This is a genomic window from Sphaerisporangium sp. NPDC051011, from assembly GCF_040653595.1.
Classification (GTDB): Bacteria; Actinomycetota; Actinomycetes; order Streptosporangiales; family Streptosporangiaceae; genus Sphaerisporangium.
Map to the genome: position 1 here is coordinate 402,236 of NZ_JBFAGG010000004.1, position 216,802 is coordinate 619,037.

Here is a 216,802-nt window from a genome sequence, read left to right on the forward strand (position 1 = left end):
TACAACTCGTGGGGGATGTCCTGCAGCCCGGCCAGGAAGATGACGGCGTTCAGGCCGAGGGTCCACCACACGGTGACGCCGACCAGCGCGATCCAGGCCGGCGGGGTGTCGGTGGTCCACTGGACGGACAGGCCCAGGTAGTGGTTGACCAGGCCGATGTTGCCGTCCAGCAGGTAGCGCCAGACGAAGCCGACCACGGCCACGCCCAGCACGTAGGGGGCGAAGTAGACGGCGCGGTAGAGGTTGCGGCCCCGGAACCGGCCGTTCATCAGCAGGGCCACCAGCAGCGGCAGCAGGATCAGCAGAGGCACGGAGAACACGGTGAAGATCCCGGTCGCCCGCATCGCCGACCAGAAGCGCGAGCCGTCCACGCTGGAGGGGTCGAACAGCTCGGCGTAGTTGTCCAGGCCCACGAACGGCTTGGCCGGCAGGCTGATGTCCCACTCATGGAGGCTGGTGTAGAACCCGAACCCGATCGGCAGCACCATGAACACGGCGAACAGCACCAGGTACGGGGCGAGGAAGGCGTACGGCGTCCACCAGCGCATGCGGCGGGCGCGGCTCGCGGGGGCGGCGGGCGCCCCCGCGAGCCGCTCCGTGCGGGTGAGCACGCTCACTGCGTGTACTTCCTCTTGTTCTCGGCCAGGAGCTTGTCGGCCGTCGCCACGCCCTCCTTCAGCGCGTCCGCCGGGGATGCCTGCTTGAGCACCGCCTTGGCCACGGCCAGCTCCAGGGCCTTGGACTGCACGTCGCCGACGCCGGGCAGCGCGGGCAGGAAGTGGAAGACGCCCGGGTCGGCGGCCAGCTTGATCTGCGGCAGGTCGGCGATCGACGGGTCCTGGCGGACCGAGTTGCGGGCGGGGATCATCCCGGCCTTGGCCCACTCGGTGGACTGGCGGCTGATGTGGTCGATGAAGAACTTCGCCGCCTGCACCTTGTCGGCGTCCTTGGCCGCCTGGGCGGTCATGACGAAGTTGTGCGAGGAGCTCCACACCGCCGGGCTGGAGCCGATGGCCGGCACCGGGGACAGGCCCCACTTCAGGCTCGGGGCGTTGGCCTTCAGGTCGTTGATCTGCCAGATGCCGTCCCAGGTGAAGCTCACCTTGTCGTTCTTGAACGCGGCGTACTGGCTGTCGATGGCGACCTTGTCCGGGCTGTAGCCCTTGTCGATCTGCTCGATCATCCAGGCCAGCGCCTGCTCGCCCTCGGCCCCGCCCCACAGGGTCTTGGTGCCGTCCTGGCTGTACAGCTCGCCGCCGTTCTGCCACAGCAGCGACATGAACATCAGATGGGCGGGCCACTTGTTCGGCATCCAGAACGGCTGGGCGACCCCGGCCTTGGCCAGTTCGGCGAGGGCGCCCTCGTAGCCCGCCTTGTCGCTGGGCGCGTCCGTCAGGCCGATCTTCTCCAGGTGCGCCATGTTCCAGTAGTCGCCGAGGCAGTGGATGTCCAGTGGGACGGCGTAGCGCTTGCCGTCGTAGACGCCCGCGTTCCAGATGGCGGGGATGAAGTCGGCGTCGCTGAGCTTGAGCGCGGCGACGACGTCGTCCAGCGGGGTGAGCACCGAGCGGGCGGCGAAGGTGCCGATCCAGTCGATATGGATGACCGCCACGTCCGGCCCCTTGCCGGCGGCGATGGCCGTGGGCAGCGCCGGGTAGAGGTCCTCCCAGCGGCGGGTGACGTTGCGGACCTCGATCCGGCCGGCGTACTCCTTGTTGAAGGCGTCCAGCATGGCCCGGAAGTGCGGGCCGTCGCCTCCGGTGAAGCCGTTCCAGAACTCCAGGGTGACCTTGGGCCCGTTGTACTCGCCGCCGGAGAAAGTGGGGGCGGCCGAGGCCGGCGAGCCGGCGTCCGGCGCGCCGATCTTGGTGCCGCCGCCGCAGGCGGCCAGGGTCGCGGACAGCCCGACGGCCCCGGACATGCCGAGGAAGGAACGGCGGGACAGGGGACGGGTCATAGTGCACTCCTGGCGGTGAGGGGAGCGAAGCGGACAATAGTCCAAGAAACCGGCGGAAGCGTGAGGGTGGCGCGGCGGCCGTCGAGGGCGAGGCCCGTGCCCTTGCCCAGGTTGAGTGCCATGATCGGCTGGACGCCGGCCTTGACCGCCCAGGCCATGAACTCGTTGAGCCCGAATCTGTTGTCCTCCAGACTCCGCCAGGCGAGGTCGAGGCGCGCGGGCCGGTCCTCGACCGGGCCGACGCCGTCCTCCCATCGGTAGTTGGAGACGAAGTTGCCCCCCGGGTAGCGCACCAGGGTCACGCCGAGCTCGCGGGTCAGCTCCAGCACATCGGTGCGGAAGCCGTCCGCGTCGGCGCGTGGGTGGCCCGGCTCGAAGACGCCGGTGTAGACACAACGGCCCATGTGCTCGACGAACGAGCCGAACAGCCGTGGTTCCACGGGTCCGATCCGGAAGGAGGGGTCCAGGGTGATATGAGCAGCCGGTGCCAAGGCGCGACCTCCCTGTGTCGTCGCACGGTTCGGTGGTATGTGTTTGTACAACGTTGTTCCAACGTAGTAAACAGGGGCTGATCTGGTCGATACCGTGCCGTTACGTTCCGCGGCGCCGGTACGGTCGTAGCCCGAGACCGGCTTCGTGACAGGAGGGGGCGCCCACAATGTCGGCGCCGCCCGGGACGTCACCGAGCACCTCATCGGCCTCGGCCGCACCCGCGTCGCTGAGCCCGCTCGCATGATGTGACATATCGCGACGGCCGCGGCAGGACTCCGCTGCCGCGGCCGTCCGGCACGCGCCGCGCGGGCGGCCACCGCAGGGTACGGGTCGGGCGCGGCCCCCGTTTGCGGGATACTTGCCCCTGTCATGGGGGATGCGACGAGCGGGCGGCCGGCACGGCCGACAGGACCGGCACGGCGGACGGATCGCGCACGGCGCGCGCTCGACCTGAACGCGCCCGCGGTCGGCGACAGGTTCCGGCTGTTCAACTTCACGCAGCGCGACGACTACATCGTCTACCTGTGGGTGCTGCGGGCGATGGACCGGCTGCGGGCGGTCCACCGGGTCCGGGTCGACACCGACGACGTGGCGGCGGCCCTGGCCGAGCTCGCGCCGGCCCACGACGACGTACCCGAGCCCGGCGCGTCCCTGCGCGACCGGCTGGACTCGCTGGCCGCCGACCGCATCATCCACCGGCTGGAGGACGCCTCTCGGGCCGGGTCCCTGGCGCGCTACCGCAACCGGCAGTCCGTCTACCAGTTCAGTGAGCTCGGCTACCGGGCGTTCCTCGCCGTCGAGGACGTGCTCGCCGCGCGGGTCGAGGACGCGAACCTGTCCCGGCTGGTGTTCTCCGACATCCTGGACGACCTGCGGTCGCTCGCCGAGGCGAACCGCGCCGGCGACGAGCGGCAGGTCTACCGGCGGCTCTCCCGGCTGGACCAGGTCATGGAGGACATGGTGCGCCGGTCCGCCCACTTCCACGTCACCCTCGGCGAGATCGTCACCTCGACGGAGGCCTCGCCGGAGCTGTTCCTGCGCTACAAGAACGCCCTGCTCACGCACATGAGCGACTTCATGGCCGAGCTCGACCGCTACCTGCCCCGGCTCGACCGGGCCGTGCGCGACGTCGAGGCGAGCGGCGTCGCCACGATGCCGGCCCGGGCGGCCGCCGCCGACGACCGCCCGTTCCTGGGCGGAGCCGAGCGCGTCGAGGACTGGCGCCGCCGGTGGGAGACGCTGCGCGCGTGGTTCACCGCGACGCCCGACGCCGAGTCCGGCGCCGCCGACCTGCGCCGAGCCACCCGCTCGGCCGTCTCGGGCGTGATCGCCCTGCTGCGGCAGCTCACCGAGGCACGGCGCGGCGGCGTGAACCGTGTCTCCGAGCTGCGGCACCTCGCCGAGTGGACGTTCAACACCCCCGACGAGGACGCCGCCCACGCGCTGATGGCCGCGGCGTTCAACGTCGGATCGGCACGGCATCTGGGCGGCGCCCACGACGACGCCGAGCAGATCTCGCCCCGGGCCACATGGTGGGAGGCGCCCGGCATCGAGGTCGCGCTCACGCAGTTCCGCACCGGGCGGCAGGCGGGCCCGGGGCTGCCCCAGCCCGTCCGGGTGGACACGCGGATGCGGGCGGATCTGCGGCGGCTGCAGGTCGCGGCCCGGGCGGCCGAGCGCGCCGCCGCCGACAGCCTCGCGCACGGCGGCGCCCACGACAGGGCCCTGGACGAGGCCGAGACCCGGGTGCTGCTCACGCTGCTCACCCGCGCGCTGGAGGCCAGGACGGTCGTCTCCGGGCGGCTCGGCTCCGGGGCGGGAAGCGAGGGCACCGTCGTCATGCGGCTGGTCCCGGATCCGAAGGGCAGCGCGGTCCGCACCCCGCACGGCGTCCTGCACCTGCCGGGGTTCTCGCTGCGCCTGGTCCCGCGCGCCGGGGGCTCCGATGGCTGAGCCGCGCGCGGCCGCGGACGTCGCCCCCGGCGACCTCGGCACCTACCAGGACGCCGTCCGGCTCGTGCTCACCAGCGACCTGATCACGGCCGTCCACCCCCGGCCGGGGATGCTGGACCGGGTGCTGCCCTGGGCCGACCAGCTCACCCGCGACTTCCGCGACCTGTTCGGCTACACGCTCATCGCGACGACCCGCCAGGTGCGGCTGATCCGCCGGCTGGACGCCCTGGACCCCTCACGCGGCAAGATCTTCACCAGCAGGGCGGGCAGGCCGTTCGACCGCAGGCGGCTGGCCTACCTGTGCCTGATCCTCGGTTCCTTCCAGCGGTCGCGCGTCGAGATCAGCCTGGCCGACCTGGTCCGCCTGTTCGCGCCGGTCGCCAACTCGATCGCGGGCCTCGGCTTCGACCCGGTGGTCCCCGGCCACAAGGGCGCGGTGGTGGACGTCGTCGGCTGGCTGGTCGAGCGCGGGGCGCTGACCCTGTCGGACGGCTCGGCCGAGGCGTGGGCCCGCGACGAGGGCGGCGACGCCCTCTACGACGTCGACCACGACGTGTGCGCGGCCCTGTTCAGGCCGCCGCGGCCCGTGCAGCACCTGACCAGCGCCGCGGGCCTGCTCGACGGCCTCGGCGGCTCGCCCGAGGCCCGGGTGCGCAGGCTGCTGCTGGAGCGCCCGGTGGTCTACTACGCAGACCTGGACGCCGAGGCCGCCGCCGTGCTGCGCCGCGACGACGTCACCGACAACCTCGCCCGGCTCACCGGCCTCGTCGTGGAACGCCGGGCCGAGGGCGTCCTGCTGGCCGACCCGGGCGGGCGTTTCACCGACAAGCCGTTCCCCGGCAGGGGCGGGGTCGTCAACCGGGCGGCCGGACTCCTGCTGGCCAGGATCGCCGACCTCCTGGAGGAGGACGCCCTGGCGTGGGCCGAGCCGCCGGTCGAGTCCGAGGTGCAGGCGGACCTGCTCGCGCGCGTGGACGCCGCGCTTCCCGAGGCCGGGGTCGTCCGCGACCTCGCGTGGTCGCCGCCCGAACGCGTCCCCGCCCCGCCGTCCCGCCCCGAGCCGCTGGCGTTCCTGGAACGGCACCGGCTGGAGGAGCTGATCCAGGAGCTGTACGAGAAGTTCGGCGCGGCGTCCTTCACCGGCGCCTGGCAGCAGGACCCGTACGGCCTGCTCGACGCCGCGCTCGTCCTGCTCGCCGACCTCCGCCTGATCCGCCCGGTGCCCGGCGGCGCCCACGTTCTGCCGGCCGCCGTCCGCTACCGCAACATCACCCTCGCGATCCCGTCCCCGGCCAAGGGCCAGCTCGACATCTTCGAAGCAGGCGCCTCGGACTGACCGGCGGAAGAAACGGTGAAGCGGATGCCGCCCGGGCGGGTCAGGCCGTGGGGATCATTCGTCTCAGGCGCCGGGCAGGCCGGCGTTGATCCGTTGCACGCAGGCGCGGACGGCGGCCAGCAGGGCGTGGCGCTCGGCCTGCGGGACGCCTTCGAGCATGCGATCCTCGATCTCGTCGGCGATCTGATCGCACGTGGCCGTGACCTTCAGCCCCTCGGGGGTGAGCCGGGTTTCGAGCACGCGCTGGTTGTCGTCGGACGGCGTGCGCGAGACGAGGCCTGCGTCGAGGAGCGAGGCGAGGACCTGGCTCATGGCCTGGGGGGTGACGTACGCGCGGCGGGCGAGCTGGGCGTTGCTGAGGCCGCTGCGCGCGCGGAGCACCGTCAGCGTCGCGTACTGGTGGGGGGACAGTCCGAGCGGTTTCAGCCCCTGCTCGAGCTCCCGCTGGATGCCGCGATCGAGGCGGCCGATCGCGTACAGTAACCGCAGTTGCTGTGGGGAGATGGCATCGTCCATCTTCCTCTCCGAAGTCTTCGACACGTAGGGAAGGTACAACGGCGGGACGCGCTGCTCGTCGCACGCCCCGCCGCCGTTTCATCGTGCCGCCGCCACGGTGATCCGCTTCGGGATCACGCCGAAGCGGTGGAAGAGGTCGGCCGCGTGTTGCTGCTCGGCCAGGAAGTCCTCGTCCACGGCGTGCACGCCCCAGTGCCGCGTGGCCAGGGCGGCGCGCCAGGTCTCCGGGCTGCCGCCGCGGCTGCTGCGCGAGAGCAGGGAGGCGACCTCGTCCGGGTGTGCGGCGGCCCACGCCTCGGTGGCGGTGACGGCCTCGACGAAGGCCTGGGCTTCGGTGGGATGCTCGCGTACCCAGCCGCCGCGGCCGAAGAACACCGAGCGGTTGCGCACCAGGTCGTGTGTCGGCGCGACGACGCGTACGTCGGTGAGCCGGCGCAGGCCGCTGTAGGCCGGGTCGACCACGAGCCAGGCGTCGGTCCCGGCGGCCAGGAAGTCCTCGCCGCGGGCGGTCGCCGGGACGTCCACGATCGTCACGTCGTCCCAGGCTAGGCCCGCCCGGTCGACCGCCACGGCCAGCGCGTGCGTCTGCCAGGACCCCACGGTGAAGGCGATGCTCCGTCCCCGCAGGCCGGCCAGATCGCGGATCGGCGAGTCCGCCGGCACGACGATGCCTCCCGGGTCCGGGTGGGGTGCGGAAGCGGCCAGGTAGACGACGTCCAGGTCCTGCGCCTGGGCCACGATCGGTGGCGTGGACCCGGTCGCGCCCACGTCGATCGTCTCCTCGACGAGGAGCGTGGTGGTGCGGCGCCCGTCGTCGTAGCGGACGAACCGGACCTCCCCGCTCGTGCGGCGCAGCGGTTCCTGCAGTGCCTCCACGTGGCTCAGGATCCAGGTGGCCAGGTTGTTGGGGTGGGTACCGATGGTGATGCTCATGAGATGACCTCCGTCGTCTCGGGGGAGAGGTAGGCGTCCGATGCGGCGAGCGGACCCGGATCGATCCACTCGCCGATCTCAAAGTCGCGGGGGATCACGCCGTGGCGCAGCAGGAAGCGCTTCTGGTCGTCGAGATGATCGATCCATTCGGGCACGAGCTCGGGTTCGAGGCGGTGGTGCAGCGCGCCGCCGTAGGCGCGGGCGACGCCGGCGAGGGTGGAGCCGGTCTCGGCGGCGACGATCCGCGCGGTGTCGTGTGGATGGGTGGCGGCCCATCGCGCCGCCTGGCGCAGCGCCCCGATGTAGCGGGCGACGACGTCGGGACGGCGGGCCAGGAGGTCCTCGCTGACCGTCAGCGTCCGCGGGGTGCCGTTGTTGACCTGCAGCCGCGGATCGTCCGTATCGGTGAGGTCGTGGAGGCACACGAGGCCGTCGCGGGCGATCACATCGGCCCCGGGGGCGCCTTTCACGTACGCGACGTCGCCGAGGCCCGCGTGCAGTGCGGTGACGGTGGCGCGGTAGAAGCCGTCGGCGCCGACATCCCGGGTCCCCGGCAGCGGGGCGGGGGCGTCGACGAGCCGCACGTCGTCCAGCGACAGGCCCGCGTGCCGCAGGGCGGCCTCGAACCCGCGCAGGGCCATGGCCCGGAAGAAGTCCACGCGTTCACCGCCGTGCGTGGGCAGGATCAGGCGCCGCCCTCTCAGGTCGTCGAGGCCGGTGACGCCGGTGCCAGGGCGGGTGACGATCGCCTGCAGCTCGGGGACCCAGGTCAGGCCGACGAGGCGGGTGCGTTCCCCGCGCGAGCGTGCCCACAACGCCGGCACGTTGCCGCCCTCGCGGAACAGGGCCGGGAGCCGGTGGTCGAAGTGCGCCTCGTCCAAGCCCGCCTGTTGTATCGGGGCCACGGCGAGCCCGGCGGCCGACAGCGAGGCGGCCAGGCGGCCGGTGTCCAGCGCGATCCCGGAGGCGGTCGGCACGGGGCAGCGCGTGTACCAGATCGTGGTGGTCTCATCGGTCATCTCGGCTCCCTGCCGGGGTCTGGGGGCGGGCCAGGCGGCCCAGGAAGGCTCGGGTACGCGTGTGGCGGGGGTTCGTAAGGACGGACTGCGGGGGGCCGAGTTCGAGGATGCGGCCCTGGTCGACGAACGCGACCCGGTCGGCGACATCTCGGGCGAAGGCCAGTTCGTGGGTCACGACGAGCATCGTCATGCCACGGCCCGCGAGGGTCTGGATCGTGTTCAGGACCTCGGCGACCAGTTCCGGGTCCAGGGCGCTGGTCGGCTCGTCGAACAGCATGACCTTCGGCCGCATCGCCAGCGCCCGCGCGATCGCGACCCGCTGCTGCTGGCCGCCGGAAAGCTGGCGCGGGTAGCTGTCCTCCCTGCCCGCGAGGCCGACCTGGGCCAGCAGCTCTCGGGCCTCCCGGGCCGCCTCGGCCCGGGACAGGCCGCGTACGGAGGTCGGCGCCTCCACCACGTTCTCCAGGGCCGTGAGGTTGGTGAAGAGGTTGAAGCTCTGGAACACCATGCCGATGCCCGCGCGCTGGCGGCGGATGCGCCGCTCGGGAAGGGCACGCAATCGGCGGCCGGGGCCGGCGGGGTGGTGGCCGATCAGCTCGCCGTCCACCTCGACGAATCCTGCGTCGGGCACTTCGAGGTGGTCGACGCAGCGCAGCAGTGTGCTCTTGCCCGACCCCGATGCCCCGATGAGGCAGACCACCTCGCCGCGCGCGACCTCCAGATCCACTCCGCGCAGCACGGGTGTGCCGGCATAGCTCTTGTGCAGGTCGACCAGGCGGATCATGGGATGCTCGCTCATCGGCTCCTCCACGCGGTCCGCGCCCCACGCCCGAGCGTGCGCAGCCGCCGCCACGGCGACGGGGACGGCTCGCGCCGCGCCCCCCGCGCGAAGTGACGCTCCACGTGGTACTGCGCGGCCGACAGCAGTGAGGTCACGATGAGGTACCACGCGGTGGCCACCGTGAGCAGCGGCACGATGGCGTAGGTGCGGTTGTAGATGAACTGCACGGAATAGAGCAGGTCGTTCACCGCGATCACGCTCACCATCGAGGTGCCTTTGAGCGTGCCGATGAGCAGGTTGCCGGTCGCTGGGACGATGCCGCGCATCGCCTGCGGCAGCACGACCCGGCGGAAGATTCGTGATCGGCTCAGTCCGAGCGCCGTGCCGGCCTCGACCTGGCCCGGATCGACGGCGAGGATGCCGCCGCGGATGATCTCGCCGGCGTGCGCGGCCTCGTGCAGCGTGAGCCCGAGCCCGGCCGCGGTCGTGGCGCTGATCAGGTCGTTGGCGCTGCCCGAGATCAGCGTCGGCCCGCCGGGGATCCCGAGGGACAGGGTGGGATACAGGTAGCCGATGTTGAACCAGAACAGGAGTTGCACCAGGACGGGCACCGACCGGAAGAACCAGACGTACGCCACGCCGATCATCCGCAGGACGGGGTTGGCCGACAGCCGCATGGCGGCCACGCCGATGCCCGCGAGGAACCCCAGCGTCGTCACGAGCAGGGTGAGCCATACGGTCAGCCACAGCCCTTCCAGTACCGGTGTGGCCAGGAGGTACTGCGCGACGACGTCCCACTGCATGGCGCGGTTGTGCGCCAGGGAGTAGCCGCCCGCTCCGACGATCGCCAGGGCGAGCGCACCGGCGGCCCACCGCCAGGGGTGGGCCCTGCCCGCCGGTATGGGGGTGTCCGGACGGGGCACTCCGGGCGCGAGACCGGTCCCGGGAGCGGACCCGGCCAGTCCGGCGCGGGTCCGCGGTCTGGGCCGGGCCTGTTCGGGCACGGTCTCGGGCACGGTCTCCGGCATGGTCTCCGGCACTGCGGCCGCGGGTTCGAGCGGGATGTCGCGGGCGCTCATCGCGGTGTCTCCTGCGACGAGGCGTGGCGCGACGCCTCCGGTTCCCCCGCGGGCGTCGCGGAGGTGATGTGCCGGGCGTTCGCCGGGTTCTCCGGCGCGCCGACGATGAGGCAGGTCACCCTGGCCGTGCACACCTGTTCGCCGGCGTCGTCGGTGATGACCACGTCGTAGCTCGCCACCCGCCGCCCCAGGCGGATGGCGGTGGCCAGCGCGGTGACGCTCCCGGAGCGGACCGCGCGATGGTGACTGGCGTTGAGCTCCAGCCCGACGGCGCTCGCGCCGAGCGCGGCGGCGTGCAGGTTCGCGGCCAGTGACGCGGTGCTCTCGGCGAGCATGCACGAGGCGCCTCCGGCGAGCAGCCCGCTGGGCTGCCGGTTGCCGCGCACGGGCATTCGAGCGGTAACGCGGGAGGGTGTGGCGGACAGCACCTCGATGCCGAGCCTGTCGCGCAGCAGCGGTTCGCCGAGCGCGGGAGGCGTGCTCACTGCGCGCTCACCGCCTTCTCCAGGGCCAGGCTCCGCACCGTCTCGGCCGCGAAGGTGAGCTCGCCGTCGGTGGTGAAGGGGCCGCAGGACAGGCGTACGGCGCCGATCTCGGGGATGCCCCGCGTGGCGATCCGGCGGGCGCCCAGCGCGGCGGCGACGGCGAGCGGGTCGGCGCCGGGCAGCCGGAAGGCCACCAGGCCGGCGTGCCGGGCCGGTGTCAGCACCGGCACGCCGGGGATGGCGGCCAACTGGGCGCGCGCCAGTTCGGCGCCCCGCCGCACGGCCTCGACGAGGCGTTCGTGGCCGTGCTCCACGCGCCACCGCACGGCGGCGCGCAGCCCGGCCCAGAGCATCGCCGACTTCGTGACCGGCTCGAAGGCGGAGGCGGGACGGCGGTCCGCCGCACGGGTGACGACCAGGGCTCCGGTGCCTTCGGGACCCAGGAGCCACTTCTGCCCGGGGAAGGCGTAGAAGTCGGCGCCCAGGGCGTGGACGTCGACGTCCAGCGCGCCGGCCGCCTGAGCGCCGTCGACCAGCACCAGCGCTCCTCGCGCCCGCGCCGCCGCCGCGATGCGCCCGATCGGCAGCACAACTCCGGCCCCGTAAGTGACGTGGGAGACGACGACGAGCCGGGCTCCCCGGGTCGCGGTGACCAGGGCCTCCGCGATCTCCTCCGGGGTCTGGCCGGCCGTCCCGGCCACCACGAGATCCAGGTCGTACCGGCGCGCGGTGGCGCGTGCGGCCTCCAGGACGTCCGGGTGCTCCAGAGGGGACGTCACGAGCCGGTCGCCGCGCGACCACGGCATCGCGGCCAGGACGCGTTCGATGCCGTCGGTCGTGCCGCCGGTCAGGGCGACCTCCCTGGCGTCGGCGCGCACGAGGCCGGCCAGCAGGGCGCGCGCCTCCTCGAATCCCTCGGCGATCCGGGCGAACCGCCGGGCGGAGGCGCGCCCTCTGTCCAGGTCGGCGTCGAGAGCGTCGAGCATCGCGTCACGCACGGCGCGGGGCAGCGGCCCGGCGGTCCCGGTGTTGAGGTAGACGAACCTGGCAAGCGCGGGTATGCCGGCCCGCAGCGCGGTCACGTCGAGCGGGGTGACGTCAGCCATCATGGCCGCCCCCGCGGGGCGTGATCGGCGCGGATCGGTTGGACGCGCGCAGGATCTCGTCGGCGGCCTCGACGGCGCCGGTGAAGGTCACCGGAGAGCCCCAGGTGCGTAGCCGGCGCAGCCACGCGTGCGTGGCCGCCAGGGCTTCGGGCCGGTGCGCGGCGATCTTCCGGGCGAGGTCGACGGCGGTCGCGCGTTCCTGCCCCGCGGGCACCAGGCGCGCGGCCAGGCCGGCCGTGACGGCCTCCTCGGCCGACAGCCATCGCGAGGTGAGCAGCATGTCGGCGGCGAGTTGCGGCCCGACCCGTGAGTGCGCCAGCCAGGCGCCCAGGATGCCGGGCAGCCCGGCGCTGAGCTCGGGCAGGCCGAGGCGCGCCCCCGGCCCGACGAGCAGCAGGTCACAGTGCAGCGCGAGCTGCAGCGACGCGCCGGCGGCGATCCCGTGGACGGCCGCGATCGTCGGCAGGGGGTAGTCGCTCAGCGACCGCTGCAGCCCGATCATGAGCTGCTGCTGCTCATCGCGTTCGGCGGGGGTCTGCTCGGCCAGCTCGCGTACGTCGATGCCGGCGCCGAAGGCCCGCTCGCCCGCCCCGGTCAGGACGACCGCGCGGGTGGTGCCATCGGCGGAGAGCCGCCTCAGGGCTTCGGCGAGTTCTCGGGCGAGGGCCCGGGAGATGGCGTTCAGCCGGTCGGGCCGGGCCATCTCCAGTACGGTCACGCCTTCTTCCAGAGTCTCCGATCGCAGGATGGGGGCCTCGGCCGCACTCATGCGGACTCCTCGCCTTGGGCGACGAGGATCGCCGTGGTGTGCTCGCCGATGCGCGGGACCCGGCGGGTGAGCGTGGTGTCGTCCCATCCGGAGAAGCGCAGCGGGGACCGGATCAGGCGGATCGGACTGCCGTCGACGTCTTCGGCGTCCAGGACGGCCCCCCGCCCACCGTCGCCGGCCACCTCCGCGTAGGTGCGGATCCGGCCGGCGGTCAGGCCCGCGGCGGTGAACAGGCCGAGCCAGTGCTCGACCGGGTGCTCCAGCAGCACTTCTTCGATCGCGGCGGTCAGCGCCTCCCGGTGGGTGACGCGGGCGTCCACCGTGACGAAGCGCGGGTCCCGCCGCCACTGCGGGCGTCCCAGCAGATCGCACAGCCTCGCCCAGTGCTCCGGCAGGTGGGCGGACAGCACGAGCGAGCCGTCCGCGGCCCGGAAGACGTCGGCGGGCGCCGCGTACGGCGCGCGGTTGCCGGCCCGCTCGGGCTCCACCCCGGATTCCAGGTACTCGGCCAGCGGCTGGGCCTGCAGATGCAGCCCGACATCCAGCATCGACACGGTCACCTCACCCGGGTCGGTCCCGCGCTCGCGGCCCAGCAGAGCGCCGACGACTCCCAGGGCGAGCACGTACGCCGAGGCCGCGTCGATGATGGGCACCCCGACCTTGGTCGGGGACCCGTCCGGCTCGCCGGTGACGGACATGAGCCCGGATTCGGCCTGGAGCACGATGTCGACCCCGCCACGGTCGCGCCCCGGCCCGGACTCGCCGAAGGCCGACAGCCGCGCCACCACGAGCCGGGGATTGCGGGCGCGTAGCTCCCGCGCCCCCAGCCCCAGCCGTTCCATGACGCCCGGGCGGAAGGAGGAGATCACCGCGTCCGCGCGATCGCACAGGCGCAGGGCCGCCGACCGGCCTTCAGGATCCTTGAGGTCCAGGGCGACGGAGCGTTTGTGCACGTTGTACGCGGCGAAGGAGGGCGCGGTCAGGCTGGGAGCGACCCGCCGGGAGCGGGCACCGCGCATCGGGTCGCCCGTGGCGTCCTCGACCTTGATCACGTCCGCTCCCATCGCGGCGAGCAGGTCGCCCGCGCACGGGCCGGCGATCAATCGGGTGAAGTCGACGATCACGCACCCTGACAGGGGACCGGAGGGGGCGCTCAACCCCCGAACCCCGTTCCGAGATGGCCGATGTTGACCCCGGGCTCGAGTTCGTTGCCCGACAGGCCCCAGTGCGCGAACGCCTTGTCGTAGTAGCCGTCCGCGTGCAGCTTGCGCAGGGCGCCGAGGACCGCGTCGCGCAGGCCGTCCGCGCCCTTGGGAACGGTCCAGCCGAGGACGAGCGTGCCGGCCTCGGGGAGTTGGACGGCGTCGACGGGCTTGCCCTGCGACTGGTCCCACACCACGTTGAAGTCGCTGCCCACGTACGTGTCGATCCGGCCCGAGACCAGCGCGAGCTGCATCGACGGGATGTCCTCGAAACTCGACAGGACCGGGTCGGCCTTGCCGCCCTTCCGGCAGACGCCCTGCAGGATCGCCAGCACCGAGAACGAGCCCTTGACCTCGCCGAACCTCTTGCCGCACACGTCGGCGGCCGAGGCGATGGCGGCGGGGTTGCCCCTCTTGACCATCAGCACGTTGCGCGACAGCAGCGTGTCGATGAAGTCGTACTTCGTCTGCCGCTCCTTGGTGTCGCCGTTGGTCGAGGTGGTCAGGTCGATCCGCTTGGAGTCGAGGGCGAGCAACTGGGCCGCCGTGCTCGGATAGTTCTGCGACTCGAACCTCACGCCGAGAAGCTGCTCGACGGCGTTGACGAGGTCGGCGTTGAGCCCTTTGACCTCATTGGAGTTCTCGCCCGGGAAGTTGATCGGAGGGAGGCCGACACTAGTGGCGGTCCGCACCACACCGGAGTCGAGCACGCTCTTCGGCAGCTTGGCGCGCAGGTCGTCAGCGGGTGTGTAGTGGGGGGTGAGTTGCGCCTGAGTGGCCAGGCTCGTCGTCTGGCTCGACGGGGTGGCCGCCTTTCCGGCACCGGTCTGACCGGCGTTCACCGAGGTCTCACTTGACCCGCAGGCGGTCAGGCCGGCGAGTCCGAAGGAGACGAGCCCGATGATCAGACGGCGGCGGACGCGCGGCGTCACTGACATGGAGGAGCGCACAGCGATCTTCTTTCAAAAGCAGGTAAAACCTATAGCCAATAGGGGGAATGCCAATATAAAGGGCCTTGATATTGCCGCGCCATCCCGTCTCACGATGTGGATGGCGGCGCCCGCTACCAGCGGCTATCGGCCGGCTCCCGGTGTCCGGGGGCCCGGTTCAAGCGAGACTCCGATCTCGAGAGCATCGTCACGCGCCAGGAACCGGGTTCCCGCCGGTCGCCGTTCCGGCGGGTTCTTGTTCGGCGCGCCGGGACGTCGCCAGACGCTAATGTGTTCGACGTGCAGCTCAGGTCCGACTCCCGCGTCCCCGGTCCCGCAGGTCAGGTCGTGGAGGTGGGCCGGCGGTTCAAGCCGTCGCGGGCCGGGCTGATCAACATCTGGGACTACACGGACGAGGAGTTCGTGTTCGCGGACGGGCGGCTGGTGCTGCGCGGGCACAACGGCTCGGGCAAGACCAAGGCGCTGGAGGTGCTGTTCCCGTTCATCCTGGACGGCGTGGTCGACGCCCGCCGTCTGGACCCGTTCAGCGGCGAGAACCGCACCATGAAGTCCAACCTGCTGTACCGCGGGCAGGAGTCCGAGCACGGCTTCGTGTGGATGGAGTTCGCCGACGGCGCGCGGACCGTCACGCTCGTCATCGCCCTGCACGCCCACAAGGACCGCCCCGAGGTCAAACGGGCCTACTTCGTGACGGACAAGCGGCTCGGCGTCGACTTCGGGCTGCTGACCGGCGACTCCCGCCCGCTGACCGAGCGCCAGCTCAAGGCCGTGCTCGGGCCGGGGGCCTGGCACAACAACCCCACCGACTACCGGGAGGCCGTGGACGCCGCCCTGTTCGGCCTCGGCCGGGAACGCTACACCCAGCTCCTCGACCTGCTGCTCGCGCTGCGCCGTCCCCTGCTGGCCAAGGACCTCGACCCGGCGAAGGTGTCCGACACCCTCACCGCCGGGCTGAGCCCCGTCTCCGACGAGCTCGTCGAGCAGGCCTCGCGCGACTTCGAGAACCTCGCCGCCGTGCAGCGCCTGATGGACGACCTCGCGGCGGCCGACGGCGCCGCCCGGGCGTTCCTGGAGCGCTACGGCGGTTACCTGCGGATCGCGGCGCGCGCCCACCTCGACCGCGTCCGGGTCCGCACCGACCAGGCCGTGCGGCACGCGGCGGCGGTGAGCGAGGCGAGCGCCGAGGCGCGGCGCGCGGAGGCCGCCCAGCGCGAGGCCGAGGAGGCCGCCGGGGCCGCGGCCGCCGAGCGGAACACGCTGGAAGGCACACTGGAGGGCCTGAAGCGGCACGAGGCGTACACCGCGCAGGGCGAGCTGGAGAGCACGCGCCGCCTCGTCGCCCAGGGCGCCCAGGAGATCGCGCGGGCCCGGGAGGCGAACGCCCGCGCCGCCGAGCACATCGCCCAGCTCCGCGGCGAGGCGGAGGACGTCGAGCGGCGGCTCGGGAGCACCCGTGCGGCGGCGCTCCGGCTGGCCACCGCCAAGACCGAGGCGGCCGAGCTCGCCGGGATCACCCCGGACGCCACCCCGCTCGTCGAGGACGCCGACGGTGCGGGCGGATCCGTGGACGGGGCCGCCGCCCTCCAGGAGGTCAGGGCGCAGGCCGCCGCCCGGCTGCAGGACGTCGAGGACATCCGGCTGCGCCTGGGGAAGGCCCGCGAGGCCGAGCGGGAACGGGCACACGCCGACGAGGCCGCGCGCCGCTCGCGCCAGAAGACCGACGACGCCGAGCGGGCCTGCGATGACGCCGAGGAGGGCGTCGGACGGGCGCGCGTCCGTGCTGAGGACGAACTGCGCGCCTGGGCCGCCAGGTGGTCGGCGGAGCACGCCGCCCCCGATGCCGGCACCGTCGGCGCCGCCGACGCCGAGGCCCTCGCCGCCGCGCTGGCCCGCGCGGGCGAGGCGGGAGCCCCGAGCCTCGCCGAGGTCTTCGGCGACCTGACCGAGGCCCGGCGCACGACGCTCGCCGCGGGCGTGGCGGCGGTGGAGGCCCGGCTGGAGCGCGTCGCCGCCGAGACCCGCCGTCTCACCGCCCTGCGGGACGAGGTCGCGGCCGAGCGCGACGACGCCCCGCCGCTCGCCGCCGGCCGTCACGCCGACCGGGACGCGCGGCCGGGCGCGCCGCTGTGGCGGCTCGTCCGCTTCGCCGACGACGTCTCCGCCGGCGAGGCGGCGGCCGTGGAGGGCGCCCTGGACGCGGCGGGCCTGCTCACCGCGTGGATCCACCCCGACCCCCGGCACACCGCCCAGGCCCTGGAGCAGGTGGAACCGGACGCCTACCTGCTCTCACATCCCGGCTCGGGCGAGGAGGGGACGCTCTCGGCCGTGGCCTCCGCGAACGGATCGCGATCCCCCGCCTCACCCGCCGGGCGGACGCTGGCGAGTGTCCTCGTGCCCGAGGAGCAGGACCTCGTACCCGTCGCGGTCGTGTCCGCGGTGCTCGGCTCGATCGCGCTGACCGGCGAGCTCACCCTCACCACCCCCGCGCCCGCGATCAGCACGCGCGGCCACTACAGCCTCGGCGTCCAGGTGGGGGCGGGGCCCAAACCCGCCGCCGAGTACATCGGCGCGACCAACCGCGCGGCCCGGCGGAAGGCGAGGATCGCCGAGTACAGGCGGTTGCTGGAGTCCGGGGAACGCGACCGGGCGGCGGCCGAGGCCGAGCGCGAGACGCTCCGGGAACGGCTGGACGACCTCGGCCGGGCCAGGTCCGAGCTGCGCCGCCTGGGCAAGGAGGTCCCCGCCGCCATGGCGGCGCTCGCGGAGCGGTCGACGCTGCTGGCCGCCGCCCGCGCGCAGCACGCCGAGGCCGCGACCGCGCTCGACGCCGCGACGGCCGAGGTGGACGCCGAGCGGCGCAGGCTCCGGCAGGCCGCCGCCGAGCGGGGCATGCCGTCCGGCGAGGAGGAGGTCGAAGCGGTCGCCCGCGCGGTCGCGGACTACACCACCGCCGCGGAACGCCTCCTGCGGGAGCGCGACGGCATCGCCCTGCTGGAGAAGGACCTCACCGGCCGCCGCCGCACGATCGAGCGGCTCGGCGCCGAGTCGCGCGCCGCGTCCGAGGACCTCGCCGAGAAACAGGAGGCGCACCTCGCCGCCGCCGCGCGCCTGGCCGCGCTGGAGGACGCGCTGAGCGCGCCGCTCAAGCAGATCCTCGCCCAGATCAACCAGGTGGAGCGCGAGCTCGCCGCGGTCAAGGCCGCCGTGCGTGCCTCGGAGGAACGCGCCCGCGCCGAGCACGACGCGCTCGTCACGGCCAGGGCCGCCTACGACCACGGCAGGGACGCGCTCGTGTCCGCGGTGGCGGAGCTGTTCGACCAGCTCGCGTCGTTCGCGCCGTTCGTCCAGGCGGACCTGCGGCCGGTGCTCGGGGTGGACGCCGGGCCGTCCTGGCCGGACCGGTCCCGCTGGGAGGAGCCGGAGCGGGCCGTGACCGAGATCGTCGAGCGGCTCTCCGGGCGCGAGCCCGCCGAGGCCGTCCGGTCGGTCCTCCCGGACGGCGCCGTGGAGCTGCTGGCGCTGTGCGAGGCCACCACCGCGGGCCGCCAGGCGGGGGAGGCCGCGCGCAAGACCGCGCGCGACCGCATGTCCGAGGCGTTGAAGGAGTTCGACGACGCGCTGACCGCCTGCGAGGAGGACTACCGGCTGGACTGGGAGCAGGGCGAGTCCGTGGTGGTCGTGCGGGTGCACGACGCCGACGGCCGCCACGCGGTCGCCGAGTTCGCGCGCCGCGTCGCCGAGCGCGCACGCGAGCAGGGCGTCCTGCTGGAGGAACGCGAGCGCACGGTCCTGGAGGACGAGCTGCTCGCCGGGCTGGCCCGGCAGATCTCCGACCGCGTCTCCGTGGCCAGGGAACTGGTCAAGGGCATGGACGCCGACACCCGGTCCCGGCCGATGTCGACGGGTACGACGGTCGGCATCCGCTGGGTGGCCTCCGACAAGATCACCGACCTGCAGCGGGAGGTCTCGGCGCTGCTGGAGCAGGACGGGCCCGGCGCCGACCGGCTCGCCGAGCTGCGCCGCCTGATCCGGCAGATGATCCGCGAGTACCGGGCGGGCCATCCCCGGGCGACGTACAAGGAGGTCCTGTTCGCCGTCCTGGACTACCGGGCCTGGCGCTCGTTCGAGCTGCGGCTCAAGGTGCCCGGTGAGGACGAGGTGCGGCTGAGCAAGAAGCGCCACTCCCAGATGTCGGGCGGCGAGAAGTCGGCCGCGATCCACCTGCCGCTGTTCGCCGCGGCGAACGCCCTGTACTCGTCGGCGTCCGGCGGCTGTCCCCGCATGATCGCGCTGGACGAGGCGTTCGCCGGCATCGACGACGTCTACAAGCCGGACCTGCTGGGGCTCACCGTCCGCTACGACCTGGACGTCTTCATGACCGGCCACGACCTGTGGGCGCGGTACGAGACGGTGCCCGCGGCGGCGCACTACGACATGCACAGCGACAAGGCGTCGCACACGGTGTCGGCGATGCTCGTCCTGTGGGACGGCTGCGAGCTGGTGGACTCGGCGGCCGGCTTCTCCGGTAACGAGGAACTGGCCAAGGAACTCCTGGGCTTCGCCCCGACCAGACGCGGCCCCCTGGAGGCCGGCCTCCTCGAAGCCGGCCTCATGACCCGGGACGCCGGCCCGGGCGAGGACCGGGACGGGGACTGACGAGGACTGACGGGGGACTGGGGGGACTGAGGGGGAGTGACGAGAACTGACTGGGACGACCGGCGGGGATCGGCTGGGCGGTCACGGGTGAGGGCGGCCTGGTGCCCGAGAGGGGCCGGTCACCGCTCCTATGCTCACGCGGTCGTGAGCCGGGGCCTTGGGTGGCTCCAGTAGCCCATGGCGCACACCTGGTCGCGGGAAAGTCCCCGGTCGCGGGTGAGGTGGCGGCGCAGGCGCTGGATCATCAGGGACTCGCCGCCGGCCCACACCTGACCCCGGCCGGGCGGCAGGTCCAGGCCTCGTACGACGTCCGTCAGCGCGCGGCTCTCTCCTGGCGCGCGGTCGCCGCGGTCCACCCAGTGCACCTCGGGATGCGCCGCGTCCAGGGCCGCCCGCTCGGCGGCGTCGCGCACCTCGGCCACGGCGATGTGCCGGCGCCCGGCGGGAAGCGTCTCGGCGATGGCGGCGATGGACGGCAGCGCGGTCTCGTCGCCCACGAGCAGCGTCCAGGACGCCGTGGGGTCGGTCACCCAGTGGACACGGGTGCCCGCGAACCCGACGCGGTCGCCGGGTGCCGCGGTGCGCGCCCACGATGAGCCGCGGCCCTCGTCGGCCTCCGCCATGGTGCTCTGGCTCCCGTCGGCCTCGGCCACGGTGCTCTGGCTCCCGTCGCTTTCGGCCACGGCGCCGTGGTCCTCGTCGCCGTGGCCGAAGAAGTCGATCGTGACCAGACCGGCGTCCCGGTCGTAGAGGCGCACGGTGTAGTTGGCCCAGTGCTGCCCGGGCGTCCCCTCGGGGAAGCGCCAGCGTCCCCGCTCGGGCAGGACGACCCCGGCCGCGCCGGACGCGGGCCAGATCAGGGTGATGATCTCGGCGGGCTCCTCGACGGGCAGGGGGACGTCGCAGTCCAGGCGGAGGACGAGGCGGCGCATGAGCGGGGAGAGCGGCGTGGCGGAGACGACCTCCAGCAGGCCGGTGGCCTTCGGGAACGGCGGACGCGCGGCCCCGGCCGGCGTCGCTCGCCCTCGGGTACGTGGCGGCCGGGTCGAGGCGGGCGGGCGAGATCGGTCACGGGCGGCCTTTCCGGGTGTCGGGGACGCGCGGGATGCCTGGACGGGCGGACGGTCGTATCCCGGCGGGAGTCGCGTCCCCGGCGTGAGAGGACGGAGGAGGGACGGGGACGGTCAGCGGGAGGGGGCGCTGAGGGGGACGGTGGGCGCCGCGCGGCGGGCGAGCAGGGAGTCGCGGATCTCGCCCGCGCGTATCGCCGTGGTGGACAGCAGCGTGGACGTGATGCCGTGCGTGTGCTCGGTGCCGCCCTGGAGGTAGATGCCCGCGGTGACCGGGGGGCACAGCTCGACCCGGTGGTCGCGCCCGACGCGGACGCCGTCCTCCTCGTCGCGCAGGCACAGCTTGGCCGTCTCGCCGAGCAGGGAGGCGATGTCGGGGGAGCGGTAGCCGGTGGCGTGGACGAGCACGTCCGCGGTGACCACCTCGTGCTCGCCGGTGGGCAGGTACTCGACGGCGATCTCCAGGCCGTCGTCCCGCGTGCGCACGTCGCGGATGCGGGAGACGTTCAGCATGCGCAGCCGCTCCTCACCTCGCACCTTCTCGCGGTAGCTCGTGGCGTACAGCGCCTCGATGAGGTCCATGTCGACGACCGAATAGTTGGTGCCGCGGTGGTAGTCGAACAGGGAGCGCTTCACCGAGGGCGGGGAGTTGAAGTAGACGTCGACCGCCTCGGGGTCGAAGATGCGGTTGGCGAACGGGCTGTCGTCGGCCGGGGTGTAGCCGTACTTGGCGAACACCGCGCAGACCTCGGCGCCGGTGAACGTGCGGTGCAGGTAGTCGACGGCCTCGGCGGCGCTCTGCCCGGCGCCGAGCACCAGCGCGCGTCGTACGGGGGTGCCCGCGGCGGCCAGTTCGGCGACGCGCGGGAGCAGTTCGCTGTTGTGGAAGACGCGGTCGGACAGGACGGTGCCGGGCGGCAGGTGGGGCTCCATGCCGACCGCCAGGCAGACGTTGCGGGCGCGGCGCACGACCGTCCGGGACGGGTCGCCGGGGACCGCGCTGCGCACGTCGAACCAGCGCACCTCGCCGTTCTCGGCCGTCACCGGTTCGACGGCGAGTACCTCGGCGTCGTAGTCGACCAGGTGGGCGACCCGGGCGGCGGCCCACTCGAAGTAGTCGTGGAACTCCACGCGCAGGGGGAACAACGTCTTCTGGTTGAGGAAGTCGACGAGCCTGCCGCACGCGCGCAGGTAGCACAGGAAGCTGAAGTCGCTCGACGGGTCGCGCATGGTGACGAGGTCCTTCAGGAAGGAGACCTGCATCGTCGCGTCGTCGATGAGCATGCCGCGGTGCCAGCCGAAGCGCGGCTGCCTCTCCAGGAACCCGGCCACCAGACGGTCCGTGGCGGCGGCCGTGGCGTTGTGCTCCTCGACGGCTATGGCCAGCGCCAGGTTCGACGGCCCGAAGCCGACGCCCAGGATGTCATAGACGATGTCCGGCCCACTGTGCAGTGTGTTCACCGCGGCATCTCCTCCTTTTTCGCCTGCCACATGGTAGATAAGGTTAGCCTTACCTTGCAATCATGAGGTAAGGCTAACCTTAGTAGTTCATGTGGTGAGAGGGGATCGTCAATGCGGGTCGTCATGTTCGGCTACCAGACCTGGGGGCATCGCACCTTGCAGGCGCTGCTGGACTCCGGCCACGAGGTCGCCCTCGTCGTCACCCACCCCAAGAGCGACCACGTCTACGAGCGGATCTGGGACGACTCGGTGGCCGAGCTCGCCGCCAAGCACGACGTCCCCGTCCTGCTGCGCCGCCGCCCCGGCGACGCCGAACTGCTCCAGGCGCTCAGGGACGCCGCCCCCGACATCATCGTCGCCAACAACTGGCGCACCTGGCTGCCGCCGGACATCTTCGACCTGCCCCCGCACGGCACGCTCAACATCCACGACTCGCTGCTGCCCGCGTACGCGGGCTTCTCGCCGATCATCTGGGCGCTCATCAACGGCGAGACGGAGGTCGGCGTCACCGCGCACCGCATGGACGCCGGCCTGGACGCCGGGGACATCGTGCTCCAGCGCGCCGTGCCCGTGCGGCCCGGAGACACCGCCACCGACCTGTTCCACCGGACGGTCGACCTGATCGGCCCGGTCGTGCGCGAGTCGCTCGACCTCATCGCCACCGGCAGGGCGCGGTGGACGCCGCAGGACCGCGACCGGGCGAGCTTCTTCCACAAGCGGTCCATCGAGGACAGCCGCATCGACTGGACCTGGCCGTCAGAGCACCTGGAGCGGCTCGTGCGCGCCCAGTCGGACCCGTATCCCAACGCGTTCACCTACTACGGCGGCGAGCGGATCCGCATCGTGTCCGCCGCCGTCTCCCGGGCCCGTTACGGCGGCACCCCCGGGCGTGTGTTCATCCGCGAGGACGACGGCGTGGTCATCGTGGCCGGGGCCGACGCGCGCACGGGACGGCGGCCGGGGCTGCTCGTCCGGCGGGTGCGCACCGACGACGGCGCCGAGTATCCCGCGCTGGAGTACTTCCGCGTCATGGGCGGCTACCTCACCGCGCAGCCGCAGGCCCTCGCCCCGGCGGTCTCCGAACCGGTGTCCTGAGCCGCTGTCCTGAGCCGGTGTCCTGAGCCGGTCTCCTGAGCCGAGGGAGGCCCGCGCTCGCGGGCCCGCCTGTACCACCGCCCGCGGTCCGGGGCCCGCCGGTCAGGCCGTCACCGCGTCGCCGTCGTGGTGACGGCCCTTCGGGATGACCATGGGCGTGCCGCTGACCGGGTCCGTCGTGACCCGGCAGCGCAGCCCGAAGACGTCCTCCACGGCCTGCTCGGTGATGACGTCCGCCGGCGCGCCCTCGGCGACGATCCGGCCGGACTTCATCGCGATCACGTGGTCGGCGTACCGGCAGGCCTGGTTGAGGTCGTGCAGCACCATCACGATCGTCCGGCCCTCGCGCCGGTTGAGGTCGGTGATCAGGTCCAGCACGTCGATCTGGTGGGCGAGGTCCAGGTACGTCGTCGGCTCGTCGAGCAGCAGCACCCCCGTGCCCTGGGCGACGGCCATGGCGATCCACGCGCGCTGGCGCTGCCCGCCGGACAACTCGTCCACCGGCCGCTCCGCCAGCGCCGTCATGCCGGTCGCGGCCAGCGCGTCCCGGACGGCACGCTCGTCGGCCGCCGACCACTGCCGCCACCACGTCTGGTGCGGCGACCGGCCCCGGCCGACCAGGTCGGCGACGGTCAGGCCCTCCGGGGCGACCGGGCTCTGCGGCAGGATGCCGAGGCGCCGGGCCAGCTCCCGCGGCGGGATCGACCGCAGCGCCCGCCCGTCCAGCAGCACCTTCCCCTGGACGGGCGTCAGCAGCCGGGCCAGCGCGCGCAGCAGTGTCGACTTGCCGCAGGCGTTCGCGCCGACGATCGCGGTGACACGCCCCGGCGGGATCGTCACGTCCAGGTCCTCGACGACCGGGCGGTCGCCGTACGCCAGGCGCAGGCCGCTCGCCCTGAGGTCCGGATGGGGGGTCGGCATGCGTTCAGCCTCCTGAGCCCGCGCGGTTGGCGCGGATGAGCAGCCAGAGCAGAACGGGCGCCCCGAGGACGCCCGTGACGACACCGACCGGGAGTTCGGTGCCGGAGATGAGCGTGCGGGCGGCCAGGTCGCCGGCCAGGACCACCAGGGCCCCGGTCAGCGCCGACGCCACCAGGGGAGGGTGGGCGTCCCCGGCCAGCCGCTGGGCGATCTGCGGCGCGGCGAGCGCCACGAACGCGATCGGCCCCGCCGCCGCGGTGGCGAACGCCACCAGCCCGACGCCGGTCAGCGTCAGCGCGAGCCGGACCGGTTGCACGCGGGTGCCGAGCGCGGCGGCGACGTCGTCCCCGAGCTGCAACGTGCGCAGCAGGCGGCCGAGCACCAGCGCCACGGGCAGCAGCACGGCCACGGCGACGGCGAGCGGCACCGCGTCCCCGGCCGACCGGCCGTTGAGGTTGCCCACAAGCCAGCCGAGCGCGGCCTGCGCCTGGAAGCGACCGCCCCGGGCCAGCAGGAAGTCGGTCGCGCTCGAGCAGATCCACGACAGGCCGATGCCGACCAGGACGATGCGGTAGCCGGTCGTGCCGCGCCGCCACGCCAGCGCGTACACCAGCAGGGCCGTGGCCAGCGCGCCGAGCAGCCCGAGGGCCTGGACGCCCGGCCCGGCGTCCCAGCCCAGCACGATGCCCGCGACGACCGCCGTCCCCGCGCCCGCGGTGAGGCCGATCATGTCGGGGCTGGCCAGCGGGTTGCGCGTCATCGTCTGGAACAGCGCGCCGGAGACGGCGAACGCGGCGCCCGCCAGCAGGCCGACCGCCGCGCGCGGCAGCCGCAGCTCTCTGACCACCAGAAGTGTCCCGGGGTCACCCTGGCCCGCCAGGGCCTTCATCACGTCCACCAGGCCGATCGGGACCTCGCCGATCGAGACGCCCCAGCAGAACACCAGGAAGGTGGCGGCCAGCAGCGCCGCGCACACCACGACCAGGCGGGGACGCAGGACGCCGGAGACGGGCGGGACGGCGAGCCGGAAGAGGCGCGGCGCGAGAACGGTCTGACCGGTGCGCGGCCTTCCGCCGGTACGGGGCCCGGCGGTGCCGGAGGCGTGGAGCTTCCCGGCGCCCGAGGTGCGGACCACGGCTCACACCTCCGCGAGCCGGCGACGGCGCACCATGGCGATGAAGAACGGCCCGCCGATGAACGCGATGAGCACCCCGGCCTGGAGTTCGACGGGACGGACGACGACCCGTCCCACGATGTCCGCGGTGAGCAGCAGGCACGGCGCGAGCAGCGCCGACAGCGGCAGCAGCCAGCGGTGGTCCGGCCCGATGCCCGCCCGCTCGGCGAGCACCCGCGCGGCGTGCGGGATCACCAGGCCGAGGAAGACGACCGGGCCGATGACCGCGACCGTGGCGCCGGTCAGCAGCGTGACCGCGGCGACGCCCTGCATGCGCACCAGCCCGAGCCGCCGCCCGAGCGAGGCCGCCACGTCGTCGCCGAGGGCGAGGCTGTTCAGCGCGGGCGCGCATGCCAGCGCCAGCAGCGCGCCCGCGGCGAGGAACGGGAGCACGCGCAGCACCGTGGCACCGGTCTGGTCGGCCAGCGATCCGGCGTTCCAGAAGCGGTAGCGGTTGAGCGCGTCCGGGTCGGTCAGGACGATGGCGCCGGTCAGCGAGGTGAGCAGCGAGGTCACCGCGATGCCGGCGAGCGCGAGCTTGACCGGTGTCAGCCCCGAGCGGCCCAGCCTGCCGAGCGTGAAGACCAGGACGCCGGCGACGAGCGCGCCGGCGAACGCGAACCAGACGTATCCGTACAGCGAACCGAGCCCGAGCACCGCGACCGCGAACACGATGGCGAAGGCGGCTCCGGCGCTGACGCCGAGCACGCCGGGGTCGGCCAGCGGGTTGCGGGTCAGCGCCTGCATGAGCGCGCCCGCGAGCCCGAGGGCTGCGCCGGAAGCGAGGCCGAGCGCCGTGCGGGGCACGCGGACCGTCCAGACGATGTTCTCGGCCAGCCGGTTCCCTGGGCGCCCGGACAGGGCGCCCAGCACCTGGTCGAGGGGCACGTTCCGCGCGCCGAGGGCGACCGAGAGCAGGCAGAGGACGAGCAGGACGGCGCCGAGCGACGCCAGGAGGAGCGCGGGCCGAAGCCCTCCGGCGCGGGTCACCGAACTGTCTCCACTGCGACTTCCTTAGGTTAGGCGAACCTTATTTCGGCCCTGAAATCACGCCTCGGGGTCTGTGACTTAGGTAAACCTTACCTTAGTATGGGCGCCGATCACGGTCGGACTCCGGCCGGTTTCGTCCAACTGTGGGAGGGTTCGTCACCTGTGTCCGGCATCGAAGAAGCGACGGCGTACTGGAACCGGCGACTGTCCCCGCTCCCGCAGGAAACGGCCCTGCCGCTCGACTTCCCGTACCCGCCGTCGCCCACCGGTCCCCGCGTGACCCGCACCCGCACGCTCACCGCCCCGCCCCCCGCGACCACCACCGTCCCTGGCCCCGCCCCTGCCACTGAGCCGGACGCCACGACCGCGTTCGGTGACCTGGCGCCGCTCGCCGCGTACGTCGCGTTGCTGCACCGGTACGGAGGCTCCGGCGACATCACGGTCGGGTACGACGGGCTGCCCCTGCGCGTCACCCTCACCGGGGCCGCGACGTTCGCCGACCTGGTGCGCCGCGTGGACGCCGCCCGCGCCGAGGCCCACGCCCACCGCGTCCCCCTCACGACCCTCGCCGCCGCGCTCCGCCCGGACGCCATGCGCGGCGGCGGCCTCTTCTTCAACACCGCCTTCGGCGCCGACACCGGCTCCGCGGACGGCACATCACACGACCGCGGATCGGCCGCTCCGCTGGACGAGCGCGCTGGTCAGAACCACCTCGAGGTTGACGGTGGCGCCCGTCTCGCCAATGGCGGGGAAAGGCGTTCCGGCTCATGGACCGCCGTGGGAGGTGCCCTCCCTCCCGAGGCCGGGGTGGGGGGTTCTTCGCGTTCGGAGGCCGGGGGAGACGGCGGTTCCGAGAGCGATGCGGGCACCGGTCCCGGGGAGGGTGGGGCCGACGCCCGGCTCGGCTCGTCGGCCTCGGAGAACGTCCCGGGGCTGGACGCGGTGTTCGCGGTCGCCGGCGGCGAGGCGCGGCTGAGCTACCGCCCGGACCTGTTCGAGGCCGCGACCGCCGACCGGATGCTCGCCCACTACGACGCCCTGCTCGCCGGCGGCCTGGCCCGGCCGGACACCCCCGTCGGCGACCTGGAATTGCTCACCGCGGACGAGCGCCACCGCATTCTCGCCGAGTGGAACGACACCGCCCACGACGTCCCGCCGCTGACCTGGCCGGAGATGTTCGCCGAGCAGGTGCGCCTGCGCCCCGGCTCCGTCGCCCTGGTCTTCGAGGACACCCGCCTGACCTACGCGGAGCTGGACGAACGCGCCAACCGGCTCGCCCACGCCCTCGTCGCGCGCGGCGCCGGGCCCGAGCGCGTCGTCGCTCTCGCCCTGCCCCGCTCGGCCGAGCTCATCGTCGCCGAGGTCGCGGTCCTGAAGTCCGGCGCCGCCTACCTGCCGATCGACACCGACTACCCGGCCGAGCGCGTCGCGTACATGCTGGAGGACGCCGCTCCCGCCTGCCTGGTCACCACCGCCGAGTCGGTCGCCGACTTCCAGGACCTCCCCGAGGGCATGGAGGTCGTGGTCCTGGACGCGCCCGCCACCATCCGCGAGCTGGCCGGACGCCCCTGCCACGACCTGGGCGAGGCCGACCGGGGCCCGCTGTCGGCGCTGAACGCCGCGTACGTCATCTACACCTCCGGCTCGACCGGCCGCCCGAAGGGCGTTGTGCTGTCCCACGCCGGCGTCGCCAAGCTCATGGCCACGCAGCGCGAGCGCTTCGGCGTCGGGCCGGACAGCCGCGTCCTGCAGTTCGCCTCGCCGAGCTTCGACGTCGCCTTCTGGGACCTGTGCCTCGGCCTGCTCTCCGGCGGACGCCTCGTCGTCGTCCCGTCCGAGCTGCGCGTGCCCGGCGCGCCGCTGGCCGACTACGCCCACGCCAACGGCGTCACCTTCATGATCCTGCCCCCGGCGCTGCTCGCGGCCATGCCCGAGGACGTCGAGCTGCCGCCCGCCACCCTGCTCGCCGGAACCGAGCGCGTCTCGCCCGAGCTGGTCGCCCGCTACGCGCGCGGCAGGCGGATGTTCAACGCGTACGGGCCGACGGAGGCGACCACCAACTCCACCCTCGGCCTGTGCGACCCGGCGACCCCGCCCGGGTCGCACGTCCCCATCGGGGTTCCCGACCCCGGCACGCGGGCGTACGTGCTGGACGCCCGCCTGCGTCCCGTCCCCGCCGGCGTCACCGGCGAGCTGTACCTCGGCGGGGCGGGGCTCGCGCGCGGCTACCTCGGACGGCCCGGGCTGACCGCGGAGCGATTCGTCGCCGACCCGTTCGGCGCGCCCGGGGAGCGGCTCTACCGCACGGGCGACCTGGTCCGGTGGAGGCCCGACGGGCGGCTCGACTTCCTCGGGCGCGCCGACGCGCAGGTGAAGATCCGCGGCTTCCGCATCGAGCCCGGCGAGATCGAGTCCGTCCTGCGCGGGCACCCCGCCGTCGACCAGGTCGCGGTCGTGGTCCGCGAGGACCGGCCCGGCGACCGGCGGCTCGCCGCGTACGTCGTCCCCTCCCTGTCACCCGAGGCCGGGCCCGGCGACGCCGGACGGGTGGAGGAGTGGAAGGACCTGCACGAGCTGCTGTACGCGGCGGCGGGCTCCGACGGCTTCCAGGAGAACTTCGCGGGCTGGAACAGCATGTACGACGGGCTGCCCATCCCCGTCGAGCAGATGCGCGAGTGGCGGGACGCGACCGTCGCCGCGATCCAGGAGCTCGGGCCGCGCCGGGTGCTGGAGATCGGCGTCGGCAGCGGGCTCATCCTGTCGCGTGTCGCCCCCGGCTGCGAGGCGTACTGGGGCACCGACCTCTCGCACGAGGCCGTCGCCGCGCTGCGCGCCCAGGTCCGCGCGGTGCCCGAGCCGGCCGGCCGGGTCGAGCTGCGTGCCCTGCCCGCCCACGACCTCACCGGGCTGCCGGTGGGCTACTTCGACACCATCGTCCTCAACTCCGTGGCCCAGTACTTCCCGGGAGCCGACTACCTGACCGGCGTCCTGCGCCAGGCCGAGGCTCTGCTCGCCCCCGGCGGCACGATCTTCGTCGGCGACGTGCGCAACCTGCGTCTGCTGCGCTGCCTACGCGCCGCCGTCGAAACTTCGCGAGCCGCCGTGGGGGCTCCGCGTCGCGCCGTCGGGACTACGCGCGGCGGCGTGGAAATCGGGCGCGGCGCCCCCGCCGAGGAGAAGCAGGCCCTGCGCGCGGCCGTCGACCGGTCGGTGGCCTGGGAGGGCGAGCTGCTCCTCGACCCCGACTACTTCGCGGCGCTCCCCGGCTTCGACGCCGACATCCGCGTCAAGCGCGGCGCCTTCCACAACGAGCTGACCCGCTACCGCTACGACGTCGTCCTCCGCCAGCGCGCCACCACACCGGACGGCGGGCCCGGGGCCGTCGCCGGGCGGTTCGAGGAGGTCGGCTGGGCCGAGGCCGGCGGGCTAGAGCGGCTGGGCGCGCGGCTGGCGGGCTGTCACGGCGGGCTCCGGGTGACCGGCATCCCGAACTCCCGGCTCATCGACGACCTCGCTTCGCTCTACGCGGTCGAGGAGGAGGGCGGCCCGGCCGTCCCGGACGCGGGCGCGGACCCCGAGGCCCTGCACGAGCTGGCCGCCCAGCACGGCTACCACGCGGCCGTCACCTGGAACGGCCACGCCGACGACGGCGCCCTGGATGCGATCTTCACCCCCTCGTCCCAGAATGGCGGCCGCGACGCGGTCTCCACGAGCGCACCCGAGAACGGTGGGCGCGACGGGGTCTTCACGCGGACATCTGAGGACGGCGGGGCCGACGCGGTATTCGCCGGAACGCCGGGGGACGGCGGGCGCGATGCCGACTCTGCCGGGGCGGCGGGGTGTGATGGGCTCATGGTCGGGACGCCGGGGGGTGGTGCGTCGCAGATCGTCGCGACCTACCGGACCGCTGACGCGTTCCCGCACGCCAACCGGCCCGCGCCGTTCCGCGACGTGGCCGTCCTGATGAAGGGGCTGCGCGCGTACGCGGCCGAATACCTCCCTGAGTACATGGTTCCGTCCGCGTTCGTCCCCCTAGACCGGCTGCCGGTGACCCCGAGCGGCAAGCTGGACGGCGCCGCGCTGCCCGTACCCGACCCCGCCGCCCTCAGCTCCGGCCGTGCGCCGCGCGACGCGCGCGAGAAGCTGCTCTGCGCGCTGTACGCCGAGGTGCTGGGCGTGCCGTCCGTCACCGTGGACGACGACTTCTTCGCCTTCGGCGGCGACAGCATCGTCGCCATCCGGCTGCTCGTCCGCGCCCGCGAGTCCGGCCTGCGGCTGACCGCCCGCGACGTCTTCCGCCACCGCACGGTCGCCGCCCTCGCCCCGGTCGCCCGGGAGCGCGGCCGATTCGTCCACGTTGACGGCACGCGCACGGTCGGCGATGGGCACATTCCGGACGGCCAGAACCCCGGCGGAGCCCCAGCCGAGGACGAGTACGCCGACGCTCCGCTGGTGCGGCTCACCGAGGCCGAACTGGCGGAAATCCTGGGCGAGGACCCGATTCCCGTAGAGGAGGTGCTGCCACTCGGCCCGCTGCAGGAGGGGTTCTTCTTCCACTCCCTGGTGGACGGCCCGGCCGGAGACGCGTACGTCGTCCAGCAGGCCCTCGACCTGGAGGGCCCGGTAGACGGGGAGGCGCTGCGCCGCGCCGCGCAACGCCTGCTGGACCGGCACGCCCCGCTGCGCGCCTTCTTCCGCAGAACGCCGGACGACCGGCCCGTCCAACTCATCGCCGCGCACCTGGACCTACCGTGGCGGGACGTGGATCTGTCCACGCGAGACGCCGCCGACCGGGACGCGGACGTATCCACACGGGACGCCGCCGACCGGGACCTGGACTTGTCCACGCGGGGCGCTGTCGATCGGGGCGACCGGGGTGCCGCCGGTCGGGATGCCAGGGCTGAGGCCATTGCTGCCGAGGAGCGCGCCCGCCGGTTCGACCTCACGCACCCGCCGCTGCTGCGCTGCGCGCTGATCAGACTCACCCCTGGCCGCGCCCGCCTGCTGCTCACGTTCCACCACATCGTCGCGGACGGCTGGTCTCTGCCGATCCTGCACCGTGAGCTGATGGCCTTCTACGACCCGGCCGACCACGAGTACGCGGACCCTCGCCCCACTGACCACGAGCGGACGGACCGGCCCTTCACACACCACGAGCGCGCGGAATTCGGCGAAGAGCATAAGACCATTACGAACTTCGCGACCGGGGCGAACGTTTCGAATAGCGGAGGCGTCGAGGGCGCCTCCGGCGGTGCGGGCGAAAACGTGCGTGCGGGGCGTGGCTCCGCCGTACCGGCCGCGCCGGCTCCGTACCGCGAGTACCTGCGCCGCTTGGCGAGAGCGGACAGGAGCGCCGCCCGCGCTGCGTGGCGGGCGGCGCTGGCGGGGCTCGACGAGCCCTCCCGGCTGGTCGCCACGACGACCGGTCACACCGTGACCGGTGGCACGGCGGCGGGTCCTGCGGCGACCAAGGAAGCGACAGCGGATCGTGCGGTGACCGGCGGTGCGGTGGCGGGTCGTGCGGATGCGGCGGGTCGTGCCGCCAGCGGTGTGGGTCTGCCGATACGGCCGGCGCAGGTGCGGGTCGAGTTGTCCGAGCGCCTCACCGCGCGCTTGGCCGTCGTGGCGCGTGAGCGCGGAGTCACGCTTGGCGCGGTCGTCCAGACCGCGTGGGGACTGCTGCTCGGGCGCCTGACCGGCCGCGAGGACGTCGTCTTCGGCACCACGGTCTCCGGCCGCGACGCCGAGGTGGACGGCATCGAGTCCATGGTCGGCCTGTTCATCAACACCCTGCCCACGCGCGTGCGGTGGCGCCCCGCCGACACCCTCGCCGGGCTGCTGGAGCGCTTCCAGGACGAGCAGACCCGGCTGCTGGACCATCAGCACCTCGGGCTCGCCGAGATCCAGCGCGTCGCCGGTTTCGCCGGCGGCGGAGAGCTGTTCGACACCCTCGTCGTCGTGGAGAACTACCCCTCCGCCGCCGGTCTCACCGACGCCACCGGCACGGTGCGGATCGCCGGCCACGAGTTCAACGACGCCGTCCACTATCCGCTCGCCCTGATCGTCAAGCCCGGCCGCCGCGTGGACCTGCGCCTCAAGCACCACGCCGAGAAGCTCGACCGGCGGACGGTCCAGGGGATCGCGGACCGGCTCACCCGCGTCCTCCAGGCCATCGCCGAGACCCCAGGATGCACGGTCGCGCGCCTCGACCCGCCGTCAGGCGAGGACGTGACGGCCTCCGTCCTGGCCGGGGAGGCCGTCGAGGTCCCCGGGACGACGCTGACCGCCGCCTTCGAGGCCCAGGCGGCCAGGACCCCGGACGCGACGGCCGTCGTCTACGAGGGCGAGACCCTGACCTACCAGGAGCTGGACGCCCGCGCCGAGATCCTCGCCGCCCGCCTGCGCGCGTCCGGCGCCGGGCGGATCGTCGCCGTCGCCGTGCCGCGCTCTGCGGAGCTGATGGTCGCCCTGCTCGGCGTGCTGAAGTCGGGCGCCGCCTACCTGCCGGTTGACCTGGACTACCCCGCCGACCGCATTGCCTACATGCTGACCGACTCCGGCGCGAGCACGGTCGTCACGACGGCCGCCGCCGCGCCGCGGCTGCCCGAGACCGGCGCCCGCACCCTCGTCGTCCCCGACGGTCGTACCGAGGTTTGCGAGGAGGCGCCACCGCGGGCCGGGGACGCCGGCCCGGACGACGCCGCGTACCTCATCTACACCTCCGGCTCCACCGGCCGCCCGAAGGGTGTCGTCGTCACCCACCGGGCCATCGTCAACCGGCTGGCCTGGATGCAGGGCGAGTACGGGCTGCGCGCCGACGACCGCGTGCTGCAGAAGACGCCGTCCAGCTTCGACGTGAGCGTCTGGGAGTTCTTCTGGGCGCTGTGCGAGGGGGCCGCCGTCGTGCTCGCGCGCCCGGACGGGCACCGGGACCCCGCCTACCTGGCCGATCTGATCCGCCGGGAGCGCGTCACGACCATGCACTTCGTGCCGTCGATGCTCGAAGCCTTCCTGGCGGCGGGGGAGATCACCGCCGACCCGTCGTGGGCGGTGTCCTTGCGCCGCGTCTTCAGCAGCGGTGAGGCCCTGCCCGCCGCCGCGGCCGCGCGCTGGCGCCGGCTCACCGGCGTGCCCCTGCACAACCTGTACGGTCCCACCGAGGCGGCGGTCGACGTCACCTACCACCCGTGCGACGTCACCTACCACCCCTGCGACGTCACCTACCACCCCTGCGACGACGCGTCCCACCCCGGTGATGACGCGTCCCGCCCCGGCGGCGGCCCGTCCCACACGACCGTTCCCTCCGGCCGCCCGGTACGGGACACCGGCCCGCGGACGGCCGCGTCCGGCGTCACCGTGCCCATCGGCCGCCCGGTCTGGAACACCGGCCTGCGGATCCTGGACGCCTCCCTGCGTCCCGTGCCGCCCGGCGTGCCCGGCGAGCTGTACCTGACCGGCGTCCAGCTCGCCCGGGGCTACCACGAGCGACCGGCCCTGACCGCCGAGCGGTTCGTGGCCGACCCGTACGGCGAGCCCGGCGCGCGCATGTACCGAACCGGCGACCTGGTCCGTCTCGGCGAGGACGGCGCCGTCGAATACCTCGGCCGCACCGACCGGCAGGTCAAGCTGCGCGGCAACCGCATCGAGCCCGGCGAGATCGAGGCGGCCCTGACCGCGCTGCCCGGCGTCGCCCAGGCGGCGGTCGCCGTCCGCGGGACGACGCTCGCCGCCTACATCGTCCCCGCCCTCCCGGACGCCTCCCGGGCGGCCTTCGACACGGACGCCGCGCGGGTGGCGCTCGCGGGCGCGCTGCCCGCCGCCATGGTGCCCGGGGCGTACGTCGTGCTGGACGCGCTGCCGCTGACGCCGAGCGGCAAGCTGGACCGGGACGCGCTGCCCGCGCCCGAGGTGGTGCGGGCGGAGGCCCGGGCGCCGCGCGACGAGCGCGAGCGCGTCCTCACCGAGATCTTCGCCGCGGTGCTGCGGGTGGACGGCGCCGGTCCCGACGACGACTTCTTCATGCTCGGCGGCGACAGCATCAGCTCGATCGGCGTGTCCAGCCGCGCCCGCCGCGCGGGCCTGGACCTGGACCCGCGTGACGTCTTCGAGCACCGCACCCCCGCCGCGCTGGCCGCCGCGGCCGGGCCGGGCACGAGGACACCCGCCACGGGGACCTCGGCGTCCGCCGCGGGGCCGGCCCTGCGGCTGACCGAGGAGGAGACCGCCCGCGTCCACCGGCTCGGCGGTCACGTGGAGGACGTCTGGCCGCTGGCGCCGCTCCAGGAGGGCCTGTTCTTCCACTCGACCTACGACGAGGGCGTCCTGGACGTCTACACCGTCCACGAGTCCTTCGACGTCGCCGCCGGGCTCGACGCGGACCGGCTGCGTACGGCCGCCCGGGTGCTGCTGGCCCGCAACCCGAGCCTGCGCGCGGGCTTCACCAGCGAGGGCCTGAGCCGTCCGGTGCAGTTCATCGCCGCCGCGCTCGAGGTCCCGCTGGAGGTCGCCGACCTGTCGGTCCTCCCCGAGGGCGAGCGGGACGCGCGGCTGCGCGCGCTGATGGACGAGGAGCGGGCCCGCGGGTTCGACCTGTCCAGCCCGCCGCTGTTCCGGATGCTGCTGATCCGGCTCGGCGAGGGCCGGGGCGACCGGCTCGTCATCGGCCGTCACCTGCTGCTTTGGGACGGCTGGTCCGCCTGGGTGTTCCTCGGGCAGCTCTTCGCCCTGTACGCGTCGGGCGGCGACGAGCGCGGGCTGCCACGTCCCGGTTCGTACCGCGACTACCTGACCTGGCTGGAGTCCCAGGACGCCGGGACGGCGACGCGCGCCTGGCGTGACGCGCTCGCGGGCCTGGACGAGCCCACGCTGATCGCCGGGAGCGTCGCCCAGGACCTGGACCCCGTCATCCCGGAGAACCTGGACGCCGAGCTGCCCGCCGGACTCGGCGAGCGACTGCGCGACATCGCCCGCGGCAACGGCCTGACCCTCAACTCGCTGCTCACCGCCGCCTGGGGGCTCACGCTGGCCACCGCCACCGGCCGCGCCGACGTCGTCTTCGGCACGACGGTCGCCGGACGGCCGAGCGAGGTGCCGGACGTCGAGAACGTGATCGGCATGTTCCTCAACACCGTCCCCGCCCGCATCGCCTTCGACCCCGCCGAGCCGGTGCTCGCCCTGCTGCGCCGCGTCCAGCGCGAGCGCCTGGACCTGATGCCGTACGAGTACGTCGGCCTCGGCGTGCTGCAGGCCGAGAGCGGGCACCGGCGGCTGTTCGACACCCTGTTCGTGCTGCGCGACGGCGACACCGACGACCGCCTCGCCGAGCTGTCCGGCCGTCACGGTGTCACCGCCGTGGCCAACGTGGACGCGACGCACTACCCCGTCACCCTCATCGTCACTCCCGGCAGGCGGGTGCGGGTCACGCTCGCCCACCGGCCCGACGTCGTCGGGGCCCCCGAGGCGCGCACCCTGCTGGACCGCTTCACGGCGCTGCTCGGACGGCTCGCGGACGACCTCGCCGCGCCCGTCGGACGCCTCGACCCGCTGCTGCCCGCCGAACGCGCCGCGCTGGCGCGCGAGGACGCCGCGAGCCGGGTGCCCGTCCCCGACGAGACCATCGCCGGTCTGCTCGCCGCGCAGGCCGCGCGCACCCCCGAGGCGACCGCCCTGGTCTTCGGCGACCTGACCGTCACCTACGCGGAGCTGGACGCCCGCGTCAACCGGCTCGCGCGGCTGCTGCTCGCGCGCGGCGCCGCCCCGGAGAAGGTCGTCGCGCTCGCCCTGCCGCGCTCGATCGACATGGTGGCCGCGCTGTTCGCCGTCCTGCGGACCGGCGCCGCCTACCTGCCCCTGGAACTCGACCATCCGGCCGACCGGCTCGCGGCGACGCTCGCCGACGCCCGTCCCGCGCTGACGCTGTGCACCTCGGTCGTCTCGGCGCGGCTGGGCGGCGATGCCCCCGGCGGCCCGCGCGTCGTGCTCGACGACCCGGCGGTGGCCGGCGCGCTCGCCGCGCTGCCCGCCGGGCCGGTCACCGAGGCGGACCGCCCGGCCTTCAGCCTGGACCACCCGGCGTACGTCATCTACACCTCCGGGTCCACCGGCCGGCCGAAGGGCGTCGTCACCCCGTACCGGGGCCTGACCAACATGCAGCTCAACCACCGCACGGAGATCTTCGCCCCGGCCGTCGCCTCCGGCGGGGGACGCCGGCTGCGCATCGCGCACACGGTGTCCTTCGCCTTCGACATGTCCTGGGAAGAACTGCTCTGGCTGGTCGAGGGCCACGAGGTGCACGTCTGCGACGAGGAACTGCGGCGCGACGCGCGGGCGCTGGCCGCCTACTGCGAGGCCCACCGCGTCGACGTCGTCAACGTCACCCCCACCTACGCCCACCTGCTGATCGAGGAGGGCCTGCTCGACGGGCACCGCCCGCCGCTCGTGCTGCTCGGCGGGGAGGCGGTGCCCGAGACGGTGTGGAGCCGGCTGCGCGACACCGAGGGCACCTACGGCTACAACCTGTACGGGCCCACCGAGTACACGATCAACACCCTCGGCGGGGGTACCGGCGACAGCGCCACGCCCACCGTCGGCCGTCCCATCCGCGCCACCCGCGCGCGCGTCCTGGACCCGTGGCTGCGGCCGGTGCCGTCCGGCGTCCCCGGCGAGCTGTACATCGCGGGCGTCGGCCTCGCCCGGGGCTACCTCGACCGGCCCGGCCTCACCGCCGAGCGGTTCGTCGCCGACCCCTTCGGCGAGCCCGGCGAGCGCATGTACCGTACGGGCGACCTGGTACGCCGCCGCGCCGACGGCAACCTGGACTTCCTCGGCCGCACGGACGACCAGGTCAAGGTCCGCGGGCACCGGGTCGAGCCCGGCGAGGTCGAGACCGCGCTGCTCCGCCACCCGGAGGTCTCGGCCGCCGCCGTGATCGCCCGCGACGACCCGTCGGCCCCCGGGACGCGCCGCCTCGTCGGCTACGTGGTCGCCGCCGAGCCGACCGGCGAGGAGCGGCGATCCGCCGAGCAAGACCAGATCGGGGAATGGCAGGACATCTACTCCGACGAGTACGCACGCATCGGCACCGCCGTCTTCACCGAGGACTTCGCGGGCTGGGACAGCAGCTACGACGGGCGGCCCATCCCGCTGGAGAACATGCGCGAGTGGCGCGAGCGGACCGTCGAGCGCGTCCGTGAGCTGCGCCCGCGCCGCGTCCTGGAGATCGGCGTCGGCTCCGGGCTGCTGCTGTCGCGCCTGGCCCCCGGCGCGGAGGCGTACTGGGCGACCGACTTCGCCGCCCCCGTGATCCGCAAGCTCGGCCGGGACCTGGCGCGCGACCCGGAGCTGGCCGCCAAGGTCGAGCTGCGCTGCCAGGCCGCCCACGACACCGCGGGGCTCCCCGAGGGGTACTTCGACACGATCGTCGTCAACTCGGTCGTCCAGTACTTCCCGAGCGCCGGCCACCTCGCCGAGGTCGTCCACGGGGCCATGCGCCTGCTGGCCCCCGGCGGCGCCCTGTTCGTCGGCGACGTCCGCGACCTGAGGACCGCCCGCGCCTTCCACACCGCCGTCCACCTCACCCGCGCGGGAGACGGCGCCGATCCCGAGACCGTGCGCCGCGCCGTGGACCGGAGCCTCGCCATGGAGAAGGAACTCCTGGTCCACCCCGACTTCTTCACCACCCTCGGCTACGGCGCCGACCTGCGCACCAAGCGCGGCCACCACCAAGACGAACTCACCCGCCACCGCTACGACGTCGTCCTCTACAAGGACGCCCCGGACGTCCACCTCGCCGACGCCCCGGCCCTGGAATGGCCCGAACCCCGCACCGAGACCCCCACGGTCGCCGTAGCCCATGAGCCGGACGCAGGCGTCACGGGCGAGATGGCCGTCGCGGGAGTTGGGGAGCGAGGTGCCCCAGGGGCGGCGGAGTCCGGTGTCCGTGAGCTCGATCGTCATCTGCGGGAACACCGGCCCCAGTGGCTGCGGGTCACCGCGGTGCCCGACGCGCGGGCCGCGTCCGAGCCGGGCACGACGATCAGCGGGGGAGTGGAGCCCGAGGCGCTGCACGCGCTGGCGGCCACGCACGGATACCGGCTGCTCACCACGCCGTCCGGCGAGCCGGGCCGCTTCGACGCGGTCTTCCTGCGCGGCGGCTTCCGGGTGACGGCCGGCCTCTACCGTCCCGGCGGCGGCACACCCCCGTACGCCAACGCCCCGGCGGCGGCGCGCGGTACCGGCGACCTCGTCCGGCGCGTGCGCGAGGACCTGCGCAGGCGGCTGCCCGACTACATGGTGCCGTCCGCGCTGGTCGTCCTGGACCGGCTGCCGATGAACGACAACGGCAAGCTGGACGTGCGCGCCCTGCCCGATGCCGAGCCGGTGGCCGCCACCGGAGGGCGCGCGCCGGGCACCCCCGAGGAGGAGGTGCTCTGCCGCCTGTTCGCCGAGCTGCTCGGCCTGCCCCGGGCCGGGGCCGACGACGACTTCTTCGACCTCGGCGGCCACTCGCTGCTCGCCACCCGGCTCGTCAGCCGCGCCCGCACCGAGCTCGGCGCCGAACTGGCCATCCGCGACCTGTTCGAGGCCCCGACCCCGGCCCTGCTCGCCGCGCGCGCCGGTACGGGACGGCCCGCCCGTCCCGCCGTCGAGCCCGTGGCCGACCGCCCCGAGCGCGTCCCCCTGTCCCCGGCGCAGCGCCGCCTGTGGCTCGCCGATCGGCTGAGCGGCGGCGACGCCTACCACTTCCCGCTGGTCTTCCGGCTGCGCGGCGCCCTGGACACCGGCGCCCTCCGTCAGGCCCTGCGCGACGTGACAGACCGCCACGAATCCCTCCGCACCCGCTTCCCCCAGGCCACCGCTCCCTCCGCGACGCCCTCGGTGTCCTTGGTGTCCTTCACTCCCTTCCCGTCTCGGCAGGCGGAGGCGGGCTTCGAGGCGGTCGTGTACGAAGGCGAGCCGTACCAGCTCGTCGTCCCCGCCGGGGAGGCCGAGCCGGAGTTCGCCGTGGGCGACTGCCCGGAGGAGGAGCTGGACGAGCGGGTCGCCGCCGCCGTGGCACGGCCGTTCGACCTCGCCGCCGGGCTGCCGGTACGCGCCGAGGTGTTCCGGATCGCGCCGGACGACCACGTCGTGGCCATCGTGCTGCACCACATCACCACCGACGAGTGGTCCGACCGCCCCTTCCTCGCCGACCTCGCCGCGGCTTACCGCGCCCGCCGCGAGGGCCGGGCGCCGCAGTGGGCGCCGCTGCCCGTCCAGTACGCCGACTACACCCTCTGGCAGCGCCGCCTGCTCGGCGACCCGGCCGACCCCGCAGCCGAGGTCGCGCACCAACTCGCCTTCTGGACGGCGGCGCTGGACGGCCTGCCGGACGAGATGCCGCTGCCGCTCGACCGTCCCCGGCCCGCCGAGCCCACCGGCCGGGGCGGCACCGTGCGCGCCGAGCTGCCGGCCGAGACCGTCCGCGCGCTGCGCGCCCTGTCCGCCGAGACCGGGACCAGCATGTTCATGGTCTTCCAGGCCGCCGTCGCCGTCCTGCTGCACCAGATGGGCGCGGGCACCGACATCGTGCTCGGCTCCCCGATCGCCGGGCGCACCGACAGCGCGCTGGACGACCTGGTCGGCTTCTTCGTCAACACGCTCGTCCTGCGCGCGGACCTGTCCGGCGACCCGACCTTCACCGAGCTGCTCGCCCGGGTACGGGAAGCCGACCTCGCCGCCTTCGAGCACCAGGACCTGCCGTTCGAACGGATCGTCGAGGCCCTCAACCCGCCGCGCGTACCCGGCCGCAACCCGCTCTTCCAGGTCATGCTCGGCTACCACCACCGCCCGGACGGCGACCCCGACGTGCTCGGCATGCCCACCGCGTGGCTGCCGGCCCGAATCGGGACGGCCAAGTTCGACCTGGACTTCACCTTCGCCGACCACACCGGCGAGGACCGTGTCGTCGTCCTGCTGGAGTACGCCGCCGATCTCGCGGACGAGGCGACGGCGCGCACCCTGCTGGAGCGGACCGTCGCGGTGTGCGGCCTGCTCGCCGCGCGGCCGGACCGGCCCGTGGGCGCGGTTCCCGTCCTCACCGAGGCCGAACGCCGGGACGCCCTCGGCGCCTGGAACGACACGGCCCGCCCGGCCGAGCCGCGTACGGTTCCCGCCATCTTCGCCGACGCCGTCCGGACGCACGGCGAGCGGGTCGCGCTGGTCGCCGGGGGACGCGGTCTGACGTTCGCCGAGCTGTCCGCCAAGGTGAACGGCATCGCCGGGCTGCTGCTGTGGCGCGGGGTACGCGAGGGGGACGTCGTCGGCCTGGCCCTTCCCCGGGCCGAGATGGTGCCCGCGATCCTCGGCGTGCTCGCCACCGGCGCCGCCTACCTGCCGCTGGACCCGGGGTACCCGGCCGAGCGGCTCGCGTACATGCTGGACGACGCCGCGCCCGCCGTCGTCCTCACCACCCCCACCCTCGCCCCGGCCCTGCCCGCCACGACACCGACCCTCCTCCTCGGCACCCCCGACGCCCCGCCCACCTGGAACGGCACCCCCGCTCCACCCGGCGCGCTCATCCTGGATGGCGCTCCCGCTCTGCCCGGTGTGCCCATTCTGGACGGTGCGCCCGTGCTCTCCGGAGCGGCCGGCTCCGCTGCGACGGAGCGGGAAGGGCCGGCCTTGGTCGAGCGGCCCACCCTGCCCGGTGAGCGGGTGCCGGCGGCCGCCGCCGCGTACGTCATCTACACCTCCGGCTCGACCGGCAGGCCCAAGGGCGTGGTGGGGACCCACGGCGGCCTGAGCAACCTGTTCGCCGGCCAGCGCGAGGACGTCATCGAACCCGCGCGGCGCGCTTCCGGGCGTGAGGCGCTGCGCGCGCTGCACGCCGCGTCGTTCGGCTTCGACGGCTCGTGGGAGCCGCTGCTGTGGCTGCTGGCCGGGCACGAGCTGCACGTTCTCGACGAGACCGCGATGATCGACCCGGCCGCCCTGCTGCGCCACGTGCAGGACGCGCGGGTGGACTACCTCGACCTCACCCCCACTTACGTGCAGGAGCTGATCCACCACGGGTTCCTCGCCCCCGGCACGCACGTGCCCGGCGTCATCACGGTTGGCGGGGAGGCCGCCCCCGCCGCCCTGTGGGACCGGCTGACCGCACTCCCCGGCACCCTCGTCCACGACCTGTACGGCCCCACCGAGTGCACGGTCGACGCCTACGGCCGGCACGCGGGCGGCAACGGAACCCCGGATGACACGGGCACCTCGGATGAAACGGGCGACACGGGGACCGACGGGGCGCGAGGGCTCGGCGGGTCCGGTGACGCGGGCCGCCGGGGTTCGTGGGCCGCGCCGGTCGCCAACATTCGCGCCCACGTGCTGGACGCGCGGCTCCAGCCGGTCCCTCCGGGTGTGCCCGGCGAGGTGTACCTGGCAGGGGAGGGGCTGGCCCGGGGGTACCTGGGCCGTCCCGGGCTGACCGCCGAGCGGTTCACCGCCGACCCGTACGGCCCGCCCGGCACGCGCATGTACCGCACCGGTGATCTCGCGCGCCGCCGCGCGGACGGGACGCTCGCCTTCCTCGGGCGCGCGGACGACCAGGTCAAGCTGCGCGGCTTCCGCATCGAGCTCGGCGAGATCGAAACGGTCCTCGCCGCCCACCCCGGCGTCGCCCAGGCCGCCGTCAGCCTCCGCGAGGACACCCTCGGCGTCCACCGCCTCGTCGCGTACGTGGTCCCGGCCCTCGATCCGATCCCTCCCTCCGGTGAGGGTGCGCGGGGTCCGGCCGCCGCCGGAGCCGTTGCCGAGGGGGCCTTCGTCCACGGGGACGCCGGTGCGGGCGTGCCGGACCACCGGGCGTTGCGGGCGTTCGTCGCGGAAGCGCTGCCCGAGCACATGGTTCCGGTGGCGTACGTGGAGCTGCCCGCGCTGCCGAAGTCGGCCGGCGGCAAGCTGGACCGCCGGGCGCTGCCCGCCCCGGCGGACTCTCCGGCTCCGCTCTCCGGACGGCGGCCCCGCGACGCGCGCGAGGAGATCCTGGCCGAGCTGTTCGCGGCCGTCCTCGGGACCGACCGCGTCGGCGTCGAGGACGACTTCTTCGCGCTCGGCGGGCACTCGCTGCTGGCGATGCGGCTGGTCAGCCGGATCCGCACGGCACTCGGCGCCGAGATCACCCTGCGGGAGGTGTTCGAGGCGCCCACCGTCGCCCGGCTCGCCCGCAGGCTGGAGGAGGCACGCGGCGGCGGCGTGTCCGTGCCCGCCGTCGTGGAACGGCCCGTCCCGGTTCCGCTGTCGTTCGCCCAGCGCCGGTTGTGGGTGCTGTACCGGCTGGAGGGCCCGAGCGACACCTACAACATCCCCATGGCCTGGCGCCTGACCGGCCCGCTGGACACGGCGGCGCTGGAGGCCGCCGTCCTCGACCTGGCCGTCCGGCACGAGTGCCTGCGCACGGTCTTCCCCGAGCGCGACGGCGACCCGTACCAGCTCATCCTCACGCCCGAGCAGATCGGCGCGGCCGTGTCCCCGGCCGCCGGTCAGGGACGTCTCGGCGTCACCGCCGCGCCCGAGAGCGTCGCGGAGGAGGAACTGCCCGGGCGGCTGGCCGAGGTCGCCGGGTACCGGTTCGACCTGGATCGGGAGCCGCCGCTGCGCGCCCGGGTGTTCCGGCTCGGCCCGGACGAGCATGTGCTGATGCTCGTCCTCCACCACATCGCCGGGGACGAGTGGTCCGACGCGCCCCTGTGGCGCGACCTCGCCGCCGCGTACCGGGCCCGCCTGGACGGACGCGCGCCGGAGTGGGCGCCGCTGCCGCTCCAGTACGCCGACTACACCCTCTGGCAGCGGGAGCGCCTCGGCGACCCCGCCGACCCGGGCAGCCGCCACGCCCGCGAGGTCGCGTACTGGAAGCGGGCCCTGGCCGGGCTGCCCGAGGAACTGGCGCTCCCCGCCGACCGTCCGCGCCCGGCCGAGAGCAGCCACCGCGGCGGCGCGGTCGGCCTCACCCTCGCCCCCGACCTGGATCGCGGGCTGCGCCGTCTGGCCCGCGAGCACGGCGTGAGCATGTTCATGGTCGCCCACGCGGCCGTGGCCACGCTGCTGCACCGGCTCGGCGCGGGGGACGACATCCCGCTCGGCGCGCCCATCTCCGGCCGCGCCGACGAGCGCCTCGAAGACCTGGTCGGGTTCTTCCTCAACACGCTGGTGCTGCGTACGGACGTCTCCGGCGACCCGGCCTTCGCCGAGTTGCTGGCCCGGGTCCGGGACACCGATCTGGCCGCCTACGAGCACCAGGAGGTGCCGTTCGAGCGGCTGGTCGAGGTGCTGAACCCCGCACGCTCGCTGGCCAGGCACCCCCTGTTCCAGGTGATGGTCGCCTACCTGAACGGCCAGGACGAGCCTCCCGCCTTCCCCGGCCTGACCGTGTCTCCCTTGTCCCCGACGTCCCCGTTGTCCCCGCCGTCCCAGTTCCCGGAGTCCATGGCATCGTCCAGGTCCCCGTCCCCTGATCCCTCGTCCTCCGCCGCGGTGCCCGGTCCCCTGGCGCCCGCCGGCGAGGAGCCGTTCGGGCATCGGTCGGCGAAGTTCGACCTGAGCTTCGACTTCATCGAGAGCGACGAGGGCGTCCGGATCTGGATCGAGTACAGCACCGACCTGTTCGACCGCGACACCGCCGGACGGCTCGCCGAGCGGCTGGTCCGCGTGCTCGAACAGGTGACCGCCGACCCGATGCTCCCCGTCGGCCGGGTCGAGGTCCTCGGCGCCGCCGAGCGCGCCACCATCCTCACGACCTGGAACGACACCGCTCTCACGACCTGGGACGACACCGCCGCCTGCGGTGGCGGGCCCGCTACGGTGCCCGCCCTGTTCGAGGCCCAGGCGGCGGCGACCCCGGATGCCGTCGCCGTCGTCTCGGGGACGGTCCGCTGGACGTTCGCCGAGCTGAACGAGCGCGCCAACCGGCTCGCTCGCCTGCTGGTCGCCCACGGCGCCGGACCCGAGCGGGTCGTCGCCCTCGCGCTGCCCCGCTCGGCCGACTTCGTGCTCGCGATCCTCGCGGTGATGAAGGCCGGCGCCGCGTACCTGCCCGTGGACACGGAACTGCCGGACGAGCGGGTGCTGGCCATGCTCGGCGACGCCCGTCCCGTGCTCACCGTCACCGCCGGGGAGGCCGCCGCCGGGCCGCCGTACGCGGGTGTGCCCACGATCAGGTTGGACGACGGCGAGACGGCCGCGCTGCTCGCAGCCCTGCCCGCGGGCGACCTCCGCACCGGGCCGGACCCGCTGCACCCGGCGTACGTCATCTACACCTCCGGCTCCACCGGCCGACCCAAGGGCGTCGTGGTCTGCCACGGCGGCCTAGTCAACCTCTTCCGCAGCCACCGCGCGACGCTGTACGACCCGGCCAAGCGCGCCACCGGCCGCCGGGCGCTGCGCGTCGGCCACGCGTGGTCGTTCTCCTTCGACGCCTCCTGGCAGCCGCAGCTCTGGCTGCTGGACGGGCACGCCCTGCACATCCTGGACGACGAGACGCGCCGCGACGCCGAACTCGCCGCCGAGGCCATACGGCGCGACGGGCTCGACTTCATCGAGGTCACCCCGTCGTTCCTCACGCAGATGTGCGAATCGGGCCTGTTCGAGGACGGCGGAGGCCTGCCTGCGGTGGTCGGGGTCGGCGGTGAGGCCGTGCCCGAATCCCTATGGAGGCGGCTGGCCGCGCTGCGCTCCACCGAGGCGTTCAACCTCTACGGCCCCACCGAGGCCACCGTCGACGCCCTGGTCGCCCGCGTCGGCGACAGCGAGCGCCCGCTGGTCGGACGCCCGGTCGCCGGCGCCCGCGCCTACGTGCTCGACGCCCGGCTGCGGCCCGTACCCCCCGGCGTCATGGGCGAGCTGTACCTGGCGGGCGCGGGCCTGGCCCGCGGGTACCTCGGCCGGCCCAGGCAGACCGCCGAGAGGTTCACCGCCGACCCGTACGGCCCGCCCGGCACGCGCATGTACCGCACCGGAGACCTGGCCCGCTGGACCCGCGACGGGCGGCTGGAGTACGGCGGGCGCGCCGACGACCAGGTGAAGATCCGCGGGTTCCGCGTCGAGCCCGCCGAGATCGAGGCCGTGCTGGACGGGCATCCGTCGGTCGCCCGCGTCGTCGTCACCGCGCGCGAGGACAACGGCGCCACCCGCCTCGTCGCCTACGTCGTCCCCGCCACCGGCCTGGACGCCGACCCGGCGGACCTGCGCGCCTTCGTGGCCGCCGCGCTGCCGGACTACATGGTCCCGGCGGCGGTGGTCGCCCTGGCCGCGCTGCCGCTGCTGCCCAACGGCAAGCTCGACCGCAGGGCGCTTCCCGCCCCCGACTTCGGCGCCGGCGGCGGGCGAGAACCCTCCGGCGAGGCCGAGCGCGCCCTCGCGGCCGTCTTCGCCGAGGTGCTCGGCGTGCCGGTCGTCGGCGCCGACGACGACTTCTTCGCCTCAGGCGGGGACAGCATCGTGGCGATCCGGCTCGCAGCCCGGGCCCGCGCGGCGGGGGTGCGGTTCAGCCCCCGGCAGGTCTTCCAGCACCGCACGGTCGCGGCCCTGGCCGCCGTCGCCGTCATGACCGGCCCCGGCTCGACGGGAGGCACGCACGACGACGGCACCGGCACCGTTCCCCTGACCCCCATCATGCGCGCCACGCTCGATCGCGGCGGGCCGATCGCGGGGTTCCACCAGGCGGCGTTCGTGCTGACCCCCGCCTCCCTCGACCTCGACGGGCTGCGCCGCGTGCTGCGGGCCGTCCTCGACCGGCACGACATGCTGCGCGCCCGCCTCGTCCGGGACTCCGGCGGTTCGGCGACGACCGGGCCCGGTGAAGGGTGGGCGCTGCGGGTGCCCGCGCCCGGGACCGTGGACGCCGCGACCCTGATCGAACGGGTCGAGGCGTCCGGCGACGAGCGGACCCTCCGGGCGCTCTACGTCGAGGGGGCCCTCCGGGCGCGGTCGTGCCTGGACCCCGAGGCGGGCGTCATGGTGCGCGCGGTGTGGTTCGACGCCGGCCGCGACCGTCCGGGACGCCTGCTGCTGATGGTCAACCACCTGGTCGTCGACGGGGTGTCCTGGCGCGTCCTGCTGCCCGACCTCGCCGCCGCCTGGACGGACGTCGCGGCGGGCAGGACGCCCGCGCTGCCGCCGGTCGAGACGTCCTTCCGCCGCTGGTCGGAGCTGCTCCAGGAGCGCGCGGCGGATCCGGCGCTGGAGGCCGGCCTGCCGGCATGGACGGGCATGCTCGCGGGCGGCGCACCGCTGCCGCTGGCCCGCCCCCTCGACCCGGAGCGCGACCTGGTGGCCACCACGAAGTACCTGTCGCGCGCGTTGCCGGAGGACGTCACGGAGCCTCTGCTCGGCCGGGTCCCCGCCGCCTTCGGCGCGACGGTCAACGACGTGCTCCTCACCGCGCTCGCCCTGGCCGTGGCCGACTGGCGCCGCCGCACACCCGGCGGTCCCGCGAGCGCCAGGGACGACGCGTCCGCCGGGCGGCCCGAGGCACGCGGCGGGAGCGGGAACGCCGTGCTGGTCGACCTGGAGGGCCACGGCCGCGAGGAAGGACTCGCGGGGGAGGCGGACCTGTCACGGACGGTCGGCTGGTTCACCAGCGTCGTCCCGGTGCTGCTCGACCCGGGCGCCGTCGACCTGGACGACGCGCTCGCCGGCGGGCCCGCCCTCGACGCGGCCGTGGACCGGATCAAGTCCCGGCTCGCCACCCTGCCGATGGCGGGCATCGGCCACGGCCTGCTCCGGCACCTCAACCCCGTAACCGGGCCCGTGCTGGCCGGGCTCGGCGAGGCGTCGATCGAGTTCAACTACCTGGGACGCTTCGGCGGCTTCGAGGCGGCCGACTGGGCGTACGCGCCGGAGGAGGAGCCCGGGGACCTGGACGCCGACCCCGGCATGCCGCTGTCCCATCCCTTGACGGTCAACGCCCTGACCGAGGACCGCCCCGGCGGTCCCGTGTTCACGGCCCAGTGGTCCTTCGCCGGGGAACTGCTGTCCGAGGACGCGGTCGCGGACCTGGCCGCCACCTGGTTCCGGGTGCTCCGGGCCCTGGCCGGCCGCGCCGAGACCCTCGGCTCCGGACGCCGATCCGTCCCCCCAGGACAATGAGTCCGCCCGCCCCACGAACGGACAAGCCCGTCGCACTATGAACAACCGGGCAAGAACGGCCAGGCCAGAACGGCCGCGTCACGAACAGCGAGGCCACGAACAGCGAGGCCACGAACAGCGAGGCCACGAACAGCGAGACCACGAACAACGAGATCACGACCGCCCCGACCACTGACCGACCAGACCACATAGAACGAGTCCGGCACGCGAGTATGAGCCCGGCACACCACAACACGAGGAGACGAAAGTGACCAACCCCTTCGAGGACGCCGACGGTGTGTACTCGGTGCTCGTCAACGGTGAGAACCAGCACAGCCTGTGGCCGGAGTTCGGGGAGATCCCGGCGGGCTGGACGCTCGTTCACGGCCCCGGCCCCCGCCAGGAATGCCTGGACTACATCGAGACCAACTGGACCGACATGCGCCCGAAGAGCCTCGCCGACCGCGAGGCAAGCTGACAGAACCGCTCGTCACCACCCGAGACAGACAGCGTCACGGTGGTGGCCGCCGGACCAGGACAAAGGTCCGGCGGCCACCACCGCGGTCGTCCGTGCCTGGCCGCGCCGGGCGGGCGCGTACGGCATGGACGTCGATCAGGACTGCGGTCGCGGGACCTCGGTGGCCGGGTCGCCGTCCACGGCGGCGGCGAGTTGCGGGACGAGGCGGTCCAGGGTGTACGGCAGGCTCAGCACCGAGACGAACGACAGCGCGTTGCCGTAGTCGCCGCTGTCCTTCACGAACACCTCGCGGCCCTGCTTGACCACGTCGAGGTCGGCGTACAGCTTGTCCTGGTGGAGCTTGGCCGGGTCCGTGGCCGGGTCGCCGACGATCCACACGATGGACTTGGTGTCGAGCAGGTCGGTCCGCTCCTTGCTGATGTTCGCGCCGAACTGGTCGCCGACCGCCTTGTCCAGGCCCTCCGGGATCGTGAAGCCGAGCGAGGTGAGGACGCGCGAGCGGCCGTCCTGCGAGCCGAACACGAATACCCCTTCGTAGGGGGTGGCGATGACGCCGGTCGCTCCCACGAACTCCGGGTGCTCGGCCTTCGCCGCGGTGAAGCGGTCCTCGACCCCCTTGACCAGGGCCTCGGCCTCGGCCTCCTGCCCGAGCGCCCGGCCGATGACCTCGGTCTGCCGCTGCCACGGAACCCCGTAGTCGTTGTACTCCTTCGGCTGGGCCACCACCGGGGCGATCTTCGACAGGGTCTCGTACTGCTCCTTCGTCACCCCCGAGTACACCGCGAGGATCAGGTCCGGGGCGAGGGCGGCGATCTTCTCCACCTGCGGGCCGGTGCCGGTGTCCTTGAGCACGGTCGGGGCGGTGGCGCCGTTCAGCTTCGCGCTCGCCCACGGGCCGATCGCGCCCGGATAGCCGCCGAGCCACTCGGTGGTGCCGACCGGGACCGTGCCCAGCGCCACCACGGCGTCCTGGTCGGTCAGGCCGACCGTGACGACCCGCTTGGGCGCGGCGGAGATGGTTGTACTGCCGAATTTGTGCTCGATGGTCACCGGGAAGGCGGCGGACGCCGGCGCGGAGCCGGTGGCGGCGGGGGCGGCCGAACCGGTGGACCCGGCGGTGCCGGAACCCGGGCTCGAGCCGCAGGCGGCGACGGCGCCGAAGAGCAGGACGGACGCGAGAGCCGCGGCCGGCCGGCCGCCTCTCAGGGTGCGGAGCATCAGGGGTTCCTTCGTGTCAGATCAGCTGGTGCGGGTCATGGCTGGGGGAAGCTGTGCGGCGGGTACGGGCTCATGGGCTGGTCGGCAAGTCGCGCGGCCGGTGCGGCTCATCGGCCGAGGGATAAGTTGTGCGGCCGGTGCGGCTAATCGGTTGAGGGACAAGTTGTGCGGTGGGTGCGGCCTACCGGCGAAGGGATGGATCGGACGGCGGGTGCGGGTCCTGGTCGGGGGGAAGGACGGGGCGGGCCTGTGACCACGCCTCCCACAGCACGGCGTAGGGCCCGCCGGCCGCGCGCAGCTCGTCGTGGCGGCCGCTCTCGACGACGCGGCCGCCGTCCATGACGACGACGCGGTCCGCCGTGGCGGCCTGGGTGAGGCGATGGGCGACGATCAAGGCGGTACGGCCCTCGATCGCCCGCTCGGCGGACCGCTCCAGCACACGGGCGCCGGCACTTCCGGCCTCGGCCGTCGCCTCGTCGAGCACCGCGACCGGGGGATCGGCCAGCACCATCCGGGCCAGGGCGAGCTGCTGCACCTGCGCGGCGGTGAGGCGGTGACCGCCCTCGCCGACGACCGTGAGCAGGCCCTCGGGCAGGGTCTCGGCCCAGCCGAGCGCTCCGACGCGGTCGAGCGCCGCGCGCAGTTCGTCGTCGGTCGCCTCCGGCATGGCGAGCCGCAGGTCGTCGGCGAGTGGCCCGGCGAAGACGTGCGTCTCCTGCGTGACCAGCACGACATCCGGGTCGATCCTGGAGGCCTGGTCGGTCTGGATCGTCAGGTTGCTCGGGTCGGATCCGCCGTCGCCGGTCCCGGGGCGGGAGGGTACGGTCACGCGGACGGTTCCGCTGGTGGGGGTGTGGACGCCGGCGACGAGCTTGGCGAGGGTCGTCTTGCCCGCCCCGCTCGCGCCGATCAGTGCCACGTGCTCGCCCGCCGCGAGGGTGAGGTCCACGTCCCGCAGCACGGGCCTGCCCGGCTCGTACGCGTGCCCGAGCCCGGCCACCGTCACGACCGCGCCCGTCCCGTCAGAGCCCATCACGACCGCGCCCGTCACGACCGCGCCCGTCCCGTCGGAGCGCGACCCGCTCGTGCCGGCTCCGTTCGCGTGCGACCCGTTCGTGCCCGGGCCATGGGCGTGGGGTGCGGGGGTGTGTCCCGGGCGCGGAGCGGTGGTGTGTCCGGCGCGCGTGGCGGGGCGCGGAGCCTCGGGGGCGGGCAGGTCGGTGACGCCGACGAGGCGGGCAAGGCCGGCGGCGGCGACCTGGGCGTCGTCCATCAGGACCAGGGCGGAGTTGATCGGGCCGAACAGACTATGGAAGTAGAGGGCGGCGGCCGTCGCCGTGCCGATGGAGGCCGACCCGCCGCGCACGAGCAGGAGCCCGGCGAGCAGCACCGCGGCCAGGCCCGCGTACTCGGCGATGTGCAGGCGGCTGTAGAAGCGCAGCACCAGGCCGACGCCGCGCATGGTGAGATCCAGCGCAGCCCTCGACCGCTCGGCCGTCTTCCCGGCGTGGTCCCGCTCCAGGCGGAACGCCCGGACGGTGGCGGCGCCGCCGATGGTGTCGAGCAGTTGCTGCTGCATGTCCCCGGCGGCGACGCGCTGTTCGGCGTACAGCGGGACGGCCCGGCGGACGTACCAGCGCGCGGTGTGGAGCTGGACGGGGACGGCCACCAGCGCGGCGACCAGGAACCGCCAGTCGAGCACGGCCATCGCGGCGAGGGTCAGCACGATGGCGAGCAGCGAGCGGGCCAGTTCGGGCAGCGCGGTGCGCACCGCCTCGGCCACCCGGGCGACGTCTGCGGTGACGCGCGCGGTCAGGTCGCCCGAGCCCGCCCGTTCCACCTGCTCCAGGGGGAGGTGCAGAGCCCGGTCGACGAACCGTTCGCGCAGCCGGGCCAGTACCGTCTCGCCGAGCCGGGAGACCAGCGAGAGGCCGAGCGCCGTGGCCAGTCCCTGCGTGACCGCGACGACCACCAGGAGCACCACGGGCACGGTCAGCGCGGCGGGGCGACGGTCGGCGACCAGGTCCACGACCCGTCCGAGCAGCGGCTGCGTCATCAGCCCGATCGCGGTCGCCGCCACCATGACGGCGAACCCGCCCGCCGCGAGCCCGCGATGGGGACGCAGCAGCTCGCGCACGGCGGCCCGTGTCCGCCGGGGTGTCGCGGTGGGCAACAGCTCACGCCCGGCGCCGCGACCCGACCTGGACCCGGCCCTCACGGGCGCCACGGGTGCGGTGGTCTCTTCGAGGGCCACGGGAGTCTCCGGTGTGCCAAGGGTGGTGCCGTCGTTCATGCCAGGACCGCCGTGCGGTAGGTGATGTCGTCCCGGAGCAGGTCGGTGTGCGAGGACGGGCCGGTGACGCGCCCGGCGTCGAGGAGGACGACCCGGTCGGCGACGGCGAGCAGCGCGGGGCTGGTGGTCACCAGGATCGTCGTGCGGCCCCGGCGCAGGTCGCGGATCCCGGCCGCGATCCGGGCCTCGGTGACGGCGTCGACCGCCGTGGTCGGGTCGTGCAGGACCAGGACGGGCCGGTCGGCGGCCAGGGCGCGGGCCAGGGCGACCCGCTGGCGCTGCCCGCCCGACAGTGACCGCCCATGTTCGCTGATCAGCGAGTCCAGGCCGTCCGGCAGCGCGCGGGCGACCTCGTCGGCCGCGGCCGCCACCATCGCCGGGGTGTCGTGCTCCGGAGGCCGGGGCTCGTCCTGCAGTGTGGAGCCGTCGCCTTCTGGCGCGAGGCCGTCGTTCCGCGTCCCAGGGGCGCCGCCGTCGTCCAGGGGGCCGGCGTGGAGCGCGGCCGTGAGGTTGGCGCGGAGGGTGCCGGCGAACAGGTCGGCGTCGTGGGCGGCGACCAGGATCGCCGTGCGCAGGCCGGCCGGGGAGAGGTCGCGCAGGGGGACGCCGTCCAGTTCGACCGTTCCGGCGTCGGGGTCGGACCGGCGGCCGAGGCAGTCCAGCAGGGCGGCGGCGTCGGCCGGGTCGGTGGCGGCGACGCCGAGCGTCTCCCCGGCGGCGATGTCCAGGTCGAGGTCGCGCAGCCCGCCGAAGGCGACGCCGCGCAGCCGCACCGCGCCGCGTACCGGCACGGCCGGCGGACGGCCTCCGGGGGCGACGGCCGGGGGAGCGGCGAGGACCTCGGCGACGCGCGCCGCCGACGCGCGCCCCCGCGCGAACTCGGCGTTCACCCAGGAGAACGTCTCCAGCGGCCCGAGCAGGAACAACGCGAGCCCGACCGCCGAGACGAGCTGCCCCAGGCTGATGTCGCCCTGCGCGGTGAGGCGTCCTCCCACCAGAGCCACGACGGCGATGAAGATCCCGGTGAGCGCGAGCACCACGCCGTTCTGGAGGGCCTCGGCGCGTGTCGCCCGCAGGGTGGCCGCCAGCGAGTCGCGGCTGGTGCGCCGGTAGCGGGCGACCGCGGCGGCCTCGGCGCCGATCCCCTTGAGCACCCGCAGCCCGGCCACCAGGTCGGCGGCGACGCCGGAGGCGTGCGCGGCGCGCTCCTGCTCGGCCTCGCTGCGCCGCTCCAGCGGCTTGCTGAGCAGGTGCCCGAGCCAGAGCAGCAGCGGCGTGCCGGCCAGCACGGTCAGGCCGAGCGGCACCGAGGTGCGCAGCAGCGCCACGGCGCCGACCAGCAGCCCGGCGAGGGCCGAGACGGCGAACATCAGCGCCATGGCGACGGCGCCGGCGCGGCGGGCGTCCTCGGTGGCGATGGAGGTCAGCGCGCCCGGCGGGCGGCCGTCCTCGGCGCCGCCGCCGGGGTCGAGCACGCGGCCGACGAGCGCGACGCGCAGCGCGTGGGCGGCCCGCTCGGCGGCGCGTTCCCCGGCGCGGGCGCCGAAGCGGAAGCCGAACGACAGGGCGAGGTAGACGACGGCGAGGACGGCGAGCCAGCGCAGCAGCGCGCCGAGGTCGCCGCGGGCGATGGCCTGGTCGACCACGACGCCGATCAGGACGGGGACCAACGCCTCTCCGGCCTGGTGCGTCATGCCGAGCGCCGAGCCGAAGGCGACGTCCCGCCACTGTCCTTTGATCGCACGGCCGAGAACCACCCGCCCTGACGTGCCCACACGTCTCCCCTTCGACCGCCCGGCTCAAACTTAGGTTAGGCTACACTAAGTTGACGTTGCCGAACGAGCCCGGTGGGGCATCGATCCAGGGACCTCGGGGAGCGGCTCCCGCGCCGGGCGTTACCGGCTCGCGGGGCTCGTGGAAGGCGAGGGCGAGCTCGCGGGGCCACCGGTGGTCGAGGGGGAGTTCGCGCCGGGGATCAGCAGGCGCGGGGCGCCCGTGCCGTCGGAGGGGACCGACCAGGTGTTGTTGGTGCCGTCGCCGGTCTGCAGCGCGTAGGCGATCGTGCGGTCGTCCAGCCACGCCGGCTGGTCGTCCACGCTGCGGGTCTCGGCGAGCGGCGTGACGCGCCCGGACGCCAGGTCGAGGACGGACAGGAGCCAGCCCTTCTTCGGGTCGCCGCCGACGGCCGACTTGTAGGCGATGCGGGTGCCGTCGGGGGACAGGGACGGGCACTCGACGTTGTCCCGCAGCGTCCGCATGGTGCGCGCCGTGAAGTCGCCCTCGACGAGGTGGCGGCGCCCGCCGGTGGAGAGGGTCGCGTAGAAGCGGTTGTCGTCGGCGGCGAACGTGACGCCCCAGAAGTTGGCGTCCGGGTTGCGGTACGGGCGTCCGTCCAGGGTGATCCTGAAGTCCTCCAGCGACTTCACGAGCCGTCCCGTGCGGGTGTCGAGGATCCCGGCCTGGGTGGAGAAGCCGGTCGTCGCGTACGAATGGCCGTCGATGAACAGCGTCCAGGCCACCATCCGCCCCGACGCCGACACGCGCAGCCGGTTCGGGAAGCCCCGCAGCGGGATGGACGCGCGCTCCTTCAGGGACGTGTCCATGACCGACAGCGCGGTCGCGCTGAGCGGGCCCGCCGGCTTCAGGCACGCGACGGTGCCGGCGGCGGCGTAGGCGCGGTCGCACTCCAGCGCGGTGACCTCGCGCGGCCCGCCCGGGTCGGCGCTGGACACGGTCGACAGGCGGCCGTTGGTCAGCACCTGCAGGCGCGGCCCGCTCCCCACCGGGGCGGAGGGCACGGCCGCGGCCCGGTCCCTGGCCGACTTCGCCGACCGCGCGGACGCGGCGTAGGCGATGGCGACCCCGGCGAGCAGCAGCGCGGCCAGCGCGGTCACGAGGATACGGGTGCGCGGGCTGAGGGTCATCGTGACCTCCGGATGAGCAGGACGGCGACCGCAGTGGTGGCCGCGACGGCGAGACGGCCGCCGACGGCCCTGATGGGGCCGCCGGCGGCACCGCTCCTGTCCAGAGCGGTCAGGTACACGGTCAGTGGCAGTTGGTGGTGCCGCTGTCGGTGAACGTCTTGCCCGACTCGGGCACGAACTGCCAGGTGTAGCTGTTCGCGTGCAGCGTCAGCTTGAGGACGCCGTAGGTGTCGCTGTTGCGGACCTCGCTGTTGGGCAGGATCGTGCCGAAGCTGTAGTGGCCCGCACCGCCGGACCCGACCACGAAGTGGCGGATGCCGCGGGTGTTGTCGAGCTGGTTGGACGGGTTGATCGGCGCGAACCGCTCGTACTGGTGGTTGTGGCCGGTCAGGATCAGGTCGGCGTTGTTGTCGTACAGGGCCTGCACGAGCGGCGCCACCGAGGTGTCGGGCGCGTGGTTGGAGCCTGAGGTGAAGCGCGGGTGGTGCCACATCGCGACGGTGCACGGCCGGCCGCTGGCGGCCAGGTCCGAGCGCAGCCACTGCTCCTGCGCGGACCCGGCGCCGCAGCCGCCGATGGCCGAGCAGTTGGAGTTCAGCACGACGACGTGCCAGTTCGAGCCGACGTCGTAGGAGTAGTAGCCCTTGCCCTGCTGGCCGGCGGCTGCGCCGAAGTAGCCGAAGTAGCCGCTCGCGCCCGAGGTGTTGTAGTCGTGGTTGCCCGCCACGGGCCGCGTCCGTGCCTTGTGACGGCCCCACGTCGGGTCGTAGTAGGTGTTGAACTCCGAGGCGGTGCCGTTGGTGTAGACGTTGTCACCGAGGGTGAACACCGTGCCGGGGATGTTGTCGAGCAGCGCCGCCGTGGCGGTGTCGCCCGACCCGGAGTCGGCGATGTCACCGGCGCCGACCAGCACCGGGTCGCCGGAGGGCGGGGGAGTGGTGACGGTCGGGGACGGGGACGGGCTGGGGACGGTGTCGGTGGTCACCACGAGCTGCGGCGCCGTGGCGCTCCCGCTCTCTCGCGAGTCGTAGTCGGCGCCGTCGTTGTTGGAGGAGGTGACACCGATGCTGTAGGTGCCGTTGCCGGTCACGTACGACGTCACGTCGATCTCGTACCAGGCGTTGCGGGCCACCGAGCCGAGCGTGCCGAGCGTGGCGCCGTCGATGGACGGCTGGGCGTTCCACGTCGTGCCGGTCTCGGACCAGGTGTTGTTGCTCATCCGCTTGAACGTGCCGCCGCTCGGGCTCTCGGCGCCGACCGCGTCGTCGGTGTGGACGCGCAGCTTGGCACTGCTGATCGTGCCGGACACGCCGGACACGGTGAAGCGCAGGAACATCCGCTTGACCGGCGAGTTGTCCACGCCGAGTTGGGCGGAGGTGCCGAAGTTGGTGCCGGTCGCGCTCTTGTCCACGTAGGTGTCGGCCACAGGGGTGAAGGTGGTGGTCGCCGCGTTGGCGACGCCACCCGAAACGGTCACGGCGGTGATCAGCGCCGCGCCTGCGGCGAGTGCCGCTGACGCCGCCGTGAAGGCCTTGCGTCGGAACATGTGCGTGCTCCTCGTACAACCAGGGGGGTTGGGCACCCCGGACGGTAGATCGTCCGGTGCTCAGCCCGATGAGCACGAGTGAATCACTTGGGGTCCAGCAAGTTAATGAACAGGATGACCGCGCCTGCACGCGGCTTGTCAAGCGTTTCCGAGCGTGTCGGACGGGTCAGGTGACCGTGCGGTCGACGGCGGCCGGGGCCAGGACGTGGTCGATGACCATCAGGGCCGCGCCGAGCACGCCCGCGCGGTCGCCGAGGTCGCTGATGCTGATCGTCAGGTGCTGGGTGGCCAATGGCAGCGACCGGCTGTAGACCACCTCGCGGACCCCGGCCAGGACGTGCTCGCCCGCCTCGGCCAGGTCGCCGCCGAGGACGATCGCCGCCGGGTTGAAGAAGTTCACCAGAGCGGCCAGCACGTCGCCGACGTCCCGCCCGGACTGCCGGATGAGCTGCAGGGCCAGCAGATTGCCGCCCCGGACCAGCCGCACGACGTCCCTGCTGCCGGTCGCCTCCAGCCCGGCCTCGCGCAGCCGCGCCGCGAGCGTGCCGCCGCCCGCGCCCGCCTCCAGGCAGCCGGTGTTGCCGCACCGGCAGATGACGTCGCCCGCCGAGGTGACGCGGATGTGGCCGATGTCGCCCGCCGCGCCCTGGGCCCCGCGGTGCAGGCGGCGCTCGGAGATGATGCCGCAGCCGATGCCGGTGCCGATCTTCACGAAGATGAGGTGCTCGGCGTCGGGCCGCGCCGCCCGGTGCTCGCCGAGGGCCATGATGTTCACGTCGTTGTCCACCAGGACGGGCGTGGCGAGCCGCGCCTCCAGCCACTCCGGCACCGGGAAGTCGTGCCACCCGGGCATGATGGGCGGGTTCACCGGGCGTCCGGTCGCGTGCTCGACGGGACCGGGCAGGCCGATCCCCACGCCGCACAACCGGGACCGCTCCGTCCCGATCTCGGCCAGGAGCGCTCCCACGGTCTCGACGACCCACCCCAGCGCCGCCTCGGGCCCGCGGGCGATGGTCACGTCGGCGGTGCGTTCGGCGAGGAGGGTCCCGGCCAGGTCGGTGAGGGCGACCCGCGCGTGCGTGACGCCGAGGTCGGCCGCGGCCACGACGCGCCCGCCGTGGTTGAATGCGAACGCCACGGCCGGGCGCCCGCCGGAGGACACGGCGTCGTCCGCGGGCACGATCCACCGCTGCGCGAGCAGCGCGTCGAGCCGCTGGGACACCGTGGACCTGGCCAGCCCGGTGAGCTGGGTGAGCTCGGCCCGGGTGCGCGCGCGCCCGTCCCGCAGGATCGCGAGCAGGGTGCCCGCTCCCGTGCCCGCTGTGAGGTGCCCGTCCGGCTCGGTCGGCATGCCGCTGCTCACGGCGGCTCCTTTGCTCGCAGCAGAAGCGTTTCACTTCTGACGTTTTCGACAGTCATTATGCTAGATATGCCATGAGTTTTGCTTGACGGTCGGCATAAGTCGTCCATAACATCCCGGATTATGAAGAACATGAGCCGGGCCCGATCGGATCGATCGTGAAGCGGGCGATCGGCGTCGGCATGGTCGGGTACGCGTTCATGGGACGCGTGCACTCGCAGGCGTGGCGCGGCGTCGGCGCGTTCTTCGACCTCCCCCTGGCCCCCGCGATGACCGCGCTCGCGGGACGATCCCCGGAGCGCACGGCCGAGGCCGCGCGCACCCTCGGATGGGCGTCGGTCGAGACCGACTGGAAGGACCTCCTCACCCGCGAGGACGTCCACATCGTCGACATCTGCACGCCCGGCGACTCCCACGCCGAGATCGCCCTCGCAGCCCTGGAGGCGGGCAAGCACGTTCTGTGCGAGAAGCCGCTGGCCAACACCGTCGCCGAGGCCGAGGCGATGGCCGAGGCGGCGCGTGCGGCGGCGGCCAGGGGCGTGCGCAGCATGGTGGCGTTCAACTACCGCCGCGTGCCCGCCGTCGCCCTCGCCCGCCGGTACGTCGCCGAGGGGCGGCTCGGCGAGATCCGCTCGGTGCGCGGCGTCTACCTCCAGGACTGGCTCGCCGACCCCGAGTTCCCCCTGGTGTGGCGGCTCCAGAAGGACAAGGCCGGGTCCGGCGCGCTCGGCGACATCGGCGCGCACGTCATCGACACCGCCGAGTTCATCCTCGGCGACAGGCTCACCGGCGTGTCCGGCCTGACCGAGACCTTCGTCAAGGAACGCCCGTACGCCGGCGACTCCGCCGGTCTCACCGGCCAGGGACTCGCCGACGGCAAGGGCCCGGTCACGGTCGACGACGCGGCCCTGTTCCTCGGGCGGTTCTCCGGCGGCGCCATCGCGTCCTTCGAGGCGACCCGCTTCGCCGCCGGCCGCAAGAACGCGCTGCGCGTCGAGGTCAGCGGCTCGCTCGGCAGCCTGGCCTTCGACTTCGAGTCGCTCAACGAGCTGTGGTACCACGACCACACGATCCCGGCCGAGGACTCCGGCTTCCGGCGCATCCTCGTCACCGAGGCCGGCCACCCCTACGCCGGGGCCTGGTGGCCGCCGGGGCACGGCCTCGGCTACGAGCACACCTTCGTCCACGAGGTACGCGACTTCCTGGAGGCGATCGGCGAGGGGACCGACCCCGCGCCGTCCTTCGAGGACGGCCTGCACGTGCAGCGCGTGCTGGCCGCCGTCGAGCGCAGCGCCGCCGAGGAAAGCCGCTGGACCGCCGTCTGATCGCCCAGTGATCACCCGCTGATCACCGGGCCCGCCCAGGGGGGCCGAGAGCCCGCCGCCCGCAAGTGCCCCGGCCAGGTCGCCGGCCCACCGTCGCGCCGAGACGGAGAGCCGGTGAGTGCCACCCGACCGGGCCTTACGGGCGGCGGCGCGTTTTCAGGCGCCGCCGCCCCCGCTCACGCCGAGGCGCCGGGAAGCCCGGCAAGGCGCAGCAGCAGGTCCTTCACCTCCGTCGCCGCGATCTCGTCGCGCCCGAGCGAGGGGTCCGAGCACAGCAGCACCGGTCCGTCCGCCGGGTCGTCCGGCAGCCGCCCGTGCGAGCCGCCCACGCAGGACGGGTCCAGCGGGACAACCTGCATCGAGTAGCGCATCCCGAGCTTCTTGCGGACGAGCGCCGTGGCGGCCCTGGCCTTGACCAGCGGGTCCTGCGGGTCCATGAACAGCTCGGCCGGGTCGTAGCCGGGCTTGCGGTGGATCTCGACGTTGCGCGCGAAGTCCGGGGCGTGGTCGTCGTCCAGCCAGTAGTAATAGGTGAACCAGGCGTCCGGCTCGGCGACCAGCACCAGCTCTCCCGACCGCTCGTGGTCCAGCCCGTGCTGGATCTTCCCCTCCATCGTCAGCACCTCGTCCACGCCCGGCAGTTCGGCGCAGATGTCGCGGACACGCTTGAGGTCGGCCGGGTCGCGCACGTAGACGTGCGCGATCTGGTGGTCGGACACCGCGAACGCGCGCGAGGTCCACGGGTCGAGCAGCTCGCCCCCGTCCTGGACGTAGACCTCCAGCAGGCCGGCGCGGCGCAGCGCCCGGTTGACGTCGACGGGCCGGCGCGCCGTCGTGATGCCGTACTCCGACAGGGCCACGACCGCCGCGCCCCGCGCCCGGGCGTCGTCCAGCAGCGGCCCGAGCTCGGCGTCCACGTCCCGCGCGGCCTGGACGGCCTGCGGCGAGTCGGGGCCGAACCGCTGGAGGTCGTAGTCGAGGTGCGGGACGTAGACCAGCAGGCAGTCGGGGTTCTCGCGGTCGAGGATGCGCCGCGCGGCGTTGACGATCCACCGCGAGGAGGTGATGTCGGCCGTCGGGCCCCAGTAGGTGAACAGCGGGAACGGCCCGAGCTCGCGGGTGAGCTCGTCGTGCAGCCGCGGCGGGCGGGTGTAGCAGTCGGGGGACTTGCGCCCGTCGGCGTGGTAGACGGGCCGCGGCGTGACGACCACGTCGGTCGCCGCGCCCATCGCGTACCACCAGCACACGTTGGCGACGTTCCAGCCGGGGGCGGCGGCGCGGGCGGCGTCCCACAGCTTGTCGCCCTGGACCAGCGCGTTGTGCTGGCGCCACAGGAAGACCTCGCCGAGGTCGCGGAAGTACCAGCCGTTGCCGACCACGCCGTGGTCGCGCGGCATCAGGCCGGTCAGCAGCGTCGACTGCACCGAGCAGGTGACTGCGGGCAGGATCGTCCGCAGGTTCGCCTGGAATCCCTCGGCGGCCAGCCGCCGCAGGTTGGGCATGTCCGCCAGCAGCCGCGGCGTGACGCCGACGACGTCGAGGACGACGAGTTGCCTGGTCATGCGTTGATCTCCTCAAGTCCGAGCGCCAGCAGGCGGGCCCGTGTCCAGTCAAGTTCCGCGGCGAGGCCCTGGACGAGGCCGTCGTCGCCCGTGGGGCGGCTGCCCTCGGGCAGCACCTGCCAGGTGTAGGTCTCGACCTCGACGTGGTCGGTGAGCGCGGCCGGTCCGCCCAGCAGCGCGTCCAGCGTGTCCCCCAGGACGGCGGACGTGCTCGCCAGCGGGGGCTCCGGCGCGGCGTGCAGCGGCAGGTGGAAGTGCACCCGCCACGGGCCGTGCTCCGGCAGGCCGCCGGCCAGCGCCTCGTCGAGGTCGTCGGTGGCCAGCACCCCGCCAGGGCCGTTCTCGCGGGTCTGGTGCAGGAAGCGCCGCTCGTCGAAGCGGGCCAGCTCCGCGCGGGTCGCCGGGTCCGCCGGGTCGTCCACGTGCAGCGCGGCCGACGCCTGCGTCTTCACCACCGGCAGGCCGGCCGCGCCGAGCCGGGCCAGGGCCTCGCGCGGGTCCTCGAACGCCACCGCCAGGTGGCACACGTCCAGGCAGACGCCGATCCACTCGTGGTCGGCGGCGGCGAGCAGCGCGGCGGCCTGGCCGGTGGTCTCGACGACGCAGCCGGGCTCGGGTTCCATCGCGACCCGCACGACGCGGCCGGTCTCGGCGGACAGCTTCGCCAGCCCGTCCGCCAGCTCGGCGAGGTGGCGGCGGGCGGCCTCCGCCCGGTCGTGGTCCCACGGGTCGCGCCAGGCCAGCGGCAGGGTCGAGACGCTGCCGCGCCGGGCGTCGCCGGGCATCAGCCGGGCGAGCACGGAGGCCACGTCCAGCGTGTAGCGCAGGCGGGGCCGCTCGCTCCAGTCGGGGGAGTACACCGCGCGCTTCACGACGGGGTCGTGGAAACCCTTGTACGGGAACGCGTTGAGGGTGACCACCTCCAGGCCGCGCGCGTCCAGCTCGGCGCGCAGCCGGTCCACCGCGGCCGGATCGGAGGCGAGCGCGGAGGCGACGTCGCGGGCCAGCCATAAGCCCAGCCCGAGGCGGCCGGCGCCGAGCCGTTCCCGTACGGGCTCGCCGAAGCGGGCGAGCTGGGCGAGCACCCCGTCCAGGTCCTCGGCCGGATGGACGTTGGTGCAGTAGGCGACGTGCACGACCGTGCCGTCGCGGTGCAGGAACCGCATCTCTCACCTTTCCCGCGGGGTCCGGAGCCGTCCGCGAGGACTCACTTGCCTGCCCAGGCGCGCGCCGGCCGCGAGGGCCCGGAAGCGGGTCCCGCGGCCGGTACGGCTTACGTCGGTGACACCTTCCTGGACAACCGGCGGGCCAGCGGGAACGCCGCGAGCACGCCGGCGGCGGCGGCCATCGAGCCGTTGCGGGCCACGAGCGCCGCCTGCAGGGGGATCAGGCCGAGGATCCCGGCGCCGACCGCCTTGCGCACGCGCCCCGGCGTCGGTTGCTGCACGGCGGACGACTGCGGCCCGCCGACCGCCGCGCCGTAGATGGTGGCGAGCGCGGCGGCGGCGGCCCGCGCGGGCGCCGGCACGCCCCGCCGTCCGGCGAGCGCCGCCACCCCGGCGATGGCGGCCGTCCCGGCGAGCCCGGCCAGCGGCACCTCCTTGCGGGTGCCGTGCACCTCGCCGCGCGACAGCACGGTGAGGCTCAGGGTGTGCGCGCCGACGGTCAGCGCCTGCGGCAGCGCGGCCCGCCTGCCGCCCGCGCCGAGCAGGACGTTCAGCGTGCGCGCGGCGGCCATCGCGACCGGCCCGGCGGGCGTGTTCTTCAGTGCCATGTCGTACGCCCAGACGGCCCCGGCGAGCGGGATCGCGACCTTCAGCGCCGAGCGTCCGCCCGCGAGGCCCGCGGCGGCGACGCCCGCGGCGGTCAGCCCCGCCGCCGTGCCCAGCGCGAACCCGGGGGTCACCCGCCCGGAGGGGATCGGCCGCCCGGGCCGTTCCTCCTTGTCGATCTCGCGGTCGGCGTAGTCGTTGAGGGCCATCCCTGCCCAGTACAGGCAGACGGAGCTCGCCACGAGCCCGGCGGACCGGCCGCCGTACGGCCAGCCGGACGCCGCCGCGCCCGCCAGCACGTCGCCGGGGACGGTCAGTGCGGCGGGGGCCCGTACCAGCTCGGCCAGGGTCCGCGCGTCGGGTAACCCGCCCCGGGGTTCACGGTCGGTCACTGGTGGTCCCTTCGTGGGGACGCGCGCGCCGAACGCGTCAGGGGCGGAACATTCGGCTCATCGACGTGCCACCACCGCTGAGCGCGAGACGTCCATATTGTTACGACGGTATTGCTCCATGGTCAATGCCTGTGTCCGGCTCCGTACCCTTGTGGTGGTAGTCGTCACCGCTGGTGAGGAACGTCCCGCGGCCTCCGCCGGGTGCCGCTCGTACGGCCGGTGCGCGGGACGGCGTCCCCGGGCGCGGGACCCCGCGGTCCTTTCCCCGATCGGGGCTGGTTGAATGCCGCCATGATGGTGCGAGACGCCCTGCCCGGCGAGCTGGAGGCGATCGGCGAGCTCCGCGTCGCCGCCTACCAGGCCGACCGGCTTCTGGACCGCAACCCGGGCTACGCGGTCAGCCTGCGCGCCCTCGGGACCGGCGGCCACGGCGAGGTGCTGGTCGCCGTCGACGACGACCGGCTGCTGGGGACGATCATGCTGGACCTCTGGCACGCCGGCAGCGAGGTCGCGCGCGGTCCCGAGGAGGCCGAGATCAGGGGGCTGGCCGTGGCTCCGGAGGCGCGCGGGCGCGGGGTGGGCGGCGCGCTCGTCCGCGCCGTCGTCGACCGCGCCAGGCGCCGGGGCGCCCGCTCGCTGTTGCTGTCCACCCAGCCCGCGATGACCTCCGCGCGGCGGGTGTACGTCGCCGAGGGTTTCACGCGCCGGCCCGAGCTGGACTGGGATCCGCTGCCCGGCTTCAGGCTGCTTGCCTACGGGCGTGACCTGACGTCGTGAGCGGGCGGCCGGAATCCGGAAATAGCGTCCGAAATGGTGAAACGCACCGATCGACCTCACTCGGGGTCCTTCATGATCTACGTTGGTGCCTGTGAACCAGGACGAGCCGACCAGGAGTGACCTTCCGTGACGGACGACGCCGCGATGCCCGCCCCGGAGCATCAGAAGATCGACACCTCGGTGCCGCACTCCGCCCGCATCTGGAACTACTGGCTGGGCGGCCGGGACAACTATCCCGTCGACCGGGAGGCGGGCGACCAGTTCGCGCAGGTCTTCCCCGGCATCGCCGAGCTGGCCCAGGCCTCCCGGCACTTCCTCAGCCGGGCCGTGCGGTATCTGGCCGGCGAGGCCGGGATCCGCCAGTTCCTGGACGTCGGGACGGGCCTGCCCACCGTGGACAACACCCACGAGGTCGCCCAGCGGGTGGCCCCGGACGCACGGGTGGTGTACGTCGACAACGACCCGCTGGTGCTGGTGCACGCCAACGCGCTGCTCGCCAGCGCCCCGCAGGGCGTCACCAGCTTCATCGACGCCGACCTGTACGACCCGGAGGTGATCCTGAAGGCCGCCTCCCGCACCCTGGACCTCGACCGGCCGGTCGGCCTCATCCTGATGCAGATCACCGGGCACATCACCGGCACCGCCGAGGCGCACGCCCTCGTACGGCGGCTGATGGACGGGCTGCCGCCCGGCAGCCACCTGGCCTTCAACGACAGCGCCGACACCAGCGTGGCCAACCTGGAGGCGACCCAGCAGTACAACGACACCGGCGCCGTGCCCTACCACCTGCGGACGCCGGCCGAGCTCGCCGGCTTCTTCGACGGGCTGGAGCTGCTGGAGCCGGGCGTGGTGCCGATCGCCCAGTGGCGGCCGGAGATCGATCCCTCCGTCGCGGTGGTCGATGTCGACGCGTGGGGCGGCGTCGCCCGAAAGCCCTGATTCTCATCGGCATGCCGGAGCCGCCGGCATGCCGCGCTGACCGGCCCGCGTTCGCGCCCCCGCGGCCCCGCGGGCCGGCCCCGCGCGCTCAGAGGCGGCTCTTCCCGAGGTGCGCCAGAAGGGCCCGGCCGAACTCGGCCGGCTTCTCGATGTGCGGGCTGTGCCCGCAGCCCTCGAACACGACCTCCTCGTAGGGGCCGTAGCGCTCCAGGACAGCCCGGGTCTGGGTGACCATGGGCTGGGCCGGCGTGCCGTCCCAGCCGGGTACCGCGCCGATCGCCCCCAGGTGGGCGAGGTCGAAGAATGAGGTGTCGGAGACGATCATGTCGTCCGCGCCCCGGATCCACAGGATCGGCGGCTTGGGGTCGATCGTGTGCAGGTCGTCGACGCGGAAGTGCGTCGGGGCCAGCGAATTGAGCACTCCCCGCCCGCCCGGCGCGATGCCGGGCCAGGCCCCGGAGGTGACCGAGTCGCCGGGATAGTTGTCCTCGCCGAGGAGGGTGGACAGCATCGACTCCACGAACGCGTCCTCCTCGCCGCCGAAGTCGGTGCCCGGCACGACGTACGCCGTCCGCAGCACCGTGCGAGGGGACACCGGCGAGTCCGCGGACCGGTCGCCCGCCCGGAGCGCCGCCACGAACTCGGGGTTGGCCGCCCCGCCACCCGAGCCCGTGCCGTCCGGGTGGGTGAGCGCCCCCTCGGCCCCCTGCGTGCCGCCGAAACCGTACGGCGACACGGGGTTGACCAGCGTGACGCTCCTGACGGCCGCGGCGCGGTCGCGCAGCGCCTGGAGCACCACCCCGCCGCCGAGGCTCCAGCCGACGAGATGGGCGGGGCCCAGCACGTCGAGGAGGGACAGCACGTCGTCGGAGTAGTCGCGTACGCCGCGGGAGGCGTCGACCGGCAGGGCGTCGGAGTCGCCGAAGCCGCGCAGGTCGACCGCGAACGGCCGGAACCCGCCGGCCGTGGCAGCCATCGCCGACCGCCAGAACGCGCTCGACGAGACGTTGCCGTGCACGAACAGCACGGGTTCGCCCGAGCTCCCGGGCACCGACAGGACGTTGAGGGTCAACCGCGAGGTGGTGACCCGCTCGGCGGAGATGGTGGGACTCATCGCTGGGCTCCAAGGAACAGGGATCATTCGGGGTCTCGCCGGTCGGGCCGGCGTCGGACGGCGGAGCCGTCGAAGCGGCCGGCGATGGCGCCGGCCACGCGCTCGGCGCCCCTCGGCCCGAGGAGCACCGTGTAGTGGTTGGTGCCCTCCACGTCGTCCCACCGGAACCCCGGATGGGCGGCGGCGAAGCCGTCCAGGGCCTCGGGCGGGTACAGGCCCGGGGGCTCGGCGAGCAGCCCGAGTGGCGAGCGGAGGAACGTGGGCATGACGGTCGTGGCGTCCCACGCCGCTTCCACATCGCCGCCGCCGAGCTGCGCGGAGTCCTCGGCCACGGCGTCGGACCGTGACGAGCTGTGCCACCCGTCCAGGCCCGGCACCAGGTCGTAGTCGACGTAGGCCTCGACCGCCGGCGACCACGCGTCCGCGAGGGCGGGGTGCGCCCGCCAGAACCGCCGGTAGGCGTCGTGGCCGTCGAAGGTCATGGCCAGCCGCTCGGCCGCGGGCCCCAGGCTCGCCCGCAGGAGGGTCTCGATGGGCACGCCCTCGGGGCGGGGCAACGGCACCCCTCCGTCGACGAGCACCAGGTCGCCGAGCGTGCCCGGGTGCCGGTGCGCGGCGACCATGACGGCGAAGCCGCCCATCGAGTGGCCGGCCGTGACGTCGGCCCGGCCGAACGTCCCCACCAGGGCGTGCAGGTCGTCGGCGTGCCGCCGCATGCCCCACGGTCCCGGCAGGCCGGCGCTGCGGCCCCGGCCGCGCAGGTCGGGCGCCACGAGCCGGGTGCGCGGGGCCGTCGTCACCAGCCGTTCGGCGACCAGCGCCCAGGCCAGGTGCGAGGACGTGACCCCGTGCACGGCGTACACGGTGTGCTCGGCGGGGGCGTCCGGGGGGAGATCGGCGGACTCCCAGACTCCGGCGCGGAGTCGCCCGCCGCGGACCTCGACGTCGGTGGTCCGGTAGCTCATCGCGCGATCCACCCGCCGTCCAGGGTGCGGCGCCCGGCGGCGAACGCGCGGGCGACCCCCGCGCCGATCCCCGCCCCGCCACCGGTGACCAGCACCTTCCGGCCCGTGCTCGTGGTCGTCATTCCGATTCTCCTTGCCCGTCGCGAGGTACGTCCAGGGCGCCGAGCGCGCGTCGCACGAAGCGCATGACCTCGTCGAACACGGGAGGCGGGACGGCGGCGGTGTCGTCCCAGAGCACCCAGCGCATGCCGACGAGCTCGCCGACGCCCATCAGCGCCCACGCCGCCACCACGGGGTCGATGCCCTCCGCGATCTCCCCGGCGGCGCCGGCGCGCCGCAGTCCCTCCGCGTAGCCCTCGACGATCCGGGTGTAGTGGCGGCGCAGCGCGGCCGGGGACACGAACTCCGCCTGGCGGATGATGCGGTAGAGCGCCGGATGCTCCGCGGTGAAGCGGAAGAACGCCTCGAAACCCAGGCGCTCGGCCTCGATGCGGTCGCGTCCGGTGGCGGACGCCTCGCTCATGGCGTGGCGCACCCTGCGGTTGAGGTCGTCGACGAGCTCGTCGAAGATCTGCAGCTTGCCGGAGAAGTACAGGTAGAAGGTGCCCTGCCCGACCCCGGCCGCCTCCGTGATCTTGACGATGGACGCGTCGTGGTACCCGAGCCGGGCGAACACCTGCTCGGCCGCCTCCAGCAGCCTCGCGCGGGTCCGCTCGGCTCGCGGAGTGCGGGACGCCTTGCCCACGCCCTGCCCGGTGGCGCTCACGGTGCCCCTTCCTCTGAATTCTCGCAGTGCGGACGGTGCCGGTCGCGTTCGCGCCGGCGCAGCTCACGGCGCAGGACCTTGTCCAGGCCGGAGCGGGGGAGCTCGGCGACGAACTCGACCGCGACGGGCACCTTGAACGACGCCAGCTCGCGGTGGCACAGCCCCAGCAGCTCACCGGCGTCGGTGTCGCACCCGGGACGCGTGACGACGTAGGCCACGCCCACCTCGCCCCAGCGGGGGTCGGGACGTCCGACCACCGCGGCCGCCGCGACCGCGGGATGGCCGGACAGGACGTGCTCCACCTCGGCCGGGGACACGTTCTCGCCGCCGGAGATGAACACGTCGTCCATGCGGTCGATGATCTGGTGGTAGCCGTCGCCGTCCCGTCGCGCGAGGTCGCCCGTGTGCAGCCACCCGCCGCGCAGGGCCCACGCCGTGGCCTCCGGGGCGCGCCAGTAACCGGCGAACACGCCGGGCCCCCGCACCAGGAGCTCACCCACCCCGGGGCCGTCCGGCAGCGGCTCCCCGGTGACCGGGTCGGCGAGCGCCACGTCGACGTGAGGGTAGGGACGCCCGGCCCAGCCGGCCCGGTCGCGGGCCTCCTCCGGCTCCAGGCACAGCACGTTGGGGGACGCCTCGGTCAGCCCGTACCCCTGGGCGAGGTTCACGCCGCGGTCGTGCCAGGCGCGCAGCGCCGCCGGCGGCATCGGGGCTCCGCCGACCACCGCGTAGCGCAGGCTGCTCAGGTCGGCGGCGGCGAAGGCGGGGTGCTGGGCGAGGCGCTGGTAGTGCGAGGGGACGCCCATCATGGTGGTGACGCGCTTGCCCGCGATGAGCTCCAGCACCCGTCCGGGGGAGAAGGACCGTTCCAGCACGACGGTGGCGCCGACCCACCAGGCGAGCAACGCCTGGATGGTCCAGCCGCCGACGTGGAACTGCGGCATCACCGACAGCACCACGTCCTCGCGCGTGATGGGCAGGGTCCGCGAGGCGGCGAGACTGGCCCAGAAGCAGTTGGAGTGCGTCAGCAGAGCGGCCTTCGGCCCGGCGCCGGTGCCCGAGGTGAACAGCATGAGCAGGGGGAGTTCGTCATGCGGCTCGCCCTCCGGCGCGGGGCCGGCGGCGCGGGCGGGTACGTCCCGCTCGACACCGTCCTGACCCAGGGAGACCACCGGCGGCGGGCTCGGGAGCGCCGCCACGGCCGCGTTCGCGTCGCCGTGGAACTCGTCCTCGGCGAGCAGCAGGGCCACGTCCGCGTGCCGCAGCCGCGCGGTGAGCTCCGCGGTCGCCAGCCGCCACGACAAGGGCACGAGCAGCAGCCCGGCCCGGGCACAGGCGAAGAACACCACCACGTGGTCGGCGCTGTTGCGGGTGAGGCTCGCGACGCGGTCGCCCACGCCGTAGCCGGCCGCCCTGAGCCGCGCGGCGAGCGCGGCGGAGCGTTCATGGAGCTCGCCGTAGGTGACGGGCACTCCGCCGCCGTCGATCGCCACGGCGGAGGAGGCCGCCCGCGCCCGGTCGGCGACGAAGCGGCCGACCAGGTGAGCGGTGCTCATGGGCTCGCGAACTCCTCGTCGGGGACGCCCACCTCATCGAACATGACAGGTGGTTCAGGTCTCAGAGTCTGGGGAGTGCGGGGGCGGCCTGTCAATAGGGAGGCGCGGGGGCCTGGGCGTCATGGCGGACTCGGCCGACCGGGAGCCGATGCCGGGTATATCGCGGGGCTCACGCCGATTGCGGGCGATGTTGGGGAGGCCCGGAAATGTACTCGCGAACGCGCGCTAACACAGGTGAACGCGAGGGGCGCACGGGAAACGCAGGGGAACGCGGGGGAACAACCGGGAACATGCGGGAAAAGAAATCGCCGTGAAATGGAGAACGCGGCAGGAGCCCGTTGACTCCCGCCGCGTTCGTGTCAGCGCCGCCTGCCGGGGATCATCCCCAGGGCGTGTTGCCGCGCCACACCGAGTGCGTCGTCGCGCCGACGTGGGTGTGGGTGGAGGTCGTCGAGACGCGCACCGCGTGCTTCGACGTGCTGTGGGCCGATGCCATGGTGCCGGCCGCCATCACGCCTCCGGCGGTCACGGCGGTGACGAGGAGGAGGCGGGCGGCGAACTTCGAGAGGTCGGGCTTCATGACTGCGGTCCCCTTGTCTGAGGCGGCGGATTCGCGTCCGGCGCTGTTTTCCTGCTCGCATCGCCAAGGTATTCGCTGCCACTATCCGGTCCCTATCCGCGCGCTTCTGATGGGCTATGGCCGCCGTTCCGCGTGCGGACTCCTATTACGCCGAAATCTTTTTTGTCACAGGCGTATCCCCTTTCACCCCCGTTCGCGCGCCGGAGCCCCGCGGGGCGTCACGGACGCAGCGCCGCGAGTCGCTGCTCGAACGGGACGAGGACCTCAACGGCCGCGCGAGCGGAGGCCGGGCGGGCCGCGACCAGATCGGCCAGCTCCCGCGCGGCACGGTCCACGCGGTCGGCCAGGGCGTCGGCGGATCCGTCCCCGCTCCCGCCCCAGTCCTCGGACGCCGCGTACACCGCCGTGGGGACGACGATCGCCCGCAGATAGGCGAACATCGGGCGCATCGCGTGCTCCAGCGCCAGCGAGTGGCGCGCCGAGCCGCCGGTCGCGGCGATCAGCACGGGCTTTCCGGCGAGCGCGGTGTTGTCGATCACGTCGAAGAACGACTTGAACAGGCCGCTGTAGGACGCGTTGAAGATGGGCGTCACGGCGATGAGGCCGTCCGCCTCCGTCACCGTCCGGATCGCCTCGCGCAGCCGGGCGCCGGGGAACCCGTTCACCATGGCGTTCGCGATGTCGGTGGCGAGGTCGCGCAGGTCGACGACGGCGACCTCGGCCTCGCGGTCCTCGGCGAGGAAGGATCGGGCCGCCTCGGCGAGCCGGTCGGCGAGCAGGCGCGTCGACGAGGGCAGGCCCAGGCCGGCGGACACGGCCACGAGCTTCAGCGGGGTCATCTCTCTCCAAAGTCCTGGGGCGGCGGGGACTTCATTGAAGTTTCAAGCATCCAAACGCGGATCGGCCGCGGATATTCCGCTCACCCGTATTCCAATCACCTGGGCCGCCGTCCGGGTGAGCGGAAGGCCGTCTTCAGGCGTCCTCGCCGATGTCCTCGTTCCACAGGGCGGGGTTGGCGGCGATGAAGGCGGTCATCAGCGCGGCGCACTCCTCGGAGTCCAGGACCAGCACCTCCACCCCGTGCGCGGCGAGCCACTCGTGCTGCCCGGCGAACGTGCGGCTCTCGCCGACGATCAGCCCGGTGATGCCGAACTGGCGGATCAACCCGCTGCAGTACCAGCACGGCGACAGGGTGGTGACCATGGTGGTGCCCCGGTAGGTGCGCTGGCGGCCCGCGTCGCGGAAGGCCGCCGTCTCGCCGTGGACGGACGGGTCGCCGTCCTGCACGCGGCGGTTGCGCCCCCGGCCGAGCAGCCGGCCGTCGGCGGCGAACAGCGCGGCGCCGATCGGGATGCCGCCCTCGGCGTACCCCTTCCTGGCCTCCTCCAGTGCCACCCTCAGCATCGCGTCCGGCTCGCCGGTCTCGGTCGTCATGGCATCACTATCCCCCGTCCGACGCCGCCGGGCACCGGACCCCGGAGGTGTGTCCCGGGCGGGTCGCGTGCCGACTTTACGTTAAATGCGGCATCGCGCCGCCCATCCTTGAGCCCGGATATCGCGGTGGGCGAAGGTGGCGGAAACGGTCCCGCATGGGCGGGCGCCTCTGATCGGTCGTTTGGACGGGAGGAAAAAGGTAAGGCGTATCTCGGATCGAATCCGGAGGGCGCGACGTGTCTCGACTCCACGTCCGGCGATGAAGCGCGGGCGTCCGATCCTCGGGTGGCAGGTAGTGGACAGGCCGCTGCAACTTGCTGTCATCGGTGCGCATGGTCCCTGGGGGCGCGTTCCCACAGAGTTGTTCGTGGGAGTACCAATCGCCTCGGCGTCAGGGGGACCCGCGCATGACGAGATCGGCCCCGCGCCGCTGGTGATACCGCCGGCCGGGCCGCGCTCGCCCGCGGATCCCGACCTCGGCGGATCCCGCCTCTCCAGTTGTCGCGTGAGTACCGCGACATCCGAGATCGCGATCAAGGAGGTGCGATGTGACCCACCCATTCGCGTCACGCGGGGAGATCGAGCTGCGGGCCGCTCCGGCGCGGGCGGGGATCGCCACCACAACCACCGTCGATTCGTGGTTCATCGGACACAACCGGACTCAGCCAGGGCCACGGCCCCTGCACGACGCGCACGGTGCCGAGTGGAGGGGGTAACGGCGGTGAGCAGAGGCTGGGACATGTATCTGCACACCCTCGACCAGTACCTCACCCGCTTCCCCGGCCGGTTCGCGCTCGTCGTCTACACCCCGCCCCCGCGTTCCCCCGGGGAGGAACCGTTGTGGGCGGCGCTGGAGCGCGGCCTCGGGCTGAACGGCCCGGTCGTCCGGGGAGACCGCGTGCGGCTCACCCCGGAGGGGTTCGGCGCGATCGAGGGGGTCGCCGACTACGTGGCGCCGCACTTCCTGGGCGTGCGCACCGGTGACGGGCTCTACAGGTTCATCGAGGGCTCCAAGGCGACGATCGTGATCGGTCACCACATCTTCTCTGACGACATCGACCCCGCGGACAACGAGCGGGCATGGCTGGACTGGCTCGCCGGCGTGTTCGGCCACGGGGATCCACATGACGAGCGCTGATGCCGATACGAGTGCCCAACCCAAGGACCCGGCCGCCCGCGAGGGCGGCCCGGTCCGCGGGGGCGGCACGACCGAGGACGGGATGGACGACGTGATCGATATGGGGACGACCACCGGGGGAGCCGTGCCCGCCACGGCGGACCCGGAGCACATCGGGCACGGTACCGGCGACGCCGGGACGCAGGACGCCGGGCCGGAGCGTCAGGAGTCGGGCCGGTCGTTCCTCCTGGGGCTCGCCTGGTGGCCATGATGCACGCGATCCCGGGCCGCCATGACATGCGTGGCATGACCGCGGCGGCCTAGCGACCCCGGCGTGCCGGTACCCGTTGGTGCGGCGGGTGTCGGCACGCCGGCCAGGGTCGCCGAGCAGCCGAGCAGTCGGGGGGCCGAGCAACCGGGGGGCTCAGCCGGCCGGCATGGCCTCGCGCGCCAGGTCGGCCTCCGCCCGGGGCACGACCCGCCGCCGTACCACCAGCCCGAGCGCCGCGACCAGCAGCCCGGCGACGCCGGCCACGACGAACGGCCCCGCGGGCCGCCAGGTGTCGTACAGCACGCCCCCGAGCGCAGAAATGATCATGATGCCCGCGGCCCCGCACAGCGTGTGCACGCCGAAGGCCGCCCCGCGTACCTCCGCCGGCACCTGCTGGGCCAGCAGCGGGCCCGCGGTGGTGATGCCCGCGATCTCGCCGACGCCGATGAGCACCGCCACGAGCATCATGCCGCCGCCGAGCGGGTCCTCGACCAGCAGCGTCGACAGGTACGCCACCGCCGCGAGGGCCTGGGCGAGGACGACGAGGTTCTGGCGGGGCATCCGGTCGCCCAGCCAGCCGAACACCGGGGCGCAGAGCAGTGCGACGGTTTGGGAGACACCGACGACGGCCCCCGCCTTGGCCAGCGCCTCCGCGCTGGTCATCCCGCGTTCCGAGGTCGCGTAGTCGGAGATCCACAGCGTCATGAAGCTGACGACGATGGCGAGGTCGGCGCGCGCGACGAACGAGGCCGCATACGACAGCGCCACGCCGGGGTCGCGCGCGAGCGCGACGCCCTCGCGTACCAGGCGGGGGAGCGGGGTGCGCTCGGCCGTCTCGCTCACCTTCACGGAGGAGAGCGTGAGCCAGAGCAGCCCGGCGACGAGCAGGATGCCGGCGGCGACGAGCAGGAACGCCAGCCGGGTCGCCGCGACCGGGGACAGGCCGCTTCCCTCCAGAGTCCGCGGCAGCTTGACGAGCACCAGCACGGCGATCACGGCGCCCACGCCGCTGAAGACGCCGGTGAGCCCGTAGGACTTGCCGCGCGAGCGGGTGCGGACGTAGTCGATCGCGATGGTCGAGAGCATCGCGTTGAGCGCCGCCACGCCGAGGCCGAACACCACGCGCAGCGCGATCAGCACGGCGGTGTTCCCCGCGAACGGGAACAGGGCCGTGCCCGCGGCGCACAGCAGCATCCCGGCGGTCACGATGAGCCGCCGCCCGAAGCGGTCGGCGAGCGCGCCGTACCAGGCCAGGCTGAGGATCATCGCGAGTTCCGCGGCGAAGCCGAGCACCCCCACGGTGGTGCCCTGGGAGGACTCGGGCACGCCGAGGATCGTGGTGAGGATGTGAGGCTGGGCAGACGGGAGGAAGGAGATGACCGCGGTGCTCACCGTCGCCATGGACAGCAGCGCCCACATGTTGCCCTTGGTGATGCCGTCTGCGAGTTGTGCGCCCAGCACACGGCGCGTGGGGGGTGCGGCCATGGGAAGATCATGGCACCGTGTCGTGGCTTTTATCTACATACACGGACATTCAAGGCGGCTTGTTAAGATCCCCCTGCGAAGCGGACCTGTGGAGGCCAGTGATGAACCCGGCGCAGTTCGGCAAAGGTTTCGACCCAAATGTCCCGAACGCGGCGCGTATGTACGATTACTGGCTGGGTGGTAAGGACAACTTGCCCGCCGACCGGGAAGCCGCCGAGAAGGTGCTGAAGTTCGTCCCGGAGATTCCCGTCGGCATCCGCGAGAACCGGGGGTTCCTCATCCGGGCCGTGCGCTTCCTCGCCGAACAGGGCGTCCGCCAGTTCCTCGACATCGGCGCCGGCCTGCCGACGCAGCGCAACGTGCACCAGGTCGCCGCCGAGTACGCCCCCGGCGCGCGCACGGTGTACGTCGACAACGACCCGCAGGTGCTCGTCCACGCCCGCGCCCTGCTGCAGGACAGCCCCCAGGTGCTGGTGGTCGAGGGCGACCTGCGCCGCCCGATGGAGATCATGGGCGACCCCCAGGTGCGCGAGCACCTCGACTTCGACCAGCCCATCGCCGTGCTCCTGCTGGCCATCGTCCACTTCATCGAGGACTCCGACGACCCGGCCGGCATCATCGCGAAGATCCGTGGCGAGCTTCCCCCGGGCAGCTACATGGCCATATCCCACGTCGCGATCGACGAGCGCCCGCAGTCGGCCGCCGGCGTGGAGCGCATCTACAACGGCGCCTCCGCGCAGTTCGTCGCCCGGAGGTCTCGCGAGATCGAGCCGTTCTACGACGGGCTCGACCTCGTCGAGCCGGGCCTGGTGAACCTGCACCAGTGGCGCTCGGACATCCCCGTGACCGCACCCGCGCTGGAGAAGGTCTCCGCGTACTTCCTGTGCGGGGTCGGGCGAGTCCTTTGACGTGCTCTTCGGCATGAATGCCGAAGATTCAGCCAGTGCCGCACCAATGCGGCTTCCTGCTTCACCGGCCCGCGCCACCGAAATGGTCTTACCGAGTCTCCACAGGCTTCCGTCCGTGGCGTCGCCCGCGGGCCCGGCGATCCGGTCCTGCCGTGGCGGTGGCAGGACCGGACGTCTCGGGCCGCCGGCGCGGGCGGGCCGGCCGGCGGCGACGGGTCAGCTGATCTGCAGGTCGCGCAGGAGTAGAAGGCGTTCGCGGTGTCGGCGGCCGGACGGTGTGCTGGCCGTGGACGCGTTCGCGGTCGTCGCGCCCGCGCGTCAGGACGGCTGAGTCTCAGGCCAGGGCCCTGACGATGAGGTCGGCCACCATCTCGGGGTCGATGTGGTGCCCGGTCAGCAGGCACAGGCTCTCCTGGTAGAGCAGGACGGCGGCGAAGGTGGCGGCCGCGGCCTCCAGGCGGGCGGCGTCGCCCCGGCCGCCGGGAAGCGTGAGCTCCAGGACGAAGCTGGCGCGGCGGATTATCTCGGCGTTGAGGTGGCGCAGCCGCTCGCGCACCGAACCGTGGGTGTCGGCCTCGCGGAACAGGATGCGCCGCATGGCCGGCGAGGCGCGCAGGGGAACGCGCCTCGCGAGCCTGGCCAGCGCGCCCGCCGGGTCGGCGGGGACCTCCTCGACGTGCTCGTCGCCCATGTCGTCGATGCCCGTGCGCTCCCCGACGAGCGTGACCAGTACGTCGATCTTGCGCGGGAAGTAGTGGAAGACCAGCCCCTTGGGCACGTCGGCGCGTTTGGCGATCTCCGCCGTCGCGGTGGCGTCGTAGCCTCCGCCGGCGAACAGCTCCTCGGCGGCGTCCAATATGCGGGTGCGGGCGTCCGGCCATGTTTCGCCGATCCCGGACCGCCGCCGGGCGGCCCGGGACCACATGACCGATTTGATCACGCGTTCGTCAGAACGCGGCCGCGAGTCTGAAGGGCCGTCCACAGCCCGACGATAACCGTCACGCCGCCGGCGATCCACGCCGTCCAGGCGGCGGCGCCGTCGCCGTCGAAGCCGAACGCCCACGGGGAGAGGACGAGCAGCGCCCCGAACGCCGCCGTGACCCAGGAGCTCGCGCCGCCCGCCCCGAGGAGCGCCCAGAGCGCGGACACGAGCAGGAGGCCGCCGAGCAGCAGCAGCGGCTGGCCGGCGGCCTTCGAGCCGTCCGCCCAGAAGAACGGCGCGAGTACCGTCACCACGCCCGCGAGGAACGCGACGACGTCGGCCCACGATTTGGAGAGGTCCATCCTTGCCTCCGGGATGAGAGAGGTGTCGTGGTTCTTCGACGGTCACGCTGATTGACCGCCCGGTCAACACTCCGGAACGCCACTAACCGCTCACCTTGCGCGTTTGTGAGGGTGTTTCTCCCGGTTGGCGGACGGCTGCCGGGTGCCGGGTCGCCCGGGAACGGCAAGGCGCCCGCCGCACCGGGTCACGGCCGGTGCGGCGGGCGCCGTCAACGGGCCTCGCGCCGGGCGGTCGTCGGCGGGCGGCCGCGCCGGGCGGGCGGGGTCGGCGACTACGGGCGCCGGGGCGCCCGTTCGTGCCTTCCGGCCTTAGTACGGCGCGCGGGGGGAGAAAGGTTCAATCCGTGAACCGGTAAAAGTACACAGTAAGAAACGTGGCCCGCGCCGGAGCCGGCCGTTAAAATGCCAGGTCAGGTACCCAGCGTGAGCGAAGCGGTTCCGTCCGTGGCGGTCCCCGCGCGTGGGCGCCCGCAGGGCCGTGCCGGGTCCGGTGTCAGGCGGTCAGGCCTCGTTCCTCCAGCGCGGCGCGCAGCGCGCGGAGGGCGTAGTACACCCGCGACTTCGCCGTGCCGAGCGGGATGCCGAGCACCGCGGCGGCCTCGTTCGCCGACCGGTCCCGCAGGATCGTCTCGTCAAGGATCTCCCGGTGGGCGCGTGACAGGGACTTCAGCGCCTCCGAGACGACCACCTGCCGCAGCAGGTCGTCGGTGCGGTCGGGCTCCGGCGCGTGGTCAAGGGGCAGGTCGCCCGCCTCGCGCGGCCGCGCGTCCCTGCGGCGCGTGTCGTCGATCACGATGCGCCGGGCGACGGTCGCCAGCCACGGCATCAGCGACGACGCCCCGGACTCCAGCTCCGCCGCGCTGCGCCAGGCTCTGATCATGGTCTCCTGGACGACGTCCTCGGCCCACTGCAGATCGCCGCCGGTCAGCCGCACCGTGAACGCGAGCAGCGGCCGGTGGTAGATGCGGTACAGCTCGGAGACGATCGTCTCGTCCTCCGGCTGCCGCGGACGCGCGCGGCGGAACAGGCCCCGCCGCCCGCGCGGGCTGTGGAAGGCGTCCACCATGGATGCGGCTCCCGGGGTCGGCCGTCGGCGAGGACGGATGCCTTCCCGCATCATCTACCTCCGCCGTGCGGCGGCGCGAGAGTTGAGAGCCGAGACTCCCGTCCGAGCCGCCGCAAGTAGTGAAATTTCGCGCTGGAGGCCCTGATTTCGCAACGGTTGTGGGCCTGGGGCCGGGCTCCGCGGGAAAGCCCGCGTGTCCGCGTGGCGGCGGGCGCGGCACCCGTCCGCCGTGGCACGAGGACGGCGGACGACCTTGGTACAAGCCGTGAGGAACCCGCCCGGGACGGGGGACGCCCTCGGCGCACGAGTGGTACAGGAAGGGACTGGGACACCCCGCCACCTGACAGGCCACGCGCGGCCGCGTCCGGCCCGTCCCGCGCCGCTCAGCGCACCATATCACCGCAGATGGCGAAATTTCGGGTGTCGCCATTAATGCGGATAATTACCACCCTATGTCGCGGCTATTGCTTTTCTGAAACGGGTGGTTAACGTGGATTCAGATATCTGCGGAGAAAGGAGTAATGATGCCGGTCGTACTGGAACATGCTGAGGAGATCATCGCCGCGTGGCGAAGCGGAGCGGCGTCCGCCGAGGGCTGGGAGAACCCGGCCGGACCGGTGCTCCTCGGCGAGTACACCGAGGAGGAGATCACGATGAGCCTCATTGAGACGCGCAGGCCGAGCTCGTGCACCGCCGGCAGCAGACTCTGCTGCTGACCGGGAAAGGGAGAGACGCGTGGCCGGGGACTTCGACCCGCCGCTGGAAGCCCTGACCGCACCCGCGCTGGACAGGCTGTCGGCCACGCTGAGGTCGGTCCCCGGCCTCACGGAGGCGGAGGCCGGGGTGATCCGGCGGGGAGCCGCCGACGCGCTGGAGGAGACCGTCCGCCTCAAGGTCAACCGGGTCCTGCTGCTGGAACTCAACGCGGCCCGGATCAGCGGCCGGCTGACCGCGGCGACGCCGCCGCTCCGATGGCGGGAATGGAAGGCGATGGCCGCGTCGCCGGAGTTCTGGCCGTCTCTGACCCCGCACTACCCCACGATGGCGTCCAGGCTCGGCACGATCATCGCCAACAGGTGCGCCGCGGCCGGAGAACTGGCCCGCAGGTTCGCCGCCGACCGGGCGGAACTGGCCACGCTGCCGGGTGGTCCGCGCGGCGACCTGGCGCGGGTCGAGTTCGGCGCGGGCGACAGCCATCGCGGCGGGCGCGCCGTCGCGCTCGTGCACGGCGCGGAGGGCCGCGTCGTCTACAAGCCGCGTTCCCTCGGCGTGGACCGGGAGCTGGCGCGGCTGATCGCCCGCCTTGCGCCCGGAGTCCCCGGCGGGATCGGCATCCGCGTACCCGGCGTGCTCGTCCGCCGGGAGTACGGCTGGGCGGAGCACATCGGGCACCGCTACTGCGACGGCGACGCGGAACTGCGGTCCTTCTACCGGGGGGTCGGGCACTGGCTGGCGCTGATGCGCCTGATCGGCGGCAGCGACCTGCACGGGGAGAACCTCATCGCGGCCGGGCCCGTTCCCGTCGTCGTCGACTGCGAGACGCTGTTCACCCCGCACGCCGCAGCCAAGCCCTCGGGTTACGGCGCGGCCTTCGACCGGGCGATCGACCTGCTCGAGGGATCGGTGCTGCGCACCGGGATCCTTCCCGGACGAGGCGTCTCTCTCGGCTGGCGCGGCGTCGACATGTCCGCCCTCGGTGGCCTGCCCGGGCAGCAGCCGTACATACGGATGCCCGTCGTCGTCGACGCGGGCACGGACACGGCCAGGCTGGGCATGGAGCCGATCGAGATGAGAACCGCGGCCAACCATCCGAGCCCCGATCCCGTCCTCGTCCGCTACTGGGACCTGGTGCTGGCGGGATTCACCGACCTGACCGGGCATCTCGACGCCCTCGACCGGCGAGGAGAGCTGGCCGCGCTGCTCGCGGACTTCGCCGACCTGCCCATCCGGGTCGTACTCCGCGCCACCGAGGCGTACTCCGAGCTCAGCCGCATGCTGTGGCACCCCGCCTCGCTCCACGACGAGGCCACCGCCACCCGCAAGGCGGCACACCTGCTGGCCGAGCAGGCCGAGAACCTGCCTGGAGCGCCGTCGGACCCCACCGTGATCGACGCCGAGGTGGCCGAGCTGCTGGACGGCGACATCCCCTTCTTCAGCACGTCGCCCCGCCACGGCCGCCTTTCCGGCCCCGGCAGTACCACATGGGGAGGCGAACAGGATCTCATCGAGGACGCGCTGCGGCGCTGGCGTGACCGCGAGCCGGCCCTGGACCGCGACGTGATCCGCGCCGCGCTGGTCAGCGCCTACCTTAACGAGGGGTGGACGCCGCAGACGAAACCGATGGGCCCGTCTCTCCTGCGGCACCACGACCTCGACGGGCGCCGGCGGCGGGTGGCGGCCGGCCTGGCCCGCGACATGCTGGAGGCGGCGGTACGCGGGGACGACGGCACGGTCACCTGGATCGCGCCGGTGCTCAACGCCACCGGCTGGTCGGTGCAGCCGCTGTCCCCCGACCTGTACGGCGGCTCGTACGGGGTCGCGATCGTGCTGGCCGCCTATGAGAGCGAGGCGGGGCAGGGCAGGGCCGAGGCGGTGCCGGGACTGGAGCCGCTGCTGGCGGCCCTGCTCCGCGCGATCAGGATGGCCGAGGACCGGGACGCCGAACTCCGGCGCGACGGAACGCGGCGTCGCCCCGAACCTCCGGGCGGCTACGTCGGCATCGGCTCGCGGATCTGGAGCTGGCTGCTCCTGTGCGGGCTCGGGGCCGTCTCCTCCGGGGAGGCGCTCGCCCGGGCGTGCGCGGCGGCCGAGACCATGCCCGAGGCGGTGGCCGCCGACGAGACCTACGACCTGCTCACCGGAATGGCCGGCGCCGTGGTGCCGCTGCTCCGCCTGGCCGAACGAACCGGCGACCCGCGGTGGTCCAAGGCGGCCCACCTGATCGGGGAGCGGCTGGTCTCCCTGGCCTGGGACGAGGACGGGGGAGCGAGCTGGCCCGGCGCCCTGTACCCGCAGGGGATGGGCGGGGTCTCGCACGGCGCGACCGGGATCGGCTGGGCGCTGGCCCGGCTCTCCCACGCCGCCACGGGCGAGGGCGCCGAGTTCGGCGCCCTCGCCGACAGGGCGTTTCTGTTCGAGGAGTCGCTGTACGACCCGGTCGGGGGCGGCTGGCGCGACCTGCGCGAGGCCGAGCCTCGCGTGACCTCCAGCGCGTGGTGCCATGGAGCGGCCGGCATCGGCATCGTCGCGGCCGACCTGCTGGCACGCCAGGGCGGCCGGCACTGGCGGGACGTGCTCCGCCGCGCCGCGGCGTCGAGCCCCGGCAGCATCGGATGGAATCACACGCTCTGCCACGGGGACCTCGGCATCTGGGAGACCCTGGACCGGGCGATCGCCGCGGGACTCGGGCCGGAGGGTCTGACCCGGGAGTCCCTCACGGCGCGGGCGATCGGCGGAATCGAGGAGTACGGGCCGATCAGCGGCCTGGCCCGCGACGCCTTCTCGCCGGGTCTGCTGTCGGGCGTGGGCGGCATGGTCTACCAGTTGCTCCGGATGCACCCCGACAGCCCGCTCCCCTCCGTGCTGCTGCCCGATCCGGAGTGAATGCGGCCGGTGAGGAGCGGCAGGGCGGTCGATTCGCCTGGAAGACCACGGGTAGCGGGCCGCAGCACAGGTCAAAACGGAAGTAATGGGTGGTGCCCGATATTGGCATCGGATGGCTGATTTATCCGCAAACAGGTGTCAAGGCATCGCCAGCGGGCACGCGACCCGGCAGCCATTGGATATCGGTCACTCGCATTGGACTGCCATGATCACCCAGAACACGATCCTCCCTGCCGTCTCCTGGCTGCGCCGCGCCGCCTGCCGAGTCGAGGATCCGGAGCTGTTCTTCCCGATTTCGGCGAAGGGCCCGGGCCACCTGCAGCACGAGCGTGCCAAGGCGGTGTGCCGCCGGTGCCCGGTCCGCCGGCCGTGCCTGGACTACGCCTTGCGCACCGGCCAGGAGCACGGGATCTGGGGTGGCACCGACCCCGACGAGCGCCGGGCGCGCGCCCGGCGTGAGCTGGACCGGCGCGTCAGCGCGGGGTAGGAGGGGACATGAGCGAGGACCTCGGCGATCCCGGGCACCGGCGGCCCGACGGCATGGACGACACCACCGTCGAGGCGCTGGGCAAACTGTCGGAGGCTTTGGAGACGGCCGAGCGCGCCCGGGGCCATCTGTACAGCTTCCACCAGCTCACCGGGCACGCCCACCTGCAACTCCAGGACGCCGTGGACCTGCTGCGCCGGGCCGGCCACACCGCCCACGCCGACGCGGTGACGTCCCAGCTGCTGGGCCGTGACGTGCTGGAGGGCCGGTGGACGTTCCAGGTGGTCGAGGAGTACGACGACGGCTACTACCGCTGCTTCACCGGCATCGAGGCGCGCGTCAGGAACGACCTGGCCCAGGGCAGGCGCCACATCTACGAGGCCGAGATGAAGCGGCGGCTGCACGGCTGAGCCCGGAGACCGGCGGCCGGGTCACTTCAGCGCGCCCGCGGTCAGCCCGGCCTGGATCTGCCGCTGGAAGATCGTGTAGACGATCAGCATGGGCAGGATCGCCATGCTCAGCGCCGCGAACAGCGCCGCCCAGTCCGCGTCGTAGCCCGCCGCCGTGGAGATGTCCGCGATGCCCTGGGTGAGCACCCACTTGTCCTTGGCCTGGCCGCTGAGCAGCACCAGCGGGATCTGGTACTGGTTCCACTGGCCGAGGACGTTGAAGATCGTGATGCTCACGATGCCCGGCCTGGCCAGGGGCAGCATGATCTGGAAGAACACCCTGCTGTGCGAGGCCCCGTCCACGAACGCCGCCTCGGCCACCGCCTGCGGCAGCGTGCGGAAGAACGCCGACAGGAAGAACACCGTGAACGGCAGCGAGTAGGCGATGTAGACCAGCACGAGCCCGCCGTAGGTGTCCAGGCCGATGAGCGGGCCGACCAGCGGCAGGTCCCCCATGTTGCGCACGACGAAGAACAGCGGCGTGAGCGCCAGGTAGACCGGGAAGGCCAGCCCGGACACGAACAGCAGGTAGATGGCCCGGTTCCCGCGGAACCGGTAGCGCGCCAGCACGTACGCCGCCATCGAGCCGAACAGCATGGTGCCGGCCGTGCCCAGGGACACCACCACGACGCTGTTCAGCATGTACCGGCCGACGTGCGCCTGGTCCCAGGCGCGGGCCCAGTTGTCCCAGCGGGGGGTGGCCGGCAGCGACCAGGCGCTGCCGAAGATCTCGTCCTCGCTCTTCACCGACGCCAGGAACGTCCACACGATCGGCACCACGACCAGCACCGTCCACACCACCAGCGCCACGTGGGACAGCCCGGAGAGGGGCCCGAGCCGGAGCCGCCGCCGCTCGCGGAGCTGCCGGCGGCCGAGCCCGGTGACGTCGCCCGCCTGTGCCCCCGCCTGTGCCCCCGCCTGTGAGACCATCGCCGGCCCCCTCAGAACTCGACCCGCTCGCGGCGGGACAGGCGAAGCGCCACCACCGCGAAGGCGACCGTGAAGAAGAACAGCACCACGCCCATGGCCGAGGCGTAGCCGAACTTGAAGTACTGGAAGGCGTTGCGGTAGATCTCGGCGGCCATGACGGTCGTCGAGTGGTCGGGGCCGCCGTGCTCGGCCGTCATCACCCACACGATCGCGAAGACGTCCAGGGCGGCGATGCCGAGGTAGATCCACCCGACCTGCACGGTGTCCCACAGCAGGGGCAGCGTGACGCGGAAGAACAGCCGCCCGCGCGTCGCGCCGTCGATCTGCGCCGCCTCGTACAGGTCGCGGGGGATGGACGCCATGCCCGCCGAGAACAGCACGACGTAGAAGCCGACCGCCTGCCAGACCAGCACGCCGAGGATCGACCAGAACGCGATGCCCGGGTCGGACAGGAACCCGACCGGCTCCAGCCCGAGCGCCATGAGCGGGGCGTTCAGCATCCCGCTCTCGTCCGGGCGGAAGACCTGCTGGAACAGGACGGCGACGATCGCGACGGCGAGCACCTGAGGGAAGAAGAACACCACGCGGTAGAACCGCGCCCCGCGCACGCCGGACACGCCGCCGGCGCCCCCTGTGTGCCCGGCGTGCAGCAGGAACGCGAAGAAGAGCGCGATCACGAGCGTGCCCAGCGGCATGAGGATCAGCAGCAGGCCGTTGTGGCGCACCGCGGTCCAGAACACGTTGTCGTCCAGGAGCCGCCGGAAGTTCGCCAGGCCGACGAAGCCCGGCTCGGCGTTGACCCCGCGCCAGTCGGTCGTGGCGATGGAGAACGCCTGGGCGTAGGGCGAGATCACGTAGACGAGGTAGAGCAGCACCGGGACGGCGAGGAATCCGATGATGAACCGCGCCCGGGTGAAGGCGGCGCGGTTCACGAAGAAGGGCCGTTTCGCGCCTTTCAACACCATATTCCCCGCCTTCCGGTCGTTCTGGATATGTCGGCCTATGTGCTGGTCCGCGCGGGAGTCAGGTGCGGGTGAACTTCTTCACCGAGGTGTCGTTCTTGATCTCGTCCGCCTTCCGCTGGACCCGGTCGGCCCACTGCGCGACCTTGAGGCGGCCCGCCATCAGCTGGCCGGTGGCCGCGGCGACCTCGTCGTGCAGTTCCTTGTACCACTGGCGGAACCGGAAGTAGGCGACGTTCTCCCCGGCCTCCTGCAGCCGTCCCGCCGCGCTCCGCAGCCCCGGCTTCAAAGTGCGGCCGTCCGCGGCCCCCTTGACGACGGTGAGCGTGCTGACCAGTTCGCTGAACTTCCCCGCGCCCTCCTTGGACAGCATCGCCCGCATGTACTCCATGCCGGCCCGCGGGTTGGCCGACTTCGCCGCGACGAAGAACTCCTCGCCGGGACGGGAGTGCAGCGTGCCGTACGGCAGGGCGTCGGACTGCGAGAACGAGGGCAGCGGGAACATGGCGTAGCCGAAGTCCGCCGGGGTGGTGTCCTTCTGCTCGTTCTCCAGCCACGACCCGCACGGCAGCATGGCGACCTGGTACTTGTTGTGGGCCGTCTGGGTCTGGATGTGGTCCAGCCCCTCGGTGCCCCGCAGCAGGTACTTCGCGCCGAGCGCGGCGAACGCCTCCGCCGCCTTGTCGACCGGCTCGGCCTTCCAGGCGTCCGGCGCCAGGTTGTCGATGTTCTTCAGCACCTGGACGCCCCCGATCTTGGCGGCCAGGGTGAGGATCGTCTCGTAGATGTAGAACGGGTGCTTGCCCGCGTAGGTGAACGGCGCGCACTTTCCCGACTTCTGGATCGTCTCGCACAGGGCCGTGAACTCGTCCCAGGTCTTCGGCACCTGCCAGCCGTTGTCGCCGAACAGCTTGGTGGAGTACCAGATGCCCCACACCGTGCTGGCGTAGTTCAGCACGCAGTACGTGCCGTCGTAGGTGCCGAGCTCGACGGCCGAGGGCAGGATCGTGTCGCGCACCTTCACGGAGGGGTCATCCCAGCTCGGGGCGTCCAGCAGCGCGCCGAGGTCCTGCAACTGGCCGTCCTGCGCCAGGGCGCCGAAGTCCATCGCGTTGTCGCCGCTGTTGTTGACGAACTCGGGCGGGTTCCCGCCGGCGAACCGGGGCTGGAGCGTCTTGGCGATCTCCTTGGTGGCCGAGTGCCTGATCCGCGCGCTCGGGTGCTTGGCCGCGAACAGCGGCTCGTGGATGTTCTTGGCGTAGGCGTCGCCGAACCCGCCGTCGAAGATCACCACCTCGAGCGGGGACGTCTCGGCGATGCCGAGCGGGTTGGCCGCCGACGTGGCGCCGGTGGCCGCGGGGGCGGGCGTGCGGGACCCGCCGCCGCCCGGGGACGCGCACGCCGCCAGCGCGCCGGGGAGCAGCAGCCCGGTGACGGCGGCGCTGCGCAGCAACTCACGCCGGGATAGGGAATTGTCCGCCATTGGTCCTCCTGGGGGGCTGGAGCGTCGCCGCGCCTCCGGCGAGTTGTGCCCGCCCGGGCGCGGAGGTCTCTGGTCGAACCTGGTCGGTGACGCGTGGCAGGCAGGCGGGCGTCAGCCCCCGCGCCGGATGCGCCCCGCGTACCGGCTTTCCAGGGCGCGGTTGTGCTCGTCGCCGCCGACGACGTTGGCCGAACGGTAGATCGGCGGCGTCTCGCCGGCCTCCAGCAGGCCCCGGACGATCTCGGCGACGACCATCTGCGCGAGCAGGGCCGAGGTGATGGTGGAGACCGCGCCGAACGTGCCGCCCCCGGGGATCGGGACCACCGCGTCGCCGTACGGGGCGCCGTTGTCGAGCACGACGTCGGCGAGGTCCATCAGCTTGAGGCCCGAGGGGTGCCGCGACTTCATCTCGGTGCTGTGCCGCACCGAGGTCAGCGCGACCAGGCCGTGGCCGCGCTCCTTGACGATGGACGCCAGCTCCACCACCGAGCCGTTGACCCCCGAGCTGGAGATGAGGACGAAGGCGTCCTCAGGTCGCACGGGGGCGAGTTCGTAGACGCGGCGGGCGACCAACGGGTCCCGTTCCAGCTCGGCCGAGCCGAGCACGCTCGCGGGCTCCCCGCCGTACAGCACGAGGTCGCGCAGGGCGAGCCGGTTGGTGGGGACCAGGCCGCCCGCGCGGCCGGCGATCTCCATCGCGATGGCCTCGGAGTGCCCCGAGCCGAACGCCTGGATCACCCCGCCGCCGCGCAGGCAGGCGCCGAGCAGGGCGGCGGCTTCCTGGACGGCCCGCGCCTGGCTCGCGGCGACCTCGTGCACCAGTCTCTCGGCGGTCCGGGCATAGGCGGCGGCGCTGATGTCCAAAATTATTCCCTTCATCACCGAGTGATCAGATGAAAATAATTGCCCACACCTGGCCGCTTAGCAAGAGGAAGACGCCGACATCCCGGACATCCGCCCGCGAGCGGACGCCCCCGCGCCGCCGCGTCCGGAAAACGGGTCGCGCCCCGCCCCGGCACATGGGCCAGAATGATCGGTGCCGTCCGCCCCGGACGGCCATCGAGGACACCGGCGAGGGCTTGGACGATCATGAGCGAGGAACAGACCAGGCGCGTGCTCGGCCTGCTCTACCAGGACGACACGCTGCGGGTCTTCTCCGCCCTGGTCCTGCACGGCACGCCCGAGGAGGCCGGGCTCGGCAGGGACGCGCTGCGCCGCGCGCTGGACCGGCTGGAACGCGGCGGCCTGATCGTCCGCGACGAGGACGCCTGGCGTCCGAGGCCCGAGCGCTTCCGCGAGCTGCTGCACGCCACCGCCCCGCCCGCGGACCCGCCACCCGCGGACGCCGACGCCCGCGTCGTCCAGACCTTCCTGGTCGAGGGCCGCCTGCGGGCGATCCCCACCCGCCGCGAGAAACGGCTCGCCGTGCTGCGGTACATCGCCCAGGTCTTCGAACCCGGCGTACGCTACCCGGAGAAGGACGTCAACGTGGCCCTGCGAGCCTTTCACGACGACCACGCGGCCCTGCGCCGCTACCTGGTCGTGGAGGGCCTGCTGGGCCGCGAGAACAACGTCTACTGGCGCACCGGCGGCGTGGTCGAGGTCTGAGGCGGGCGCGACTCCCCGGGCCGCGGGCGAGGTCGGCCCGTCGAGCCGTGCGGCCGTTCCGGGTTGCGGCGGACGACTCGCTGCCGGTTCCCCATGGTCGGCCTCCGTCCGTTCGTCCCGCGTCCGCGCAGGGCGCCGATTGCGTACCCGTTTCTCGGTACCCCCTCTCGCCGGGCGAAACCCGGGGCGGACGCTGGAGAGAAGGCAGGCGCCGGAAGACCATTTACCTACCGCGTCGCTTGGTTATTATGGCGTCAAGATCGAGAGCAAAGGCGGGAGCGAAGGTCTCCATCCGGGGCCCGCCGCGACGAGCACGCCGCGCCGTCAGGGAGCGGCGGAACGGGGATGCTTATGATCAGGAAGAAGGCCGCCGCCGGCGCCGTCGCGTTCGGCCTGGTCCTCACCGCCGCCGCGTGCGGCGGGTCGGGGCAGACCGGCTCCTCCGGCCGCACGGGCACGCCGGGCGCGGCCGGGGGCACGTTCACGTACTGGACGAGCCAGTGGCAGCCGGACCAGATCGCCGAGGTCGACGCCGCGTTCGCCAAGGCCAACCCCGGCATGCGGTCCAAGGGAGAGTACATCGCGAGCTCCGACCAGTACCTTCCCAAGGTCATCGCGGCCCTGAAGAACGGCACCCACCCCACGGTCCTGCTCACCCAGAACCCCTCCGACCTGCCGGTCGTCCAGCAGAGCGGCAAGCTGATCCCGCTGGACGGCAAGCTCTCCGCCGAGACCGGCGCGCTGTACCCGGGCATCAAGGAGTCGCTGTTCTACAAGGGACACCAGCTCGGCATCGCGCTCGGCGGCGTCGGGGACATCGTGCTCTTCTACAACAAGAAGGCCTTCGCCGACGCCGGCATCGACGGCCCGCCCAAGACCTGGGACGAGCTCGCCGCCGACGCCAAGAAGCTGTCGGACCCGGCCAAGAACAAGTACGGCTTCTACGTGCCGCTCGGCGAGGCCGAGTGGATCTCCTTCGCCTGGGCTCCCCTGCTGTACGCCGAGGGAGGCTCCTTCCTCAACGCCGACGGCACCGCCACCGCCTTCAACGGCCCGCAGGGCGTCAAGGCGCTCACCACCTGGGTCGACCTGCTCAAGAACAAGGCGGCTCCGAGCACCGGCTACGCCCAGGCGGGCAGCTTCGACGGCGCCCCGGCGTTCGCCAGCGGGACGGTCGCCATGATCGTCAACGGGCAGTGGGCCGTGTCCACCTTCCAGAAGGCCGGTGTCGACTTCGGCGTGGCCCCCATGCCGGCGGGCGCGTCCGGCACCTCGACGAGCCTCGGCATCGGCGTGGCCGCCCTGCTCAAGACCGACCCCGCGGCCGAGAAGGCGGGCCTGGCGTTCCTGAAGTTCCTCGCCACCCCGGCGCAGGGCGCCTACCTCGCCGTCAAGAGCGGCGGCCTGCCCTCCGGCCCCGCCCAGCTCGACGAGCCGGCGCTCAAGGAGCACATCGCCAAGGACCCGACCTACGCGGTCTTCGCCGAGGCCGAGAAGACCGGCAAGGTGCGCCCGATCACCCCCGCGTACACCGCGATCTCCCAGAGCCTGTGGACCCAGATCAACGCCGCCCTCAAGGGACGGAAGACCCCGGCCGAGGCCCTGACGCAGGCCGCCAAAGAAGGGGACGCGGCCCTGAAGAAGCTCGGCTGACATGACGCGCACCGGACGCGACACCGCGCGCGGGACCCGCGCCGCCCCTCAGGGGGAGGGCGCGGGCCCCGTCCGGCGGCCGAGCCGGCGCGGCGCGTGGGTCCTCGGGTACGCGTTCGTGGCGCCGACCGTGGTCCTCACGGTGTTGTTCTCGCTGGTCCCGCTCGGGATGCTGCTGTGGCGCAGCCTCTACAGCGGCGGGGTGTTCGACTTCGCGCCGACCTTCGCCGGCCTGGACAACTACACGGCGATGCTGGCCGAGGGCGGCGGCCGCGCGCTCGGCGTCACCGGCCTCTACACGGCCGGGTTCATCGTGCTCACGATGGGCGCGGGCCTCGGCCTGGGACTGCTGCTCAACTCCCGCGCGCCCGGCGTGGCCCGGCTGCGGGCCCCGTTCGTCATCCCGCTGGTCGTGCCGGTGGTGGCCACCGCGCTGATCTGGGCGAACATGTTCGCGCCGCGGTTCGGGCTCGTCAACAGGCTGCTCGGCGCCCTGAACCTGCCGCAGGCCGACTTCCTGTCCTCGCCGGGCCTCGCGCTGCTGGCCGTCCTCACCTTCGGCGCGTGGCAGTTCTTCGGGCAGAACGTGATCCTTTACGTCGCCGCGCTGAAGTCCGTGCCACAGGACGTCCTCGACGCGGCCAGCGTGGACGGCGCCGGGGCCTGGCGGCGGTTCCGGCACGTCCAGTGGCCCATGATGCACCGCCAGACCCTGCTGATCTGGGTGGTGACCACGCTCACCGGCCTGCAGACCTTCACCCAGATCTACGTCCTCACCCAGGGCGGCCCGGACGGCGCGACCTCGACCGCCCTCTACTACGTCTACAACGAGGGGTTCGTCCAGTTCGACACCGGCCGGGCCAACGCCATGGGGGTCGCCTTGTTCCTGCTCTCCCTGCTCGTCACCATGGCGCAGCTCTGGCTGGCAGGGCGGGCCGACCGTGCCCGCTAGCCTGCTCGCCCGCCGCGCGGTGGTGTACCTGCTCCTCGGTCTCGCCGTTCTGATCGTGGCGTTCCCGCTGTTCTGGATGGCCGTGAGCGCGCTCAAGACCGACGCCGAGATCGTCAACCCGGCCGCGCCGCTGTGGCCGGCCGAGCCGCAGTGGTCCAACATCGGCCAGGCGTTGTCCCAGGCGCCGTTCGGCCGCTGGTACCTGAACACCGCGATCTTCGGTGTCGCCGCCACCGCCGGGCAGCTCACCACCGGGCTGCTCGCCGGGTACGCCTTCGCCCTGCTGGAGTTCCCCGGCAGGCGGCTGCTGTTCCTCGTCGCGCTGAGCGGCCTGATGGTGCCGTTCAGCGCGATCATCGTCCCGATGTCCCAGCTCCTCGGAGACCTCGGCTGGCTGAACACCTACCAGGGCCTGATCGTCCCGAACATCGCCTCCGCGCTCGGGGCCTTCCTGTTCCGCCAGTTCTTCCTCGGCACCCCGCGTGAGCTGGGCGAGGCCGCTCGCCTCGACGGCGCCTCGGAGCCGCGGGTGTTCCTGAGCGTCTACGCCCCGCTGGCCCGTCCGATGATCGCCGCGCTGGCCATCATCCTGTTCCTCCAGAACTGGAACAACTTCCTGTTCCCTCTGATCGTGGTGAACACGACGGACATGTCCGTCCTGTCCCAAGGCCTGTCGGTCTTCCAGAGCCAGTTCACGACCCAGTACAACCTGATCATGGCGGCGTCGCTCGTCACCGTCGTCCCGGTCCTGCTCGTGGCCGTGGCCGCCCAGCGCCACATCATCGAGGGCATCACCCTGGGCGCCCTCGACTGAACCGCCCGCGCTCGCCCGGCCCGCCGGACCCCGCGCTCAGTCGCCGGGGAAGAGCGGGGCGAGCGTCTCGTGGAGGGGCGTCGTGGGACGGCCGATGAGCTTGGACAGGGTGCCCGGGGTGTCGGCGAGGACCCCCTTGGTGATGTCGGCGTCCATCGCGGCGAGCATGGCGGCCACCGGCTCGGGCAGGCCGGCGGAGGCCAGGACGCGGGCGTACTCCTCCTGCGGCAGGTCCTGGTACGTCACCGGGCGCCCGGCCAGGGCGGAGACCTCGGCGGCGAACTCGGGCATGCTCCACGCGGTGTCGCCCGACAGCTCGTACACGCTGTTCTCGTGGCCCTCGCCGGTGAGCACGGCCACCGCGGCGGCGGCGTAGTCGGCGCGGGTCGCCCCGGCGACGCGGCCCTCGCCCGCGCTGCCCGCGACCGTGCCGTGCTCGGCGCCGTTCAGCGCCGCGGACACGTAGTTCTCGGTGTACCAGCCATTGCGCAGCAAGCTGAAGGGGACGCCCGAGGCGCGGATGTACAGCTCGGTCGCCAGGTGTTCGGGGGCGACCGCGAGCGGGCTGGTGTCGGCGTGCAGCAGGCTGGTGTAGGCGAGCAGCGCGACGCCGGCCGCGGCGGCGGCGTCCACGACGGCCTTGTGCTGGTCCAGCCGCGCGCCCACATCCGGGCTGGAGATGAGCAGCACGCGGTCCCCGGCGGCGAAGGCGCCCTCCAGCGTGGCGGGCCGGTCGTAGTCGGCCTCACGGACGTGGACCCCGCGTTCCGCGAAGTCGGCGGCCTTGCCCGGGTCGCGTACGACGACCGCGATCTGGTCGGCGGGGACGGCGGCCAGCAGCCCTTCGACGACGAGCCGGCCGAGCTGTCCGGTGGCGGCGGTGACGACGATCATGATTTCGGTTCTCCTCAGAAGTGGGTTCGCCCGTAGGTTAGTACTAACTTTCAGAAAGTGCTACCCGATTCGTAGGTACGTGCTTCAAGAAAGTGGCGCTGAGAACGTACGCTTGGCGTATGAACGAGCAGGGCACGGTGACCTCGGACGCGCGCGAGCCTGTCACCGAGGGCGAGCGGGACGCGATCGCCGGGGACGGCCCGGGCGACGCGGGCGCGCCGGACGAGCACGGGCGGATCATCTTCGATGTGTTCGCCCGCGGGTGCCCCTCCCGCGAGACGATGGAGCACATCACCGGTCGCTGGGGCATCCTCGCCCTGGCCGCGCTCGCCGACGGCACCTACCGCTTCAACGCGCTGCGCCGCCGCGTGGACGGCGTCAGCGAGAAGATGCTCGCCCAGACCCTCCAGGCCCTGGAGCGCGACGGCATGGTGCACCGCGCCGCCCAGCCCACCATCCCGCCCAAGGTCGAGTACAGCCTCACCCCGCTCGGCCGCGAGGCCGCCCGCCGCCTGCTCGACCTCATCGACTGGCTGGAGGGCGAGATGCCCGAGGTCCTGAAGTCCCGCGCCGCCCACGACGACGCCAAGAACGCCGGCTGAGCCCGCGTCAGACGCGCATCCAGGCGCGGGTACCGAAGGACGCGCAGGCCGCCGAGGCGATGGGGATCGCGAAGCTCAGGGCGGCCGCGAAGGCATCCTCGGTGAAGGTCTCGGTGGCGGAGCCACGGCCGCCGGGACCAGGGGCGGGACCGGTGAGCGGGCCGACGCCGGGGTCTTCCCCGAGAGCCCGGCACAGGGCGAAGGTCAGCGCGCCGTGCAGGACATCGCCCGCGCCCAGGGTGTCCACGACGTCCACGCGGGGGACGGGAATCGACCGCACCTCGCCCCGGCCCCGCCACAGGACCGGGCCGGACCCGTGGGTCACGGCGGTCCAGGGCACGCCCGCGGCGGCGAGACGGGCGAGGACCTCGCGCGGCGTGCGAGCGCCCGGCGGGTGGAAGTCGCCCGAGACCACCGCGACGTTGATGTACGGCAGCAGTTCGGCGGTGCCGGGCTTCCAGCTTCCGCCGTCCAGGACGGTGAGCCGCCCCCGCTCGCGGGCCAGCCGCGCCGCCGCGAGGGCGAGGCCGGGGTAGTGGCCGTCCAGGTGCACCACCTGGTGCGCCGCCACCAGGTCCGCCAGCCCGGGCGGCGGCTGGACGCGCACGCCTGAGCCGTTGACCGACACCACCGCCCGGTCGCCGGTGCCGCGCGTGACCATGATGGTCGAGATGGCGGGAGGCCCGGCGGCGTCCGGCGTCAGGTCGGTGAGCCGTACGCCGTGCTCGTCCAGGTCGGCGAGGACGCCCCGCGCCAGCGGGTGGGCGCCCACGGCGCTGACCAGCGTCGCTGCCCCGCCCAGGTGCGCGAACGTGACCGCCGCGTTGGCCGCGGGCCCGCCCGCGGCGACGGTCTGCCCGAGCGCCGTGACCTTCTCGTTCGCGGCCGGCATCCGGTCCACAGACTGGACCAGGTCGAGCGTGCACAACCCCGCGAACAGCCCCCGGCACGTCATCGAAGCTCCTTGAGCGTGGAGACCCCCGCATTCGAGGGCGAACGTCACGTCTCACCGTAACCACACCAGGCCCGCACCCCTCCAGTGCGTTCCCCGGAGCGCGCGGGACGAGAAGGCTGGAGTGCCCGGTGGTGGAAGAGGTTTGGCGGGGGTGCGGCGGGAGGGAGGTTTTCGCCGTGATCCGACGCAGGGTTTCGGTCGTGCTGGCTGGTCTGCTCGGCCTGCTCGGGCTGCTGGGCCTGCTCGTGCCGGCGGGGTGCGGCGGCGGGGAGGTCGTCGGCCCGGAACGCATCGCCGACCTGCGGGCGCAGGGCGTCGCGCCCGATCTGCTCTTCGTGGTGAACCTGCCCGGGTACAGGCTCGCCGAGCGGACGATGAGCGTGTACGGCGAGGAGGGCCTCCAGGCGTACTACGCCGCGCCCGGCGGCCGGCAGGTCTGGTTCGGAGTCGAGCGCGGCGACTTCAGCGACGCCCTGTGCCCCGAGCGTCCCGTCCACGACGCCGAGTGGCTCGCCGGGCCGGTCGGGTGCGACGCCGACGAGCTCGGCTGGTACCGCGTCAGTGGCGACCGCCACGAGTACGCCGCCGCGGGGGAGGGCCACGTCATCCGCCTGAGCGGGCGCATGGCGGACGTGGACCGCGCCGCCCTGGCCGAGGCCATGAGCGAGATCCACCGCATCGGCCCGGGCGATTCCGAGGGCGCGAGGGTCTAAGGTTACGTCGGGTCGTTGGGCATGTTCTGAGGAGGGAAGACCGATGCTGAGTGGCCTGATCGCCTTTGCGATCGCTTCTCTGCTGGTGTCCATGATTCCCGGGCCCACCACCGTGGTGATCCTGCGACAGTCCGTCCGGGCGGGCCGGTCGGCGGGGGTGGCGACCGTGCTGGGCAACGAGACCGGCTGGCTGGTGTGGTGCCTGACGGCCGCCTTCGGCCTGTCCGCACTGCTGCTCGCCTCCGAGATCGCCTTCGACATCATGCGGATCGTCGGCGCGATCGTGCTCGTCTGGTTCGGCGCGAAGATGTTGTGGCAGGCACGCCGCAAAGCCCAGGGCGATCCGCCCGAAGACCTGGCCGCATCATCGCCCGGCAGGCCCTCGCTGTGGAGCTGCTACCGGTCGGGGCTGCTGACCAACCTGGCCAATCCGAAGGCCGGCGTGTTCGCGCTGTCCTTCCTGCCGCAGTTCGTGCCCGAAGGCGCCCCGGCGCTGCCGATGCTGCTGCTCCTGGCGGTGGCCTCGGCCCTCATAGACCTGGCCTGGTATCTGGGGATCGTCCGGCTGGTCGGCGCGGCCGAGCGATTCTTCAAGCGGCCCGTCGTGCGCCGTTACCTGGAGTACATGTCAGGAACCTTGCTGATCGGTCTGGCCGTCCGCCTCGCTCTCACGAGCAAGCCCTAGTGTGACCCTGTCTACGCAGGCTGCCTCCGGGACTGAAGACTCCGGTTTGACCTAGTCAGGCTGCGCGCAACAGCCCAGTCGGTGCCGCACGAAATCTGGATGGGCATCGCCGATAGCGATGCTGTTCTCATCAAGACCGTTGACGATGTGGAAACGGCCCGCATCGAAGACGAACTCCACAGCGATGGTGCCGTCTGCCAGGTCATGACTTGATGGACGCCATGCGAGTAGAGCAACTTCGCGGAGTTCCTGGCCGACGAACGACTCAAGCCGCTCGTCGGCGCCGGACCACGCTGGCGTTAGCTCGAACCACTCCCAGCCACTGATCGCAGCCGACATGTCGATGGTGTTCCAGCTGATCGAAAGCTTATCGAGCTTCCAGTGGCAGATCTCTGCTTGGACGCCGTCGAAGTCGAAGACGACCGGGCAGTCAGCGAACCATTCCCCGTTCTCGACGAAACGCACGATCGCGAACCCAGTCAGACGCCGCCCACCAAGCGCGGCCAGACCCGGTCCGTGTCCCTCGCGGACGGCTTCGAGTCCGACGAGAAAGGTCGGCTTGAAGCCGGAGATGCCCATGGTCACGATAGGCGATTTTCCAGCCCCCGCCCATGTTTTTCGGCCGCGTCAGCGGTCACGGGCCCTGTTACATCACCGGCCGCACGCCGATCACGTTCTCGACCCGCTGTCGTCATGCCCTTTTCGGCGTGGCGCGGCGGTGACACACGCGAGAGGCGAGGTATGCACAGTATGGAAGAACGACGCCGAAGATCGAGCTGGCCGCCATCATGCGCGCCGGCCCCACGTCCCTACGCCCCGGACGGTAGGTCCACCTCAGGAACGGGCGCCTGACCGGGGAGCCGGCCGCGTGAGCGGGGAGCCGGGGACCACGGGGTCAGGGGATGAGGGAGACCTCCGGGAAGCGCGTGTCGGGGCCTTCGAACAGGTGGGTCGGCTTGCCCCGCAGGTGCAGGTCGAAGAAGGCCCCGACGTAGGCGCGCTGGGCCGCCACCGAACGTCCGGGATCGATCGTGCCCACGTAGTCCGCGAGCGGCACCGTGGGGAGCTTGGCCGCGATCTGCGGCAGCAGCGGCTGCAGGTCGGTGAACGAGCCGTGGGCCGCGCCCTTGAAGCGCAGTTCCCGCTTCCATCCGGTCGAGGCCCGCCAGAACGACTTCCAGCTCGGCTCGCTGTCACGCGTGTGGGTCTCGGCCGCCAGTTGCAGGAACGGCCTGGCCGCACCGCGCGTGGCCACCGGGCCGACATAGGCGCCGTCGAGGTTGACGCCCGCGTCCACGCGGGCGTCGTCGCGGGTCAGCTGCGCGGCGACCGACCCGCCCAGCGACTGTCCAAGCGCCCCCACCCGCGAGGCGTCGGGCGCGCCGAGCATCCCCTCGGGCAGCTTGCCGCCGATCGGGCGGCCGTGGGCCAGGGCGGTGACCTGGTCCAGGACGTGGCGCATGTCGGCCAGGCGCGCCCGCGTGTGCTCGGCCAGCAGCTTGGCGATGACCTTCGGCGTCAGCTTCGCGGGCAGCGGCTGGGCGCGCACCAGGCGTCGGCCGGGAAACTCCACCTGCTCGGCCTCGTAGGTGTGGTCGACGGTGACGACCAGGTAGCCGCGCGAGGCCAGGTCCTCGACCAGGGTGGTGCCCAGCGTGCGCGGCCCGCCGTCCCCCGAACCGAACAGCACCACCGGCAGCTTGCCCGCACGCGGCTCGACCGGCGCGCCCACGCGGGCATGGGTTCGCGTGGCGGCCCAGGCGACGGCGCCCTTGGCGATGCCCAGGGGCGGCGCCGAGTGCCGATCCCAGTCGGCGGCGGCCAGCGGCGCCATGTGCGGCGCGAGCGGCCCGCCGCCCGCCACTGCCGGGTACCACAGGCTGATCATCAGTTCCCGGTACGGCTTGGCCGCCACCAGCGGATCGGGCCGCGAGCGGTCGACCAGCCGCATGGCCACGGTCCCGATCGGATACGGGCCGCCGGGCGCGGGCAGGTTCACTCCGATCGGGCTCCCGGCGTCGGCGCGGGCCGCGGGCAGGGAGACCGCAAGCACCAGTACGGCCAGCCCCGCGACCTTGCCCGCGGCTTTCGAGACGGTGGATGCCGGGCTCTTGGAGACGGCGGACGAACCGGTGGCCCTGGCCCCAATGGTCAGATCCGTATTTTTCGTGACAAAGGACATGCGAAAGCTCCTCAATCGGAAAAGGATGTCCGACGAGGCTGGCAGCCCGGCACGCCCGCGGGCCAGCGGCGGAGGTCGCACGCGCGCATGCGACTTTCGGATGACGGTCATCCCCAGGGAGGAGCGGGGGCGAACCCGCAGCACAACTAGGGTCAAGTGCATGAAACCAGCCGACCGTCTGGCGGCTCGCCTCACCGCGATGAGCCGATGGTCGACCGTGCCCGCCGACGCGCTGCCGGCCGCCGCGCTGTTCCTGGCCACGCTCGGACCCGGCCGGGTGCTGTCCGGCCCCCCATGGCTGCTCGCGCTGCAGACGGCGCTGGTGGCGCCGCTGGCCTGGAGACGGTGCGCCCCGATGACGGTCCTGGGCGCGATCGGCCTCGCCGCCGCCGTCCAATGGGCGCTGGACGTGCAGCTTCCCGCCGACGCCGCCCTCCTGGTGGCCCTGTACACGGTCGCCGCGCGCCGCCCGTGGCGCCACACCCTGACGGCGGCGCTCGCGCTGCAGGCCGGGGTGCTGCTGGCCGCCGCCCGCTGGGCGCCGCCCGGCCTGTTCCCCCTCACGGCGGGCGCGCTGAGCGCGATGGCGGCCGCCGCCCTCATGACCGGCCTGTGGATGCGGGTACGGCGGGCTTACGTGACCTTCTTGGAACGCGACCGCGAGCAGCGGGCACGGCTGGCCGTCGCCCAGGAACGCGCGCGGATGACCCGCGACATGCACGACATCGTCACCCACAACCTGTCGGTGATGGTGGCGCTGGCCGACAGCGCCGCCTACGTCCGCCACAGCGCGCCGGATCGGGCCGCGGCGGCGATGGAGCACATCGCCGCGACGGGACGCCAAGCCCTGCAGGACATGCGCCGCTCCCTGAGCACCGGCGGCGGCCGCGCCACCTCGGGCCAGGACCGCCTCGACGAGATGCTTCAGCCTGCGCCAGGGATCGCCGAGCTCGGTCCGCTGGCCGAGCGGATGCGCGCGGCCGGGCTGGCGACGTGTGTCCGGGTGGCCGGTGACACCGAGGCGGTTCCCGCCGCCGCCCAGCTGACGATCTACCGGCTGGTTCAGGAGGCGCTGACGAACACGCTGCGGCACGCGCCCGGGGCTCGCGCCGATGTGCGGGTCGACGTATCGTCGGGTCGTGCCGAGGTGGAGGTCACCGACGTTCGCGACCCGGTCGTGCTTGGCGCCCCCGGGCCCCTCGACGCCGAGACCCAGGTGTCCGGGCCCCGCTCCGGGCTCCGGGGCGATGGACGCGGGATCGCGGCCATGCGGGAACGGGTGGCCGCGTACGGCGGGACCCTGGACGCCGGGCCGGTGACGGGCGGCGGATGGCGGGTGCTGGCCGTGCTGGACCTGGGAGCGCCACGATGATCCGGCTGCTGATCGCCGACGACGAGTCGCTGCTGCGGATGGCCTTTCGCATGGTCTTCGAGGCAGAGCCGGACATGGAGGTGGCCGGGGAAGCGGACGACGGTGAGCAGGCGGCCAGGCTGGCGCGGCACCTGCGTCCGGACGTGGTGCTGATGGACGTGCGCATGCCCGGCCTGGACGGCATCGAGGCCACCCGCCGGATCGTCCGCGACAGCCCGCGCTCGCGGGTGCTCATCCTGACCACCTTCGATCTGGACGAGTACGCCTTCGCCGGGCTGAAGGCCGGAGCGGCCGGGTTCCTGCCGAAGAACACGCGACCACAGGAGCTGCTGAGCGCGATCCGCAGCGTCGCGGCGGGAGAGGCGGCGTTGTCGCCGCGCGTCACCCGCCGCGTGCTGGAGAGGTTCGCGCCGCAGATGACGCCGGGGCCCGCCGAGCGGGACGAACGGCTGGCGCGGCTGACCGCGCGCGAGCACGAGGTGCTGGTGCAGGTGGCGCGCGGGCTGTCCAATGCGGAGGTGGCCGCGGCGTTGCATCTGGCCGAGGCGACGGTCAAGACGCATCTGAGCCGCGTGCTGGTCAAGCTCGGGCTGCGTGATCGCGCCCAGGTGGTGGTCTTCGCCTACGAAAGCGGCCTCATCCGCCCCGCCACCCCCGACCTCTGACCGCCCCACCCGACCCCGTCCCGCACTCCAACATGCGGGCCATCGCCGAGGCGGCGGGCGACCGCCACTCCCAAGCCGCCCGCGCCCGTGATCACCGCCACGTCGTGGCGGTCCTCAATCGGCTGGTTCACATCTCGGCCCCACAGGGCACCGGCCGCTGCGGGTGCGCGACACCCTGTTTTGAACGGTGGTGTGAGAGGAGGGTCGGGCGACCCGGCCCTCCTTCTCGATTAACCGTCCCATTTCGTGTCGTTTGTTCCCGATGTTGGCTCGCCGTTGGTTCCAACGCCGCCGTCCCGGCGGAAACGATCACCCGACACCGGAACGATTACCATGATCAACGCAGGGGTGGGCGTACGCCATCTGGCAGTTGTGAACGGATCGCATCCACCGGAGCTGCGGATTCTCGCTTTCTAGCCGATGTCGGCGAGGCCTATGCGGGCGAGAGGGAGGAGGGCTTGGGGGGTGGCTCGGCGCCATTGGTCGCGGGTGGTCGGGGTGACGCCGTTCTGCTGGGCGTCGGTGAGGGCGGTCTGGTTGTAGGCGATGGCGCCGGTGTCGCTGGTGGCGGCTCCGGCGTTGGTGCTGGTCAGTTGGAGGGTGCGGATCCAGGTGGCGGCTTTGGTCGCGGCGGTGCGGAGGCGGGAGGCGCGGGCGGTGTCGACCAGGCCGGAGTCGGCGACGGCGCGGAGGGCCTGGCCGGCGAGGCCGGTGCTGTTGGTGTTGGGGGCGGCGGTGGGGCCGGAGCCGTTGAAGGAGCCGCTGGCGTCTTGCTGCTGTTTGAGCCAGAGGGCTCCCTTGCGGGCGGCCTTGCCGGCGGCTGTGTTGCCGGAGCGGTCGGCAGCGATGAGAGCCTGGACGGCCAGGGCGGTGGAGTCGGGGTCGAGGACCGGGTTCGTGGCCTGGTCGCAGGTGGTGGCGTCCGGATAGAGGCGGAAGCCGCCGACGGCGCACTGCTGCTTGATCAGGAAGCTGACGGCGTCTAAGGGGACGCCGCCGGAGCGGGCCAGGCCGAGGACGTTGAAGGATTGGCCGAAGGTGTTGCTGTAGTCGGCGTCGCCTTGGTCCTGGAAGCGGCCCTGGTCGGGGCCGGGCGTGGTGGTCATCAGGGCGAGGGATTCGGCTCGCAGGTCGTAGCCGCCGAAGTTCTGCGGGTTGGAGCCGGTGGCGACGGCGAGGTAGAGGAGTTTGCCGGTGGCGCCGGACACTCGGACGCCGGGCTGGCCCCAGTCGTCGTAGCTGTTGTAGGAGCGGACGTGGGCGGCGACGTAGGCGGTCGCCTTCGCGGCGATCTGGGGCTCGGCGCCGGTCGCCTTGAGGGCGATCACCGTGTCGACGGTGAGGCCCCAGTCGGTGAAGCCGTACTGGTCGTTGTAGATCCCGCCTTGGGCGTCGAGCTGGGAGGCCTGCCACTCCGCAGCGTGGACGCTCGCGGGCGACGCGGCCTGGGCGGGGGCGGTGAGGCCGGTGAGCACGACGGCTCCGGCGGCCAGGGGGATGAGCAGGCGCCTGACGGCGATGCGCATGGAAGGGCCTTTCGCTTGATCGCGAATGCCGCCGTGGATCCGCCGGGCACACCGAACCCCACCCGCGCCGGAGGCGCGTGAGCAGGGGGTGCGGACCTGGCGATCCGGACTCCGTCCTGTAGACCACGACAGTGAGAGTCGACGGCACCCCGGCAGGGCATTCCGGCTCACGGCCCTGGTTCGGGCCGTCTACGGTTGCGGGTCAGCGCCGGGTTCGGACCGGCTTCCCCCTGCCAGGACGCGTATGGAGATTGTCATCGGCAGCGTAAGGCGTACGGGAGGTGATCGTCCAGTGCGGATCCGGCCGGTAACGCCTGGCGCGTCCAGTCTTGGGCTGTGAGGGCGGTTCCATCCGGAGCTGTTCGTCTCTGACGGCACTCATCTCAACCGGAAGGGGCGGCGGTTGTGAGCCCCGGACACCAGGTCAGCCCTCGCCCAGCTCGACGCGAAGCGTAAGCGCGGGGCACCATCGGCCTGCCCGGTCCGGTCGCCCTCCCTGGATCCCCGTCCGGCTCGATATGACCGGACGCGGAGGCGGGCCGGGACCGGACGCGGGGGGCGGTGTGACCGGACGCGGAGGCGGGGGCGTCAGCTCAGGGACGCGCGGGTGAGCCAGAAGTCCAGCAGCGCGGAGTCACCGACGACCTTCACCCGGCCGCCGGCGGCGGGCAGACGGCGGTAGAGGGTGAGCAGGACGTCGGTGAGCGGGCCGAGCACCGTGACGGTGGCCTCCCCGCCGCCGGCGCGGCCGAAGGTGAAGCCGTCCGCGCCCAGCTCGATCAGCCAGGCGGCGTCCGCGTCCGTGGCCTTCAGCCCGATGGTCTCCCCGGAGCCGCGCAGCTCCGCAAGCGCCGGCATCCCGCCCGCCTGCTGGCCCTTGAACAGCTCCAGCAGCTCGTCGATCGCGTCGGCGGCCAGCTCGGGCGCTAGGGCGTAGTCGCCGCCCACCGCGAGGGCGACGTCGGCGCGGTGGACGACGATGTCGTGCACGGCGCGGCGGACCCAGAAGGTCGTGTTCCCCTGGAACCCCCACACGGTCGCCTCGGCGTCCGGGCCCGCCGCGCGCAGGGCGGCGGTGTAGGTCTCGGCGCCCTCGGAGAACCAGGCGTCCAGCTCGGCCCAGTCGTCGGTCCCGGGCCCCGCGAGCCCGGCCACCTGCGCGGCCGGGTCGCTCACCGGCGTGCCGGTGCGCACGGCCGTCCCGACCGTGCGCAGGTTGCCCCCGATGTGCCGGACGAGCGAGGCGAGCGTCCAGCCCAGGCACGTCGGCACCGGCACGGACGGCTCGGACCCCTTCACCAGTTCCCGGAGCATGCCGCTCTGGTCGATGATCTCGTCGCAGTACCGGTCGTGCCCCAGGGGTGCCATGTCGGTGCTCCTCGTTCGCCGCGCCCGCCCTGGGCGCGTCGGTTCGAGGATATTTCCGGCCGCGACGGCGAGACAGGGCCGCGCGGCCGTTCCGGGGTCATCAGTGGCGCGGGCCAGGGTACTGCCGGGGCAGCTCGTAACCACGGGCGGCGAGCACCCCGCGCAGTCGGTCGGGGTAGTCGGTGATGATGCCGTCCACGCCGTCGTCGATGAGCTTGTTCATCGTAGGCTCGTCGTCGATCGTCCACGGGACGACCTTGATGCCCATCCGGTGGGCCTGGTCGACCATGGCCTTGGTGACGTAGGGGACGTACGTGGGGTCGGTGACCTTGCCGTTCTGCGGGAAGCCGTGCACCGGCGAGAACGCGGAGGCGCCGAAAGACTTGATCGCCTTCAGCGGGTCGCCGCCGAAGTCGTCGATGTCGATGCCGCCGAGCCACGGCGAGGCCCCCGGCTTCCCGGTCTGCAGGAAGTCGTAGTTGGTCAGCGCGACGAGCGGCAGACGCGGCTCGACCTGGCGCATCCGCATCAGCGCGCCCCAGTCGAAGCTCTGGATGGTGACCTGACGCTCGATGTGGGCCCGCCTGATCTCCTTGACGGCCACCTGGACGAACTGCTCGCGCGGCGCGGTCTCGGCGGGCGCCCCGGCCTCCACCTTGGTCTCGACGTTCAGCTTGACGTCGTGCGCGCGGAACTTCTTGACCAGGTCGAACACCTCGCTCAGCAGTGGCATCCGCGCGCCGGGGGCGGGCCGCTGCGCGGGGAAGTCCGGCAGCGTCCTCGACCCGCAGTCCAGCGTCCTGACCTGCGCGAGGGTGAGCGTGTTGATGTACTTGCCGACGTAGGGGTACTCCGGGTCGCCCGGGGTCACGGGGCCGGTGTCCTGGCACTTGCGGCCGTCCACCTTGCGGTCGTGGGTGACGACGGCCCTGCCGTCCTCGGTGATCTGGATGTCCAGTTCGAGGGTGCTGACGCCGACGCGCAGCCCGTTGGCGAAGGAGTCCAGCGTGCTCTCCACCACGAGCCCGAGCCCGCCGCGGTGCGCCTGGAGGTCGAACCGCTTACGCCCGCCGTGACGGCCCTGCTCGCCCTGCTCGTCCCGGTCGCCCTGCTCGCCCTGCCGGCCCTGGTCGCCTTGGTCGCCGGCGAGGGGCGCGGCGTCCTGCGGGACGCCGGTCGGGGGCGTGGCGGGGTCGGCGAGCGCCGCTCCCTGGGCGGCGGGGACGAGCAGGCCGGCCAGGACGGCGGCGGTGGCCAGGGTACGGGATCTGATCATCGTGAGTCGCATCCGTTCTGATCGGGATCTCGGTGCATCCGCCAACCTGCCGATCATGGGTGACCCTCGGGGAAACGTCCGACGAAGACGCCCGTCCAGTCGCGTGTCCGTTCGGTACGCCGGACCCGCCATCCGGTCAGCTATGTCCGGATATATCAGGCGAAATCGGGTCCGTGCGGGTGGGAATCGGGTCGGCGCGTACGTCCTGGCGGGCGAGCTCGCCGCCGCCGGGGGAGACCACCGGGCGGGGTTCGCCGCCTACGAGGAGGTGATGCGCGGCTACGCCGCGGAAGCCGTCCTGCTGAGGAGGCCGAGGTCAGCGGACCCCGCGCGGGCGGAACTGGACGCTGATGCGGGGGCCGATGGCCCGGGCGGACTTGGGCACGGCGTGCTCCCACGTGCGCTGGCAACTGCCGCCCATGACGATCAGGTCGCCGTGGCCGAGGTCGTGACGCAGCGCGTGGCCGCCGCCGTTCGGGCGCAGCAGCAGGGCGCGCGGCGCGCCGACCGAGATGATCGCTACCATCGTGTCCTCATCGGCGCCCCGCCCGATGCGGTCGCCGTGCCAGGCGACGCTGTCGCGCCCGTCGCGGTACAGGCACAGCCCGGCGGTGCGGAACGGCTCGCCGAGCTCCCGCGCGTAGTGCGCGTTGAGCGCGTCACGGGCCTGGTCGAGCACCGGGTCGGGCAGGGGCTCGTCCTCGTCGTAGAACTTCAGCAGCCGGGGGACGTCGACCACGCGGTCGTACATGTGGCGCCGCTCGGCGTGCCACGGCACGACCCGCTCCAGCCGGGCGAACAACGCGTCGGCGCCGGCGATCCAGCCCGGGCGGACGTCGACCCACGCGCCGTGGTCGAGCAGGGTGCGCTTCACCGTCGGCCCGAGGGGGCCGGGGCCGGGCTCGTCGCACATGTCCAGCAGCGAGGCCTGGAATGGTGCGGTCATAAGCCCAGCATACGGTATGTATTCAAACACACATTCGATCAACGCCCCAGTCGCGTGGCGGGCGGCCGGGCGAGGGCGTGGCGGGCCGCGCTCAGCGCCCGCCCACGCCCGTCGTCTGCGGGTGGCGCGCGTGGGCCGCGGGCCGCTCGGCGCCGTGCCGCGCGGGCCCGCCGCGTCCGGGGCTGGGAACCACGATGGCCGTCATGATCAGGCCGCCCTCGGCCGACCAGCGCCCCGAGAAGGCCGTCAGCCGCTGGCCGCGCACCCGGGGGCCGGTCACGCGCAGCCACGCCGAGAAGTTGCCGTGCAGCGGGTCGATGTTGATCATGATGTCCTCGAAGTCCAGCCACCGCTTCGTCAGCGGGAACCAGGCCTTGTACACGGCCTCCTTTGCGCAGAACAGCAACCGGTCCCAGTGGACGCGGGGATGGCGGGCGGCGAGCTTGGCGAGGCTCTCACGCTCCTCGGGCAGCGAGATGGCCGCGAGGACGCCGCCCACGAGGGGCTCGTTGGGCTCGGCGTCGATGCCGATGGTGGTCACCTTCGCCGAGACGCCGACCACGGCGGCCCGGTAGCCGGTGCAGTGCGTCATGCTGCCCACGACGCCCGGCGGCCACTGGGGCTCGCCCCGCAGGCCGGGCAGCACCGGGCTCGGCCGCATGCCGAGCTTGCGCATCGCGTCGTGCGCGCACACCCGTACGGTGCTGAACTCCTTGCGCCGGACCTCGTCCGCGTGCGCGATCGACATCTCCTCCTCGGGGAAGAGAATCGGATCGGGCGGATCGGTGAACACGTCGACGGCGACGACACTGTCCGGCAGAATAGACTTGATCATGGTATCTCGCACCCCGTGAAGAACCGCCCGAGCGGATCGCCCTGGCGCACGCCGCCGAACCCCGGCCGGAGCGACGGCCTCTCAGCGGTCTCCCGGCCGCGGGAAACACGCAAAGGGAGAATGGCGGCCCCCGGGGACCTTTGAATGCTCACATGGGTAGCGTTCACGTTCCCAGCGTATCGACGCGGAAGTTCCAGCGGAAATCAATACCGGTGTTTCTTGGGGTGCGCGATCACGTCCCGCCAGGGCGGCGCGGGCGGTGGGTAAGGGTTCTCGCAGGGGATCGGCGGCGGGAATTCCGTCGCTCCCGAGAGGCTCGCCGCCGTTTCGGTTTCCCTCGGCGAATGGCCGTGACCTGGGCCTTCGTCCGATGTGCGGGCCTTTGCGTGCCGTCCGGCATTCGGCCCGCCACGGAAAGGGCTCTCTGCGAGATGCGTGCGCATCGTATATCAGGTATTCCATGAGACAAAGGCCCGGAATGAAATCGAGACCGAATGGCGGCCGGGCGGACCCGCCGGCCGGGGAACCGTGCCGCCCGCGCGATTTAGACGGCGGCGCGGGGTAATCGCCGCGGGCGTCCCCCCGGCTGCGCCGCGGCGTGCCCGCATCCTACCGCGCGGACCTGCTGCTCGTCCGCATTGTCTGGAAAAGCGGTATCCGCGTGTCGTACGCACCCGAACGGGTGACCGGAGCCGCGCCGCCGCCCTTCTCGGCCGGGGAGCCCGTCTTCGTCAGCGGGCGTCCCCGCCTTCCCCGCCTTCCCTGCCTTCCTCAGCCGACGAGCTCGCCCGACTCGCCCATGCGCTCCCCGTGGCGCACCCCGGCGGCCGGGCCGTCCCCCGCCGGCGCCTCCCCCTCGTCGCCCCCGCACCGCGCGGCACCGGCCCTCTCCAGCATGGACGTGGCCCGTGCCTCCCACGCCGGCGCGTGCATCGACCGGAACAGGGTGAGCGCCTGCTCGAGGTGGACGACGGCGTGCTCGGCGTCGTCGCAGGCCATGGCGAGCTCGCCCAGCCCGAGCAGGGAACGGGCCTCGGCGAGCCGGTCGCCGGTGGACCGGGCCAGCCGCACCGCATGGCGCAGCGCCTCGTCCGCGCGGGCCGTCTCGCCCCGCCGCAGCCGGGCCAGGCCGAGCCCGTTCAAGCTGTACGCCTCCCCGATGGGGTCGCCGATCGTCCGCACCATCGTGAGGGCCGTCTCGAAGATCTCCGCGGCCAAGGCCGGTTCCTGCCAGGCGAGGTAGGTGTCGCCCATCCGGTGCAGCACCTGGGCCTCGACCCTCCTGCTGCCGCCCTCGCGGCTCAGCGCCAGCGCCTCGGACAGCAGGTTGCTGGCCCCCTCCGGGTCGCCGGTCTCCAGGCGGAGCTGCGCCAGGTTGTGCAGCACGTACGCCGAGGCCACCTGGTCGCCCATGCCGGCGAACATGGCCAGCGCGCGCTCGTAGTGGGCCGCCGCCTCCTCGAAGTGGCCGCTCATCCTCTCCAGGAAGGCGATGTTGCGCAGCACCAGCGCGGTGCCCTGGTCGTCGCCGATGTCGGTGAAGAGGCTGATCGCCTCGTCGAAGTCGCGGCGCGCCTCGGGGAACCGCTTCTCGGTGATGTGGAGGGACCCCCGCGAGTACAGCATCGCGGCCTGCCCCCGGACGCTGCCCGCGTGGCGGGCGGCGGCGAGCGCGGTCTCGTGGGTCTCGCGCCAGTCGTCGAGGTAGGCGCGCGACTCGAACAGCGTCACGGCGCTGATCGCCAGATCCCAGCACAGGTCGGCGAACCCGGCCTGCGCCGCCTGGCGGATCCCGGACACCAGCAGCTGGCGCTCCCGCTCGTACCAGGGGAGCGGTTCGGTGACCAGCGCGGCGACCAGGCGCGGGGGCAGCGGCCAGCGCGGGGCGTCGCTGTGGATCTGCACGTAGTCGCCGCCGTACTCGCGGCGGTGGGCGGCCTCGGCGAGGAACAGCAGCGCCCGCAGCACGCGCTCCAGGGCGGCCTTGCGTTCGGCGGGCGTCTCCTCGGCCGCCAGGCGCTCGCGGGCGAACACCCGGATCAGGTCGTGGAAGCGGTACATGCCGTGCACGCCGTTGCCGCCCGCTGTGTCGATGAGCTGCGCGTCGGACAGCTCGTCGAACAGGTCGGCCGTCTGGTCGTAGGAGCGGTCCAGCAGGGCGGCGCCGTTCCACGCCGAGAACGTGCCGGTGTCGAGGATCGCCAGCCGCCGGAAAAGGCGCCTGGCCTCCTCGCCGACGCTCTCGTAGGTCAGCGAGATGCTCGCCCGGATGCCCATCTCGCCGTGGTTGAGCTCGTCGAGCCGCCGGGTCTCGTCCTCCAGGCGGCTGACGAGTTGCTCGATGCGCCAGTGCGGGCGGGCCGACAGCCGGGCCCCGGCGATGCGCAGCGCGAGCGGCAGCTGCCCGCACAGTTCGGCCAGCGCCCTCGCGGCCTCGGGCTCCGACCGTACGCGGGTGGTGCCGGCGATGCGCCCGAGCAGCTCGATCGACTGGTCGGTGTCGAAGATGTCCATGTCGATGTGGATGGCGCCCGCCAGCCCCGCCAGGCGGCTGCGGCTGGTGATGACGACCGCGGAACTGCGGGTGCCCGGAAGCAGCGGCAGGACGTGGCTCTCGCCGGCGGCGTCGTCCAGGACGATGAGGGTCCTGCGGTCGGCGAGCAGCGCGCGGTACATCTCGGCGCGCTCCTCCAGCCCGTCCGGGATGGAGTTGCCAGGGACGCCGAGCGCGCGCAGGAACCGCTCCAGCACGTGCATCGGGCTGACCTGCCGGGAGGCACCCCCGTGCAGGTCGGCGAAGAGCTGGCCGAACGGGAAGCGGTCGGCGACGGCGTGCGCGGCGTGCACGGCGACGGTGGTCTTGCCGATGCCGGCCTTGCCCGCGATGACGATGACCGGGACGGCGAATCGGGAGGGGTCCTCGAAGGCGAGGGCCAGCTCGCGCTGGATGGCGTCGACCTGCTTGGCGCGGCCGGTGAAGTCGGCGATGGCGTTCGGCAGCAGGCCCGGCACCGGGAAGGACGGTGCGGGGGGCGGTTCGGCGGGGACGCTGGTGACCTCGGCGGGCGCGTCCAGGCTGTCGTCGGCGGTGAGGATCGCCTGTTCCAGGCGCTGGAGCTGCTCGTTGGGCTCGATGCCGAGTTCCTCGATCATCGTCTCGCGGGCCAGCCGGTACACCTGGAGCGCCTCGGCCCTGCGGCCGGAGCGGTAGAGGGCGAGCATGAGCTGGCCGCGCAGGCGCTCACGCAGCGGGTACCCCTCCACGAGCCGGGTGAGCTCGCCGACGAGCTGCTGGTGCCGGCCGAGGTCGAGTTCCAGCTGGACGCAGTCCTCGTTGGTGAGGATGCGCTCCTCGTTCAGCCGGCTCGCCGCCGCCTGCACCGGCCTGCTGTCGATGCCCTCCAGGGCCTCCCCGCGCCACAGGGCCAGGGCCTCGCGGTAGTGGTTGACGGCCTCGTCCGCGGCGCCGGCCTCCCGGGCGCGGCGGGCGCGGGAGGTCAGTTCCTCGAACCGCCGCATGTCCAGTCGGCCCTCGTCCACGCGGATGGTGTAGCCGCGCGACTGGGTGGAGATGATGTCCGGATCACCGTTGGCGGCGAACAGCCGCCTCAGGGACGAGATGCAGATCTGGACCTGGGCCCGTGACGTCGGCGGCAGGTCGTCACCGTAGATGGCCTCCGCGAGGCGGTCGACGGTGACCACCCGGTTGGCGTCCAGCAGGAGGTTGGCCAGGGTGATCCTCTGCCGCGTCCCTCCGATATCGAGCCGTTCCGTGCCCGCGAACACCTCAAGTGGTCCCAGAATGCGGAACTCCACCTGCTTACTCCTTGCCAGAAAACCTACGGACCCACCCGAAGTCTTCACGCTCTCAGGCCTACTGGGGCAAGTATCAGGTGCGCCACCTCAGGGCGGGCCGGGCCGGGTCGTGGAGAGGACCGCCTGGTGAGGCGCGCAGGGATCAAGCCCTATCCCTCTCCTTCCGAACCACTACCGCTTAATCCCGTATACTACAAGTTTGCCGTTACAGCAACTGGACGGGTATTTACGCACCAGATATCCCATCTGGGGTGGTCTGTTAAACCGGGGAAAGCGCGGCTTTCCGGATAACCGTGGGGAACGTGCGCGCGAAGAGCCGGGTTCGCGACCGGGAAGCCGGAGGATGCTCCAGTTGTCGCGTTTCGCGTCGGCTCCGAAACGCTGCGTGATCCGCCTCCTCGCGCGCTTCCGGACGCGAGGCGATGGCGGCTCGTCTGTCAAGTGCGACGCGGAAATCGGGGGCCACACGGAACTCCGGGCGCGTGGGAGAGCTCCCGCGGGTGATCGCCCGATGTAGCCTTTGCCCTGGCGGGAAACCTCGGCCACCACCTCTTTCCAGGCCCTGACCGCCGATTCGACCGCCGGAAACGGTAGGGGTTCCGCTGGGGTTCTGGGCGGTTCGGCACCGGCTTAGCATCGAATCGATCGAGCTTGCATGGATTTTATACGGGCGAATGAGGTGGTGTGTCTGGGCGGTTTATTCGCGGCAAGTCCCCACGCGGGCAAGGGCCATCGTGCGAACGCCACTCGCGCGGTGGCCTTGCTTTTCACGTGCGAACCGCGACCGTGTGAACACCGCCACCGAGAACGGGGCCGCCGGAATGAGGAAACGGAGACGGAACGGCCGGTCGACAGGCCGGGAATCCGTTTCTCCGATCGGGCGGCCTCGCGCGGTGAATATCACGGAAACGGGCGTCGTGAAATCAACGCGGCCGGACGTGGCCGGGCTCCGAGCGCCATTTCACCGCCCGCGCTCGTGGCGGTGACGATCCATTCTCGAGCGAGGCCCAGGAGGAACGAGTCTCCGGAAGGCACGGCCTCGCCCGCAGCACCTCCCCGATGCGAGGACCACAGCTCGCACCCGTCAAACCCGAGGAGTGAAGATGCCCCGCCGTCTGTTCACCTCCGAGTCGGTCACCGAAGGCCACCCGGACAAGATCGCCGACCAGATCAGTGACGCCGTTCTCGACGCCATGCTCAAGGGCGACCCGAAGAGCCGCGTCGCCGTCGAGACCTTGATCACCACCGGCCAGGTGCACGTCGCCGGTGAGGTCACCACCCAGACCTACGTCGACATCCCCGGCCTGATCCGCGACACCATCCTGGAGATCGGGTACGACGCCTCGCACAAGGGCTTCGACGGCGCCTCGTGCGGTGTGTCGGTGTCCATCGGGGCGCAGTCCCCCGACATCGCCCAGGGCGTGGACGACGCCTACGAGGTCCGTGAGGGCGAGGGCACGGACGAGCTGGACCGGCAGGGCGCAGGCGACCAGGGCCTGATGTTCGGTTACGCCTGCCGGGAGACTCCGGAGCTGATGCCGCTGCCGATCACGCTGGCGCACCGCATGGCGCGGCGGCTGTCGGAGGTGCGCAAGAACGGCACGGTGCCCTACCTGCGTCCCGACGGCAAGACCCAGGTGACCATCGAGTACGACGGCGACCGTCCGGTCCGGCTGGACACCGTGGTCGTCTCCACCCAGCACGCCCCCGGCATCGACCTCGCCGACCTCCTCACGCCGGACATCAAGGAGCACGTCGTCGACCCCGTCCTGGCCGAGCTGGAGATCGACACCGAGGGGTACCGGCTGCTGGTGAACCCGACCGGCAAGTTCGAGATCGGTGGGCCGATGGGTGACGCGGGCCTGACCGGGCGGAAGATCATCGTGGACACCTATGGCGGCATGGCCCGTCACGGGGGCGGGGCGTTCTCGGGCAAGGACCCGTCCAAGGTGGACCGCTCGGCGGCGTACGCGATGCGCTGGGTGGCCAAGAACGTGGTGGCGGCGGGGCTGGCCGACCGGGCCGAGGTCCAGGTGGCCTACGCGATCGGCAAGGCGCAGCCGGTGGGTGTGTTCGTGGAGACGTTCGGCACCGAGACGGTCGAGGTGTCGCGCATCCAGGATGCCATCCTGCGCGTGTTCGACCTGCGCCCGGCCGCGATCATCCGTGACCTTGACCTGCTTCGCCCGATCTACTCCCAGACCGCCGCCTACGGCCACTTCGGCCGCGACGAGTTCCCCTGGGAGTCCACCGACCGCGCCGAGGCACTGCGTCAGGCCGTCTAGGAGCACACCGTAACCGGCTTCCGCGAGCACATGGCCCGGCGTTTCCTGATCGCCGGCGGCGCGATGGGCGCCACGCCGGGTCGGCCGCGTGGACACCAATGCGTCGATCGTGCAGACGTGTCAGGACCTGTCGCAGGTGAAGGCGGCGGCGCGTCGTGCGGTGGAGGCGGCGGGTCGTGATGTACCTCCCGAGGCGCCCGGTATCCGCTCTCTCCGGGTGAACCGGGCGCCGCGCACGCGGGGTTCGTCGCCGGCCTCGAACCTCGCCATCGGTGACCGGACTGCGCCGCCGATCGTCCTGGATTCCACCGAACCGGCCGTGCTCCAGGCCGGCCTGAAAATGCCCGGCGGCGCCGCGATCGTCAATTCGGTGAACCACGAGGACGGCGACGACCCCGAGTCCCGATTCACCGGGATCACGCGCCTGGTGAAGGAGCAACGGCGGCGCGGTGGTGGCCATGGCCATCGGCGAGGATGGGCAGGAAGTGGAAACCGCGCGTCGCCACGCGGTTGATCGAGAATCCGACAGCCGATAGGGAATGGCCGGCCGGGGACATCATCGACCGCCTCACCATCCCGCTCACCGGTCAGGAGGAGACGCGGCCCGACACGATCAAGGCCATTCGCGAATTGAAGCGCCGTTATCCGGCCCTCCAGGCCACTTCCGGGTCGTCGAATATCTCGTTCTGCCTGGATCCGGCCGCTCGTGTGGTGGTGAACCCGGTGTTCTTGAACGAAGTGTGTGAACGCGCCGCCGGATTCGGCGATCGTGCCCCGCGCGGCGTGACGCGCCCGCGAAGGACGGCGTCGCGCCCCTCACCCGTACATGATCAGGGCCCAGGACAGGCACCCCAGCGCGGCGGTGGACGCCATCGCGCGCACGACGTTCCAGCGGACCCACCTGGGCTCGAAGCGCCCGCGCACCGCCCCGGGGTCGGCGATCCGCGCCGGATCCCCCGCGGCGTTCAGCGCGTTGTTCAGCGGGATGTGGATGGCGAAGGTGATCGCCAGCATCGCCCCGTACACCACCAGCGCCGCCGCGATCCACGGCAGCGCGTCGCGGTGCCGCTCGTCCAGGTGCACCACGATGGCCGCGGCGGTGAGCAGGGGAGCGCCGGCGAACCCGGCGGCGAACCAGCCGTTCAGGATGACGACGTTGATCCGCTGCATCACCCGGATGTACGTGCGGTCGTCCACCTGTCTCAGCGCGAGCATCACCGAGCACGCGTAGGCGTAGAACAGGCCCGCGACCAGCCCTGTGGTGATCGTCGCCGCGATCAGCACGGCCTGCCGTAGCGCGTCCACTTTCGCCTCCTCACCGCGCGGGCGCGCCCCGCGCGGCGCCCGGCCCTGCCATTCAAGCGGCCGTCCCCGGAGACGGACCATGGCCGAGAAGCGCGGCGGCATGTTCGAGCGTCTACCATGTGGCCATGGACGCGCTCGCGAGCCTGCTGGACGGGCCGAGGGCCCGGGGAGCCTTCTTCATGCGTTCGATCATGACCCCGCCGTGGTCGCTCCGCGTCCAGGACCGCGCGCCGCTGACCCTGGTCGCCATGGTGCGGGGCGACGCCTGGGTGGTGCCCGGGACGGGCGCGCCGGTCCTGCTGCGTCCCGGGGACGCCGCCGTCATCCTCGGGCCCGAGCCGTACACGATGGCGGGGGACCCGGCCACGCCGCCGAGGGCCGTCATCCATCCGGGGCAGCGCTGCACCACCCCCGAGGGAGAGCCGCTGACCGGCGTCATGGACCTCGGCGTCCGCACCTGGGGGGACAGCCCCGACGGGCCGGTCATGATGCTCACCGGCACCTACCAGATGCGGGGCGAGATCAGCGGCCGGCTGCTCGCGGCCCTGCCGGGCCTGCTGGTCCTGGCGGGCGACGCCTGGGACAGCCCGCTCATCCCGCTGCTCGCCGCCGAGATCGTCAAGGACGAGCCGGGGCAGGAGGCGGTCCTGGACCGGCTGCTCGACCTGCTGCTGATCGCCGTCCTGCGCGCGTGGTTCGCCCATGCGGGCATCGGCGCCCCCGCCTGGTACCGCGCGTACGGCGACCCCGTGGTGGGCAGGGCGCTGCGGTTCATGCACAACGCGCCCGAGCATCCCTGGACGGTCGCCGAACTGGCCGCGCGGGCCGGGGTCTCGCGCGCGGCGCTGGCCCGCCGCTTCACGGGGCTCGTCGGCGAGCCGCCCATGGCGTACCTGACCGGATGGCGGCTCGACCTCGCCGCCGACCTGCTGCGCGAGACGGACGCGACCGTGGAGGCCGTGGCCCGGCGGGTCGGGTACGGCAGCTCGTTCGCGCTGAGCACCGCCTTCAAACGGGTGCGAGGGATCAGCCCCCGCGACCACCGGGCCGCCGTGGCGGTCGGCGAATAAAGGGTTGTCAAGGCTGCTGTCACGGTCCACAGGCGAATCATCCTCATAACCGAAAATACGAGCCGACCGATATTCACGGCGCTTTTCTGAAGGCGCCGGGTGTCCGGTCCGCGGACGCGGGATCGTCATCCGAATTCGGTTCGGAATTGAGGGGGACCCAGAAAGATCGCCGCGTACGGCCGTGCCCGTGCCGCGAGAACCCTCCCGGCCGGTTCCCCGCCCAGCCGCGAGAAAGGCCTTGCGGACATCCGTTTACTCGTCCTATGGTGGCCACCACCGAAAGATCCGGTAACCGGGGAACGGGCCCGAACGGGCCGAGAGATTGGCCACATGTCATCACGGGGATGACCACGCCGAATGGGGCCGAGGGCGGCCACCGGTCTGATCGGCGACCATTCAGGCGGCGTATATGAGGTGCCGGCGGACCGCGAGAGCCGGCAGTCGCGTACCGGCCCGTAAACGGCCGGAGATCCCGCGCGGATCGCATGGGCTGTCATGACCCGAGTAATCATCCGTCGCGCCTATGTGCTCATGCACGAGTGAACGCGGGTGCGCCCGGTCGCCTCGCCGGACGTCGCGACCGGGGACCACGAGCCTAGGGAACGCCATGGACACGACCGACCACCGCCGACGCCGGCTGGGCCCCGGCGACCCCGGCTACGACGCGGCCCGCGCCGTGTGGAACGGCATGTACGACCGCCGCCCCGCGTTCGTCGCCCGCTGCCACACCGCCGCCGACGTCAGCGCGGCCCTGCGGCACGCCGCCGACGAGACGCTGGAGGTGACCGTCCGGGGAGGCGGACACGGCGTCGCCGGGACGGCCGTCGCCGACGGAACCCTCATGATCGACCTGTCGCCGATGCGCGTAGTCACCGTCGACCCCGTGGCCCGGGTGGCGCACGCGGCGGGCGGATGCCTGGTGGGCGACGTCGACGCCGCGACCGTGCCGCACGGCCTGGCCTGCCCCCTCGGGACCCACTCGCGGACCGGGCTCGGCGGCCTGGCCCTCGGCGGCGGGTACGGCTGGCTGGCCCGCAGGTGGGGTCTGACCTGCGACCACATCGAGGCGGCGGAGGTCGTCCTGTCCGACGGGTCGATCGTCGAGGCCACCGAGGACCGCCACCCGGACCTGCTGTGGGCGCTGCGCGGCGGCGGCGGCAACTTCGGCGTCGTCACCCGCTTCACCCTGCGCCTGCGCCCCGCCGGCCCGGTTCACCACCAGGTCGCCGTGTACCCGCTGAAGGAGGCGGCGAGCGCCCTGGCCGCCTACCGCGCGTTCGCCCCGCGCCGGCCGCGCGACCTGCGCACCACGGGGTCGTTCCGGTACGCCGGGCGGCAGGACTGGATCCCGGCCCGGCTGCGCGGGACCCCCGCGCTGTTCCTCACCGCGGCCTGGTTCGGCGACCCGGCGGACGGCCCTGCCGCGACCACGCCGCTGTTCGCCACCGCGCCGCCCGCGGGGGCGGTCGCCCGGGTCATGTCCCACGCCGGCCTGCAGGCCCTGGGCGACCACGGCGAGCCCTCCGGGCACCGGTACTTCGTCCGGTCGTCCTACCTCGACGCCCTTCCGCCCGGCGCGGCGATCCGGTTCACCGACGCGGCTCGCGAGATGCCCTCGCCGCTCTCGTCGATCGGCTTCGAGTATCTGCGGGGCGCCGTCACCGACGTCCCCGACGAGGATTCCGCGTTCCCGCGCCGCGACGCCGCATACATGTGCACCGTCTCGGCGCAGTGGACCGCCCCGGAGGCCGACGCCGAGAACACCGCCTGGGCGCGCCGGACGGCGGACCGGCTGAGGCCGTTCGCCTCGCGCGGCGGGTACGTGAATCACCTGCAGGACGAGAACGAGGGGAGGGTCCTGGAGGTGTACGGGACCGCGCGCCACCGGCGGCTGGCGGCCGTGAAGAAGGCCTACGACCCCGGCAACGTCCTGCGCCACAACCACAACATCCCGCCCGCCGCCGACAGCTGACCGCCGGGCCCCCGCCGGCCGGGGCCGGTCAGGGCTGGTCGACCAGCAGGCTGTAGGTCCCGGTGAGGGTGTGCCGGGAGGTGGTTCCCGCGCGCACCCGGGAGGCCGCGCGCAGGAAGCCCGGCTTGCAGTTCTCGCCGGAGTAGAGGATGGCGTCGGCGTTGGTGCCGTTGGTCACCGTGACCAGGCTCATCAGCGGGAACCGGGGCAGGACGTAGCAGCCGGGCTTGGGGTGGACCAGCTTGGTGCGGGGCAGGCGCTCGGTCTCCACGAGGAGCTCGCCGGCCGTGTTGTCGTCCCCGCGTCCGGCCGCGGACCCGGTGCCGGCCACAGTGCCGGACCCGATGCCGACCGCGGACCTGGGTACGGATCCGATGCCGGGCGCGGTGCCGGGTACGACGCCGGACGCCGTGGCCGGCCACGGGGCCGCGAGGGTCAGAGGCGCGGCGGCGAGCAGGACGGTGAGGGTGGTCAGGGCACGTCGCATGGCATTCTCCTCGGCCGTTGATCTTCACCGCTCCCCATCGTAACCGAGAGTGACAGATCGATCACTGAGGCTGCTCGTTACTTCTAGCCAGGACGACGTGTGGTTTTGCCGTCCATCTGGTGCCGTCGCGGCCGTCGCTAACGGATTGGTGGAGTTCGGTACATGCGCGATCTCTGTGCGTGACGATGCGGTGCATGCGGAAATGGGCGTGGATCGCGGGTGTGGCGCTGCTCGTGGTGGCCGGGGTGTTCGCGTGGCGGGGGCTGCCCGGTGCGACGTGGGGCGACGTCGATCCCTCGGGCGTCGTGCTCGGCCTGGCCGGGCTGGCCCTCGCGGTGATCGGGACCATCGCGGCCGTCGTGGCGATCCGGCCGACGCTGCGCAGCCAGTGGATGGCCGACACGGACGTCGACGCCTGGGCCCAGCGTCTGGCCGTCATCGTCTACCAGGCCGAGACGACCCAGCTGACGCAGTTGCTCGCCGGGCAGGGCCGCCGCATCGACGTCCGCTTCGTCCTCACTCCCGCACCCGGTCACCCCGCCGACGGCGCCGCGCCGGAGGGCACCCTGAAGGCGGTGACCGCCTACTTCCGGGATCTGCGGCCCCAGCGCCTGGTCATCACCGGCGCGGGCGGCTCGGGCAAGACCGTCCTGGCCCTCGAACTGATCCTCACCCTGCTCGAACCCCGGATCCACGGCTCGGCCGGCGGCGGCCCCGTCCCGATCCGCATCCCCGCCGCGGGGTGGAACCCGGGCAAGGTGCCGGTCAAGCGCTGGCTGGTCGGCCATCTCGTCGGCACCTTCCGCCTCAGCGAGGTGACGGCGCGCGCCCTGGTCGACGCGCATCGCATCCTGCCGGTGATCGACGGCCTGGACGAGATGGACGAGTCCCCGGCCCGCGGCGTCAAGTCCGAGGCCGGTAAGGCCCTGCGTGCGCTCAACAAGTACCAGGACGGGAGCACCAAGGCCCGCCTCGTCCTGACCTGCCGCACCGCCCAGTACGAGACCCTCACCGGCGGCGGCGCCTGGGCCCACGACGCGGCCCGCGTCGAGCTGGCTCCCGTCACCCCCGCCCAGGCGAGATCGTTCATCGAGTCCGTCTCCGGAACCCATCAGATGCCGCGGTGGCGCCGGGTGCTCGACGCGCTGGACGACCCGGTTCACCCGCTGGCCGCCGCCCTGAGCACTCCCTGGCGGCTGACCCTCGCCACCACGGTGTACCAGCCGGATCCGGAAACCGGCGAACACCCGCGTGATCCCGCCTACCTGGCCTCCCTCAGCACCGACGAACAGATCAGCGAGCACCTGCTGAGCCTGTTCATCCCCTCACTCACCGCCGCCGCCACCGCCGCCGAGGCGAACCCCCACGGGTACCGGCCCGAGCAGATCCACCGCTGGCTCCATGTCCTGGCCCGCTACCTGCACGCCAACAGACGGCGGAAGGCTTTGTACGGCAAGACCCTTTCCACCACCGACCTCGTCCTGCACGAACTGTGGCCTTTGGCTCTCGACCACCCTGGCTTCGCCACCAGGATGCTGACCCGTCCGCGGATCAAGCCGTGGCCCGAGCCGGCACGCCTGAAGCCGGCCCAGTTCCTGACCCGCGAGGTGTTCACGCACCTTCCCTCCACGCTCACGCCCGCGCTGGTGTCCACGTTGCTGGTCGGATCCGAGTTCGGTCCGCTTCTGGGGCTCATGGCCGGGTTCGTGGCCGGCCCGGTCTCCGCGCTCACGGTCGGCCTGCGCGCCCCGGGGCTGCGGAGCGGAGTCGACCCTCGCGAGCCGGTACGCGACGACCGGAGGGCGGCGATCACCGTCGCCGTGGCCAACGGGAGCGCACTGGGTTCGGCCCTCGGCCTCATCTCCGGACTCGTGCTCGGCCTCGCGCCGGGAATCGCGTTCGGCCTGGTCGGCGGCCTCCTGCTCGCCGTCAGCTGCGGACTCGTCGTCGCCGCCAGAGGCACCCCCAACCTCGGCGGCGCCGCCCTCCGCTACACCCTGTTCCGCCTCTCGACCCGCGGCGCCCTTCCCCGTCGCCTCCCCGACTTCCTCCACTGGTGCTACGCCGACGCGGGCCTCATGCGCGTGGCCGGCATCGCCTACCAGTTCCGCCACCGCGAACTCCAAGACCACCTCGCCACCCACCCCGCCCCCGCCCAGGACTAGCTAGGGCTGCCATTGGCTCTGCAGCACCTGGCCAAGCCGGCCGACCAGAAGCAGGCGCTGGAGAATCCACGCTGAGGCTCGCCGTGCAAGAGCGCCGCCAAGCCGACGTCCAAAATCAGAAAGTCAGCCAAGCCAAGGGCTCATCACGTGAAGTTTGCTTCCTTTGCGGCCTTCGCCAGGCTCGCCCCGCATCAGCGGCCGGGATCTCCCGGTCCTGGCTCTATACTCAGCCCGACATCCGCGACCAGATCCAGTGCCTCCGCGGGGCTACCTGGCACGCATCCGGCCCCACGATCCCCGCAGGCCAGCGCGCCAGCGAAGGGTCCTTACGAACCCGCCTGAAGACCGCGCTCGAACGCAATCGCGCGCTTACCGACGAGAACGCCCGGCTACGCCGCCAGCTCGCCCGAGCGCTCGGCGGCCAGCGAGTGCCCGAGAAGAAAGTAGCCGGTCTGATACCTTGATCGATTGCGAGGAACCTTCTCCGGGAGTTGTTTCGGACATGTCATCGAACGCCAGCACTTCACGTCGGCGCCCTGGTGGGCGTACTGCCGACGTGCGCCAACGGGTTCTCGACGCGGCGGTTGAACTCATCGCCGAGAACGGCGTCACCCATGTCAGGTATGCCGACGTTGCCGATCTCGCCGGCGTGCACAGGTCGAGCTTATATCGCAACTGGCCGGAACAGACGTCGTTGATTCGAGAAGCGATTCTGATGACGGTCGAACAGCAGGTTCCGCTCCACGACACCGGTGACCTTAGAGCTGACTTGGTGGACTTTCTGTGCGCGCTGTCTGACGTCTTCCAGAGCACGACGGGCCGGGCTCTTGCCCGGGCCCTTTACGCCCATGCCACCGAGCCAGAATACAGTGAGATGGTCAGCAGTGTGCTCGACAGCAGGGTCACCATGATGCGCCGCCGTCTCGAATCTGCGGTGGCGAACGAGTCCTTCGTCAGCGTCGATCCATATCTGTTCACCGAGCTAGTGAGTGCGCCGGTCCAGATGTACGCCTCTCGTGGTTACCGCGCCTTCACGCGGGAGGTCGCGGAGGACATCGTCAGTATCGTCCTGGCTGGGGTGCGGAGCACGGCCGACGATCACTCGGTCTGTTGAATGGCGCGAGCCCGCAGACGGGACGTCTGAGGACGTGGTTGCGTGACTTCGGAGTCATCGACTGCTCGTGCACGCGTCCTGTCGGCAAGATCCGGGCCGCCGAGGCGTCAGCGTCGCGGGCGTGTCAGGGAGCCACTGATGAACGTGGTAGCGCCCTGAGGTTGCTGCGACGACTGCGGGTGACGCGCTGATCTCGCTCCGCCCGCAGTCGCCGACTAAGGAGCGCTGATCACCTCACCGAGAGAACGCCTGTTGCTCTCCGTGAGGCCACGACACCGATGAGTGGAGCTTGGATCTCAGGCAAGGGCCACACCCATCCTTGAAGTGGGCTCGCTCAGACCGAGCATTTCGCCAGCGATGGATGAAGCAGGGTTGCTCATCTGACGTTCCCTTCCGGCCGGGGGTGGGGCACTCTGCGTGAACGGTTCGCCGCTCATGCATCCACCCATGCGCTTTAAAACGACAAATCGTCGTGTTAAGGTCTGCTCCACCAAGTGTGTGACGCACGCAACAGGGTTTCGGCATTGTCCTGTCCAGACCGGATTTGACCCTATTCGCCCCCCAGGAGGCTGCAATGCGCGGCTTGATGCAGGACTATCCACTGACGATCGACTCGATCTTTCGCCACGTCGAGCGGCACCACGGCGACGCCCAGATCGTCACCAACGGGTCGGACGGGGTCCAACGGTCCACGTATGCACGGTGGGCTGAGCGAACCCGCAAGCTCGGCGGGGTGCTGGACGCGCTCCAGATCAGTGCGGACGGGCGCGTAGGCAGCTTCGCGTGGAACAGCCAACGGCATCTCGAGCTGTACTTCGCTGTGCCGTGCACGGGCCGCGTTCTGCACACGCTGAACATCCGCTTGTTCCCTGAGCAGTTGACGTACATCGCCAATCACGCCGAGGACGAGGTTCTCTTCGTCGACCGCACCGTGTTGCCGTTGCTGTGGCCGCTGGTCGACACCATGAATACGGTGCGTCACGTCGTGGTCATGGACGACGGGGGCGACAACGAGATTCCGGCGGACCCCCGAGTGCTGGACTACGAGGCACTGCTTGCCGCCGCGGAGCCGGTCGACTTCCACGTCACTGACGAGTACTCGGCTGCGTCTATGTGCTACACGAGCGGGACGACCGGCAACCCCAAGGGAGTCGTCTACTCACACCGCTCAACGTGGCTGCATTCGCTGGCGGCTCAGGTTCCGAATGGGTTCGGCATCGGGGTGGACGACGTGATGCTTCCCATCGTCCCGATGTTCCACGCAAATGCGTGGGGCATCGCGCAGGCAGCTCCGGCAGCGGGCGCGTCGCTCGTGTTTCCCGGTTCCATGATGAGGCCCCAGACGCTGGCCGATCTTCTTGTTGAAGAAAACGTCACCCTGACGGCAGGTGTTCCGACTATCTGGCAAGGGGTGCTGCCGCACTTGGCAGGCCGGCCGCACAAGTTGCGCAAGATCGGGTGCGGCGGCTCAGCAGTTCCCCGGGCACTTTCTGAGGCATATCGGGAGAAGGTGGGACTCCCCATCTTCCAGGCGTGGGGCATGACGGAGACCCATCCATTGGCCTCCAGTGGTGCGCTACCGGCCCGATACGCTTCGGCGCCCGACGAGGTGAAGGCGGCGCAGCGGTCCCGCGCGGGCACGCCCATCTTCGGGGTCGAGGCACGCATCGTCGATGTGGTAACGCTTGAGCCTCAACCCTGGGATGACAGGGCGACCGGCGAGTTGCAGGTGCGTGGGCCGTGGTGCGCGGCTGACTACTATCAGCCGGACACCCCGGGAGCCCTCCTGACCGACGACGGATGGATGCGCACGGGCGACGTGGCAGCGATGGACGAGCATGGCTCCATCCGAATCGCAGACCGCACCAAGGACCTCATCAAGTCGGGCGGCGAATGGATCAGTTCGGTCGATCTGGAGAACGCGATCATGGGTCATCCCAAGGTCAAGGAGGCCGCGGTCATCGCCATCCCGCACCCGAAGTGGGATGAAAGGCCCTTGGCATGTGTCGTCCTCAGGGACGGCGAGCATGCGACGGAGGACGAAATTCTCGACTACCTCGCACCTCTCGTCGCGAAGTGGTGGCTGCCCGACGCGGTGGAGTTCATCGACGAGGTGCCGAAGACCAGTGTCGGGAAGTTCTCGAAGAAGGATCTTCGGGCGCGATTCGTGGGCCTCGGGGCGAACGCGGGTGGTGGCACCACCCGTTAGGTTCCTTCGGAACGTCCTGCACACGTGAAGTGAAACGAGGACCTCCGGGGCTTCAATGGCGCCTTCACTCCGGAGGTCCTCGTCACTCACGCTGTCCACAAGTGGGCGCCATGGCCGACGGGTAGCCGCGCCTGGCGGGCGGCGGTTTCGATCGGCGGAGGGAGCCATGCTGGGAGGATGAGCGATCCGCGGGTCTTGGGAGTCGACGCGTGCAGGACGGGGTGGTTCGGCGTCGCGTTGCTGGGCGGCCGCGCGTCCGCCTTCTACGCGGCCGACATCGCCGATCTCGTCGTCGGAGTCGAGCGTGACGGCGGCCTGCTCGATGTCGTGGCCGTCGACATCCCGATCGGGCTGCCCGATGCCGGTCGCCGGCAGGCGGACGTGCTGGCGCGGGAGGTCGCCGGGCCTCGGTGGGCTTCGGTGTTCATCACGCCGGTGCGCGCGGCCCTGGAGGCCGGTGACTACCGCGGGGCCGCCGAGGTGAACCGGTGGCTGGCCGGCGAGGGCATCTCCCGGCAGGCCTTCGCCCTGCGGCCGAAACTGCTCCAGGTCGACGCGTGGGTCCGCCATGGCGGCCGGCGTGTCGTGGAAGTGCACCCGGAGGTGAGTTTCGCCACCCTGGCCGGAAGGCATCTGACCACCCGCAAGTCCTCCTGGGCGGGGGCGGAGGAACGTCGGCGCCTGCTCGCCGACGCGGGAATCGTCCTGTCCGGCGATCTGGGCGAGGCCGGTGCGAAGGCCGGAGTGGACGACGTGCTCGACGCGGCGATCGCCGCCTGGACCGCCTGCCGGGTCGCCCACGGCGAGGCCAGAACGCTCCCCGACCCGCCCCAGACCTTCAGCGACGGCATCCTCTGCGCCATCCGGGCCTGACCTCCACCCCGGGGGCGGCCACGCAGAAGCCATGCCCGAGGGTCAATCCTCGAACGCCTCCACAGGCACGCAGGGACGGCTGGACGATCGGCGCGGCGCTGACCGCGGCCGGGATCCGGTCATGGCGGACGACCCGGCACCGGGCCCGATCCGTCGAATCATCGAAGCATCGGGCCACACGCCTGGCTTAGCTCGCTTCCGATCCGAGATCGTTTCACCGCCTCGTCGGCCGACCGAGGGTTGCAACTCCAGGACGGAGCGGAGGTCTGGTTCATCGAGCGCCTGTTCGCCATCGACGACGTGCCAGATGCTATCGGTGCCCGGCCGGCTTCTGCCCCACCCGTGCGTCCGCTCTACATGCCTTCCCGCGTCAACCTCACAGCCTCTTGTATCAGTAAAATCTTTGACCTACCCTACTAGGGCAAAGTTGCTGACGCCGATCAGTCATCGACAGCAGCCGAAAGGTGGAGGCTCGCGTCTACCGGGTGCTGAGCGTGGACGAGAACGGTTGTTGACTCGAGCAGGACGGCCCGGTGAGCGACTCACGAGGGAGAAGATGATGGATCTGCCAGAGAGCGGACCGAACACCGAGGACGAGCCGAGCTCGCACAAGAGCTCGATGCCCGAGCACCTGCAGGCCGCGCTGTCAACCGACTGGGATCCTGCTCCGCCGATGCCGCACCCAGCTCGGCCGGACTTCGCCCCGCACGCCGCTCGGCGCCGCGCGGCGGTATCTGAACAGTTCCCCGGCACTCTGGTCGTGGTTCCAGCCGGCTCGAGCAAAGCCCGGGCGAACGACACCGACTACCCGTTCCGCGCCGCGAGCTCATTCACTTGGCTGACCGGCGAGACCATCGCCGACGCGGTACTGGTCATGACGCCGTCCGGCGACGGCCACCACAGCACGCTGTATGTCGCCGAGCACGCCAAGCCCGGCGAACTCGAGTACTTCATGGACTACAAGCACAGCCCCGTGTGGGTGGGCAACGTGCCCAGCGGCGCCAACACCTCCGCCGTGCTGGGCATCGAGGTGCGCCCGCTGCCCGCTCTTGCCGACGACCTGGCCGCCTACCGTGACGACCAGTGTGCCCTGCTGCGCGGGTTCGACAACCGTGTCGACAAACTGCTCGCGAAGGGCAGCGGCGAGATGCTCGGCCGCGCGCTGGACGAGCTGCGACTGGTGAAGGACGAATGGGAGGTTGCGCGGCTGCGGCACGCGTGCGAGGCGACCGCGCGCGGCTTCGCCGATGTCGTCCGCGAGTTGCCCGCCGTTGTCGGCCGTGACGACCTGCGCGGCGAACGGTGGCTCGAAGGCACGTTCTGGCGGCGAGCGCGGCTTGAGGGCAACGAGGTCGGCTACACCTCGGTCGTGGCCTCGGGCCCGCATGCGACAACGCCGCATTGGTGGCGCAACCACGGTGTCGTGCACCGCGGTGCGCTGCTGCTGACCGACATGGGCGTCGAGACCGACGAGCTCTACACCGCCGACGTCACGCGAACCCTGCCGGTCGACGGTGCGTGGACGCCTGCGCAGCTCAAGGTCTACCGGGCCGTCCAGGAGGCGCAGGCCGCCGGCATCGCCGAAGTGAAGGCGGGCAACGCCTTCGTGGCCGCGCACAAGGCGGCGATGTACGTGATCGCCGACCATCTGCACTCGTGGGGCATCCTGCCCGTGACGGCCGACGTCGCGTGCGCCGACGACGAAGAACAGCCCGGCGCCGGTCTACACCGCCGCTTCACGCTGCACGGCACCTCGCACATGCTCGGCATCGACGTGCACGACTGCGCGCTCGCGCGCATGGAGCAGTACCGCACCGGCACGCTCACCGTGGGCCATGTGCTGACCGTCGAGCCGGGCCTGTACTTCCAGACCAACGATCGCGCGGTGCCGCAGGAGTTCCGCGGTATCGGCGTGCGCATCGAGGACGACGTACTGGTAACCGACGGCGAACCGGTGAACCTGTCGGCGATGCTGCCCCGCGACCCCGACGACGTCATCGCCTGGATGCGCGACGCGCAGCACACGCCCGCGATCCCCTGAATTGAGGGGCCCGCTGACTTCCCAGCCACGACGAAGCCGCGGGCTCTTTCGTGGTCGGTGGGAAGCGGTTACGGCAGCAGCCCTTCGTGGCAGGTCTGGGGTCAACAGCGGGCTGCTGCGACCCGGGGCTCCAAAAACGGACTCCGGGTCGCAGCCTCCACCTCGGCTTTCGCGACCAGGTCGAACTCGCTGCGGCCGTGCAGGACGATCTTTCCATGAGGGGCAGAGCCAGACGGGTCCATCCCTCCTCGGCCCCTCAGCGGCAGCAGACCTCGCAGGAGGCGGGCGTGAGGCGTTACCAGGACCCTCGCGATCGCTGGCACCCGCACCGTCCCACTGTTCGCCCCGGGCTCTGCCCGCCCGGCGGACAACCACAGCGTGATCACCGAGTTCCTCGTCGACGACGTGGACCGCATTCACCAGAACCTGACCGGCTTCGTCACCGAGCCCGCCACGATGCCCTGGGGTAACCGGTCCGCTCTACTTTCAGTGACTACTTACACACTTTAACTGCATGGATGGAACTTTCGGCAGGCGCAGGGTCGCCCATCAGGTTCCCGGTACGTGATCCAGGTCCGGGTCGGTCGCCGTGACCCAGGTGGGTTCGTACACGAACAGGCTCAGCTGGTCGTCCGGGAGGTCGACCGCGACGACGTAGCGGAAGCCGGCCGCCTCCGCGGCCTCGGCAGCGATTCGGTCGCCCTCCGCGAGGGCGTTGACCACCCGGCGGCAGCGCGGGTCCGCCAATCGAACGGCGCGTACCAAGGCTCTGAGGAGATCGGGCGTGGCGTCTGCCGGTGCATCGTCGCCGACCCAGATCTCCACGTCATGCGCACCGACCGGGTAGGTCTCGCGCAGTCGGCCGGCCGCGCAGCGCTCCACGCGGACGGTGGCTTCGGCGTCTCCCCGCCGCAGGCGCAGGCCGCCCGCGAAGCGGGTCCACGACTCCTCGGTCGTCCGCCATCCTCCCTCGACGCGGAGGGCGGGCAGGGAAGGGGTCACCGGCATGTCAGTTCTCCTGGTCGATGTGTCGGATGACGGTCTTGTCCGACCCGGTCCCCATCGCCGGTACCGCCGTCCGCCAGGGCGGCGGCCAACCGGGCTGCCTTGTCGTTCAGTTGGGCGTAGGTGAGGTCGCCGCCCGGGTACCGGACGACGGTGCTGTGCCCGTGGTACCGGGCGTTACGGGCCACTGCCGCGGCCGGGTTGAGATCGACCCGCGGCCCTGAGCCGAGCGGCTGCGGGGCCGGAGCGGAGTGCGTGATCACGAGCGGCTCCTCATAGAGCGTCACGGGGGGCGGGCGTCACGAGACCGGGCCCGACGACGCCGACCCCCGCAATACCTGGCTTCAGAGATGGTCGCCGCCCGCGGCCGTCGCGAAGCCGCGGACGCCGATACCGCCGTCGACGTTGATCGCGTGTCCGGTGATCGGACCGCTCTGCGCACCGGATGCGAGCAGCACATACGGCCCGGTGAAGTCACGCGGATCGGTGCTGGAGTCGTGCAGCGGGATGGGCGGCGGCGGAGTGTCCGGGCCCTTCTTCGCGAACGACGCCGAGATCGACCGGTCGGACATCGCCAGGGCCTCGGGGCCGCGCAGGTCGGTATTCATGCCGCCGCAGGCGACGCCGTTGACGCGAACCTTGGGGGCGAGTTCGTAGGCGAGTTCGCGCATCAGGCCAAGGCAGGCGTGCTTGCTGGCGGTGTAGAGGGGGCCGCCGCCGTTGACGTAGAAGGACGCGTTGGACAGGGTCATGATGATGCTGCCGCGGGTCTTGACCAGTTCGCGCCAGGCCGCTTCGGCGGCGAGCAGGTAACCCTTGACGTTGACGGAGAAGATCTCGTCGAACGTGGTGTCCAGTTCCCTGGGGCTGAGGCGGGTGAGCTGGCGCTGGTAGTCCCACATCCCGGCGTTGGTGACGAGGGTGTCGAGCTTGCCGAAGCGTTCGACGGTCTCGGCGACCGCGGTGTGCAGCGCGGCGGAGTCCCGTACGTCCGCTGCGACGGCGTGGATCCGCGACGGATCATCCGCGGCGGCGACCACCTCTTCGAGACGCTTTTTGTCCCGGCCGAGGATGGTGACCGAGGCGCCCTCTGCGAGGAAGCGCTCGGCGACGGCGCGGCCGATGCCGGACCCGCCCCCGGTGATCAGGGCCGCGTAACCTTCCAGCCAGCCGCCGCTCATGCCTGGCCTCCGAGGAAGTCGGTGACCAGCGTGTCGAACTCGCGCTGCCGTTCCAGCTGCACCCAGTGACCGCAGCGGCCGAACACATGGAGCTGTACGTCGCGGATCTGCTTGAGCATCAGCTGGGCACCGTCGAGGGTGATCGTGCGGTCGTCGCGGCCCCACAGCAGCAGAGTGGGCGCCTTGATCTTGTGCAGGTCGCGCCAGAGGGGATCCATGCCCCCGCGCTTGCCGAAGGCCGCGTTGTAGAGGTGGTAGAAGGCGATGTGGCTGTCGTCGAGCGAGGCCTCGTAGCGGGCCCGGACGACGTCCTCACCAAACTGCCGGTGGTCGAAGACCATGGTGCGGATGAACGCGGCCATCTTCTTCTCGCTGGGGCCGCCCCCGTTGTAGTAGCGGAACATCTCCTTCTGGCCCTCGGTCGGAGTGGGACCGAAGGGCAGCCAGCCGCCGCCCGGGGCCATCAGCACCAACTTGGTGACGCGCTCGGGGCGTTGCTGGGCCATGGCGATGGCGGCGGCTCCGCCGAGGCTGTTGCCGAGCAGGTGGAAGGTGCCGATGCCGAGGCCGTCGAGCGCCTGGTAGAGGGCGTCCACCGTGATCTCGGTGATGGATCGCTCGTCCAGGTCCTGTTCGGTGGGGCGGTAGCTGTCGGCGAAGCCGGGCTGGTCCGGGAGGATCACCCGGAAGTGCCGGGCGAGTGCGGGCAGGTTCTGGCGGTAGTTGCTGACGCCCGAGGCGCCGGGGCCGCCGCCGTGCAGCATGACCAGCACGGGCCCTTCGCCGGTCTCCGCCACGGAGATCTCGCCCAGAGAGGTGGCGACGCGGTGCTGTTTGAGGTCGAGGTCGGTCATGGGGTGTCCCAATCCGGTGCAGAGCCGTGGGGCTCAGAAGAAGGTGGAGATGTTCTTGGCCAGCAGGATGTTCTGGTCGAGGAGGATGGTCCGCCGGGCAACCTGGAGACGGCCGTCACCGGCACGTCGCAGGATGTCGGTGCGGCTGCCGGCGTAGACGTTCTCTTCGCGCTCCAGCCGGTTGCGGTAGACCAGGAAGGTGGAACGGACCGACAGGTCATCCTCGCCGAACCCGTCGTGCTCGGCCGGGTCAACGTGCCTGACCATGACGTTGGTGACTAGGTGCCGGGTGCGTGAGGGCGGGTCCTCGGCCCAGGCCATGCCCGAGTCGAACCGGCGGATGCGCCAGGCCAGGCTCTCCTTGGTCTCGTCGTAGAACGCGGCCTCGCCCCGTGCGGCCACCGACAGCGCCTGCTGGCGGCGGAGTCGGTTGGTGCGGGTGGGCATCCAGTAGTCGAGGTCGTCGGCGAGCAGGTCAAGCCAGTCGGTGTAGCGGCCGTCGTCGAGGAGGGCGGCTTCCTCGTAGTAGAACTGCTCGACGTCGAAGTGCGTGTCACGGTCGGCACGCGCCCCCGCACGTGACGGGGTCTGCTGGGCGGCTGTGCTCACGGTGTCGTTCGCTCCCTTCTCCGGGCCGGTGGGTACGGGGTGTGGGCAAGTGCTGGCGAGTGCTGGCGAGTTCGAAGGCGTGTGCCGTCGGGCGGAGCGTCAGCCGCGCAGGAGCGCGCGCAGGTTCACGGCCGGGTCCGCGAGTCTGTCGGCTCCGACCGGGACACGACGGTCGATCATGCGGCGGGCGGCTCGTACGGCATTGGAGTCGTCTGCGGAGGCCGCCGCGACGACATGTCCGTCACGCAGACCGAAGACGGCGAAGGAGGCGTCGTCGAAGGAGCCGCGGACGACCGTCTGCGCGGCCGTCTCCATGTGGCCGACGGCCTCGATGTGGCGTCCGTGCCGGTCCGTCCAGAACCAGGGAGCCGTCGGCTGCGGCGGCTCGGTGCCCAGGATCGCGGCTGCCGCGCGGGCGCCGTCCTGCTGGGCCGCTTCCCAGTGCTCGGTCCGGGGCAGCAGCTCCCCGCCCAGGCGCACCCGGGCCGGGTCGCCGACGGCGAGCACCGCCGGGTTGGAGGTGACATGCCGCTCATCGACCACGATGCCTCGGTCGACCTCCAGGCCGGCCGCCTGCGCGAGTTCGGTGTGCGGCACCATCCCGACGCCGAGCACCACCGTGTCGAAGACCTGCGGGGTGTCGGCTCCGGCGAACCACGCCTCGATGCCCGCGCCCCGGTCCACGAAACGCTCCACCGTGGCCTGTTCGGTCATGACCCGGTGCCGGTCGTGGAGCGCGTGCAGCCATCCGGCCAGGTCCGGTCCGAGCACGGCCCGCAGCGGCACGGCGACCGGGTCGACGAGCAGCACCTCGCAGCCCAGGCGGACGGCGGTGGACGCGGTCTCCGAACCGATCAGGCCGGCTCCGACGACCAGGAGACGTGCCCCGGTGGTGAGCCACGGGCGAAGCCGGTCGGCGTCGTCCACCGTGCGCAGCACATGGACACGGCCGCTGTCGGCGCCGGGGATCGGCGGGCGGGCCGCGCCGCCGCCGGTCGCGAGCACGACGCGGTCGGCGGGAAGCACGCGTCCGTCCGACAGTTCGACCGCGCCCTCGCCGGGCCGGAGGGCCGTCACCGTGGTCCGGTTGACGAGGCGGATCCGCCGGTCGTCGTACCACTGGGGTGGCTGGAGGGCGATCTGCCTGAGGTCGGTGGCGCCGGCCAGGTAGTCCTTGGACAGCGGCGGACGGTCGTACGGGAACTCGCCCGCGTCGACCAGGCTGAGCTCCCCGTCGAAGCCGCTGGCGCGCAGCGCCCCGGCGGTGCTGACGCCCGCCACGCCCCCGCCGACGATCACGACATGGTTGTTCACGACACCGTCGTTCACGGCGTCTCACCCGGGAAGAGGTAGACCTCGCCGTCGCGCACCTCGACGCGGTGCGGGCAGGCGTTCCTGGTGGCGGGCAGGCCCTGGACCTCGCCGTTCTTCAGGCAGAACTTGCTGGAGTGCAGCGGGCACTCGACGAATCCGTCCTCGACCCAGCCCTCGGCAAGCGAGGCGGTCTCGTGGGTGCAGGTGTCGTCTAGCGCGTACACGGCGCCGTCGGTGTCCCGCAACAGGGCGATGTTGTCGGCGGTGCCGGTGACCGCCTTGTCGACGGCGATGCCCTCACCCTCGGGGATGTCGTCCAGGGCCGCGACGCGGATGCCGCTGCTCATGCCTTGCTCTCCTCGCTCGCCTCGTGCCAGGCGGGGGTGTTCATCAGTTCGCGCCAGCGCCCGTAGAAGGCCCGGCCCGCGGCGTCGCTGTACAGCTCGCTGGTGGTGCCGGGGTGGCGGCCGTCCTCGCGTTCACCGCCCAGGCCCATCTGGTAGTTGAGGGCGACACCGTTGGTGATGAAGCCGTGAGCGACGGCCTGCACCTCGCTCCAGTTCTCGCCGTCGTCCTGCTCGAAGATTCCGCTGGGACCGAAGGTGCGCAGGTTGTACAGGCGCTGCGCCTCCCGCACCTCCTCGGGCATCGACTTGTCGACGATGGTCCAGGCCCAGACCTCCATACGGTCCGGTCCCTTGGGGTGCCAGACGCGGATGGAGCCGTTGACCGGGAGGTAGGAGAAGTTGGGGAAGACGGTGGCGTGGCCGTTGGTCAGCGGGCCCTCGACGCGGGCGTCGCCGAGGCGTTCGCGCAGCGCGTCGTAGTTCGTCCACGCGTGCACGGTCTGCGCGTCGAACCGGTTCCTGGGGTGGACCGGGAAGCCCGCGCCGTGTCCGTTCTCACCGGCGTACTGGCGGCCGGTGCGGTGCACGATCTCGTCCTTGGGCTTCTTGCCGCTCGGGGAGAGCAGCATCAGCGCCGAGGCGTGACTCATGTTGACGTGGTACCAGTCGGTGGCGAACTGCTCGGCCGCCAGCTTCCAGTTGCCCTCGAGGACCCACTTGTGGACGCCGCCGACGACGACCGTGCCCTCCTCGTCGTGGTCGAGCATGGCGTCCATGTACCAGGCCATGTCGCCGAGGGACTCACGCAGCGGGACCGGGTCCGGGTTCCAGGTGCCGAAGACCAGGCCGCGGTAGATCTCCACGTGCGGCACTTCCACCAGGCCCCACTGCCCCGACTCGAAGGACTCGGGATAGCCGTCCTTGTTGGGCACGCTGACCAGCGAGCCGTCCAGGTTGTAGGACCAGCCGTGGTAGGTGCAGGTGAAGTTGCGTGTGGTGCCGAAGTCGGCACGGCAGACGCGGGCTCCGCGGTGGCGGCAGGAGTTGAGGTAGGCGCGGATCCGACGCTCGCGGTCCAGGGTCACGATGACCGGGTCCTCGCCCATGTACGTCGTGAAGAAGTCGCCCGGCTTGTGGAACTGGTCGGTGTGCGCGAGGAACAGCCAGCTCGGAGCGAAGACCCGGCGCAGCTCCTGCCGGTACAGCTCCTGGTCGGTGAAGACGACGCGATCCAGCAGCCCACTTGCGGTGTCGACGAGCCCGGAGACGTCGATGTTCCGCGCCAGGTCTGCCGGGCGCCGCAAGGCACCGCGCGGGGTCGGCGTGGCCGCACCCTGGGGTTCGATCGTCGAGGTCATGGGTACAGGCAACCGCAGCCCCGAGCGGAGGTGCCACGCATCGTTCCGTAGAACGGCACGCGCGCTGTCGGCGGCGGTCGGCGGCGGGAGAGCGTGGTCTCATGCTTGCCGCAATCGCCGTCTCCCAGAGCATGGCCGACCCGCTGTCGGGGCTCGTCCTGGGCGACGTTCCACAGCCCGAGCCGCGGCCCGGCTGGTCGACCGTCCGCGTGGTGTCCTCGTCGCTCAACATGCACGACCTGTGGACCCTGCGCGGTGTCGGTCACCCGCCGGAGCGGCTGCCCATCGTCCTCGGCTGCGACGCCGCCGGATACGACGAGGACGGCAACGAGGTCCTCGTCCATCCGGTCATCGCCGACCCGGACGCCGGCCTCGGCGACGAGACCCTCGACCCGGGCCGCGCCCTGCTGTCGGAACAGCACAACGGGGCGTTCGCCGAGTACCTCTCCGTACCCACCCGCAACCTCGTCCCCAAGCCGGACTGGCTCACCTTCGACGAGGCCGCCTGTCTGCCCGTCGCCTGGGGCACCGCCTACCGGATGCTGTTCACCCAGGCCGGGATTCGCGCGGGCGACCGGGTCCTCGTCCAGGGCGCCGGAGGCGGAGTCGCCTCGGCCGCCATCAAGCTCGCCGTCGCCGCCGGTGCTGTCGTCTACGCCACCAGCCGCAGCGCGGACAAACGGGCACAGGCCGAGTCATGGGGCGCGCGTGCCGCCGTACCGACCGGGGAGCGGCTGCCCGAACGCGTGGACATCGTGGTCGAGACGGTCGGCGAGACCACCTGGGCGCACTCGATGAAGGCGCTGCGGCCCGGCGGCACGATCGTGATCGCGGGCGCGACCAGCGGCATGAACCCGCCCGCCGACCTGGGCCGGGTCTTCTACCTCCAGCAGCGCATCCTCGGCTCGACCGGCTGCACCCGCGCCGAGCTGGTCGGCCTGCTGAGGCTCATGGATGCCACCGGTCTGCGCCCCGTTATCGACCGCACGCTACCCCTGGAAGAGATCCACAAGGGGTTCCAGCTCATGATCGACGGACGGCTCACCGGAAAGCTCGTCATCCACCCACCCGCCCAGGAAGCCGTCCAGCAGCCCGCCCAGGAAGGAGCACTGCGATGACCGCCGCCGCAGTGGGACTGTCCCACTCTCCGCTCATCGGCAAGAACGACCCAGCGCCGGAAGTCGTCGCCGCCGTCGAGGAGGCGGTGGAGGGCGCGCGCTCCTTCGTCCGCGCCTTCGACCCCGAACTGGTCGTCCTGTACGCCCCCGACCACTACAACGGCTTCTTCTACAAGGAGATGCCGCCCTTCTGCCTGGCCACCGAGGCGAGCGCCGTCGGTGACTTCGGATCGTCGGCGGGCCCACTGTCCGTCGACGCGGAGGCCGCCCGCTCGATCGCGGGCGGGGTGCTGGAACGCGGTGTGGACCTGACCGTGTCGGCGCGGATGACCGTCGACCACGGGTTCGTCCAGCCGCTGGAGGTGCTGTTCGGCGGCATCGACAAGGTGCCGGTGGTACCGGTCTTCGTCAACGGCGTGGCCACCCCGCTCGGTCCGGTCAGCCGGATCCGGGCGCTGGGGACCGCGATCGGGCAGGTCGCCGCCGCACTCGACCGCCGGGTGCTGTTCCTCGGCTCGGGCGGCCTCTCTCACGACCCGCCCGTGCCGGTTCTCGACGGCGCTCCGCCGCGGGTCGCCGACGCGCTGATCGAGGGGCACCCCCCGACCGCCGAGCAGCGGGCCCGGGGTGAGGAGCGGGTCGTGCAGGCGGGCCGGGATTACGCGGCCGGTTCGACGCGGATGATCCCCATCAACCCCGCCTGGGACAACCAGGTCCTGGACACCCTGGAGAGCGGCCGGCTGGCCGACGTGGACTCCTGGACCGTGGAGTGGATGGGCGCCGAGGGCGGTGGCTCGGCCCACGAGGTACGCACCTGGATCGCCGCGTTCGCGTCCCTCGCCGCCACCGGCGACTACCGGATGACCTCCCGCTTCTACGCGCCGATCCCTGAGTGGATCGCCGGCTTCGCCGTGGCGACGGCGGCACAGGGGGATGTCCGATGACCAGCACGCGACCGACTTCCCCGGAAAGGACGGTGGACCGGTGACCATCGAACGCGAACAGGTGATCGCCCAGGCCGCGGAGCGGCTGGAGACCGCCGCGGCCGACCGGAAGCCGTGTGCCCCGGTCCGTGATCTGCTGGGCACGACGGACATCGCCGGAGCGTACGAGGTGCAGCGGCGCCTCGTGCGACCTGTTCGCACTCCAGGACGCCGCCGACGATCTCGTACGACCGCTCCAGGACCGCCCGGTCCAGGTGGACCGGGAGACGCTCACCCTCGGCTACGCGGGCATCTACTCCAGCTTCCTGCGGCACGCCGAGGCTGCGTCCCGCCAGTACGGCATCGACGTGCGCGGCATCCTGCTGGAGGTGGGCCGCCGGGGACTGGTCGGCGGGCAGGAGGACATGATCGTCGATATCGCGCTGGATCTGCTGGGTTCGGGGGCGGCGACGGCCTGATCACGGAAAACGATCGGGTGGCGGGACCGGCCGCCGCCCGATCGGTCCTGCCGCGAAGCCGACGACGGGCCGACACGGTCACGCCGACACTGTCAAGGCGATCCGCTCACCGAGAAGCGCGTGTGGCCCGCCATTCCCAGGCCGACCATGTCTGGGACGCGGCGGCGGCGACCCGGCGTACGTGCGCGCTCATGCGCCGCGTGTCGATCTGCCCTCGCCGTCCCGCCACGGACAGCGCCGCCACGGCCCGGCCGCCGCGGGCGAGCACGGGGGCGGCCACGCAGGACAGACCGGGCTGGTACTCCTCGTCGTCGAAGGCGACCCCCGTACGGCGGATGGTGGCCAGCTCGGCGAGCAGTTCCTCCGGGCCGGCGACGGTCCGGTCGGTGAATCGCGGGAGGGGATCGGACAGCGCCTGCTCCGCGGCACTCGCGACATAGGCCAGCAGGACCTTTCCCACCGCCGTCGCGTGGGCCGGGCGCCGTCCGCCAATCCGGGTCGGCACGGGAGCGGTGCGGTGGCCGTACAGCTTGGCGAGATACACCACGTGCGTGCCGTGGAGGACGGCCAGGTGGACCGTCTCACGGCTGGACTCGTACAGGTCCGCCAGATGCGGCAGCAGTACGTCGCGGACGTGGTCGGACTCGGGCGCGTACACGGCCCGGCCCAGGTGGTGCAGACGCTCGCCCAGCCGGTAGTCCGTGCCCACGCGCTCCACGACGCCGTTGCGTTCCAGCATGCCGAGGACCCGGTGCGCGGTCGACTTGCTCATCTGGGCCCGTCGCGCGAGTTCGCTGACACCGCTGCCGCCGGTCTCGTTTCCGAGGGCGACGAGGAGGCTGATGGCCTTGTCGACAGCGGCCCGGTCGTCGCGTGTGGGGCCGGCGAGGGTGGCGGTCATGTCGTTCACCTCAGCTCCGAAGGGCGGTGTCACTTTTAGCAGACCACCCATCAACGTATACGTGACAATGATGCGAACCCGGCCGCCGTTCGTCAACAATGACGGTGTGGCAATTAAAAGTGACACCATGCACCATGAGAACGATCTTGTAGCCCGTAACGTCCGGCGCTTCCGCCTGGAGCGGGCGATGTCCCTCGGCGAGCTGGCCCGCCGGTCCGGTCTGTCGAAGCAGACGCTCTCCAAGATCGAGAACGGCGAGGGCAACCCCACCGTGGAAACGCTGGCCCTCCTCGGGGCCGCCCTGGACCTGCCCACCCGCCGGCTGCTGACCGAATGGGGCACCCCGGTCTATGTCCAACGGCAGGGCGAGAGCGAATGGTCCACCACCGGCAACGGTACGGAACGCCTGCTGGACGAGACCTATGGATCGGGATACGTGCGCACCCTCGTGCTACGACTGGAACGCGGCGAGCGGGACCCCGAACCGATCGACGCCCTCACCGCCGGCACACTGCACCACATCTATGTGATCACCGGGCGGCTGCGCACCGGCCCGGTCGCCGAACCGGTGGACATCAACGCGGGCGATTTCGTCCGCTTCCCGGGCGACGTCCCGCACCGGCACATCTGCCTCAGCGAACGGGTCGTGGCCCACATGGTCACCACGCTTCCCCAGGTCCGCCAGTTCGGCCCGACGGTCACGAAGGGCAGGGTGACGCCACGGGAGAGCTGAGTTGTTCGAGCAATTCGTGCCCCCTCGGGGCGGGGGCGTTCGAAGGCCGAACGAAAACAGGGCCCGGCCATCGGTCGGGAGCCGGCAGCGCTTCCATTCGGACGTCGACCCGGTAGTCATGGGCCGCCCGGAAACAGCCCTCCAGCACGTTCAAGGCAGCCGGGTCCGTGGCTCCGAGCAGGGTGTGCCAAGTGCGGGATTCCGGGTCGGAGAACATCGGCAGGCGGAGCTGGATACGTTGGTCGGCTTCGACGCGGCAGGCGAACGGCCGTGACCGTCGGCCCGCCACTCATTCGGTCATCTCGTCACTGGGCGTGACCACTTTCGCTCAGTTGGGCTCGCAGCCCGGCCAGCAGGATGCGCGTCGACGCCTGGAAGCTGTCGTCCATCGGGTGCGTGCGTCCGGAGTCGTAGCGGGCCATGAAGGCGTTGTTCTCCAGCCCGGCCATGTTCCGGTTCAGCGCCGGGTACGCGTTGGGATCGAGACCGCGCAGTTCCTGGGACAACTCGCTCTTCCAGTCGGACTCGACGCCACTCGGCTCCGCGGACAGCTCCAGCGCGGTCCAGCCCAGGATGAATCCGAGCAGCGCGTTGTAGGCGTGCACCAGGTCGGGGCCGACGAAGCCCGTTCGCTCCAGGACGCCGACGATGCGCTCGACCATGGGCATGCACGTCGTGGAGATCACCATCTGGTTTCCGGCGATCTGGGCGATCTCCGGATGCCGGTGCATCGCCTTGCGGCACAGCTCGGCGACCTCGGTCAGCCATCGCTCCCAGCCGAGCCGGTGTTCGTCCGGGAGCACGACCTCGTCGAAGACCCTGGTCGCGACCGCGGCGAGAAGCTGCGCCTTCGATCCGACGTGGTAGTAGAGCGCCGTGGGATAGACACCCATCGTCTTGGCGAGCGCGCGCATGGTGAAGTTCTCAAGTCCATCACTGTCGATGAGCTTCAGCGCTGCGTCGACGACATCCTGATGGGTCAGAGCCGGCCGAGAAGGATGCGGCCGCGCACTCCGGGAGCCTTTGGGTACGGTCGGGGCTGCCATGAGTGCTCCTGAATCGTCCGATTGGTACTGAGAATAGGTAAATTCGTCGTTCCCTGTGGTGTGCGTCCCGGGAACCTGATCCACCACGACCGCCTATTGTCCACGGCCGTCGTCCGATTTCGTTTTCGACGGCGGACAGAGCCTTGTCCGGAAGCGGACACAGTACGTCGGTCCCGCCGCGGGTACCGGTCCCGGTGTCCGGATGAGGCGGCCCGGGACCGCGGGCCCCGCGGCCGGCCACACCCGCGGATCCTGAAGTCGCCGTGGTGGCACAGGAGATGAGATGCGCGACGACCGCCGCCAGGCCACGTCGGCGTCGCCACGACCGCGGTGCGCTCGCCCACGGCGGCTTCGGATGCGCCTCCGCAGGCCGGCCCATCCGGACGACGGTCCGGACGGACGATCGGATGCATGACGTCACCTCCTGTGTACCGGTCAGTCGCCGGGCGGCGAGGGCGGTTGCGGGGACAGGGGTCCGGAATACCGGCCGACGCATTCCTGAAGTCGGCTCGCGTCGAGCCCGAAGGCCCGGAACCCGTCCGCTCCCTCCATCGTCTCCGCGGCGACCAGTGCGTTGAGGATCGCTTCCTGAGTGCACTCCATCGCGGCGGCCAGCAGCGGACTGAGCGCGGAATTCGGCAGCACCCGCAGACTCTCCACCTCGGAGGCACCGAAGTCGAAGCCCTCACGGGGGTGTTGGGCGGTGGAGAACGCCAACGCGAGGTCGCCGCTGAGGTGATGCCCGTAGGCGCCGTTTCTCGCCACGCCCAGGGTCGCCCGATGCGCGATCCGTTCGCACTGTGAGGGCAACAGGGGCGCGTCGGTGGCCACGATGATGAGGATGCTGTTCTTGTGCGGATCGCGCGGTCCCCGGTCCTGGCTACCGGGAACGCCGAGCGGGACCTCGCTGAGCGGGATCATCTCGCCGACCGGTACACCGGCCACCTCGAACTCCTCGCGCCCGCCGTGGTTGGCCTGCACCATGACGCCGAGCGTGTACGTGCCGGCCGGCTGCTCGACCACCCGGGAAGAGGTTCCGATGCCGCCCTTGAACCCGTGGCAGACCATTCCGGTCCCGCCGCCCACACTGCCCTCGGCGACAACCTCCGACGCGGTGTCCAGGGCGTGCGCGACATGCTCCTCGCGCACATGCAGACCGCCGATGTCGTTGAGCATCCCGTCCCAGGTCTCACCGACCACGGGCAGCCGCTCCAGCACACCCCTGCGGCGCGACTCGATGGCGACCACCGCGTCACGGACAGTGCCGACGCTGTGCGAGTTGGTGGTCATGATCGGCCCGTAGAGGGTGCCGGCCTCGCGTACGAAGTGCATGCCGGTCCATTCCCCGGACCCGTTGAGCGCGAAGAACCCGGCGAAGCAGGGCCGCTCCCAGGTGTCGCCCGGGTGCGGGATCACCGCCGTCACCCCGGTGCGCACCGGGCCCTCGCCGACACGCAGCGGGCCCGCGTCACCGCGGATGATCGTCGAGTGTCCGACGCGCACCCCGGCCACATCGGTGATCGAGTTCCGTGGACCGGTCGGGTACCGGCCGATGCCGATACCCAGGTCGCGCATCCTTGTCGTCATCGCTCCGTGTCCGAGCTGTCCGATGCGGCGCCGGTGTGTTCGAGCGCCCAGTCCATGAGCCGCTGGTAGGCGTCCCGGGGGTACGACGGGGCACCGCCGCCGAGCAGGGCGAAGTGGGTGACCTCCGGGTACCGCACCAGCCGTGCGCGGACTCCTTGGGCGCGCAGCGCCTGGAACCACAGCTCGCCCTGGAGCATCGGGCAGCGCAGGTCCTCCTCGTTCTGCAGGATCATGAAGGGGGTGGTCACCTTGCCGACGTGGGCGATGGGCGAGCGGTCGGTGAGCCGGTCGTACACCTCCCGCAGGGGTCCGCCCGCGATCCACTCGCTGGTCAGGACGCCGGCGTCGGTGCCCTGCCAGGAGACGTGGTCGGAGATCATGACGCCGGCGATGGCCGCCGCGAAGCGGTCGGTGCGGGTCGTCAGCCACGCCGTCATGGTGCCGCCGTAGCTGAAGCCGCTCAGCACCAGCCGTGCCGGGTCGGCCAGGCCCTCGGCGACGACGACGTCGACCGCGCCGAGGATGTCGCCCTCGTCGGCGTAATGCCATTCCCCGTTGGTGGCCTGCATGAACGCGTCGCCGTAGCTGGCGCTGCCGCGGGAGTCCACGCACAGCACGGTCCAGCCCTGGCCCGCCAGGGCCTGTTGGTACAGGAAGTGCTCGGACAGTGCGGGCGTCCACGCGTTGTAGGGCCCTCCGTGGACGTCCACGAGCAGGGGGCTGGGGCCTTCGACATCGTCCTTGCGCAGGATGTAACCGTGGACGCGCTGGCCGTCCGGCGCTTCGAAGACGCGGACCTGCGGCGCCACGAAGTCGACCTCGCCGAGGTTGCTCTCCTGGAAGCGGGTGAGCCGGCGCTCGCCCTGGCCGTCGGAGATGTACAGCTCCGCGATGTGCCCCTCGTCACCGGCGACGAAGGCGATGGCCTCGGTGCCGTACGCGGCGGTGCGCACTGTGCGGGTGCCGCCGAGCAGTTCCTTGGGCGCCCCACCGGTAACCGGTGCTTCGAGCACCCGGGTGCGGGCCAGGTACCACTCGCCGAAGCGGACCCGGGTCCCGTCTGCGGTGAAGCGGGCGGGGAAGGTCAGGTCCCAGTTGGGCAAGTGGTTGCCGGGGTGGTCGGGCAGGAGCTGACGCGGCGCCTGACCGCCCTCGGCGGGGACGGTCCACAGCCGCGGCTCGGCCAGGCCCGCGCGGTCCGAACCGACCATCAGCAGCGTCTCGCCGTCCGGGGACCAGTCCAGGGCCCAGAACATCGCGTCCGCCGCGGTCACCGGCGTCAGCCGTCCGGTCTCCACGTCGACCACGGCGATGGTCTGGGGACACAGGACGGTGCCGTACACGCTGTAGTCCGGCATGCTCACCGCGATACCCCGGCTGTCCGGGGCCCACACCGGCATGGTGTGGTCGTGGTCGCCGTCGGTCAGCTGCCGCGCCTGGCCGCCGTCCACGGTCAGTACGAAGAGCTGCTGGCGGAGTTCCTTCCGCAGCCCCAGGCCGTCGATCTTGTATCCGATGTCGTCGACGACCACCGGGCGCCGCCTGGCCGCCACGCTGTCCTCCACCGGCTCGGCACCGTCGACCGTCGTCGTCCAGGCGATCATCGTACCGTCTGGTGACCAGACGCCGAGGCCGGCCCCGAGCGGCAGGTCCGTCAGCCGGGTCGCCTCGCCGCCGTCCAGCGGCAGCGACCACAGCTGGGCCGGGCCGCCGTCCGACGAGGACAGGTACAGCAGGTGCCGGCCGTCCGGCGAGAAGCGCGGCGCGGAGTCCGCAGGACCCGAGGTCAGCTGCTTCGGCTCGCCGCCGTCGGTCGTGACCAGCCAGATCGTGGAGCGGGTGTGGTCCTTCTCGGCGTCCGCGACGGAGACGACGAACGCCACGGACCGGCCGTCGGGGGACAGCTGCGGATCCGACGGGATGTGGATGGCGTAGAGGTCATCAAGTTGGAAGGGACGCGTTGGCATGGGCGCTCCGTTCTACGGTGTCGTGGGTCACGGCCCCGGGAAAGTGGCAGGCCGCGAGATGGCGCGCGTTCAGTTCGACGAACTGTGGCCTGCGTTCGGTACAGATCTGCCGGTCCGCGTGGACGCCCGGCCCGGCGGGGCAGCGCGGGTTGAACGGGCAGCCGGCGGGAAGGTGGAAGGGGTCCGGCGGCTCGGCGTCGAGCACCTTGGCGTCGGCGCGGGGGGCGGGCTGGCGCAGCGAGGGCACGGCGTCGAGCAGCGCACGGGTATAGGGGTGCCGCGGCCGGGAGACCAGTTCGGCGGTGGGCGCCTTCTCGACGATCCGGCCGGCGTACATCACCGCGATCTCGTCGCACATGGCGGTCACGACGGCGAGGTTGTGCGAGATGAACAGGGTAGTGATGTTCAGCGTCGCGACGGCCTCACGTACGACGTTCAGCACCGAGCCCTGCACGGACACGTCGAGCGCGGAGGTGATCTCGTCGGCGACCAGCAGGGACGGGGCGGAGGCCAGCGCGCGGGCCAGCGCCACGCGCTGGCGCTGGCCGCCCGACAGCCTCGACGGCAGGGACGTCGCGTGCCGGGGGTCGAGCGAGACCAGTTCGAGCAGCCGCCGTACCTCGGCGGACCGGTCGGCGCGCCCGCCCCTCGCGCCGCCGGCGGCCACGCCTTCGGCGATCGAGGCGCCGACGGTCATGCGCGGGTCGAGGGAACCGGACGGGTCCTGGAAGATCATCTGCACCGGCTGCGCGGTACGGCCGAACAGAGAGCGGCGCGCGAGCGGCGCCCCGTCGACGAGGATCAGCCCGGAGGTCACGGGGGCGAGGCCCGCCACCGCGCGCCCGAGGCTGGACTTGCCGGACCCGGACTCGCCGACCAGGCCGAGGAAGCCCCCGGAGGGGATGGTGAGGTCCACGTTGTCCACCGCGGTCATGACGCGACGGCCCTTGCCGTAGCTCACGGTCAGACCCTTGAGTTCGAGGGCGCTCATGCGCTGCCTCCCCCGGGGCCCACCAGCGTGTCGGCCTTGACCATGACCTGCGGGTACCAGCAGGCCACCCGGTGGCCCGCGCGGCCCTGGGCTTCCAGGCGCGGCCGTTCGCTACGACATCGGTCGTCGGCGCTCACGCACCGCGCGGCGAACGGGCAGCCCTCCGACATCGCCGACGGCTCCGGCGGCGTGCCGGGAATCGTCACCAGATGTCCGCCCGGCTCGGACATCACCTCGGGAACGCAGTCCAGAAGTGCCCGTGTGTAGGGGTGCGCCGCAGTCTCTCGCAGCATTTCCGTGGTCAACTCCTCCACGATCGTTCCGCCGTACATGACCAGAGCCCGTTGGCAGCGCTGCGCGACCACGCCCAGATCGTGACTGATGAGCATCAAGGACGCGTCGTTGTCGGCCCGTACCTGTTCGAGCAGATCGAGCACCTGCCGCTGGACCGTGACATCCAGGGCCGTCGTCGGTTCGTCGGCGATGATCAGCTGGGGGCTGCCCATCACGCCGATACCGATGACGGCCCGCTGGCGCATCCCGCCCGACATCTCGTGCGGGAACTGGCGGGCCCGGCGGGCCGGGGCGGGGATCCGCACCTGCCCGAGCCGCCCCACCGCCCGCGCCATGGCGGACTTGCGATCGGCCCCCTCGTGCACCTGCACGACCTCTGCCAGCTGGGCGCCGACCCGCATCGAGGGGTTCAGGGCGGTCATCGGATCCTGGAACACCATCGAGATCGACGTTCCCAAGGCCTTGGCACGCTGGGACGCGGTGAGCGGGCGGAGGTCACGGCCGCCGAAGTCGATCCGGCCGGCCGTGGCGTACGCGCCGGTGGGCAGGAGCCCCGCGATGGCGGACGCGGTCAGGCTCTTTCCGCTGCCGGACTCGCCCACGATACCGACGCTTTCGCCCGCCTCGATCTCGAAGGACACCTCGCGCACCGCCTCGAACGACTCGGCGGTGCCTTCGGGGAGCACCTCCACCCGCAGTCCGGAGACCCGGAGCCTCGCTGAGGTCTCCGCGAATTCGTCGCGCTCGGCGGCCGGGCTGACCGATGTCGCCGCGCTCTCGGTCTTGCGGCGGCCCTGCCCGGAGCGGCGGCCGGCGGCATGGGACAGCGCCTCGCCGAGAGCGGAGAAGCTGAGCCCCGCGAACACGATCGCCGCGGCGGCGCCGAGTGCCTGGCCCGGGTTGACGTAGATCCGTGCCAGCCCCTCGTTGAACAGCTGGCCCCAGTCGTACGACGGCGGCTGTACGCCGAGGCCGAGGAACGACAGGGCGGCGAACGCCTGGAGGACGGAGGCGAAGATGATCGTGGCGTTGAGCACGATGGGTTCGGCGACGTTCGGCAGGAAGTGCCGGGCGAGCAGTCTGACCGGCCCGACCCGCAGCATGCGCGAGGCGGCGATGTAGTCGCGCTGGGCGATACCGGACGCGAGCGTGTGGGTCAGGCGGGCGAAGAACGGGGCTCCCGACAACCCGACCGCAAGGACCGCGCCGCTGCTTCCGGCTCCGAAGATCACAATGAGGAAGAGGGCGAGCAGCAGTCCCGGAAAGGCCACCGCGAAGTCGACGACGGCGGTGACGAGGCGGCCCAGGCGGCGGCCGAGGACGACCGGGAGGACGCCGATCACCACACCGGCCACGACACAGAGGGCCGTCGCCGCCAGCGACAGCTCCAGAGAAAGCCGCGTCGCCACCAGCACCCGGGCGAACACGTCCCGGCCGAGCGAGTCGGTGCCCAGCCAGTACTCTGCGGAGGGAGGGAGTTGCGCATCGGCCACCTTCCCGGTCGCCGCCTGGTCCCCGAACAGGATCGGCGCCACTACGGCGATGACCGCGAGGACCGCAACTCCGGCCGCACCCGAGATGCCGAGCGGGGTACGCAGGAAGGCCGGCAGTCGCCTGCGAGTCATGGTCAGCCCTCCAGAATGGTCGAGCGCGGATCGGCCACGGCGATCAGCATGTCGACAACCAGGTTGATCAGCAGGACGGCGCCGCCGGTCACCAGGACCAGGGCCTGCACCATCGGGTAGTCCTTGGTCGTCACTGACTGGGTGAGTGTCGACCCCAGGCCCGGCAGCACGAAGATCGTCTCGACCAGGATGGTGCCGGCGAGCAGTCCGCCGAGCATGAGCCCTCCCATGCTCAGGGTCGGGGTCAGCGTGTTCGGAATGACGTGACGCAGGAACACGCGCAGGGTCGGCAGCCGCTTGGACCGTGCGGTGCGGACGAAGTCCTCGCCCAGCACCCGCAGTGTTTCCAGGCGGACGATACGGGCCAGCGCCGCGGTCGGTCCCACCGCCAGCGCGATGACCGGGAGCACGTAGCCCGAGACGGTGTCCGTACCCGCGATCGGCAGCAGCTGCATCCGGACCGCGAAGACATAGGAGAGTCCCACCGCGAGGAGGAATCCCGGAATCGAGTAGGCCAGCCCGGTGACCGAGGTGAAGGCCATGTCCAGGAACCTGCGGCGCCCGCCGCTGGTCGCCGCCGCGATGGCGGCACCCAGCGGCACGGCTACCACGACCGCCAGCAGGAACGCCAGGACTGCGAGGCGTGCCGTCTCGGCCCAGCGCTGCCCGATGATCTCGCTGACCGGCAGCCCCAGGTTGAACGACGTGCCCAGGTCACCCGTGAACACGCCGCCCACGAAGTGCCCGAACTGGTCGAGAAGGGACTTGTCCAGGCCAAGGTCGACCCGTCGCTGGGCGACCGACTGTGCCGAGGCGGTGATCCCGAGTGAATTCCGTGCGGGGTCGCCCGGGATCAGTTGGATCAGGACGAAGGCCATCACCATCAGTCCGAGCAGCGAGGCCGCGAACCTGAACAGCCGCCGCGCGAGGAAACGCACCCATGGATTCACCGGACCGCGGCTGGTCAGTCCGCGTGGCGCCGCCGGCGCCGTGGTAGCCGTCATGTGCTCACGCTCATTTGGTCAGGCGGATGCTGGTCGGCACGATGTACGAACCGGAGAACTTGAATGTCGCGTTCTTCCCGAAGGTCGGCCAGGGCATGTTGGCGAACGGGACGACGTCACTGTCACGGACGAGAGCCGTCTCCGCGGCCAGCCAGTTGGAGCAGCCGGCCGCGCCGGAGGACTCGCTGGCCTTCTTGACCTCGGCGGTGTAGGTCGCGTTGTCGATGTGCGCGAAGTTGCTGCCGTTCGGCGGTGCGTCACCGGAGAGGATCGACACAAGCTGGTTGGGCGTGGAGACCCCGAGGCCGTTCCAGTTGACCTCCCAGGCACCACTGCCGAAGAGCACCGAGTTCGTCTGGGAGACCGGCTTGCCGACGGGCTGCACATCGACGCCGATCTTCTTCCAGGCCGCGGTGGCCAGCTCGGCCGCAGCCGGACTGCCAGAGGGGATGTCGGTGTTGTACAGGAAGGTGATATTCAGGCGCTTGCCGTCCTTGACACGGACCCCGTCGGGGCCGGGCTTCCAGCCTGCGGCCGACAGGATGCTCTGCGCCTCCGGCACGCTGTGGGTCGGCAGGGCCGATTCCACCGAATTACCCGGACACGCGGCCGGCGTTCCCGGAGTGAAGGTCGTCGGACCGCTCCCGGTTCCGCCGGTGTAGACACTCTGGATCTCCGACAGGTTCAACGCGGTGGTCAGCGCGAGCCGGACCTTCTCGTCGGCGGTCACGTGACCGGCACCCTGGTTGAAGAACATCTCCCCGATGGGCGTGAGGTAAGACGCGCTGAACAGCTTCGCGGCACTGAGCCGCTGCACGTCCGAGGAGCTCACCGAGGCCGCGTTGATGGATCCCGCCATCAGCAGGTTGGCCTGGGTGGCCTGGTCGGCGACGACCTTGAACGAGACCTTCGACGGTTGGTCCGCCGCGTCGACCCTGGCCCCATTCGGGCCCCACGCGTACTCGGTGCGCCTTGTGTACGTGTACTCGTCACCTGTGACGGCCTTGGTCAGCTTGTACGGGCCGGTGCCGTCGGCGCCCTGTTTGAGCTTGGACCGGTCGGCCAGGCCGCCCTTGCAGACCATCGGCACCAGCGACAGGCCGTTCAGGAAGAACGGGGCGGGCCGGCTCAGCTTCAGCGTCACGGTGGTGCCGGCCGAGTCGGCCTTCGCCGTGATCCCGGGCGGCAGATACGTACCGAGGAGCGGGCTTCCGCTCTTCGGGTTCTCCAGGAAGGCGAAGTTCGCCTCGACATCGGCCGCGGTGAAGGCCGAGCCGTCCGCGCAGGTCACCCCCTTGCGCATGGTGAACACCCAGTCGTCGCCGCTCTGCGTCCACGACGAGGCCAGTCCGGACACGAAGCTTCCGTCCGGCGTCTCGTTGACCAGCGGGTCATAGGCGAAGGAAGCCATGGTGAGGGCGGTGCCGTCAATCGTCTTCTGAGGGTCCAGGGACCCCGGTTCGGACGGCACGGCCATCGTGAAGGTCCCGCTCGCCGACGTCGTGGACGTCGAACTGGAGGAACAGGCGGCAGCCGTTGAGACTGCGGCCAATGCCAGCGCAGCCGCCAGCAGCCTATGGGATCTAGCAGGGTCTCCGACAGAGCGCATCACTCGGGGCTCCATTCCACTCCACCGCATGACAACGGGTTCGGCACGAACGCTTAAGACCGAGCAGGTTAACCAACCGACAAGGTTAGTAGTACGTGCCGACAATGTTGGTAGTACGTCGTATAGGGTGTGTTGTCCGACGTACAGTGTCAAGGCTTCAGGAAACAACACCTTCAGGCTGATGTCTCATCCAGCCGACGTACGGGCACCTGGGCCCGTCCCCCAACGCAGCGATGGGCATAGAGCCCCACTGAGGAGCCACGATGACTAGCGAAGCTCTCCCACCGACCGCCACACCGGGCGTGTTCGACAACGTCGAGCACGCCGACTTCCCGCACCAGCGAGTCGCGTTCTGCTATGACCGGCGCACGGGGTTGCGGGCGATCATCGCCATCCACTCCCTCGCGCTCGGCCCCGCGATCGGCGGCTGCCGGATCCGTCCCTACGCGGACGAGAACGCGGCGCTCGCCGACGCGCTCCGCCTCTCCCGCAGCATGACCTACAAGGCCGCCAGCGCCGGACTCGATCACGGCGGCGGAAAGGCCGTGATCATCGGTGACCCGGCGAACGTCAAGTCGCGGGAGCTGTTCGAGGCCTTCGGCCGGTTCGTCGAGGAACAGGGCGGGCGCTACATCACGGCGTGCGACGTCGGCACCGTCTGCGACGACATGGACATCATCGGGGGCGTGACCCGGCATGTCGCCTTCCGGAGCACCGCCGTCGGCGGCTCCGGTGACAGCGGCCTGAACACGGCGCTGGGAGTTCTGCAGGCCATGCGCGCCGGCGCGGAAGCCCAATGGGGTACCGCCGAACTCACCGGACGCACGGTCGGCGTGGAGGGTCTCGGCAAGGTCGGATACAACCTGGTGTCACTCCTGCACGCCGAAGGGGCACAGGTCGTCGCGACCGACGTCAGCGCCGCGGCGATCGAGCGGACCCGTACCGAGTTCCCCGAGGTGCGGATAGCGGAGAGCGTCCTCGACGCCCCGGTCGACATCTACGCCCCGTGTGCCCTCGGCGGGACCATCGACACGACCACCGTCGAGCGCATCACCGCCCGGCTGGTCTGCGGCGGTGCCAACAACCAGTTGGCCGACCCGGCCCTCGAGAACACCCTGGCCGGCCGCGGCGTCCTCTGGGTCCCGGACTACGTCGCCAACGCCGGCGGCCTCATCCAGGCGGCCGGAGAGGTGGCCGGCTGGACCGCCGACGCGACCAGCAAGGACGTCGAGGCGGTCTTCGACACCGCCAAGAGGGTGATCGACTTCGCCCGTGACAGCGGCGTCACCACCGGGGTGGCCAGCCGGCAGCTCGCGGACCAGCGCATCCGCGCGGCCGAGTCCGACTGAGCGGGGCTCGGCCGCCTCGGACCCCGTTGCTCGGCTCTGCCTTGCCCACCGTGGTGATCATTACCGACGACGTGGCCGACGTGGCGACCACGCACAAGCCGATCCCCCGGACGACCCGAGGCGCAGAGACGATCCATAGCGCAGAAAGGAAACCCGCGCATGAACGAGCGTATGGCAGATCGCGTGGCCGAACGCCCCAGCGAACCCGTGGCGGCCCGACCGAAGCCGATCAACCTGGTCGAAGCGAGCGGTTTCCGCGCGTTCGTCCGCGACGGCTGGGACACCGGCGACCGCGCGGTCGCTGTAACCCCGGGTGCCCGCGAGGCCGCAGCGGCGCACCGCGCCAGACTCTCCGGCGCGCTGCCCGGCCGACGGATCGCGGTCCCGTCCGGGCACGCGCCGGTCCGCAGCAACGACACCGACTACCTCTTCCGTCCCGACAGCGACTTCTCCTGGCTGACCGGCTGCGCCGCCGAAGGCGCGATCCTGGTCATGCATCCGGTCCCCGGTGGGCACGAGGCCGAACTGTTCCTGCGCGAACCGGCCTGCCCAGCCGACGCGGACTTCTTCGCCAACGCGCGGGACGGTGAACTGTGGATCGGGGCGGTGCCCGGTCTGACCGAGTGGTCGCAGGCGCTCGGTGTGCCGTGCCGACCGCTGGAGGATCTGCCCGGGGCGCTGCGCGGCCGACTGCCCCTGGTGCATGCGAACACGGGCGTCGACGGCTTGCTCGACGCGCTGGTCGGGGACGCGCCGTCGGCCGAACTCCGGCGCGCGCTGGGTGATCTGCGGCTGATCAAGGACGACTGGGAGATCGGCCAGTTGCAGGCCGCGATCGACGCGACGGTGCTCGGATTCTCCGACGTGGCGAGGGAACTGCCCACCGCGATCGACCGGGGCGGCGAACGCTGGCTGCAGGGCACGTTCGACCGGCGGGCGCGGACCGAGGGCAACGGCCCCGGGTACACCTCCATCGTCGCCGCGGGGCCGCACGCCGCCGTACTGCACTGGGTGCGCTGCGACGGTCCGGTGCCCGAAGACGCGGTCCTGCTGCTGGACGCCGGCGTGGAGCTGAACACCCTCTACACGGCCGACGTCACTCGCACCTTTCCCGTGTCAGGCCACTTCAGCGCGGCCCAGCGACAGGTCTACGAGCTGGTGCTCAAGGCGCATCTGGCCGGCCTGGCGGCGGTCCGGCCAGGCGCGGCCTACCTGGAGTTCCACCACGCGGCGATGGCCACGCTCGCCGCCGGACTGGACGACTGGGGTCTGCTGCCGGTGTCGGTGGACGAGGCGCTCGCCGCCGACGGGCAACACCATCGGCGGTACATCTGCTGCGGGATCGGGCATCAGCTGGGCCTCGACGTACACGACTGCGCCGCCGCCGGCCCGGAGCGGTACCACCAGGGCGTACTCGAACCCGGGATGACGCTGACCGTCGAACCGGGGCTGTACTTCCACCCGAACGACCTGACGCTCCCACCGGAACTGCGTGGCATCGGCGTACGCATCGAGGACGACCTGCTGGTCACCCCCACCGGCCACACCGTGATGTCCGCCGCGCTGCCGATCACACCGGACGGGCTGGAGACCTGGGTGGGCGAGCGTGTCGGTCTGCCGTAGTTCCCCGAACCCGGCGAGGACCACCCCCCATCGACCACGCGCCCGGGGCGAGTTTCCTCACCTCGGGCGCGTCGGTTCCCGGACAGCCAAGCCGTCGCGGCCTAGACCTGCCTGCCCCTAGACCATCAGGTCGCCACCGGCATGCCCCCATCGTCACGATGAGAGGCATGGCATGCTGACGCTATGACGCTCGACGGCGAGAAGGACCACTCGCGAAGCCACCGAGGACTTACTCGCGCCCAGGTCATCGATGCGGCACTCGTGATCATCGATGGTCAGGGCACCGGCGCACTGACCATGCGTCGACTCGCCGACGCGCTCGGCGTCTACCCCGCCACCATCTACTGGCACGCGGGCAACCGTGCCGAGTTGGTGGCACACGTCTGCCGCCACATCTTGTCCGGCATCGAGGTCCCCGACGTCAGCGAGCTCTCCTGGGACGAGTGGATCAGGCGTTTCGCGTACGAGACACGCCGCACGTTCAGCGAGCACCCGAACCTCGCCGCGGACTTCGCCTCGGAGATCCATGTCTCGTCGACCGGCCTCAGCGTGGCCAACAACCTCCTGAGCGTTCTGACTCGGGCGGGGTTCCGTACCGAGGACCTCGTCCCGGCCTACAACACGGTGCTCGCTGGCATCTTCGGGTGGATCTCCGCCGAATTCGCCACCGAACCCGCGCTAAACGACGCCGACTGGGCCACCGCTTTCGAGCACACTCTGAGCAACGTGGACGCGGACGAGATGCCCGCGCTGCATGACGCGCTTCCTGAGATCAGCAATCGCGGCTTCATGCTTCGGTGGGCCTCTGGTCGGACCGCCCCCATGGGTGAGAGTTTCGAGTTCGCCATGGAGACCATGATCGCCGGACTGGGCGTGATGCTCCGGAAGACCGGCTCCTCAAACGCGCGTTGAAGCCTGTCCGCGCAATTCACCCGCCCCACTCGTCCCCTGCCTACGCAGCCGGTTGATCAGCGTCCGCGCCGGGCCGACAACAGGGCCAGGCGGACGCTCCAGCGGCCGGCGGGACCATGCCCCACCCCTGCCACCTGCCGAAACGGTCGCAGGCCCAACGCGTCAGCAACTCGTCCCTCACGGTGACGTCGGCCTGAGCGAGGGCCCGATTCCCGGCGCGGGGCCCTGTGCCGTTCGCCGGTGAACATCCCCGTTGCCCGCCGCCCGCTCCCTGACGCGTTCCCGTTCCACGGCGTTGGCTGTTGTGGCGCGACATGAAGGTTCCATACACAACCGGCCTCTAGTACATTGTCCTAGAGACTTGAAACCCCGCCCGTGACACCCGAGTCACCCGCACCGAGGGCGCGAGCATGGGAGTGAACCCGTGAGCGACAGACAGAACGCCGTGGCGAGCCGGGCCCTGGACCACGCGCCGAGTGTCGGCGGCCTGGTTCAGCGAGCCGCGGACGAGTTCGGCGAGCGGACCTTCCTTGAGGATGCGCAAGGAGCGGTCACTTACCTCGCAGCCGCGGAGATCGTCGCGCGCGGCGCTTCCTGCCTGCGGACCTATGGAATCGCGGTCGGCGCTCGCGTGGGAATCTGTCTGCCCAACGGGGTGGACTGGCCGCTGGCGTGGTTGTCGGTGCTCGGCGCCGGTCTGACCGCTGTCCCGATCAACCGCTCCTACGAAGCCCGTGACATCGAGCACGTCGTGCAGGACTCGGACCTCATCGCGGTCATCACCTCTGACGAGTTCGCCCCGAAGTTCGAGGGGTCGGCCGCCGATACGCAGAGCATCCAGGTCATTCCTATCAACGACGTCCTGGAGCACGAGCCCGTCGACGCCTTCAACCCTCCGCGGCCGGCCATTGATGGCTCGACCCTTGCGAACCTCCAGTACACCTCGGGTACTTCCGGACTGCCCAAGGCGTGCATGCTGACCCACTCGTACTGGATCGAGGTCGGCCGTGCGATGGGGGAGATGGTCGGCCTGACGGAGGGGGACCGGTTACTGACGGCCCAGCCGTTCTCGTACATGGATCCGATGTGGCACGTCACCATGAGCCTGCAGTACGGCGCGCCGCTGGTGATCCTCCCGAGGTTCTCGGCCAGTACCTTCTGGGCGGATGTTCGACGCCATGGGACGACGGTGCTGTACGTGCTGGGCAGCATGCCGCAGCTGCTGTTCGGGCAGCCCCCCTCAGACCAGGACCAGGACAATGACGTACGACTGGTGCTCTGTTCGGCCATTCCCGCGGCGATTCACCGGCAGCTTGAGGAGCGTTGGCAGGCACCGTGGCGCGAAGCGTACGGTCTCACCGAGTCCGGACTCAACATCGCCGCGCCCCTCGATGACGAACGGAGCGTCGGACTCGGTCTGCTGGGGGTTCCCACCCCGGGCTGGAAGGTTCGCGTGGTCGACGAGAACCTGCGCGATGTCCCGCCCGACAGCCCCGGCGAGCTGCTGGTCAGCGGACCGAGCCTGATGCGGGGCTACTGGCGCCGCCCCGAAGCGACCGAAGCCGCGCTCCGCGACGGCTGGTTCCGCACCGGCGACCTTGCGGTCATGCGGGAGGACGGCTGGATCCGCCTGGTGGGCAGGATCAAGGACTCGATCCGCCGGGGCGGGGAAAACATCGCCGCGGTCGAGGTCGAGGAAACCATCCGCGAACTGCCGTTCGTGCGGGACTGCGCCGTCGTGGGCGTCGACGACAATCTGTTCGGCCAGGAGGTGAAGGCGCACGTGGAAATCACCGAGCCCGGTGACCCGCACGAACTCGCCTCCCGGGTCGCCGAGCACGCGGGCGCCAGGCTGGCACGCTTCAAGATCCCGCGCTACGTCGACTTCTGGACGTCACTGCCGCGGACACCCTCCGAGCGCATCGCCAAGCACCGCATCCCGCAGCATCCCGCGCGGGAATTCCTTGCCTCTGTCGATCTCGGCCAGCAGGGGAGCAAGAAGTCATGAATCAGCCGACGGAGCCCGGCCCGGCCGGAGAGGTCCACTGCTCGTACGAGAACGGCGTGAAGATACTGAGGCTCGATCACGAGGCCCGCCTCAACGCCCTTTCGAGCCATATGCTGCGCTCACTGGCCGCCGAGATCAAGCGCACCCCGATCGAGCCCGGCGTCCGGGGCATCGTTGTCACCGGTACCGGCCGCGCGTTCTCCTCCGGTGAAGACCTGCGTGAGACCCGTTCCTTCGTCGACGCCCACGGCATGGACGCCCTGTCAGCGCTCTTCGACGACATCACCGAAGCCGTCCTCACGTCCACAGTGCCCTGCGTGGCCGCCGTGAACGGAATGGCCATCGGAGGAGCAGCGGAACTGACCCTCTGCTTCGACCGCAGGGTCGGCTCCACCGACACCTCCTACCGCTTCCCCGAAAGCGCGATGGGCTTCACCATCTCCAACGCCTCATCGATCCTGCTCCCGCGACTCGTCGGGGCAGCAACCGCCCTGGACATCATCCTCAGCGGCACCACACTCGACGCGAGCACCTGTCAGCGCATCGGACTGCTGGACGAGGTCGTCGAACCAGACTCGCTGATCAAATCGTGCCTGGCGGCCATCGAGCGCTGGACGCCCCAGGGCAACACCGCCCACCTGCACCTCCCCATGCTGCGCCCCGACCTCCCAACAGTGCACAGCGCTTTCGCCCGTGAAGCCGACGCAGCGCGACAAGCATGGACTGCGGGGAGCATGAACGCCCAGATCTCGCGCTTCAACAGCTGACACCAGCTGACACAAAGAGCCGAGCTCTCGGTGGGAGCTGCACGTGATGCGGCGGGCGATTGCGCGTTTCCACGCAAGTACCTTCTGCCACCCGGCACATCCTCACCTGCCCGCACTGGCGCACGACGGACCACACCAACGCCATGGGCAATGCCGTTAACTTTGATCATTTCTGCTGGTCAGGCGGCTTGATCGAGTTCGCAGAGGTAGGTGTCAGTTGCGGTCAGGTCGAGGGGGGGTCGTCTCTGGCGCGGTGGCGGGTTCGGCGGTTTTTCGCTGGTCCAGGAGCCAGAATGTGTTCTTCATGCGCGGTGGGAGGGGCTTTTTGGCCTTGTCGCGTTGTTTGGGGAAGCGGCGTCCCGGCTGGCGTTGCTCTCGCTTGAAGGAGCGCACCCGGCGGGTCTGAGCGAGCAGGTGGCGCGGGTCGGTGATCTCGTAGATGACGTCGTTGACCAGGTCAGACAGCGCGGAGGGGGGAAAGCGCCGCCTCGTCGGAGACGTGGCGGCGGACGGCCTGCACGGCACGGGTGAAGGAGATCCGGTCGGGGTCGATCCGGGCGTTCTCGGCGGCGGTCGCGATCAGGTGCCGGATCGCCTGGTAGACGCATAGCAGGGCGTAGACCTCCTGGCGGACCATGTCCGGGCTCAGGACCGCAGGACCACCTCGGGGCCGCCGCCCGCCGGGTCGCCCACGGCGAGGCCAGAATGCTTCCCGACCCGCCCCAGACCTTCAGCGACGGCATCCCCTGCGCCATCCGGGCCTGACCTCCACCCCGCACATGCGCCCCGCACTAGCGCCCTGCCCCTCGACCTGGAAATGGTCCTCGCTCCGCTCGGGCTGCGTTTCCGGACCTGACGGCAGTCCTGTCCACGTCAAAGCTTCGATCTGGCGCAGGCGCAACATTCACGTATCGTCGCCACTGGAGGTCTCTCGCGGAGCGTCGCAGGCGATCGACGTCCCAAATCAGACAGTCAGACAAAGGCTCATCAGGTGAAGATCGCTTGCTTTGCGGCCTTCGCCAGGCTTGCCTGGATGTGCCGGGGACCCTCGCCGACCATTACGCTCTTCCCCAGGTAGAGACCGAAATGGCGGACGCTGGCACGGAGGGAACAGCCGATGAACAACTGGCCCTCGACTTCGATCTCCTCGGCGGGCACGGTCTTCAGGAAGCTGAAGGGTCGAGACAAGCTAGGTAATTCGATGGCAGGGCAAATTCCTGCTTATCGTACTGGAACGCACAGGCCGACAGCGCGGTGGACCGGGTATCAGGGGGGATGCGGGCACAAGTCCTCACAGGGCGGGGATGGGCTCGATCAGCCATGCCAGTGCGGTTGCGGACGCCTGGCCCACCTGCTCAGGCCCGGCCAGGTGTAGCCAGTCAGCAGGCAGGCGCCTCGGCATGCAGGGCTCGTAGGGGCAGCGGTTCCACGTGGGCCGATCTGATCCGCATACATGGCCGCGTTCGCCGGCGATGTGAAAGCGACCGTTTTACGCGCCATCAGGGTCACCTACTCGTGCTCGACGGCGCGTCGCTCCCATCGACTGCGTGCCCGACATGCGGCCGTGACACTCGGTCCAAGCACCAATACGAATTGATTCGGCATTAATTCTGAACTACGTCTGGACCACGCGCTCTATTGACAGGCGATTACTGGAATCGGCGGTTTCTTGACCGGGCCCGGCTCTTGGCAGATGCTTGGGCTTGTCCTGATCAGGCGGGGAGGGAACATCTCGTGCGTGACGATTTCACACGGGTGCACTACGAGCGTTTGGCTGACAAGTACGATGAGAACTGGGCGTACAGCCCAGAGTTCATTAGGTGGATGACCGGAGGAATTCAGGAGCGGTTGCGTCTCGACCCAGGCGATCGAGTGATCGACGTGGGGTGCGGAACGGGCCTGTACGCGCGTGGCTTGGCCGAACACGCGAGCACGGTGATCTGCGTCGATCCCTCCCAGGCCATGCTGGAGCAACTTCCTGCCGACGACCGACTGATTCCACTGCATGCGGGCGCCGAAGACCTCGCCGAGAAGCGCATACAACTACCGCATGACGGCTACGACGCGATCCTGCTCAAAGAGGTGGTTCACCATGTCGCCGATCCGTCGGCGGTCCTCGCCGGCCTGATCCGGCTCCTGCTGCCGGGCGGGCGGATCCTCGTGGCCATGTTGCCGACGAGGATCGAATACCCGCTGTTCGACGCGGCCCTGAGACTCTTCCGCCAGCGGCAACCCGATCCCGAGGACATCGCAACCGCGATGCGCGACAGTGGCTTGGCCGCGGAACTCACCTACGACGAGTTCCCGCTAGCCTTCACCGCCGACCGCTATATACGGATGGTCCGCAGCCGCTACATGTCGCTGCTGTCGAGCTTCGACGACACCGCACTCGAAGCCGGGATCGACGAGATCCGCCGCAGGCACCCCGGCCCCGAGCTGCGCTTCCCCGACAGGTTCGCCTTCGTGCTCGGGGCGAAGGAGTGAGCTTCGAGCTCGACACTCGCCTACGACGGTTACGCAACGAGCTCGATGACCACTCCCGAGTCGCCCGCCATCTGGGGCTGGACTTCGAACGTCCGATCAAGTCTCTCGGCGACGGCTACCCAGAGAACGCGATCGCGCTGGTCGGTAAAATCACCGAGCGGATCCTCAAGCAACTGTGGCGCCACCACAACGTCCCTGGCGATCCGGGCGGGAAATCGCTCAACGAGCTGATCAAGGGCGCACAGCCCCACATACGCAGCGGGGTTGTCCTAGACGCCCTGCGCGACATTCAGCGGCTACGCAACCGGTCCACCCATGACGGTTACGAGATCGCCGACGAGGACGGGCTCACCGCGGTCCGGCGGCTGTTGGATGTGCTGGCCTGGTTCAGCAGCACCGGCAGCGGCATTCTGAGTGGGGACATGCCCAAGCTCGCCCCTGATGTGGCGGCCAAGGCCGAGTTCCTTGCCGGGCTGTACCTCACGCTCGGCTATAGGCCGGTGAAGCGGTTTGAGCTGTCCCGCAACACGGTCTATCAGCTGTTCTTCCGAGAGCGTGGCCTGCGCGGCGAGTACGTTGAACTGCTGCTCAGCAAGAACATTGACGACGTGGTCCAGGTGCTCAACTCCTCCGGCGGGCAACTGCTCCAGACCAAGCTCCCGAAACTCACCCGATTCCTGATCCTTGAGGAAAACGGCACCCAGCAGGCCCCGGGACCGCTGGGCGAGGACTATCGAGTCCTCACCTACGACCGATTCATGGACGCGTTCATCGATATCGATCGATATCTGGTCGACGTCATCGGGGCGTATCCGGACCTGGCCGCCACCGACCGGCTGAGGCTGTCCGGGGATCTCCTCACCACCGACCAGCACACCGGTGAACAGCGAGTTTCCCAGGTTGGCTCGGCTGACGAGCTGCTGGACCAGGTTGCCGAGGTGGGCGGGAACGTGCTGATCGTCGGCCGGTCGGGCAGCGGCAAGACAACACTGCTCAAGCACCTGGTCGCGAGGTCGGCAATGGCCCGGCGGCGCCGCTACCGCTTCTACTTCGATATGAGCCTGAAGCAGCGCGAGGAGACATTCCGTGAGTTCGTCACCCGCGTGCTCGCGCCGTACATGGAGGTGGAGAACACCTACGTCTTCGAGGTGTTCCACTACTTCGCGCGCTCCGGCTCGGTGCTGTGCGCCCTCGACGCGATCGATGAGGCGGTGCCGTCGGTGACCCAGGCCGGTTTCCTGGATCTGTTCGCCGAGCTCGCCCAGGTGCTGACGGCCGAGTCGGCGGTCATCACCTCCTCACGGGTGTCTTTCCTGGAGGACTCCCCACAGGCACGTCGGCTGCTGGACGGCACCGCCTTGGTGTCGGAGAAGTTGGTCCAGCAGCTCCACGCTCAGGGCGTGAACCCGCTGCAGGTACCGCGCTTCTCCGCGCTGCGTCTGCACGATGCCGTCGCCACCGCCTCGCCCCTGGAGATGCACCTGGTCGGCGAAGTCGGCCATACCCACCACGAGTTCTCTCATCTGACTGAGCTGGCCTGGGCCCACACTGCCCAGGTCACAGCGGCCGCGAGGCTGGAGAATATGCTCCCCTCCCTGGTCGCGTACTTCGGTTCGGCCTTCCTGGTCGGCCAGACGATGTTCACGTTCATCGATCTGGTCAACGACCTGGGGATCGATCTGTTCGAGGGTGGACGGCTGACCTTCGAGGCGTTGCGGCTCCGCGCTCTTTTCCGGCCCGCGGGCCCGTCCGCGGTGGCCTTCGTCCACTCGGCGTATCAGGAGCTGCTGGCTGCCGAATACCTCCGGGACCCCGCACATCGCGAACTCGCGCTGGAGTCCGGTTCCCTCCCGCGGCTCACCGAGCAGGTGCGGGAATTCCTGCACCGGCGTTCCCGCCAGGCCGCGCCTTCTACTGGTGAGGGGTGCGTTCTGCCTGCGGGGGTCTATCTGGTCGGGCCGAGTCATCATCTGATGCTGCGCCGCATCGATCGGCCGATCCGTTTCGACCGTTTCCCTGTCACGGTCGCCCGTTACAACCGCTTCCTGGAGGCGGTCCGCCAGGACGGCTCACGCCAGTGGGATCACCCGGACCAGCCGGCCGAGATCTCCCACGAGCCGTGGCAGGACCGGCTGCGGATCCCGGACTACTTCACCGACCCGGCCTACCAGAACTATCCGGCGGTGTGTGTCGGCTACTGGAGCGCGTATGCCTTCGCCCGCTACGAGGGCAAGCGCCTGCCCACCTCTCTGGAATGGGAGGCCGCGGCACGGGGCACCGACGGGCGGCTGTTCCCCTGGGGCGACGACATCGACCTGAACATCGTCAGCTGCGCAGACTCCTGGAGCGGCCGGAAATTGATCACCTACGAGGCGTGGCGGGAGGAACTCGACCGCGGCCGTCTGGCGGAGGCGATGCCCGGCCCGGTCGACGCTCACCCTGGCAACATCTCGCCGTACGGCCTTCGCGAGATGGCCGGCAACGTATGGGAGATCACGGCAACGATGCTGGACCACCGCGACGAGGTCGTCATCTGCGGTGGTTCCTACGACAACCCGTACCGGGCCGTGCAAGCCTCTTCAAAAGGGCTCGCGCGCCGGAACGGCCGCAGCAACGTGATCGGCTTTCGATGTGTCGAGGATGCGTGATGAACGGCGAGCCGAACTCCACACCCGGCGGTCAGCAGTTCGGGTACATCGCCGAACGCATGCCGTACGGCAGCGGCTATACCGGGCGGCTGAGCACCTACGTCGTCCATGACGCCGAATCCGGCACCGACCACACCTTCATGTACGCCGACATCGTGACCGAGGGATTCCGCACCCTCCACATCGGGGAACGGGTCAGGTTCCTGGTCGACCCGGACGAGCCCGACCGGGCACGCTACATCATTCGTCTCGACATGCCTGAGGTGGAGGACTACTACCGGTGAGCCGTCTGGAACGGCAAGTCCTGATCGCGGTTTATCCCGCTCGCTTCCCCGCCACTCCGACGTGGGAATCCGGGCCGTTGATCCTCCAGCACGGGCACGTCCGCTCCACGGCCGAGGCACGCAGCCAGTACTACAGCGCCAAGGCCGCGCGCATCCTGTATGGCGATGCCGAACACCCGCAGCGCTGGCACGACACCACCTGCCGGGTCGTCGGTGATGTGGAAGTCACCGGTGTGGAAGCCCTCCAGGCGAGGTTCCCGGACGCCCGCGGGCTGGTTGCCATCCATCTGCGGCCCAGGACCGGAACTCTGATCCCGCTCCTACGAGGATTGGCCGGACGCAGGGGCGCGCCGCCCATCGGCTTCGACCCACAGGTGATCCTGGACGGGCAAGCGGTGATCGAGCTGGATGCACGTCCTTTCACGGTCTCATTCGTGACCGCAACCAGGCAGGGGCTCCCTCGCCTGTATCTCCAGCCCCGCTATTGGCGCTGGACCTCCACCAACCAATGGCTGTGGAGCCTGGGCTCGCGCAGCACGTTCGCCGACTATCCACCCGACCCCAGAAACCTCGAACCGCGTGACGACGAGGTCATCCGGCTTTCCAGCGATTGGCATGCGGTCGTGCTCCGCGACGGCATGGCCATTGTCGGCATCCGACCCGATCACGGGCCGCAGGACCCGTTCTTCGGCTACGCGGAGGTGTATCTGCGGTCCATCTACCTCGACGCCATTCTTCTAGGGCTGCTGCAACAACAAGTGATCACCAGCTTGGAAGAGCGCGCGGTCGCTGCGCTCGACTCTCCGTTGAAAACAGCGATGCCCGATCTCGAACGCCAGGTAAACATTTTCCGCAGGCACCTGTGGGCGCAGCACCTGACCCCACATGGGGTGCCCAACCGGCTGCTGTCCGCCTACCAGCGCCAGCACATGCTCGCCGGACGCTACGAGCAGATCATTTCGGACATCAGTGACTTCAACCGCCTCATCCGGGAGGAAGAGAGCCGCTACGTCAACAGCGCCATCGTGGTGTTCACCCTCGTCACCGTGCCCGCCGGGATCGCCCTGGCGCTTCTGCAGGTCATAGAGACGGACAATCCCTGGTTGTACGCCACCGTGGCGATTGCCTGCGTCGTCCTCATTGGGCTTCTGCTGTCCACCCGATCGGCCCGCACGGCTCTGCAAGCGCTACGACGCCGGTTCACCCCATAAGGGTGAACCGGCCTGACCTCCAGCCAGTCGAAGCTGCCGTGGGCGGTTCGCGCTGCCCTGTCCGTGCTGGCCCGGGGACTGGCGAATGCGGTCTTGATCCAGAAGCAGGCACTGGAGAAGCTGCTGAAAAGCGGACTGGTTCACGTGGTGAGCTCAAGGAAGTCCCGGACGATCGGCACTTTCCGGTGCACGGCCAGCTTCTCCCGCAGCCCGGCCAGCGTTGCCGTGGACCTCGCCGAATCGACCCCGCCCAGGCAGCGGACCGCATGCTCAGCGACTGCGACTGCCTGATCCAGATCGCGGAGCGCCAGATGCGCGTCCGCGGCCCGGGCCAGGTAGATGGCGTGCGTACGGGGGTACTGCTCGTCACCGGCGTAGTTCGCATCAATGGCGGCCTTGAAGCGCGCGATGGCCTCGCGGGGGTCACCAAGCTCCAGAGCTGACGAGCCGGCGATCATTTCGACCTCGCCCAGATCCACCCAGTACAGGTAGGGCGGGTCATCGGGATGAGCATCCATCCCGAGAAGGTCGCGAGCTTCGTGGAGGGCTCGGGCGCACGCTTGCCGGTCGCCGGTCTTCGAGTAGGAGCGAGCGGCTCGAGCGGTCAGCATCGCGCGGAAGCGCGGCGTCGCCTTGTTCTTCGTCTGAACCTGCGCGGCCTCTAGGAGCGAGGCCGCATCCCGAGGATCGCCTGCGGTGTAATGCTGAATGGCCCGGAACGACAGAGCGTACGCACCCGTCAGCGCGTCGCCGGCCGTTGCGGAGGCTCGTAGCGATGCGTCGAAGTAGCGCTCGGCCTGTGCGTGGAATCCGTCGTCGAAGTGCACCCATGCGCAGCAGCGAGCTGCTTCCGCGGCGGCGGCGTACAGTCCCCGGCCGGTTGTCTCGTCGAAGCGGGCTTCTTTGAGCAGTCCGACGATGAAGTTGAACTCGGCGATCGCCAGGTCGCGGAGCTGTGAGCTGCCCAAGGCGTCATCGAGATGGCGGAGGTGGTCGAGCCGGTGTTCCAGGTGATCCACCATCGCCGGAGTGACCTGACGACGGCCAGTAGAGGTCGGCCTGGTCATCGCGTCTACGGCATCCTGCCAGCCATTGACCGACGCTCCCAACGCCGCCGACGTCATGGTCAGGAACTTACGCCGGTCCACCAGGCCTCCCACTGCGAGATCGGTCAGCACCTCCACGGTAGCTGTCTGATCGCCATAGGTGTGAGCCCCATTCGAGCCGTCGCATGCGGTGGCCAACCATTCTGGCCACGGCATCGTCTTCAGGACGGAAATCGGTACACCGTGGAGCACGGCCATTGCCTGCTGGGCTGAGGGTTCAGGTACCGCCTGTCCCGATTCCCACCGGTAGATCTTCTGCCGTTGGTGCGCCAGCGCCCCCAGACGGAGCGACCGATGGACTGCGTCGAGCTCACGGGCGTAGGCGGTCATCGAAAGACCGAGCTCGCCGCGCAGAATCGCCAGAGGATGCTTCCCGAGCGATCCCGTCATGAGGCTGCTCCCTGGTGTGAATGCCGGCGGATCAACCATCTCGCACCAGGCCCACCCCGCCCAGCTGCTTTGACGCAAGAGACTACGCGTGGTCGGCGAGAGACTACAGCCATTCTCTGGCAGCTCCGCGGTCTCCGGGTTTTCATAGCCAGCAGTGCGACCGAAGGAAGACGAGCGCCAGCGCAACGGTACGTTCCGAGCGTCCGTGGCGCGTTCTATCTGACCCATTCAAGGAAGGGTGCCCCTTACGCCATGGTACTGAGCCTCGACCCTCGCTGGCTGTCTCGATACACGGCGCAAGGCCTGGTCGAGGACGCTCAGTTCCCCTGTGTGTTCTGCGCCATTATCAACGGGGAGGTCGAAAGTCACGTTATTGCGGAGACGGCGGACACCTTGTGCTTTTTGGACCACCTGCCGGCAACGTACGGACACACACTGATCATCCCCAAGCAGCATTGCCGGGACCTATTCGATATCTCGGACGATTTCTTTCAGTCGGTCATGGCGACCGCGAAGCAGGTGGCGAACGCCCTGCGCATGACGTGTTCGGCATCCGGCGTCAACCTTGTGCATGCCAGCGGTCTGGCCGCCCATCAGACCGTGTTCCACTTCCATATGCATGTCGTGCCGCGCTACGACGGCGATTCGATCGTTGTTTTTCCTCGGCTGGCTGATCCCGCCCGAAAGCACGAGGTAGCACAGCGCCTGCGCGCAGCGCTCCTTGACCAGTTACCGCCCACTGGACCAGCAGAAAGCAGCGCACCGTGACAATTTCACACGACGCCGCCCTCGCCCAGTTCACCGAGCAGGGCTTCGTGCTCATCAAACAGGCCGTACCCGATGCCGTCGTCAAGACATTGGACAATGCCGTCCTGCAGCTCACCGACGACCGGGCCCCGGACCTGACGCACAGCTCGTTCAATACGAACCGCGCCCTGACGCAGGTGCGCAACGCCGCGAACATCATCGCTGAGTACCAGTTGCTTTTCGTGTGCCGCGACTTGATGTCAGTCCCATACCGGATTCTCAACGGGTCGATCCAGGTCCTGGGCAGCGAGGTGCTGCGCCGGGAGGTCTACCAGCGGGCCCACGAGCCATGGCACCGCGACTCCGGGGCCTTCCTGGAGCGTCCGTACGACGAGGTGAACGGGCCGCTGCATCTCAAAGCGCAGGTGTTCTTCACCGATACGCGGCCGAAGGACAGCGGCAATCTCGTGCTCATCCCCGGCTCCCACCGGTGGCCCGTGGACCACAAGGACGATGACTACTGGGAGTCGGCGAACGACGCTCTCGCTCAGGGAAGTGTCCCGGACGGCGCCCTGATCGTTCACGCGGAGCCCGGCGACGCGGTCATCTTCGGCAACACCATGTGGCATGCCGTCCTGCCCAATCTGACCCAGGAGCGGCGCAGCGCGATCATCCGCTTCGGGCAGGCGTGGCTACGTCCCTATGACCATCACTGGGACCCGGCCACCGCAGCCGACCACCTCTCCCCTGAAAACCGGCTGCTGCTGGGCTACTACTCGAACGAGGTCAACCCGGTGGACTTGTACAAAGAGGCCACGGCAACGCACAGCTGGGCTGCACAATGACCGACTCGACGCGAATCGTCACCGTGCTCGGCGCGACGCGCAACTTTTTCAAGGTAGGCCACTACACCCTGCGGCGACTTGCCGTTGACGCACCGCAGTTGACATTGCGTCTGGCAATTCCTGAAGCTCAGATCGCCGGACGCGCCGTACACGGTATCGATGTGCAGCTTCGCGACTGGGAGCCGGGGGATCCCAAAACGTTGGTGGAGGCGTTGTCCGGCACCGACACCATGCTGATGGTGCCCCCCATCGACCGCCGCGTCGAAATCGGTGACATGTATCTGCGGGCAGCTCAGAGGGCCGGCGTCAAGCAAATTGTGTGCCTGGGCATCCAGTTCACCCCGGGACAGTGCGCCATGGCCGAGGAAGCGGCAACGCTCGAAGTCCTGCTGCAGGAATCCGGGATCGAGTACGACCTCGTCTCACTGCCCATGTTCCTGGAGAACATCCTCTATCAGTGCCAGTCCATCGCCGAGAACGGGTCGTTCTCCTTCCCCGCCGACGCTGACTGTCCGTTTTCGTACATCAGTTGCGACGACGCCGCCGCGCTGTTCTGCCGGAAGATCCTCTCCTCTGGGTCTATCGACCTGAGCGGCACGTTGATGAGCCATCATGCGCAGGCGACCTGCGCCGAGTGGGCCTTGGCCCTCCAAGCGGCGACCGGGCGTCCGATCACGTTCAAGCGCCAGGATGACGAGCACTTCCTGGCGAGCCTTGGCAAGTACGGGATGCGCCGGCCCGCGGCTGCGCAGGTGCTCGGTCTGTGGAAGCGGATCAGCGCTGAGGGGGACGCTACGCCGACCCGGGTTGCCGAGCGGCTCATGGGCCGCCCAACCACCGACCTGGTGGCTTGGACGCAGGCCCACGCGTGCTGCTTCGGCCCCGGGTTCGGGTCCTGTCCCCACCCGCACCCGCCGATACAGCACATGTTCGGGCCCGCATGAGGCCACGCGGCAGGAACGGTAAGTCAGACCCGGCGGCTGCTCTGGGTCAACCGGACCGACGCGCTCGCCAGTAGCGCAGACCGCTGAGGAGGTATCGCATGACTCTCACAAACTGGAGTCGCAACGTCACCATCGCCGACCAGGGCCACTGGACGAGAATCACGTCCTTGGAACAGCTGGAGTCGATGCTGGCGCACGGGGAAGCCAAGGTGCGCATCCTTGGGTCGAGATTCACCTATCCCAGGCAGCTCCACTGCCCGGACGGCACCCGCGGCATCGTCCTGGACCTCCCTGGCCGCGGAGTGTGTGACCTGCGCGGAGAATACCTGTGCGTCACCGGGGATACCGTGCTCGACGACGTGTGGCAGATGTTCGACAGGCACGGGCTCGAGCTCGACACTTGCCCACCTGTGATCACGGCTCAGACGGTAGCCGGCGCCCTCGCCACGGGCACCCACGCACAGGGCCTGTCTGGCGGCACGCTCTCCGACTGCGTGTCAGTCATCGAACTCATGGATGGCAACGGCGTCCTGCACCGACTCACTCCGGCCGACGACGCCTTCGAGTCCGCCATCCTCAACCTCGGGTGCCTCGGTGTGGTCGTCGGCCTAGAGCTTCGCGGTCGCCCTACGGCCCAGCTGTGCTGCAGCCGCGTCACCGTCCCCGAAGACAGCCTGCCCGAGCGCTACCTGGCCTGGAACCGCGAATCCGCGGCCGCCAAGTGCTGGTGGTTCACCGAACACCAGGTCGCGCACGCCTGGATCACACACGACGGTGCCAACCCGCCTCGCGACTTATACACCGCCCACCCCGCAGACCTGGGCGACGTCGTGGCCCGCACCCGCCGTCATCTCATGGCCGACATCGGTGACGGCCAGGGCCGTACACCTGCCACCCGAACCCTGGAGAAGTTCCTCGGCGTGGCCGACTCGAAGGGGACGCTCTACGAGATATTCAAGAATGGTATCCCGGCACCCCAGCTGAACATGGAGATCGCCGTCCCCTTGGACGCCTTCCCCGAAGCCTACGCCTCCCTCAAAGACCTCCTGCGCGCCTCGCCCTACAAGCTCCACTACCCCGTCATCCTGCGGACCACCGGGCGAGCGCGCGGCCACCTGAGTCCCACCCGCGCGGTCCCCAGCACCTACTTCGGCTTCGTGTCGTACATGAACGCCGAAGGCCGGATCACCGCCGCCCGCCCGCTGTTCGACGACATCCAGCGCCTGTTGTACGGCCTGGGCGGCCGACCGCACTGGGGCAAATACTTCACTCCGCAACTGGTGCGCGACGCTGGCACCAACGGATTCTCGCAGTTCCGCCGGGCCATAGGCAGATTCGACCCCCGCGGACGCTTTCAGAACGACACCTTCTACCGCACGCTAGGACTTCCCAGCGAATGACGCCGCACCTGGGCGTGAACCTCGCGCCATGGCTCCCTGTCCGGACCTTATATCGCGCATACCGACTCGAGGTGGCGGGATGCACTCACGTACGGGCGCACTGCAGCGTCCTGTGGTGAGAACGCCCAGGCGTAGACATTCCTGGCCCGTTTTTGGGCCTGTCGGCGATCCTTAAAGACCCACGGTTCTGTCAGTGCCGGTCGTCACAATGAGCAGCATGAAGGAGAACTCCACGGTGCCGGCCAATGTCCTGGCTGATGAAGACGCCTATCTGCAGGCGGTCGCGCAGGCGCGTACTGCTGCCGAGGCGTACTACGGGTCCGGCGAGCCCAGTATGGACGATGAGACCTACGACCGGCTGCTGCGCGCGATCACGGCCTGGGAGGACGAGCACCCCGACCTGGTCGCGGGGGATTCCCCTTCCCAGCAGGTCGCGGCCGGGGTGACCACCGGTGAGGCCGAGCACACGGTGCGGATGCTGAGCCTGGGCAACGTCTTCTCGGACCTGGAACTGAGGGCCTGGGCCGCCTCGCTGGAGCGCCGACTGGGTGGGCGTGCAGTGACCGCCTGGGCGGTGGAGCCCAAGTTCGATGGTGTGGCCCTAGCCGCCCGTTACCGCAAAGGCCGACTAGTCCAACTGGTCACCCGGGGCGACGGGACGACCGGTGAGGACGTGTCCCACGCGATCGGGGACATCATCGGCCTGCCCACGACCCTCACCGAGCCGATCACGGTCGAGGTCCGAGGCGAGGTCCTGATGACACAGGCCCAGTTCGCCGCAGCCAACGAGCTGCGGGCCGCACACGGGGCGCCGGTGTTCGCCAACCGCCGCAATGCCTCGTCCGGGTCGCTGCGGGCCAAAGACCGCGCCTACCACATCGGGCAGACGTTCCTGGCCTACGCCGCCCTGACCGGCCCCGAGCACACCAGTGACCCCGCCCTGGAGAATCTGTCCCACACCCGGCTCGTCGCGCGCCTGGCCGACCTCGGGTTGGGTACCACGGTCGACACGCCGGTCGCCACCCGCTCCTACACCGCTCTGGAGCAGGTCCTGGCCCGGGTTCAGGACATTGGCACCCTGCGCGCAGTTCTGGATTTCGAGATCGACGGCGCCGTCATAAAGGCCGACGAGCCCACCGACCAGGTCCAGGCCGGCACGGGTTCACGCACCCCGCACTGGGCCATTGCGTTCAAGTTCCCCTCCGCCCAGAAGATCACCGTGCTGCGTGCGGTGGAATGGAGCGTGGGCCGCACCGGCGTAATCGCCCCACGCGCCGTCCTCGACCCGGTCGACGTCGCAGGCACGACCATCACCTACGCCACGCTGCACAACCCCGCCGACATCACCCGCCGTGGCCTGCTGCTCGGCGACCACGTCATCGTCTGCCGCGCCGGCGAAGTCATCCCCCGTGTCGAAGGCGCCGTCACCACCCTGCGCAACGGTGACGAACAGCCCATCGCTTTCCCCCAGGTCTGCCCGCGCTGCGGGGCCGATATCGACCGCACCCAGGAACGCTGGCGCTGCGTCCGGGGCCGCGCCTGCGGCCAGATCGAAGCCATCCGCTACGCGGTCGCCCGTGATGCCCTGGACATCGACGGCCTCGGCGAGAAGATCATCATGCAGTTGGTCGACAAGGGCCTGATCGAGGACTTCGCTGACCTGTTCACCCTTACCCGCGACCAACTGCTGACCTTGGATCGCATGGGTGCGAAAAGCGCCGACAACCTCCTGACCGCCATCGACGCCGCCAGGAGCAAACCGTTGAACCGGGTCTTCTGCGCCCTCGGCATACTGGGCACCGGACGCTCCATGTCGCTGCGCATCGCCAAGCACTTCGGCTCGATGCAGGCGGTGCGGGACGCCGACGCCGCGGCGCTGGAGCAGGTCGACGGAATCGGCAGCGAGAAGGCTTCGGTCATCGTGGCGGAACTGGCCGAGATCGCCCCGGTGATCGACAAGCTCGTGGCCGTGGGGGTGAACATGACCCAACCCGGCGTCCCCTCCGCTGCCGCTGATGGCGCGCAGGATGGGGGAGTGGAGTCCGGGGAAGCAGGAGAAAGGCGGCCGTTGGCCGGGATGACGGTGGTGGTGACCGGAGCGATGAGTGGGCCCCTGGCGGAGTACTCCCGCACCGAGATGAACGAACTGATCGCCCAGGCGGGGGGCCGCGCGTCCTCCAGCGTCTCCGCGCGCACACACCTGGTCGTCGTCGGCGAGAACGCCGGCAGCAAGCTCGACAAGGCCCGCACTCTTGGCATCAAGACCATCACGCCCGAGGAACTCGCCGAGCGCCTCGCCACCTACCTGACCTGACCTTCCCGGCGCAGCGCGCCTCCTCGGTCGCGGCGCGCATGAATTCGGCGCGGGGTACGCGGATTCCACTGTCATTCCTCCAGGTCAGGTGGTGGGCCACCGGCGGCGAGAGGAGCCTCAGCATCGGTTGGCGCCCTGGCCAGACCTCCTCCAGTACGGTCCCGGGCGGTCGGTGTCAGTCAGCGGGTTCTTCTTCGGGGATGTCGGGAAGTTGCCGGAGAGGCGGGCGGGGCGTCCCCGGCGGAACCAGGACCATCCCCTCACCCCAGACCAGCCGATCACGCATACCGCTGTCCTCGGCGTTGTCGTTACGTTGCCGTTCATCGGTGTTCTCTCCGGCGTCGAGGTATAGCCTGGTCTCGGGGTCCTGCCCGATCGCTTGGCGGTATGCGCGCAGGAAGTCGGGATCCTCGGCCGGATCCACCTGGTGGGTTTCGGCCCACTGGCTGTACATGTCGTTGTGGATGCGATCGGCGTCCGCGCCGACGATTTTCATAGGTGTTTCACTCCGTCCCGGGACGAGTCGCGTGCGGGGGGTGAAGGCCGTCGCGACCTGGTCGCGGCGGGAGGTCCACCAGTGCAACAGCCGCTCACCGGAGACCACAGCTCGTCAGGGCCGTGGTCGCCTTTGTCATAGTGCCACTGCAGCTGCCAGAAGTCGCTCGCGCGTTTCCACTGCGTCAGGCTTCCCCCACTGGTACATCGACGAGCTCCTTGAGTGCGAACACTCCCTGCGGGGTCACTGATCAGGAGTCGGTTTGCTGTGCTGTACGCCGATATGGCCGAGCGCCACCTGAGAGCGATGAGCATGCCTGCCGACCTCGCCGAAGAGCCCCGCGATCCTTCTCGATCTCTCCCAGATCTCGGCGATCCGGGCCATCGGATCGTCGCCGGAGTCGTCACTGAGAAGGTGCCGCTTCGGCAAGGCCGAGATCTCGGTTTGCACGTGTTCGGCGAGGACCGCGGCCGCGGAGGCCATCTCTCCCAGTAGTCGCTCCGACTCTCGCAGCGCAGTCATGTCCAGCTCGCGTCGTTCGCGCGCGACTTGGACCAGGTCGCCGAAGCGTGTGTAATCGCCAGGATCCATCACACCTACAACATGCCGCATGATCGATGAGACTGCCTCGGTTCCAGCGAGACAGGCACAACTCCGCGCGAGGCTCGGCCCTCTGGCCCGGTGGGAGCCGCCGTGCACGGACAGCATCGCATACGCCATCAGCACTGCGGCGAGCACGTTTTCCTCGGCGACGTTGGGCCGGTCCAACCAACGGTCCTGTCTTCTTTGGCTCTGTGGCAGATTGGGTGGCGACGGAAGATTGGATCACCAAGAATGGCTACCTGGACGTCGGCGACCTGTACGAACCGCCCTTCAAGCGTCTGGGCGACCCCGATGTGGTCTTCCGTACGAGCTCCGACGTCGACGTCATCGCCGACGTCCTGAAGCTCGTGAAAGGGACCGCGATCCCGGCGGACGCCGAGGCCAGTTGACGGCCGCAGCGTGCGGCATGCTTAGAGGGTGCGCTGACCCGGGGCCGCGCACGGACCGACCGATGGGGGAGCGGGAAACGCGAGAGAGCCCTCCTCGGCTGAGGGAGGGCTCTCTCGGTCTGGCGCCAGATCTCAGGAGATCAGGTGTCGAGGGTGCCGGTCTTGAGTCCGGTCAGGAACGTGGACCACTCGGCCGGGGGGAGGAGCAGGGCCGGGGTGGTCGGGGTTTTGCTGTCTCTGACCGCGACGAGGCTGGGCAGGTTCGACGCGACCTCGACACAGTTGCCGTTGTCGGTGCTGTAGGTGCTCTTGCGCCACTGTGCGCCCAGGATGTCACCCACTTTGGCTCACCGCTTCCTGTATGAGGTGGAGTGACTGTTTGAATGGTAGGACTTCAGCGCGGATCGCGTCATACCTGGCGACGAGTTCCGTGATAATCGGCCGGTACTCGATCGTCCGTCCGCTCGGTTGCGCGTCTGTATAGGCAGCGTAGGCGGTTCCGTTTCGTTCGGCGATGATGAAGCCGCCTGCCAGCCCGCAGTGTTCTCCGGCGTCGTAGGGCACGATCTGGATGGTCACGTTGGGGCGCCGGGCGACCTCCAGCAGGAATCCCAGCTGCTCCCGCATGACCTCCGCGTTCCCTACGCGACGCCGGATTACAGCCTCGTCCATGAGGAACGTGGCCGCAGGAGCCCTGTCCCTGTGCAGGATCGCCTGCCGCCGCATGCGGCTGGCGAGCCGGTCTTCGACCTCCTCGGAAGCGATGCCGGGGGCTGCGGAGATCATCGCGCGCGCGTACGACTCGATCTGAAGGAGACCGGGGATGAGGACGGGCTCCCAGCTGCGGAGCGTTTCGGCCTCGTCCTCCTGTTCGAGCCAGGGCTTGAGGTGCTCCGTGGCCTTGTCCCACGTCGCGGCGATGTAGAGCCGCATCATGGTGCCGTCCAGGCCGAGGGCCTTGTCGCACGCCCTGGCGAAGTCGTCGGTCGGGGGACGTCGGAGGGTTTCGACCATGGCGACCAGCGACTCCGAGAAGCCCATGCGCGCGGCGAGCGCCCGTTGGGTGAGCCTGGCCGCCTCCCGGTGCCGTCGCAGCTCGGCGGCGAAGAGGTTGCGCGGGGATTCGCCCGGATGTGGGTCTTTGATGGGGGGCATATCGCTCCTTTCTACCTGAATTTCGACGATATTGATGTGCTCACGGGCTCCTCACAGAAATGTGATCCTATGTACGAGCTAAACGCTCCCGATCGTAGCTCTCCGTCGCCACTCTGATAGGGCGAAGTCTCCAAGAAGCGCGTTCCTCGCGTCGGACGAAAAGGCGAGCGCATGCGGATGGGAAGATTGCTGGGCGTCATCGAGTTGGCCGGCGAGCCCAGGTCGGCCGGAATGGCCCGTGAGTTCGTACGGAAGAGGCTGGGCGACGATCACCCGGCGCTGGACACCGTGACACTCCTGGTGTCCGAAGTGGTAAGTAATGCGGTGGTCCATTCCAATTCCAGGAATGGTGGAAAAGTCACTCTGGCGCTCGCCGATTGCCACGACTTCGTTCACGTCGACGTCGTCGACGCGGGCGGCGAAGAGGCTCCGCGGGTGCGTGACGACGAATCCGGTGAGAGCGGGCGTGGTCTCCTCATCGTCCAGACGCTCGCCTCCGGCTGGGGCGTACGCCAGGACCTCACCAGTCGGACCGTGTGGTTCCAGGTGGGGTACGAGTACAAGCGGGTGCCCCCGGCTCCGATCCTGCCCCGGCAGCGGGAATCCCCGGACGGCGGCGAGACCGCCTTACGCCGGACCGCCCGGCGCGCGGCAGCCCGGGCGGTCACCGAAAGCCTCATTCCGGAACGAGCTCATCCCCGGCGTTCCGCGGAGCGCTGGAGCCGTGACCGGGACGGATTCGGCGGGGAATCCGGCTCACCCGGCGTCGATCCGTTCCTTTATTAAGCCCTTTACGAGGCGTTCGCCCCACTGGCCGGGGCGGTGGCGAGGTGAATGCTCCTGAGTCCGGGTCAGGGGCAGGCCCCCGGTCCTCGCCGCCGCCCCATTTGCTCCATCCAAGGCGACATGCAGGCGTCGGATCTTCTCGACGGTCCGCTCATCTTTCCGAGTGCGGGCCCGCCGGGCCGGTTCGCGGCTCAGCCAGGAATAGAAGCCAATAGAAGGCACCGCGCGCCACGTTCAGCATCCGACCCCAGCCGCTTGATGCCATAGCCTGGTAGTGCATTGTCAGGCGGCTGGCTAGCTGAGGTTGAATGATGGACAGCGACAATCCGGTTCGTTTCGAACATCGGCTTACCGGACGAGGCTGGGCCGATTCGGTGCTCACCATAGGAGAGGCCCGAGCCGAGCTTCGCTCATCGTTCGTCACGAACGCGCCTCACGACCTCTTCGAAGCACTGCGACGCCTCTGCCTCGGCACGACGAAGGTGAGCACCGCTTGGTATGAGGAGCCCGGAATCTTCCGGTGGCTTTTCACGCGGGACGGCCCGGACGTTCGTGTCCGGATCGTGTGGCTCTCTGGTGACCCAAGGTGGCCGGGTTCCTGCAGCCGACCGGTACTCGACGCCCGGTGCGGGCTCGACGAGCTGATACGAGCCGTCATCGCGGGGTTCCGCCGGTTGCGCGACGAGATCGGCGACCAGGTCTACGAAAAGAGCTGGGACATGCCCTTCCCCGAGCCACGGTTGGCCGTGCTCGACCGGGAGAGGCGTTCATTGGTCCGATCGAAGGCGAGGCGCCGGCCTTCGCCCAGGAGTGCGGCTCGTCGCCGACAACGCCGGCGCTCACGCCACGTTTCATAGCCGGGGCACTCCAGGACGACGAACGAAACGTTCCCCTCTGCGGCTCCGGCGGGCGGGCCCGGTGGTGTCGTGCCGGGCCCGCGGTACGGGATCAGTAGTAGAGCGGGTCGAAGCGGATGGGGAAGTCGTTGCGGGCGGTGGCGAAGTCCTGGAAGTACATGATGTTCTGGCTCACGCCGTGGCCGCTGATGATGCCCTTGGCGATCACGCCGGCGCCCGAGAGCGTGAAGACCGGGCCGCCGCTGTCGCCGGGCTGGGTGGCGCGCAGGCCGTTGATCTGGTGGGCCTCGATGAGGTCGTTGTAGCACTCCCAGCGCCCGTAGGCGTCCCAGTCGCAGTACCAGGCGGTGAAGTCGTGCTGCTCCAGGCCGCATCGCACGCCGGTGTTGGAGCCCGACGAGCAGAACTGCTCCTTGGGGTACACCCAGTCCCAGCCGTAGACCTGCTTCTGCTGGTTGGTGACGACGGGGCCGTCCCAGATCCATCCCCGCGCGTTGGAGGAGATCAGCATCGTGTCGTGGCCGGTGTTCTCATACTGGACCTGGCCCACCCAGTCGTTCTCGACTCCGTCGACGAACCAGTGACCGGGCTTGCCACAGTGGCTGGCCGTGAGGATGTACTTGTAGCCGTCGTAGCCCTGGACGGCGAAGCCTCCGGTGCAGCCCACGTAGTTGTTGCTGTAGTTCCGTAGGATCGCCGGCATGGCGCTGCGACCTGTGCAGGTGAACATAAAGGCTCTTGATGACTCGGCGGTCGGCCGGTTCTGGGCGGAGGCGCTCGGCTGGAGTGCTTACAGCCCCGGCGTGACCACCTACGTTGGACCCGTCGGCGGCCTCGTTTGGCCCGACCCGGTCGCCGTCTGCGTCGACGTCGTTCCCGTCCCGGAACCTAAGACAACAACAAAGAACCGTGTGCACCTCGATCTCGCCACCACCTCTGCGGCCCATCAGACGGAGTTGGTCGCGCGCCTCCAGGCTCTCGGTGCGACGCCCGCCCACGTGGGCCAGGGCAAAGTGCCGTGGACGGTCCTCGCCGACCCCGAAGGCAACGAGTTCTGCGTGCTGGAGCCTCGATCGATCTACCGGGACACCGGGCCGATCGCCCGGGTGGTGGTCGACTGCGCGGATCCGCGGGCCATGGCCCGGTTCTGGGGCGAGGCGATGGACTGGACCCTGCACGAGGTGACCGACGATCACGCGGTGCTGCGCTCCGCCAAGGGCGTCGGCCCGTATCTCGAGTTCCTCCGCACGCCCGACGCGAAGACCGTGCCAGACCGCGTCCATCTTGATCTGCTGCCATACCCCGGTGACGACAAAGCAGCGGAGGTGGCCCGGCTGCGGGCCATCGGCGCCACCGACCTCGACCTCGGCCAGGGCGACGTCCCGTGGACGTGCCTGGCCGACCCGGAGGGCCACGAGTTCTGCGTCCTCGCCCCATCCTGACGCGGAGCCCTTAACGACACCCCGACACGTGAGCCTTGTGCTCACGCGCCATGACCCCGGGTGGGTTGGACTGCGGTGTCTCGGTCGATTCGGGCGGCGAGAGCTTGCGCGCAGGGGGCGAGATCAGCTCGCTCGCCGACCACAACACTCAACTCGCCAACTGAAGCGCTAAGAAGCCCTAACAAAGTGATCTAGGAATACCGGTGAGTGGGACTTCTCATGGCAGTCGGGCCGCGCGGCCTCACAGCCGGGATCTCAGCACGTCGATCTCACAGCCCGGCGCGAACGGGTCGAAGCCGTGCTCGACCAGCCAGCGAACATTCAGCAGGCTTCGCAACGACCACCACGCGCGGATCACGTCGAGGTCGACGTCGGTGCCGTAGCCGGCGACGACGTCGCCGAGGTGCTCCTCGTGTCCGAGCGTCAAGGTGGCGAGGTCGTACAGGGCATCACCTTGGCCTGCCTCGGACCAGTCGATGATGCCCGTGATCCCGTCGCCGTCGACGAACACGTGATCGATCTGCAGGTCGCCATGCGTGAAGACCGGTGTCCACGGCCGGAGCGCGGCCTCGGCGACCTGGCGGTTGCGGGTGACCAGGTCGGCGGGCAGGACGCCGTTCGTCACGAGCCACTCGCACTCGCCATCGAGATCCGCCGCCAACTCGTCGAGGCCCCGGCCGGCCTGGCCGGGCCTGGGCGGCAACGGCGCGTCGTGCAACCTCCGGATGGCGGCGCCCGCCGCGGCCCACGCCGCCGGGGACGCGGTCGACGGCTCGCCGAGGCGGCCGAGCGCCGTCCCCGGGACTGCGGCGATCGCGAGCACCGGCGGCTTGTGCCACAGGACCTTCGGGGTCGGGACCGGCGCCAGGGCCATCGCCTCGACCTCGACGTCGATGCGCGCCTGATCGGCGTCCACCTTCAGGAACACGTCGCCCACGCGCAGGGTCGCGCGCTCGGAATGGGCGACGACCATTTCGACCTCGTCCATGGGCGACCAGTATCCCGGGGATGATCGTCGACGTCACCGGGTTTATCGCGTGCGATTGCGCGGCTGACCGCGTCCTGCTACCAAGCGGCCTCACGTTTCTCGCCGCCCGGCTCTGATGCCGGTGTCACGACGCGGGCGTGCCGTCGCGGAAGGCGGTCAGCAGGCGCCGGGCGTAGTACGACTCCCAGGGCTCTCCCGGCGCCTCCCGGCCGTACGCCTTGTCCAGCCCCACGAACTCGTAGATCAGTTCGCTCGGCACTGGGGTCGTCCCGAGCAGGCTCGGCAGGTCGGACAGCCTGATCAGCCAGTCCGCGTACCAGGACGCCCAGTCGGGATCGACACCGTCCGTGATCTCGTAGACCCGGTGATGCACCTCCGCCGCCTCGTGCAGCAGGTCCCGGACCTGCCCCACACGCGTGTCCATGTGACACCGCCTCCCTGTGTCACAAACTTCGCATTATGCGCATAACCCTCTAACTCCAGGATCCCACGCCATATCGCCATTGCCGACATCGCGGCCTAGCTTCCCGACCTCAGTAAGGTGTCGTCGACCACGCCGGCCATCAGGATCTACTGGTGGGCGAGATGACGGTGGTCAGCCAAGTGGCGATGTCGGTGACGACCGCCGGGTCCATGTGCTGGGCCGGCTCGAGTTCGGACGGCTTGGACGGGCCGGTGCCGGGGAAGAAGAAGTGATTGTCGGCGTCGTAGACGCGGATCGTCACATCGGGGCGGCCGTCGAGGCCGGCCCGCCATCGGGTGAGGTCGTCGGCGACGGTGACCTGGTAGTCCCGGGCGCCCTGCAGGATGAGCATCGGCCTGCCCAGCTTGGCGGCGGCCGCGGCCGGGTCGTAGCCGCGCAGATCCAGCCAGTATCGGGCGGGCACGCCGAAGGGCAGGTCGCCGGCCGGGGTCGCCGGGGACAGGTCCGGACTGTCCACCGTCTGGGCCTGCCTGGTCATCGTGTCGATGACCGGCTGGGACGCGGCGGCGGTATCGGGATCCAGGGAGGCCAGGTATTGGATCTGGCGAACTGCCGACCAGTACATCGGCTGCGCCCCTCCGGCCAGGATGACCATCCCGGCCACGGCATCTTCGGCTGCGGCGACGCGCGGGGCGACGGTGCCGCCGAGGCTGTGGCCGAGCACGAACACCCGCGCCGGGTCGACGGCCTGGTGCTCGCGGAGCAGCCGCACGGCGGCGACCGCGTGGTGCACGTACTCGTCGTCGAGGGTGAAGTCGTCGAGAGCCAACTGATCGCCGTGGGCGTAGGTGACCTTGTCGAACCGCGCCACCGCGACGCCCCGGCCGGCCAGCCCCCAGGCCAGGTCCTTGAGCGGCTTGTTGCGCCCGATCGTCTCGTCCCGGTCATGCGGTCCCGACCCGGCCAGCAGCACGACCGCCGGGTGCGGCCCCGGGGCGTTCGGCATGGTCAGGGTGCCGGGCACGGCGAGCCGGCCGGTGCCGATCACCGCCTCCTGCTCATGGAAGGCGCGGGGGTCGGCGTAGTCGGGTGGCTGCCACGGCTGGGTGGGCCGCGCGGCGTCGGCGGGGGCGAGTTGGATGCCGCCCAGCCAACCCGCGTCGCTGACCGTCACCAGCACCACCGCCTCGCCGTGCTCGAACGCCAGCGGGATCCTCACCAGGGTGACGCCCGGCCCGGCCGGCTCGCTGACCGGGGCTCCGACCGAGGTGAGCGGGCCGTGCCGGTCCAGCTCGGCGGTCCAGGCGGCCTGCAGCGACTCTGGGATCACCATGGCGCGCAGGCTCGGCGCGAACATGTCGCGGATCTCCGTGAACCTGCCGGCCTTGACCAGGTCCAGCACGGTCACGCCGATGACGGCGGCTCCGTTCGGCATCATGATGTCCTCCGCTTCGAATTCGCGTGCTTGGGGGTGGCTTGTTTGGAGGTGGCCCGTTCAGGGGCGGTGCGTCCGGTCGTGGACGTGGGGTCGTTGTCCGGGCGGCCGCCGCCGGCCTGCTCGCCGGGGAGCAGGACGGTGGCCAAGATCCGGCGTTTGCGGCCCGGCCGCGGCGGATTGGCGGCGGCGGGCTGCAGCACCCGCGTGAGTTCGGCGAGCAGGGCGGCGTACTCGGTGTCGTCGAGCCACAGCCCGGCCAGCCGGAAGGTGGCCCCGTCCCGGATCGGGTCGACCTCGTCGCGGGCGAGGTACCGGTCGACGTCGCCGAGCAGCCCGGCCACGAACGCCATGAACGCCTGGCGCATGTCGTCGACGGTCATGGTCGCGATCTGGTCCGGCGTGATCAGCGACGCGCTGGCCCGGAGCACGTAGGTGCGCTCCACCGCGCCGCGGACCTGCCGCTCCGCGACCACCTGGAGGACCCCGGCGTCGACCAGCCGGGCCACGTGCCGGTACAAGGTGGCCGGCGGTATGTCGGCGAGTTGGGCGGCCAGCGCGCTGGTCGTCAGCGCCACGTCGCCCAGGAACGCCTGCACGATCCGCAGCCGGACCGGGTGCAGCAGAAGATCGGCGGATGTCACGACCAGCACGGTAGCAGTCCGTTATCACCAACGACAACATTATCGATGCTGGGATTAATGACGGGGCCTTCGGTAAGAGGAGCTCGATGTGCGACCGCGCCGACGACGAGCGAGGCGAGGCCGGATGACGAAAGTGGAGAGCCCGGCACCGGGCGGGGAGCCTGGTGCCGGGCTGAGGTCGGGGCCGGGTGGCATGTCCGGCGCTGGTGGAGAATCCGACTCGGGCTGGTGTCAGGAGGACCTGAGTCACCGGGTCATCAGGAGGACCTGAGTCGCCGGCTGGTGCAGGAGGACCTGACTTGAGCGGGTGTCAGTCGCCGAACTCGTTCTGGACCCCGGCCGGGGTCAGCGCCGAGACGTAGTGCTGCGGCAGGTGGTCGTCGATGGAGTACATCGCCGGTAGCGCGCGGGTGGCCTCGAACCTGCGCGCCACGTACGACATCGCCGCCATCGGGATGCCGAGCATGCCCGGCATCTGCCCCGTCGGCCGCCGCCTGGCGATCCACCGGCCCCTGCGGGCCTGCGAGGCGCAGCGCGTGCCGGGGATCGCCGACAGGATGCCGTTGGCCAGGTGCGGGACGCGGTAGTGGATCTCGCGGCCGAAGTGCCGGAACGGGCCCGAGGCGGTGGACGGCAGGTGGGGCACGACGTCGCGGTCGTAGACGTACCGGATGACGTTCTGGCGGAGGAACTCGTCGCTCTGGCAGGCCTCGGCGAAGCTCGGGTCGCCGATCATGGGCTGGCCGAACGTGTAGACCGCGCGCATCCGGTCGCCGAGCACGTCGCGGTACTTACGCTCGTGCCTGATCATGACGCCCATGAGGGCCGCCATCGCGCCGCCCTGGCTGTGCCCGGTGATGTAGAGCGCCTCCAGCTCGCCCTCGCCCCGCGGGCCGTCGGCCCCGTAGCGGTCGCCGTCGGCCGAGAGGCCGCCGGTCGCCTTGCGGTCGCCGCACGCGCGGCGCAGCGCGTTCATGATCTCGTAGCGGGTGGCCCGCACGTTGCGGTAGACGCCGGCGTGCACCGTGGCGCAGGGGTCGCTGATCTGGTACCCCATCCGCTCGGGCTCGACGTCCAGGTTGCTCATCCAGTTGATGAAGTTCAGCGGCTCGGTGCCCCGGTAACACAGGATGCCGACCCGGCCGCTTCTGCTGAGAACGAGAAACGCGGTCGAGGAAATGAGCATCGCGTCGACCGACGAATGGATCATCTCGCAGTGATTATCCTCAAGGCCCATTCTGGCCATGATCATCGAGAGCGTTTCCGGGTCGGAATACGCGTACGCCGCGCACGTGGCCATCACGTGCGCGATTTCCGGGTCCGGCTGCTCGACGGCGCTCAGGAGTCGCCGTTCCAGATTCTTGTAGACCGGGAATCCGGCCGTCTCCCGATGGCCGAACGGCCGGAGTTCGTCGTACGAGGGGGCCCGCACGCCGCGCCTGCGCAGCCCGCCTCCCCGCAGGATGTCGCGCATCCGCTCCTCGATCGACTCGCCGGAGGCCGCCATCGGTTTCCTGGTGCCGCTCACCACCTTTCCGGCGTTCGGCTGGCCGTCGGTGGCCGTTACGGGTTTGTCCGTCTGGCGATTGTTTCTGGTGGTATCCACGCTTGCCACGCCCATACACCTTCCGGTAAGCGACGGTGCTTTCGACTGTTCCGCGGCCTCAACGATGAGCAGGACAGCATCTTCAACGATCGTAAGCATCGCTTAACGCGCACCCCGAGATCCGCCTGTCCCAAACAATTTCCTGGACATCCCAGGTCAAATCCCATGTATCAGCAAACTCATGTCCCGGGTGCCCATTTCCCTGGAAGCGGCTCACTCGAGGCCAGGCCGTCGCGCGCCGGATGAACGGCCAGATGGACGGCTAGCGCCTGGGAAACGCCGCCAGCGTGAGCGAGGTGCCGGTGTGGTGTGCCGGGGCGTCGTCCCCGGCGGTGGACGCGGAGAGCGGCAGGCGCAGGACGAACCGCGCCCCGTCGGCATGGGACGCGCCGGCCTCGATCGTCCCGTCGTGCGCGCGGGCGATGTCCCGGACGATCGCGAGGCCGAGACCCGTTCCGCCCTTGTCGCGGCGGCGGGCGGCGTCCAGCCGGGTGAAGCGCTCGAAGATCCGCTCCCGGTCGGCCTCGGCGATGCCGTCCCCGTCGTCGGAGACGATCAGTTCGGCGTGGGTCGAGTTCCTGCGCACCTCGACCAGCACCAGGCGCTTGGCGTGCCGCTGGGCGTTGTCGAGCAGGTTGGTCAGCACGCGGGCGATCTGCGTGTCGACGGCCTTGACGAGAACGCCCGGCGCGAGCCGCAACTGCGTGGGAAGCCGGTCCTTGCGCCGGGAGACCTCCATGTGGACCGACTCGGCCAGGTCGACGTCGTCCCTCGCCCCGGGCTCGCCGCCGCCGACCCGCGCCAGCAGCAGCAGGTCGGAGATGATGGCCTGGAGCCGGCCGACATCCCGCAGCGAGTGGTCGACCAGCTCGCGCAGGTCGGTCTCCTCGGGGTACAGGCGCGCCTCCTCCAGCTGCACGCGCAGCCCCGCGACCGGCGTGCGCAGCTCGTGCGAGGCGTCGGAGGCGAAGCGCCGCTGCTGGGCGAGGACCTCCTCCATCCGTCCCCGCGCGTTCTCCAGGCGGTCCAGCGTGCTGTTGACCGTCCGGGCGAGCCGGGCGATCTCGTCGTCCCCGGCGGGCTCGGGCACGCGGCTGCTGAGGTCGCTGAGGTTGGTGGCGTCCAGCTCGGCGCGGATGGCCTCGACGGGCCGCAGAGTCCGTCCGGTGATCTGCCAGGCGGCGAGGACGGCGACGGAGATCAGCGCCGCCACCTGCACGGCGAAGAGCAGGTCGAACGCGCCCGCGGAGATGCCCCCGCGGTCGGGGCCGGCCGCGTACACGACGTTGGAGTCGTGGACGGTGCTGACGCGCACCGCCGCCAGGCGCAGGCAGCCCAGGTTCTGGTTGGTGCACGTCTGCACGTCCCGGCGCGGCTGAAGCGGGCCGGGGCGCACGTCGGACAGCGGCGGCAGCCCGCGGGCGTCGGGCGAGGCGGCGACCACGCGCTGAGAGGCGTCCACCACCTGGATCAGGTCCGCGCCCGGGAAGTCGGTGGTGATCTCCGGGCTGGTGATCCGCCCGGCGCGGTCCGCGGCCGCCACCACGCCGGCCGCGTACCGCGCGTCGAGCCACCGGGCATTGGCGAGTTCCTGGCGCGCGACCATTCCGGCCAGCACTCCGGCCGGGACGAGCAGGAGCATGGCGAGGACGGCGACCAGGGCCGTGACCCGTCCCCGGATCGACCGGGGACGCCACAGCTTCCAGGCGCGCCGCGGCGGGCGTGGTGAAGCGGAGGGTCCGAGCGGCACTGGGTCCTCCAGGTGGCGCGGTCTTGCGGTCTTGGATGCGATGCGGGATCCGGTGTTCCGGGCCCCACGGGAGCCGGACGGCGTCCGGCCGATGTGGTGCCCGCCGGGCGTTGGCCCGCGGCGGGCGAGGATCTTCGCCGTCCCCCTGTCGTCGCCCGGCGAGACGGCGCGGACGCGGGCGCCCTGCGGGCGCGAAAGGGAGGCGCGGTGGGCCTGAGGCCACCGGTCTGGTGTGCCGGCGCGGCGGGCACAAGGCACGATCTACCACGTACCAAGAGCAGACCACTACGGCAAAACCCACCTTAGCAGAAACCCCAAGATGGTGCAAACCTGACAAAAGACAGCTTCAAGGAGGTCATGACCGGATAAAAGCTGGGGCCCTCGTACGGAAAGACCCGGCAGGGAAGGGAGGCCCCCGGCGAGGCGGTCGCGGTTGCCCCGCCTGCGGTGGGGGGTGCGCGCCGGTGCCGCGGTCGCGCGCCGTCCGCCGGTCGGGCTCTGTCATGCCGGCGGCCGCGTGGGCCCGGCCGGCCGCAGGGGTCCGGGGTCTCCTGCGGCCGGCCGGGAGAAGGGCCCGTCCGTCCGGCCGATTCGAGCGGCACCACCGCGGCGCAGCCGAAGTCGGCGGGAACGGCTCCGCCGCGGGTCTGGTCGCCCGGACGGACGGGAGCATCAGGCGAGGGCGGATGATCCATCCGATCCTCGAAAAATTGCAAAGATCGCCGAATGATTTGCGGTCTGAACGAACGGATTTGACAGGGCTTGTCGAATTAAAGACCGCCCCCGGGGGTTGTGCCAAGACCTCCGACCACTTCGCTTCGGTAACGCTTCTGCAACGCAAGGGGCCGCCGAGCCGTGACCTGCGGCCGGGCTCCGGATGCCAAGTCGTTACCTGAACGGGGTGTTTACGTCCAGATCTCGTCGTGTTAGAAATCGGTTAATTGTTCTTCGATACATACAAAGTGGTCGGGTGATAGATGTGGCGCAGAGACGGCCGGTCGCGCCGGCCGGCGGGGGCGCCCAGGCGGTGGGACACGCCTCCCTGCGCCGGGCGAACCTCGCACTGGTCCTGCGTCATCTGCGCGAGGAGGGCTCCTGCTCGCGCTCCGACATCGCCGACGCCACGGGCCTGCACCGGGCCACCGTGTCCAACCTCATGGCCGAGCTGCTCAGCCGGGGGCTGGTGCGCGAGGTCGGCATCGAGCACGTCGGGGCGGTCGGACGCCCGCGCAGGGCGGTCGCCCTGGACGGCTCGCACGTCGGGGTGCTCGGCACCGAGATCAACGTCGACTACGTCGCCGTCCACGGCACCGACCTGGCCGGACGCGTCCTGGTCGAGCGGCGCGTCGGCTTCGACGCCATGGGTATGGGCCCGGACCGCTCGCTGAAGGAGCTCGGCCGCGTGGCCAAGGAGGCGCTGGACGACCTCACCGCCGCCGGCGCCGTCCCCGCGGGCATCGGCGTCGCCGTCCCCGGCCTGGTGGACGTCGCCCGCGGCGCGGTCTCGTTCGCGCCGAACCTCGGCTGGCGCGACCTGCCGCTGGCCGACCGCCTCCAGGCGGAGATCGGCGGCGGGGCGCCCGTGATGGTGGACAACGACGCCAACCTGGCCGCGCTCGCCGAGTACACCGGCGGGGTCGCCGCCGGGACGCCGGACATGGTCTACCTCACCGGCGAGGTCGGCGTGGGCGGCGGCATCATCGTCGCCGGGGCCCTGCTGCGCGGCGCGGACGGCTTCTCGGGCGAGGTCGGGCACATGCCCGTGGACCCCACGGGAAGCCGCTGCGGCTGCGGGCGGGTGGGCTGCTGGGAGACCAAGGTCGGCCTCGCCGCGCTGGTCGGCTCGGCGACGCCTGAGCGGGCCTACGGCCTCGGCCCGGCGCCCGATCCCGAGGAGCGGGTGGTGGAGATCGCCCGGGGCCTCGCGCTGGGCGACGCGCGCGTGATGGCCGCGGTCGCCGAGGTCGGGCGCTGGCTCGGGCTCGGCGGCTCGATCCTGGTCAACCTGTTCAACCCGCGCGCCATCGTGCTCGGCGGATACTTCGCCACGCTCGCGGAGCGGCTGATCCCGCCCGCCCAGGCGGAGCTGGAGCGGCTGGTCATCGCCGGTCCGGCCGCCCGCTGCAGGTTCCTCGCCTCCGGCCTCGGCTTCGGCGCCGCCTCTCGGGGCGCCGCGAGCATGGTGGTCGAGCAGGTCATCAACGACCCCACGACGATCGGTTCGACCCCGATCGCCTCGACGACAAGTCTGGCAGGAAGATGACGCATTCTTTCAACACTTGATACGCTTTTTGCGGAGTCATGTTCCGTCCGGATTGAGCACCGGACCCCTGGAGGCGGCACCCTTCCAGGCGCACGGCGGCACAGCGCAGAACCATCCGCACCATCCCGGCACCACAGCACCACGCACCACCCCCCGGCAACAAGCGCGGCGGCGCGCGCCTTGCCTGACTGACCCCCCAAGTCAGGAAAGGACCCCCATGTCACCACGTCCTCGGCCGTGGACCCGGCTCCTCGCCACGTTCGCCCTCGTAGTTTCGGGCGGCATGGCGGCCGTGACGGCCTCAGGACCGGCGGCCAACGCCTCGGTCATCCCCGCGTCCGACTACCAGCAGGTACAGCTGGCCGTCGGCGGCGCCGAACTCGGCGAGGCCATGTCCCTCGCGGTGCTCCCCAACCGCTCGGTGCTCCACACCGCGCGTGACGGCACGATCCGCGTCACCGACGCGGCGGGCAACACCAAGGTCGCCGGGAAGCTCAGCGTCTACACGCACGACGAAGAGGGCCTCCAGGGCATCGCCGCCGACCCGAACTTCGCCGCCAACCGGTACATCTACGTGTACTACTCGCCCACGCTGAACACCCCCGGCGGCGACGCGCCGACCACCGGCACCCAGGCGCAGTTCGACCAGTGGAAGGGCGAGCTGTACCTCTCGCGCTTCACGCTCAACGCCGACGAGACCGTCAACATGGGCACCGAGAAGATCGTCCTGCGGGTGCCCAACGACCGCGGCCAGTGCTGCCACGTCGGCGGTGACATCGACTTCGACGCGGCCGGGAACCTTTACCTGACCACGGGCGACGACACCAACCCGTTCGAGTCGAGCGGATACTCGCCGCTGGACGAGCGCACCGACCGCAACCCGCAGTTCGACGCGCAGCGCTCCTCGGGCAACACCAACGACCTGCGCGGCAAGGTCCTGCGCATCAAGCCCCAGCCGGACGGCACCTACACCATCCCCTCGGGCAACCTCTTCCCGCCGGGAACGGCCAAGACCCGCCCCGAGATCTACGCGATGGGCTTCCGCAACCCGTTCCGCATGTCGGTGGACAAGGCGACGGGCATCGTCTACCTCGGCGACTACGGCCCCGACGCGGGCGGCACCGACCCCAACCGCGGCCCCGGCGGCCAGGTGGAGTTCAACCGGATCACCGGCGCGGGCAACTACGGCTGGCCGTACTGCACCGGCACCAACACCACCAACGAGACCTACAACGAGTACACCTTCCCGAGCGGCCCGTCCCAGGCCAAGTACAACTGCGCGGGCGGCCCGACCAACAACTCGTTCCGCAACACCGGTCTCACCACGCTGCCCGCGGCCAAGCCGTCCTGGATCCGCTACGGCGGCGACGCCGGCTCCCCGCCCGAGTTCGGCGGCGGCTCCGAGTCCCCGATGGGCGGCCCGGTCTACCGGTACGACGCCTCGCTGAACTCCGCGGTCAAGTTCCCGCAGTCGCTCGACGGGCGCTACTTCGCCGGCGAGTACGGCCGCAGGTGGATCAAGGCCATCCAGGTCAACGCCGACGGCAGCCCCGGTGACATCGGCGCCTTCCCCTGGACCGGCACCCAGGTCATGGACATGGCCTTCGGCCCCGACGGCGCGCTGTACGTCCTCGACTACGGCACCGGCGCCAACAACCAGGCGCTCTACCGGATCGAGTACATCGGCTCGGCGAACCGAAACCCGATCGCCAAGGCGGCCGCCGACAAGACCTCCGGCCTGGCGCCCCTGACGGTGAACTTCTCCTCGGCCGGCAGCTCCGACCCCGAGGGCGGCGCGCTGACCTACTCGTGGAACTTCGGCGACGGCACCACCTCCACCGCCGCCGACCCCACGAAGACCTACACCACCAACGGCACCTACACCCCCACGCTGACCGTCAGGGACCCGCAGGGCCTCACCGGCACCGCCAGCCTGGTCGTCTCCGTCGGCAACACCGCGCCGACCGTGAACCTGACCACGCCCGGCGACGGCCAGCTGTTCTCCTACGGCGACACCGTGCCGTTCACGGTGACCGGCAGCGACCCCGAGGACGGGGCGCTGGACTGCGCCAAGGTGACCGTGACCTACTTCCTGGGCCACGACAGCCACCGCCACCAGATCACCTCCAGGACCGGCTGCTCCGGCTCGATCACCGTCCCGACCGACGGTGAGCACGACGCCGCGGCCAACATCTACGGGGTGTTCGAGGCGTCCTACACCGACAATGGCGGCCTCACCTCCACCAGCACCCGCACCCTGCAGCCCCGGCACCGCCAGGCCGAGCACTACGGCGCCATGCAGGGCATCCAGCTCGCCACGCACGGCCCGGCCGAGGGCGCGACGACCGTCGGCTTCACCGACAACGGCGACTGGATCTCCTTCACGCCCTACAACGTGAGCAACGCCGTCAGCATCACCGCCCGGGTCTCCTCGGGCGGCGCCGGCGGCACGCTGGAGGTCCGCGCCGGCTCGGCGACCGGAACCCTGCTCGGCTCGGCGACCGTCCCCAATACCGGCGGCTGGGAGAACTTCGTCGACGTCACCGCCAACCTGACCAACAAGCCGGCCGGGGTGACCACGCTGTACCTGGTGTTCAAGGGCGTCACCGGCCAGGGCAACCTGTTCGACCTGGACGCCTTCACGCTGAACACCTCGACGGGCGGCAACACCCAGACCGTCGAGGGCGAGGCCTACACCTCCAACTTCGGCGTCCAGCCGGCCGCCCACGCGGGCGCCAGCGGCGGCACCACCATGGGGTACATCGACAACGGCGACTGGGCCGGGTACTCGCAGGTGAACACCCAGGGCGCCAAGACCTTCGCGGCCCGGGTCTCCTCGGGCGGCCCCGGCGGCACGATCACGATCCGCTCCGGCTCGCAGACCGGGACGATCCTCGGCACCGTGAACGTCGCCAACACCGGGAACTGGGACACCTTCACCAACGTGTCCACGAACCTCACCGGTTCGGCGACCGGCCCGTTGTTCCTCACCTTCAGCGGCGGCTCCGGCTCGCTGCTCGACGTCGACACCTTCACCATCACCCGCTGACGGCGCGTCCTGCGCGGCCCCCTCCCCGGACGGGACGCCGCGCCGGACGGGCCTCCGGTCCCGCGTGAGACGCATCCCTCACGCGGGACCGGAGGGTCCGCAGACGAAAGGACAGCCATGTTCGCCCTGACCAAGGTGATGCGCGGCGGTCTGGCGCTGGTCGCCGCAGCGCTGGTCGCCACGCAGTTCGCCCCCACCGCCGCCCACGCGGCCGACCCCGCCTACAAGGTGCTGGTCTTCTCCAAGACCGCCGGGTTCCGCCACGACTCGATCCCCGCCGGGATCCAGGCCATCCGCGATCTCGGCGCCGCCAACAACTTCACCGTCACCGCCACCGAGGACGCCACCGCCTTCAATGCGGCCAACCTGGCCCAGTTCAAGGCGGTCGTCTTCCTCAGCACCACCGGCGACGTGCTCGACGCCGGCCAGCAGACCGCCTTCCAGTCCTACGTGGACGGCGGCGGCGGGTACGTCGGCATCCACGCCGCCGCCGACACCGAGTACGACTGGCCGTACTACGGCCGGCTCGTCGGCGCGTGGTTCAAGAGCCACCCGGCGCAGCAGAACGCGGTGGTCAAGAACGAGGACCGCACCCACCCGGCGACCGCCCACCTGGGCGCGACCTGGACGCGGTTCGACGAGTGGTACAACTACCGCACCAACCCGCGCGCCGGCGTCCGCGTCCTGCAGAGCCTGGACGAGAGCAGCTACACCGGCGGCGAGATGAGCGGCGACCACCCGATCACCTGGTGCCACGCCCAGGCGTCCGGCCGGTCGTTCTACACCGGCCTCGGCCACACCATCGAGTCGTACGCCGACTCCAACTACCGTCAGCTCGTGCTCGGCGGCATCCGGTACGCGGCCGGCATGGTCCAGGCGGACTGCCGCCCGGCGACCACGCCGCCGCCCGGCGACACCCAGACCGTCGAGGGCGAGGCCTACACCTCCAGCTTCGGCGTCCAGCCGGCCGGCCACGCGGGCGCCAGCGGCGGCACGACCATGGGGTACATCGACAACGGCGACTGGGCCGGATACTCGCAGGTCAGCACCTCCGGGGCGACCGGGTTCTCGGCGCGGGTCTCCTCGGGCGGCGCCGGGGGGACGATCACGATCCGCTCGGGCTCGCAGACCGGCCCGGTCCTCGGCACGGTGAACGTCGCCGGCACCGGCGGCTGGGACAACTTCACCACCGTGTCCACCACGCTCAACGGCACGGGCACCGGGGCGCTGTTCCTGACCTTCGGCGGCGGCGCCGGGGCGCTGTTCGACATCGACACCCTCACGGTGACCCGGAACACCACCCCGCCGCCCACGAGCACGACGACCGAGGGCGAGGCCTACACCTCGCAGTCGGGCGTCCAGCCGGCGAGCCACGGCGGCGCCAGCGGCGGGCGGACGGTCGGGTTCATCGACAACGGCGACTGGGCCGGGTACTCGCAGGTGAGCACCGCGGGCATCACCAAGTTCTCGGCGCGGGTCTCCTCGGGCGGCGCCGGCGGGACGATCACGATCCGCTCGGGCTCGCAGACCGGTCCCGTCCTCGGCACGGTGAACGTCGCCAACACCGGGAACTGGGACACCTTCACCACGGTGAACACCACGCTCAACGGGACGGGCACCGGCGCGGTGTTCCTGACCTTCAGCGGCGGCGCGGGTTCCCTTTTCGACATTGACACCTTCACCGTTTCCACGTGAGGGTGCATGATCCGATCGGGTGACCGATCGGCACCGAGATCCACCGCCCGGGACGTCCCCGCAGGGGATGTCCCGGGCGTACGGGTCTCCGCGCGCGTGTCCCCCGAAGCCCCCGCGGACGGGGTCCGGGGCACCGGGCAGGCGCGCGGAGCCCACTGCTGTACCGCGAGAAGGCGGACCCGGCGGGGGCCCGCCCAAGATAGTGAGGAGTAGCCGATGGACGTCGGGGTGTGGCTCGTAGGAGCACGAGGATCGGTCGCGACCACGGTGATCACGGGCGCGGCCGCGCTGCGCGCCGGGCTCGCGGCACCCATAGGGTGTGTCACCGAACAACCCGGATTCGCCGAGGCGGGCCTGCCGCCGATCCACGGCCTGGTGTTCGGCGGCCATGACATCGCCGGCACGCCGCTGCCCAAGCGCGCGGAGGAACTGGCCCACGCCGGGGTCGTCCCGGCCCGGCTGCCCGAGCTCGTGCGCCAGGACCTGGAGGAGGCCGACGCCGAGATCCGGCCCGGCGTAACGCCCGGACCCGCGGGCACCCAGGCCGAGCAGGCGCGCAGGCTGGCCGACGACATCACCGGCTTCCGCGAGCGCAGGGGACTGTCCCGCGTGGTCGTCGTCCACGTGGCCTCCACCGAGCCGCCCGTGCCCGATCACCCGGCCCATGGCGACCTCGCCGCGCTGGACGAGGCCCTCGCTCGGCCCGGCGACATCCTGCCCCCGAGCTCGCTGTACGCGTACGCCGCGCTCAGCGCCGGCTGCTCCTACATCGACTTCACCCCGTCCACCGGCGTGTCGCTGCCCGCCCTGGACGAGCTGGCCCGGACGAAGGGCGTGCCGTACGCGGGCCGCGACGCCAAGACGGGGGAGACCCTGGTCAAGACCGCGCTCGCGCCGATGTTCGCCGCGCGGTCGCTGGCCGTGCGCTCGTGGTCGGGGACGAACCTGCTCGGCGGAGGAGACGGCGCCACACTGGCCGATCCGGCGGCGGGGGAGAGCAAGAAGATCTCCAAGGACCGCGCCCTGCCCGGCATCCTCGGCCACCCGGTGGAGGGGCAGACCCACATCGACCATGTCTCCCACCTCGGCGACTGGAAGACCGCCTGGGACCACATCACGTTCGAGGGCTTCCTCGGCGTCCGCATGACGATGCAGTTCACCTGGCAGGGGTGCGACTCGGCGCTCGCGGCGCCGCTGGTGCTCGACCTCGTCCGGCTGATCGCCCGCGCGCACGAGCGCGGCCACGCCGGGGCGATCCCTGAGCTGGGCTTCTTCTTCAAGGACCCGATCGGCCAGGACGAGCACCGCCTGCACGCCCAGTACGACCTGCTGCGCGCCTGGGCCGGGACGCTCGCGTGAGCGTCTCGCGTCACCCATGGTGCCTGCGGTGCACGCTCGATACCGTTAAGCCCGAAATATCACGCTATAGCGGGAAAGGTGGGCGGTCATGAGGTTCGGCTATGGAACCAACGGTTTCACGAACCACCGCCTGGACGAGGCGCTCGCCGTGCTCGCCGACCTCGGCTACGACGGCGTCGCGCTCACCCTGGACGCCGGCCACCTCGACCCGTACGCCCCCGGGCTCGCCCACCACGTCGACCACGTCGCCAAACGGCTCGGCGAGCTCGGCCTGGCCGTGGTGATCGAGACCGGCGGCCGCTACGTCCTGGACCCGTACCGCAAACACCACCCCACCCTGCTCCACCCGCCCGAGGCGGCGGCCCGCCGGATCGACCTGCTCCGCCACGCCGTGCGCGTCGGCGCCGACCTCGGCGCGGAGGCCGTCTCCTTCTGGAGCGGCGTCCTTCCGCCCGAGGTCGGCGAGGAACGGGCCTGGGACAACCTGCTGGCCGGGGTCGCCGCCGTCCTGCAGGAGGCCGAGGAACGCGAGGTCACGCTCGGCTTCGAACCCGAACCGGGCATGCTCGTGGACACGATCGCCGCGTTCGAGCGCCTGCACACGCTGGCCGGCGCGCCCCCGCGGCTCGGCATGACCCTCGACATCGGCCACTGCCGCGCCCTGGAGCCCGAACCGGTCCCCGACTGCGTCCGCCGCGCCGGCCCGCACCTGGTGAACATCCAGATCGAGGACATGCGGCGCGGCGTGCACGAGCACCTGGAGTTCGGCGAGGGCGAGATCGACTTCCCGCCCGTGCTCGAGGCCCTGGAACAGACGGGGTACCGCGGCCTGGTCAGCGTCGAGCTGCCCCGGCACTCCCACGCCGCCCCCATGATCGCCGAGCGGTCGCTGCGCTTCCTGCGCGAGGCCGCCCCGGCCACCCCCTCCATCCCCTCCCGCGCCCACCCCACCAGGGGCGTGAGGCAGCGATGACCGCCCGGATGGAACGAATCCGTACCGGAAGGACGAGCCAACGATGAGCACGACCCACGACTCAGGCCCGGCGCTCTCCCTCGGCCTCGGCGAGGAGGCCGCCCGCTGGTTGGCGGACGCCGTCGAACGGATCGGCGCCGACGCCGAGGCGCTCGCGAGCCTGTTCCCCGCCGCCGGGCGCGCCTGCGGACGCGACCCGGTCGCCGCCATGCCCGGCTGGACCGTCGACCAGGCGGTCCGCGTGGAGCTCATGCGGGCCCTGCCCCTGACCGGCGCCGCCCTCGGCGAGACCCTCTTCGACCTCTACACCCGCGGGGACGCCGCCGAGCGCCTCGCCGTCCTCAAGGGCCTGCCCGCCCTGGACGAGGACGGACGGCTCGCCGACGCCGGCCTGCCCGTCGTCCGTGACGCCCTGCGCACCAACGACGCCCGCCTCGTCCGGGCGGCGCTCGGGCCGTACGGGGCGCGCCACCTGCCGGACCACTCCTACCGGCAGGCCATCCTGAAGTGCGTCTTCATCGGCGTGCCGCTGGGCGAGGTCTCCGGCCTCGACACGCGCGCGGACGAGGAACTGGCACGCATGATGGCCGACTTCGCCGAGGAACGCCTGCGCGCCGGCCGCCAGGTCCCCGCGGACATCTGGCCCGTCGTCGAGACGTACCCCTCCCTGCTGACCAAGGTCCGCGCCCTGCTGGCCGAGGGCGATCCGCACGCCGCGGCCGGGTCCGACGCCCCCCGCGACCCGGCCTGACCCGATCGCCCCATCGAGAGGAATCCCCCCATGCGCATCTTCGACCCCCACATCCACATGACTTCGCGCACGACCGACGACTACGAGCGCATGTACGCGGCCGGGGTCCGCGCCGTCGTCGAGCCCGCCTTCTGGCTGGGCCAGCCGCGCACGTCCCCCGGCACGTTCGCCGACTACTTCGACGGCCTGCTCGGCTGGGAACCCTACCGCGCCGCGCAGTTCGGCATCGTCCACTACTGCACGATCGCGCTGAACCCCAAGGAGTCCAACGACCCGCGCCTGCGCCCCGTCCTGGACCTACTGCCCCGCTACCTCGCCAAGGACCGCGTGGTCGCCGTCGGTGAGGTCGGCTACGACGACGTCACCCCGGCCGAGGACGAGGCCCTGGCCCGCCAGCTCGAACTCGCCGCCGAGCACGGCCTGCCCGTCCTGGTCCACACCCCGCACCGGGACAAGGCCGCGGGCACCCGCCGCACGCTGGACGTCGTCCGCGAGTCCGGCCTGCCGCCCGAGCGCGTGCTGATCGACCACCTCAACGAGATGACGGTCGGCATGGTTCGGGAAAGCGGCTGCTGGATGGGCTTCTCGGTCTACCCCGACACCAAGATGGACGAGGACCGGATGGTCGCGATCCTCAAGGAGTACGGCTCGGACCGCATGGTGGTCAACTCGGCCGCCGACTGGGGCCGCAGCGACCCGCTGAAGACCCGCGCCGTCGCCGACGCCATGCTCGCCAGCGGTTTCTCCGACGCCGACGTCGAGACCGTCCTATGGGACAACCCGGTCGCCTTCTACGCCCAGAGCGGCCGCCTGGACCTCTCCGAGGTGAAACCGGCCGACACCTACGCCGGCAACAGCATCCAACGCGGCGCCCCCCGCGACTGACCCGCGCCCCAACACGCCGCCGCCGTCCCCCGGGGAACCGGACCGGGGGACGCGCTCTAGGGTGAGCGGTGGGGAACGCGCAGGTGAGGAGTGTGGGCGATGGAATCGGTGGTGCGGGTCGCGGGGGACGCGGACATGCCCGGTGTACGTGAGGTGGCCTCACACTTCGAGCTTCTCGACGACTGGGAAGGCATGCCCGACTTCCTCGACGCCGAGCGGGCGTACGGCAAACTGGTCGTGGGGGAGGCCGGCGGGCGGATCGTGGGGTTCGGCGGGGTGCTCCGCCGGGGGAAGCTCTCCCATCTGGGCGATCTGTTCGTCCTGCCCGAGTACCAGTCGTCCGGGATAGGCCGGTCGATCCTCAGCGAGGTGCTGCCGTCCGGCACGCCAGGGGCCACGTTCGCGTCCGACGACCCGAGGGCCCTCGGCCTGTACGTGCGCCAGGGGATGCGCCCGATATGTCCGCTTCTCTACCTGATCTACCACCCGAACAAGACCTCCGGCCCGCGAGCGCCCGAGGCGCCGGAGCCCGCGCGGGCGCAGGCCGGTCCCGCCGCGCGGAAGCCGGCGGCCGGACCCGCCGTGCCGGAGGCGGTGCCGCGGGAGGTCGCGGCGCTGGACGCGCGCCTCGCGGGCGGCGACCGTACCGGATCCCTGTCCTGGTACGCGGGCCTGCCCGGCGTGACGCTGCACGTCACCGGCGCCGGGTACGCGTTCGCCCGCAGGACGGAAGAGGACCTCGAAGTGGGCCCGGCAGGCGGCGAAACCCCTCAGGACTGCGCCGCCGCCCTCTCCGCGGCCGTCGCCGCCGCCGACCCGGACGTCGACGAGGTCCAGGTCGCGGTCCCCGGCGTCCACCCCCTCCTGCCCGAACTCCTGCGATCCGGGTGGCAGATCGACGACATGGACACCCTCATGACCACCGACCCCGCCATGCTCCGCCTCGACCACTACCTCCCACACCCCGACCTGGGCTGACGCGAATCGCCCACGCGCGCGTGACGGCCCGGTGGCGGGGCCTCTCGAATGTGGCCGTGCTTTCGGGGGCAGGTAGACGGGTGGGGACATGACCGGCACGGGGACACGGGGGTCGTCATGGATGGTCAGCGGATCATCGCCGTCAGCCGTCCCGTCACGCGGTACGAGATCGACGTGGACGCGGCCTTCGACGACTTCCGGGACCGCTACGAGGCGGCGGTCCCTCCCTACCCGGCCAGGGAGTTCGACGCGCTCGTGGAACGCGGGGCGGGCTGGGACGAGGTGCTCGACCTGGCGCGACGGGCCGCGCCGCACCACTTCATGATCTACTGGAAGTACGACGCCGACCCGATGATGGCCCTGGCGGGGGACTATTTCCGCGGCTCGGAGTACCTGATGGGCAACCACACGATCGCCGAGCGCATGTTCCGCCACAACCCCGGCATCCTGCTGTACGCGCCGCTGCGCACGACCATCACCGAGGGCGTGGACGGGGCCACCCGCTTCTGCTTCGACCGCCCCGCCGACGGCTTCGGCAGCTTCGCCGACGACGCCATCACCGCCGTGGGCACCGACCTCGACCACAAACTCGCCGCCCTCCTGCGCCACCTGTCCCTCCCCGTCCCCGCCGCGCTGGACGCCGGCCCCGACGCCGACTGAACCCGGAGAGATTCGTACGCCCGGGACCGATGAGTTCCGGCGGACGGCGAGGTCTGACCTCACGAAGCCCTGGACGGAAGCCCTGGACGAGGGTGTCCGGGGGATCGCCCGAGGGGAGAGCCCCATGCGCGGAGCCTGACCGGACACCGGCCGGGGCGGTCGGCGCGCGCCCGGCTCCCGCCGGCCAGAACAGGGAGCCGGGCCGGCCGGTCAGGGGCCGGCGCGGAAGGTCCAGGCGTCCGGGCCGGGGTCGCCGTCGTCGCGCTCGGCCGGGGGCCCGGATCCGCCGGCCAGGGGCAGGCGGACGAGGAAGCGCGCGCCGCCCTCGGGCGAGGCGCCCACCTCGATGGAGCCGTCGTGGGCCAGGACGATGTCACGGGCGATGGCGAGGCCGAGACCCGTGCCGCCCCGGTCGCGGCTGCGGGCCGTGTCGAGCCGGGTGAACCGCTCGAAGACGCGTTCCCGGTCGGCCGGGGCGATGCCGCCCCCGTCGTCGTCGACGAGGAGCTCGGCGTGCGTGGTGTCGTAGCGCACTTCGACGCTCACGGACCGCCGGGCGTGACGCTCGGCGTTGTCCAGCAGGTTGGCGACGACGCGGCTGATGTGCTCGCGGACCCCCTCCACATGGACCTCGGAGGGCAGCGTCAGCCGCATGTCGAGCCGGCGGGCGTGCCGCGTCACCTCCGAGCGGACGATCGCGGACAGGTCCGCCCTCTCCCGCGGCCTGCCGTGGCCGGCGCAGATGCTCTCCAGGAGGAGCAGGTCGGAGATGATCGCCTGAAGCCGGTCGACGTTCTTCAGCGTGTGCCGCAGCAGTTCGCCGAGGTCGGTGTCATCGGGATGGAGCTGGGCCTCCTCGAGGTTCGCGCGCAGCCCCGCGAGGGGGGTGCGCAGCTCATGGGAGGCGTCGGCGGCGAACTGCCGCTGCCGGTTGAGAGCCCGTTCCATCTTGGCCTTGGCTCCTTCCAGCCTCGACAGCGTGCCGTTGATGGTCCGCGCCAGCCGGGCGATCTCGTCGTCGCCGGACGGCTGCGGGACTCTGCCGCTCAGATCGTTGACGTTCATCGTGGCCAGCTCGCCGCGGATGGACTCCACCGGGCGCAGGGTGCGGCCGGTGACCTTCCACGTGGCCGCGACCGCGAGCGCGACGAGCAGGGCGATCTGGGCGGTGAAGATGGAGTCGATGAGCCCGGTGGACGCCTCCAGGGGCGCCCGCCTGCCCGCGTACACCACCGGCGAGTCCGCCGAGGGGCCCACTCTCAGCGCCGCCACCCTGACGCAGCCCACGCCGTGGCCGGAGCAGGAGCTCACGTCCTCCTCCGGCGCCCGGGGACCCGGCCACACGGTGGTCATCGGGGCGAGCCCGCGGGCGGCGGGAGAGGCGGCGATCACGTGGTGGCCGGGCGCCACGACCTGGACGAGGTCGATGCCGGGGACGTCGGACCTGATCGGAGGGCCGCCCGGATGTCCAGAGCGGTAGGCCGCGGCGACCAGTCCCGCCTCATGCCGCGCGTCCAGCCAGATGGTGTTCATGATGGATCGGTGCGCGACCGCGCCGGCCACGAGCCCGGTAGGTATGAGCAGGAGCATCGCCAGGAACCCGACCAGCAGCGTGAGCCGGCCCCGGATCGAGGACGGGAACACGGTCACGCGCGGCCGGAACGCCGATGCCTGCACGTCTGGCAGGCGTTCCTCTGCGAGCATCATCATCGTCCAAATCGGTGATCGCCGACGTGAGCCCGTTGCCCGGGGCGCGGGACGCGTGCCGCGGCGGGCCGCGGGAGGCGTCTCGAACCGTTTCCGCTGCCCGCGGCGGCCGAGGCGCGTCGCGCGGGCAGGCCCGGGCAGGGCCCGGCGACGACGGCTGCGGCGGTGAACGCCATCTGGCCGGGATAGCGCTTTCCGTCATTCGGCGAAATCGGATATGGGTCTGCGTCGGTGGTCTGGATCACGATAGGCGGCCGGTCGCTCGCGCCGAGCGGGCCTGGCCGGGCGTTCGGGCCGCCCCCCGCCCGGGGCGACCGCAGCGGTCCGCGTCCGGCGGGCCGTGCTCGGAAACGGTGTGTTTCCGTCGTGGAGCAGAACTATCTGGAAGCACTCAAATTATCACCCTGGGTGAGCCTCGCAAGGGGTTCTGTAGTCCCTTGGCAAAACCCTTTACCAAATCGCACGGACCGGAACCGGGCCCCAAAGAGGTCGCACCCGCGCCGTACGCGCTCCAGGGACGCCCATGCCCTGCGGCGGATCCGGTGTTGACGCTGACTTCACCCGGCCTTCGGGGTGGGGACGCCGCACGCCCTGCGCTCGTCCGGGTGGGCCGAGTACGGGGAGACGTCCAGCGGCGGCCGCTCGCCGAGGGCCAGGCACGCGGCGATCATCCCGGCGTACGGCCCGGCCGTGAGGCCGTAGGCGCCGAGCCCGGTGGCGACGACGACGTTGCCCGGCCCGCCGTTTCCGCCGTGCCCGCCGACCGGGCCGAGCAGCGGCCGTCCGTCCGCGGTCACCGGCCGCAGCCCGGACCGGGTCTCGACGACAGTGGCGCCGGCGAGGCCCGGCGCGATCCGCACCCCGCCGGACAGCACCTCGGCGACGCCCCCCACGGTCGTGCGCGGGTCGAACCCGGCGTCCTCGACGGTGGCGCCGAGCACCACGCGCGACCCGGGGAAGCCCAGCAGGTACGGCCCGCGCCGGGGCAGGACGATCGGCCAGCCCTCGGCGTCCGCGCCGGGAAGCTCGGTGTGGACGATCTGCCCGCGCCGGGGTCCCACCGGCACGGCGAGGCCGATCGGCCGGCACACCTCGCCCGTCCACGCCCCGGCGGCCACGACCACCGCGTCCGCGTCCAGCACCGTGCCGTCCAGCAGCGGCGCGCCCGAGGAGGTCAGGGCGGCCTCGCCCCCGCGCACCCGGGCGCCGCGTCCCACGGAGGCCCGCTCCAGCGCGTCCCGGAGGGCGCGGCCGTCCACCCGGGCCGCCCCGTCCACGCGCAGGGCCGTCAGGCCGGGGGCCAGGGGAGGGAACAGGTCGGCGGGCCGGTCCTCCACGGATATGTCGCCCATGTCGGGCGCGGACGGGTGTCTGCGGCGCAGCAACGCCTCAACCGGGGCGAGCCCGCCGGGGTCCTCGTCCACCAGCAGCGCTCCCACCGGGGCGTAACCGGTGTCGGGCTCGCCGTCCTCGGCGAGGAGCCCCGCGAGCGTCGCGTAGTAGCGGGCGCCCTCCAGCGCGAGCCTGTACCAGGCGTCGTCCTCCTCGTGGTCCACCCACGGGCAGATGATGCCGGCCCCGGCGTCCGTGGCCCGCCCGGCGCGCGGCCGGTCGATCACGGTCACGGCCGCGCCCCGCAGGCTGAGGTGGTAGGCGGCGCTCGCCCCGACGATCCCGTTCCCGATCACGACCACCCGAATGCTCATTGCTGAATGATGACAGCAGAGGGTGGACAGCCCGATTTGGGGGTTATGCGCGGTTCGCTGCTACAAGGCCGATCGGTCAGGCCTGGGTGCCGGAGGCGAGGTACACGGCCAAGGTGTGCTTCTTCTGCTCCTCGTCGAAGCCGGGGTCCTGGAGGACCTTGAGCAGCCACGCGAGGCGCGTCTTCTTCTCCTCCGGGGTGAGCAGGGCGTCCAGGTCGACGTCCAGGCGCACCTGGTTGCCCAGCGACTTCAGGTCGTTCTCGGCGATGAGCCTGCGGGCCAGTCGCGCCCGGTCCGTCTTGATCGCCTCGTTGATGCGCTTGAAGACGAACTGGCGGCCCGACTCGTAGAAGGTGTCGAGCCCGACGGGGATGTCGGAGTTCTGGTAGGAGACCGTCGCGAACTTCAGGCGGACGATGGCCAGGTAGGAGACGCCCACCGAGGCGGCGAAGAGCCAGGGGTTCCAGTCCTCGAAGGTCCGCAGGTCGCGCAGGCCGAAGAACACCACCGCGGCGATCGCGCAGTTGGCCACGATGAAGCCCCACCACCACGGGGACCGGTGGATCCGATAGCCCGTCGTGTCCCCGGCCACGAAGGTCTGGTCCATGTCGAACAGCGTGACACCGCCGGCGATGGCCGCCGACAGAAGGGAGAACCACGCGGAATGCTCCATCATCGGCCGCCCAGGGTCGCTCAGTGGTCGGGTGCGTCTTCGCGCGGGCCGAGCGCCTCGTCGAGCGCCCTGTTGAGGTCTTCCTCCGAACTGACGCTCGCCGCCTCCTCGACGTCGTCGTCGAGCAGGAACAGCCCGGCCGAACCTTCGCCCGCGCCGCCGGACCGGGCGATCTCGCCGGCCCTGACCCCGTCGGGGGTCAGCGCGTAGCGTCCCTCGTCGACCTCGACGACCTCGACGACCAGGCCGCGCCGCTGCAGCCCGGGCAGCGCATCGCGCACGTCGGCCGGTGAAAGGCCGGTATGGGCCACCAGCGCCTCGAGCGGGCTCTCGCCGTGGTCGCGCAGCGCGACGAGGACCCGGGACTCGGCCGGGCGGACGAAGTAGGACATGGGACCTCCCAGAGATGATTATGCTCCGGGAAATCGCGAAATGACCGGCCGCTTGTAACGATCCAGACAATGCTGTGTTTATGGCCGTGCCTCCGGCACGGCGGTTCGGGGCGCACTTTTAGGCGGCGTTCTTCCGCCCTCGCGGGCAAGGGATCGTCCCTCACCCTTGCCCGCGAGGACTCCAGAACACCGCCGCGCCCCGAACGGCCTATGGCCTCGCTCGGCTCGGCGGGTTCGGGGCGCCCCTTCAGGCGCCCCGAACGGGTCAGCCGTTGACCTCCAGGGCGGCGCGGACCGCGGACTCCAGGGATCCCTCGATCCAGGCGTGCTTCAGCGAGGTGTGCTCGCCCGCGAAGTGCAGGGGCCCCTCGGGGACGGCGATGGCGGGGTGGATCTCGGTCATCTGGCCGGGCGTGAAGACCGCGGCCTCCCCGAACGCGTAGCGGTTGCGCAGCCAGCTCTGCGTCTGCCCGTGGCCGGTGTAGAACTCGGTGATCCGGTCGCCGTGCACCTCCGCCAGGCCGCGCAGCGCGTAGCCGTACCGCTCGCGGTCGTCCATCGAGTCCCAGCGCGCGGCGTCGTCGGCCCACACGTAGCTGGCCAGCACGACGCCGCCCTCGCTGCCCGGCACCGGGTGTGAGGGGTAGTAGGTGAACCGGTTGGCGTTGTCCGCCACCGAGCCCCCGCCCGTCACGTGGGTGACCCGGCCCGGACGGTAGCGCGGGCCGAGCTCCCGCTTCCAGTCCGCCTCGTCGAACTCCCACCAGCGCCGACGGAACTCCAGCAGCACCTTGGTCGCCGAGTCGTAGTGCAACTCGATGATCGCGCGCCGCTTGGCGTACGACAGGGACGGGGTGATCTCGACGTGCCGCAGCGCCGGGAACGGGATCGTGACGATCGCGACGTCGCCGTGGAAGGTCTCGGCGGGCCGCTGCGGCGCCGAGGACGACTCGTCGCTACCCCGCTCGCTCACGGTGTCCACGCGCACGCCCCCGCCGGAGGTCGTGATGCGCACGGCCCGCCGGTCCATGCGGATGTTCCCGCGCAGGCCCGGCTCCAGCCGGTACGGCAGCATGCGGCTGCCGCCCGTCATCTCCCAATAGGTGGCCGACGGGTTCACCAGGCTGCGCGTGAGGAAGGTGTGCATGAACGCCAGCGGGAGCCGTGAGGTGAGGTTCTCGATCGTGCCGATGGCGTCGATCGCCGCGTCGCTCAGCCGCGCGTGCTCGGTGAGGAAGCGGTTCATGGAGTAGCCGTCGAACTCGCGCAGGACGCGCGCCCAGCCCTTGATCAGCTCGGGCAGCGGCTTGTCGACGCGCTTGCCGTCGCGGACCACCGAGATGTGGTCGCGGACCGGGTCGAGCGCCTCGTCCAGGATCTGCGCGGTGGTCCTGCGGTCCTTCAGGCCGAACGAGGCGTTGATCCTGCGCGGGTCGGCGGCGTACTCGTCGCGGCGCTGGATGACGCCGTTGACGCGGATCCAGGTGTGGTTGAGCCGCGCCGGCGCCTCGAACCGCCCCTTCACCGGCCCCGACCGCCAGACGTGCCCGTCGCGCGCGGTGTAGACGACGGGCGGGATCGGGCCGCTCGGCCTCGCGCCGGGCCGCACGTCCACGTTGTAGAACGGGCGGCGCGGGAGGCCGAGCTTGTCGATCAGCGCCAGCGTGAGCGGGTGGAAGTCGGGGATGCGCATCGCGCCCGCCTCGGCGTACTGCGCGTGGTCGGCGAACCCGGACGTGAAGGTCTTGATGCGGCCGCCGATGCGGTTGCCGTTGGCCTCGATCACCGTGACCTGGTGGCCCGCCCGCTTGAGCAGCGTGGCGGCCACCAGGCCGGCGATGCCCGCGCCGATGACGAGCACCTTCTTGGGCGAGCGGGCCTTCGGCAGGCCGTGGTCGATGAGCACGCGCAGGTAGCGCAGCTTGAGGTCGGCGTCGTGCTCGTCGACCAGCAGCAGGTCGCGGGCGACGTCCAGGCAGGTGTCCCAGCTCGGGGCCGCCGCCCCGCGCGAGGGCGCCGCGAGGGGGGCCGCCGAGGCGGGGACGGCGTGGGCCGCGCCCGCCACGCCGGCGAGCGAGCCGACGGCGCCGAGCCCGGCCAGCCGGGCGAATCCTCGGCGGTCGATGGTCGTCATAGATGTCCTCCGTGTGAGACGAACACTCAGGGTCGTGATATGACCACGGAAAGTCTCGACATGGACGGGACATCGGTCCTCTCGGCACGCCATGCCAGATGAGCTGGCATTCCAACCGATGAGGAAAGGGGCTTTCCTTTCAGGGGCCTTCGCGGTGATACGGGCGGTCCGTCAGGGCGTGGTGAGCGAACAGGAGTTGGCGAGGTCGCCGGTGGCCGGGCGGGGGAGCGTGGCGTCCCTGGGCGGGGTCTTCCCGCGCGTCGTCCAGCTCTCCATGGCCGTGAACGCCTCGCGGAAGCAGGGCAGGATCGGCCGCAGCAGGCCCGGCTGGGCGTCGTACAGGCTGTCCACGTGGGTGCCGCCCTCGATCCGGTAGTAGCGGTGCAGCGGGTCGCGCCCGTTGGACCGGATCAGCCGGTCGTAGACGTCGGAGTCCTGGCCGATGGGAAGCAGCGTGTCCAGCGTGCCGTGCAGCGTGATGAGGGGACGCCCGATGCGGCCGGTCAGGGAGACCCGCTTCACCGCCTCGCGCACCGCCTTCGGCCGGGAGGCGTAGTCGTAGTCCGCGTCGCAGGCCGGGGTGCCGGGCGCGCAGAACGGGGTGCCCGCCTCGGTCGCGCCGTCGTAGCCGGGGTCGAACTCCTCGCGGTAGACGCGCTGGGTGAAGTCCCAGTACACCTGGTAGTGGTAGTCCCACAGCGGCTCGGACCCGGGCGCGAACCCGGCCGCGATGATCGCGTCGTGCGCGGCTGCGTCGCCGGTGGCCTTGTACTTCGGGTACTCGCGCAGCGTCGCCGGCAGGAAGGTCAGCAGGTTGGGGCCGTTCTCCCGCCAGAGCGTGCCCTCCCAGTCGACGCCGCCGGTGTACAGCTCGGGGTGGTTCTCGAGCTGCCAGCGCACCAGGTAGCCGCCGTTGGAGATCCCCGCCGCGTACGTGCGCGCGGGCGGGCGCCCGTAGCGGCGGGCGACGACGGCCTTGGCGGCGCGGGTGAGCTGCGTGACCCGGTCGTTCCACTCCACGATCGCGTCGCCGGGCTTCACGCCGTCCTTGTAGAAGTCCACGCCGGTGTTGCCCTTGTCGGTGGCCGCGAACGCGTACCCCTTGGCCAGTACCCAGTCGGAGATGGCGAAGTCGTTGGCGTACTGGCGGCGCGAGCCCGGCGTCCCGGTGACCACCAGGCCGCCGTTCCAGTGCTCGGGCAGGCGGATCACGAACTGGCTGTCGTGGTTCCAGCCGTGGTCGGTGTTGGACGTCGAGGTGTCGGGGAAGTAGCCGTCGATCTGGATGCCGGGCACGCCGCTGGGGTTCTTCGCTCCCGCAGGGTGCAGGCCCGCCCACTCGGAGGCGATCGAGTGCCCGGAGGCGACCGTGGCCGCGGTCGTCAGGTCGTCCAGGCACGCGGAGATCTGCTTCTCGGCGCCGGGGACCGTGACCCGGCCGGCTCCGGGGCAGGACGCGGGGGCGGCGAGGGCCGCGGGGACGGGCCCGGCGAGGGACGCGGCCACTGTGACGGCCACTGTGACCGCCATGGTGGAGGCGGCCGCCGTCAGGCCGAGGGTCCGGCCCCGGGCACGGCGTCGTATCGATCGCATCATGAACTCCTCACAGGGGCGCGATCAGCGGATCCTGGTCATGGTGGACCTCCGGTGTAAGCCCGGCCACGTCCCCGGGCGCCATATTCGGCGGCCACGTTATGTCAGGAGCCACCATGAGCCGGGGAGTGCCGGGCCTACCGGCCGCCATGCCGGCGCCTGGATCGTCCGCCTTGGTGTCGCCGCCGCCACGATTTCCTTACGTGGCCCGTCCACATGCCCACCGGCCGGGGACGTGGGACCGCCCGTGACCTGCGCCCGATGTGGCGGCGATCCATCGGATCCGCGGGGAATGTGTGATCGGCCCACATGGAACGGCCCCCCCGGCTGACCTAGTGTTCCGCGTCACAACGTCCGTTAACGCCACGGTGACTTGGACGAAACCGGGACGGATGAGACGACGAGGAGGCCACATGGAGGGCGCCGTCCTGCGAGCCCAGGGACTGGCCAAGGAGTTCCGCGGCTTCCGTGCCGTCGACGGCGTGGACCTGGACGTCGCGGAGGGCAGCGTTCACGCGCTGGTCGGGCCCAACGGGGCCGGGAAGACCACGCTGTTCAACCTGCTCACCGGCTTCCTGAAGCCGAGCGCGGGCAGCATCCGGCTCGGCGAGCACGACCTGACCGGCAGGCGTCCCGAGCACGTCGCCCGGCTCGGGGTCGCCCGATCGTTCCAGATCACCAGCCTGTTCCCGCAGATGACGCCGCGCGAGCACGTCGAGCTGGCCCTGGCGAGCCCCACCGGCCTGACCTGGCGGTTCTGGCGCTCCCAGCGCACGCTGGACCGGCACGCCGCCCGGGCGATGGAGCTGCTCGACCAGGTCGGCCTGGCCGCGCACGCCGCGACCCCGGCCGGCACCCTCGCCTACGGCCACAAACGGGCCCTGGAACTGGCGCTCGCCCTCGCCCTCGACCCGCGCGTCCTGCTGCTGGACGAGCCGACCGCCGGCATGGGCGTCGAGGACGTCGAGCGCACGGTCGAGCTGGTCAGGAAGGTGCGCGCCGGCCGCACCGTCGTGATGGTCGAGCACAACATGACCGTCGTCGCCAGCCTCGCCGACCGCGTCACCGTCCTGCAGAGCGGGCGCGTGCTCGCCGAGGGCCCCTACGCCGAGATCCGCCACGACCCCCGGGTCATCTCCGCCTACCTGGGAGACGCCGATGCCGTCCACTGAACCGGATCCGATCCTGCGCGTCGCGGGCCTGTCCGCCTGGTACGGCGAGGCGCGGGTGCTGCGTGAGGTGTCCCTGGAGGTGGGACGCGGGGAGATCGTCACGCTCGTCGGCCGCAACGGCGCGGGCAAGACGACGCTGCTGCGCTGCCTGATGGGCCTGCACGCCCGCCAGGAGGGCACCATCACCCTGTCCGGCGCCGACATCACCCGGCTGCCCGCGCATCGCCGCGCCCGCCAGGGCCTCGGGTACGTCCCCGACGACCGGGGCATCTACTCCACGCTCACCGTCGAGGAGAACCTGACGCTGCCGCCCGTCGCGGGCCCCGACCCGTGGCCGCTGACCAAGGTGTACGAGACCTTCCCCCGGCTGGCCGAGCGGCGCGGCTTCCCGGGCACCAAGCTGTCCGGCGGCGAGCAGCAGATGCTCGCCCTGGCCCGCGTGCTGCGGATGGGCGCGCGGCTGCTGCTGTGCGACGAGCCCACCGAGGGGTTGTCGCCGCTGATCGTCCAGCAGATCGGCGGGATCCTGCGCGAGGTCAAGCGCCAGGGCACCACCGTGCTGCTGATCGAGCAGAACGTCCACTTCGCCGCGACCGTCGCGGACCGGCACTACCTGCTGGCGGAGGGCCGGATCGTCGAGTCGCTGGACAACGACGAGATGCGCGCCCGCGAGCACGAACTCCTCGACTACCTCGGCATCTGACTCCCCCCAACATCAAGGAGATACGACATGAAAGCTCTGGGCCGGGCGGCCGTCGCCGTGGTGGCGGCGGGAGCCACGATCGCCGGCTGCGCGGGAGGACCCGGTGGCGGGGGCGCCGGGGACAAGGTCAGCGACGGCAAGGTCGTGCTGGCGGTGCTGAACGACCAGTCGGCCGTGTACGCCGACCTGTCGGGCAAGAGCAGCGTCGAGGCCGTGAACATGGCCGTCGCCGACTATAAGGCGAAATATGGTGACAAAGCGGTCGCTAAGGACGTCGAGGTGCTGTCCGCCGACCACCAGAACAAGCCCGAGGTCGCCAACTCCAAGGCGCAGGAACTGTACGACCGGCAGAAGGCCGACCTGATCCTCGACGTGCCGTCCTCGGCCGCCGCGCTCGCCGTCGCGGGCGTGGCCAAGGCCAAGAAGCGGCTGTTCATGGACATCGGCGCCGCGACGACCGCGCTCACCGGCGCCCAGTGCAACAAGTACACCTTCCACTACGGCTACAACACGTACATGCTGGCCCACGGCACCGGCGACACGGTGACCAAGGACGGCGCGAAGAACTGGTACATCGTCTACCCGGACTACGCGTTCGGGCAGGACATGCAGAAGAACTTCACCGCGGCGGTGACCGGCGCGGGCGGCAAGGTCATCCAGAGCGACCCGGCGCCGTTCCCCAACGACAACTTCTCGACCTTCCTGCTCAAGGCCCCGGGCCTCGACCCCAAGCCCGAGGTGCTCGGCACCATGCAGGCCGGCGGGGACCTGGTCAACCTGGTGAAGCAGTACAACGAGTACAAGCTTCGCGACAAGGGCATCGGCCTGGCCGTCGGGCTCATGTTCATCACCGACATCCACTCGCTCGGCGCAGACGCGCTGGCCGGCACCAAGTTCACCGACGCCTGGTACTGGAACGCCTCCCCGGAGAACCGCGCCTGGGCCGACAAGTTCCAGGCCAAGGCCGGCAAGCGGCCGTCCTTCCCCAACGCCGCCAACTACTCGGCCGCCACGCAGTACCTGGAGGCCGTGCAGCGGGCGGGCACCGACGACCCGGACGCCATCATCAAGCAGCTCGAAGGCCACAGCTTCGAGGACCCCTTCGCGCACAACGCCACGATCCGCGCGCAGGACCACCTGCTGCTTCACGACGTGTACCTGGCTCAGGTGAAGCCCGCGAGCGAGGTCACCGAGCCGTGGGACTACGAGAAGGTCCTCAAGACCATCCCCGCCGCCGAGGCCTTCCAGCCGACCCCGGACCCCGCCTGCAAGCTCTGACCCCTTTCCTGGCCCGCGCTCACGACCACCGTCCCGAGCGCGGGCCGGTCCCGGGGACCGAGGTCGGCGACCTCGGTCCCGCGTCCCCCTCCGTCCCGTCCGCACGCCGTCCCGCCTCCCCGACGGGAGGCGCGCCCCCCGTCCGTCCCCCTTGGAGGTCACCGTGCTGCAGCAGGCGTTCAACGGCCTGGTCGGCGGCGCCTTCTACGCCCTGCTCGCCCTCGGCCTCGCCGTCATCTTCGGCATGCTGGGCGTCGTCAACTTCGCCCACGGTGCCTTCTACATGCTCGGCGCGTTCGGCTCCTACGTGCTGCTCGACTCCTTCGGCGTGAACTTCTGGGTCGCGTTGGTCGCGGTCCCGGTCGTGCTGGGCCTCACGGGCGTCGCGCTGGAGCGGCTGTTCATCCGCAGGCTCGCCCCGCTGGACCCGCTCTACAACTTCCTGTTCACCTTCGGCCTCGCGCTGATCCTGCAGGACCTGGTCAAACGCGAGTACGGCGTGCAGTCCCAGCCCTACCCGCGCCCCGCGCTGCTCGACGGCACCGTCGACCTCGGCCTGTTCGGCTACCCCGCCTACCAGGTATTCGTGCTCGTGCTGTCGGTCGTCGTCTGCGCGGCCGTCTGGCTGGTGCTCACCCGCACCCGCCTCGGCATGATCGTCCGGGCGGCCACCGAGCGGCCCGAGCTGACCCGGGCACTCGGCATCGACGTCGGCCGCTGGGTCACCCCGGTGTTCGGCTTCGGCATCGCGCTCGCCGGGCTCGCGGGCGTGCTCGCCGCGCCCATGCGCGCGGTCAACCCGCTGATGGGCGCCGACCTGATCATCACGGTGTTCGCGGTCGTCGTGATCGGCGGGCTCGGCTCGATCTTCGGCTCGGTGGCGGCCGGCTTCGCCATCGGGCTCGTCTCGGCGCTCGGCAACCTGTATGTGCCGGCGCTGTCGCAGACGCTGGTGTTCATCCTGATGGCCGTCGTGCTGCTCTGGCGCCCGGCCGGCCTGTTCGGACGCGAGGAGTCGCTGTCGTGATCCTTTCCCGGCTCGCCGAGCGGCCGATCCTGCTGGTCGCCGGCCTGCTCCTCGCCCTCGTCCTGCCCTGGATGATCTATCCGCCGGTCGCCATGGACATCGCCTGCTGGGCGCTGTTCGCCTGCGCGCTCGACCTGCTGCTCGGCTTCACCGGGCTGCTGTCGTTCGGCCACGCCGCGTTCTGGGGCGGCGGCGCGTACGTCGCCGGCCTCGTCGCCGTCCACAGCGGGCTGCCCTTCCCCGTGGCCGTGCTCGCCGGCGCGGCGTTCGCGGCCGTGCTCGCCGTGCCCATCGGCTACCTGTCGGTGCGGCTGCGCGGCATCTACTTCGCGATGGTCACCTTGGCCTTCGCGCAGATGGTGTACTTCCTCGTCAACCAGTGGCGGGACCTGACCGGCGGCGAGAACGGCCTTCAGGGCGTCCCGCGCGAGCTGTTCGGCCTGGACCTGTCCGACTCGTTCGTCTACTACTACGTGGCGCTGCCGCTGGTGCTCGCCGGGTTCGTGGCCGTGTGGCGGATCGTCCGCTCGCCGTTCGGACGGGTGCTCGTGTCGATCCGCGACAACACGGCGCGGGCGCAGGCGCTCGGCTACCCGGTCGACCGCTACAAGCTGCTGGCGTTCGTGCTGTCGGCGTGCCTGTCGGGGCTCGCGGGCGGGCTGTTCGCCATCGGCCACGGGTTCGCCTCGCTGGAGAGCGTCTACTGGACGACCTCCGGGCAGGCCGTGATGATGGTCGTCCTCGGCGGCATCGGCACGCTGTGGGGCGGCGTCCTCGGGGCCGCGCTGGTCGTCGAACTCAACGACTACCTGGTCACGGCCGGGTTCGAGGGCATCGGCATCGTCACCGGCACCATCTTCGTGATCATCGTGCTCGTCTTCCGCCGGGGCATCTGGGGGACCGCCCGCCACCTGCTGGAGACGCGGTCCGGCGGGCGCGGCGCCGCCCCGGGGAACCGGCCTCCCGGCGGCGCGCCGGACGGTTCGCCCGCCCCGACCGAGGGTGTCGGCTCGCCCGTCTAGCCCTTTCCGTCTGTGAGTCCGTGCTGCTAGGAGTAATGCTGTGGTTTCAACGAGCGTGACCGCCGGGAACGCCGCCGTGGTGGATCTGACCGGCCGGCGCGCCTTGGTGACGGGCGGCGCGAGCGGCATCGGCCGGGCCTGCGCCCGGCGGCTGGCGCTCGCGGGGGCCCAGGTCGTGATCCTGGACGTGCGGGAGGGCCCGGCCCGCGAGGCGGCGGGGGAGATCGGCGGGACGGCCGTCGCCGCCGACCTGACCGACATGGACGCGGTCGAGGCGCTCGACTTCGGCGGCGTCGACATCCTGGTCAACAACGCCGGGTTCCAGCACGTCGCCCCGATCGTCGAGTTCCCCCCCGACGTCTTCGCCGCGATAATGAAGATCATGGTCGAGGCGCCGTTCCGGCTGGCACGGCGGGCACTGCCCGGCATGTACGAGCGGGGCTGGGGACGCGTGATCAACATCTCGTCGGTGCACGGGCTGCGCGCCTCGCCGTACAAGGTCGCCTACGTCACCGCCAAGCACGCGCTGGAGGGGCTGTCCAAGGTGATCGCGCTGGAGGGGGCCGAGCACGGCGTCACCTCCAACTGCGTGAACCCCGCCTATGTGCGCACGCCGCTGGTCGAGGAGCAGATCGCCGACCAGGCCCGCGTGCACGACATGGACCCGGACGAGGTCGTCGAGCGGATCATGCTCGCCCCGGCGGCGATCCGGCGGCTGATCGAGCCGGACGAGGTCGCCGAGACCGTCGCCTACCTCTGCTCGCCCCAGGCCTCGATGATCACCGGCGCCTCCTTCGCCATCGACGGCGGCTGGACGTCACACTGAGGCCGGTGGCCGGCGTATCGGGGGAACACATGCCGATCAAGGGGACAATGAACCCCATGAGCTGCACCGTCTTTCTCGAACTCCTCGCCCGGGAGGCCCCTCCCGTCGAGTTCGAGGCCCCCTTGGTCGAGGCGCGCGCCTCCGGTGCCGCCCCCGAGGTCCTCGCCGAACTGGAGCGCGCCAAACTCGCCGCCCTGCGCGTCCGCGCCCTGCTGGAACGCCGAGCCCGCCGCGAGGCCGAGCTGTCGGCCCTGTTCGACACCGCCGGCGACCTCGCCGGCCTGCGCGACGTCGGCGCCGTGCTCGAAGCCATCGTCCGGCGCGCCCGGCGGCTGCTCCAGGCCGACATCTCGTACATGACCCTGCACGACCCCGACCACGGCGACACCTACATGCGCGTCACCGACGGCTCGGTCTCGGCCGCGTTCCGCGCGCTGCGGCTCCCCATGGGCGCCGGGCTCGGCGGCCTGGTCGCCCAGACCGGCACCCCGTACGCCAGCCCCGACTACTTCGCCGACGAGCGGTTCCGGCACCGCGACCACATCGACCTCGCCGTCCGCGAGGAGGCGCTGGTCGCCATCCTCGGCGTGCCCATGCGGCTCGGCACGCAGATCATCGGCGTGCTGTTCGCCGCCAACCGCAGCGCCCGCCCCTTCGCCCAGGAGGAGGTGACGCTGCTCGCCTCCCTGGCCGCCCACGCCGCCATCGCCCTCGACAACGCCCGCCTGCTGGAGGAGACCCGCACCGCCCTCGCCGAACTCGGCGCCGCCAACCAGCTCGTCCAGGCGCGCAGCGTCGCCGTCGAACGGGCCGCGCAGGCTCACGACCGCATGACCGGCCTGGTCGTGCGCGGGGGAGGGGTTGAGGACGTCGCCGCCGTCGTCACCGACATCCTCGGCGGCGCGCTCATCGTCCTGGACGCCGACGGGCGCCGCCTGGCCGCCGTCGGAACGGTCGGCGACCTGGACGAGGCGGGCGTCGCCGGCGCCGCCGCCGCCTCGCGCGGCCTCGGCAGGAGCGTCCGCAGCGGCGACCTGTGGGTCACCTCCATCGCCTCCGGCGCCGAGATCCTCGGCACGCTCGTCCTGCGCACCCCCGAAGAGGTGTCCGCCATGGACCAGCGCATCCTCGAACGGGCCGCGCTGGTCACCGCCCTGCTCCTGCTGTTCCGCCGCACCGCCGCCGCGGCCGAGGGCCGGGTGCGCGGCGAACTGCTGGACGACCTGCTCACCGGCCGCGCCGTGCACTCCGACGCCCTGCACGAGCGGGCCCGGCTGCTCGGCGTGGACCTGCACGCGCCGCACGTCCTGGTCGTCGCCCGGCACCGGGCCGAGGACTCCTCCTCCAGCCGCCGCACCGCCTTCTGGGCGTCCTCCGACGCCGCCTCCCGGCACGGGCTCGTGGCCGCCCGGGGCGAGGAGACCGTGTTCCTGCTGCCCGGCCTCGCGCCCGGCCCGGCCGCGCAGCGCGTCGCCAAGGAACTCGGCGCGTCCCTCGGGACGCCCGTCACCGCCGGCGCCGCCGGGCCCGTCCAGGGACCCGCCGCCATCGCCGGCGCCTACCACGAGGCGCGGCGCTGCGCCGACGCCCTGCTGGCCCTCGGCCGCGCCGGGGACGGGGCGAGCAGCGAGGAACTCGGCTTCGTCGGCCTGCTCATCGGCCGCGACCGCGACGTCGGCGGCTTCCTGGAGTCCGTCCTCGGCCCCGTCCTCGCCTACGACCGGCGCCGCGGCACGTCCCTGATCCAGACCCTGGAGACCTACTTCGGCACTGGCGCCAGCCTGTCCCGCACCGCCGAACGCCTCCACATCCACGTCAACACCGTCACCCAACGCCTGGACCGCATAGCCCGCCTGCTGGGCGACGACTGGCAGTCCCCCGACCGAGTCCTCGAACTCCAGCTGGCCCTCCGCCTCAACCGCCTGGGCCCCCTGACCAACGGCTGATCGACTCTCCTTGCATGACCTTCGCTCAAAGGTCTTCGCTCCGCTCAGGGCTGTATTCCCCAGGGGGCTCCGCCCCCCTCGCCCCCAAACGGGTACGGCAATCGGAGATCGTGATCTGCGGCTGATGAGCTTCCAGCGCGTAAAAGGGGATGAACCTCTCCGGGTTCGGTGCGACTCTGGGCTCGTGAGCGAGACGCAGACCGTGGTCCTGGTCGAGGGAGCAAGCGACAAGTCGGCCATAGAAGCGTTGGCCGAGCGCCGTGGCCGGAACCTGGCGGCCGAAGGCATCTGCCTCGTGGCGATGGGCGGTGCCACGAACATCGGGACGTATATCGGCAGGTTCGGCCCTTCGGGTCGCAATCTCCGACTGGCCGGTCTGTGCGACGCCGGGGAGGAAGGCGCCTTCCGGAGGGGGCTGGAGCGCGCCGGCCTTGGATCCGAACTCCGCCGGAGCGATCTGGAGGCGCTCGGATTCTTCGTGTGCGTGGCTGACCTGGAAGACGAACTGATCCGCGCCCTCGGCACCGCCACGGTTGAGCGCGTAGTCGATGCCGAGGGCGATCTCGGCTCGTTTCGCACGCTGCAGAAGCAACGCGCATGGCGCGGGGGCACCCCTCACGACCAGTTGCGCCGGTTCATGGGATCAGGCAGTGGCCGCAAGATCCGCTACGCCGGCCCGCTCGTCGCGGCACTCGATCTCGACCACGTGCCGCGACCGCTGGACATGCTGCTGGCCCACCTCTCAGGTAGTCGGCGATGATGATTACGGAAAGTCGCCACCCGCCAAGATCACGATCTACGGCTGATGTGCTAGGTGCGATTCGTTGTCCCCGGATTTCACCGAATAGAGTTGTCCGTGGCATTCACGGCATCGCTGATCGTCTCGTATTCGGCGGCTGATGAGAGGTCTCGTGGAGTCTCGACCCGATACGCGCCGCTCGGCAGTGGCGTGACCCAGATTTCATCCAGCGATCTCGACAAGGGGTCATGGGCGAGACGCAGCCGTCCATGGCTCACATACGGAAAGCGTGTCCGAGGGGATTAGTTCGCTCGGAATCCAGGACGGCTGGCTGATCTACCCCCGGTGGTGTGTCAGGAGGACATATGCGACGTGGCGATGTGTGGTGGGCGGATTTCGGGGAGCGGCGGCCGGTCGTGCTTTTGTCGGGGGACGAGGTTCGCGGCTTTCGGGCGATGCAGATCGTCCCGGCGGCGGGGGTCGACATCACAGGCCTGGGCATCGAAGTGGCGGTGGGGGCCGAGGTCGTGCTGCCGTTCGAGGGCGTACTGCGCATGGCCTTCCCACATCCGGGCTTCACCCCGTGCACGTGGGTGACCATGGTGACCAGGGACGACGTGATCGAGCGCGCGGGTGCCCTGTCCGCGGCGAAGCTCGACGAGATAGAAGACGCTCTCCGCGCGTGCGAAGAGCCGAAGGACTGGACTCCGGCGACGGCCGCGAAGTTCGGCGACATCAAGCAGGCCGTCCGTCGCGGAGCGTTCAAGTAAGTACAACCGTCGCCTAGGACGGAGCCGGTTCTGGGGCCCAGGACGGCGGGCGTGCTGCGGGCAATGGCGACGTCCCAGAAGGGGACAAGGGGCTGCGCTACGAGGCTCGATGCAGGGCCTTGGCGAGTTCTCGTACGGCGGGTACTCGCGGATGGGAAACCACGAGGTCATCGGCGATCTTCCGCATCGTCGGCCGGCCCTGTACCTCGCTGGGTGCCTGCCTGTAGGCGGACAGCAACGCGTCGGCGGTCTGTCTCGGGTCGCCTTGCATCCACCACGCCACCGCCATGTTGGTGTGCAGACTGGCCCGCCGCTCAGGCGTCGGGTACACCTCCTCCCGAAGACCTTTCCCGGCGTGCAGTGCCGCACCGGGGTCCCGTAGAGCGGTATGCAGGGTGATGTGAAAGCTGCGGACGAACGCAGGTGACCTGCGCCCTCGTAGCCCGGCTCGGCGAGGATCGGCCGGGCCGGTGATCAGGCCGGGGTGAGGCGCGAACGCGTCCAGCAGAGCGGGGCAGGTCGCGCTCCCCGGGAGAATCCGGGACGGATTTCGGGGGCCGGCTGGTCCCCCGAGGGAGGACATCGGTGCGCGGGGGGTCGTTTCCGGGAAGCGCCCAAGATCAACTAGATGGAGGTTTCAGGGTCATGTGGGCTGCGCCCTAAATGGTTTGCCCGCCGATGGCGCGCGCTGGGATGCTCGGCCGCACAGGAACGGAGAGGAGACCGCGAAGTGGCCGTCACCGCGTCGAGTAAGCCGTCCGAGTCCGAGCCGGAAGTCCGCACGGCGGCCGGCGTCCTGCGCGGCGGCAGGGAGGCGGGCCTGGCAGTCTTCCGCGGCATCCCGTTCGCCGAGCCGCCGGTCGGCGCCCTCCGGTTCGCCGCGCCGCAGCCGGTGCGTAGCTGGGACGGTGTGCGCCCGGCCGTCGCGTACGGCCCGCCGCCTCCGCAGGCCGGCGTGCTCGGGGTGTCCCAGGACATCGCCGGCGACGACTGGTTGACGATCAACGTCTGGACACCGGAACCGGATCCGGCGGCAGGGCTCCCGGTGATGGTGTGGATCCCTGGCGGCGCTTACGCCATCGGCAACTCCAGCCTCCCGGAATACGACGCCGGGCACCTGGCCGGGAGCGGAGCCGTGGTCGTGACCCTCAACTACCGCCTCGGTATCGAGGGTTTCGCGCAGATCGACGGAGCCCCGGCCAACCGGGGACTGCTCGACCAGGTCGCGGCCTTGCAGTGGGTGCGGGACAACATCCGGGTGTTCGGCGGCGACCCGGACCGGGTCACGGTCTTCGGGCAGTCGGCGGGCGGCGGATCGGTCGCAGCGCTGCTCGCCATGCCGCGCGCCGCCGGGCTCTTCCGTCGGGCGGTCGCGCAGAGCGTGCCGGGGACGTTCTTCTCTATCGAGTTGGCCGCCGACATCGCCGCCGCCTTCGCCGCCGAGCTGGGGGTACGGCCCACGGTGTCCGGCCTGTCGGCGGTGGACCCGGCCCGGCTGCCCGCCGCGGGCGACGCGATCTACGCCAAGACGGTCCAATGGCGGGAGCGCTGGGGGCGGATCACTCACCGGCCGATCCCGTTCGCACCGGTTGTCGACGGTGACGTCCTGCCGGTGACCCCGTGGCAGGCGCTGGCTGACGGCGCCGCCCGGGACGTCGGACTTCTCGTCGGGCACACTCGTGACGAGCACCGGTTGTTCAGCCTGATCGACGGCGTGCTCGGCCAGGTCACGCACGAGCAGACCGAGACCGCTCTGCGCCTGCTCGCCCCCGGCCCGGACGGCGCACGCCGGTACCGGGAGGCATTCCCGGCCGCGGCCGATGAGGAGCTGTACGAACTGGTCAACGCGGACTGGCTGTTCCGCATGCCGAGTCTTCATCTCGCCGACGCGCAGATCACCGGCGGCGGCCAGGCCCACCTCTACGAACTGACCTGGTCCGCCCCGGGATTGGGCGGTGGCCTCGGCGCCTGCCACGGCCTGGACGTGCCGCTCGTCTTCGGCAACCTGAGCAGCGGACAGCCCGCCATGCTGATCGGCGACCCGCCCTCCCCGGCGGCGGAGGAGCTGTCCGCACAGATCCGCAGGGCGTGGACGGCGTTCGCCGCTCACGGCGACCCGGGCTGGCCTGCGTACGACGCCGACCACCGCCTCGCACAGCTCTTCGACACGCCGTCGATGGTCACCGCCTACCCGGAAGAGACCTCGCGGCTGCTGTGGCAGGACCACACCTTCCCGGCGCTCCCGCTGCTCGCGCGGTAGCTACCGGCAGGTGCGAGAGGGTAACTGCTCGGCGGCGTGTCAGGAGGACATATGACGGCGGGTGGCGCGGACGCGTAGGGCGGCCCAGGTGGCTGGGCCGCCCTTCTTGCGTGAGTGGGTCGGTGGGTCAGTGGGAGAAGGCCTGGAATTCGGCGGCGCGGATCTGGCCGGCGAACGGGCTGGCGGTGGCGCAGTCGGTGCTGGAGTTGGGGTCGTCGTCCTGCTCGCCCAGGTACAGCGGGTTACCGGTGCACTGGCTGGACACCGTGCGCAGGATCAGATGGGTGGCGAGGGTCTTCGGGACGTCGAACGACTTGATGATCAGGTCGCCGCCGCGCGGGCGCGGGAGGCTGGTGGCGAAGGCGTCCTTACGGCTGGTGTAGATCTTGTTGTAGTTCGCCGGGTTCGCGCAGTCGGCCCCGGAGGTCGCGTCACACGCCAGAACCTCGAAGGCACGGAGCGCGGAGAACCGGTTCTGCGAACCGGCGTCGGCGGCGTCGTTGATCGCGGGCCGGAGCATGGCGCTGACCTGAACCCTGCGGATCTTGACGGCGTCGGTGCCCGCCAGGTCGACCATGACCGAGCGGCCGGCGACGGGAGCGGTGAGGGACGCCCAGTTCGTGGACTCGGTCTCGTCGATCAGCTTGTCCTGGTTGACCCCGTCGCCGGTCGCGACCGCGCCCGCCGCCGCGGAGGCGTGGTTGCGGGACATCTCCACGGGGAGGTCGGTCGGCCGGTCCTTCTTCACCTTGAACTCGAACCTCTTGTGCCCGAACCCGGGGGCCACCGCGACGAACGAGTACTCGCCGGGCACGATCTCGAAGGTCGCGCCGAGCTCGGTGGCGGGATCGGTGTCCGCCACCGGGACGACACGGCCCTCGTAGTCACCCACGTAGAGGCGGACCGGCGCACCGGCGGCCTCGCCGCGAGGCTGCAGGGTCACCGTGGCGTTGCCGCCGTTCGGGGAGGCGAAGCTGGGCGTGGGGTCCGGGTCGGCGGTGGCGTTGCTGGACGCTCCCGCGCCGAGGCCGTGCTCGGCGAACGCCTTCCACATGATGTCCTGGTTCGCACCGCCGAAGCGGATCCGGTCCGCCGCGAGCATCGCGTCCCTCATGTCCACCATGCTGAGGTTGCCGGCGCTCGTCAGCAGGAAGGCGTCGAAGTGCAACTGGATCCACCGCCGGTTGCCGGGGCACTTCTCGATCGGCTTCTGGCCCTCCGCGCAGGCCCGCTGGTCCTTGGACGAGCCCTTGCCGTACCTGTCGATGAAGGCGTCGCGGACGTCGAACTGGGTCGCCGACCAGATCTCGCCGTCGGCGTGCACCTGCTGGCCGACCAGGTCGTAGGCGATGTCGCTGTAGTTCAGCGGCGACTTCGACATGTCGTAGTTGCGAATGCCCCGCTCGGAGTCGCCGGTGACGTAGCCGCCGGTCACGTACGGGGTGTCGCCACGCGGCCGGTAGCCGTTCTCGAACAGGTACTCCATGGAGAACAGGTCGGAGATGCTCTCACCCATCGCGCCGGCCTGGGCCCCGCTGAGCCCGGCGTTCGGCCCGGCGACCATGCGGTTGGAGATGGCGTGGGTGTACTCGTGCCCGATGACCGACATGTCGTAGTCACCGTCGACGCACGGCGGGTAGAACGCGCCGGCCTGCGGCTGCCACAGGTACATGTTGGTGATCGGGGCGATGCCGTCCGCCGGGGTGATCTGGTTGGCATTGTTCCGGATCGACAGGACCCGGGCGCCCGCCTGGGCGTTGCCTCGCTCCGGGTCGCCGCCGAGCCCGCCACGGTCACCGTTGCTCACCTGCATGTTCCAGGCCTTCTCGGTGAAGCCGAGACGGTACGACCAGTCGTGCATGCGGTTGTGCATCGCGTGCAGGTTGGAGATGGCCGCCTCGAGGTCGGCCTCGCCGGGCGCGTCGAACGCGGCCGGGTCGCACTTGGCCTTGAACCACTGGTTCTGCCACGGGAAGTCGTACTTCCGGCTCGGGGTGACCACGTTGCTGCGCGTGCCGACCGAGTTGGAGGAACCGCTGGCGCGGTTCTCGAACGTGCGCGCCGCGTTGCCGAGGCTGGTGTTCGTCGGCGTGTTCGTGTCGTGATCGACGTCCCAGGCCCTTCCGGTGGCCGCGTCGCCGGCGACGAGATCGCACCGCCACCCGGGGGTGGCGCACCAGGTCTCGCGGGTGTCCCTGGAGGAGTAGTCCGCGGGGGGATTGGCCGGGAACGCCGACCACGCCGGGGTGTCCGGGTCGAAGTGGTCGACCAGGTTCTCCCGGACCAGGACCTCGCCGCTGACGGCGTCGACGTAGGTGGTGTAGGCCGCGGGCTCGTCCTCGTGCCCCTGCTCGATCAGCGTGACCTGGAAGGCGCGATGCACGCCGTCGGCCGCGGGGACCGCCACCTCCTCCACCCGCTTCGTCGAGGCGGCGGCGAGGTCGATCTCGCCGTCGCGGGCGGCGATCTCCAACGCCCGCTGCTCGGTGATGGCTGCGGCCGGAGGTGCCTCCGTGGCCCGTGACAGCGTCGAGGAGGCGTACACGACCTTGCCCTGGCTCACGCCGATCGACACCAGGCCGTCGTAGCCGGAGGGCAGGCCGCCGAACGTCTGGCGCAGGAGCACCGCGTGCCCCGTGCCGATCGGGTTGACCGCGACCGTCTCCAGCGCGTCGACGGCTTCCGCTTCCAGGCCGAAGAGGCCCGTGTTGGCCTTCAGGTAGTCGCGGGCGGCCTGGGCGGGATCGGCGGCGAGCCCTTCGGCGAGCGGCTCTGCCGAGGTGACGATAGCGGGGGTGCCGAGGTTGTTCCACCGGACGGTGGCCTTGGTGGACTTCCTGGCCGAGAGCGGGGGCGCCACCCGGCCGGTCCTGTTGTCCTTATCCGGTTTGCCGTGGTCATCGCCGTGGACCACGGAGACCTTCCGCTGTTCATGGCGCTGGTCACTGCGCTCTTCGCCCTGCGCGGCCCCGGCGAGGGAAAGGGCGAGCGAGGCTGCGGCGGCTGTGACGATGATGGTGCGTAACGGGGGGAGAGACGACACACTTGCCTCCTGAAATGGGGACGACGCCGCCGTTGGCTACGTCCCATCTGCTGCGACAGTGGTAACACTCCATGGAAATCCTGACAAGATCTTGCAAACTGTGAAAAATGGCCATATATGGGACCGGGTGGTCACAGACAGGCGGAGGCCGAGCCCCGGCACGCTCACCTATCCGGGGCCGGAAGCCAGCGTGCGGATGGCGAGGAGGGCTCCGATCGTGAGCCCGCGTGGGGCACTTTCGACGTACACGCTGTGCGGAGCTCCGCGCAGCTCGGCGATCGTGAAGGATTCCTGGAGGCCGACCGCCGACCATGACGCGTAGGGCACGATCTGGAAATCGCGTGAGTCGAGGCGGCTCAAGGAACATATAAATTGAAGGGGACGCCACATGAAGGTTTATATTTTGTGGCATGTTCACCACATGGCCCAGGATGATAGCGGAAACGTTCGACACTTCGAGAGCGACGAATTCTGGGCCTCGGAGGAAGAAGGCGATGATGTCAAACTTCTAGGAGTTTATTCAACTCCTGAGAAGGCTGAGCAAAGGATCGCATCGGCAAGGCTACTCCCTGGATTCAAGGATGAGCCCGACTGCTTCTGGTACGCAGACTACCAGGTAGACGAGGACCAGTGGCGGGAGGGCTATACCACCGTCGATTCCGAGTCAAATATTTAAGCCGTCCCACCGGTGAGGCCTTACGGTCGCCGGGTGCACGAACCGGCCGGGCTTCGCAGAAGATCGCCAGGTTCGGGTCGCGCTCGCGGACCAGGGCCCGAGGATAGGTAGGCGCGGTTCCAACGGGGCTCTGGAACGTTTCGAACTCCCGTGACCGGCACCCGGTAACGAGCACGCGATATGAGGAGGTGCGGGGCGGCTGTACGCCACCCCGCGCCCCCAACGGCCTATGGCCGCGCCTCCGGCACGGCGGGTCAGACCTCGTCGATGGTCATCGCGCCCTCGTTCGGGCGGCGGGACAGGTCGATGCCGAGCTCCTCCGCCGCGCGGAAGACGTCCTCGTCGGTGTCGCGCATCTCGATGGACATGCCGTCGCTGGACAGGACCTCCACGTTGAGGCACAGCGACTGCATTTCCTTGATCAGGACCTTGAAGGACTCAGGGATACCCGGCTCGGGGATGTTCTCGCCCTTGACGATCGCCTCGTAGACCTTCACCCGGCCGAGGACGTCGTCGGACTTGATGGTCAGCAGCTCCTGGAGGGCGTACGCCGCTCCGTAGGCCTCCAGCGCCCACACCTCCATCTCACCGAAGCGCTGGCCACCGAACTGGGCCTTACCGCCGAGCGGCTGCTGGGTGATCATGGAGTAGGGACCGGTCGACCGCGCGTGGACCTTGTCGTCCACCAGGTGGTTGAGCTTCAGGATGTACATGTACCCGACGGAGATCGGGTGCGGGAACGGCTCGCCGGTGCGGCCGTCGAACAGCTTGGCCTTGCCGCTCGGCTGGACCATCCGCTCGCCGTCCCGGTTGGGGACGGTGTTGGAGAAGAGGCCGATGATCTCCTCCTCGCGGGCGCCGTCGAACACCGGGGTGGCGACGTTGGTGCGCGCATCGACCTGGCCGAAGCCCTTGTCGCGCAGCCGCTCGGCCCAGGCCTCCTCGACGCCGGTGATGTCCCACCCGCGGGCGGCGATCCACCCCAGGTGGGTCTCCAGCACCTGGCCGACGTTCATACGGCCCGGCACGCCGAGCGGGTTGAGGATGATGTCCACCGGCGTGCCGTCCTCCAGGAACGGCATGTCCTCCACCGGCAGGATCTTGGAGATGACGCCCTTGTTGCCGTGCCGGCCGGCCAGCTTGTCACCATCGGTGATCTTACGCTTCTGGGCCACGTACACCCGCACCAGCTCGTTCACGCCCGGAGGAAGCTCGTCGCCGTCCTCACGGCTGAACACCCGCACACCGATGACCTTGCCCATCTCACCGTGCGGCACCTTCAGCGAGGTGTCACGCACCTCACGCGCCTTCTCACCGAAGATCGCGCGCAGCAGCCGCTCCTCGGGGGTCAGCTCGGTCTCACCCTTGGGCGTGACCTTGCCCACCAGGATGTCGCCCGGCACGACCTCGGCCCCGATGCGGATGATGCCCCGCTCGTCCAGGTCGGCCAGCACCTCCTCCGACACGTTCGGGATGTCCCGGGTGATCTCCTCCGGCCCCAGCTTGGTGTCGCGCGCGTCGACCTCGTGCTCCTCGATGTGGATCGAGGACAGCATGTCCTCCTGCACGACGCGCTGGGACAGGATGATCGCGTCCTCGTAGTTGTGGCCCTCCCACGGCATGAACGCCACGAGCAGGTTCTTGCCCAGCGCCATCTCGCCGTTGTCGGTGGACGGGCCGTCGGCGATGACCTGGCCGTGTTCGATCCGGTCGCCCTCGTCCACGATGGGCTTCTGGTTGAAGCAGGTGCCCTGGTTGGAGCGCTTGTACTTCGCCACGCGGTAGGTCGTGCGCGTGCCGTCGTCGTTCATCACGGTGACGTAGTCGGCCGAGACCTCCTCGACGACGCCCGCCTTCTCGGCGGTGATCACCTCACCGGCGTCCGTCGCGGCGCGGTACTCCATGCCCGTGCCGACCAGCGGCGCCTCGGCCCGCATCAGCGGCACCGACTGGCGCTGCATGTTCGCGCCCATCAGCGCGCGGTTGGCGTCGTCGTGCTCCAGGAACGGGATCATCGCGGTGGCCACCGACACCATCTGGCGCGGCGACACGTCGATGTAGTCGACCTCCCCGGCCCGGGCCAGCTCGGTCTCGCCGCCCTTGGTGCGGACCAGCACGCGCGACTCCGCGAAGGTGCCGTCGGCGCGCAGCGGCGTGTTGGCCTGCGCGATGACGTGCCTGTCCTCCTCGTCGGCGGTCAGATAGTCGATCTCCTCGGTGACCCGGCCGTCGACGACCTTGCGGTACGGCGTCTGGACGAACCCGAACGAGTTCACCCGCGCGTAGCAGGCGAGGTAGCCGATGAGGCCGATGTTCGGGCCTTCCGGCGTCTCGATCGGGCACATGCGGCCGTAGTGGGACGGGTGCACGTCGCGCACCTCCATGCCGGCGCGCTCACGCGACAGACCGCCGGGGCCGAGCGCGGACATGCGCCGCTTGTGCGTCAGGCTGGCCAGCGGGTTGGTCTGGTCCATGAACGTCGACAGCTGGGAGGTGCCGAAGAACTCCTTGATCGACGCCACGACCGGGCGGATGTTGATCAGGGTCTGCGGCGTGATCGCCTCGACGTCCTGCGTGGTCATCCGCTCGCGGACCACGCGCTCCATGCGGGCGAGACCCAGGCGGACCTGGTTCTGGATCAGCTCGCCCACGCTGCGCATACGCCGGTTGCCGAAGTGGTCGATGTCGTCGACCTCGACGATCACGTCGCCCGGCATGGAATTCTCGCCCGCGTGCAGCCGGACGATGTACTCGATCGCGGTGACGATGTCCTCTTCGGTCAGCGTGCCCTGCTCGATGGCGGCGTCGACGCCGAGCTTCTTGTTGATCTTGTACCGGCCGACCTTGGCGAGGTCGTAACGCTTGGGGTTGAAGTACAGGTTCTCCAGCAGCGCCTGGGCCGACTCCTTCGTCGGGGGCTCGCCCGGGCGCAGCTTGCGGTAGATGTCCAGCAGCGCGTCGTCCTGGCCGGAGGTGTGGTCCTTCTCCAGGGTGGCGCGCATCGACTCGTACCGGCCGAAACGCTCGAGGATCTGATCGCTGGTCCAGCCCAGGGCCTTCAGCAGGACCGTGATGGGCTGCTTGCGCTTGCGGTCGATGCGGACACCGACGCTGTCGCGCTTGTCGATCTCGAACTCCAGCCACGCGCCCCGCGACGGGATCACCTTGCAGCCGTAGAGATCCTTGTCGGAGGTCTTGTCCGGGGTGCGGTCGAAATAGACGCCGGGCGAACGGACCAGCTGCGAGACCACGACTCGCTCGGTGCCGTTGATGACGAAGGTGCCCTTGGAGGTCATGAGCGGGAAGTCGCCCATGAACACCGTCTGGCTCTTGATCTCACCGGTGGTGTTATTGATGAACTCCGCCGTGACGAACATCGGGGCGGAGAAGGTCATGTCCTTGTCTTTGCACTCGTCCACCGAGTACTTGGGCGGCTCGAACCGGTGGTCGCGGAACGACAAGGACATCGTTCCGGAGAAGTCCTCAATGGGACTGATCTCCTC

Annotated in this window: 169 protein-coding genes, 2 pseudogenes and 1 riboswitch (1 of these 172 only partly in view); of the genes and pseudogenes, 76 read left to right on the forward strand and 95 right to left on the reverse strand. The window is 71.3% G+C overall.

The window, feature by feature from the left end; genetic code table 11:
• The 3 genes and pseudogenes from AB0H21_RS11990 to AB0H21_RS12000 form a co-directional block, all read right to left on the reverse strand.
• Window positions 1-617: the 5' portion of a sugar ABC transporter permease gene (locus AB0H21_RS11990; protein WP_358514938.1), read on the reverse strand. It extends 316 nt beyond the left edge of the window; only the first 617 of its 933 coding nucleotides appear in the window; the start codon lies at window positions 615-617; the stop codon falls past the left edge of the window.
• Window positions 614-1,957, reverse strand: a complete 1,344-nt coding sequence (locus tag AB0H21_RS11995) for an extracellular solute-binding protein (RefSeq protein WP_358514941.1) — start codon at window positions 1,955-1,957, stop codon at window positions 614-616. Before AB0H21_RS11995 ends, AB0H21_RS11990 begins: the two co-directional genes overlap by 4 nt.
• Window positions 1,958-2,037: 80 nt before the next feature.
• Window positions 2,038-2,448, reverse strand: a pseudogene (locus tag AB0H21_RS12000) (alpha-L-arabinofuranosidase); the annotation flags it as partial.
• Between the two features lie 370 nt (window positions 2,449-2,818).
• On the opposite strand from AB0H21_RS12000, the gene AB0H21_RS12005 reads away from it, so the two are divergent.
• Together AB0H21_RS12005 and AB0H21_RS12010 are read left to right on the forward strand one after the other, a co-directional pair.
• Entirely contained in the window at window positions 2,819-4,402 is a 1,584-nt protein-coding gene (locus tag AB0H21_RS12005; protein ID WP_358514944.1) for a TIGR02677 family protein, read from the forward strand.
• Window positions 4,395-5,738, forward strand: a complete 1,344-nt coding sequence (locus AB0H21_RS12010) for a DUF2398 family protein (RefSeq protein ID WP_358514946.1) — start codon at window positions 4,395-4,397, stop codon at window positions 5,736-5,738. Before AB0H21_RS12005 ends, AB0H21_RS12010 begins: the two co-directional genes overlap by 8 nt.
• 63 nt (window positions 5,739-5,801) lie before the next feature.
• Here AB0H21_RS12010 and AB0H21_RS12015 read toward each other — a convergent pair whose 3' ends face one another.
• The 10 genes from AB0H21_RS12015 to AB0H21_RS12060 form a co-directional block, all read right to left on the reverse strand.
• Entirely contained in the window at window positions 5,802-6,254 is a 453-nt protein-coding gene (locus AB0H21_RS12015) for a MarR family transcriptional regulator (protein ID WP_358514948.1), read from the reverse strand.
• 78 nt (window positions 6,255-6,332) lie between these two features.
• On the reverse strand, window positions 6,333-7,187 hold the full coding sequence (locus AB0H21_RS12020; RefSeq protein ID WP_358514951.1) for an ABC transporter substrate-binding protein: 855 nt from the start codon (window positions 7,185-7,187) through the stop codon (window positions 6,333-6,335).
• Window positions 7,184-8,206, reverse strand: a complete 1,023-nt coding sequence (locus AB0H21_RS12025; RefSeq protein ID WP_358514954.1) for an ABC transporter substrate-binding protein — start codon at window positions 8,204-8,206, stop codon at window positions 7,184-7,186. Before AB0H21_RS12025 ends, AB0H21_RS12020 begins: the two co-directional genes overlap by 4 nt.
• A complete protein-coding gene (locus AB0H21_RS12030; RefSeq protein WP_358514957.1) occupies window positions 8,196-9,005 on the reverse strand; it encodes an amino acid ABC transporter ATP-binding protein in 810 nt (269 codons plus the stop codon). The genes AB0H21_RS12025 and AB0H21_RS12030 overlap by 11 nt, the downstream gene beginning before the upstream one ends.
• Window positions 9,002-10,066: an ABC transporter permease subunit gene (locus tag AB0H21_RS12035; RefSeq protein WP_358514959.1), complete on the reverse strand. Its 1,065-nt coding sequence runs from the start codon at window positions 10,064-10,066 to the stop codon at window positions 9,002-9,004. The genes AB0H21_RS12030 and AB0H21_RS12035 overlap by 4 nt, the downstream gene beginning before the upstream one ends.
• Window positions 10,063-10,551, reverse strand: coding sequence for a PaaI family thioesterase (locus AB0H21_RS12040; protein WP_358514962.1), 489 nt, complete (start codon window positions 10,549-10,551; stop codon window positions 10,063-10,065). Before AB0H21_RS12040 ends, AB0H21_RS12035 begins: the two co-directional genes overlap by 4 nt.
• Window positions 10,548-11,660, reverse strand: coding sequence for an aminotransferase class V-fold PLP-dependent enzyme (locus tag AB0H21_RS12045; protein ID WP_358514965.1), 1,113 nt, complete (start codon window positions 11,658-11,660; stop codon window positions 10,548-10,550). The genes AB0H21_RS12040 and AB0H21_RS12045 overlap by 4 nt, the downstream gene beginning before the upstream one ends.
• Window positions 11,650-12,426, reverse strand: coding sequence for an enoyl-CoA hydratase/isomerase family protein (locus AB0H21_RS12050; RefSeq protein WP_358514968.1), 777 nt, complete (start codon window positions 12,424-12,426; stop codon window positions 11,650-11,652). Before AB0H21_RS12050 ends, AB0H21_RS12045 begins: the two co-directional genes overlap by 11 nt.
• On the reverse strand, window positions 12,423-13,550 hold the full coding sequence (locus AB0H21_RS12055; protein ID WP_358514971.1) for a CoA transferase: 1,128 nt from the start codon (window positions 13,548-13,550) through the stop codon (window positions 12,423-12,425). Before AB0H21_RS12055 ends, AB0H21_RS12050 begins: the two co-directional genes overlap by 4 nt.
• A 29-nt stretch (window positions 13,551-13,579) precedes the next feature.
• Window positions 13,580-14,578, reverse strand: coding sequence for a transporter substrate-binding domain-containing protein (locus tag AB0H21_RS12060; protein WP_358514974.1), 999 nt, complete (start codon window positions 14,576-14,578; stop codon window positions 13,580-13,582).
• Between the two features lie 279 nt (window positions 14,579-14,857).
• Between AB0H21_RS12060 and AB0H21_RS12065 the strand changes: the two genes are divergently transcribed.
• Window positions 14,858-19,234 (forward strand): SbcC/MukB-like Walker B domain-containing protein, encoded by a 4,377-nt coding sequence (locus AB0H21_RS12065; RefSeq protein WP_358514977.1) that lies wholly within the window; start codon window positions 14,858-14,860, stop codon window positions 19,232-19,234.
• A gap of 134 nt (window positions 19,235-19,368) precedes the next feature.
• Here AB0H21_RS12065 and AB0H21_RS12070 read toward each other — a convergent pair whose 3' ends face one another.
• Together AB0H21_RS12070 and AB0H21_RS12075 are read right to left on the reverse strand one after the other, a co-directional pair.
• Window positions 19,369-20,205: a siderophore-interacting protein gene (locus AB0H21_RS12070; protein WP_358515414.1), complete on the reverse strand. Its 837-nt coding sequence runs from the start codon at window positions 20,203-20,205 to the stop codon at window positions 19,369-19,371.
• Window positions 20,206-20,418: 213 nt separating this feature from the next.
• Window positions 20,419-21,765 carry a SidA/IucD/PvdA family monooxygenase gene (locus AB0H21_RS12075; protein ID WP_358514980.1) on the reverse strand — a complete coding sequence of 449 codons (1,347 nt, stop codon included), beginning with the start codon at window positions 21,763-21,765 and terminating at the stop codon, window positions 20,419-20,421.
• A gap of 111 nt (window positions 21,766-21,876) precedes the next feature.
• On the opposite strand from AB0H21_RS12075, the gene AB0H21_RS12080 reads away from it, so the two are divergent.
• Complete coding sequence (locus AB0H21_RS12080; protein ID WP_358514982.1) at window positions 21,877-22,860, forward strand: methionyl-tRNA formyltransferase; 984 nt, start codon at window positions 21,877-21,879, stop codon at window positions 22,858-22,860.
• Between the two features lie 102 nt (window positions 22,861-22,962).
• On the opposite strand, the gene AB0H21_RS12085 is transcribed toward AB0H21_RS12080, so the two are convergent.
• From AB0H21_RS12085 to AB0H21_RS12095, 3 genes are read right to left on the reverse strand one after another with little or no spacing between them, the layout of a single operon-like run.
• Window positions 22,963-23,781 (reverse strand): ABC transporter ATP-binding protein, encoded by an 819-nt coding sequence (locus AB0H21_RS12085; RefSeq protein WP_358514985.1) that lies wholly within the window; start codon window positions 23,779-23,781, stop codon window positions 22,963-22,965.
• A gap of 4 nt (window positions 23,782-23,785) precedes the next feature.
• Window positions 23,786-24,916 (reverse strand): iron chelate uptake ABC transporter family permease subunit, encoded by a 1,131-nt coding sequence (locus tag AB0H21_RS12090; RefSeq protein ID WP_358514988.1) that lies wholly within the window; start codon window positions 24,914-24,916, stop codon window positions 23,786-23,788.
• A 3-nt stretch (window positions 24,917-24,919) separates the two neighbouring features.
• Window positions 24,920-25,945, reverse strand: a complete 1,026-nt coding sequence (locus tag AB0H21_RS12095) for an iron chelate uptake ABC transporter family permease subunit (protein WP_358514991.1) — start codon at window positions 25,943-25,945, stop codon at window positions 24,920-24,922.
• 162 nt (window positions 25,946-26,107) lie between these two features.
• Here AB0H21_RS12095 and AB0H21_RS12100 point away from each other — a divergent pair, with 162 nt between their 5' ends.
• Window positions 26,108-47,059, forward strand: a complete 20,952-nt coding sequence (locus AB0H21_RS12100; RefSeq protein WP_358514993.1) for an amino acid adenylation domain-containing protein — start codon at window positions 26,108-26,110, stop codon at window positions 47,057-47,059.
• Between the two features lie 247 nt (window positions 47,060-47,306).
• Window positions 47,307-47,516 carry an MbtH family protein gene (locus AB0H21_RS12105; RefSeq protein ID WP_358514996.1) on the forward strand — a complete coding sequence of 70 codons (210 nt, stop codon included), beginning with the start codon at window positions 47,307-47,309 and terminating at the stop codon, window positions 47,514-47,516.
• A gap of 135 nt (window positions 47,517-47,651) precedes the next feature.
• On the opposite strand, the gene AB0H21_RS12110 is transcribed toward AB0H21_RS12105, so the two are convergent.
• The 6 genes from AB0H21_RS12110 to AB0H21_RS12135 form a co-directional block, all read right to left on the reverse strand.
• Window positions 47,652-48,734, reverse strand: a complete 1,083-nt coding sequence (locus tag AB0H21_RS12110) for an iron-siderophore ABC transporter substrate-binding protein (RefSeq protein ID WP_358514999.1) — start codon at window positions 48,732-48,734, stop codon at window positions 47,652-47,654.
• Window positions 48,735-48,915: 181 nt separating this feature from the next.
• Window positions 48,916-51,027, reverse strand: coding sequence for an ABC transporter ATP-binding protein (locus AB0H21_RS12115; RefSeq protein WP_358515002.1), 2,112 nt, complete (start codon window positions 51,025-51,027; stop codon window positions 48,916-48,918).
• Window positions 51,024-52,802, reverse strand: coding sequence for an ABC transporter ATP-binding protein (locus AB0H21_RS12120; RefSeq protein WP_358515005.1), 1,779 nt, complete (start codon window positions 52,800-52,802; stop codon window positions 51,024-51,026). The genes AB0H21_RS12115 and AB0H21_RS12120 overlap by 4 nt, the downstream gene beginning before the upstream one ends.
• A gap of 120 nt (window positions 52,803-52,922) precedes the next feature.
• Window positions 52,923-53,951 carry a hypothetical protein gene (locus tag AB0H21_RS12125; RefSeq protein WP_358515008.1) on the reverse strand — a complete coding sequence of 343 codons (1,029 nt, stop codon included), beginning with the start codon at window positions 53,949-53,951 and terminating at the stop codon, window positions 52,923-52,925.
• Between the two features lie 121 nt (window positions 53,952-54,072).
• Complete coding sequence (locus AB0H21_RS12130; protein WP_358515010.1) at window positions 54,073-55,497, reverse strand: DNRLRE domain-containing protein; 1,425 nt, start codon at window positions 55,495-55,497, stop codon at window positions 54,073-54,075.
• Between the two features lie 166 nt (window positions 55,498-55,663).
• The gene (locus AB0H21_RS12135) at window positions 55,664-56,848 is read right to left on the reverse strand and encodes an ROK family protein (protein ID WP_358515417.1); all 1,185 of its coding nucleotides are present in this window, start codon (window positions 56,846-56,848) and stop codon (window positions 55,664-55,666) included.
• A gap of 167 nt (window positions 56,849-57,015) precedes the next feature.
• On the opposite strand from AB0H21_RS12135, the gene AB0H21_RS12140 reads away from it, so the two are divergent.
• Window positions 57,016-58,182: a Gfo/Idh/MocA family oxidoreductase gene (locus tag AB0H21_RS12140; protein WP_358515013.1), complete on the forward strand. Its 1,167-nt coding sequence runs from the start codon at window positions 57,016-57,018 to the stop codon at window positions 58,180-58,182.
• Window positions 58,183-58,358: 176 nt separating this feature from the next.
• Here the strand turns inward: AB0H21_RS12140 and AB0H21_RS12145 are convergent, their stop codons facing one another.
• The 3 genes from AB0H21_RS12145 to AB0H21_RS12155 form a co-directional block, all read right to left on the reverse strand.
• Window positions 58,359-59,744, reverse strand: a complete 1,386-nt coding sequence (locus AB0H21_RS12145; RefSeq protein WP_358515016.1) for a nucleotide pyrophosphatase/phosphodiesterase family protein — start codon at window positions 59,742-59,744, stop codon at window positions 58,359-58,361.
• Window positions 59,741-60,910 carry a metabolite traffic protein EboE gene (gene eboE, locus AB0H21_RS12150; protein WP_358515018.1) on the reverse strand — a complete coding sequence of 390 codons (1,170 nt, stop codon included), beginning with the start codon at window positions 60,908-60,910 and terminating at the stop codon, window positions 59,741-59,743. The genes AB0H21_RS12145 and eboE overlap by 4 nt, the downstream gene beginning before the upstream one ends.
• 107 nt (window positions 60,911-61,017) lie before the next feature.
• Window positions 61,018-61,908, reverse strand: coding sequence for an SCO3242 family prenyltransferase (locus tag AB0H21_RS12155; protein ID WP_358515021.1), 891 nt, complete (start codon window positions 61,906-61,908; stop codon window positions 61,018-61,020).
• Window positions 61,909-62,199: 291 nt separating this feature from the next.
• Between AB0H21_RS12155 and AB0H21_RS12160 the strand changes: the two genes are divergently transcribed.
• Window positions 62,200-62,685 carry a GNAT family N-acetyltransferase gene (locus AB0H21_RS12160; protein ID WP_358515024.1) on the forward strand — a complete coding sequence of 162 codons (486 nt, stop codon included), beginning with the start codon at window positions 62,200-62,202 and terminating at the stop codon, window positions 62,683-62,685.
• A gap of 144 nt (window positions 62,686-62,829) precedes the next feature.
• Window positions 62,830-63,624 (forward strand): SAM-dependent methyltransferase, encoded by a 795-nt coding sequence (locus AB0H21_RS12165; protein ID WP_358515419.1) that lies wholly within the window; start codon window positions 62,830-62,832, stop codon window positions 63,622-63,624.
• 88 nt (window positions 63,625-63,712) lie between these two features.
• Here AB0H21_RS12165 and AB0H21_RS12170 read toward each other — a convergent pair whose 3' ends face one another.
• The 8 genes from AB0H21_RS12170 to AB0H21_RS12205 all read right to left on the reverse strand — a co-directional run bounded on the left by AB0H21_RS12170 (window position 63,713) and on the right by AB0H21_RS12205 (window position 70,039).
• Window positions 63,713-64,738, reverse strand: a complete 1,026-nt coding sequence (locus AB0H21_RS12170; protein ID WP_358515027.1) for an alpha/beta hydrolase — start codon at window positions 64,736-64,738, stop codon at window positions 63,713-63,715.
• A gap of 23 nt (window positions 64,739-64,761) precedes the next feature.
• Window positions 64,762-65,703 carry an alpha/beta hydrolase gene (locus tag AB0H21_RS12175; protein ID WP_358515030.1) on the reverse strand — a complete coding sequence of 314 codons (942 nt, stop codon included), beginning with the start codon at window positions 65,701-65,703 and terminating at the stop codon, window positions 64,762-64,764.
• Window positions 65,700-65,825 carry a hypothetical protein gene (locus AB0H21_RS12180; RefSeq protein WP_358515033.1) on the reverse strand — a complete coding sequence of 42 codons (126 nt, stop codon included), beginning with the start codon at window positions 65,823-65,825 and terminating at the stop codon, window positions 65,700-65,702. The genes AB0H21_RS12175 and AB0H21_RS12180 overlap by 4 nt, the downstream gene beginning before the upstream one ends.
• Window positions 65,822-66,469, reverse strand: coding sequence for a TetR/AcrR family transcriptional regulator (locus AB0H21_RS12185; RefSeq protein WP_358515036.1), 648 nt, complete (start codon window positions 66,467-66,469; stop codon window positions 65,822-65,824). The genes AB0H21_RS12180 and AB0H21_RS12185 overlap by 4 nt, the downstream gene beginning before the upstream one ends.
• On the reverse strand, window positions 66,466-68,025 hold the full coding sequence (locus AB0H21_RS12190) for an AMP-binding protein (RefSeq protein WP_358515038.1): 1,560 nt from the start codon (window positions 68,023-68,025) through the stop codon (window positions 66,466-66,468). Before AB0H21_RS12190 ends, AB0H21_RS12185 begins: the two co-directional genes overlap by 4 nt.
• A gap of 379 nt (window positions 68,026-68,404) precedes the next feature.
• Complete coding sequence (locus AB0H21_RS12195) at window positions 68,405-68,605, reverse strand: hypothetical protein (protein WP_358515041.1); 201 nt, start codon at window positions 68,603-68,605, stop codon at window positions 68,405-68,407.
• 218 nt (window positions 68,606-68,823) lie between these two features.
• Window positions 68,824-69,444 (reverse strand): FMN reductase, encoded by a 621-nt coding sequence (locus tag AB0H21_RS12200; RefSeq protein ID WP_358515043.1) that lies wholly within the window; start codon window positions 69,442-69,444, stop codon window positions 68,824-68,826.
• Window positions 69,445-69,577: 133 nt separating this feature from the next.
• Complete coding sequence (locus AB0H21_RS12205) at window positions 69,578-70,039, reverse strand: nucleoside deaminase (RefSeq protein ID WP_358515046.1); 462 nt, start codon at window positions 70,037-70,039, stop codon at window positions 69,578-69,580.
• Window positions 70,040-70,760: 721 nt separating this feature from the next.
• On the opposite strand from AB0H21_RS12205, the gene AB0H21_RS12210 reads away from it, so the two are divergent.
• Window positions 70,761-71,177, forward strand: a complete 417-nt coding sequence (locus AB0H21_RS12210; protein ID WP_358515049.1) for a hypothetical protein — start codon at window positions 70,761-70,763, stop codon at window positions 71,175-71,177.
• On the forward strand, window positions 71,164-71,427 hold the full coding sequence (locus tag AB0H21_RS12215) for a hypothetical protein (protein ID WP_358515052.1): 264 nt from the start codon (window positions 71,164-71,166) through the stop codon (window positions 71,425-71,427). The genes AB0H21_RS12210 and AB0H21_RS12215 overlap by 14 nt, the downstream gene beginning before the upstream one ends.
• Before the next feature lie 153 nt (window positions 71,428-71,580).
• On the opposite strand, the gene AB0H21_RS12220 is transcribed toward AB0H21_RS12215, so the two are convergent.
• Complete coding sequence (locus tag AB0H21_RS12220; RefSeq protein WP_358515054.1) at window positions 71,581-72,912, reverse strand: MFS transporter; 1,332 nt, start codon at window positions 72,910-72,912, stop codon at window positions 71,581-71,583.
• 101 nt (window positions 72,913-73,013) lie between these two features.
• Between AB0H21_RS12220 and AB0H21_RS12225 the strand changes: the two genes are divergently transcribed.
• Window positions 73,014-73,820 carry an SAM-dependent methyltransferase gene (locus tag AB0H21_RS12225; RefSeq protein WP_358515056.1) on the forward strand — a complete coding sequence of 269 codons (807 nt, stop codon included), beginning with the start codon at window positions 73,014-73,016 and terminating at the stop codon, window positions 73,818-73,820.
• 334 nt (window positions 73,821-74,154) lie between these two features.
• Here the strand turns inward: AB0H21_RS12225 and AB0H21_RS12230 are convergent, their stop codons facing one another.
• The 3 genes from AB0H21_RS12230 to AB0H21_RS12240 form a co-directional block, all read right to left on the reverse strand.
• Window positions 74,155-74,760 (reverse strand): helix-turn-helix domain-containing protein, encoded by a 606-nt coding sequence (locus AB0H21_RS12230; RefSeq protein ID WP_358515058.1) that lies wholly within the window; start codon window positions 74,758-74,760, stop codon window positions 74,155-74,157.
• Window positions 74,757-75,104: an SPW repeat protein gene (locus AB0H21_RS12235; protein ID WP_358515061.1), complete on the reverse strand. Its 348-nt coding sequence runs from the start codon at window positions 75,102-75,104 to the stop codon at window positions 74,757-74,759. The genes AB0H21_RS12230 and AB0H21_RS12235 overlap by 4 nt, the downstream gene beginning before the upstream one ends.
• A gap of 493 nt (window positions 75,105-75,597) precedes the next feature.
• Entirely contained in the window at window positions 75,598-76,170 is a 573-nt protein-coding gene (locus tag AB0H21_RS12240) for a sigma-70 family RNA polymerase sigma factor (protein ID WP_358515063.1), read from the reverse strand.
• 524 nt (window positions 76,171-76,694) lie between these two features.
• On the opposite strand from AB0H21_RS12240, the gene AB0H21_RS12245 reads away from it, so the two are divergent.
• From AB0H21_RS12245 to AB0H21_RS12260, 4 genes are all read left to right on the forward strand, one after another.
• Window positions 76,695-76,886: a DUF6229 family protein gene (locus tag AB0H21_RS12245; protein WP_358515065.1), complete on the forward strand. Its 192-nt coding sequence runs from the start codon at window positions 76,695-76,697 to the stop codon at window positions 76,884-76,886.
• A gap of 19 nt (window positions 76,887-76,905) precedes the next feature.
• Window positions 76,906-79,773: a type 2 lanthipeptide synthetase LanM family protein gene (locus AB0H21_RS12250; RefSeq protein ID WP_358515067.1), complete on the forward strand. Its 2,868-nt coding sequence runs from the start codon at window positions 76,906-76,908 to the stop codon at window positions 79,771-79,773.
• A 205-nt stretch (window positions 79,774-79,978) separates the two neighbouring features.
• On the forward strand, window positions 79,979-80,260 hold the full coding sequence (locus tag AB0H21_RS12255; protein WP_358515070.1) for a WhiB family transcriptional regulator: 282 nt from the start codon (window positions 79,979-79,981) through the stop codon (window positions 80,258-80,260).
• Window positions 80,261-80,268: 8 nt separating this feature from the next.
• Entirely contained in the window at window positions 80,269-80,670 is a 402-nt protein-coding gene (locus tag AB0H21_RS12260) for a hypothetical protein (protein WP_358515073.1), read from the forward strand.
• Window positions 80,671-80,691: 21 nt separating this feature from the next.
• On the opposite strand, the gene AB0H21_RS12265 is transcribed toward AB0H21_RS12260, so the two are convergent.
• The 4 genes from AB0H21_RS12265 to AB0H21_RS12280 form a co-directional block, all read right to left on the reverse strand.
• Window positions 80,692-81,639 carry a carbohydrate ABC transporter permease gene (locus tag AB0H21_RS12265; RefSeq protein WP_358515075.1) on the reverse strand — a complete coding sequence of 316 codons (948 nt, stop codon included), beginning with the start codon at window positions 81,637-81,639 and terminating at the stop codon, window positions 80,692-80,694.
• Between the two features lie 11 nt (window positions 81,640-81,650).
• Window positions 81,651-82,604 carry a sugar ABC transporter permease gene (locus tag AB0H21_RS12270; protein ID WP_358515078.1) on the reverse strand — a complete coding sequence of 318 codons (954 nt, stop codon included), beginning with the start codon at window positions 82,602-82,604 and terminating at the stop codon, window positions 81,651-81,653.
• 58 nt (window positions 82,605-82,662) lie between these two features.
• Window positions 82,663-84,084 carry an N-acetylglucosamine/diacetylchitobiose ABC transporter substrate-binding protein gene (gene ngcE, locus AB0H21_RS12275; RefSeq protein WP_358515081.1) on the reverse strand — a complete coding sequence of 474 codons (1,422 nt, stop codon included), beginning with the start codon at window positions 84,082-84,084 and terminating at the stop codon, window positions 82,663-82,665.
• 111 nt (window positions 84,085-84,195) lie between these two features.
• Window positions 84,196-84,963: an SIS domain-containing protein gene (locus AB0H21_RS12280; protein WP_358515422.1), complete on the reverse strand. Its 768-nt coding sequence runs from the start codon at window positions 84,961-84,963 to the stop codon at window positions 84,196-84,198.
• A 210-nt stretch (window positions 84,964-85,173) separates the two neighbouring features.
• Here AB0H21_RS12280 and AB0H21_RS12285 point away from each other — a divergent pair, with 210 nt between their 5' ends.
• From AB0H21_RS12285 to AB0H21_RS12300, 4 genes are all read left to right on the forward strand, one after another.
• Window positions 85,174-85,692, forward strand: coding sequence for a DUF2087 domain-containing protein (locus AB0H21_RS12285; RefSeq protein ID WP_358515083.1), 519 nt, complete (start codon window positions 85,174-85,176; stop codon window positions 85,690-85,692).
• Between the two features lie 351 nt (window positions 85,693-86,043).
• Window positions 86,044-87,345 (forward strand): ABC transporter substrate-binding protein, encoded by a 1,302-nt coding sequence (locus tag AB0H21_RS12290; protein ID WP_358515086.1) that lies wholly within the window; start codon window positions 86,044-86,046, stop codon window positions 87,343-87,345.
• Between the two features lies 1 nt (window position 87,346).
• Window positions 87,347-88,297: a sugar ABC transporter permease gene (locus AB0H21_RS12295; protein WP_358515089.1), complete on the forward strand. Its 951-nt coding sequence runs from the start codon at window positions 87,347-87,349 to the stop codon at window positions 88,295-88,297.
• Window positions 88,287-89,111 (forward strand): carbohydrate ABC transporter permease, encoded by an 825-nt coding sequence (locus AB0H21_RS12300; RefSeq protein ID WP_358515092.1) that lies wholly within the window; start codon window positions 88,287-88,289, stop codon window positions 89,109-89,111. The genes AB0H21_RS12295 and AB0H21_RS12300 overlap by 11 nt, the downstream gene beginning before the upstream one ends.
• Window positions 89,112-89,147: 36 nt before the next feature.
• On the opposite strand, the gene AB0H21_RS12305 is transcribed toward AB0H21_RS12300, so the two are convergent.
• Window positions 89,148-90,005, reverse strand: a complete 858-nt coding sequence (locus AB0H21_RS12305; RefSeq protein WP_358515095.1) for an SDR family oxidoreductase — start codon at window positions 90,003-90,005, stop codon at window positions 89,148-89,150.
• 119 nt (window positions 90,006-90,124) lie between these two features.
• On the opposite strand from AB0H21_RS12305, the gene AB0H21_RS12310 reads away from it, so the two are divergent.
• Window positions 90,125-90,607 carry a helix-turn-helix domain-containing protein gene (locus AB0H21_RS12310; protein WP_358515098.1) on the forward strand — a complete coding sequence of 161 codons (483 nt, stop codon included), beginning with the start codon at window positions 90,125-90,127 and terminating at the stop codon, window positions 90,605-90,607.
• Window positions 90,608-90,614: 7 nt separating this feature from the next.
• On the opposite strand, the gene AB0H21_RS12315 is transcribed toward AB0H21_RS12310, so the two are convergent.
• On the reverse strand, window positions 90,615-91,562 hold the full coding sequence (locus tag AB0H21_RS12315; protein WP_358515101.1) for a PfkB family carbohydrate kinase: 948 nt from the start codon (window positions 91,560-91,562) through the stop codon (window positions 90,615-90,617).
• A gap of 176 nt (window positions 91,563-91,738) precedes the next feature.
• Here AB0H21_RS12315 and AB0H21_RS12320 point away from each other — a divergent pair, with 176 nt between their 5' ends.
• Both AB0H21_RS12320 and AB0H21_RS12325 read left to right on the forward strand, forming a co-directional pair.
• Window positions 91,739-92,275: a hypothetical protein gene (locus AB0H21_RS12320; protein WP_358515104.1), complete on the forward strand. Its 537-nt coding sequence runs from the start codon at window positions 91,739-91,741 to the stop codon at window positions 92,273-92,275.
• Between the two features lie 43 nt (window positions 92,276-92,318).
• Window positions 92,319-92,960: a LysE family translocator gene (locus tag AB0H21_RS12325; protein ID WP_358515107.1), complete on the forward strand. Its 642-nt coding sequence runs from the start codon at window positions 92,319-92,321 to the stop codon at window positions 92,958-92,960.
• Between the two features lie 51 nt (window positions 92,961-93,011).
• Here the strand turns inward: AB0H21_RS12325 and AB0H21_RS12330 are convergent, their stop codons facing one another.
• Together AB0H21_RS12330 and AB0H21_RS12335 are read right to left on the reverse strand one after the other, a co-directional pair.
• A complete protein-coding gene (locus AB0H21_RS12330; RefSeq protein ID WP_358515109.1) occupies window positions 93,012-93,545 on the reverse strand; it encodes a hypothetical protein in 534 nt (177 codons plus the stop codon).
• 310 nt (window positions 93,546-93,855) lie between these two features.
• Window positions 93,856-95,142, reverse strand: a complete 1,287-nt coding sequence (locus AB0H21_RS12335) for a lipase (RefSeq protein WP_358515111.1) — start codon at window positions 95,140-95,142, stop codon at window positions 93,856-93,858.
• 160 nt (window positions 95,143-95,302) lie between these two features.
• Here AB0H21_RS12335 and AB0H21_RS12340 point away from each other — a divergent pair, with 160 nt between their 5' ends.
• Window positions 95,303-96,514, forward strand: a complete 1,212-nt coding sequence (locus tag AB0H21_RS12340) for a histidine kinase (protein WP_358515114.1) — start codon at window positions 95,303-95,305, stop codon at window positions 96,512-96,514.
• Entirely contained in the window at window positions 96,511-97,179 is a 669-nt protein-coding gene (locus AB0H21_RS12345) for a response regulator transcription factor (protein WP_358515117.1), read from the forward strand. Before AB0H21_RS12340 ends, AB0H21_RS12345 begins: the two co-directional genes overlap by 4 nt.
• 413 nt (window positions 97,180-97,592) lie before the next feature.
• On the opposite strand, the gene AB0H21_RS12350 is transcribed toward AB0H21_RS12345, so the two are convergent.
• The 6 genes from AB0H21_RS12350 to AB0H21_RS12375 all read right to left on the reverse strand — a co-directional run bounded on the left by AB0H21_RS12350 (window position 97,593) and on the right by AB0H21_RS12375 (window position 106,946).
• Entirely contained in the window at window positions 97,593-98,705 is a 1,113-nt protein-coding gene (locus AB0H21_RS12350) for a hypothetical protein (RefSeq protein WP_358515119.1), read from the reverse strand.
• A gap of 155 nt (window positions 98,706-98,860) precedes the next feature.
• Window positions 98,861-98,937, reverse strand: a riboswitch (cobalamin riboswitch).
• 356 nt (window positions 98,938-99,293) lie between these two features.
• Window positions 99,294-100,073 (reverse strand): maleylpyruvate isomerase family mycothiol-dependent enzyme, encoded by a 780-nt coding sequence (locus tag AB0H21_RS12355; protein ID WP_358515122.1) that lies wholly within the window; start codon window positions 100,071-100,073, stop codon window positions 99,294-99,296.
• Between the two features lie 100 nt (window positions 100,074-100,173).
• Window positions 100,174-101,349 (reverse strand): glycerophosphodiester phosphodiesterase family protein, encoded by a 1,176-nt coding sequence (locus tag AB0H21_RS12360; RefSeq protein ID WP_358515125.1) that lies wholly within the window; start codon window positions 101,347-101,349, stop codon window positions 100,174-100,176.
• 316 nt (window positions 101,350-101,665) lie between these two features.
• Entirely contained in the window at window positions 101,666-102,295 is a 630-nt protein-coding gene (locus AB0H21_RS12365; RefSeq protein WP_358515127.1) for an alpha-ketoglutarate-dependent dioxygenase AlkB, read from the reverse strand.
• A 91-nt stretch (window positions 102,296-102,386) separates the two neighbouring features.
• The gene (locus AB0H21_RS12370) at window positions 102,387-103,130 is read right to left on the reverse strand and encodes a 4'-phosphopantetheinyl transferase superfamily protein (RefSeq protein WP_358515130.1); all 744 of its coding nucleotides are present in this window, start codon (window positions 103,128-103,130) and stop codon (window positions 102,387-102,389) included.
• Between the two features lie 771 nt (window positions 103,131-103,901).
• Window positions 103,902-106,946, reverse strand: coding sequence for a BTAD domain-containing putative transcriptional regulator (locus tag AB0H21_RS12375; protein ID WP_358515133.1), 3,045 nt, complete (start codon window positions 106,944-106,946; stop codon window positions 103,902-103,904).
• A gap of 1,103 nt (window positions 106,947-108,049) precedes the next feature.
• On the opposite strand from AB0H21_RS12375, the gene metK reads away from it, so the two are divergent.
• Window positions 108,050-109,231: a methionine adenosyltransferase gene (metK, locus tag AB0H21_RS12380; RefSeq protein WP_358515135.1), complete on the forward strand. Its 1,182-nt coding sequence runs from the start codon at window positions 108,050-108,052 to the stop codon at window positions 109,229-109,231.
• Between the two features lie 289 nt (window positions 109,232-109,520).
• A pseudogene (locus tag AB0H21_RS12385) lies at window positions 109,521-109,969 on the forward strand (dihydropteroate synthase); the annotation flags it as partial.
• Between the two features lie 78 nt (window positions 109,970-110,047).
• On the opposite strand, the gene AB0H21_RS12390 reads toward AB0H21_RS12385, so the two are convergent.
• Window positions 110,048-110,536: an anthrone oxygenase family protein gene (locus AB0H21_RS12390; protein ID WP_358515138.1), complete on the reverse strand. Its 489-nt coding sequence runs from the start codon at window positions 110,534-110,536 to the stop codon at window positions 110,048-110,050.
• A gap of 125 nt (window positions 110,537-110,661) precedes the next feature.
• Here AB0H21_RS12390 and AB0H21_RS12395 point away from each other — a divergent pair, with 125 nt between their 5' ends.
• A complete protein-coding gene (locus tag AB0H21_RS12395; RefSeq protein WP_358515141.1) occupies window positions 110,662-111,606 on the forward strand; it encodes an AraC family transcriptional regulator in 945 nt (314 codons plus the stop codon).
• A gap of 607 nt (window positions 111,607-112,213) precedes the next feature.
• Window positions 112,214-113,578: an FAD-binding oxidoreductase gene (locus AB0H21_RS12400; protein WP_358515144.1), complete on the forward strand. Its 1,365-nt coding sequence runs from the start codon at window positions 112,214-112,216 to the stop codon at window positions 113,576-113,578.
• A gap of 28 nt (window positions 113,579-113,606) precedes the next feature.
• Here AB0H21_RS12400 and AB0H21_RS12405 read toward each other — a convergent pair whose 3' ends face one another.
• Window positions 113,607-114,065: a hypothetical protein gene (locus AB0H21_RS12405; protein ID WP_358515147.1), complete on the reverse strand. Its 459-nt coding sequence runs from the start codon at window positions 114,063-114,065 to the stop codon at window positions 113,607-113,609.
• 194 nt (window positions 114,066-114,259) lie between these two features.
• Here AB0H21_RS12405 and AB0H21_RS12410 point away from each other — a divergent pair, with 194 nt between their 5' ends.
• From AB0H21_RS12410 to AB0H21_RS12435, 6 genes are all read left to right on the forward strand, one after another.
• Window positions 114,260-116,230 carry an NACHT domain-containing protein gene (locus AB0H21_RS12410; RefSeq protein WP_358515150.1) on the forward strand — a complete coding sequence of 657 codons (1,971 nt, stop codon included), beginning with the start codon at window positions 114,260-114,262 and terminating at the stop codon, window positions 116,228-116,230.
• Between the two features lie 556 nt (window positions 116,231-116,786).
• The gene (locus AB0H21_RS12415) at window positions 116,787-117,344 is read left to right on the forward strand and encodes a TetR/AcrR family transcriptional regulator C-terminal ligand-binding domain-containing protein (RefSeq protein ID WP_358515153.1); all 558 of its coding nucleotides are present in this window, start codon (window positions 116,787-116,789) and stop codon (window positions 117,342-117,344) included.
• A 574-nt stretch (window positions 117,345-117,918) separates the two neighbouring features.
• The gene (locus AB0H21_RS12420; RefSeq protein WP_358515156.1) at window positions 117,919-119,553 is read left to right on the forward strand and encodes a long-chain fatty acid--CoA ligase; all 1,635 of its coding nucleotides are present in this window, start codon (window positions 117,919-117,921) and stop codon (window positions 119,551-119,553) included.
• A 177-nt stretch (window positions 119,554-119,730) separates the two neighbouring features.
• Window positions 119,731-120,426, forward strand: a complete 696-nt coding sequence (locus AB0H21_RS12425) for a DUF429 domain-containing protein (RefSeq protein ID WP_358515159.1) — start codon at window positions 119,731-119,733, stop codon at window positions 120,424-120,426.
• A 559-nt stretch (window positions 120,427-120,985) separates the two neighbouring features.
• On the forward strand, window positions 120,986-122,467 hold the full coding sequence (locus AB0H21_RS12430; RefSeq protein ID WP_358515161.1) for an aminopeptidase P family protein: 1,482 nt from the start codon (window positions 120,986-120,988) through the stop codon (window positions 122,465-122,467).
• 378 nt (window positions 122,468-122,845) lie between these two features.
• Entirely contained in the window at window positions 122,846-122,977 is a 132-nt protein-coding gene (locus AB0H21_RS12435) for a hypothetical protein (RefSeq protein WP_358515164.1), read from the forward strand.
• A 39-nt stretch (window positions 122,978-123,016) separates the two neighbouring features.
• On the opposite strand, the gene AB0H21_RS12440 is transcribed toward AB0H21_RS12435, so the two are convergent.
• From AB0H21_RS12440 to AB0H21_RS12475, 8 genes are all read right to left on the reverse strand, one after another.
• Entirely contained in the window at window positions 123,017-123,475 is a 459-nt protein-coding gene (locus AB0H21_RS12440) for a hypothetical protein (RefSeq protein ID WP_358515167.1), read from the reverse strand.
• Entirely contained in the window at window positions 123,466-123,735 is a 270-nt protein-coding gene (locus tag AB0H21_RS12445; protein WP_358515169.1) for an AMP-binding protein, read from the reverse strand. The genes AB0H21_RS12440 and AB0H21_RS12445 overlap by 10 nt, the downstream gene beginning before the upstream one ends.
• A gap of 81 nt (window positions 123,736-123,816) precedes the next feature.
• Complete coding sequence (locus AB0H21_RS12450; protein ID WP_358515172.1) at window positions 123,817-124,653, reverse strand: SDR family NAD(P)-dependent oxidoreductase; 837 nt, start codon at window positions 124,651-124,653, stop codon at window positions 123,817-123,819.
• On the reverse strand, window positions 124,650-125,507 hold the full coding sequence (locus AB0H21_RS12455; RefSeq protein WP_358515175.1) for an alpha/beta fold hydrolase: 858 nt from the start codon (window positions 125,505-125,507) through the stop codon (window positions 124,650-124,652). Before AB0H21_RS12455 ends, AB0H21_RS12450 begins: the two co-directional genes overlap by 4 nt.
• Before the next feature lie 33 nt (window positions 125,508-125,540).
• Complete coding sequence (locus AB0H21_RS12460) at window positions 125,541-126,116, reverse strand: 3-phenylpropionate/cinnamic acid dioxygenase subunit beta (protein ID WP_358515178.1); 576 nt, start codon at window positions 126,114-126,116, stop codon at window positions 125,541-125,543.
• 99 nt (window positions 126,117-126,215) lie between these two features.
• Complete coding sequence (locus tag AB0H21_RS12465; RefSeq protein ID WP_358515181.1) at window positions 126,216-127,445, reverse strand: FAD-dependent oxidoreductase; 1,230 nt, start codon at window positions 127,443-127,445, stop codon at window positions 126,216-126,218.
• Entirely contained in the window at window positions 127,442-127,777 is a 336-nt protein-coding gene (locus AB0H21_RS12470) for a non-heme iron oxygenase ferredoxin subunit (protein WP_358515184.1), read from the reverse strand. Before AB0H21_RS12470 ends, AB0H21_RS12465 begins: the two co-directional genes overlap by 4 nt.
• A complete protein-coding gene (locus AB0H21_RS12475) occupies window positions 127,774-129,135 on the reverse strand; it encodes an SRPBCC family protein (protein ID WP_358515187.1) in 1,362 nt (453 codons plus the stop codon). The genes AB0H21_RS12470 and AB0H21_RS12475 overlap by 4 nt, the downstream gene beginning before the upstream one ends.
• Window positions 129,136-129,236: 101 nt before the next feature.
• Here AB0H21_RS12475 and AB0H21_RS12480 point away from each other — a divergent pair, with 101 nt between their 5' ends.
• The 3 genes from AB0H21_RS12480 (at window position 129,237) to AB0H21_RS12490 (ending at window position 131,655) form a co-directional block, all read left to right on the forward strand.
• Complete coding sequence (locus AB0H21_RS12480) at window positions 129,237-130,253, forward strand: zinc-binding dehydrogenase (protein ID WP_358515189.1); 1,017 nt, start codon at window positions 129,237-129,239, stop codon at window positions 130,251-130,253.
• Entirely contained in the window at window positions 130,250-131,197 is a 948-nt protein-coding gene (locus AB0H21_RS12485; RefSeq protein ID WP_358515192.1) for a 3-carboxyethylcatechol 2,3-dioxygenase, read from the forward strand. Before AB0H21_RS12480 ends, AB0H21_RS12485 begins: the two co-directional genes overlap by 4 nt.
• A gap of 116 nt (window positions 131,198-131,313) precedes the next feature.
• Window positions 131,314-131,655: a hypothetical protein gene (locus AB0H21_RS12490; protein ID WP_358515195.1), complete on the forward strand. Its 342-nt coding sequence runs from the start codon at window positions 131,314-131,316 to the stop codon at window positions 131,653-131,655.
• Window positions 131,656-131,761: 106 nt separating this feature from the next.
• Here the strand turns inward: AB0H21_RS12490 and AB0H21_RS12495 are convergent, their stop codons facing one another.
• Window positions 131,762-132,556, reverse strand: coding sequence for an IclR family transcriptional regulator (locus AB0H21_RS12495; protein ID WP_358515198.1), 795 nt, complete (start codon window positions 132,554-132,556; stop codon window positions 131,762-131,764).
• Window positions 132,557-132,683: 127 nt separating this feature from the next.
• Here AB0H21_RS12495 and AB0H21_RS12500 point away from each other — a divergent pair, with 127 nt between their 5' ends.
• Window positions 132,684-133,289, forward strand: a complete 606-nt coding sequence (locus AB0H21_RS12500) for an XRE family transcriptional regulator (protein ID WP_358515201.1) — start codon at window positions 132,684-132,686, stop codon at window positions 133,287-133,289.
• Between the two features lie 305 nt (window positions 133,290-133,594).
• Here AB0H21_RS12500 and AB0H21_RS12505 read toward each other — a convergent pair whose 3' ends face one another.
• The 7 genes from AB0H21_RS12505 to AB0H21_RS12535 form a co-directional block, all read right to left on the reverse strand.
• Window positions 133,595-134,335 (reverse strand): TetR/AcrR family transcriptional regulator C-terminal domain-containing protein, encoded by a 741-nt coding sequence (locus tag AB0H21_RS12505; RefSeq protein ID WP_358515204.1) that lies wholly within the window; start codon window positions 134,333-134,335, stop codon window positions 133,595-133,597.
• A gap of 435 nt (window positions 134,336-134,770) precedes the next feature.
• Window positions 134,771-135,910 (reverse strand): P1 family peptidase, encoded by a 1,140-nt coding sequence (locus AB0H21_RS12510; RefSeq protein WP_358515207.1) that lies wholly within the window; start codon window positions 135,908-135,910, stop codon window positions 134,771-134,773.
• An 8-nt stretch (window positions 135,911-135,918) separates the two neighbouring features.
• Window positions 135,919-137,889, reverse strand: coding sequence for a S9 family peptidase (locus AB0H21_RS12515; protein ID WP_358515210.1), 1,971 nt, complete (start codon window positions 137,887-137,889; stop codon window positions 135,919-135,921).
• Entirely contained in the window at window positions 137,864-138,880 is a 1,017-nt protein-coding gene (locus AB0H21_RS12520) for an ABC transporter ATP-binding protein (RefSeq protein WP_358515213.1), read from the reverse strand. Before AB0H21_RS12520 ends, AB0H21_RS12515 begins: the two co-directional genes overlap by 26 nt.
• On the reverse strand, window positions 138,877-140,799 hold the full coding sequence (locus AB0H21_RS12525) for a dipeptide/oligopeptide/nickel ABC transporter permease/ATP-binding protein (protein WP_358515216.1): 1,923 nt from the start codon (window positions 140,797-140,799) through the stop codon (window positions 138,877-138,879). The genes AB0H21_RS12520 and AB0H21_RS12525 overlap by 4 nt, the downstream gene beginning before the upstream one ends.
• A gap of 2 nt (window positions 140,800-140,801) precedes the next feature.
• Window positions 140,802-141,803, reverse strand: a complete 1,002-nt coding sequence (locus AB0H21_RS12530) for an ABC transporter permease (protein ID WP_358515219.1) — start codon at window positions 141,801-141,803, stop codon at window positions 140,802-140,804.
• A 10-nt stretch (window positions 141,804-141,813) separates the two neighbouring features.
• Window positions 141,814-143,280, reverse strand: coding sequence for an ABC transporter substrate-binding protein (locus tag AB0H21_RS12535; protein WP_358515222.1), 1,467 nt, complete (start codon window positions 143,278-143,280; stop codon window positions 141,814-141,816).
• 395 nt (window positions 143,281-143,675) lie between these two features.
• Between AB0H21_RS12535 and AB0H21_RS12540 the strand changes: the two genes are divergently transcribed.
• The 5 genes from AB0H21_RS12540 (at window position 143,676) to AB0H21_RS12560 (ending at window position 150,071) form a co-directional block, all read left to right on the forward strand.
• Complete coding sequence (locus AB0H21_RS12540) at window positions 143,676-144,761, forward strand: Glu/Leu/Phe/Val dehydrogenase dimerization domain-containing protein (RefSeq protein WP_358515225.1); 1,086 nt, start codon at window positions 143,676-143,678, stop codon at window positions 144,759-144,761.
• A 159-nt stretch (window positions 144,762-144,920) separates the two neighbouring features.
• The gene (locus AB0H21_RS12545; protein WP_358515228.1) at window positions 144,921-146,384 is read left to right on the forward strand and encodes an aminopeptidase P family protein; all 1,464 of its coding nucleotides are present in this window, start codon (window positions 144,921-144,923) and stop codon (window positions 146,382-146,384) included.
• A 183-nt stretch (window positions 146,385-146,567) separates the two neighbouring features.
• Entirely contained in the window at window positions 146,568-147,296 is a 729-nt protein-coding gene (locus AB0H21_RS12550) for a TetR/AcrR family transcriptional regulator C-terminal domain-containing protein (RefSeq protein WP_358515231.1), read from the forward strand.
• Window positions 147,297-147,720: 424 nt separating this feature from the next.
• The gene (locus AB0H21_RS12555; protein WP_358515234.1) at window positions 147,721-149,304 is read left to right on the forward strand and encodes an AMP-binding protein; all 1,584 of its coding nucleotides are present in this window, start codon (window positions 147,721-147,723) and stop codon (window positions 149,302-149,304) included.
• On the forward strand, window positions 149,301-150,071 hold the full coding sequence (locus tag AB0H21_RS12560; protein WP_358515237.1) for an enoyl-CoA hydratase/isomerase family protein: 771 nt from the start codon (window positions 149,301-149,303) through the stop codon (window positions 150,069-150,071). Before AB0H21_RS12555 ends, AB0H21_RS12560 begins: the two co-directional genes overlap by 4 nt.
• Window positions 150,072-150,528: 457 nt before the next feature.
• Here the strand turns inward: AB0H21_RS12560 and AB0H21_RS12565 are convergent, their stop codons facing one another.
• Both AB0H21_RS12565 and AB0H21_RS12570 read right to left on the reverse strand, forming a co-directional pair.
• Window positions 150,529-150,708: a hypothetical protein gene (locus tag AB0H21_RS12565; protein WP_358515240.1), complete on the reverse strand. Its 180-nt coding sequence runs from the start codon at window positions 150,706-150,708 to the stop codon at window positions 150,529-150,531.
• A gap of 350 nt (window positions 150,709-151,058) precedes the next feature.
• The gene (locus tag AB0H21_RS12570; RefSeq protein WP_358515242.1) at window positions 151,059-151,229 is read right to left on the reverse strand and encodes a hypothetical protein; all 171 of its coding nucleotides are present in this window, start codon (window positions 151,227-151,229) and stop codon (window positions 151,059-151,061) included.
• Between the two features lie 528 nt (window positions 151,230-151,757).
• Between AB0H21_RS12570 and AB0H21_RS12575 the strand changes: the two genes are divergently transcribed.
• Genes AB0H21_RS12575 through AB0H21_RS12590 form a run of 4 tightly spaced genes read left to right on the forward strand, consistent with a single transcriptional unit; the run spans window position 151,758 to window position 156,698 of the window.
• Window positions 151,758-152,555 (forward strand): class I SAM-dependent methyltransferase, encoded by a 798-nt coding sequence (locus tag AB0H21_RS12575; protein WP_358515425.1) that lies wholly within the window; start codon window positions 151,758-151,760, stop codon window positions 152,553-152,555.
• Entirely contained in the window at window positions 152,552-155,203 is a 2,652-nt protein-coding gene (locus AB0H21_RS12580; RefSeq protein WP_358515245.1) for an SUMF1/EgtB/PvdO family nonheme iron enzyme, read from the forward strand. Before AB0H21_RS12575 ends, AB0H21_RS12580 begins: the two co-directional genes overlap by 4 nt.
• Window positions 155,203-155,487 carry a hypothetical protein gene (locus AB0H21_RS12585; RefSeq protein WP_358515248.1) on the forward strand — a complete coding sequence of 95 codons (285 nt, stop codon included), beginning with the start codon at window positions 155,203-155,205 and terminating at the stop codon, window positions 155,485-155,487. Before AB0H21_RS12580 ends, AB0H21_RS12585 begins: the two co-directional genes overlap by 1 nt.
• Window positions 155,484-156,698, forward strand: coding sequence for a hypothetical protein (locus AB0H21_RS12590; RefSeq protein WP_358515250.1), 1,215 nt, complete (start codon window positions 155,484-155,486; stop codon window positions 156,696-156,698). Before AB0H21_RS12585 ends, AB0H21_RS12590 begins: the two co-directional genes overlap by 4 nt.
• A 140-nt stretch (window positions 156,699-156,838) precedes the next feature.
• On the opposite strand, the gene AB0H21_RS12595 is transcribed toward AB0H21_RS12590, so the two are convergent.
• A complete protein-coding gene (locus tag AB0H21_RS12595) occupies window positions 156,839-158,194 on the reverse strand; it encodes a hypothetical protein (protein ID WP_358515253.1) in 1,356 nt (451 codons plus the stop codon).
• A gap of 252 nt (window positions 158,195-158,446) precedes the next feature.
• Here AB0H21_RS12595 and AB0H21_RS12600 point away from each other — a divergent pair, with 252 nt between their 5' ends.
• The 5 genes from AB0H21_RS12600 (at window position 158,447) to ligA (ending at window position 164,444) form a co-directional block, all read left to right on the forward strand.
• The gene (locus AB0H21_RS12600; protein WP_358515256.1) at window positions 158,447-158,962 is read left to right on the forward strand and encodes an HIT family protein; all 516 of its coding nucleotides are present in this window, start codon (window positions 158,447-158,449) and stop codon (window positions 158,960-158,962) included.
• Complete coding sequence (locus AB0H21_RS12605) at window positions 158,959-159,786, forward strand: phytanoyl-CoA dioxygenase family protein (RefSeq protein ID WP_358515259.1); 828 nt, start codon at window positions 158,959-158,961, stop codon at window positions 159,784-159,786. The genes AB0H21_RS12600 and AB0H21_RS12605 overlap by 4 nt, the downstream gene beginning before the upstream one ends.
• A complete protein-coding gene (locus AB0H21_RS12610) occupies window positions 159,783-160,730 on the forward strand; it encodes a hypothetical protein (RefSeq protein ID WP_358515262.1) in 948 nt (315 codons plus the stop codon). Before AB0H21_RS12605 ends, AB0H21_RS12610 begins: the two co-directional genes overlap by 4 nt.
• 98 nt (window positions 160,731-160,828) lie before the next feature.
• Window positions 160,829-162,130 carry a D-arabinono-1,4-lactone oxidase gene (locus AB0H21_RS12615; RefSeq protein ID WP_358515265.1) on the forward strand — a complete coding sequence of 434 codons (1,302 nt, stop codon included), beginning with the start codon at window positions 160,829-160,831 and terminating at the stop codon, window positions 162,128-162,130.
• 217 nt (window positions 162,131-162,347) lie between these two features.
• Window positions 162,348-164,444, forward strand: coding sequence for an NAD-dependent DNA ligase LigA (gene ligA, locus AB0H21_RS12620; RefSeq protein WP_358515268.1), 2,097 nt, complete (start codon window positions 162,348-162,350; stop codon window positions 164,442-164,444).
• A 175-nt stretch (window positions 164,445-164,619) separates the two neighbouring features.
• On the opposite strand, the gene AB0H21_RS12625 is transcribed toward ligA, so the two are convergent.
• Together AB0H21_RS12625 and AB0H21_RS12630 are read right to left on the reverse strand one after the other, a co-directional pair.
• A complete protein-coding gene (locus tag AB0H21_RS12625; protein ID WP_358515271.1) occupies window positions 164,620-164,940 on the reverse strand; it encodes a hypothetical protein in 321 nt (106 codons plus the stop codon).
• A gap of 243 nt (window positions 164,941-165,183) precedes the next feature.
• On the reverse strand, window positions 165,184-165,708 hold the full coding sequence (locus tag AB0H21_RS12630; RefSeq protein WP_358515274.1) for a hypothetical protein: 525 nt from the start codon (window positions 165,706-165,708) through the stop codon (window positions 165,184-165,186).
• A 38-nt stretch (window positions 165,709-165,746) separates the two neighbouring features.
• On the opposite strand from AB0H21_RS12630, the gene AB0H21_RS12635 reads away from it, so the two are divergent.
• Window positions 165,747-165,932: a hypothetical protein gene (locus AB0H21_RS12635; RefSeq protein WP_358515277.1), complete on the forward strand. Its 186-nt coding sequence runs from the start codon at window positions 165,747-165,749 to the stop codon at window positions 165,930-165,932.
• 140 nt (window positions 165,933-166,072) lie between these two features.
• On the opposite strand, the gene AB0H21_RS12640 is transcribed toward AB0H21_RS12635, so the two are convergent.
• A complete protein-coding gene (locus tag AB0H21_RS12640; protein WP_358515280.1) occupies window positions 166,073-166,273 on the reverse strand; it encodes a DUF397 domain-containing protein in 201 nt (66 codons plus the stop codon).
• Window positions 166,266-167,087 carry a helix-turn-helix transcriptional regulator gene (locus AB0H21_RS12645; protein ID WP_358515283.1) on the reverse strand — a complete coding sequence of 274 codons (822 nt, stop codon included), beginning with the start codon at window positions 167,085-167,087 and terminating at the stop codon, window positions 166,266-166,268. The genes AB0H21_RS12640 and AB0H21_RS12645 overlap by 8 nt, the downstream gene beginning before the upstream one ends.
• Window positions 167,088-167,318: 231 nt before the next feature.
• Here AB0H21_RS12645 and AB0H21_RS12650 point away from each other — a divergent pair, with 231 nt between their 5' ends.
• Window positions 167,319-167,873 carry an ATP-binding protein gene (locus AB0H21_RS12650; RefSeq protein ID WP_358515428.1) on the forward strand — a complete coding sequence of 185 codons (555 nt, stop codon included), beginning with the start codon at window positions 167,319-167,321 and terminating at the stop codon, window positions 167,871-167,873.
• A 948-nt stretch (window positions 167,874-168,821) separates the two neighbouring features.
• On the opposite strand, the gene AB0H21_RS12655 is transcribed toward AB0H21_RS12650, so the two are convergent.
• Complete coding sequence (locus tag AB0H21_RS12655) at window positions 168,822-169,433, reverse strand: trypsin-like serine protease (protein ID WP_358515287.1); 612 nt, start codon at window positions 169,431-169,433, stop codon at window positions 168,822-168,824.
• On the opposite strand from AB0H21_RS12655, the gene AB0H21_RS12660 reads away from it, so the two are divergent.
• On the forward strand, window positions 169,432-170,172 hold the full coding sequence (locus AB0H21_RS12660) for a VOC family protein (protein ID WP_358515290.1): 741 nt from the start codon (window positions 169,432-169,434) through the stop codon (window positions 170,170-170,172). The two genes, AB0H21_RS12655 and AB0H21_RS12660, sit on opposite strands and share 2 nt — an antisense overlap.
• A gap of 241 nt (window positions 170,173-170,413) precedes the next feature.
• On the opposite strand, the gene AB0H21_RS12665 is transcribed toward AB0H21_RS12660, so the two are convergent.
• The 6 genes from AB0H21_RS12665 to AB0H21_RS12690 all read right to left on the reverse strand — a co-directional run bounded on the left by AB0H21_RS12665 (window position 170,414) and on the right by AB0H21_RS12690 (window position 177,019).
• On the reverse strand, window positions 170,414-171,160 hold the full coding sequence (locus AB0H21_RS12665) for an aminoglycoside phosphotransferase family protein (protein WP_358515293.1): 747 nt from the start codon (window positions 171,158-171,160) through the stop codon (window positions 170,414-170,416).
• A gap of 124 nt (window positions 171,161-171,284) precedes the next feature.
• Window positions 171,285-171,584, reverse strand: a complete 300-nt coding sequence (locus AB0H21_RS12670; RefSeq protein WP_358515296.1) for a hypothetical protein — start codon at window positions 171,582-171,584, stop codon at window positions 171,285-171,287.
• A 139-nt stretch (window positions 171,585-171,723) separates the two neighbouring features.
• On the reverse strand, window positions 171,724-173,022 hold the full coding sequence (locus AB0H21_RS12675) for an alpha/beta fold hydrolase (RefSeq protein WP_358515297.1): 1,299 nt from the start codon (window positions 173,020-173,022) through the stop codon (window positions 171,724-171,726).
• A complete protein-coding gene (locus AB0H21_RS12680; protein WP_358515300.1) occupies window positions 173,019-173,663 on the reverse strand; it encodes a helix-turn-helix domain-containing protein in 645 nt (214 codons plus the stop codon). Before AB0H21_RS12680 ends, AB0H21_RS12675 begins: the two co-directional genes overlap by 4 nt.
• 310 nt (window positions 173,664-173,973) lie before the next feature.
• On the reverse strand, window positions 173,974-175,278 hold the full coding sequence (locus tag AB0H21_RS12685) for a lipase family protein (RefSeq protein WP_358515303.1): 1,305 nt from the start codon (window positions 175,276-175,278) through the stop codon (window positions 173,974-173,976).
• Window positions 175,279-175,531: 253 nt separating this feature from the next.
• The gene (locus AB0H21_RS12690; protein WP_358515305.1) at window positions 175,532-177,019 is read right to left on the reverse strand and encodes a HAMP domain-containing sensor histidine kinase; all 1,488 of its coding nucleotides are present in this window, start codon (window positions 177,017-177,019) and stop codon (window positions 175,532-175,534) included.
• Window positions 177,020-177,998: 979 nt separating this feature from the next.
• Here AB0H21_RS12690 and AB0H21_RS12695 point away from each other — a divergent pair.
• From AB0H21_RS12695 to AB0H21_RS12735, 9 genes are all read left to right on the forward strand, one after another.
• Window positions 177,999-179,282: an ROK family transcriptional regulator gene (locus tag AB0H21_RS12695; protein ID WP_358515308.1), complete on the forward strand. Its 1,284-nt coding sequence runs from the start codon at window positions 177,999-178,001 to the stop codon at window positions 179,280-179,282.
• A 217-nt stretch (window positions 179,283-179,499) separates the two neighbouring features.
• Window positions 179,500-182,331 (forward strand): carbohydrate-binding protein, encoded by a 2,832-nt coding sequence (locus tag AB0H21_RS12700; RefSeq protein WP_358515310.1) that lies wholly within the window; start codon window positions 179,500-179,502, stop codon window positions 182,329-182,331.
• Between the two features lie 117 nt (window positions 182,332-182,448).
• Window positions 182,449-184,026 (forward strand): ThuA domain-containing protein, encoded by a 1,578-nt coding sequence (locus AB0H21_RS12705; RefSeq protein WP_358515313.1) that lies wholly within the window; start codon window positions 182,449-182,451, stop codon window positions 184,024-184,026.
• Between the two features lie 216 nt (window positions 184,027-184,242).
• On the forward strand, window positions 184,243-185,385 hold the full coding sequence (locus AB0H21_RS12710; RefSeq protein ID WP_358515316.1) for an inositol-3-phosphate synthase: 1,143 nt from the start codon (window positions 184,243-184,245) through the stop codon (window positions 185,383-185,385).
• 88 nt (window positions 185,386-185,473) lie between these two features.
• Window positions 185,474-186,358 carry a sugar phosphate isomerase/epimerase family protein gene (locus tag AB0H21_RS12715; RefSeq protein WP_358515319.1) on the forward strand — a complete coding sequence of 295 codons (885 nt, stop codon included), beginning with the start codon at window positions 185,474-185,476 and terminating at the stop codon, window positions 186,356-186,358.
• A 43-nt stretch (window positions 186,359-186,401) separates the two neighbouring features.
• Window positions 186,402-187,109, forward strand: a complete 708-nt coding sequence (locus AB0H21_RS12720) for an EboA domain-containing protein (protein WP_358515322.1) — start codon at window positions 186,402-186,404, stop codon at window positions 187,107-187,109.
• A 30-nt stretch (window positions 187,110-187,139) separates the two neighbouring features.
• A complete protein-coding gene (locus AB0H21_RS12725) occupies window positions 187,140-187,994 on the forward strand; it encodes a TatD family hydrolase (RefSeq protein ID WP_358515325.1) in 855 nt (284 codons plus the stop codon).
• 99 nt (window positions 187,995-188,093) lie between these two features.
• Window positions 188,094-188,972, forward strand: a complete 879-nt coding sequence (locus tag AB0H21_RS12730; protein WP_358515328.1) for a GNAT family N-acetyltransferase — start codon at window positions 188,094-188,096, stop codon at window positions 188,970-188,972.
• 117 nt (window positions 188,973-189,089) lie between these two features.
• Window positions 189,090-189,632, forward strand: a complete 543-nt coding sequence (locus AB0H21_RS12735) for a hypothetical protein (protein ID WP_358515331.1) — start codon at window positions 189,090-189,092, stop codon at window positions 189,630-189,632.
• A 210-nt stretch (window positions 189,633-189,842) separates the two neighbouring features.
• Here the strand turns inward: AB0H21_RS12735 and AB0H21_RS12740 are convergent, their stop codons facing one another.
• The 6 genes from AB0H21_RS12740 to AB0H21_RS12765 form a co-directional block, all read right to left on the reverse strand.
• Entirely contained in the window at window positions 189,843-191,342 is a 1,500-nt protein-coding gene (locus tag AB0H21_RS12740; RefSeq protein WP_358515333.1) for a HAMP domain-containing sensor histidine kinase, read from the reverse strand.
• A gap of 554 nt (window positions 191,343-191,896) precedes the next feature.
• Entirely contained in the window at window positions 191,897-193,045 is a 1,149-nt protein-coding gene (locus tag AB0H21_RS12745; RefSeq protein WP_358515336.1) for an FAD-dependent oxidoreductase, read from the reverse strand.
• Between the two features lie 76 nt (window positions 193,046-193,121).
• Entirely contained in the window at window positions 193,122-193,721 is a 600-nt protein-coding gene (locus tag AB0H21_RS12750) for a hypothetical protein (RefSeq protein WP_358515339.1), read from the reverse strand.
• Window positions 193,722-193,738: 17 nt separating this feature from the next.
• Window positions 193,739-194,110, reverse strand: coding sequence for a hypothetical protein (locus AB0H21_RS12755; protein ID WP_358515342.1), 372 nt, complete (start codon window positions 194,108-194,110; stop codon window positions 193,739-193,741).
• Between the two features lie 265 nt (window positions 194,111-194,375).
• On the reverse strand, window positions 194,376-196,244 hold the full coding sequence (locus AB0H21_RS12760) for an FAD-dependent oxidoreductase (RefSeq protein WP_358515345.1): 1,869 nt from the start codon (window positions 196,242-196,244) through the stop codon (window positions 194,376-194,378).
• 171 nt (window positions 196,245-196,415) lie between these two features.
• Window positions 196,416-197,837: a tannase/feruloyl esterase family alpha/beta hydrolase gene (locus tag AB0H21_RS12765; protein WP_358515348.1), complete on the reverse strand. Its 1,422-nt coding sequence runs from the start codon at window positions 197,835-197,837 to the stop codon at window positions 196,416-196,418.
• 413 nt (window positions 197,838-198,250) lie between these two features.
• Here AB0H21_RS12765 and AB0H21_RS12770 point away from each other — a divergent pair, with 413 nt between their 5' ends.
• The 9 genes from AB0H21_RS12770 to AB0H21_RS12810 all read left to right on the forward strand — a co-directional run bounded on the left by AB0H21_RS12770 (window position 198,251) and on the right by AB0H21_RS12810 (window position 207,320).
• A complete protein-coding gene (locus tag AB0H21_RS12770; protein WP_358515350.1) occupies window positions 198,251-199,009 on the forward strand; it encodes an ABC transporter ATP-binding protein in 759 nt (252 codons plus the stop codon).
• Entirely contained in the window at window positions 198,996-199,712 is a 717-nt protein-coding gene (locus AB0H21_RS12775; protein WP_358515353.1) for an ABC transporter ATP-binding protein, read from the forward strand. The genes AB0H21_RS12770 and AB0H21_RS12775 overlap by 14 nt, the downstream gene beginning before the upstream one ends.
• Window positions 199,713-199,739: 27 nt before the next feature.
• Window positions 199,740-200,990 (forward strand): ABC transporter substrate-binding protein, encoded by a 1,251-nt coding sequence (locus tag AB0H21_RS12780; protein WP_358515356.1) that lies wholly within the window; start codon window positions 199,740-199,742, stop codon window positions 200,988-200,990.
• A gap of 163 nt (window positions 200,991-201,153) precedes the next feature.
• Window positions 201,154-202,017, forward strand: a complete 864-nt coding sequence (locus tag AB0H21_RS12785) for a branched-chain amino acid ABC transporter permease (RefSeq protein WP_358515359.1) — start codon at window positions 201,154-201,156, stop codon at window positions 202,015-202,017.
• Window positions 202,014-203,039: a branched-chain amino acid ABC transporter permease gene (locus AB0H21_RS12790; protein WP_358515362.1), complete on the forward strand. Its 1,026-nt coding sequence runs from the start codon at window positions 202,014-202,016 to the stop codon at window positions 203,037-203,039. The genes AB0H21_RS12785 and AB0H21_RS12790 overlap by 4 nt, the downstream gene beginning before the upstream one ends.
• 40 nt (window positions 203,040-203,079) lie before the next feature.
• Window positions 203,080-203,865, forward strand: coding sequence for a 3-hydroxybutyrate dehydrogenase (locus AB0H21_RS12795; RefSeq protein WP_358515365.1), 786 nt, complete (start codon window positions 203,080-203,082; stop codon window positions 203,863-203,865).
• A gap of 56 nt (window positions 203,866-203,921) precedes the next feature.
• Entirely contained in the window at window positions 203,922-205,811 is a 1,890-nt protein-coding gene (locus AB0H21_RS12800) for a helix-turn-helix domain-containing protein (protein WP_358515368.1), read from the forward strand.
• A gap of 184 nt (window positions 205,812-205,995) precedes the next feature.
• Entirely contained in the window at window positions 205,996-206,571 is a 576-nt protein-coding gene (locus AB0H21_RS12805; protein WP_358515371.1) for a TOPRIM nucleotidyl transferase/hydrolase domain-containing protein, read from the forward strand.
• Window positions 206,572-206,915: 344 nt separating this feature from the next.
• The gene (locus AB0H21_RS12810) at window positions 206,916-207,320 is read left to right on the forward strand and encodes a type II toxin-antitoxin system PemK/MazF family toxin (protein ID WP_358515374.1); all 405 of its coding nucleotides are present in this window, start codon (window positions 206,916-206,918) and stop codon (window positions 207,318-207,320) included.
• 97 nt (window positions 207,321-207,417) lie between these two features.
• On the opposite strand, the gene AB0H21_RS12815 is transcribed toward AB0H21_RS12810, so the two are convergent.
• A complete protein-coding gene (locus tag AB0H21_RS12815; RefSeq protein ID WP_358515376.1) occupies window positions 207,418-207,651 on the reverse strand; it encodes a hypothetical protein in 234 nt (77 codons plus the stop codon).
• A gap of 399 nt (window positions 207,652-208,050) precedes the next feature.
• Between AB0H21_RS12815 and AB0H21_RS12820 the strand changes: the two genes are divergently transcribed.
• Window positions 208,051-209,580 (forward strand): carboxylesterase family protein, encoded by a 1,530-nt coding sequence (locus AB0H21_RS12820; RefSeq protein ID WP_358515379.1) that lies wholly within the window; start codon window positions 208,051-208,053, stop codon window positions 209,578-209,580.
• Between the two features lie 127 nt (window positions 209,581-209,707).
• Here the strand turns inward: AB0H21_RS12820 and AB0H21_RS12825 are convergent, their stop codons facing one another.
• Window positions 209,708-212,623: a M36 family metallopeptidase gene (locus AB0H21_RS12825; RefSeq protein WP_358515382.1), complete on the reverse strand. Its 2,916-nt coding sequence runs from the start codon at window positions 212,621-212,623 to the stop codon at window positions 209,708-209,710.
• A gap of 168 nt (window positions 212,624-212,791) precedes the next feature.
• Window positions 212,792-213,013 carry a Scr1 family TA system antitoxin-like transcriptional regulator gene (locus tag AB0H21_RS12830; protein ID WP_358515384.1) on the reverse strand — a complete coding sequence of 74 codons (222 nt, stop codon included), beginning with the start codon at window positions 213,011-213,013 and terminating at the stop codon, window positions 212,792-212,794.
• On the opposite strand from AB0H21_RS12830, the gene AB0H21_RS12835 reads away from it, so the two are divergent.
• On the forward strand, window positions 213,012-213,299 hold the full coding sequence (locus tag AB0H21_RS12835; RefSeq protein WP_358515387.1) for a hypothetical protein: 288 nt from the start codon (window positions 213,012-213,014) through the stop codon (window positions 213,297-213,299). The two genes, AB0H21_RS12830 and AB0H21_RS12835, sit on opposite strands and share 2 nt — an antisense overlap.
• Before the next feature lie 254 nt (window positions 213,300-213,553).
• Here the strand turns inward: AB0H21_RS12835 and rpoB are convergent.
• The coding region (gene rpoB / locus AB0H21_RS12840) for a DNA-directed RNA polymerase subunit beta (protein ID WP_358515390.1) at window positions 213,554-216,802 on the reverse strand (3,249 nt) is incomplete at its 5' end.

Coding starts and splice junctions, on each gene's coding strand:
- AB0H21_RS12205 (WP_358515046.1), bottom strand. CDS start 70,039: ATGACGACCGAGACCGGCGAGCCGGACGCGATGCTGAGGGTGGCACTG.
- AB0H21_RS12235 (WP_358515061.1), bottom strand. CDS start 75,104: ATGGACCTCTCCAAATCGTGGGCCGACGTCGTCGCGTTCCTCGCGGGC.
- AB0H21_RS12585 (WP_358515248.1), top strand. CDS start 155,203: ATGAACGGCGAGCCGAACTCCACACCCGGCGGTCAGCAGTTCGGGTAC.
- AB0H21_RS12305 (WP_358515095.1), bottom strand. CDS start 90,005: ATGATCGTCGTCACCGCCGCCACCGGACAGCTCGGCCGGCTCGTCGTC.
- AB0H21_RS12430 (WP_358515161.1), top strand. CDS start 120,986: ATGGATCTGCCAGAGAGCGGACCGAACACCGAGGACGAGCCGAGCTCG.
- AB0H21_RS12670 (WP_358515296.1), bottom strand. CDS start 171,584: ATGGACACGCGTGTGGGGCAGGTCCGGGACCTGCTGCACGAGGCGGCG.
- AB0H21_RS12215 (WP_358515052.1), top strand. CDS start 71,164: ATGACGAGCGCTGATGCCGATACGAGTGCCCAACCCAAGGACCCGGCC.
- AB0H21_RS12200 (WP_358515043.1), bottom strand. CDS start 69,444: ATGACCCCGCTGAAGCTCGTGGCCGTGTCCGCCGGCCTGGGCCTGCCC.
- AB0H21_RS12145 (WP_358515016.1), bottom strand. CDS start 59,744: ATGACCAGGCAACTCGTCGTCCTCGACGTCGTCGGCGTCACGCCGCGG.
- AB0H21_RS12705 (WP_358515313.1), top strand. CDS start 182,449: ATGTTCGCCCTGACCAAGGTGATGCGCGGCGGTCTGGCGCTGGTCGCC.
- AB0H21_RS12835 (WP_358515387.1), top strand. CDS start 213,012: ATGAAGGTTTATATTTTGTGGCATGTTCACCACATGGCCCAGGATGAT.
- AB0H21_RS12085 (WP_358514985.1), bottom strand. CDS start 23,781: ATGCCGACCCCCCATCCGGACCTCAGGGCGAGCGGCCTGCGCCTGGCG.
- AB0H21_RS12700 (WP_358515310.1), top strand. CDS start 179,500: ATGTCACCACGTCCTCGGCCGTGGACCCGGCTCCTCGCCACGTTCGCC.
- eboE (WP_358515018.1), bottom strand. CDS start 60,910: ATGCGGTTCCTGCACCGCGACGGCACGGTCGTGCACGTCGCCTACTGC.
- AB0H21_RS12310 (WP_358515098.1), top strand. CDS start 90,125: ATGAACGAGCAGGGCACGGTGACCTCGGACGCGCGCGAGCCTGTCACC.
- AB0H21_RS12725 (WP_358515325.1), top strand. CDS start 187,140: ATGCGCATCTTCGACCCCCACATCCACATGACTTCGCGCACGACCGAC.
- AB0H21_RS12135 (WP_358515417.1), bottom strand. CDS start 56,848: ATGCCGACCGAGCCGGACGGGCACCTCACAGCGGGCACGGGAGCGGGC.
- AB0H21_RS12240 (WP_358515063.1), bottom strand. CDS start 76,170: ATGGTGGACGCCTTCCACAGCCCGCGCGGGCGGCGGGGCCTGTTCCGC.
- AB0H21_RS12500 (WP_358515201.1), top strand. CDS start 132,684: ATGCACCATGAGAACGATCTTGTAGCCCGTAACGTCCGGCGCTTCCGC.
- AB0H21_RS12530 (WP_358515219.1), bottom strand. CDS start 141,803: ATGACGGCTACCACGGCGCCGGCGGCGCCACGCGGACTGACCAGCCGC.
- AB0H21_RS12830 (WP_358515384.1), bottom strand. CDS start 213,013: ATGTGGCGTCCCCTTCAATTTATATGTTCCTTGAGCCGCCTCGACTCA.
- AB0H21_RS12665 (WP_358515293.1), bottom strand. CDS start 171,160: ATGGACGAGGTCGAAATGGTCGTCGCCCATTCCGAGCGCGCGACCCTG.
- AB0H21_RS12245 (WP_358515065.1), top strand. CDS start 76,695: ATGCCGGTCGTACTGGAACATGCTGAGGAGATCATCGCCGCGTGGCGA.
- AB0H21_RS12365 (WP_358515127.1), bottom strand. CDS start 102,295: ATGACCGCACCATTCCAGGCCTCGCTGCTGGACATGTGCGACGAGCCC.
- ngcE (WP_358515081.1), bottom strand. CDS start 84,084: ATGGCGGACAATTCCCTATCCCGGCGTGAGTTGCTGCGCAGCGCCGCC.
- AB0H21_RS12035 (WP_358514959.1), bottom strand. CDS start 10,066: ATGAGCGCCCGCGACATCCCGCTCGAACCCGCGGCCGCAGTGCCGGAG.
- AB0H21_RS12110 (WP_358514999.1), bottom strand. CDS start 48,734: ATGCTCCGCACCCTGAGAGGCGGCCGGCCGGCCGCGGCTCTCGCGTCC.
- AB0H21_RS12180 (WP_358515033.1), bottom strand. CDS start 65,825: ATGACGACCACGAGCACGGGCCGGAAGGTGCTGGTCACCGGTGGCGGG.
- AB0H21_RS12760 (WP_358515345.1), bottom strand. CDS start 196,244: ATGACGACCATCGACCGCCGAGGATTCGCCCGGCTGGCCGGGCTCGGC.
- AB0H21_RS12745 (WP_358515336.1), bottom strand. CDS start 193,045: ATGAGCATTCGGGTGGTCGTGATCGGGAACGGGATCGTCGGGGCGAGC.
- AB0H21_RS12030 (WP_358514957.1), bottom strand. CDS start 9,005: ATGAGCGAGCATCCCATGATCCGCCTGGTCGACCTGCACAAGAGCTAT.
- AB0H21_RS12715 (WP_358515319.1), top strand. CDS start 185,474: ATGAGGTTCGGCTATGGAACCAACGGTTTCACGAACCACCGCCTGGAC.
- AB0H21_RS12650 (WP_358515428.1), top strand. CDS start 167,319: ATGGCCCGTGAGTTCGTACGGAAGAGGCTGGGCGACGATCACCCGGCG.
- AB0H21_RS12780 (WP_358515356.1), top strand. CDS start 199,740: ATGAAAGCTCTGGGCCGGGCGGCCGTCGCCGTGGTGGCGGCGGGAGCC.
- AB0H21_RS12325 (WP_358515107.1), top strand. CDS start 92,319: ATGCTGAGTGGCCTGATCGCCTTTGCGATCGCTTCTCTGCTGGTGTCC.
- AB0H21_RS12290 (WP_358515086.1), top strand. CDS start 86,044: ATGATCAGGAAGAAGGCCGCCGCCGGCGCCGTCGCGTTCGGCCTGGTC.
- AB0H21_RS12080 (WP_358514982.1), top strand. CDS start 21,877: ATGCGGGTCGTCATGTTCGGCTACCAGACCTGGGGGCATCGCACCTTG.
- AB0H21_RS12800 (WP_358515368.1), top strand. CDS start 203,922: ATGAGCTGCACCGTCTTTCTCGAACTCCTCGCCCGGGAGGCCCCTCCC.
- AB0H21_RS12355 (WP_358515122.1), bottom strand. CDS start 100,073: ATGGCACCCCTGGGGCACGACCGGTACTGCGACGAGATCATCGACCAG.
- AB0H21_RS12615 (WP_358515265.1), top strand. CDS start 160,829: ATGACTCTCACAAACTGGAGTCGCAACGTCACCATCGCCGACCAGGGC.
- AB0H21_RS12610 (WP_358515262.1), top strand. CDS start 159,783: ATGACCGACTCGACGCGAATCGTCACCGTGCTCGGCGCGACGCGCAAC.
- AB0H21_RS12645 (WP_358515283.1), bottom strand. CDS start 167,087: ATGCCCCCCATCAAAGACCCACATCCGGGCGAATCCCCGCGCAACCTC.
- AB0H21_RS12270 (WP_358515078.1), bottom strand. CDS start 82,604: ATGGTGTTGAAAGGCGCGAAACGGCCCTTCTTCGTGAACCGCGCCGCC.
- AB0H21_RS12775 (WP_358515353.1), top strand. CDS start 198,996: ATGCCGTCCACTGAACCGGATCCGATCCTGCGCGTCGCGGGCCTGTCC.
- AB0H21_RS12425 (WP_358515159.1), top strand. CDS start 119,731: ATGAGCGATCCGCGGGTCTTGGGAGTCGACGCGTGCAGGACGGGGTGG.
- AB0H21_RS12190 (WP_358515038.1), bottom strand. CDS start 68,025: ATGAGCACCGCTCACCTGGTCGGCCGCTTCGTCGCCGACCGGGCGCGG.
- AB0H21_RS12130 (WP_358515010.1), bottom strand. CDS start 55,497: ATGTTCCGACGCAAGGCCTTCACGGCGGCGTCAGCGGCACTCGCCGCA.
- AB0H21_RS12395 (WP_358515141.1), top strand. CDS start 110,662: ATGGACGCGCTCGCGAGCCTGCTGGACGGGCCGAGGGCCCGGGGAGCC.
- AB0H21_RS12340 (WP_358515114.1), top strand. CDS start 95,303: ATGAAACCAGCCGACCGTCTGGCGGCTCGCCTCACCGCGATGAGCCGA.
- AB0H21_RS12510 (WP_358515207.1), bottom strand. CDS start 135,910: ATGCGCGACCTGGGTATCGGCATCGGCCGGTACCCGACCGGTCCACGG.
- metK (WP_358515135.1), top strand. CDS start 108,050: ATGCCCCGCCGTCTGTTCACCTCCGAGTCGGTCACCGAAGGCCACCCG.
- AB0H21_RS12735 (WP_358515331.1), top strand. CDS start 189,090: ATGGATGGTCAGCGGATCATCGCCGTCAGCCGTCCCGTCACGCGGTAC.
- AB0H21_RS12005 (WP_358514944.1), top strand. CDS start 2,819: ATGGGGGATGCGACGAGCGGGCGGCCGGCACGGCCGACAGGACCGGCA.
- AB0H21_RS12450 (WP_358515172.1), bottom strand. CDS start 124,653: ATGAGCGGCGGCTGGCTGGAAGGTTACGCGGCCCTGATCACCGGGGGC.
- AB0H21_RS12020 (WP_358514951.1), bottom strand. CDS start 7,187: ATGAGCATCACCATCGGTACCCACCCCAACAACCTGGCCACCTGGATC.
- AB0H21_RS12370 (WP_358515130.1), bottom strand. CDS start 103,130: ATGATCAAGTCTATTCTGCCGGACAGTGTCGTCGCCGTCGACGTGTTC.
- AB0H21_RS12660 (WP_358515290.1), top strand. CDS start 169,432: ATGGCGCTGCGACCTGTGCAGGTGAACATAAAGGCTCTTGATGACTCG.
- AB0H21_RS12420 (WP_358515156.1), top strand. CDS start 117,919: ATGCGCGGCTTGATGCAGGACTATCCACTGACGATCGACTCGATCTTT.
- AB0H21_RS12125 (WP_358515008.1), bottom strand. CDS start 53,951: ATGACCCTCAGCCCGCGCACCCGTATCCTCGTGACCGCGCTGGCCGCG.
- AB0H21_RS12480 (WP_358515189.1), top strand. CDS start 129,237: ATGCTTGCCGCAATCGCCGTCTCCCAGAGCATGGCCGACCCGCTGTCG.
- AB0H21_RS12740 (WP_358515333.1), bottom strand. CDS start 191,342: ATGATGATGCTCGCAGAGGAACGCCTGCCAGACGTGCAGGCATCGGCG.
- AB0H21_RS12350 (WP_358515119.1), bottom strand. CDS start 98,705: ATGCGCATCGCCGTCAGGCGCCTGCTCATCCCCCTGGCCGCCGGAGCC.
- AB0H21_RS12495 (WP_358515198.1), bottom strand. CDS start 132,556: ATGACCGCCACCCTCGCCGGCCCCACACGCGACGACCGGGCCGCTGTC.
- AB0H21_RS12730 (WP_358515328.1), top strand. CDS start 188,094: ATGGAATCGGTGGTGCGGGTCGCGGGGGACGCGGACATGCCCGGTGTA.
- AB0H21_RS12475 (WP_358515187.1), bottom strand. CDS start 129,135: ATGACCTCGACGATCGAACCCCAGGGTGCGGCCACGCCGACCCCGCGC.
- AB0H21_RS12115 (WP_358515002.1), bottom strand. CDS start 51,027: ATGAACGACGGCACCACCCTTGGCACACCGGAGACTCCCGTGGCCCTC.
- AB0H21_RS12050 (WP_358514968.1), bottom strand. CDS start 12,426: ATGAGTGCGGCCGAGGCCCCCATCCTGCGATCGGAGACTCTGGAAGAA.
- AB0H21_RS12540 (WP_358515225.1), top strand. CDS start 143,676: ATGACTAGCGAAGCTCTCCCACCGACCGCCACACCGGGCGTGTTCGAC.
- AB0H21_RS12295 (WP_358515089.1), top strand. CDS start 87,347: ATGACGCGCACCGGACGCGACACCGCGCGCGGGACCCGCGCCGCCCCT.
- AB0H21_RS12545 (WP_358515228.1), top strand. CDS start 144,921: ATGAACGAGCGTATGGCAGATCGCGTGGCCGAACGCCCCAGCGAACCC.
- AB0H21_RS12655 (WP_358515287.1), bottom strand. CDS start 169,433: ATGCCGGCGATCCTACGGAACTACAGCAACAACTACGTGGGCTGCACC.
- AB0H21_RS12175 (WP_358515030.1), bottom strand. CDS start 65,703: ATGAGCTACCGGACCACCGACGTCGAGGTCCGCGGCGGGCGACTCCGC.
- AB0H21_RS12285 (WP_358515083.1), top strand. CDS start 85,174: ATGAGCGAGGAACAGACCAGGCGCGTGCTCGGCCTGCTCTACCAGGAC.
- AB0H21_RS12010 (WP_358514946.1), top strand. CDS start 4,395: ATGGCTGAGCCGCGCGCGGCCGCGGACGTCGCCCCCGGCGACCTCGGC.
- AB0H21_RS12440 (WP_358515167.1), bottom strand. CDS start 123,475: ATGCCGGTGACCCCTTCCCTGCCCGCCCTCCGCGTCGAGGGAGGATGG.
- AB0H21_RS12315 (WP_358515101.1), bottom strand. CDS start 91,562: ATGACGTGCCGGGGGCTGTTCGCGGGGTTGTGCACGCTCGACCTGGTC.
- AB0H21_RS12455 (WP_358515175.1), bottom strand. CDS start 125,507: ATGACCGACCTCGACCTCAAACAGCACCGCGTCGCCACCTCTCTGGGC.
- AB0H21_RS12810 (WP_358515374.1), top strand. CDS start 206,916: ATGCGACGTGGCGATGTGTGGTGGGCGGATTTCGGGGAGCGGCGGCCG.
- AB0H21_RS12160 (WP_358515024.1), top strand. CDS start 62,200: ATGATGGTGCGAGACGCCCTGCCCGGCGAGCTGGAGGCGATCGGCGAG.
- AB0H21_RS12770 (WP_358515350.1), top strand. CDS start 198,251: ATGGAGGGCGCCGTCCTGCGAGCCCAGGGACTGGCCAAGGAGTTCCGC.
- AB0H21_RS12335 (WP_358515111.1), bottom strand. CDS start 95,142: ATGTCCTTTGTCACGAAAAATACGGATCTGACCATTGGGGCCAGGGCC.
- AB0H21_RS12755 (WP_358515342.1), bottom strand. CDS start 194,110: ATGTCCTACTTCGTCCGCCCGGCCGAGTCCCGGGTCCTCGTCGCGCTG.
- AB0H21_RS12550 (WP_358515231.1), top strand. CDS start 146,568: ATGACGCTCGACGGCGAGAAGGACCACTCGCGAAGCCACCGAGGACTT.
- AB0H21_RS12595 (WP_358515253.1), bottom strand. CDS start 158,194: ATGACGGGATCGCTCGGGAAGCATCCTCTGGCGATTCTGCGCGGCGAG.
- AB0H21_RS12400 (WP_358515144.1), top strand. CDS start 112,214: ATGGACACGACCGACCACCGCCGACGCCGGCTGGGCCCCGGCGACCCC.
- AB0H21_RS12515 (WP_358515210.1), bottom strand. CDS start 137,889: ATGCCAACGCGTCCCTTCCAACTTGATGACCTCTACGCCATCCACATC.
- AB0H21_RS12260 (WP_358515073.1), top strand. CDS start 80,269: ATGAGCGAGGACCTCGGCGATCCCGGGCACCGGCGGCCCGACGGCATG.
- AB0H21_RS12025 (WP_358514954.1), bottom strand. CDS start 8,206: ATGACCGATGAGACCACCACGATCTGGTACACGCGCTGCCCCGTGCCG.
- AB0H21_RS12405 (WP_358515147.1), bottom strand. CDS start 114,065: ATGCGACGTGCCCTGACCACCCTCACCGTCCTGCTCGCCGCCGCGCCT.
- AB0H21_RS12485 (WP_358515192.1), top strand. CDS start 130,250: ATGACCGCCGCCGCAGTGGGACTGTCCCACTCTCCGCTCATCGGCAAG.
- AB0H21_RS12625 (WP_358515271.1), bottom strand. CDS start 164,940: ATGAAAATCGTCGGCGCGGACGCCGATCGCATCCACAACGACATGTAC.
- AB0H21_RS12470 (WP_358515184.1), bottom strand. CDS start 127,777: ATGAGCAGCGGCATCCGCGTCGCGGCCCTGGACGACATCCCCGAGGGT.
- AB0H21_RS12265 (WP_358515075.1), bottom strand. CDS start 81,639: ATGGTCTCACAGGCGGGGGCACAGGCGGGGGCACAGGCGGGCGACGTC.
- AB0H21_RS12525 (WP_358515216.1), bottom strand. CDS start 140,799: ATGACTCGCAGGCGACTGCCGGCCTTCCTGCGTACCCCGCTCGGCATC.
- AB0H21_RS12720 (WP_358515322.1), top strand. CDS start 186,402: ATGAGCACGACCCACGACTCAGGCCCGGCGCTCTCCCTCGGCCTCGGC.
- AB0H21_RS12220 (WP_358515054.1), bottom strand. CDS start 72,912: ATGGCCGCACCCCCCACGCGCCGTGTGCTGGGCGCACAACTCGCAGAC.
- AB0H21_RS12505 (WP_358515204.1), bottom strand. CDS start 134,335: ATGGCAGCCCCGACCGTACCCAAAGGCTCCCGGAGTGCGCGGCCGCAT.
- AB0H21_RS12710 (WP_358515316.1), top strand. CDS start 184,243: ATGGACGTCGGGGTGTGGCTCGTAGGAGCACGAGGATCGGTCGCGACC.
- AB0H21_RS12195 (WP_358515041.1), bottom strand. CDS start 68,605: ATGAAGCCCGACCTCTCGAAGTTCGCCGCCCGCCTCCTCCTCGTCACC.
- AB0H21_RS12170 (WP_358515027.1), bottom strand. CDS start 64,738: ATGAGTCCCACCATCTCCGCCGAGCGGGTCACCACCTCGCGGTTGACC.
- AB0H21_RS12675 (WP_358515297.1), bottom strand. CDS start 173,022: ATGATGCCGAACGGAGCCGCCGTCATCGGCGTGACCGTGCTGGACCTG.
- AB0H21_RS12360 (WP_358515125.1), bottom strand. CDS start 101,349: ATGATCAGATCCCGTACCCTGGCCACCGCCGCCGTCCTGGCCGGCCTG.
- AB0H21_RS12600 (WP_358515256.1), top strand. CDS start 158,447: ATGGTACTGAGCCTCGACCCTCGCTGGCTGTCTCGATACACGGCGCAA.
- AB0H21_RS11995 (WP_358514941.1), bottom strand. CDS start 1,957: ATGACCCGTCCCCTGTCCCGCCGTTCCTTCCTCGGCATGTCCGGGGCC.
- AB0H21_RS12535 (WP_358515222.1), bottom strand. CDS start 143,280: ATGGCCGTGCCGTCCGAACCGGGGTCCCTGGACCCTCAGAAGACGATT.
- AB0H21_RS12410 (WP_358515150.1), top strand. CDS start 114,260: ATGCGGAAATGGGCGTGGATCGCGGGTGTGGCGCTGCTCGTGGTGGCC.
- AB0H21_RS12165 (WP_358515419.1), top strand. CDS start 62,830: ATGCCCGCCCCGGAGCATCAGAAGATCGACACCTCGGTGCCGCACTCC.
- AB0H21_RS12765 (WP_358515348.1), bottom strand. CDS start 197,837: ATGCGATCGATACGACGCCGTGCCCGGGGCCGGACCCTCGGCCTGACG.
- AB0H21_RS12345 (WP_358515117.1), top strand. CDS start 96,511: ATGATCCGGCTGCTGATCGCCGACGACGAGTCGCTGCTGCGGATGGCC.
- AB0H21_RS12015 (WP_358514948.1), bottom strand. CDS start 6,254: ATGGACGATGCCATCTCCCCACAGCAACTGCGGTTACTGTACGCGATC.
- AB0H21_RS12225 (WP_358515056.1), top strand. CDS start 73,014: ATGAACCCGGCGCAGTTCGGCAAAGGTTTCGACCCAAATGTCCCGAAC.
- AB0H21_RS12560 (WP_358515237.1), top strand. CDS start 149,301: ATGAATCAGCCGACGGAGCCCGGCCCGGCCGGAGAGGTCCACTGCTCG.
- AB0H21_RS12045 (WP_358514965.1), bottom strand. CDS start 11,660: ATGATGGCTGACGTCACCCCGCTCGACGTGACCGCGCTGCGGGCCGGC.
- AB0H21_RS12520 (WP_358515213.1), bottom strand. CDS start 138,880: ATGAGCGCCCTCGAACTCAAGGGTCTGACCGTGAGCTACGGCAAGGGC.
- AB0H21_RS12255 (WP_358515070.1), top strand. CDS start 79,979: ATGATCACCCAGAACACGATCCTCCCTGCCGTCTCCTGGCTGCGCCGC.
- AB0H21_RS12280 (WP_358515422.1), bottom strand. CDS start 84,963: ATGAAGGGAATAATTTTGGACATCAGCGCCGCCGCCTATGCCCGGACC.
- ligA (WP_358515268.1), top strand. CDS start 162,348: ATGAAGGAGAACTCCACGGTGCCGGCCAATGTCCTGGCTGATGAAGAC.
- AB0H21_RS12565 (WP_358515240.1), bottom strand. CDS start 150,708: ATGGTCCGCCAGGAGGTCTACGCCCTGCTATGCGTCTACCAGGCGATC.
- AB0H21_RS12750 (WP_358515339.1), bottom strand. CDS start 193,721: ATGATGGAGCATTCCGCGTGGTTCTCCCTTCTGTCGGCGGCCATCGCC.